Annotated in this window: 177 protein-coding genes (1 of these 177 cut by a window edge); 77 read left to right on the top strand and 100 right to left on the bottom strand. The window is 61.5% G+C overall.

Features of this window, described 5'->3' with window-relative positions; translation table 11 throughout:
- Positions 1 to 257 precede the first annotated feature (257 nt).
- The 3 genes from lgt (at position 258) to EI293_RS17780 (ending at position 2,155) form a co-directional block, all read left to right on the top strand.
- Positions 258 to 1,253, top strand: coding sequence for a prolipoprotein diacylglyceryl transferase (gene lgt / locus EI293_RS17790; RefSeq protein ID WP_246010713.1), 996 nt, complete (start codon positions 258 to 260; stop codon positions 1,251 to 1,253).
- Between the two features lie 77 nt (positions 1,254 to 1,330).
- Positions 1,331 to 1,906, top strand: a complete 576-nt coding sequence (locus tag EI293_RS17785) for an RNA polymerase sigma factor (RefSeq protein ID WP_246010712.1) — start codon at positions 1,331 to 1,333, stop codon at positions 1,904 to 1,906.
- 6 nt (positions 1,907 to 1,912) lie between these two features.
- Positions 1,913 to 2,155 (top strand): hypothetical protein, encoded by a 243-nt coding sequence (locus EI293_RS17780; protein ID WP_125439895.1) that lies wholly within the window; start codon positions 1,913 to 1,915, stop codon positions 2,153 to 2,155.
- A 41-nt stretch (positions 2,156 to 2,196) separates the two neighbouring features.
- On the opposite strand, the gene EI293_RS17775 is transcribed toward EI293_RS17780, so the two are convergent.
- On the bottom strand, positions 2,197 to 3,144 hold the full coding sequence (locus EI293_RS17775) for a zinc-dependent peptidase (protein ID WP_125439894.1): 948 nt from the start codon (positions 3,142 to 3,144) through the stop codon (positions 2,197 to 2,199).
- Between the two features lie 53 nt (positions 3,145 to 3,197).
- Entirely contained in the window at positions 3,198 to 3,545 is a 348-nt protein-coding gene (locus EI293_RS17770) for a low molecular weight protein tyrosine phosphatase family protein (protein ID WP_125439893.1), read from the bottom strand.
- A gap of 137 nt (positions 3,546 to 3,682) precedes the next feature.
- Here EI293_RS17770 and EI293_RS17765 point away from each other — a divergent pair, with 137 nt between their 5' ends.
- The 6 genes from EI293_RS17765 to bglX all read left to right on the top strand — a co-directional run bounded on the left by EI293_RS17765 (position 3,683) and on the right by bglX (position 15,087).
- Entirely contained in the window at positions 3,683 to 4,303 is a 621-nt protein-coding gene (locus tag EI293_RS17765; RefSeq protein ID WP_125439892.1) for an RNA polymerase sigma-70 factor, read from the top strand.
- Positions 4,304 to 4,589: 286 nt separating this feature from the next.
- Positions 4,590 to 5,606: a FecR family protein gene (locus EI293_RS17760; RefSeq protein WP_170170426.1), complete on the top strand. Its 1,017-nt coding sequence runs from the start codon at positions 4,590 to 4,592 to the stop codon at positions 5,604 to 5,606.
- Positions 5,607 to 5,802: 196 nt separating this feature from the next.
- Positions 5,803 to 9,084, top strand: a complete 3,282-nt coding sequence (locus tag EI293_RS17755) for a SusC/RagA family TonB-linked outer membrane protein (RefSeq protein ID WP_125439890.1) — start codon at positions 5,803 to 5,805, stop codon at positions 9,082 to 9,084.
- A 12-nt stretch (positions 9,085 to 9,096) separates the two neighbouring features.
- Positions 9,097 to 10,653 (top strand): RagB/SusD family nutrient uptake outer membrane protein, encoded by a 1,557-nt coding sequence (locus EI293_RS17750; RefSeq protein ID WP_125439889.1) that lies wholly within the window; start codon positions 9,097 to 9,099, stop codon positions 10,651 to 10,653.
- A 158-nt stretch (positions 10,654 to 10,811) separates the two neighbouring features.
- Positions 10,812 to 12,188, top strand: coding sequence for a glucoamylase family protein (locus tag EI293_RS17745; RefSeq protein WP_125439888.1), 1,377 nt, complete (start codon positions 10,812 to 10,814; stop codon positions 12,186 to 12,188).
- Between the two features lie 577 nt (positions 12,189 to 12,765).
- Positions 12,766 to 15,087: a beta-glucosidase BglX gene (bglX, locus tag EI293_RS17740; RefSeq protein ID WP_125439887.1), complete on the top strand. Its 2,322-nt coding sequence runs from the start codon at positions 12,766 to 12,768 to the stop codon at positions 15,085 to 15,087.
- A gap of 262 nt (positions 15,088 to 15,349) precedes the next feature.
- Here bglX and EI293_RS17735 read toward each other — a convergent pair whose 3' ends face one another.
- From EI293_RS17735 to EI293_RS17665, 15 genes are all read right to left on the bottom strand, one after another.
- Positions 15,350 to 16,453 (bottom strand): ligand-binding sensor domain-containing protein, encoded by a 1,104-nt coding sequence (locus tag EI293_RS17735; protein WP_170170425.1) that lies wholly within the window; start codon positions 16,451 to 16,453, stop codon positions 15,350 to 15,352.
- Positions 16,454 to 16,815: 362 nt separating this feature from the next.
- Positions 16,816 to 17,907: an alpha/beta hydrolase gene (locus tag EI293_RS17730; RefSeq protein WP_125439885.1), complete on the bottom strand. Its 1,092-nt coding sequence runs from the start codon at positions 17,905 to 17,907 to the stop codon at positions 16,816 to 16,818.
- A 144-nt stretch (positions 17,908 to 18,051) separates the two neighbouring features.
- A complete protein-coding gene (locus EI293_RS17725) occupies positions 18,052 to 19,515 on the bottom strand; it encodes a glycoside hydrolase family 30 protein (RefSeq protein WP_125439884.1) in 1,464 nt (487 codons plus the stop codon).
- A gap of 110 nt (positions 19,516 to 19,625) precedes the next feature.
- The gene (locus EI293_RS17720; RefSeq protein ID WP_125439883.1) at positions 19,626 to 21,077 is read right to left on the bottom strand and encodes a glycoside hydrolase family 30 protein; all 1,452 of its coding nucleotides are present in this window, start codon (positions 21,075 to 21,077) and stop codon (positions 19,626 to 19,628) included.
- A 47-nt stretch (positions 21,078 to 21,124) separates the two neighbouring features.
- Positions 21,125 to 23,086 (bottom strand): sialate O-acetylesterase, encoded by a 1,962-nt coding sequence (locus tag EI293_RS17715; RefSeq protein ID WP_125439882.1) that lies wholly within the window; start codon positions 23,084 to 23,086, stop codon positions 21,125 to 21,127.
- Between the two features lie 236 nt (positions 23,087 to 23,322).
- Positions 23,323 to 25,443, bottom strand: coding sequence for an RICIN domain-containing protein (locus EI293_RS17710; protein WP_125439881.1), 2,121 nt, complete (start codon positions 25,441 to 25,443; stop codon positions 23,323 to 23,325).
- A 209-nt stretch (positions 25,444 to 25,652) separates the two neighbouring features.
- Complete coding sequence (locus tag EI293_RS17705) at positions 25,653 to 27,317, bottom strand: cellulase family glycosylhydrolase (protein ID WP_125439880.1); 1,665 nt, start codon at positions 27,315 to 27,317, stop codon at positions 25,653 to 25,655.
- Positions 27,318 to 27,422: 105 nt separating this feature from the next.
- The gene (locus EI293_RS17700; RefSeq protein ID WP_125439879.1) at positions 27,423 to 28,850 is read right to left on the bottom strand and encodes a glycoside hydrolase family 30 protein; all 1,428 of its coding nucleotides are present in this window, start codon (positions 28,848 to 28,850) and stop codon (positions 27,423 to 27,425) included.
- Between the two features lie 109 nt (positions 28,851 to 28,959).
- Positions 28,960 to 30,225: a sugar MFS transporter gene (locus EI293_RS17695; protein ID WP_125439878.1), complete on the bottom strand. Its 1,266-nt coding sequence runs from the start codon at positions 30,223 to 30,225 to the stop codon at positions 28,960 to 28,962.
- A gap of 572 nt (positions 30,226 to 30,797) precedes the next feature.
- The gene (locus EI293_RS17690) at positions 30,798 to 32,312 is read right to left on the bottom strand and encodes a RagB/SusD family nutrient uptake outer membrane protein (protein ID WP_125439877.1); all 1,515 of its coding nucleotides are present in this window, start codon (positions 32,310 to 32,312) and stop codon (positions 30,798 to 30,800) included.
- Between the two features lie 20 nt (positions 32,313 to 32,332).
- Complete coding sequence (locus tag EI293_RS17685; RefSeq protein ID WP_125439876.1) at positions 32,333 to 35,755, bottom strand: SusC/RagA family TonB-linked outer membrane protein; 3,423 nt, start codon at positions 35,753 to 35,755, stop codon at positions 32,333 to 32,335.
- 65 nt (positions 35,756 to 35,820) lie between these two features.
- Positions 35,821 to 36,795 carry a FecR family protein gene (locus tag EI293_RS17680; RefSeq protein ID WP_170170424.1) on the bottom strand — a complete coding sequence of 325 codons (975 nt, stop codon included), beginning with the start codon at positions 36,793 to 36,795 and terminating at the stop codon, positions 35,821 to 35,823.
- A 248-nt stretch (positions 36,796 to 37,043) separates the two neighbouring features.
- A complete protein-coding gene (locus EI293_RS17675) occupies positions 37,044 to 37,628 on the bottom strand; it encodes an RNA polymerase sigma-70 factor (RefSeq protein WP_170170423.1) in 585 nt (194 codons plus the stop codon).
- Positions 37,629 to 37,820: 192 nt separating this feature from the next.
- On the bottom strand, positions 37,821 to 39,215 hold the full coding sequence (locus EI293_RS17670; RefSeq protein WP_125439873.1) for a DEAD/DEAH box helicase: 1,395 nt from the start codon (positions 39,213 to 39,215) through the stop codon (positions 37,821 to 37,823).
- A gap of 116 nt (positions 39,216 to 39,331) precedes the next feature.
- Positions 39,332 to 40,267 carry a YihY/virulence factor BrkB family protein gene (locus EI293_RS17665; RefSeq protein ID WP_125439872.1) on the bottom strand — a complete coding sequence of 312 codons (936 nt, stop codon included), beginning with the start codon at positions 40,265 to 40,267 and terminating at the stop codon, positions 39,332 to 39,334.
- Between the two features lie 108 nt (positions 40,268 to 40,375).
- On the opposite strand from EI293_RS17665, the gene EI293_RS17660 reads away from it, so the two are divergent.
- Positions 40,376 to 40,894, top strand: coding sequence for a DUF2062 domain-containing protein (locus EI293_RS17660; RefSeq protein ID WP_125439871.1), 519 nt, complete (start codon positions 40,376 to 40,378; stop codon positions 40,892 to 40,894).
- Positions 40,895 to 41,036: 142 nt separating this feature from the next.
- On the opposite strand, the gene EI293_RS17655 is transcribed toward EI293_RS17660, so the two are convergent.
- From EI293_RS17655 to EI293_RS17585, 15 genes are all read right to left on the bottom strand, one after another.
- Positions 41,037 to 41,966: a radical SAM protein gene (locus EI293_RS17655; protein WP_125439870.1), complete on the bottom strand. Its 930-nt coding sequence runs from the start codon at positions 41,964 to 41,966 to the stop codon at positions 41,037 to 41,039.
- On the bottom strand, positions 41,963 to 42,718 hold the full coding sequence (locus EI293_RS17650) for an ABC transporter ATP-binding protein (protein ID WP_246010711.1): 756 nt from the start codon (positions 42,716 to 42,718) through the stop codon (positions 41,963 to 41,965). Before EI293_RS17650 ends, EI293_RS17655 begins: the two co-directional genes overlap by 4 nt.
- Positions 42,715 to 43,368, bottom strand: a complete 654-nt coding sequence (locus tag EI293_RS17645; protein ID WP_125439869.1) for a hypothetical protein — start codon at positions 43,366 to 43,368, stop codon at positions 42,715 to 42,717. Before EI293_RS17645 ends, EI293_RS17650 begins: the two co-directional genes overlap by 4 nt.
- Positions 43,361 to 43,984, bottom strand: coding sequence for a hypothetical protein (locus EI293_RS17640; protein WP_125439868.1), 624 nt, complete (start codon positions 43,982 to 43,984; stop codon positions 43,361 to 43,363). The genes EI293_RS17645 and EI293_RS17640 overlap by 8 nt, the downstream gene beginning before the upstream one ends.
- Positions 43,985 to 44,011: 27 nt before the next feature.
- Entirely contained in the window at positions 44,012 to 44,773 is a 762-nt protein-coding gene (locus EI293_RS17635) for an ABC transporter permease (RefSeq protein ID WP_125439867.1), read from the bottom strand.
- Positions 44,774 to 44,800: 27 nt separating this feature from the next.
- Positions 44,801 to 45,667 carry an ABC transporter permease subunit gene (locus EI293_RS17630; RefSeq protein ID WP_125439866.1) on the bottom strand — a complete coding sequence of 289 codons (867 nt, stop codon included), beginning with the start codon at positions 45,665 to 45,667 and terminating at the stop codon, positions 44,801 to 44,803.
- Positions 45,633 to 46,868: an ABC transporter substrate-binding protein gene (locus tag EI293_RS17625; protein ID WP_125439865.1), complete on the bottom strand. Its 1,236-nt coding sequence runs from the start codon at positions 46,866 to 46,868 to the stop codon at positions 45,633 to 45,635. The genes EI293_RS17630 and EI293_RS17625 overlap by 35 nt, the downstream gene beginning before the upstream one ends.
- Positions 46,869 to 47,006: 138 nt before the next feature.
- Positions 47,007 to 50,027: a TonB-dependent receptor gene (locus EI293_RS17620; protein ID WP_125439864.1), complete on the bottom strand. Its 3,021-nt coding sequence runs from the start codon at positions 50,025 to 50,027 to the stop codon at positions 47,007 to 47,009.
- Between the two features lie 96 nt (positions 50,028 to 50,123).
- Complete coding sequence (locus tag EI293_RS17615; RefSeq protein WP_170170422.1) at positions 50,124 to 50,822, bottom strand: TIGR04282 family arsenosugar biosynthesis glycosyltransferase; 699 nt, start codon at positions 50,820 to 50,822, stop codon at positions 50,124 to 50,126.
- A 418-nt stretch (positions 50,823 to 51,240) separates the two neighbouring features.
- Positions 51,241 to 52,230, bottom strand: coding sequence for an enhanced serine sensitivity protein SseB (locus tag EI293_RS17610; RefSeq protein ID WP_125439862.1), 990 nt, complete (start codon positions 52,228 to 52,230; stop codon positions 51,241 to 51,243).
- 170 nt (positions 52,231 to 52,400) lie between these two features.
- Positions 52,401 to 52,775 (bottom strand): c-type cytochrome, encoded by a 375-nt coding sequence (locus EI293_RS17605; RefSeq protein ID WP_246010710.1) that lies wholly within the window; start codon positions 52,773 to 52,775, stop codon positions 52,401 to 52,403.
- Between the two features lie 56 nt (positions 52,776 to 52,831).
- Positions 52,832 to 53,533, bottom strand: a complete 702-nt coding sequence (locus EI293_RS17600; protein WP_125439860.1) for an SCO family protein — start codon at positions 53,531 to 53,533, stop codon at positions 52,832 to 52,834.
- Positions 53,533 to 53,943 (bottom strand): hypothetical protein, encoded by a 411-nt coding sequence (locus EI293_RS17595; protein ID WP_125439859.1) that lies wholly within the window; start codon positions 53,941 to 53,943, stop codon positions 53,533 to 53,535. Before EI293_RS17595 ends, EI293_RS17600 begins: the two co-directional genes overlap by 1 nt.
- 203 nt (positions 53,944 to 54,146) lie before the next feature.
- Entirely contained in the window at positions 54,147 to 54,842 is a 696-nt protein-coding gene (locus tag EI293_RS17590) for a DUF547 domain-containing protein (RefSeq protein WP_246010716.1), read from the bottom strand.
- 242 nt (positions 54,843 to 55,084) lie between these two features.
- Positions 55,085 to 55,561 (bottom strand): DUF4112 domain-containing protein, encoded by a 477-nt coding sequence (locus EI293_RS17585; protein WP_125439857.1) that lies wholly within the window; start codon positions 55,559 to 55,561, stop codon positions 55,085 to 55,087.
- 99 nt (positions 55,562 to 55,660) lie between these two features.
- Here EI293_RS17585 and EI293_RS17580 point away from each other — a divergent pair, with 99 nt between their 5' ends.
- The gene (locus EI293_RS17580) at positions 55,661 to 56,650 is read left to right on the top strand and encodes an aldo/keto reductase (protein ID WP_125439856.1); all 990 of its coding nucleotides are present in this window, start codon (positions 55,661 to 55,663) and stop codon (positions 56,648 to 56,650) included.
- A 125-nt stretch (positions 56,651 to 56,775) separates the two neighbouring features.
- Here the strand turns inward: EI293_RS17580 and EI293_RS17575 are convergent, their stop codons facing one another.
- Positions 56,776 to 58,227 (bottom strand): DNA integrity scanning protein DisA nucleotide-binding domain protein, encoded by a 1,452-nt coding sequence (locus EI293_RS17575; RefSeq protein WP_125439855.1) that lies wholly within the window; start codon positions 58,225 to 58,227, stop codon positions 56,776 to 56,778.
- Between the two features lie 206 nt (positions 58,228 to 58,433).
- Between EI293_RS17575 and EI293_RS17570 the strand changes: the two genes are divergently transcribed.
- Positions 58,434 to 58,697, top strand: coding sequence for a hypothetical protein (locus EI293_RS17570; protein WP_125439854.1), 264 nt, complete (start codon positions 58,434 to 58,436; stop codon positions 58,695 to 58,697).
- Positions 58,698 to 58,807: 110 nt separating this feature from the next.
- On the opposite strand, the gene EI293_RS17565 is transcribed toward EI293_RS17570, so the two are convergent.
- Positions 58,808 to 60,037: a BaiN/RdsA family NAD(P)/FAD-dependent oxidoreductase gene (locus EI293_RS17565; RefSeq protein ID WP_125439853.1), complete on the bottom strand. Its 1,230-nt coding sequence runs from the start codon at positions 60,035 to 60,037 to the stop codon at positions 58,808 to 58,810.
- 131 nt (positions 60,038 to 60,168) lie between these two features.
- On the opposite strand from EI293_RS17565, the gene EI293_RS17560 reads away from it, so the two are divergent.
- A complete protein-coding gene (locus EI293_RS17560) occupies positions 60,169 to 61,356 on the top strand; it encodes a cation:proton antiporter (RefSeq protein WP_125439852.1) in 1,188 nt (395 codons plus the stop codon).
- A 67-nt stretch (positions 61,357 to 61,423) separates the two neighbouring features.
- On the opposite strand, the gene EI293_RS17555 is transcribed toward EI293_RS17560, so the two are convergent.
- The 3 genes from EI293_RS17555 to aroQ all read right to left on the bottom strand — a co-directional run bounded on the left by EI293_RS17555 (position 61,424) and on the right by aroQ (position 63,731).
- Positions 61,424 to 61,984 (bottom strand): MarC family protein, encoded by a 561-nt coding sequence (locus tag EI293_RS17555; RefSeq protein ID WP_044001875.1) that lies wholly within the window; start codon positions 61,982 to 61,984, stop codon positions 61,424 to 61,426.
- A 105-nt stretch (positions 61,985 to 62,089) separates the two neighbouring features.
- On the bottom strand, positions 62,090 to 63,157 hold the full coding sequence (locus EI293_RS17550; RefSeq protein ID WP_125439851.1) for an aminotransferase class V-fold PLP-dependent enzyme: 1,068 nt from the start codon (positions 63,155 to 63,157) through the stop codon (positions 62,090 to 62,092).
- A 127-nt stretch (positions 63,158 to 63,284) separates the two neighbouring features.
- Entirely contained in the window at positions 63,285 to 63,731 is a 447-nt protein-coding gene (gene aroQ / locus EI293_RS17545) for a type II 3-dehydroquinate dehydratase (protein ID WP_125439850.1), read from the bottom strand.
- A 114-nt stretch (positions 63,732 to 63,845) separates the two neighbouring features.
- Here aroQ and xerD point away from each other — a divergent pair, with 114 nt between their 5' ends.
- Complete coding sequence (gene xerD, locus EI293_RS17540) at positions 63,846 to 64,748, top strand: site-specific tyrosine recombinase XerD (protein ID WP_125439849.1); 903 nt, start codon at positions 63,846 to 63,848, stop codon at positions 64,746 to 64,748.
- 23 nt (positions 64,749 to 64,771) lie between these two features.
- On the opposite strand, the gene EI293_RS17535 is transcribed toward xerD, so the two are convergent.
- Positions 64,772 to 65,224 (bottom strand): hypothetical protein, encoded by a 453-nt coding sequence (locus EI293_RS17535; protein ID WP_125439848.1) that lies wholly within the window; start codon positions 65,222 to 65,224, stop codon positions 64,772 to 64,774.
- 104 nt (positions 65,225 to 65,328) lie between these two features.
- Between EI293_RS17535 and EI293_RS17530 the strand changes: the two genes are divergently transcribed.
- From EI293_RS17530 to EI293_RS17495, 8 genes are all read left to right on the top strand, one after another.
- A complete protein-coding gene (locus tag EI293_RS17530; RefSeq protein WP_125439847.1) occupies positions 65,329 to 67,065 on the top strand; it encodes a DUF6044 family protein in 1,737 nt (578 codons plus the stop codon).
- A gap of 128 nt (positions 67,066 to 67,193) precedes the next feature.
- Complete coding sequence (locus EI293_RS17525; RefSeq protein ID WP_125439846.1) at positions 67,194 to 70,181, top strand: FtsK/SpoIIIE family DNA translocase; 2,988 nt, start codon at positions 67,194 to 67,196, stop codon at positions 70,179 to 70,181.
- Positions 70,182 to 70,302: 121 nt separating this feature from the next.
- Positions 70,303 to 70,947, top strand: coding sequence for a LolA family protein (locus EI293_RS17520; protein ID WP_125439845.1), 645 nt, complete (start codon positions 70,303 to 70,305; stop codon positions 70,945 to 70,947).
- A 142-nt stretch (positions 70,948 to 71,089) separates the two neighbouring features.
- The gene (locus EI293_RS17515; RefSeq protein ID WP_125439844.1) at positions 71,090 to 72,373 is read left to right on the top strand and encodes a DUF2851 family protein; all 1,284 of its coding nucleotides are present in this window, start codon (positions 71,090 to 71,092) and stop codon (positions 72,371 to 72,373) included.
- Between the two features lie 59 nt (positions 72,374 to 72,432).
- Positions 72,433 to 73,704, top strand: coding sequence for a hypothetical protein (locus EI293_RS17510; protein ID WP_125439843.1), 1,272 nt, complete (start codon positions 72,433 to 72,435; stop codon positions 73,702 to 73,704).
- Positions 73,705 to 73,817: 113 nt separating this feature from the next.
- Positions 73,818 to 74,450: a NeuD/PglB/VioB family sugar acetyltransferase gene (locus tag EI293_RS17505; protein WP_125439842.1), complete on the top strand. Its 633-nt coding sequence runs from the start codon at positions 73,818 to 73,820 to the stop codon at positions 74,448 to 74,450.
- Positions 74,451 to 74,531: 81 nt separating this feature from the next.
- Entirely contained in the window at positions 74,532 to 75,485 is a 954-nt protein-coding gene (gene trhO / locus EI293_RS17500) for an oxygen-dependent tRNA uridine(34) hydroxylase TrhO (RefSeq protein ID WP_125439841.1), read from the top strand.
- A gap of 138 nt (positions 75,486 to 75,623) precedes the next feature.
- Positions 75,624 to 76,496 (top strand): nucleoside phosphorylase, encoded by an 873-nt coding sequence (locus tag EI293_RS17495; RefSeq protein WP_125439840.1) that lies wholly within the window; start codon positions 75,624 to 75,626, stop codon positions 76,494 to 76,496.
- 193 nt (positions 76,497 to 76,689) lie between these two features.
- Here EI293_RS17495 and EI293_RS17490 read toward each other — a convergent pair whose 3' ends face one another.
- Both EI293_RS17490 and EI293_RS17485 read right to left on the bottom strand, forming a co-directional pair.
- Complete coding sequence (locus tag EI293_RS17490; RefSeq protein ID WP_125439839.1) at positions 76,690 to 77,001, bottom strand: hypothetical protein; 312 nt, start codon at positions 76,999 to 77,001, stop codon at positions 76,690 to 76,692.
- Positions 77,002 to 77,249: 248 nt separating this feature from the next.
- A complete protein-coding gene (locus EI293_RS17485) occupies positions 77,250 to 78,275 on the bottom strand; it encodes an acyl-CoA reductase (RefSeq protein WP_125439838.1) in 1,026 nt (341 codons plus the stop codon).
- Between the two features lie 168 nt (positions 78,276 to 78,443).
- Here EI293_RS17485 and EI293_RS17480 point away from each other — a divergent pair, with 168 nt between their 5' ends.
- Positions 78,444 to 78,794: a 4Fe-4S dicluster domain-containing protein gene (locus EI293_RS17480; RefSeq protein ID WP_044001890.1), complete on the top strand. Its 351-nt coding sequence runs from the start codon at positions 78,444 to 78,446 to the stop codon at positions 78,792 to 78,794.
- A gap of 181 nt (positions 78,795 to 78,975) precedes the next feature.
- Here EI293_RS17480 and aat read toward each other — a convergent pair whose 3' ends face one another.
- The 3 genes from aat to EI293_RS17465 all read right to left on the bottom strand — a co-directional run bounded on the left by aat (position 78,976) and on the right by EI293_RS17465 (position 81,839).
- Positions 78,976 to 79,647, bottom strand: coding sequence for a leucyl/phenylalanyl-tRNA--protein transferase (aat, locus tag EI293_RS17475; protein ID WP_125439837.1), 672 nt, complete (start codon positions 79,645 to 79,647; stop codon positions 78,976 to 78,978).
- Complete coding sequence (locus EI293_RS17470) at positions 79,647 to 80,810, bottom strand: N-acetyl sugar amidotransferase (protein ID WP_125439836.1); 1,164 nt, start codon at positions 80,808 to 80,810, stop codon at positions 79,647 to 79,649. The genes aat and EI293_RS17470 overlap by 1 nt, the downstream gene beginning before the upstream one ends.
- A gap of 87 nt (positions 80,811 to 80,897) precedes the next feature.
- On the bottom strand, positions 80,898 to 81,839 hold the full coding sequence (locus EI293_RS17465) for a carbon-nitrogen hydrolase family protein (protein WP_125439835.1): 942 nt from the start codon (positions 81,837 to 81,839) through the stop codon (positions 80,898 to 80,900).
- Positions 81,840 to 82,109: 270 nt separating this feature from the next.
- Here EI293_RS17465 and EI293_RS17460 point away from each other — a divergent pair, with 270 nt between their 5' ends.
- The 3 genes from EI293_RS17460 to EI293_RS17450 all read left to right on the top strand — a co-directional run bounded on the left by EI293_RS17460 (position 82,110) and on the right by EI293_RS17450 (position 90,015).
- Positions 82,110 to 84,740, top strand: coding sequence for a valine--tRNA ligase (locus EI293_RS17460; protein WP_125439834.1), 2,631 nt, complete (start codon positions 82,110 to 82,112; stop codon positions 84,738 to 84,740).
- Between the two features lie 310 nt (positions 84,741 to 85,050).
- Entirely contained in the window at positions 85,051 to 87,096 is a 2,046-nt protein-coding gene (locus EI293_RS17455; RefSeq protein WP_125439906.1) for a S9 family peptidase, read from the top strand.
- A gap of 318 nt (positions 87,097 to 87,414) precedes the next feature.
- Positions 87,415 to 90,015, top strand: coding sequence for a TonB-dependent receptor domain-containing protein (locus tag EI293_RS17450; protein WP_125439833.1), 2,601 nt, complete (start codon positions 87,415 to 87,417; stop codon positions 90,013 to 90,015).
- A gap of 354 nt (positions 90,016 to 90,369) precedes the next feature.
- On the opposite strand, the gene EI293_RS17445 is transcribed toward EI293_RS17450, so the two are convergent.
- The 3 genes from EI293_RS17445 to EI293_RS17435 form a co-directional block, all read right to left on the bottom strand.
- The gene (locus EI293_RS17445) at positions 90,370 to 90,582 is read right to left on the bottom strand and encodes a hypothetical protein (protein WP_125439832.1); all 213 of its coding nucleotides are present in this window, start codon (positions 90,580 to 90,582) and stop codon (positions 90,370 to 90,372) included.
- Positions 90,583 to 90,883: 301 nt separating this feature from the next.
- Positions 90,884 to 92,272 carry a dihydrolipoamide acetyltransferase family protein gene (locus EI293_RS17440; RefSeq protein ID WP_125439831.1) on the bottom strand — a complete coding sequence of 463 codons (1,389 nt, stop codon included), beginning with the start codon at positions 92,270 to 92,272 and terminating at the stop codon, positions 90,884 to 90,886.
- A gap of 317 nt (positions 92,273 to 92,589) precedes the next feature.
- Positions 92,590 to 93,843 (bottom strand): competence/damage-inducible protein A, encoded by a 1,254-nt coding sequence (locus EI293_RS17435; RefSeq protein ID WP_125439830.1) that lies wholly within the window; start codon positions 93,841 to 93,843, stop codon positions 92,590 to 92,592.
- Between the two features lie 99 nt (positions 93,844 to 93,942).
- On the opposite strand from EI293_RS17435, the gene EI293_RS17430 reads away from it, so the two are divergent.
- Both EI293_RS17430 and EI293_RS17425 read left to right on the top strand, forming a co-directional pair.
- Complete coding sequence (locus tag EI293_RS17430; RefSeq protein ID WP_125439829.1) at positions 93,943 to 94,761, top strand: DUF4197 domain-containing protein; 819 nt, start codon at positions 93,943 to 93,945, stop codon at positions 94,759 to 94,761.
- A gap of 234 nt (positions 94,762 to 94,995) precedes the next feature.
- Positions 94,996 to 95,760 carry a DUF4197 domain-containing protein gene (locus EI293_RS17425; RefSeq protein ID WP_125439828.1) on the top strand — a complete coding sequence of 255 codons (765 nt, stop codon included), beginning with the start codon at positions 94,996 to 94,998 and terminating at the stop codon, positions 95,758 to 95,760.
- A gap of 168 nt (positions 95,761 to 95,928) precedes the next feature.
- Here the strand turns inward: EI293_RS17425 and EI293_RS17420 are convergent, their stop codons facing one another.
- From EI293_RS17420 to EI293_RS17395, 6 genes are all read right to left on the bottom strand, one after another.
- Positions 95,929 to 96,288 (bottom strand): hypothetical protein, encoded by a 360-nt coding sequence (locus EI293_RS17420; RefSeq protein WP_125439827.1) that lies wholly within the window; start codon positions 96,286 to 96,288, stop codon positions 95,929 to 95,931.
- Positions 96,289 to 96,423: 135 nt separating this feature from the next.
- Positions 96,424 to 97,056 (bottom strand): ABC transporter ATP-binding protein, encoded by a 633-nt coding sequence (locus EI293_RS17415; protein WP_125439826.1) that lies wholly within the window; start codon positions 97,054 to 97,056, stop codon positions 96,424 to 96,426.
- A 91-nt stretch (positions 97,057 to 97,147) separates the two neighbouring features.
- Positions 97,148 to 97,948 (bottom strand): acyl-ACP--UDP-N-acetylglucosamine O-acyltransferase, encoded by an 801-nt coding sequence (lpxA, locus tag EI293_RS17410; protein WP_125439825.1) that lies wholly within the window; start codon positions 97,946 to 97,948, stop codon positions 97,148 to 97,150.
- A 100-nt stretch (positions 97,949 to 98,048) separates the two neighbouring features.
- Positions 98,049 to 99,440, bottom strand: coding sequence for a bifunctional UDP-3-O-[3-hydroxymyristoyl] N-acetylglucosamine deacetylase/3-hydroxyacyl-ACP dehydratase (locus EI293_RS17405; RefSeq protein WP_125439824.1), 1,392 nt, complete (start codon positions 99,438 to 99,440; stop codon positions 98,049 to 98,051).
- Positions 99,441 to 99,551: 111 nt separating this feature from the next.
- Positions 99,552 to 100,592, bottom strand: coding sequence for a UDP-3-O-(3-hydroxymyristoyl)glucosamine N-acyltransferase (lpxD, locus tag EI293_RS17400; protein ID WP_125439823.1), 1,041 nt, complete (start codon positions 100,590 to 100,592; stop codon positions 99,552 to 99,554).
- Between the two features lie 123 nt (positions 100,593 to 100,715).
- Complete coding sequence (locus EI293_RS17395; protein ID WP_125439822.1) at positions 100,716 to 101,945, bottom strand: HD domain-containing protein; 1,230 nt, start codon at positions 101,943 to 101,945, stop codon at positions 100,716 to 100,718.
- A 351-nt stretch (positions 101,946 to 102,296) separates the two neighbouring features.
- Here EI293_RS17395 and porX point away from each other — a divergent pair, with 351 nt between their 5' ends.
- Together porX and EI293_RS17385 are read left to right on the top strand one after the other, a co-directional pair.
- Positions 102,297 to 103,865 (top strand): T9SS response regulator signal transducer PorX, encoded by a 1,569-nt coding sequence (gene porX / locus EI293_RS17390; RefSeq protein ID WP_125439821.1) that lies wholly within the window; start codon positions 102,297 to 102,299, stop codon positions 103,863 to 103,865.
- Positions 103,866 to 103,943: 78 nt separating this feature from the next.
- Positions 103,944 to 104,486: a hypothetical protein gene (locus EI293_RS17385; protein ID WP_125439820.1), complete on the top strand. Its 543-nt coding sequence runs from the start codon at positions 103,944 to 103,946 to the stop codon at positions 104,484 to 104,486.
- Positions 104,487 to 104,512: 26 nt separating this feature from the next.
- Here EI293_RS17385 and EI293_RS17380 read toward each other — a convergent pair whose 3' ends face one another.
- On the bottom strand, positions 104,513 to 104,887 hold the full coding sequence (locus tag EI293_RS17380; RefSeq protein WP_125439819.1) for a TonB-dependent receptor plug domain-containing protein: 375 nt from the start codon (positions 104,885 to 104,887) through the stop codon (positions 104,513 to 104,515).
- A gap of 236 nt (positions 104,888 to 105,123) precedes the next feature.
- Here EI293_RS17380 and EI293_RS17375 point away from each other — a divergent pair, with 236 nt between their 5' ends.
- Positions 105,124 to 105,750, top strand: a complete 627-nt coding sequence (locus EI293_RS17375; RefSeq protein WP_125439818.1) for a cysteine hydrolase family protein — start codon at positions 105,124 to 105,126, stop codon at positions 105,748 to 105,750.
- A gap of 147 nt (positions 105,751 to 105,897) precedes the next feature.
- On the opposite strand, the gene EI293_RS17370 is transcribed toward EI293_RS17375, so the two are convergent.
- Positions 105,898 to 108,354: an outer membrane beta-barrel family protein gene (locus tag EI293_RS17370; protein WP_125439817.1), complete on the bottom strand. Its 2,457-nt coding sequence runs from the start codon at positions 108,352 to 108,354 to the stop codon at positions 105,898 to 105,900.
- Positions 108,355 to 108,618: 264 nt separating this feature from the next.
- Complete coding sequence (locus tag EI293_RS17365; protein ID WP_125439816.1) at positions 108,619 to 109,875, bottom strand: pyridoxal phosphate-dependent aminotransferase; 1,257 nt, start codon at positions 109,873 to 109,875, stop codon at positions 108,619 to 108,621.
- A gap of 263 nt (positions 109,876 to 110,138) precedes the next feature.
- On the opposite strand from EI293_RS17365, the gene tsaE reads away from it, so the two are divergent.
- From tsaE to EI293_RS17350, 3 genes are all read left to right on the top strand, one after another.
- Positions 110,139 to 110,561 carry a tRNA (adenosine(37)-N6)-threonylcarbamoyltransferase complex ATPase subunit type 1 TsaE gene (gene tsaE / locus EI293_RS17360; RefSeq protein ID WP_125439815.1) on the top strand — a complete coding sequence of 141 codons (423 nt, stop codon included), beginning with the start codon at positions 110,139 to 110,141 and terminating at the stop codon, positions 110,559 to 110,561.
- An 84-nt stretch (positions 110,562 to 110,645) separates the two neighbouring features.
- The gene (locus EI293_RS17355) at positions 110,646 to 111,875 is read left to right on the top strand and encodes an alanine dehydrogenase (RefSeq protein WP_125439814.1); all 1,230 of its coding nucleotides are present in this window, start codon (positions 110,646 to 110,648) and stop codon (positions 111,873 to 111,875) included.
- Between the two features lie 106 nt (positions 111,876 to 111,981).
- Positions 111,982 to 112,446, top strand: a complete 465-nt coding sequence (locus EI293_RS17350; RefSeq protein ID WP_125439813.1) for a hypothetical protein — start codon at positions 111,982 to 111,984, stop codon at positions 112,444 to 112,446.
- 18 nt (positions 112,447 to 112,464) lie between these two features.
- Here EI293_RS17350 and EI293_RS17345 read toward each other — a convergent pair whose 3' ends face one another.
- Complete coding sequence (locus EI293_RS17345) at positions 112,465 to 113,379, bottom strand: flavin reductase family protein (protein ID WP_125439812.1); 915 nt, start codon at positions 113,377 to 113,379, stop codon at positions 112,465 to 112,467.
- A gap of 29 nt (positions 113,380 to 113,408) precedes the next feature.
- Positions 113,409 to 113,939 (bottom strand): hypothetical protein, encoded by a 531-nt coding sequence (locus tag EI293_RS17340; RefSeq protein ID WP_125439811.1) that lies wholly within the window; start codon positions 113,937 to 113,939, stop codon positions 113,409 to 113,411.
- A gap of 222 nt (positions 113,940 to 114,161) precedes the next feature.
- Between EI293_RS17340 and EI293_RS17335 the strand changes: the two genes are divergently transcribed.
- The 3 genes from EI293_RS17335 to EI293_RS17325 all read left to right on the top strand — a co-directional run bounded on the left by EI293_RS17335 (position 114,162) and on the right by EI293_RS17325 (position 116,479).
- Complete coding sequence (locus EI293_RS17335; protein WP_125439810.1) at positions 114,162 to 114,713, top strand: RNA 2'-phosphotransferase; 552 nt, start codon at positions 114,162 to 114,164, stop codon at positions 114,711 to 114,713.
- A complete protein-coding gene (locus tag EI293_RS17330; protein WP_125439809.1) occupies positions 114,710 to 115,633 on the top strand; it encodes a M28 family peptidase in 924 nt (307 codons plus the stop codon). Before EI293_RS17335 ends, EI293_RS17330 begins: the two co-directional genes overlap by 4 nt.
- 78 nt (positions 115,634 to 115,711) lie before the next feature.
- Positions 115,712 to 116,479 carry a DUF2490 domain-containing protein gene (locus EI293_RS17325; protein WP_125439808.1) on the top strand — a complete coding sequence of 256 codons (768 nt, stop codon included), beginning with the start codon at positions 115,712 to 115,714 and terminating at the stop codon, positions 116,477 to 116,479.
- On the opposite strand, the gene EI293_RS17320 is transcribed toward EI293_RS17325, so the two are convergent.
- Positions 116,466 to 117,095 carry a hypothetical protein gene (locus tag EI293_RS17320; protein ID WP_125439807.1) on the bottom strand — a complete coding sequence of 210 codons (630 nt, stop codon included), beginning with the start codon at positions 117,093 to 117,095 and terminating at the stop codon, positions 116,466 to 116,468. The genes EI293_RS17325 and EI293_RS17320 overlap by 14 nt on opposite strands.
- Positions 117,096 to 117,190: 95 nt before the next feature.
- Between EI293_RS17320 and EI293_RS17315 the strand changes: the two genes are divergently transcribed.
- The 11 genes from EI293_RS17315 (at position 117,191) to cobC (ending at position 131,424) form a co-directional block, all read left to right on the top strand.
- Complete coding sequence (locus EI293_RS17315; RefSeq protein ID WP_125439806.1) at positions 117,191 to 117,613, top strand: IS1/IS1595 family N-terminal zinc-binding domain-containing protein; 423 nt, start codon at positions 117,191 to 117,193, stop codon at positions 117,611 to 117,613.
- A 142-nt stretch (positions 117,614 to 117,755) separates the two neighbouring features.
- The gene (locus tag EI293_RS17310) at positions 117,756 to 119,291 is read left to right on the top strand and encodes a hypothetical protein (protein WP_125439805.1); all 1,536 of its coding nucleotides are present in this window, start codon (positions 117,756 to 117,758) and stop codon (positions 119,289 to 119,291) included.
- Positions 119,292 to 119,409: 118 nt separating this feature from the next.
- Positions 119,410 to 120,912, top strand: a complete 1,503-nt coding sequence (locus EI293_RS17305) for an MFS transporter (RefSeq protein ID WP_125439804.1) — start codon at positions 119,410 to 119,412, stop codon at positions 120,910 to 120,912.
- Positions 120,913 to 121,049: 137 nt separating this feature from the next.
- On the top strand, positions 121,050 to 121,268 hold the full coding sequence (locus EI293_RS17300) for a hypothetical protein (RefSeq protein ID WP_125439803.1): 219 nt from the start codon (positions 121,050 to 121,052) through the stop codon (positions 121,266 to 121,268).
- 127 nt (positions 121,269 to 121,395) lie between these two features.
- A complete protein-coding gene (locus tag EI293_RS17295) occupies positions 121,396 to 124,143 on the top strand; it encodes a sensor histidine kinase (protein ID WP_125439802.1) in 2,748 nt (915 codons plus the stop codon).
- Positions 124,144 to 124,260: 117 nt separating this feature from the next.
- Positions 124,261 to 124,641, top strand: a complete 381-nt coding sequence (locus EI293_RS17290; RefSeq protein ID WP_125439801.1) for a response regulator transcription factor — start codon at positions 124,261 to 124,263, stop codon at positions 124,639 to 124,641.
- A gap of 49 nt (positions 124,642 to 124,690) precedes the next feature.
- Positions 124,691 to 126,814: an AMP-binding protein gene (locus EI293_RS17285; protein WP_125439800.1), complete on the top strand. Its 2,124-nt coding sequence runs from the start codon at positions 124,691 to 124,693 to the stop codon at positions 126,812 to 126,814.
- 149 nt (positions 126,815 to 126,963) lie between these two features.
- Complete coding sequence (acs, locus tag EI293_RS17280; protein WP_125439799.1) at positions 126,964 to 128,889, top strand: acetate--CoA ligase; 1,926 nt, start codon at positions 126,964 to 126,966, stop codon at positions 128,887 to 128,889.
- 143 nt (positions 128,890 to 129,032) lie between these two features.
- Positions 129,033 to 130,079 (top strand): nicotinate-nucleotide--dimethylbenzimidazole phosphoribosyltransferase, encoded by a 1,047-nt coding sequence (cobT, locus tag EI293_RS17275; protein WP_125439798.1) that lies wholly within the window; start codon positions 129,033 to 129,035, stop codon positions 130,077 to 130,079.
- A complete protein-coding gene (locus EI293_RS17270; RefSeq protein ID WP_125439797.1) occupies positions 130,079 to 130,873 on the top strand; it encodes an adenosylcobinamide-GDP ribazoletransferase in 795 nt (264 codons plus the stop codon). Before cobT ends, EI293_RS17270 begins: the two co-directional genes overlap by 1 nt.
- Complete coding sequence (gene cobC / locus EI293_RS17265) at positions 130,858 to 131,424, top strand: alpha-ribazole phosphatase family protein (RefSeq protein ID WP_125439796.1); 567 nt, start codon at positions 130,858 to 130,860, stop codon at positions 131,422 to 131,424. Before EI293_RS17270 ends, cobC begins: the two co-directional genes overlap by 16 nt.
- A 257-nt stretch (positions 131,425 to 131,681) precedes the next feature.
- On the opposite strand, the gene fahA is transcribed toward cobC, so the two are convergent.
- On the bottom strand, positions 131,682 to 132,965 hold the full coding sequence (gene fahA, locus EI293_RS17260) for a fumarylacetoacetase (protein ID WP_125439795.1): 1,284 nt from the start codon (positions 132,963 to 132,965) through the stop codon (positions 131,682 to 131,684).
- Between the two features lie 258 nt (positions 132,966 to 133,223).
- Here fahA and EI293_RS17255 point away from each other — a divergent pair, with 258 nt between their 5' ends.
- Positions 133,224 to 133,577, top strand: a complete 354-nt coding sequence (locus tag EI293_RS17255; RefSeq protein WP_125439794.1) for a nuclear transport factor 2 family protein — start codon at positions 133,224 to 133,226, stop codon at positions 133,575 to 133,577.
- Between the two features lie 218 nt (positions 133,578 to 133,795).
- On the opposite strand, the gene EI293_RS17250 is transcribed toward EI293_RS17255, so the two are convergent.
- Together EI293_RS17250 and EI293_RS17245 are read right to left on the bottom strand one after the other, a co-directional pair.
- On the bottom strand, positions 133,796 to 134,131 hold the full coding sequence (locus tag EI293_RS17250; RefSeq protein WP_125439793.1) for a NifU family protein: 336 nt from the start codon (positions 134,129 to 134,131) through the stop codon (positions 133,796 to 133,798).
- Positions 134,132 to 134,359: 228 nt separating this feature from the next.
- Positions 134,360 to 135,463 (bottom strand): Mrp/NBP35 family ATP-binding protein, encoded by a 1,104-nt coding sequence (locus EI293_RS17245; RefSeq protein WP_125439792.1) that lies wholly within the window; start codon positions 135,461 to 135,463, stop codon positions 134,360 to 134,362.
- Positions 135,464 to 135,651: 188 nt separating this feature from the next.
- Between EI293_RS17245 and EI293_RS17240 the strand changes: the two genes are divergently transcribed.
- From EI293_RS17240 to EI293_RS17220, 5 genes are all read left to right on the top strand, one after another.
- On the top strand, positions 135,652 to 136,905 hold the full coding sequence (locus tag EI293_RS17240; protein WP_125439791.1) for a hypothetical protein: 1,254 nt from the start codon (positions 135,652 to 135,654) through the stop codon (positions 136,903 to 136,905).
- 216 nt (positions 136,906 to 137,121) lie between these two features.
- Entirely contained in the window at positions 137,122 to 138,135 is a 1,014-nt protein-coding gene (locus EI293_RS17235) for an LLM class flavin-dependent oxidoreductase (RefSeq protein WP_125439790.1), read from the top strand.
- Between the two features lie 220 nt (positions 138,136 to 138,355).
- Complete coding sequence (gene dnaG / locus EI293_RS17230; RefSeq protein ID WP_125439789.1) at positions 138,356 to 140,437, top strand: DNA primase; 2,082 nt, start codon at positions 138,356 to 138,358, stop codon at positions 140,435 to 140,437.
- Positions 140,438 to 140,598: 161 nt separating this feature from the next.
- Entirely contained in the window at positions 140,599 to 141,840 is a 1,242-nt protein-coding gene (locus tag EI293_RS17225; protein ID WP_125439788.1) for a glycosyltransferase family 4 protein, read from the top strand.
- On the top strand, positions 141,824 to 143,029 hold the full coding sequence (locus EI293_RS17220) for a glycosyltransferase (RefSeq protein ID WP_170170421.1): 1,206 nt from the start codon (positions 141,824 to 141,826) through the stop codon (positions 143,027 to 143,029). The genes EI293_RS17225 and EI293_RS17220 overlap by 17 nt, the downstream gene beginning before the upstream one ends.
- 150 nt (positions 143,030 to 143,179) lie before the next feature.
- On the opposite strand, the gene EI293_RS17215 is transcribed toward EI293_RS17220, so the two are convergent.
- On the bottom strand, positions 143,180 to 143,803 hold the full coding sequence (locus tag EI293_RS17215; RefSeq protein ID WP_125439786.1) for a hypothetical protein: 624 nt from the start codon (positions 143,801 to 143,803) through the stop codon (positions 143,180 to 143,182).
- Between the two features lie 206 nt (positions 143,804 to 144,009).
- Here EI293_RS17215 and proC point away from each other — a divergent pair, with 206 nt between their 5' ends.
- From proC to EI293_RS17195, 4 genes are all read left to right on the top strand, one after another.
- Positions 144,010 to 144,813 (top strand): pyrroline-5-carboxylate reductase, encoded by an 804-nt coding sequence (gene proC / locus EI293_RS17210; RefSeq protein ID WP_125439905.1) that lies wholly within the window; start codon positions 144,010 to 144,012, stop codon positions 144,811 to 144,813.
- A 219-nt stretch (positions 144,814 to 145,032) separates the two neighbouring features.
- Positions 145,033 to 146,277: a bifunctional 3,4-dihydroxy-2-butanone-4-phosphate synthase/GTP cyclohydrolase II gene (locus EI293_RS17205; protein WP_125439785.1), complete on the top strand. Its 1,245-nt coding sequence runs from the start codon at positions 145,033 to 145,035 to the stop codon at positions 146,275 to 146,277.
- 190 nt (positions 146,278 to 146,467) lie between these two features.
- A complete protein-coding gene (locus tag EI293_RS17200) occupies positions 146,468 to 147,019 on the top strand; it encodes a cupin domain-containing protein (RefSeq protein ID WP_170170420.1) in 552 nt (183 codons plus the stop codon).
- Between the two features lie 68 nt (positions 147,020 to 147,087).
- The gene (locus tag EI293_RS17195; protein WP_148103283.1) at positions 147,088 to 147,864 is read left to right on the top strand and encodes a hypothetical protein; all 777 of its coding nucleotides are present in this window, start codon (positions 147,088 to 147,090) and stop codon (positions 147,862 to 147,864) included.
- Positions 147,865 to 147,924: 60 nt separating this feature from the next.
- Here EI293_RS17195 and EI293_RS17190 read toward each other — a convergent pair whose 3' ends face one another.
- The 3 genes from EI293_RS17190 to EI293_RS17180 all read right to left on the bottom strand — a co-directional run bounded on the left by EI293_RS17190 (position 147,925) and on the right by EI293_RS17180 (position 150,989).
- Complete coding sequence (locus tag EI293_RS17190) at positions 147,925 to 149,658, bottom strand: M14 family metallopeptidase (RefSeq protein WP_125439782.1); 1,734 nt, start codon at positions 149,656 to 149,658, stop codon at positions 147,925 to 147,927.
- A 115-nt stretch (positions 149,659 to 149,773) separates the two neighbouring features.
- Positions 149,774 to 150,208, bottom strand: a complete 435-nt coding sequence (locus tag EI293_RS17185; RefSeq protein ID WP_125439781.1) for a DoxX family protein — start codon at positions 150,206 to 150,208, stop codon at positions 149,774 to 149,776.
- Positions 150,209 to 150,326: 118 nt separating this feature from the next.
- Positions 150,327 to 150,989 carry a hypothetical protein gene (locus EI293_RS17180; protein WP_125439780.1) on the bottom strand — a complete coding sequence of 221 codons (663 nt, stop codon included), beginning with the start codon at positions 150,987 to 150,989 and terminating at the stop codon, positions 150,327 to 150,329.
- A gap of 187 nt (positions 150,990 to 151,176) precedes the next feature.
- On the opposite strand from EI293_RS17180, the gene surE reads away from it, so the two are divergent.
- Positions 151,177 to 152,046, top strand: coding sequence for a 5'/3'-nucleotidase SurE (gene surE / locus EI293_RS17175; RefSeq protein WP_394343409.1), 870 nt, complete (start codon positions 151,177 to 151,179; stop codon positions 152,044 to 152,046).
- Positions 152,047 to 152,153: 107 nt separating this feature from the next.
- Here the strand turns inward: surE and EI293_RS22145 are convergent, their stop codons facing one another.
- The 3 genes from EI293_RS22145 to EI293_RS17165 all read right to left on the bottom strand — a co-directional run bounded on the left by EI293_RS22145 (position 152,154) and on the right by EI293_RS17165 (position 154,512).
- Positions 152,154 to 152,330, bottom strand: a complete 177-nt coding sequence (locus EI293_RS22145; RefSeq protein ID WP_170170419.1) for a hypothetical protein — start codon at positions 152,328 to 152,330, stop codon at positions 152,154 to 152,156.
- Positions 152,331 to 152,400: 70 nt separating this feature from the next.
- Positions 152,401 to 153,723, bottom strand: a complete 1,323-nt coding sequence (locus tag EI293_RS17170; protein WP_125439779.1) for a sensor histidine kinase — start codon at positions 153,721 to 153,723, stop codon at positions 152,401 to 152,403.
- 102 nt (positions 153,724 to 153,825) lie between these two features.
- Positions 153,826 to 154,512, bottom strand: coding sequence for a response regulator transcription factor (locus EI293_RS17165; RefSeq protein ID WP_125439778.1), 687 nt, complete (start codon positions 154,510 to 154,512; stop codon positions 153,826 to 153,828).
- 155 nt (positions 154,513 to 154,667) lie between these two features.
- Here EI293_RS17165 and EI293_RS17160 point away from each other — a divergent pair, with 155 nt between their 5' ends.
- Complete coding sequence (locus tag EI293_RS17160; RefSeq protein WP_246010709.1) at positions 154,668 to 155,378, top strand: TIGR04283 family arsenosugar biosynthesis glycosyltransferase; 711 nt, start codon at positions 154,668 to 154,670, stop codon at positions 155,376 to 155,378.
- Positions 155,379 to 155,401: 23 nt separating this feature from the next.
- Here EI293_RS17160 and EI293_RS17155 read toward each other — a convergent pair whose 3' ends face one another.
- From EI293_RS17155 to EI293_RS17145, 3 genes are all read right to left on the bottom strand, one after another.
- Complete coding sequence (locus EI293_RS17155) at positions 155,402 to 156,961, bottom strand: glycine betaine ABC transporter substrate-binding protein (protein ID WP_125439777.1); 1,560 nt, start codon at positions 156,959 to 156,961, stop codon at positions 155,402 to 155,404.
- Complete coding sequence (locus EI293_RS17150; protein ID WP_125439776.1) at positions 156,958 to 157,998, bottom strand: ABC transporter ATP-binding protein; 1,041 nt, start codon at positions 157,996 to 157,998, stop codon at positions 156,958 to 156,960. The genes EI293_RS17155 and EI293_RS17150 overlap by 4 nt, the downstream gene beginning before the upstream one ends.
- A 90-nt stretch (positions 157,999 to 158,088) precedes the next feature.
- The gene (locus EI293_RS17145; protein WP_125439775.1) at positions 158,089 to 159,516 is read right to left on the bottom strand and encodes a T9SS type A sorting domain-containing protein; all 1,428 of its coding nucleotides are present in this window, start codon (positions 159,514 to 159,516) and stop codon (positions 158,089 to 158,091) included.
- Positions 159,517 to 159,777: 261 nt separating this feature from the next.
- Here EI293_RS17145 and EI293_RS17140 point away from each other — a divergent pair, with 261 nt between their 5' ends.
- The 3 genes from EI293_RS17140 (at position 159,778) to EI293_RS17130 (ending at position 162,476) form a co-directional block, all read left to right on the top strand.
- Positions 159,778 to 160,344, top strand: coding sequence for a SixA phosphatase family protein (locus EI293_RS17140; RefSeq protein ID WP_125439774.1), 567 nt, complete (start codon positions 159,778 to 159,780; stop codon positions 160,342 to 160,344).
- Between the two features lie 74 nt (positions 160,345 to 160,418).
- Complete coding sequence (locus tag EI293_RS17135; protein ID WP_125439773.1) at positions 160,419 to 161,813, top strand: M28 family peptidase; 1,395 nt, start codon at positions 160,419 to 160,421, stop codon at positions 161,811 to 161,813.
- Positions 161,814 to 161,915: 102 nt separating this feature from the next.
- The gene (locus EI293_RS17130) at positions 161,916 to 162,476 is read left to right on the top strand and encodes a 2'-5' RNA ligase family protein (RefSeq protein ID WP_125439772.1); all 561 of its coding nucleotides are present in this window, start codon (positions 161,916 to 161,918) and stop codon (positions 162,474 to 162,476) included.
- A gap of 45 nt (positions 162,477 to 162,521) precedes the next feature.
- Here the strand turns inward: EI293_RS17130 and EI293_RS17125 are convergent, their stop codons facing one another.
- Both EI293_RS17125 and EI293_RS17120 read right to left on the bottom strand, forming a co-directional pair.
- Positions 162,522 to 162,755, bottom strand: a complete 234-nt coding sequence (locus EI293_RS17125) for a hypothetical protein (protein WP_044001972.1) — start codon at positions 162,753 to 162,755, stop codon at positions 162,522 to 162,524.
- Positions 162,756 to 163,221: 466 nt separating this feature from the next.
- A complete protein-coding gene (locus EI293_RS17120) occupies positions 163,222 to 163,629 on the bottom strand; it encodes a hypothetical protein (RefSeq protein ID WP_125439771.1) in 408 nt (135 codons plus the stop codon).
- A gap of 483 nt (positions 163,630 to 164,112) precedes the next feature.
- Between EI293_RS17120 and EI293_RS17115 the strand changes: the two genes are divergently transcribed.
- From EI293_RS17115 to EI293_RS17105, 3 genes are all read left to right on the top strand, one after another.
- A complete protein-coding gene (locus tag EI293_RS17115) occupies positions 164,113 to 165,840 on the top strand; it encodes a S8 family serine peptidase (RefSeq protein WP_125439770.1) in 1,728 nt (575 codons plus the stop codon).
- Entirely contained in the window at positions 165,837 to 166,562 is a 726-nt protein-coding gene (locus EI293_RS17110) for a hypothetical protein (protein WP_125439769.1), read from the top strand. The genes EI293_RS17115 and EI293_RS17110 overlap by 4 nt, the downstream gene beginning before the upstream one ends.
- A gap of 203 nt (positions 166,563 to 166,765) precedes the next feature.
- Positions 166,766 to 167,368: a hypothetical protein gene (locus tag EI293_RS17105; RefSeq protein ID WP_125439768.1), complete on the top strand. Its 603-nt coding sequence runs from the start codon at positions 166,766 to 166,768 to the stop codon at positions 167,366 to 167,368.
- A gap of 85 nt (positions 167,369 to 167,453) precedes the next feature.
- Here EI293_RS17105 and EI293_RS17100 read toward each other — a convergent pair whose 3' ends face one another.
- From EI293_RS17100 to EI293_RS17080, 5 genes are all read right to left on the bottom strand, one after another.
- Positions 167,454 to 168,743: a DUF3570 domain-containing protein gene (locus EI293_RS17100; RefSeq protein WP_170170418.1), complete on the bottom strand. Its 1,290-nt coding sequence runs from the start codon at positions 168,741 to 168,743 to the stop codon at positions 167,454 to 167,456.
- A 91-nt stretch (positions 168,744 to 168,834) separates the two neighbouring features.
- Positions 168,835 to 169,023 carry a DUF4266 domain-containing protein gene (locus EI293_RS17095; protein ID WP_317127228.1) on the bottom strand — a complete coding sequence of 63 codons (189 nt, stop codon included), beginning with the start codon at positions 169,021 to 169,023 and terminating at the stop codon, positions 168,835 to 168,837.
- 100 nt (positions 169,024 to 169,123) lie between these two features.
- Positions 169,124 to 170,167 (bottom strand): FAD:protein FMN transferase, encoded by a 1,044-nt coding sequence (locus EI293_RS17090; protein WP_125439766.1) that lies wholly within the window; start codon positions 170,165 to 170,167, stop codon positions 169,124 to 169,126.
- Between the two features lie 76 nt (positions 170,168 to 170,243).
- On the bottom strand, positions 170,244 to 170,729 hold the full coding sequence (locus EI293_RS17085; RefSeq protein WP_125439765.1) for a thioredoxin family protein: 486 nt from the start codon (positions 170,727 to 170,729) through the stop codon (positions 170,244 to 170,246).
- Between the two features lie 282 nt (positions 170,730 to 171,011).
- Positions 171,012 to 172,346, bottom strand: coding sequence for a peptidoglycan DD-metalloendopeptidase family protein (locus tag EI293_RS17080; RefSeq protein WP_125439764.1), 1,335 nt, complete (start codon positions 172,344 to 172,346; stop codon positions 171,012 to 171,014).
- A gap of 323 nt (positions 172,347 to 172,669) precedes the next feature.
- On the opposite strand from EI293_RS17080, the gene EI293_RS17075 reads away from it, so the two are divergent.
- The 3 genes from EI293_RS17075 to EI293_RS17065 all read left to right on the top strand — a co-directional run bounded on the left by EI293_RS17075 (position 172,670) and on the right by EI293_RS17065 (position 174,862).
- Entirely contained in the window at positions 172,670 to 173,524 is an 855-nt protein-coding gene (locus tag EI293_RS17075) for a hydroxymethylglutaryl-CoA lyase (protein WP_125439763.1), read from the top strand.
- A 108-nt stretch (positions 173,525 to 173,632) separates the two neighbouring features.
- Positions 173,633 to 174,370 carry a (Fe-S)-binding protein gene (locus EI293_RS17070; RefSeq protein WP_125439762.1) on the top strand — a complete coding sequence of 246 codons (738 nt, stop codon included), beginning with the start codon at positions 173,633 to 173,635 and terminating at the stop codon, positions 174,368 to 174,370.
- 69 nt (positions 174,371 to 174,439) lie between these two features.
- Entirely contained in the window at positions 174,440 to 174,862 is a 423-nt protein-coding gene (locus tag EI293_RS17065) for a DUF3592 domain-containing protein (RefSeq protein WP_125439761.1), read from the top strand.
- An 80-nt stretch (positions 174,863 to 174,942) separates the two neighbouring features.
- On the opposite strand, the gene dapA is transcribed toward EI293_RS17065, so the two are convergent.
- Positions 174,943 to 175,821, bottom strand: a complete 879-nt coding sequence (dapA, locus tag EI293_RS17060; protein ID WP_125439760.1) for a 4-hydroxy-tetrahydrodipicolinate synthase — start codon at positions 175,819 to 175,821, stop codon at positions 174,943 to 174,945.
- Positions 175,822 to 175,947: 126 nt separating this feature from the next.
- Here dapA and EI293_RS17055 point away from each other — a divergent pair, with 126 nt between their 5' ends.
- A complete protein-coding gene (locus tag EI293_RS17055) occupies positions 175,948 to 176,877 on the top strand; it encodes a polysaccharide deacetylase family protein (protein WP_125439759.1) in 930 nt (309 codons plus the stop codon).
- 395 nt (positions 176,878 to 177,272) lie between these two features.
- Here EI293_RS17055 and EI293_RS17050 read toward each other — a convergent pair whose 3' ends face one another.
- From EI293_RS17050 to EI293_RS17035, 4 genes are all read right to left on the bottom strand, one after another.
- A complete protein-coding gene (locus EI293_RS17050) occupies positions 177,273 to 177,728 on the bottom strand; it encodes a rhodanese-like domain-containing protein (RefSeq protein ID WP_125439758.1) in 456 nt (151 codons plus the stop codon).
- A gap of 185 nt (positions 177,729 to 177,913) precedes the next feature.
- A complete protein-coding gene (gene ligA / locus EI293_RS17045; RefSeq protein ID WP_170170417.1) occupies positions 177,914 to 180,013 on the bottom strand; it encodes an NAD-dependent DNA ligase LigA in 2,100 nt (699 codons plus the stop codon).
- A gap of 150 nt (positions 180,014 to 180,163) precedes the next feature.
- Positions 180,164 to 180,667: a DUF4920 domain-containing protein gene (locus tag EI293_RS17040; RefSeq protein WP_125439756.1), complete on the bottom strand. Its 504-nt coding sequence runs from the start codon at positions 180,665 to 180,667 to the stop codon at positions 180,164 to 180,166.
- Between the two features lie 44 nt (positions 180,668 to 180,711).
- On the bottom strand, positions 180,712 to 181,512 hold the full coding sequence (locus EI293_RS17035) for a TapB family protein (protein WP_125439755.1): 801 nt from the start codon (positions 181,510 to 181,512) through the stop codon (positions 180,712 to 180,714).
- A gap of 239 nt (positions 181,513 to 181,751) precedes the next feature.
- Here EI293_RS17035 and EI293_RS17030 point away from each other — a divergent pair, with 239 nt between their 5' ends.
- From EI293_RS17030 to EI293_RS17020, 3 genes are all read left to right on the top strand, one after another.
- Positions 181,752 to 181,985: a hypothetical protein gene (locus EI293_RS17030; RefSeq protein WP_125439754.1), complete on the top strand. Its 234-nt coding sequence runs from the start codon at positions 181,752 to 181,754 to the stop codon at positions 181,983 to 181,985.
- A complete protein-coding gene (locus EI293_RS17025; RefSeq protein WP_125439753.1) occupies positions 181,978 to 182,319 on the top strand; it encodes a hypothetical protein in 342 nt (113 codons plus the stop codon). The genes EI293_RS17030 and EI293_RS17025 overlap by 8 nt, the downstream gene beginning before the upstream one ends.
- Positions 182,320 to 182,523: 204 nt before the next feature.
- Positions 182,524 to 183,168, top strand: coding sequence for a cytochrome c oxidase subunit 3 (locus EI293_RS17020; protein WP_125439752.1), 645 nt, complete (start codon positions 182,524 to 182,526; stop codon positions 183,166 to 183,168).
- A 93-nt stretch (positions 183,169 to 183,261) separates the two neighbouring features.
- Here the strand turns inward: EI293_RS17020 and EI293_RS17015 are convergent, their stop codons facing one another.
- Positions 183,262 to 185,508, bottom strand: a complete 2,247-nt coding sequence (locus EI293_RS17015; RefSeq protein ID WP_125439751.1) for a T9SS type B sorting domain-containing protein — start codon at positions 185,506 to 185,508, stop codon at positions 183,262 to 183,264.
- 137 nt (positions 185,509 to 185,645) lie between these two features.
- Here EI293_RS17015 and EI293_RS17010 point away from each other — a divergent pair, with 137 nt between their 5' ends.
- The gene (locus tag EI293_RS17010) at positions 185,646 to 187,664 is read left to right on the top strand and encodes a M1 family aminopeptidase (protein ID WP_125439750.1); all 2,019 of its coding nucleotides are present in this window, start codon (positions 185,646 to 185,648) and stop codon (positions 187,662 to 187,664) included.
- A gap of 85 nt (positions 187,665 to 187,749) precedes the next feature.
- Here the strand turns inward: EI293_RS17010 and EI293_RS17005 are convergent, their stop codons facing one another.
- The 3 genes from EI293_RS17005 to EI293_RS16995 all read right to left on the bottom strand — a co-directional run bounded on the left by EI293_RS17005 (position 187,750) and on the right by EI293_RS16995 (position 190,319).
- Positions 187,750 to 188,406 (bottom strand): hypothetical protein, encoded by a 657-nt coding sequence (locus EI293_RS17005; protein ID WP_125439749.1) that lies wholly within the window; start codon positions 188,404 to 188,406, stop codon positions 187,750 to 187,752.
- A gap of 167 nt (positions 188,407 to 188,573) precedes the next feature.
- Entirely contained in the window at positions 188,574 to 189,014 is a 441-nt protein-coding gene (locus EI293_RS17000; protein WP_125439748.1) for a DUF2147 domain-containing protein, read from the bottom strand.
- A gap of 753 nt (positions 189,015 to 189,767) precedes the next feature.
- Positions 189,768 to 190,319: a C40 family peptidase gene (locus EI293_RS16995; RefSeq protein WP_125439747.1), complete on the bottom strand. Its 552-nt coding sequence runs from the start codon at positions 190,317 to 190,319 to the stop codon at positions 189,768 to 189,770.
- 187 nt (positions 190,320 to 190,506) lie between these two features.
- Here EI293_RS16995 and EI293_RS16990 point away from each other — a divergent pair, with 187 nt between their 5' ends.
- Positions 190,507 to 192,312, top strand: a complete 1,806-nt coding sequence (locus EI293_RS16990; protein ID WP_125439746.1) for a M61 family metallopeptidase — start codon at positions 190,507 to 190,509, stop codon at positions 192,310 to 192,312.
- Positions 192,313 to 192,407: 95 nt separating this feature from the next.
- Here EI293_RS16990 and EI293_RS16985 read toward each other — a convergent pair whose 3' ends face one another.
- From EI293_RS16985 to EI293_RS16940, 11 genes are all read right to left on the bottom strand, one after another.
- Positions 192,408 to 193,739 carry a S8 family peptidase gene (locus tag EI293_RS16985; protein WP_246010714.1) on the bottom strand — a complete coding sequence of 444 codons (1,332 nt, stop codon included), beginning with the start codon at positions 193,737 to 193,739 and terminating at the stop codon, positions 192,408 to 192,410.
- Between the two features lie 467 nt (positions 193,740 to 194,206).
- Positions 194,207 to 196,141 carry a KUP/HAK/KT family potassium transporter gene (locus EI293_RS16980; protein ID WP_125439744.1) on the bottom strand — a complete coding sequence of 645 codons (1,935 nt, stop codon included), beginning with the start codon at positions 196,139 to 196,141 and terminating at the stop codon, positions 194,207 to 194,209.
- A 128-nt stretch (positions 196,142 to 196,269) separates the two neighbouring features.
- Positions 196,270 to 196,857, bottom strand: coding sequence for a hypothetical protein (locus EI293_RS16975; RefSeq protein ID WP_125439743.1), 588 nt, complete (start codon positions 196,855 to 196,857; stop codon positions 196,270 to 196,272).
- A 201-nt stretch (positions 196,858 to 197,058) separates the two neighbouring features.
- Positions 197,059 to 197,691: an FKBP-type peptidyl-prolyl cis-trans isomerase gene (locus tag EI293_RS16970; RefSeq protein WP_125439742.1), complete on the bottom strand. Its 633-nt coding sequence runs from the start codon at positions 197,689 to 197,691 to the stop codon at positions 197,059 to 197,061.
- A 266-nt stretch (positions 197,692 to 197,957) separates the two neighbouring features.
- Complete coding sequence (locus tag EI293_RS22140; RefSeq protein WP_170170416.1) at positions 197,958 to 198,095, bottom strand: hypothetical protein; 138 nt, start codon at positions 198,093 to 198,095, stop codon at positions 197,958 to 197,960.
- A 125-nt stretch (positions 198,096 to 198,220) separates the two neighbouring features.
- The gene (locus tag EI293_RS16965) at positions 198,221 to 198,547 is read right to left on the bottom strand and encodes a carboxypeptidase-like regulatory domain-containing protein (protein ID WP_125439741.1); all 327 of its coding nucleotides are present in this window, start codon (positions 198,545 to 198,547) and stop codon (positions 198,221 to 198,223) included.
- Positions 198,548 to 198,670: 123 nt separating this feature from the next.
- Positions 198,671 to 200,086, bottom strand: coding sequence for a trypsin-like serine peptidase (locus EI293_RS16960; protein ID WP_125439740.1), 1,416 nt, complete (start codon positions 200,084 to 200,086; stop codon positions 198,671 to 198,673).
- A 394-nt stretch (positions 200,087 to 200,480) separates the two neighbouring features.
- Positions 200,481 to 201,584 carry a bifunctional transcriptional activator/DNA repair enzyme AdaA gene (locus EI293_RS22595; RefSeq protein WP_125439739.1) on the bottom strand — a complete coding sequence of 368 codons (1,104 nt, stop codon included), beginning with the start codon at positions 201,582 to 201,584 and terminating at the stop codon, positions 200,481 to 200,483.
- Between the two features lie 174 nt (positions 201,585 to 201,758).
- Positions 201,759 to 202,586, bottom strand: coding sequence for a rhomboid family protein (locus EI293_RS16950; protein ID WP_125439738.1), 828 nt, complete (start codon positions 202,584 to 202,586; stop codon positions 201,759 to 201,761).
- 135 nt (positions 202,587 to 202,721) lie between these two features.
- On the bottom strand, positions 202,722 to 203,723 hold the full coding sequence (locus tag EI293_RS16945; RefSeq protein WP_125439737.1) for an alpha/beta hydrolase: 1,002 nt from the start codon (positions 203,721 to 203,723) through the stop codon (positions 202,722 to 202,724).
- 127 nt (positions 203,724 to 203,850) lie between these two features.
- Positions 203,851 to 206,613 (bottom strand): PAS domain-containing protein, encoded by a 2,763-nt coding sequence (locus EI293_RS16940; RefSeq protein WP_125439736.1) that lies wholly within the window; start codon positions 206,611 to 206,613, stop codon positions 203,851 to 203,853.
- A 414-nt stretch (positions 206,614 to 207,027) separates the two neighbouring features.
- Here EI293_RS16940 and EI293_RS16935 point away from each other — a divergent pair, with 414 nt between their 5' ends.
- Positions 207,028 to 207,525 (top strand): DoxX family protein, encoded by a 498-nt coding sequence (locus EI293_RS16935; RefSeq protein ID WP_125439735.1) that lies wholly within the window; start codon positions 207,028 to 207,030, stop codon positions 207,523 to 207,525.
- Positions 207,512 to 207,877 carry a hypothetical protein gene (locus EI293_RS16930; RefSeq protein WP_125439734.1) on the top strand — a complete coding sequence of 122 codons (366 nt, stop codon included), beginning with the start codon at positions 207,512 to 207,514 and terminating at the stop codon, positions 207,875 to 207,877. Before EI293_RS16935 ends, EI293_RS16930 begins: the two co-directional genes overlap by 14 nt.
- Before the next feature lie 78 nt (positions 207,878 to 207,955).
- Here EI293_RS16930 and EI293_RS16925 read toward each other — a convergent pair whose 3' ends face one another.
- Together EI293_RS16925 and EI293_RS16920 are read right to left on the bottom strand one after the other, a co-directional pair.
- Positions 207,956 to 208,441 carry a hypothetical protein gene (locus tag EI293_RS16925; RefSeq protein WP_246010707.1) on the bottom strand — a complete coding sequence of 162 codons (486 nt, stop codon included), beginning with the start codon at positions 208,439 to 208,441 and terminating at the stop codon, positions 207,956 to 207,958.
- A gap of 103 nt (positions 208,442 to 208,544) precedes the next feature.
- Positions 208,545 to 209,837, bottom strand: the 3' portion of a protein-coding gene (locus EI293_RS16920) for a peptidoglycan D,D-transpeptidase FtsI family protein (protein ID WP_125439733.1). 525 nt of this gene lie beyond the right edge of the window; 1,293 of the gene's 1,818 nt are visible here — the last part of the coding sequence; its start codon lies beyond the right edge, outside the window; its stop codon occupies positions 208,545 to 208,547.

The raw sequence follows: 209,837 nt of genomic DNA, 5'->3' as shown, positions 1-209,837 counted from the left end.
CACTTCGCCAATTGTGCGGCCGCCTTGCTGACAAGCGGCCACCACACGTTCACGCAAGTCGGTGGAGTAGGCTTTCATCAACGGAATCTACACTAAAACCTGTACACAAACCTGGAATTCGCTCTAAGTGCATAGCCCCGAAAAATAAAAGTCCGGGGGCACCGCAAGTTTCGGCAGTAGCTGGGCCCTAAGCCAGGGTAGCGCCTTTGCTGCTTACCCTGCTCCGGCCCGGAGCCTCCCTTTTTCCGTTGCTGCCCATGACTGTACTGCTTGCTTATCTGGTTTGGGATATGGACCCCGTCATTACTCAGCTTGGGCCGCTCACGCTCCGCTGGTACGGGCTGTTGTTTATGATGGGTTTCGTACTGGGCACACCCGTGTTCCAACACATTTTCCGCACCGAGCGAGTCTCTCCGCACTGGGTGGATGTGCTCACGCTGTACGTGCTGGTGGGCACGGTGGTAGGGGCGCGCCTGGGCCACGTGCTGTTCTACGAGCCTGAAATGCTGCTGACCGATCCGCTGGAAGTGTTCAAAATCTGGCACGGCGGGCTGGCGTCGCACGGGGCTACGGTGGGCATTCCGCTGGCGTGCTGGCTGTTTGCGCGCCGCCACCAGTTTGACGTGTTGTGGGTGCTCGACCGGATTGTGCTGGTGGTGGCCATCGGCGGGGCGCTGATCCGGCTGGGTAATTTTATGAACTCCGAAATAGGCGGCTACCCCAGCACCGTGCCCTGGGCCGTGGTGTTTCCGCGCGACACAGGCCACCTGCTGCCCGCTACCCGCCCGCTGCCGGCCGGCACCGTGCTGGTAGCCCGCCCCGCGCTGTTGCCAACCGGTGAAGTAAGTTCCCGGGTGCTGCCCGCCACTATGCCCATCGGCCCCGGTATGCTGATGGCCGTGCCGCGCCATCCCACTCAACTCTACGAGGCGCTGTACTGCGTGCTACTGGTGGCCCTACTGTACGGGGTGTGGAACCGCACCAAAGAGCGTACTCCGCGCGGGCTGTTGCTGGGCCTTTTTCTGGTGCTGCTGTTCACGCAGCGTTTTCTGGGCGAAATTCTGAAGGAAGCCCAGGTAGATTTCGAGAAGGATAACCTGCTCAACCAAGGCCAGCTGCTCAGCCTGCTACCCATTCTGGTGGGCCTGTGGCTGCTGTGGCGCGTGGGCAAAGATGCTCAAAACCCCTACGGCTACGCCCCGCGCGACACAGACGAACCTTTGCCGACCGGGCAGATAGTCGTCAACGGGTAATGGGTTTGATGGACGTGCGTTACGCGACAAAGCTTGCCCTATCTTCGTCATCCTATGATCTTCCAGCCGATTCACGCGTGAGTAGTCTGCCCCCCGATGCCGAGCTGGTAGTCAGGCTCCAGGCGGGTGAGGCCGCTGCCTTCCGCACGCTGGTTGAGCGGTACCAGGGGCCCGTGTACCGCACGGCCCTGGGCCTGCTCCGCTCGCCCGAAGAAGCGGAGGATGTGGCCCAGGAGGTATTCGTGGAAGTGTATCAGACCATTGCCCGGTTTCGGGGGGAGGCTGCGCTCAGCACCTGGCTCTACCGCCTAGCCACCTCCCGGGCGTTGAAGCAGCGGCGGAAAAACCAGACCAAGAAGCGCTTTGCCTTCCTGACTACCCTGCTGGGAGCCAACCAGGAGGTGCTGCACGAACGGCCCGACCACCGGCACCCATTGGCCCTGCTGGAAGGCCGACAGCAACAGCAGCAACTCCTCGACGCCATTGCGCGCCTACCCGATAGCCAGCAGATAGCCTTCACGCTGCGCCACGAGCAGGAGCTGAGCTACGAGGAAATAGCCGCCGTGCTAGACACCACCCGGCCGGCCGTTGAGTCTCTGCTGTTTCGCGCCCGGCAAAGCCTGCGCAAGTTCCTCCATCCGCATTTAGCCTGAATTATCATGTCTGACCCCTCAAACCTGCCCGAAGATGATGAAGCCTGGACCATGCTGTTGCGCTCATGGTCAGAGGAGGCACCGGAGCCACGGCCCTTTTTCTTTACCCGGCTCCAGGCCCGTCTGGCTGCCCAACAACCCCAGCCTCCCGCCTTGCCCACGTGGCTGCGCCGCTCAGTATATGCCTTTTCGGTAGTGGCTCTGGTGCTGGCCCTGAACGCAGATACGGCGTTGTACAGCATGCGCTAAAGGCGAGACTCCGGGCGGGTAAGCTGGTTGCGGTAGGTAACTTACGCGGCCTGGGCCTCGTGCTGCTCCAGGTGGCAGTCTTTGTACTTCTGGCCGCTGCCGCAGGGGCAGGGCGAGTTGCGGCCGAACTTGCGGCGGCTGCGCAGCTGCTTCAGCCACTGGCGCGGGTCGGTGGCCCAGCGCTGGAAGCGGCTTTTGGGGTTCTGGCGGAAAGCCAGCAGCAGCAGGCCGTACAGCTCGGGGTGATGCTCCTGGAGCTTTTCGGGCTTTTCGAAGAAATACTCCGTCACCACGGCGAAAAACTCGGCCTCGTTGGTGCCCGCGTAGTCGTTGATTTCGGAGTTGCCGGCCCGGATGGCGGCAATTTCGCGCTGCATCACAGCTTCCCACTCGGGCCGCAACGCGGCGGGTAAGGCCAAGCCGGGTACACCGTCAATCACGCCATCGGCCTCATCCAGCAGGTGGGCAAACTCGTGAATGCCCACGTTCTGCTTGTCCATGGCATCCTGAAAGCCGCGTTCCAGGGAGCTTTTCGACAGGCGCATATACTGGGAAGTCTGGAAGCCCTGCACCGAGCCCAGCAGCGTGCCTTCCAAGCCTACAAACTCGTGGTTCGGGTCGCGCTGCTGGGTCCAGGCGTCGGGCACAATCAGCACCTCGCTCAGGTTGGCGTACTCCCAGTCAGGAAATCCGAATACCGGAATAATGGCCGAGGCCGCCACCAGCAGGCGTGTCGTATCGTCCACTTCTATTTGAAGGCCGGTGATGCGCGTCTGGGCCAGAAACACCTGCAAGCGCCGCTCGAAACGCGTTTTGTCGGGGTCGGTGAGGGAAAGGTAGAAGGCTACCCGCTCGGTCAGCACCTGCCGCCAGGCGGCGGGAAACTCGGCAGCCAGGGCGGCCTGCTTCAGGCGTGATTCACGGGTGAGGTAGCGGTAGAAAAAGTAGCCGACAACGGCTACCAGCGCGGCAAACAACAGGTAGGACATGATGCTGCCTCAACGGAAGGCAGCCGGGCCGGGTTTTGCACCGCCTCGAATTGCTACCATGCCACGCCCAGGTGCTCGGTGAGCCGCTCGCGCAGCAACTCCTGCAGAATGGGGGCCATGAACTGAAATTTGTCGGGGATGCGCAGGGTGAGGAGGCGCTTGCCGGCCAGGGCCTCCGGGAACTTCTGGCGTAGGTAGTCGGCGTGCTTGCGCTCCATAACTATAACGGTATCGGCCCAGCCCAGGTGGCCGGCCGTTACGCGCACCCGGGCCCCAGGCTCGGTGCCGGCGGAGCGGGCTTCGTAGCCGGGGTGGTGGTCGAACAGCCGCTCGGCGGTAAGGCTGCGCCAGCGGTTCTGGCTGCAGATGAACAGGAGCTTGGAAGGGGAGAAGTCAGGCACGGGAATACAGTGGCAGAAGCGTAAAGCCCCGGCGGGGCACCCGCAAAAGTAAAAAGGCGTACCATACCAGACCGGGACCCGGAATTAGTGAAACTTTGTAGGTTTCTGCTCCGAAGACCGCCCTGCCTGCTCTGCCCATGCCGCTTCCCGTTTCCTCATCTGCCACGCGCCACCAGCTCTATGCGGCCCGCCCCGATGCGGCCCTGGTGGCGGGCCTGCGGGAAAACGACGGGGAGGCCTTCGCCGAAATCTACGAGCGGTACTGGCAGCGGCTGCTGGAGGCCGCGTACCGACGGCTGGGCTCCCGCGAGGCGGCCGAGGAAGCGGTGCAGGACGTATTCGTATCGCTCTGGCAGAAGCGGCACGCGCACACCATCGAGCACCTGGCCAGCTACCTGCTTACGGCCGTGAAATACCGGGTGCTCGACGCGCTGAAGCACCGCCTCACCCGGGCCGACTATCTGGAGCACGCCCGCCCGCACTTAATGGCTCAGGACCACAGCACCGAGGAAACCGTAGCCGCCGCCGACCTGCGCTTTGCCCTGCTGACCAGCCTGCACCGCCTGCCCGAACACACCCGGGAAGTGTTTCGGCTGAGCCGGCTGGAGCATCAGTCGGTGCCGGAAATTGCCGAGCGCCTGCACCTGTCGCGCAAAACCGTGGAATACCACCTCACCCGCGCCCTCAAAGTGCTGCGCGTCAGCCTGCGCGAGTTTCTACTGCTGTTGATAGTGGTGGGAGAGGAAATTTTAGGGTAGGAGGGTGTGGGGGTAGGAGGGTAAGAGGTTGCAAAAGGCCGTCATGCTGAGTATGTGGCGCATTGAGCCAGGGTCCGGAGCGAAGTCGAAGCATCTCTGCCTCTGGCTAACTCTTATCCGATGAGGAAGCGGTAAAGATGCTTCGGCAAGCTCAGTACGACGGTTTACAGGGTGGTTTTTGGCTGAGGGTTGACTTTTTTTGCAAAAAAATGCGGGGTCGGCTAGGGTTCCGCGCCAGTCAACCGACTGTAGTAATAGCCAGCCCCACCACTTCATGCTGCACGCTATGCATCCAACCGATATTCATTCTTTGCTGCAGCGGTACCAGCGGGGGGAATGCACGCCCGAAGAAATCCGTCTGGTTGACCAGTGGTACGACCTGCTGAACCACGAGCAGGCCCCGCCGGAACTTACCCCGGCCGAGCAGGCCGAAGTCCGGACCGCCATGTGGCAGCGCATTAAAGACCAGACCCTGCAAGGCGAAGATCTGAGTCCGCCGCTCCAGCCATGGTACGCCCAGGCGGGCCGCTGGGCAGCAGCGGCAGCCCTGGCAGGAGCCCTGGGCTTGGGCGCGCAGCAGCTCCTGACGCGGCCGGCTGCCCCAGCAACTCTCGCTACGGCCCAGGCCAGCCGCTGGCAGCTCTACACCAACACTACCGCCCAGCCCCACATCGTGCAACTCACTGATGGCACCCGCGTGCGGGTAGCGCCGGGCGGACAGCTGAAATATCCCGGCCAGTTTGCCGCGCAGCACCGCACGGTGTATTTGCAGGGCGAGGCGTTTTTTGATGTCGCCCACGATAAAGCCCACCCGTTCCGGGTGTACACCCGCCAGCTCGTGACGACGGTACTGGGCACCAGCTTCCGGGTGCAGGCGCCGGTGGGTGCGGCCCCGGTGGTGGTGCAGGTGCGTACCGGTCGGGTGCGGGTGCAGCCGCTGGCCAACACGCCGGCTGGGGCGAAACCGGCCCCGCTGGTGGTGCTGCCTAACCAGCAGGCCGTGTACTCGCCGCAGCGCCACGCCTTGGCCCGTGGGCTGGTGGCCGAGCCGGTGCAGGTAGCCGCCCAGTCCTTCGCCTTCGATGACCGGCCCGTGCCGGAAGTGCTGGCCGCCTTGGAAAAAGCCTACGGGGTGACCATTGAGTTTGACGCTCCGGCGCTGGCCGGCTGCTCGGTAACGCTCAACCTGCCCGAAGCCTCTCTCTATGATAAGCTGGATGTGCTCTGCAAAACACTGGGGGCCACCTACACAAAATCGGATACCCGCATTCTGTTCCGCAGCCCGGGTTGCCGGGCGCGTTAGTTCCTTCCTTTCTTCTTTCCCCATTGGCTGCCTATGAGAAGAACTACCTCTGCCTAAGTAACTGCCTCTCCCACGGCACGGCAATTCCCACCCGGTCTGTTAGCGACGGCCGGTTTGCCACTGCCCGGGGTTTTCTCAGGTTACCACTGGTAGCCGGTTTTGCAGCCGGCTGCTTTCCACCAATTCCCACCTTCGCATGAAAAATCCCCTACACGTTTCCCCGCCGCTTTCCTGGCAGCGGGTGGCGCTGCTGCAACCGCTGTGCGTGGCGTTGCTGAGCAGCACCCTTGCCACAGCCACTACCTTGCCGTCCGCAGCCCAGGAGTTTTTGGAGCAGCCCATCACGCTCCAGGCCCAGAATGAAACGGTACACACCGTTCTGAGCAAGATTGAAAGCCAGGCGAACATCCGGTTTCAGTACAGCCGCCAGCTGATTGGGGCCGGCCGCCGGGTGAGCCTCCAGGCCACCGGCCAGCCGCTGGCCGAGGTATTGCACCGCCTGCTTGATCCGCTGCGCATTGCCTACGAGCCTATTTCCAGCGGCATCATTCTGAAACCCGCCGCGGCGGTGGCCGACGTGACGGTAACCGGCCGCGTGGTGGATGAGAAGGGCGCGGCCGTGCCCGGCGTGAACGTGGTGGTAAAAGGCACCAGTACCGGCACCCAGACCGACGGCGACGGCCGCTACACCCTGCAGGCTCCCGAGGGCGCAACGCTGGTGTTCTCCTTCGTGGGCTACACCAACCAGGAAGTGCCCCTGAACGGCCGCACTACCCTGGACGTGAATCTGGCTCCCGACTCGCAGGCTCTGAGCGAAGTAGTGGTAGTCGGCTACGGCACCCAGCGCAAAACCGACGTGACCGGGGCCGTGGCCCGCATTGAGGCCGCCGAAATTGTGAATCAGCCGGTGCAGACGCCCACCCAGGCGCTCCAGGGCAAAACCGCCGGCGTGCAGATTACCACCGACGGCACCCCCAACGCCCAACCCACGGTGCGCATCCGGGGGACGGGCACGCTGCTGGCCGGGGCCAACCCGCTCTACGTGGTGGACGGCGTGCAGACCACCGACATCCGCAACCTGAGCAACTCCGACATCGAGACGATTGACGTGCTCAAGGATGCCTCGGCGGCGGCCATTTACGGGGTGCGCGGGGCCAACGGCGTGATTATCGTGACTACCAAAAAAGGTAAGCAGGGCAAGCCGGTACTGAGCTACAACAACACCGTGGGCTTCAAGCAGGCTACGCGGCTGGTGGAAATGGCCGATGCCCAGCAGTACCGCACCTATCTGGCCGATATGGCTCCCGACCTCAATATTCCCAACAACGGGGCCGATACCGACTGGTACGACCAGCTGCTGCGGCGGGCCATGTTCCAGAACCACAATCTGGCCGTGTCAGGGGCGAATGAGAGCGTGCGGTACTACTTCAGCGGCAACCTGCTCCAGGACGACGGGCTGGCCATCCAGAACAAGTTTTCCCGCCTCACGGTGCGCTCCAACACCGATTTTACCATCTCGCCCAAGTTCAGCATCAACTCCCAGGCCTCGTTCAGCCGGGCCAACACCCGCGACGTGAACTTCGGGGCGGCTTTCCAGAACGCCTACCGCGCCTCCCCGCTGATTGCGGCCAAGGAAGGCAGCCGCTACGGCAACACCTCGGCCTTCGGCAACGTGGGCAACCCGCTGCTCGACATCGAGAAAAACAACAACCGCTCCTACGAAAACCGTTTGCAGGGCAACGTAGGGCTGAATTACTTACCCTTCGAAGGCCTCACGCTGCGCTCGGCCATCAACGTGGATGCTACCTTCAACAACCGCCGCAACTACAACTACCAGTACCTCAACGACGAGGCCACGTTCCTGACGGCCGGCGGCAACCAGCGCAACCCCCAGAGCAGCCTGGAGGTCACCCAGATTAACGGCTCCCGCTACCTCTGGGAAAACACGGCCACCTACCAGCGCATCTTCGCTGAAAAGCACAACCTGACGCTGCTGGCCGGCACGGTGATGGAGGAAGGCAACACCACCTCCCTTTCGGGCCTGCGCCGCAACGTGCCCGAGGACCCCAACCAGTGGTACCTGGGCACCGGCGACCCGAATACCAGCGTGAACGGCTCCCCGGTATTGGGCAAGGACCGCCGCCTCTCGTACCTGGGCCGCATCAACTACGCCTTCGCAGATAAGTACCTGCTCACTACTAACGTGCGCTACGACGGCACCTCCAAGTTCAACTCCGACCAGCGTTGGGGCCTGTTCCCTTCCCTGGGCCTGGGCTGGATTCTGACCGAGGAAGGCTTCCTGAAGGATCAGAACGTGCTGAACTTCCTGAAGCTGCGCGCCAGCTACGGCCAGCTCGGCAACGACCAGATTGACCCCACGGCCTACATCACCACCGCCGAAACCAACATTCCGTACGTGTTCAACGGGCAGCCGGTGCTGGGCGCGGTTATCCGCCAGATCAAGGACCGGGACGTAAGCTGGGAAGTAACCACCGAGTACGACGCGGCCGTGGAGTTTGCGTTGCTCGATAACCACCTCTCGGGCGAGGTGACCTACTACCGCAAAACGACCACCGACGCGCTGATTCCGGTGAACATTCCGGCCCTGTTCGGCGACCCGGACAACCAGTACATCACCAACGCCGCCGACATCAGCAACCGGGGCGTGGAAGCGGCCCTGACCTGGCGCAACACGGTGGGGGAGAACTTCAGCTACAACTTCGGGGTGAATGCCACCTTCAACCAGAACCGCATTGAGAACCTGAACGGCGGCCAGGCGTTGTTCGGCGGTGCCAACAACGTCACGCGCTCCGATAACGGGGTGGCAGCCGGGTCATTCTACGTGCTGAAGGCGGAAGGCGTGTTTCAGAACCAGGCCGAAATTGACGCCTACCCGCGCTACACCTTCTTCACGCCCCAGCCCGGCGACCTGAAGTACGCCGACGCCAACGGCGACGGCACCATTGACCTGCGCGACCGGGTATACGCCGGCTCCTACCAGCCGCCCATGTACTTCGGCATCAACGGCGGGCTGAACTACCGGGGGCTGGATTTCTCCTTCGTGTTCAGCGGCAACGTGAACAACGACGTGTACAACCGCAAAAAGCAGGCAACCGGCGCCATTACCGACAACGTGGAAGCCGACTTCGCCCGCAACCACTGGACGCGCACTAATCCTTCCCAAACCGACCCCGCCGCCATCCGGAATAACACGCCCAACTCCACGTATTTCATTGAATCGGGCAGCTTTATCCGGCTGAACAACCTGGTGCTGGGCTACACCATTCCCACCGACATCACCAAGCGGGCCCGCATTTCCTCGCTGCGGGTGTACGCCACGGCCCAGAACCTGTTCACGCTCACCAACTACTCGGGCTTTACGCCGGAGCTGCCGGGCGGCCCCCTGGATTCGGGTATTGAAGCCACCACGTACCCCACCAGCCGCACCCTCGCGCTGGGCCTCAACGTCAATTTCTAGCCCATCCCACCCATGAACGTGCTATCTACTCCCGTTGCCCGCCGCTTCCGGCTGGCGGCCCTTGGTCTGGCCCTCACGGCCGGGGCCGTGGGCTGCAAAGATTTCCTCGACGTAGCGCCCCAGGGCCAGCTCACCGAAGACCAGATTAAAACCGACCCCGCCGCCGCCCAGAAGCTAGTGGACGGCGTGTACAACGTGCTCTACCTGGGCGGCTTCGGGGCCGATACCCACGGCCTGCAGTACGTGATGCTGACCGACGTGGCCTCCGACGACTCCGACAAAGGCAGCTCGCCCCAGGACTACGGCCCGGCCTTGGAGGTGGACAACTTCACCCTCAACTCCACCAACGCCATTGTCGATAACGCCTGGCAGGGCTACTTTCAGGGCGTAAACCGCGCCAACCAGGCCCTGGATAAGATTCCGCTGAGCCCGGCCCCCGATGCCACCAAAAACCGCCTGCTGGGCGAGGTGCGCTTCCTGCGCGGCTACTTCTACTTCAACCTGGTGCGCTTCTTCGGGGGCGTGCCTAAGCTGGACCGCGTGCCCGCCGCCTCCGAAATCAATGACCCCGCGTTGCAGCGGCGCGCTACGGCTCCGGAAATCTACCAGCTCGTTATCAGTGATTTGCAGTTTGCGGTGGATAACCTGCCGCTGAAGGGCGCCACCGAAACCGGCCGCGCCACCAAGGCCGCCGCCCAGGCCATGCTGGCCAAGGTGTACCTCTATCAGAAGGACTACCAGAAAGCCTATGACCTGACCAGCGAGATTGTGCAGGGCCGCTCGGGCAACTACGGCCTGCTCCCCAGCTACGAGAATATCTGGCGGGAAGTGGGGGCCAACAGCGAGGAGTCGGTGTTTGAGATTCAGACCGGCATCAACGCTTCCTGCAACAACTCGGCCGTGAACCTGTACACCGTGAGCCAAGGCCCGCGGGCCGGCGGCCGGGGCGGCTGGGCCGATCTGGGCTTCGGCTTCAACACGCCCACCCAGCAGCTGGCCGATGCCTACGAGCCCGGCGACAAGCGCCGGGCCGGCACCATCATCTTCATCAACCCTACGGCCCCGGCCGGGCAGCGCTCCACCGGCACCGTGCTCTGGGACGGGTTCCGGATTCCGACCAAGGACTCGGTGGAGAACTTCCGCTACAGCTACAAGGCCTACCACAGCCGCACCAAGGAGCGCAACTGCGGCAACAACGACTACCTGCCCAAGAACATCCGGGTGCTGCGCTACGCCGAGGTGCTCCTGATTCAGGCCGAAGCCGCCGCCCAGCTGGGCAACACCACCGCCGCCCAAACTGCCCTGAACCTGGTGCGCGCCCGCGCCGGTCTGGCGGCCCGTCCGGCCACGGTGGCCAACATCTGGCTGGAGCGCCGGGTGGAGCTGGCCCTGGAGCACGACCGATTCTTTGATCTGGTGCGCCAGGAAAGCGTGCAGCCCGGCCGCATTGTGCCGCTGTTTGCGGCCCAGGGCAAAACCTTCACCAAAGGCAAAAACGAGCTGTTCCCCATCCCGCAGCAGCAGATTGACCTGAGCGGCGGCCAGTTGGCCCAGAACCCTGGGTATTAACGAAAGCCCGGCCCGGTCCGGCGGCTGCCAGCCGTCGGGCCGGTCGTCGTGAGCTGACGTTGTTACGTCGTCGTGCCATGAATCACACGACGGCCGCCGTACCGGCGCAGGTGCAGTCTGCATCCCCTTTCCGTTCCCTTATTTTCCACCCAACCCGTATGAAAGCACTTCTGCTGCTGACTCTGGGCCTGTTGCTGCCCGGCCTGACGGATGCTCAGCAAAAAGCCCCGGTCAAAAAAACACCGCCCGCTACCGCGTCACTCACACCCGCGGCCAGCGGCGCCAAACGCCCCCGCAACCTCTCCGATGAGCAGCTGCTGGATTTGGTGCAGCGCCAGACGTTCCGCTACTTCTGGGACTTCGGCCACCCCGTGTCGGGCATGGCCCGGGAGCGGAGCAACCGCTCCTTCGATTACGGCGACGAGGTGGTTACCACCGGCGGCACCGGCTTCGGGCTGATGGCCATTATCGTGGCGGCGGAGCGCAAGTGGATTACCCGCGAGCAGGCCGCCGAGCGGACCCTCAAAATCGTGAACTTCCTCTGGAAGGCCGATATGTACCACGGCGTGTTTCCGCACTGGCTGAACGGGGCCACCGGCAAAACCATCCGCTTCAGCCCCAAGGACGACGGCGGCGACCTGGTGGAAACGGCCTTTCTGTACGAGGGCCTGATCTGCGCCCGCCAGTACTTCACCGGCAACACGCCCGCCGAAAGCCAGCTGCGCAACAAGATTCTGTGGATGTGGGAAGGCGTGGAGTGGACCTGGCACCAGCAGAACGACCAGAGCGTGCTGTACTGGCACTGGAGCCCCAACAACGGCTGGAGCATGAACCATCAGATTCACGGCTGGAACGAGTGCCTGATAACCTACGTGCTGGCCGCTTCTTCGCCCAAGTACGCCATCGACAAGAAGGTATACGACCAGGGCTGGGCCACCGGCAACTACTTCAAAAACGGCAAGGAATTCTACGGTACGAAGCTGCCGCTGGGCTTCGATTTCGGCGGGCCGCTGTTCTTCTCGCACTACTCGTTCCTGGGACTCGACCCCCGCGGCCTCAAGGATCAGTACGCCGATTACTGGCAGCAGAACCAGGCCCACACCCGCATCAACTACGCCTACTGCGTGGATAACCCCAAGAAGTTCAAGGGCTACGGGCCCGACTGCTGGGGCCTCACTGCCTCCGACAGCTACCAGGGTTACGCCGCCCATTCGCCCACCGAGGACCTGAGCGTGATTTCGCCCACCGCCGCGCTGTCGGCCATGCCCTACGCGCCCAAGGAATCGATGGCGGCGCTGCGGCACTTCTACAACGATTTGGGCGACAACCTCTGGACCGAGTACGGCTTCGTGGACGGCTTCAGCGAGCAGCAGAACTGGTACGCCAAGTCGCACCTGGCCATTGACCAGGGCCCCATTGTGGGCATGATTGAAAACCACCGGACCGGCCTGCTCTGGAAGCTGTTCATGAGCAGCCCCGACGTGCAGCGCGGCCTCACCAAGCTTGGCTTCGAAAGCCCACAGCTAAAGAAGTAGGCCGGCGCCGAAAAAATCTGTCGGGTAGCTGCCAAAAACCTGTGCCGGGGGCCGACGGTGGCGGCCGTGCTGCTTACGTAACACGTAAAACCTCCTGAATCCAGGGTGGCAATTGGACGGCAAAAGGCTGTTTAACTGGGGTTTACTGTTGTGCTGACTTGTTGCCTTGTTCGGAGCCGTCGACGGGGCATTACACCTACATAACAAGCCACCGGGCTGCCATTCGGGCGGCTTGCTATGTAGGTGCAACCGGGGGGCTTCGGGCCGCGTTTGACTCCACGCAAAGCTTTCGTAGTATTGCAAAGCGCCGCCCAAAACCGGCCCTGATAAACTCCAGAAGGCTTTTCCTGCCTCGGACAACAGGGGCCGCCTGCTGGTCCACGTAGTCGTTTGCCGGCCGCCTTTTTTAGCTTCGGCTCGTACTTCTCCACGCCTTCTGACGCCTGATTTCCCACCTCTGCCGAACCTGCCGTAGCGTAAGCGGCAGGGCGGTAGCGTTCCGGCGGCGACCGGTCCCGTACCGGACTACGCGGCGGCCGTTTGCACTTCTGATTTTCCCCTACACTTCCCACTTCCCATGAATCGAGTTTTCCGTACCGCCCTGCTCATGTCGCTGGGGCTGCTCACACCCCAGCTCCAGGCCCAGCAACCCGCTACGGCCGCCACCGGCCGCGCCGCCGCTCCCGACCCCAAGATGACCAAGTTCATCGATGAGCTGCTGCAGAAAATGACGCTGGAGGAGAAAATCGGTCAGCTGAACATGATTACCGTGGGCTTCGATGTGACCGGCCCCGTGGTGAGCAAGGACGTGGATGCCAGCATTAAGCGCGGCTCGGTGGGCTCGGTGCTGAATACGTTTACGCCCCAGGCGGCCCGTAAGCTCCAGGAAATGGCCGTGAAGCAGACTCGCCTGCACATCCCGCTCATCTTCGGCTACGACGTGATTCACGGCCACCGCACCATTTTCCCCATTGCCCTGGGCCTGGCCAGTAGCTGGGATTTGCCGGCCATGGAGCGCAGCGCCCGCATTGCCGCCGAGGAAGCCTCCGCCGACGGTATCAACTGGGTGTACTCGCCGATGGTGGATATTGCCCGTGACCCGCGTTGGGGCCGCATCTCGGAGGGCTCGGGTGAGGACCCCTACCTGGGCTCCCAGATTGCCCGGGTGATGGTGCGCGGCTACCAGGGCGACGACCTGAAGAAGAACAACACCGTTATGGCCTGCGTGAAGCACTTCGCCCTCTACGGGGCCGCCGAAGCCGGCCGCGACTACAACACCACCGACATGAGCCTGGTGCGCATGTACAACGAGTACCTGCCGCCCTACAAAGCCGCCGTGGAAGCCGGCGCCGGTTCCATGATGTCCTCGTTCAACGATATCAACGGGGTGCCCGCCACCGGCAACAAGTGGCTGATGACCGAGCTGCTGCGCAACCAGTGGGGGTTTGATGGCTTCGTGGCTACCGACTACACCGCCATCAACGAAATGACCGCCCACGGCATGGGCGACGACGCCCAGGTGTCGGCCCTCGCCCTGAACGCCGGCATCGACCAGGACATGGTGGGCGAGATTTTCCTCAAGAACCTGGCCCAGAACCTGAAGGATGGCACCGTGCAGCAGGCCCAGATTGACCTGGCCTGCCGCCGCATTCTGGAAGCCAAATGGAAGCTGGGCCTGTTCGAGGACCCGTACCGCTACACCAACGAGAAGCGGGCCAAGGCGACCATGATGAAGAAGGAATTCGTGGCCGATGCCCGCGACATTGCCCGCAAAAGCCTGGTGCTGCTCAAGAACAGCAACAACACCCTGCCCTTGAAAAAGCAGGGCACCATCGCCCTCATCGGCCCACTGGCCACCCGCCAGCGCGACATGATTGGGAGCTGGAGCGGGGCCGGCGACTGGAAGCAGGCCGTATCCCTGGAGCAGGGCATTAAAAATGCTGTGGGCAGCGGCGTGAAAGTCGTGACGGCCCAGGGCGCCAACTTCACCGACGACGAGCAGATGATTGCCCGCCTCAACCAGCACGGCGGCGAGCTGAACGTGGACCAGCGCACCTCGGAGGAGATGATCCGGGAGGCGGTGCAGGTGGCCCAGCAGGCCGACGTGATTGTGGCCGCCGTGGGCGAAAGCCAGGGCATGACCGGCGAGGCTGCCAGCCGCGCCGACATTGGTCTGCCCGGTCAGCAGCTGGAGCTGCTGAAGGCGCTCAAGAAAACCGGCAAGCCGCTGGTGCTGGTGCTCATGAACGGCCGCCCGCTCACGCTGCCCTGGGAAGACAAAAACGCCGATGCTATCCTGGAAACCTGGTTTGCGGGCTCCCAGGCCGGCAACGCCATTGCCGATGTGCTGTTCGGCGGCTACAACCCCGCTGGTAAGCTCACGGCCACCTTCCCCCAGCATGTGGGCCAGGTGCCGCTCTACTACAACCACAAAATGACCGGCCGCCCGTACCAGGGCGTGGCGCTGGACAAGTACAAGTCGCGGTACATGGACGTGAGCAACGATCCACTGTATCCGTTCGGCTTCGGGCTGAGCTACACCACCTTCGAGTACGGCAAGCCAGAGCTGAGCACCACCAGCTTAAGCATGAACGGCACGCTGGACGTGAAGGTAACCGTGAAAAACACCGGCAACTACGACGGCGAAGAAGTAGCCCAGCTCTACATCCGGGATATGGTCGGCTCTATTTCGCGGCCGGTGCAGGAGCTGAAAGGCTTCCAGAAGGTGATGCTCAAGAAGGGCGAAAGCCGCACGCTCACCTTCCGCCTCACCCCTGAAGACCTCAAGTTCTACAACACCGACCTGAAGTTTGCGGCCGAGCCCGGCGACTTCCAGGTGATGGTGGGCGGCAACTCCCGCGACGTGCAGATGGCCGCCTTCAAGCTGGCCGCACAGTAAGCCACCGCCAACCTGCGCCTCGTGTGGGACGAATGCGCGGGGGCTCCCGGAAACCGGAATGCCTGTTAGGGGAGCAGACTGATTTTCCGGGAGCCGACCAACAAAAAGCGCGACGCCTGAGCAGGCGTCGCGCTTTTTGTTGGTCGGGATGAGCTAAAGCCTGTTGACAGTCAGGGCATCCAACTGGGGGCAGCATAGGCGGTGGCTAAAACAGCTGCTTGGTAGCGCATTCCCAAAATACCGCCCTCGCTGTCCACAAACTTCAGCGTTTGTATTCTGAGTAAGCAATGAATTTTTCTCCATCGTAAAGGTAGAGGCCTGTTTCTCTTGTGCCCACCCAGAAACTTTCACTTGTACCTTCCAGAATTGACCAAACCCAAGGATTTATTAGTCCATCTTTCTTTGTAAAAGGAGTAAATATTTTGCCGTCGTAACGGCTAAGTCCGGTAGCACCACCAAACCAGATATTTCCTTTTTTGTCTTCTATAATTCGAGTGACTGCGCCGGGCATACCATCTTCTTTTGTAAAGCTTACGAATGATTTGCCATCATACCGGTAGGCCCCACCCCAATTGCTGAACCAGATATTACCGGCCTTATCCTGCAATTGTGGCCAAGCCCAATTATGCGCTTTGGGCTTTGGTCCATCCTGAAATAATTCTTTTAGTTTAAGGTTGGTTACAGCTTTGCCGTCATATCGATACACTCCTTTGTTAGTTCGTCCTCCAAACCAAATGTTACCTGCTTTATCTTCGAAAATACGTTCCGCCTTATCGTTGTTAGTCAATATTCCACTTGCGGCCTCATCAAGTATAAACGGTGTAAAGGATTTTCCATCGTAAACGTAAATGCCATCTATTGTTGCAAACCATAGCTTATTCGCTTTGTCCTGCATGATATCGTATACACTATGCGTTTGGTAAAACTTGTTTTTGTTCAGTGATAGATTTTTAGGTAAAGGAATCTGAATTTCAACAAATTTTTTACCATTGTAGAGGCAAATTCCATCTTTAGTGCCAATCCAGATATTGCCATCTTTATCTTCCAGAATATCGTTGATGGAATTACTGTTTAATCCATCAGCTACCAAAAATTGGCGAAATGATTTTCCGTCATATGCATAAAGGCCGTTTTCTGTGGTTCCGAACCAAAGGTTACCGGCTTTGTCCTGTAGGATGCAATTGACGTTGCCATACCTAGGGTTGCCGATGGTTTTGATCAGTTTTGGGTGTCCGTCAGCTACTTTGTTTGATTCGCCTGCTTGTTCTGCTGGCAAGTCTTTTGCAGCTGGCCCATTGCAGGCAGATACCCAGAAGAGGATTGCCAGAAAAGCAAAGGCCTGCGTTGGCGAGTAATATTTTTTCATGGGGCAAATTGTCATTGCGGCTTTCTGGCTACTTATCAGCCTGTTGTAGCGCTGCAATGACCGGCAAATTTTGGATCGACGCAACTCCATGACATTGCTTGTAGCGGCAAAATAGTCGCATAAAACTACAGCGGTATCCGTGACCAGTGGCCGCTTTAGGCAGGGGTAGAGTGCGCTCATCGTCAGAACAATAGTGCTCAACGGCAGGGAGAAACCGGAGGTCGACGCAGCTAAGCCCCTACTCGTTCTAACAGGATACTGGTAATGAAAGAAACTGGCATAGCACGCCAATGCTACTCCTGGCACGGCGATGCAGACATGTGCGGGAGTTACTTGGCTACGCCAACTGCCAGTTCGCTGCATTACTCAAACTGTAGGAGCTGGTTGAAGAACGGCAGGACCTTCCGGTAGAAACGGCCGTCGTGGCCCATAATGCGGTTGCCGTGGTTGCCCTCGTAGCTCTCGGCGGTGTGGGGAATGCCGTAAGCTGAGAGGTGAGCATCAAGGGTGCGGCACGTGGCCGGAATGTGCTGAAACTGGTCCTGCTCACCCCAGTCGAAGGCTAGGCCGCGCAGCTGGCGCAGGCTGGCCAAATGCGTGGGCAGCAGGTTGAGGGGTGAGGACGCGCCCCACTGGGCCAGTACAGTGTCGCGGTGGCGGAGGCTGTCGGCCCCGAAGGAATAAGGCAGGGCCGCCCCGAACGTGCCCCGCCCGGGCGTGGGCGAAAAGGCCCGGGCACAGGCCACCAGCCGCACGGCGTTGAAATCCTGCATCAGCCCGGCCGGTGTGGTAGCCCGGCTGGCCAGGCTCTGACTGGGACGGGCGGCCATCCACTCGGGGTGGGGCGCGGCAAAGGCGGGGCTGAGGGCGTAGGCAGCAGCGTAGGTATCGGGGTACAGCAGGGCCAGCCGCAGGGTGCCGTTGCCGCCCATGCTGTGGCCGGCCAGGCCCCGGCTGGCGGGCCGGGCCAGGGTGCGGTAGTTTTTATCAATGAAGCTCACCAGCTCTTTTGCCGTGAAATCGGCCCAGGGGCCGTTGGTGGCCGAGTTGGCGTAGAAGCTACCCTGAAACAACGTCTGCTCATTGGGTACCACCACCACTAGCGGCCGAATCTGTCCGGCGGCAATGGCCTCGTCCAGCAGCGCGGCCATGCCGTCGGCGTGGAAAATCAGGCTGTCGTTCCAGGTGAAGCCGTGCAGGTAGTAGAGCGTCGGGTAGCGCCGGGAGGCGTTGGCCTCATAGCCGGCCGGCAGGTATACGCTCACCCGCCGCCGCGGATTTTCGCCGCCCGGGTTGCCTTTCAGCAGCTTTGAATCCAGGTAGGTAACCACTACGCGGCCCTTGGCGGGCATTTGGGCCGGGGCCGGCAGCCGCCAGAGCAGCGCCAGCAGGAGCAACGGCATCAGATGCGGCTGCCGAGGAGGGTGGAAATTCCAGGAACGCAGAGTAAGCATATCAAAGTAAAAAGGAACGTCATGCTGAGCGACGCCAACGTATCTCTACCGCTTCGTAAGAGGCAAAAGGGGTTACCCTTGGTATAGATACTTCGGTGCCGCTCAGCATGACGTTTGGTTAATCGTCAGCTAAAAGAGGCTGGCTCAATTCACCACCAGCGTCATGATGGAGTGGGGGGCGCTGGTGGTTTGGGCGGCCTGGCCTTTCAGCCAGAGCTGGAAGGGCTGCTCCTTATCGGTGCTGTTCATGACTACCACGGCTACTTTGCCATCGGTGTTCAGGAAAGCGGTGGTTTGCAGTACGTCGCGGCTGCTGGCGGTGGCAATGCGCCGGGCGCCGGGGCGGATGAACTTGGAGAAGTGCCCAATGTAGTAGTAGGCGTTGGTGTAGAGCAGCTGGCCGCTGCGCGTGTCGCCGATGATGGGGGCGTAGCAGAAGTTGCCCACATGGTTGGGGCCGCCGGTTTCATCCAGCAGCACGTTCCAGTCGGTCCAGGCCACGGTGCCGGCGTTGAAGTCGTTGATCATGGAGTTGCCGTACCGCTCGCCCAGCTTCCAGTCGTTGATGCCCTCAAACTTGAAACTCTCCACGCAGCCTTCGGTGAAGATCAGCTGCTTATCGGGGTAGGTTTCGTGCACGCGGCGCAGGTTCTCGAACTGCATGCCGCTGCCGGTCCAGGTTTCGTACCAGTGAAACCCAATGCCCCAGTAGTATTTGCTGGCCTCGGGGTCGTCGAAGAGCGTGGCGGCGCGCTGGAACATCAGGTCGCGGTTATGGTCCCAGCCGATGAGCTTTTTGTCGCTCAGGCCGGCCTTTTTGAGCGTGGGGCCGAGGTAGCCCTTCACGAAGTCCCGCTCGTCCTCGGCCGTAAACAGGCAGGATTCCCACTTCTGCTTGGCCATTGGCTCGTTCTGCACCGTGAGGCCCCAGATGGGGATACCCAGCTTCTCGTATGTCTGGATGAACTTCACGTAGTAGTCGGCCCAGCTCTGGCGGAACTCGGGCAGCAGCTTGCCGCCCTGCAGCATGCTTTTGTTGTCCTTCATCCAGGCCGGGGGGCTCCAGGGGCTCACGTACATCGTGAGCTTGCCGCCGGCCGCCGCCTGGGCCTGCTTAATGAACGGAATCCGGTACTGCTCATCGTGCTTTACGCTGAAGGTCTTCAGCGCCTTGTCGCCGTCGGCCACGTAGGTGTAGCTGCCGCTGCTGAAGTCGGTGCTATGGATGCTGGTGCGGGCCAGCGTGTAGCCGATGCCGTTGGTGGGACTGTAATACGCCTGCAAAAACTCCTGCTGCCGGGCTTTGGGCAGCTTGGCAAAGGTTTCGGCGGCAGCATCGGTGAGGGCCCCACCAATGCCGAGAAAGGTCTGGAACGCGTGGGTGGGGTCTACGAACACCGTGGGCTGGGTTTCCAGCGGCTGGGGCTGGGCCTGAAAGGTGAGCTTGCCGGCTTCAGCCAGCCGCTGACTGGTGCCGCTGACGGTGGCGTACACCTGCACCTGCCGGCCCGCCGCCGAATAGGCTTTGGAGGGAGTAGCGGGCTTCTGAGCGGTAGCAACCGCGCTGATGCCAGTGGCCAGCAGCGCAGTTAAAAGGGTTTTCTGCATGAGTATAGAATGGGTAGGAAGTTGCTTGTTGGTGAGGGTGGTCGTGACGTGTTATCGTGAGGGGTGACAGCCTGGGTTTCGTCGGGCTTCTAGTTGCGCGGCCTTGGGAATTACCACACGTAGGTACCGGCCGCGCCGGCTGCCAGGGAAGTCGTCACGGCTTTGTTGCGGTACTGGATGTCAAAGGTTTGGGAAGTGCCGCCGGTGTTCAGCACGATGAGCACTTTTTTGCCGTCGGGGTTCTTGAAGGCTACGTTCTGGAGGTTGCCGGGCAAGTTGCTGCCGATGCGCACCGAGCCTGGCCGTACAAACTTGGCCGCGTGGGCCACCGTGTAGTAGGCCGGGTTACGCGTCACGGCGTTACCGTTGATGGTGACGGCGCCCAGGCAATTGGTGCATCCTCCGGCCGTGTGCGGACCGTAGTTTTGGTCGGCGGCCAGGTTCCACTCCAGCACGTTGCGGCTCCAGTTGCGCGTGGCCCCGATAATGAGGTTCTGCATGTGCCAGCTGAAATCGGGGTTGAAGCTGCCGGGGCCGCCCACCCACTGCTCCGTGAAATACACGTTTTTGGTGGGAAACGCATCGTGCACCGTACTCATGGCAGAGATGTTGCCGGCATACAGATGGAAGGCCGAACCATCGACGTACTGACTGGCCTGCGCGTCCTGCAGAACAGTGAGCGGGTAATCGGGCCGGTCTAGGTTGTGGTCGTAGGCAATGATTTTGGTGTTCAGCCCTGCTGCCCGTAGTGCCGGCCCCACGTTGGCCCGAATGAAGGTGGCCTGCTCGGTGGCCGTCATCACCATGCTGGGGTTGTTGCCGCCGTGCAAAGGCTCGTTCTGCAGCGTAACAGCGTCAATGGTAACGCCCTCAGCCTTCATTCCCTGAATGTACTTGACGAAATATTGGGCGTAGGCCGCGTAGTACTCCGGTTTCAGCGACCCACCCACGAAGCTGCCGTTGGTTTTCATCCAGGTCGGGGCCGTCCAGGGGGAACCCAGGATTTTGATGTTGGGGTTGATGGCCAGGATTTCCTTGAGCACCGGCAGCAGATGCTGGCGGTCGGGGGCGAGGCTGAACTGTGCCAGTGTGGGGTCGGGCTGAGAGGTATCGTCGTAGGTGAAAGGCGCCGCATCCAGATCCGAGGCCCCAATGCTCAGGCGCAGGTAGCTGGTCCCGATGCTGGTGCCATCGGTGGCAAACAGCTCCTTAAGCAGCGCGGCGCGTTCCGTAGCCCCCATCTGGTGCAGCAACTGGGCGCTGCCACCTGTCAGCGTATACCCGAAGCCGTCGATGCTCTGGTACGTCTGGGTGGTATCGACGGTAATAGCCAGGTTCTGGCTGGTAGCCGTAGTAAAATTCAAGGGCAATGTGCTCTTGTAAAACCGCGTCGATTGGTCGGTAGTAGTAAGCCAGAGGGCTACCTGGGAAGGCCCGGAAGGCCCAGGGGGCAGCGGCGGCTCCGGTGTCGGTTCCGATTTGCCATCGGAACCGCAGCCGGTGGCCAGCCCTAGCAGCAGGGCGCAGGACAGACCCAGAGGAAGATGGAAGGGTAGTTTCATGAGATTAAGAAAAAGCACGAGGTGGAAAGGCGAATCAGGAAGCCTGCTTAACGGGGCCAGTTATCGGAGCGAAAAGGGGAAGCGGGCAGGCCGGCTTTGTTGGAGAGGGTAGCGGGCCGGTTGTTGCCCCAGGCGTAGCGCACGGCTACGGGGTTGGGCACGCCGTCGGCCCGTAGGACTACCGCGTTGCCCTGCACCTCGGCCCGGGCCCACACAAAGTGCTTATCGGGGCCGGCAATGGAGAAGGAGGTCTGCCCATCAGCTCCCGGCTTCAGCACCAGGCCGCCGCCCACGTTGCCAAAAGTGAGGCGGAGCTGGTTTTTCTCCGGGGTCAGCTTCTCAAACGTAGGTCCGGACGATACCACGGCCGTTTCGCCGTAGGCCACGCGCCGGGCCGCCAGGGCCAGGCGGTGACCCACATCCAGCTTGTAGCGGGGGTGAATGTCGTCGGCATTGCCCAGGTCCAGGGCCACGGCCTGCGCGGTTTTGGGTACGGTGAGCGTGGTCAGGCGTTGCGCCTCGCGGAGGCGGGCCCAGTCGGTATCAGCAGGTTCGGCGGGGTCGTACATGTAGCCGGCCAGCTGCACGAACAGGAAGGGCAGAGCCGGTTGCTGCCAGCGGGTGCGCCAGTCCTGAATCAGGGCCGGAAACAGCTGCTGGTACTGCTCCGCCCGGCCCGCGTTGCTCTCCCCCTGATACCAGATAACACCCTTCAGGGCGTAGGGGTGCAGCGGGGCAATCATGCCGTTATAGAGGGCCGTGGCGAAATTCTGGGTGCCGCCGGGGAATGGGGAGCGGGGCCGGGAAGCAGGGTCGTAGGCGGGGCGGTATAGCCACTCGCCAGCCAGCGGTACGGTGGTGGTGCCCACCGTGGCCTTCATGTCGGTGGGTTTGCCCCACACGCCGCCGCCGCTGCCGTTGTCGGTTACGCGCACGGTTACCACGTTGCGGCCGGCGCGCACCAAGCTGGCCGGCACGGTGTAGCGCCGCAGGGTAGCGTACCCCCGCGTTCCACCAATGGCTACTCCGTTGAAAAAGGTGCTGTCATTGTCATCTACCTGCGCCAGGCTCAGGGTCAGTGGCTGATTGGCCGCCGTAGCCGGCAGGGTAAATTCCCGCCGCAGCCACAGCACGCCATCGAAGTCGCGCAGCTCCGGTAACTGGCCTTCCCAGTAGCCAGGCAGCTGCATGGTTTTCCAGTCGGTGGTAGTCAGCGCCGGGTCGGCCCAGGTGGGCTGGCCCGGCAGCAGACCGTGGTCCTGGCCTTCGGGGCTGCGCTGCCAGTTGGTGAGGCGGGTGGCGTAGGCGGTTTCCTGGTCGGCAAAGGAACCGGTTTGCTGCGCCAATGAGGCCAGGGCCGGCTGAAAATCGGGGAGCTGACGCAGGGCCTCGGTGCTGGTCCAGGCTTCGGCTACGGTGCCGCCCCACTCGGCCGTAATCAACCCTACGGGTATCTTGTACTGCTGCTGCAGCTCGCGCCCGAAGAAGTAGGCTACGGCCGAAAATCCGGCGGCCGACTGCGGGGTGCAGGACTGCCATTCGCCCCCAGCCAGCTCGGCCAGGGGGCGGATTTCGGCGCGGTTGGGCACGTTGAACAGGCGGATCTGGGGGTGGTTGGCGGCGGCAGCGGCTTCGGCTCCACCGGCCGCGTCGCGCAGGGGCCACTCCATGTTCGACTGTCCCGAGGCCAGCCAGACGTCGCCTACCAGCACATCCGTCAGGCGTAGCGTATTAGTGCCCTGCACCGTTAGCTCAAACGGGCCGCCGGCCGGCTGGGCCGGCAGCTTGAGCGCCCACCGGCCATCGGCCCCGGCCTTGGTCTGCACTTTCGCCCCCCGAAACGACACGCTCACGGCTTCCCCCGGCGCGGCCCAGCCCCAGAGCGGCAGAACCTGGTTGCGCTGAAGGACCATGTGCGAGCCCACGAGGCGGGGCAGACGCACAGTGGCCCGGGCCGCCGGAGCAGCCAGCAGAAAAACAGCAAGTACAGGAAGGCGGGAGAGTTTCATAGGCACTTGAACAGCTGAAAACGGCCTCGGAGAGTTCCATCGGGGCGACAGAAGGAACCGTTCTGGCCCCGAAGGATGCACCTGTGAGGCCGTAAAAGCTTCCGTTACATGTGCGCTGCCGGGCACTTTGGGGGTTGGCCAGCCGCGCAGTTTAGTGGTAGGTAGAAGTTCGATTAATAGGCATCAAGCGAAAAAACCGGCCCCGAACGAGCTTCGGGGCCGGTGATGAAGACGGTTTATTCGTGGGCCACTACTACGCGCCGCACCAGTTGGCCGGCGGGCGTATCAACCTGCAGCAGATAAATGCCGGCCCGCAACGCGGCCACCGGCAGCGTCAGGTGGTTTTCGCCGCTGGTCACGGCCTGATCGGCCTGATTGATGATGAGGCGGCCGGTGAGGTCGAGCAAACGCAGGTTCAGGCGCTGGGTACCCGGCGCGTTGTAGTGCAGGCTCAGCTCGGCATCAGCCGTGGTGGGGTACACCTGCAAGCGCAGGTCGGCGGCCGAACCGGCGGCGGCTAACGCCACACGGGCCGCGCCCTGGTCCGAGAACCACCAGCGCTGGTTGTCGCCGCCGCCGTAAGTCCACTGGTGCACGGCTGCACCGTCGGCGGTAGAGTTGTTTTCCACGTCCAGGGCCTTGCCGCTGAACTTGTTGAGGATGCGGTACGTGCCGTCGCCGTTGCTCAGAATCTGCCAGTACTGGCTGTCCTGGGTCAGCCAGTCCCACTGGTGCGCCTTGGCGCCATCGGCCGTGCTGGGGCCGGCAATGTCCAGGCTCTTGTTGCTGTTCAGGTTCACGATGCGCACGTAGCCGCCGCCGGCGTCCACCAGCTTCCATTTCTGGCTGGCCGCGCTGGCCCAGGTCCACTGCTGCACCCGCCCGCCGTTCACCTGCGAGTTGGCCGATACCTCCAGGGCTTTGCCGCCGTTCTTGGAGCTGATTTCGTAGATGCGCCCAATGGCCGGGCCGCTGCTGGTGGCGGTGCCGTTGTAGTTGCCGCCGCCGGGGTAGTTCACAATGCCGTTCTGGTTCGGCGACACGGCCGCTACCGTGGTATTGGGCACGCAGTTGGCAAAGCGGATGTTGGTGAGCACCTGATTCAGGCCGGCGGGCCCGTCTACCACGTAGGGCGGGTTGATGTGCATGAAGGCCGGGTTGCTGCGGTCCTCGAAGCGCTTGTAGGTCCAGTGGCACCAGCCAATGCCCACGGAGTTGAGGTTGCGGGCCGCGTCGCGCATCCAGGTGTCGGTGTTTTCGCCGGTTTCCCCAATCCAGATGGGCACGTTGTGGGTGGTGCGGAAGTTGCGCAGGTTCCCGATGAAGCGCAGGTCGTTGGCCCCGCCGCCGGTGGAGTTCACGCCGTTGTCCATCTCATAGCCCGTGCCGCTGTAGCGGTGCGAGTTGTACACCAGGTTGCTCCGGTTGGGGAAGGTAAACGGCTCCATGTAGTTGTAGTCGTTGCCCCAGCCGTTGCCTTCCACCAGAATCAGGTGGTTGTCGCCCTGGTTACGAACAGTGGTGATCAGGCGCTGCAGTACGTCGTGAATCTTCTGGTTGCTGGGGTAGTTGTTCGGCTCGTTGATGAGGTCGTACATAGCCACCCGCGAGTCGTTCTTGTAGCGGGTCGAAATGAACGACCAGAGCCGGTTGAGTACATCCTGGTTGATCTGGCGGTTCCAGAGGTCATTGGCCACAATCTGGTCGGCAATGTTGGCGTCGGTGCCCTGGGAGCCGGGTACGGCGTGCATGTCCAGTACCACGTACATGTTGTTGGTCTGCGCCCAGGCCAGGGTATTGTCAATCATGGCCAGGGCTGCCATGTTGTTGGGGTCGGTGAAAAGCTGATTGTTGTTGTACCAGCCCGTCAGTTGGCCCACGTAGGAGTCGTAGCTCACGGTGCCGCGCATCACGCTGTTGCGCACGGCCCGCTGGGCCGGGGTCAGAAACAGCTCGTAGTGCAGCGGCAGCCGGATGCAGTTGAAGCCCTTGCTGGCGATGTAGTCGATATCGGGCTTGGTAATGAAGTTGGCGCGGTAGTTCTGGTAGAAGGTCTCCACGGCCGCGTCGCTCATGCCGGCGTTGTAGAGCGTCTTCTTAACCTTGCCCTGGGTCTGCTTGCCATCGAGACCGGGCCAGCCTACCTTCATCATATAGCCCTCCTGCACGGCCCAGTTGCCCAGGTTCATGCCGTTGAGGATAACTTCCTGGTTGCTGGCATTCACGATGCGCTGCCCATCGGCCCGCAGAAAACTCTGGGCATCGGCGGCCTGCCCGAGGCCTAAACCGGCGAGTAACAGCGGCACGCGCCGCAACGCCCGGGCCATGCGGCCCACTGAAAAAGTACTGGTGTTCATGCTGGTGGGAATTGGTTGTGAAAAAGGAAAAGAAACAAACAGGCCCTGGGGAGGCCGGAAAGGTCAGTTTTGTCGGGATGAGCCGGCGTAAGTCACTAGGTCACTACCATTTCCCACGCGGCATGAGGGGGCGGGGTACTCTGGAAAATCAGAGCGTATGAAGCTTTAGCGGCTTCACTCAGCCCACCTGCGTGGGCTGTAATCAGGCTTTATTCGTGGGCTACTACCACGCGGCGGGCCAGCCGGCCGGTGGGCGTATCCAGCTGTAGCACGTACATGCCGGCCGGCAGGGCCGCCACGGGCAGCTGGAGCCGGTTTTCGCCGGCAATGGCGGGGTAATTAGGCTGGCTGCTTACCACGCGGCCCGCCAGGTCCAGCAGCCGCACTTGCAGGCGTTGTGGGGCAGGAGCACTGTAGCGAAGGCTTAGGGTGGCATCGGTTACCGTCGGGTACACTTGCAGGCGCTCATCAGGCCGGGCCGGGGCCGTGGCCGTCACCACGGTGCCATCGTAGTTGCCACCGCCGGGGTAGTTCACAATACCGTTGCGGTTGGGGGCAATGGCGGCCTGGGTGCTGTTGGTCACGCAGTTGGCAAACAGCATGTTGTTGAGCGCAATGTTCAGCGTGCCGGGGCCATCCACGATGTAAGGCGGATTGATGTGCAGCAGGGCCGCGTTGTTCCGGTTCTCAAACCGCTTGAGCGTCCAGTGACACCAGCCAATGCCCACCGAGTTGAGGCTTTTGGCGGCGTCCTGCATCCAGCCGTCGTTGTTTTCCCCGGTTTCCCCCACCCAGATGGGCACGTCGTTATCGGTGCGGAAGCGGGTGAGGTTGCCGATGGTGCGCAGGTTATTGGGGCTGTTGGGGTCGGCGGAAGTAACGTTGTTGTCAAGCAGGTACCCGGTGCCACTGTAGCGGTGCGAGTTGTAGACCAGGTTGGCCGTGTTGGTGAAGGTGCGCTTCTCCATGTAGTTGAAGTCGTTGCCGTAGCCGTTACCTTCCAATAACAGCAGGTGGTTGTCGCCCTGGTTACGAACAGTGGTGATCAGGCGCTGCAGCACGTCGTGGATCTGCTGGTTGCTGGGTACGTTGTTGGGCTCGTTGATCAGGTCGTACATAGCCACGCGCGCGTCGTTCCTGTAGCGCGCGGCAATGGTGGCCCACAAGCGGGCGGTTATGTCCTGGTACGTGCTGTTATTCCAGAAATCCAGCGGCACCAGGGAGTCGGCAATGTTGGCATCCGTACCCTGCGAGCCGGGGGCGGCGTGCAGGTCCAGTATCACGTAGAGCTTGTTGGCCTGCGCCCAAGCCAGGGTATTGTCAATCATGCGCCAGGCCTCCATGTTGGCCGGATCGGTGAACAGCTGGTTGGCGTTGTACCAGCTGGTAAGCGCACTCACGTAGTCGGGGTAGGTGGTGGTGCCGCGCAGCACACCGTTGCGCACGGCCCGCTGGGCCGGTGTCAGGAACAGGTCGTAGTGCAGCGGCAGCCGCACGCAGTTGAAGCCCAGAGCGGCCACGTAATCCAGATCCGGCTTCTGAATGAAGTTGTTGCGGTAGTTCTGGTAAAACGTTTCCACGGCCGCGTCGCTCAGACCAAAGCCGTACAGCGTTTTCTTGACGGCCCCCTGCGTGGCCTTGCCGTCCACACCCGGCCAGCCCGGCTTGATGATATAGCCTTCCTGCAAAGCCCACCCACCCAGATTCACCCCGTTGAGCAACACTTCCTGGTTGCTGGCATTCACAATCCGGCCGCCTTCAGCGTGCAGAAAGCTTTGCGCGGCTGCCTGTTGCCCCAACCCAATACCGGCCAGCAACAGCAGGTGGCGTAAAGTCCGGGACAGGCGGCTCCCTGCGGGTGTAATAGTGCTCATAAGGGTGGGAATGAAGGACGGATGGATGGGAAATAAGCCCTGGGGAGGCCGGCAAGTGTTGGAGACTGTCCACAGAAATTGCCTTCGGGAATTTTTACTGCGCCGCTACCACACGTAGGTGCCGGCCGCGCCGGGTTGGAGCGTAGAGGTGAGGGTTTTGCCCTGGTAGCGGAGGCTGAAGGGCTGGGTTTGCTTGGAGTTGTTCTGTACCACCACTACTTTCTGGCCGTTGGGGGCTTTGAAGGCCACGTTAGGCAGGGTTTCGGAAGCGGTGGACGCAATGCGCACCGAGCCGGGCCGGGCGAACTTGCTGGCGTGGGCAATGATGTAGTAGGCATCTTCGCGGGTTACGGTGCTGCCATCAATGGTGAGGGCACCCCGGCACTCAGTACAGCCGCCGGGCGTGTGCGGGTTCTGCTGCGGGTCGGCGGCCAGGTTCCACTCCAGCACAGTGCGGGCCCAGTTGCGGGTAGCCCCAATGATGAGTGTGCGCACATGCCAGGGCAGATTTTCCGCAAAGGCGCTTTTCGAGCCCACCCATTGCTCCGTGAAATACACGTTCCGGTCGGGGTGGGCATCGTGTACCTGGCTCAGGGCCTCAATGGGGCCGGCGTAGAGGTGAAAAGCCGAGCCATCCACGTATTTCTTGGCTTCGGGGTCGTTGAGGATGGTCAGGGGGTAGTCGGGCCGGTCGGCGTTGTGGTCGTACACGATGATTTTCGTGTCGATTTTGGCGGCCGCGAAGGCCGGGCCCAGGTGCTTCTTGACAAACTCGGCCTGTTGCTCGGCCAGCATGAGCAGGCTGGGGTTATTGCCCGGGTGCAGCGGCTCGTTTTGCACCGTTATGGCGTCGACGCGCACGCCCTGGGCCTGCATAGCCTGCACGTACTTCACAAAATACTGCGCGTAAGCCGGATAAAACTCCGGTTTCAAGGAGCCGCCCTTGGAGTTGCCGTTGGTCTTCATCCACGGCGGCGGCGACCAGGGCGAGCCAAGCAGCTTGATATTGGGGTTGATGGCCAGAATTTCCTTGAGCACCGGCAACAGGTGCGGCTCATCGGGGGCGAGGCTGAACTTGGCCAGGGTCGGGTCGGTCTGGCCTTCCGGCAGGTCGTCGTAGCTGAACACGGTGCCATCCAGGTCGGAGGCCCCGATGCTCAGGCGCAGGTAGCTCACGCCGATGTTGGTACCGTCGGTGGCGAACAGTTCCCGCAGAATGGCTTGGCGGGCCTCGGGCGTCATGCGGTGCAGCAACTCGGCGCTGCCACCGGTGAGGCAGTAGCCAAACCCGTCAATGGTCTGGAAAGTCTGCTTGTCGTCGACCTCAATCACCGGAGTGCCGGCGGCGGGGGCGGTGGCCGTCCAGGCCGGCGTGGGCTGCAGTGCAAACAGGGCCGACTTATCGGGATTGGTCAGCCAGAAACCAACGGAGCCTTTCGCGGGGCCCGACTGTGGCATGCGCTGGCAGCCGGAGTTCAGGCCCAGCGTCAGGAGCAGGGCGGCGGGGAAAACGGAGCGGGAAAGGAAGGACATAGGGCGGAAGGAAAAGGCAAGGCAGTAGCCGGCAACCCAAAAAATCGGGCTGGAATCAGGCTGGAAATCAGAAGCGGAAAGAAAAAGGGCCGGCCGAAGCCGGCCCGGATTACGCGGCGGTAGGTTTGTGGCCTTTCAGGCCGTACCACATAATGTAAGCGTAGCAGAGAACGGGCAGAATGAAGGCCCAGCGCAGGGTGCTGGCATCGGCTACCAGCCCGAACAGCAGCGGAATTACCGCCCCGCCCACAATGCCAACGTTCAGCAGGCCAGAAGCTTCTTCCGTGTTGCGGCCCAGGCCGGCCACCGCCAGCGTAAAAATGGTGGCAAACATGATGGAGTTCATCAGGCCCACGGCCAGCAGGCTCCACATGGCAATTTCGCCGGTGGTGCTCACCGAAATCAGCACCAGAATTACCGCACCCAGTGAATTGAGAGCTAGCAGGCGGCCGGGGTTAAATTTGTTAAGCAGGTAAGCGCCCAGAAAGCGGCCGACCATAGCACCGCCCCAATAGTAAGCCACTTTATCACCCGCAATTTTGGGCGTAAGGCTCATAACATCGGGCAGGTTGAGGTAGGATACAATGTGCGAACCAATGGCCACCTCGCCGCCTACGTAAGCGAAAATGCCAATGACCCCGAACACCAGATGACGGTAGTGGTAAGCGCGGCGGTTCGGGTCTTCCTCGGTGTGGGCCAGCGTAATAACGGGTAGCTTCAGCATGCCCAGCAGCACGCTAATCACAATCAGTACCGCGCCAATGCACAGGTACGGAATCTGCACGGCTTTCACATCAATGGCAGCGGCAGAAGCGGCCGTGTCCAGGTCGGGTAGGTTGGAGAGAATCAGGGCTGAGCCCAGCAGCGGAGCCACCGTGGTGCCGAGCGAGTTGAAAGCCTGCGTAAGCGTGAGGCGGGCCGGAGCCGATTTGGCCGGCCCCAGAATGGATACGTACGGGTTGCCGGCTACCTGCAGCAGTACCACGCCGGTAGCCAATACAAACAGTGCCCCCAGAAACAGGCCGTAGCTCCGGCTGTCGGCGGCAGGGTAGAACAGGAATGCACCCAGGGCCGCAATCAGAAAGCCGGCCAGCATGCCGCCTTTGTAGCCGATGCGCTGCACCAGTTTGCCAGCCGGGATGCCCATCACGAAATAGGCTCCGAAAAAGCAGAGGTTAATCAGATTGGCCTGGGTGTAGCTGAGCTGGAAAATGGCTTTCAGATACGGAATCAGGATGTCATTCAGACAGGTGATGAACCCCATCATGAAGAACAGGACCGTGAGCGAGGCCAGGGCCGGGGTGTAATTGGGGGTTTCGACACCGGGGGGCGTGTCGGTCGTGCGCAGGGGGGAGGCGGAAATAGGAGCAGCCATGATGGGAATGAAAGAGGAAAGAATGTCTGGATGAAAAGAAGAACCCGCAAAATCGGTTCTTTTCCGCAAAGTAACCGATAGGTGTCGGTCGGTTGCCGCTTCTCACCCGGAAGGGCCGGCCCCGCTCCCCTTTAGCAAAGCCGGCCCCCAATACCCCAGTCCGGCTAGCGAATCCGGCCCGGGGCGGGGGAGCCCCGTAGCCGCGCGAGCGGAACGGGGTAAGTTTCAGAACCTGGTAAGAACGAGCATGACCCGCTGGCAGCCGAAGCGCGCCGGAATCAGATGAGAATACCGCGCACTGCGGGTAAGGACGGCACAACCGAATCAAATATATCGGCCGAGGACAGGAGAAAACAAACCTTCCGACGACTCGGTCTGCTCGGAGTGCCGCTGCGTTATACGCCTACCTCACACGCGAAAAACCCGGTATTCAGGGCGGAAAAAGCCCGTTGTGGCGTGCCCAGCGCAACGGGCGGCAGATAAGAAACAACGAAAAACTGTGCTGCTCCGCAGGAAAGCAGTCAGGCGTAGCCGGCCCGGCAGGTAGTAGCTGCCGGGCCGACACTTTAAGATTAGTAGCCGGGGTTCTGTTGCAGCTGGGCGTTGTTGTTCAGCTCAGCCTGCGGCAGCGGGAATAGCAGCAGGTTCGCGTCGCGGCGGTTAAGCTTCTGCTCAATGATATCGAGGGCCGTAACGGCGTGGGCACCAGCTTCTGCCTGGTTGTGGCGGGCATAGCGCAGCAAGTCAAACCACCGCTCCCCCTCGAAAGCCATTTCCAGCCGGCGCTGCCGGTCAATTTCATCCCGCAACGCCTTTTTGCTGGCGTACTGGGGGGAGGCCGCCGTGAGGGCCGGCAAACCGGCGCGGGTGCGCACCATATTCAGCTTGGCCAACGCATCAGCCGAGGGTCCGTCCTGCTCGTTCAGGGCTTCGGCGTACATCAGCAGCACATCGGCGTAGCGCAGAATGTAGGTGTTGTCGGGGCTGTTGAAGCCGTTGGGGGCACCGGGCCACTTGTACACGAAAGGGCCCAGGTCGTTGGCGCTGGCCTTGGAGTCACGGCTGGAACCAAGCACGAAGCTGGCGTAGTCGCGCTGCACGTACACCACCCCGCCGGCCGTGACGGTGCGGGTGGCGCGGCGGCTCCAGCGCTGGTCGTTCAGCGTGTCCACCACAAACGTCAGGTCAGTGGGCTTCGCCGTGGCCGTGCTCCGGTACAGGGTCGGAATGTTAAACTTCGGGAAGGAATACGTAGCTGGCGGCGAGGGCAGTAGCAAATCAGGCAGGATGTTATTGCCGTCGGGCGTGCCCTGGTTCTGCACTTCCAGAATGGTTTCCGGCCGCACGTTTTCAGCCGGGTACAGGCTCTTGAAGTTCGCGGCCAGCGCGTAACCGCCTTCGGTGATTACCTTGTTGGCCGCTGCCGCTGCCGGGGCCCACTGGCGTTGCGTGAGCAGCACCTTGGCCAGCAGCGCATTCACGGCACCTTTCGTAATCCGGTTGGGGTTGGCGGCGGGCACCATCCCGTCAGCCGTATTCAGGTCGGCGGCAATCTGGACGTAAACGGTTTCGGCAGAAGTGCGCGGTAAGGATACCACCGTCTGCTCGCCGCTTTCCGTGGGCTCCAGCCGCAACGGAACCGCCCCGTACAGCTTCACCAGGTTGTAATAGTGCAGGGCCCGCAGGAAGTAGGCCTCGCCCAGAATCTGGTTTTTGCGGGCGGCCGTCATATCAATGGCCGGCACGTATTTCAGCACCGCGTTGGCCCGGTTGATACCGAGGTAGGAGTCGCGCCAGATGTTGTAAATCTGGCCGGTGGTGGGCGTCCAGGTCAGGCGGCCCAGGGCAGTTACGTCGCCGTTGGTGCTGAAACAGTTGTCAGACGGCATTTCACCGGCCACCACCAAGTCCTGGCTGTAGAGGCCGGTGCCCTGCAGGGCATCGTAGGCGGCGGTCAGGCCGGCCTCGGCGTCGTCGGAGTTCTGGAAGAAGTTCTCGGGGGCAATGCTGGGCAGCGGCTGCTTATCCAGTACGTCGCAGCTGCCCAGGGCTACCAGGGCAAAAACGGGAATGAATATCTTTTTCATGGGAAGGGGCGGGAGTCAGCTTAGAAAGAGGCGTTCAGGCCAACGGTGTAGGTGCGTGCCTGTGGGTACACGCCAAAGTCGCGGCCGCTGCTGGTAGCGGAGAACGGGTCGGCGCTTACTTCCGGGTCGTAACCCGAATAATCGGTCCAGGTCAGCAGGTTCTGCCCGCTCACGTACACGCGCAGGCCGCTGAAGCGGGCTTTGTTGATGAGGCTGGCGGGCAGGGTGTAGCCCAGCGTGAGGTTTTTGAGGCGGACGTAGCTGCCATCCTCAATCCAGCGGGAGGAAAAGCGGCCGTTGTTGTTGGGGTCGCCAAATACGGCGCGCGGAATGCTCGTGTCGGTGTTGGTGGGCGTCCAGCGGTCCAGCACGGTAGTCAGCTGGTTGACGGGGCCGTTCAACGACTCCAGAGCCTGGCGGTTGGCGTTGTAGATGTCGTTGCCGAAGCTGCCCTGGAAAAATACGCTCAGGTCGAGGCCCTTGAACGAGAAGGTATTCGTGACGCCCCCGATAACCTTGGGGTTCGGGTTACCAATGATGGTCCGGTCCGCGTCGTTGATGACTTTGTCGCCGTTCACGTCCGCGAAGCGGATATCCCCGGGTTGGGGGTTGCCCTGCTGGGTGGCGGCGTTGGCAATTTCATCGGCCGATTGGAAGATGCCCTGCACCTTGTAGCCATAGAACGAACCCAGGGGGCTGCCCTTCTGCGAAATGCTGTTGGCGTAGATGATGTTGCGGTCAACCAACTGGTTCTGGGTGTTGTACAAGGTGCCCAGGTCCAGGATTTTGTTGCGGTTGAGCGAGGCGTTCAGGTTGGTGCTCCAGCTGAAGCCGCCGTTCTGGCCCTGTACGTTGGTGGTGTTGAGGGCAAACTCCAGGCCCTTGTTTTCCACCGCGCCTACGTTCTGAATAATGTCGAGCACCTGCGCGCCGGTGCTCGGCGCGAGCGGTACACTCAGCAGCAGGTCTTCGGCGCGCTTGCGGTAGGCATCCACGTTCAGCGTGAGCCGGTCGTTAAACATGCCCAAGTCCAGGCCGATGTTGTACTGGTAAGAAGTTTCCCACTTCAGGGCCCGGTTGCCGATGCGGTCGGGCCGGATACCGCCCTGTACTGAGGTGCCGTTGCCCACGTAGTTGGCGCCCACCACGTAGGAGCTGAAGCGCTGGTAGGTGTAGCCCAGTTCCTGGTTGCCGTTGCCGCCGAAGCTGCCGCGTAGTTTCAGGTCGGTAATCGGCGTGCTCTGCGGGAAGAAACCTTCCTTGGAAATGCGCCAGCCCAAAGCCACGGCCGGGAAGTAGCCGTGAGCGTCATCGAAGCGGCTGGTGCCGTCGCGGCGCAGGCTCAGGGTAGCCAGATACCGGTCCTCAAAGCTATAGATGGCGCGGGCAAACAGGCTAGTTAGGCCCCATTCTTCTTCGTAGCTACTAGTGCCCAGCCGCTCGGTGCCAGCCGAGAGATACGGCACGGCGTTGGAGGCATAGCCCCGCACGGACGCGTTGGAAGCAAAGCGGTTCGACTCCTGAATCGACTGGCCGGCCAGCAGTTGCAGGCTGTGCTTTTCGCCGAGGTTGGGCGAGTAGGTAGCCGTGTTTTCCCACAGCCAGATGTTCTGGAGCGTGGTGCCCGTCCGGCCGCTGCCCCGGGTAGAGGCATCGGCGCGGGAGGTGCCGGGGTAGTCGCGGGTGATGAACTCGTTTTCCAGCTGGCTGCGGAAGTCAATTCCCAGCGACGAGCGGACGGTCAGGTTTTTCAGGATGTTGTACTCCCCGAAGACGTTGCCGATAACCTGGTAAGTGAGGGCTCGGTTGTTGGTTTCGAGTAGGTTGCCCACCGGGTTGTCCGACAGCGAGAAAGGGTTGGTGCCATACAGGCCGTTGGCCTCCCGCACGGGTACCGTCGGAATCTGGGCCAGGGTGCCGAGTACAGTGCCCGAGTTGCCCAGGCCCAGCTCGCTGCGCACGCTGCCGTTGGTATTGGTGCGGCTCAGGTTGAGGTTGGTGCCCACCTTGAACTTCTCGCCGGCCTTCTGATCGAAGTTGAGCTTGAAATTAAAACGGTCGAAGCCGGAGTTCAGGATAATACCGTCCTGCTTGAAGTAGCCGCCGCCCACGTAGTAGTGGGTACGGTCGGTGCCGCCGCTCACGTTCAGTTGGTAATTCTGGATGGCCGCCGTGCGGTACACCTCATCCTGCCAGTCGGTATCAACGGGCAGGTTGTTGAGGTCGGGGAAGCCCGGGGCCGCTCCGCCATTAATCTGCGACTCATTGAAGTACTCCGCAAACTGCCGGGCGTTCAGCACATCCAGTTTTTTGCGCAGGCTTTGCACGCCATAATAGGCATTGAAGCCCACCTGCGGCTTGCCCGACTTGCCGCGCTTGGTGGTAATTACCACTACCCCGTTGGAAGCCCGCACGCCGTAAATGGCGGCCGCGGCGCCATCCTTCAGCACGTCAATCGATTCAATATCGGCGGGGTTAATAGAGTTGAGCGGGTTCGGCTTCTGGTTGCCCACGCTCAGCTCCCGGTCGTAGGTCGGCAGTACCGGTACGCCGTCAATTACGTACAGCGGCGAGTTGCTGCCGTTCAAGGAGCTATTACCCCGAATCTGCACGTTGATGCCTGCGCCGGGCGCGCCGGTTGGGGCCGTCACCTGCACCCCGGCGGCCTGACCCTGCAGGGCCTGGTCGAAGCCGGCTACTTTCTGCCGCTCAATCTGCTGGGCCCCAACTGAGGCCACCGAGGTGGTGAGTTCCTGCCGGGCCTGGGTGCCGTAGCCCACGACCACCACTTCGCTCAGCGCCTGAGAATCGGCATCCAGATTAACGGTCAGGCTGCTGGTGGCTGCGGTTACCGGTACTTCGCGGCTTTTGAAACCGATAGAGCTGAACACGAGGGTGCTGCCCTCCGGTACGCTGAGCGAGAAGGACCCGTCGGCGCCGGTAGAGGTACCAATGGAAGTGCCTTTGACCACCACCGTCACGCCCGGCAGGACTTCACCGTTGGCTTGGGTCACACGGCCGGAAACCGGTACGTCGGCCGCCGTAGCCTTCGATAAGCCGGCGTTCAGGAGCGGGCCGTTGGCCGGTGCCACCAGAATATAGTAGTCGGCCCGGAGCTTTTTGAAGCTGAGGTCGGCCTGGGGCAGTACCTCGGTGAGCTTGTCTTCCAGCGGGGCCACGGCCTCGGGCCGGGCTACTACCCGCTTGTTGCTGACCAGGTTGGCATCGTAAAAGATGGTGACCCCATACTGGGTTTCCCACTGGCCCAGGAGGTCCTTGAGCAGAACCGTTTCAACCGGCACTGCGGTGCGCTGGGTGGGAATGTGGTTGGATGCTAGGAGTTGCGCGGAGGCCGTGGCCCCCGGGGCAGGTAGCAGCAGCGCACAGGCCGAGAGGGCCGTGGACGCCAGGCCGCCACCCAGGCGGGTAGGGGTTGGGTGCATTGTGGGAATGGTGGGAAAATGAGAAAAAGAAACCGTTAGGGCCGCCAGGAGTAGGGGAAGGCGGCTTAACGGGTAGTTGAGTCAGAGAGAATCAGGTCGTTGCCCCGGCGGTCAGCTTTCAGCTGGAAAGTTTCCTCCAGCGCGCGCAGGAGCAGATCAAGGTCCCGCACGGGTACCGTGCCGGTCATGCGCCGCTCCTTCAGGCTGGGCGTGGCAATGGTCACGTCGAGGCCGTACGTATCGTGCAGACGGGTGGCGAGGTCCGTAATGGACGTATTATCGAGGACGAGCTTGGCATCTTTCCAGGCGGCGTAGGTATCGGTCTGCACGGGTTTGTACACTACCGTGTTAGCCTTCGGGCCCTGGGTTTCAACCAGCTCACCGGGCTTCATCACCACGTCGGGGTGGGTGGTATCCGTGAAATCTACCCGCACCTTGCCCGACAGCAGCACCACCCGCGACTCTTCCCGCCGGCGGAACACGGTAAACTTCGTGCCCAGCACTTCCACGTTGAAGCCGCCGTTGGTGTGTACTACAAACCGCTGGTGGCTTGGGAGGTGGCGAACCGAGAAATAGGCCTCGCCGTTCAGCCACACCTCCCGGGGCTGACCATCGGGCACGTTCACGGCATAGCGGATGCTGGAGTTGCCGTTCAGCGTCACCTGCGAGCCATCGGGGAGGTGCAGCCGACGCATTTCACCGTAGGCAGTGGTATAGTTCCGGGAGCTGACCGGCGGTTGGGTTTGCCACCAAAGGCCACCGGCCGTCAACAGGCCGGCCGTGGCAGCTGCCGCAGCCCAGTAGCGCCAGCGGCGTGGTTGCGCCAGGTCTTCTGCCGGCTCCGTAGCGGCGGGCTCCGAAAAGCCCAGCCGCTGGTGAAGGCTGCCGAGTAGCTGCTCATAGTCGGGTTCCGGCAATGGCAGAGTAGCGGGAGTATCCAGCGTGTTCCAGTGTTCCTCCATCCACACGCGGGCGAGCAGCTGGTTGGTGGGCTCGCTCAGCCAGTTCCGTACGCTTGCGGCTTCCAGCGGAGAGGACATGCCGTTAACGTAACGAAGAAAGGCATTTTGATCGGGCGAAGCAGCCATGAGCAACGGGTAGGAGGTAGGTTCTGCTGAGTAATACACCCACCAGCCCGGCTACCCTGACTCACCGCGTAATTTTTTTGCAGAAAAACGTAACCTTTTTCGCTTGACGTTGATAAACTGTTTCTTACGTTTTGCTTAAGTCGCGAAAATAAACGCACAAGCGAAAAGACTTATCTCAATAAGACGACTGCAAAGAAGGGCTAGGCCAGCAACAACAGGAGTGGCAACAGGCTAAGTGCCGTGCCGTGCGCCTGGAAATAAAGGCGCAGAAAGTGCAGGGCCTGCGCCATTTGAGTCTCCACTGTTTTCACCGAAATACCCAGCTCCTGCGCAATTTCAGCGTACGAAAGTCCTTGCTGCCGGCTCAGGGTGAAAATATGGCGGCGCTTTGGCGGAAGTTTTTCCAGCGCGGCCAGATACAGGGTTTCCAGCTCGGCAAAGGCCACATCGGTATCGGTGGTGGCGGCGGTGGCGGTGCCGGTGAACAGGGCGTAATCCTGGTAGGCCTGGTGGTGGCGGGTGTGGCGCAGCTGGTTGAGAATGGTGTGGTGGGCCACCGTGAAGAGGTAGCCTTTCAGCGGCACATCATCCCGCAACTCGTGGCGCCGTTCCCATATTTTGAGGAAGCATTCCTGCACAATCTCCTCGGCCGCCGCCCCCGATTTCAGGTAGCCGTAGGCAAACCGGTACACCCGCGCGCTGTACTGCCGGAACAGGGCATCAAAGGCGCGTTGGTCGTCGTTGCGCAGGCGGCTCAACCACACCAATTCCGTATCTGGGCGCACTACTTCCAACGCGGGAGAATCTTTGAAATGTAGCTCAAGGTACTTGAATTTTCCAGCCAACTACAAATCAACACTACTTAGCGCGCGGGACGTTCACCGAGGTGGGCAACAAAAAAGCCCCTCGGGCGTGGGACCGGGCAAGCAGGTCTCACGCCCGAGGGGCTAATGGTCAGGCCGAGCTCCGGGCGCTGGTTATGCCACGATGGATACCCGCACTTTCTTGCCTTTGACCTTGGCTCCGGCCAGCCTTTCGGCTACTTCCTGGGCCTGCTGACGCGGCACGGCCACGTAGCTGTAGTAGTCAAATACCTCAATGTGGCCGACCTCATCACGAGCTACGCCGCCCACGTTCACGAAGGCGCCAACTAAGTCGTGGGCACTTACTTTGTCTTTTTTGCCAGCCGTTACGTGCAGCGTGATGTTTTCGGGGCGGGGCGCTTTGGGCGCGGCGGGCGGCAGTTTGGGAGCGTGCATGGGCTTCCACTGAATGGTAGCTGAAACCGGCCATTTCTTCACATGAGCCTGCTCTTTCTCCGTTGCCAGAATGTGGGCGGTACCCTCGGCGCCGGCCCGGGCCGTGCGGCCGGCCCGGTGCTGGAAGCCGTCGGCTTTGTCGGGGGCGTCGTATTGCACCACGGTGTCCAGTTGGGTTACGTCGATGCCGCGGGCGGCTACGTCGGTGGCTACCAGCACCTGGCTGGAGCCGTTACGTAGTTTCAGCAAAGCTTTGTCCCGCTCGGGCTGGGGCATTTTGCCGTGCAGCACCTCGGCCGCCACGCCCCGGCCCACCAGGAAGCGCGTCAGCTCCATGCACCGGTCGCGGGTGTTGCAGAAGATGAGGGCGCGGCCGGTTTCAGGCTTGTTGAGTAGGTGCAGCAAGGCCGCCGGCTTCTGCTCCACGGTACCTACATGGCCCAGCAGGGTGAGGTTTTCGGGCAGTTCATCGGTGTCCTCGCCGGCATTTACCACGCGGGGGCGGGTCAGGTTTTTGCGAATCAGCTCCACTACTTTGTCCGACATGGTAGCCGAAAACAGCAGGGTCTGGCGACGACGGGGCAGGCGTTTCACAATCTCCACCAGCTCATCCTGAAAACCCAGTTCCAGTAGCTTGTCGGCTTCGTCGAGAATGAGGGTCTTAAGCTGATTCGGAATGATAGTGCGCCGCTCAAAGTGGTCGAGCAAGCGGCCGGGAGTGGCTACCACGATGTGCGGAGGCTGGGTAAGGGAAGCGGTTTCCTCGCGGAAAGCGTGGCCGCCGTAAAAGGCCGCTACCCGCAGGTTGGGCAGGAATTTGCCGAGCTTTTTGAGGGCGTCGCGCACCTGCAGGGCCAGTTCGCGGGCGGGAACCAGCACAATTACCTGCACAGCGTCGGTTTTCAAATCCAATAGTTGGAGCACCGAAAGGCCATAGGCGGCCGTTTTGCCCGAGCCAGTAGGGGCTTGGCCCACCAGATCCTGGCCGGCCAGGGCCATGGGCACCACCTGCTCCTGCACGGGCGTAGGGGTCAGGAATTGCAGCTCTTCCAGGGCTTGCAGCAGTTCGGGGGCCAACCCCAGGTCGGCAAAGGAAGCAGTAGTCGAAGTCATAAGCGGTTTTTCTACCCGCAAAGGTACGCTTTATGAATGGGTGGATGGCTGGGGTGTTGAATAGGTAGCGTATTGGATAGAGGGTAACTGGTCTGCCTATCCAATACGTACTTCATTTAATCCTCCACATCTACCAACTTATAGCGCACGGCGGATTTCTTGGGGCGAATATCAAGACCAACGTAGTGCGCGTAGGCCTTGGTAAAGCAGGCGCCGAAGTAGAAAATCATGGCAGAGTAAAATACGAACAGCAGTACCAGCACTACGCTGGAGGCTGCGCCATAGATGGGGCCGAGGTTGCGCGGCACCAGCAGGAAACCCAGTACGTTTTCACCCAGGTCGATGAGGACGGCCGTAAGCAGGGCCCCGCGCCACACCGCTTTGGGGGGCACTTTGGCGCTGCTCAGGTTCCGGAACGTAACCCCGCACCAGGCCGTGAGAATCAGCAGGGAAAACACCTGGTTGCCGATCTGAAAAAGCACGGAGCTGAACGCAGCCCCAAAATCGTGGGCGTAGTGAGCCAGAAACGCCAGGGCGGCATCGGAGAGGAAGGCCAGGATGGAAAGCAGCCCGGTGGCCAGCAGCAGCCCCAACGAGCGGCTTCTTTCCTTCAGCACCTTGCGAAACTGCCCGGTGCTGCGCCGCACCCGCACCTGCCAGAGCTGATTGAGCGAGTTCTGAATGACCCCGAACAGGGTGGTGGCAATGAATACCAGAAACCCGAACCCCAGCCACGTAACAAGGCGGCTGCGCTCGATATTGGTTACGTTCTGCAGAATCTGCTCGACCAGCCCCGCCGCCGAGGAGCCCAGTAGGTGCGAGAGTTTGGTGAGCAGCAACACCCGCACCTGTGAGCGGGAATACAAAGAACCCAGCAGTTGAATCAGGATAATAACGATGGGCGGCAGGGCAAACGTGGTGAAGAAGGCCGTGGCCGCACCCAGCCGTAACGGGTCGTTGGCCCCGAACTCCCGGGCCGCCCGGCGCAACAGAATCAGGAAATCAGTAATGGGGTGGCGACGGGCATGGCCGGGCGCGTGTACTTTTGTCATAGGAGGCGCGTACTAGCCGTGGGCGCGCAGCCGGGCACGGGTCAAGAGTTACGAAGGTAGCTCCCGGTTGCTGCATCACCATCCATTTCCTGCTAATCCCAATTCTTCGTGTCAGAACCCCGGGTCCCGCTGCCAGTATCTTCTTCCATTGCCCCGCCGGCCAGCTGGTGGCGGCGCCGTTTGCTGCAGCCGGTACTCAACCTGCTGCGGCAGGGCCTTACACCGCAGCAACTAGCCCTGACAATAGCGTTGGGTACGGCAGCCGGGCTGGTGCCGATGCTGGGCATTACCACGCTGCTGGCTACCACGGCGGCTGTGCGTCTGCGCCTGAACGTGGCGGCTACGCTACTGGTAGCGCACCTCTGGAGCCCGGTGCAGCTGCTGCTCATCATCCCGTTCATGAGCCAGGGAGCCAGGTTATGGGGCTCTCACAGCCCCCCGCTGACGCTGGAAAAGCTGCAGTATCTGTTTCGTCACGATTGGGTAGCGGCCCTGGGGCTGCTCTGGCATGCTATTCTGGGCGGGCTGGCGCTGTGGGCCGGGGCCTTCCTGGTGCTGGGACCCATCCTGTACTTCACGCTCCGGCCCGTGCTGGCGTATCTGATGCGCAAGCCCCGGCCGGAATAGAAGCGCGCACGTTAACCACCTCAACAAAGCCGTGAAGCAGGCGACTGGCAAGTACATACGCATTTTTCAGTCGCATCAGCAACGAGGCCGGGGCACCGGGGCAGCATACCACCTAGAGCGTGCTGCGTGAGGGTGGGCAGCCTCATGCTCCAAACGGCCGCAGCGTCTCGCTGCCCTGCTGCTCAAAAAACTCGTCGCACCAACGGCACACGTTCTGCAGCTCCTCCCCACGAGCCAGCGCATGCGCTTCACTGACTCCCACCGACTCGCCCATTTTCCAGGGCTCACCCTGGTTGAGACGCTGCATAATCTCGGATTTGGAAGCCCGCAATAGCACGTCGGCTACTTTTTCGGTGCGGGCATCGCCCAGGGGGAATTTCGTGCCTGGGCAGCAGGGGTTGATTTTCCAGAGCTGGATGCTGATTTCCTGGGGCAGGTCGGTGCCACCCAGAAACCCTTTGGCCCCAGAGAGAATGGCGCAGAAGTTATGGGTGGGGTCTTTGAGCCAGATGTTTTTCTCCAGGGCGCGGCCCCGGGCCCAGTTGCCGCCCAGCCACATGTCCTCGGTGGCCCCCCAGTAGCCCCAGCTCAGGCGGTGGCCCGGCACCAGCAGGTTGTCCTTGTCGATAAGCGGCTCGTGGTCGTCGCCGTTCACGCCCCGGCTTTCAAACAGGTCGGCCAGCGTCATCAGGCGCGCGCCGGACAGCTTGTGGTAGCGGTCAATGCTGGCAATGTCGAAGCGCGTGACGCCCTTGGCAATCAGCAGGTCGAGAATTTCCGGCGTGAGCAGGTCGCCATTGGTCTGCAGCATGATCTGGGTGCGGCCCTGGTATTTCTGCTGCAGGGCCTCCAGAATGGAGTAGAGCTTGGCGCGGTCGGCCAGCGGCTCGCCGCCCGACAGGATGAGCCGGTCCACCTGGTCGGGTAGGTTGTCGATGATGCGGAAGCAGTCCTGCACGCTGATGCGCGTGCCCTGGGAGCCGGAGCTGTTGTAGCAATGGTCGCACTTGTCGTTGCAGAGCTGGGTGAACACCCAGTACACGGATTCGCAGTGGTGGAAGTCGGTTTTCATGAAGTAGAGGCCGAAGCCGGGAGCGTCTGTTGAATGGATTCCCAGAAGGCCAGCTCCTGGCGGACGGCCGTGCGGGCATCCTGCACGAACTCGGTTACCGAGGGAAAGCAGGTGAGTTGGCCCTGGTCGAGGTAGCCGAAGCGGGTGCCCACGGTGAGGGCTTCGCGGCTGTCGTGGGTAACAAAAAGCGAGGTAATCTGGTGCTGGCGGCTCACGCGCAGAAACAGCTGCTGCATGTCGGCGCGAGTCTGGGCGTCGAGGTTGCCGAAGGGCTCATCGAGCAGCAGCAGGCGCGGCCGGATGATGAGGGCCCGGCCGAACGACACCCGCTGCCGCTGCCCGCCCGAGAGATGGTCGGGGGCTTTGCGGGCGTGCGCGCTCAGGTCCAGCTCCGCCAGCAGCTCGTGGACCTGCCGGTCAATTTCAGCCTTTACCACGTGGCGGATGCGCAGCCCGAAGGCCACGTTTTCGAACACGCTCAGGTGCGGAAACAGCAGCGGCTCCTGGTAGAGATACACCATCTGGCGCTCGTTGGGCGGCACCGGCCCCAGATCCTGGCCCTGTGCGAGCAACGTGCCCGCATCGGGCGCTTCTAGGCCGGCCAGAATCTTGAGCAGCGTGGTTTTGCCGCAGCCCGAGCGGCCCAGCACGGCCAGTACTTCGCCCGGGCTGAGCGAAAACGAGATGTCGCGCAGCACCGGCTGCGTGCCAAACTGCTTGGACAGGTGGGCAACGGTCAGCAGCTCGCTCATACGGTAGCTCCCTCGCCGTACGCGGCCGCGTCGATGGTCAGGCGGCCGGCGGGCGGGCGCACGCCGCTCAACCACTCGGTCAGGCGGTCGACGTAGTTATCGAGGTGGGTGATCTGCTGTACGCCGTGCTCCACCAGCGGGTCGAGGGTAGAGACCAGCAGCGTGCCGCCGTAGGCGTGAGTTTGCCAGGTGATAATCTCGCCCGCGGCGTTGGTCTGGATGATTTCGGCCCCGGCCGGTACGCGGGTGTACACGCCGTGGGTGTGCCAGCAGGCCTGGCGCGGGGTGAGGCCTTGGTACACGGGATGGTCATAATTCGTGTCCGACACCGGTGGGTTGGTGGGGTCCGTTACCCACCAGTAGTTGTTTACCGGCCGGTCCTCCCACTGCGCATCCAGCCAGGCCGTGGAGGAGTCGCCTTCCAGGAATACCTTTTTGCCGGCCGCCAGAAAGTCGTAAATCAGCCCCTGCTTCTCGGTCAGCATGGCCTGGTTCGACTGGAAGGGAATGGCCAGCGCGTCCAGGTCGCGCAGGGCCGCCGCGTCGAGGTCATGCACGTAGAGCAGGCGGTACAGGTCGCGGTACTTGGGGGCCGTGGCCAGGGCGTAGTGCGACCATACGCCGTTGAAAAGCAAGCCGATCTTAGCCATGCGCGGGAACGAAAGAAGTGGAAATCAGGTGCAGAAAGTTACGGTATAGCGTGACGGGTGCGCCCGTAGGGCGGCCGGCGTAGGTCACATCGGCCAGTGGGCCGCTGGCGGTCAGCAGCATCCGGCCCGGGGTGCTCACCTCGTCCAGCACCACAATGGGGCGCTGCCAGGTATCGGCCAGCAGCACGTCGGCTCCCGGAGCGGCCTGCAGGTAGCCGCAGGCCCACCACCCGCTCATGCCGTGCGAGAAGTTCAGCTCATCCAGCGCGAGGTTGCGCAGCAGGCCGTGGCGGTCAGGGCCGGCCGGGAAGTAGCGCACGTCCCGGGTGGGGTGCGCGTTATCCATCACCCACTGATTGCCGGGCACCCAGGCCGTGAAGAAACCGTCGCAGCACACCAGCGCCTTGCCCGCCGCCAGAAACCGGTCCACCTTCTCCTTGATCCGGAGCATCGCCACGTGGTCCGAGCCGTTGGGCACCACCAGCAGGTCGTAGGGCGTCAGGTCGGGGTCGAAGTCCCGGGTGATGAGGCAGGTGGTGTACTGAACCAGCTCGTTGGAGACGTAGTAGCTCTCCAGGCCGGAAATTCCATTGGAGATGAGCAGGGCGTGCAGCATAAGCAAAGCAGGGTTAGCCGGCAGAAGCTACGGTTTGCGCAGCAGGGTAGATTTATTCAGCAGCAGCAGCACGGCGGGGGGTACGACCAGCAGCAGCGCGGCCACGGCAGCCAGCTGCGCGTTGGCCTCGCCCACGTAGGTGAACACCTGCACCGTGAGCGTACGCACCTTGCCCACGCTGAGCACGTTAGTCAGGCCGAAGTCAAACCAACTCAGCAGAAACGTTTGTACCAGCGTGGTGCGCAGCAGCGGCCAGGCCAGCGGCAGCAGCACCCGTCGCCAGGCCTGCCGGGGCGTGCAGCCCAGCGTACGGGCCAACTGCTCGTACTCCGTGATGTGGCCCGACCAGAAGCTGCGCAGCAGCAGCGTGGCAAACGGCAGGGCCACCAGCAGCAACCCCACCAGCACGCCCCCCACCGAGCCCGACAAATGCAGGCGGATAATGAACGGCTGAATGAGCACGGCCAGCAGCACCGGCGGCAGCGCGTAGGGCAGGTAACTGGCCGCTTCCCAGCGCGCCGGGTGGCGGCTGCGCGTGATGGCGCGGGCCAGCCCGAAACCGCCCGCTGTGGCCAGCGCGGCCACGGTGCCGGCCGGCAGCAGACTGCGACCCAGGCCCAGCAGCAGGTCGTTGTCGGCCGCCAGCAGGCTGCGCCACGCCTCCAGCGAGTAGGCCGGCGGCAGGGCGGCCGGGAAGCGCCACTGCTCGCCCACGGCCAGCAGTCCGAGCAGGCCGAAGGGCAGCACGAAAAGCAGCAGTAGCAGGACGATAAGCAGGTAGGAGCGCATAGCGGAAGAAACAGAAGAGGCAGGCCGTCAGCGGACCGCCGTTTGCCGCCGCAGCCGGAGCAGCACGGCCACCAGCCCCAGCAGCCCCAGGGCCACCAGAAATCCCGCCAGATAGGCGGCCGGCAGTTCACGCAAATCGAAGCGTTGCAGGCGGGTGGCCAGGTACACGCTCAGCATCTGCGGGTAGGGCCGGCCCAGCAGCAGGGGAATGTCGTAGGCCCCGAGCGTGGCCATGAAGCTGAGCAGCAGTGTGGGAGCCGCCCGGCGCAGCAGCAGCGGCCCGGCTACCCGCCGTCGGAACTGCCCCGGGCTGGCCCCCAGCGTGAGCGTGAGCTGCCGGTACTCCTCCAGCCGGCTTTCCTGGTAGATAGCCCGAAACAGTAGGGTGAAAAACGGAAACGTGAGCAGCACCTGCGCCCCGATGATGCCGAGGCCGGCCGCGTCCTGCACCAGCTCCGGAAACCCCTCCGGCCCCTGGATCAGCCCCAGCTGGAAGCAGAGGCGCGCCAGCCACCCCGTCCGGCTCAGCAGCTGAAACAGGTAGAAACCAACCACCAGGGCCGGCAGCAGCAGGGGCACGTACAGCAGCCCCGGTAGCGGCCACCGCCGCAGCGTGGGCTGCGCCCGCAGCACCAGCAGCAGCGCCAGGGCAATGGAAATCCCCACGGAGGCCACCGCCACCCACCCGCTGAACAGCGCGGCGTACAGCAGGCCGGTATCGGTGCCCAGGGCCTGCCAGTAGCGTCCGGTGAAGCCCGCGGCCAGCGGCCCGGCCAGCCCCACGCTGCCCAGCAGGGCGTACGCCAGCCCGGCCAGCGGCAGCCCCACCACCAGCAGCCCGTACAGGCTCAGCAGCGGACTAGGAAGCCGGGACGGGCGTGCCTTCGATAACATAGGTGCGGAAGTCCTTGAACAGGCGTGTCATGTATTCCGGATCGGGCTCGGGCAGGGCCAGGTCCTGGATGGTTTCGCGCCGGGGCGCGTAGCGGCGCGAAGGTAGCTGCTCAAACGCCTGGCGCTGGGCGGCCGGCAGGGCCTTCAGGTTGAGCACGGTGTGGTCGCCCCACACGTTGGGGTCCATCTTGCGCAGCTGAGCCTCGGGCGAAATCAGGAAGTTGATAACCAGCATTGCCGCCTCGGGGTGCTGGGCCCCGCGCACCAGGCCCAGGTAGTGCGCGTTCTGGATGGTGCCGGTCGCAGGCACGTAGGCGCGGGCCGTGGCCGGAAATACCTGCTGGTTGATTTTGTTGTCCACCTCCGCGTCGTTGTTGGAGAAGGTAAACGCCACCTCGCCGTTGGCAAACAGCTGGTGCAGCGGGGCCAGCTGCTCCGGGAACGTCTGGCCCTGCTTCCAGAAGTAGCGCCGGTTCTGGTTGATGACCTGCCACAGCGCCCCCGACCATTTCCGGTACACGGCCTCGTTGAACTTGCCCTGAAACAGTTGCGGGTCGCCCGAGAGGGCTATCATCCAGGACTTGAGCAAAGTCATGCCCGTAAACTCGTTCGGGATGGTGAACTGCCCGGGATGGGCTTGCAGGAAGGCCGGCAACTCGGCAAACGAGCGGGGCGGGCGCGCCACCCGGGCCGAGTCGTAGATGAAGGTGAACTGCACGTTGCCCCAGGGACACTCCATGCCTGCTACCGGCTGCTGAAAGTCGGTGTTGATGAACGGGTTCTGCAGGTCGAGCAGGCGGGCGTTGGGTAGCTTCTCCACGAACGGCCCCAGCAGCGCATCCACCTGCCGCAGCTGGTAAAATGTCTCGCCGTTGATCCACACCACGTCGGCCTCGCTGGGCTGGCCGGCCTGCTGCTCGGCGGCCAGCGTCTGCACCAGGCCCGCACCCTGGCCGGCGGCCAGTTGCAGCTCAATGCCGTAGCGGCGCTTCACCTCGGGCTTCACGTAGGTGTTCATGTAGCGGTTGATGAGCGGGTCGCCCTGCCACATCACCATGCTCACTGGCTGGTTGCGACCCGCCGCCTCAATCTGCGGCCAGGTCTGGGCCAGGATCTGGGCCGGCTCGCGGGGCTTGTCGGCGGAGCCGCAACCGGTCAGCAGAGCGAGGGTAGCCAGGAAGGGAAAGAGTTGGTTTTTCATAGAAGAAAATCAATCAAAGAACGTCATGCTGAGCGAAGTCGAAGCATCTCTACCGCTTCGTTGAATCTGTGCAGACGAAGCGGTAGAGATGCTTCGACTTCGCTCAGCATGACGTTCTGAAATTACTTGTTCAACCGCCTACAGGGCGTAGCGCAGCCCGAACTGGAACTGGCGCGGGGCGCTGGCGTTGCGCTTCATGATGCCGGCGCTGGGCGGGCCCACCTGAATCTGGTTGCTCTGGGTGGCGTTGTTGGCGTAGCCGCTCAGGTTCTGGGTATTGAGCACGTTGAACACGTCGGCCGTCAGCTCCAAACGGCTGGTTTTCTGGCCGAACGCCAGAGTGTACTGCGCGCCCACGTCAAACGTTTCAGCCCAGGGCAGGCGGTCGGAGTTGCGGCCCTGGCCGGGGAACCGGTCGGCGTTGCCCAGGTAGGCGGTGCTGAACGAGCTGCCGTCGCCGTTCAAATCGTTGGTGAACACATTGGTGGTGCCGGGTACCAGGTAGGCTCCCGTCACGCGGTTGACGGGCTGGCCGCTTTGCAGCAAAGCTGCCAAGGTAAAGCGCAGGGCCTTCACGGGGTAGTAGCTGCCGATGGCGTTGATGACGTGGGTCCGGTCGTTGATGGAGTTGGCAAACTCGGGGGCGTAGTTGTTGCCGTCGGCGGCGCGGAAGTTCACGTCCTCGGTGTCGTTTTTCAGGTTCGAGAGGGTGTACGACACGCGGTAGCCATACTTGTCCTCGGTCGCGTCCTTCTGCAGGTTAAAGCTGGCGGCCAGGTAGCGCGAGCGGCCTTCGGATTCGGTCATCACCACGTTGCGGGCCACGCCGGTTACGGTTTGCCCACCAATCAGGGCGCTGCCGTCGGTCCGGATGGGCACCGGGCGGGTGGCGTCGGCCTGCTCCGGGGTGCGCACCACCACGTTGTCGGGGTTGGTCTGCGCGTACTCCGACACGGCATTCACGTTGCGCAGCCGGAACAGGTCGTAGCTGCGGTTGTACATAGCGTCCACGTAAAACAGCGTTTTACTGCTCACCTGATACTGATAGCCCAGCGTGCTCTGGTGCGAGTACGGGTTCTGGTAGCCGTTGGGGTTGAGAATGCGCCGCTCGAAGCTGCCCACCCCGGCCCGCTGGCTTTGCAGGCTGGCGGCCGAAGGCCCGTTCAGGTACGCTACGCCAGTGGCGCTGCCGCTCAGGTTACCGTCGAAGGTGATGCGGTCCACATTGGTATTGGCCGGTAGCGCGCCCACCCGCACCAGCTCGCGGAGCTGGGTTTTGTAGTCGGCCGAGGTGGTGTTCTGCTGGAGCGCGTCGCTGTACACGGTGTACAGGATTTTATCGTAGAACAGGCCGTAGCCCCCGCGCAGGCTGCTGCGCTCCGAGAGCCGCAGGTTGAAGCTGGCCCGTGGGGCCACGTTGTTCCGGTCGCCCTGGGCCGCGCCGCCCTTCGAGAGGTTGTCGTAGTCGTAGCGCACCCCTAGGGTCACATTCAGGCGTTCGGTCACGGCCACCTGGTCTTCCAGGTAGAGGTTGTACAGGTTCTGGGTGGTCCCGAAAGAGGCGGGCCGCAGCTCCACGCTGTAGTTGAGCACGCGCGCATCGGCGGGAATGTCGTTGATGCTCAGGCCGGGTCCCAGGTTGCGGGCGCGCAGGGCAGCCAGCTGGGCCGCCGTCAGCTGCACGGTGTAGCTGCCGTTGGGGTTGCCGCCGCCAAAGAGCCGGTGCTCGGTGCTGATGACGCCCAGTCCGCCCTTGAAGGTGTTGCGGCCCTTGAGTAGCGTGAATTTCTGTTGGGCCTGCCAGGTGTTCTGCTGCGAGTCAAACAGGTAGCCGGGGTGGCCCAGCACGGCCAGCGTCTGGCCGGCGGGACTGAGCACGGCCACGTCGGGACTGTTGGGGTTGTCGGCGCGGGCGTAGTTCCAGCGGAAGCGGGCGTACTGCACGTCGGTTTCGGCGGTGAAGTTGGTGCCCACATACACGTTCTGCGAGGCAATGCTGATGGAGTTGCGGTCCTGCCGGTTGCCGGTGGAAGGAAACGCCACGCCCCCGTCGAGCCCACCACCCTGCCGCTCAATGTTCACGATGCCCACGTTGGCCCGCAGTGAGGAGCGCAGCCGCTCACTCCAGCGCTGGTCGAGCTTGCCGGAGAGGTAGCTGAACCGGTTCCGGCCGCGCACGGTGGCGTTGATGTCCAGTTCGGGTGAGGTCAGCACGTTGTCCTTGAAGTCGAAGGTCTGCTCGGCGTTCAGGTAGAAAAACGTCTTGTCCTTCACCAGCGCGCCGCCCACCCCAAAACCGAACTGCTGGCGCTGAAAGCCGCCTTTCACCTGGTTGCCCGACAGGTCGCGCTGGGCGAAATCGGTTTTGCCGTCGATGCTGGGGCCGGGCCGGGTCAGGTAGAACACCTCCGCCGCCAGGTCGTTGGAGCCTGACTTGGTGGTCACGTTCACGATGCCGTTGGCCGAGTTGCCGAACTCGGTGCTGAAGTTGTTGGTCAGCACCGACAGGCTCTGCACGAAGCCCACGGGCACGGCAAAGCGCTGCCCGCCCAGGAAATGCTCATTGTTGTCCAGCCCGTCGAGCAGGTAATTGGTATACAACCCGTTGGCCCCGTTGATGCTGACGTTGGGCGCCTCGGAGAAAAATCCGGTGGCCTGCGTCACGTTGGGCAGGCGGTACAAAGCCCTGGTAATGTCGCGGGCCTCCACGGGCAGCTCCCGTAGCTCCCGCGCCGAGAGCTGGGAGGCTACTTCCGCGTTTTGGGTGTTGAGGGTGGTAGCGTTGGGGGCGCGCACCATCACCTCGCCCAGGGCCTGGGTGCTGAGGGTGGGTAGAACCAGCGTGACGCTGGGGCGGGAGTTGGCGCGCAGCACCAGCCCGGCCTCGCGCACGGCTTGGTACTGCGCGGTAGCGGCGGTACTCACGGCATAGGAACCGGCGGTGCTCAGCCCCCGGAAACGGACCTGGCCCCGGGCGTCAGTGGTCTGGTCCGTGCTCAGGCCCACGGCGGAGTTTTCCAAGTGCACCAGCTGGCCGGCCACGGGCTGGCGGCCGGGGTTACTGAGCACGGAAACCACTAGATCGACCTGCGCGGCCACCTCATGCAGCGGCAGGAGCCAGAGAAGTACAAGAGAAAGAAAAGCGAAAAATTTCGACATCGTCAGCAGCTAAGATTCAGAAAGTACAAGCGTATCCGGTCCCGGGCGGCCTTCTTCGCGAAAGCGCCGGAAACCGGACTCCATACGTCGGATTACTTAGCTGCCGGGTGGCCCCCGATGTGGGTGGGCGGCTCTCCAGGCGGCTTCCGGGGCCGTGGGCCGGGGCCGATAGGCGGGTATCGGAGTTTGCCGCAGCTGCCGCAGTGCGCGTTGCAGCCGCCGGGGCAGGGCTTGACGCAGAACCCGGGCCAAGTCCTGCTCGTTGTCTACGTCGGGGAGAGCCGGGAGCCCCGGGCCGTGCTTAACCCCGGTCCGTGCCAGTTCAGCGGCCAGCACCTTCCCTAGTGAGGCGGTCTGCCAGGGAAGCGTTGCCCAGGTGTCCGGGTCGAAACGGGTGCGGGCGACGCCCAGCAGGTATACGCCGCCGTCGGTGGCGGGACCTATTACGGAGCCATTCTTTTGCAGGGCCGCCAGAGCCTGACGTAGCAGGAGCAGATTCAGCTGCGGGCAGTCGTTGCCGATAACCAGCAGGTGCTCGTAGCCGGCCGCAAACGCCTGCTGCATGGCCCCGGCGAGCCGCTCGCCAAACGTACGCCCCCGCTGCTGCCGCGAATCGACGTGCAGAAAATCAACACCCAGCTGGCGGGCCGTGGCCGCAGCGTGAGCCGTGAGCTGGGCGGCGGCCCGCACGTTCGCGCCCGCCTTTCCATGACTGACGAACCGCTTGTGCGCGGCTTCCTGCCCTGCGGAACGCGCAAAGAGCAGAATAGCAACGGGGGCAGCGGCAGAAATCAACGACGTACAGGAATAACCCGGAAGCTTAACCAGACAAGTATCGGCAGGTTTTGCCGGGGCTGGCGGCCGGCAACACATACGGACGCTTATTTCCGATGGATGTTGGGTCTTACGACTTATCTGATGGAGGGGTATTGGCCCGCTTGTTCAGTGGTTCCCGAAATGGGGAAGCGCGCCTGCCGCCGTTCACCTCACATCCTCCTCCGGCACCGCTCAATGCGGGAAATACAAGACAGATAGGGAAATCAGCCGATTATTCAGGGGATAAGCTCGTCTGACAAAGTATCCTAGGGGATACTATTGGCTTACATAACTGTTAACAGGGAGTTTGTTCCTGTTTTTGCGATACTGCCACTGCACAGATCAAAAAAGCCCCCGCAACAACTGCTGCGGGGGCTTTTATACTTTAGGCTGAAGGCTAGGCGCGCTGGTAAACCGGCGTGGTAGTCAGCAGATACTGAATGAGCGGTTCCTCGGAGGCCGTATCAATCAGCATAAGATCCACGAACTGGGCTTCCCCGATTTTGCCCTGGATAACCGGGCCGAGGTCCTGCAGGAAGGCCGGGTCCTGGCTTTCGGTATCGAAGGCCACCAGCAGACGGGACTGCTCGGGGTTGTTCTGCATGCGCATTTCGGCCAGGTATACCGTGCGGATATGGTCCTGAGTGGCGCTGTACTCCCGCAGTCCTTCCAGCAATTCGGTGGGTTCGGGCTCGGGCTGGTGCAGCGAAACCTGCACGTCGGCGGGGGCGGGCATCTCGAACAGCTGACCCGTGAGTAGGGCCTCAATTTCGGCCGCTTCAAGCAGCTTGCCTACCGCCGAGAAGGGGTTCAGGGCACAGTCGGCTCCTTTCACCATCGTGAAGAAATCGTGGCCCCGCAGCCGCAGGTAGGCTACGCTGCCTTCGGGTACCGCGCCATTATCGAAAATGCGCTCCACGGCCGTGAATACGGCAATTTTGCCATCATGCAACGCCTGGAGCTGAATTTCCATGCCTTCGGTAGGCGTTACTTCCCCGGGCTCCTGATCTTCCTGGCCGGCCATTACCACTACTACTTCCTCGCCCAGCAGGGCTTGGTAGAAGGGGCTGCGGAACTGGGGCTCCACGGCCGCCTGCATCAGCAGCTGCTCCAGAATGTTGAGCGGCTGGAAATCGGGCAACTGAGGAGTTTCCTGGCCCAGGCCGCCCGGCAGCGGAATAGGTGGAGCCGGTGGAATGAACGGTAGGGGAGCCGGGGCGGGAGCGGCCGGCATCTGGTAGTTGGAGCCCTTGTAGCGCGGCCCAGCAGGTGAAGCGGGCGCGGCAGGAGTTTCGGAGGCGGCAGTAGTACCGTCGGCCGGGGTGGGGGTAGGAGCGGGGGCCGGGATGCCCTCGTCTTTCTTTTTCAGGAAGTCAAACAGACCCATAACAGAACAAACAGATGAAGCTGCAAGCTAAGCAGGTTTGGGGGAAGATGCACTCTTCGGTGAAGTGGTGAGTTGGTGAAATAGTGAGATGGTGAGTTTTCCGTTTGGCCGGCGCAGGTGGCGCGAACCGAACAGCAAACTCACCGTCTCACTATTTCACCAACTCACCACTATTGCCCATCCGAGCCATTGCAGCGGCCCAGCAGCTCAGAAGCTTCCCGGATGGTGTAGGGCTGGTTCTGGTTGCCCCAGTTGGTTTGCAGGAAGTTGAGCAGATTCGTAATCTGCGAATCGGTAAGGTCCTCATGGCCGGGCATCACCTGGTTGTACTCAACGCCATTGACCACCAATGGCCCTTTCAGGCCTTTCCGGATGAGGCAGGGCAGCTCGGCGCGGTGGCGGGCAACGTAATCGGTGCCCGCCACGGGCGGAATCAGGCGTTCCAGGCCTTGGCCCTGGTCGCCGTGGCAGCTGGCGCAGTGCGTGGTGTAGAGTTGCGCGCCTTCATTCTGCCGCTCCGTGAAGCAGCCACTCAGACTCAGCACACCTATCGTGCCGGCTGCCAGCGCGTAGCATAGCCCGGCAGTACGTCCCCCGAGCCTCATTTGGCAGCCGTGGCGGCTTCTTCCTGTTCCTCCTTCAGCAAAATGGGCAGGTCGTGAATCAACTGGTCCACCTGGCTTTTTTCCATCCCGTCGTACACGCCCCGGATGCGCCGTTTGGAATCGACTAGCGCAAAAGCACCACTGTGAGCAAAGCCGCCCTGCACGGTTTTATCCACCTGCGCGGCCGTCATGTAGGCCTTAGCCAAGGCAAAAATGGTGTCGTGGGAAGCCGTGGCGAAGTGCCAACGCGCGGCATTTTTAATGCCCAGCCGCTCGGCGTAGTCGCGCAGCACCGGGATGGAATCATGGGCTGGGTCGATGGTGTGGCTCAGGAACAGCACGTTGGGGTTGCCCTCAAACTGCTTATACACCCGCAGCAGCTCACTCTGCATTTTGGGGCAGATGCTGGGGCAGGTGGCAAAGAAGAAATCCGTCACGTACACCTTGCCTGCGAAGGTGGCATTAGTGATTTCCTGGCCTTCCTGATTGGTAAGCCGGAAAGCCGGTACTGGGTCGGGCAGCGTATCGGTGGGCGAGGTCGGCTCCGTGCGGCGCAGGCCCTGAATAGGCAGCCGCTCAGATTGAGCGGTGGCTGTGGTGGCCGAATCGGAGGAACAGGCGGCCAGCAGGCTGCCGGCGGCCAGCAGACCCGCCAGTACGGCACGGCTGCTGGTAAGGTGCAAGGTCAGAAAGGACATTATCGGGCAGAAGAAGTGGGGGCAGAACCAGCGGCCAATACAAAGCGAGCCGAGTCCTGACTGGTTTGAAACAGGCGGCCCACCGAATCGATGCGCTGCTGCTGGGCGGCGAAGTAGCTGAGGCAGCGCGTTACGGTTACCGTATCGGCGGGCTTGCGGTAGTGGTGCATCCAGAACATCATGCCGTTTTCCGCCCCGAGCAGTGCCCGACGCTGGCGGCCGGCGGCCACGGTATCGGCCGGTGGGGTTTTCTGGAGCTGCTGGCGTAACTCATAGAGCTTGTCCATCTGGGCCATTAACTCATCGTGGCGGGCCAGGACGGCTTTTTCGGCGGCTTCAGCTTTTTGCTCGTCGCTCTGTAGCGAGAGGCAGGCGGGTAGCAGCACCAGCAAGGGAGCAAATCGGAGCATTTTCACGGCCGCAAAGGTAAGACGGGATTACGTGAAAAGCCGATAATACTCTTGAAAAGCCGGTTTCACCGGGTGCACCCGGCGGACGATTTACCACGCAACAACACGGGCCGCAACCACGCGCCTCGACACCGTTCGGGTAGTTTTTCCCTGGCTTAGAACCTTTCCCAAGACATTAGCAGGCGGCTGTAAAGGGTCGCCGCTTACTGTTCATTCAGATTCCAATTGTACTCCAGGAAGCCAATATTGGCATTGGTGTCGAGCTTGGTTTTGGAATATCGGTTTACCCACTTCACCACCGACTGCCCGTTTTCGTTCCAGTCGCCCTTGTACCAATCGAAGTACCGGGAAAGCTGGGGGTTGCTCTTGCTGACTTTGTTTTTGACCGGATTATTGAGGAAATCCTGGCCCTGCTCATCAAGTTGCCGATCAAGCCGGGCGGCTATATAGGCCTCATTACGCAGGCGCGGACAGGAAATGGAGGCGCAGACCAGGGCAAAATGAATACGCGGGTCGTTGAATTTCTTGCGTAGCGTACCGTGCTCAATAGCGTCGAGGCTCATCTTTTTGCCCCCGATGCTGAAAAACTCGGCGGCCCACGGCGTAGTCACGAACGGAATCTTGATTTTGGAGCCGATGTCTTTGATGCTCTGCACCGGATAATGGTTCAGAATCAGCTGAATCGTGTAGGCGTTGTAGGCGTTGATCCAATACGCCATTTGCTCCTGCTTGCTCCAGGAGGCCGCCGGCGGGTTTTTGCTCAGCAGCTCAAGGTACTGGCTGAACTCTTTCTGGTCGGCTTTGAAGCCTTTATAATTTACCAGCCCTTTCTCATTAACGTGCTTTTTAAGCAGCCGGTCAAAAGAGCTATGGTCTACGTTAGTGGCTACGGGAGCCATTAGGTAGGTAAGAGGCGGCGTAGCTAGAACAGGTTGTGCCGACAGCCCTGCCAGTGCCCCGAACAAAACGGACTGGCAGAAGAAATAGGTGAATTTCATGCGAAAAAGGGAGAGTTGAACTGCACCTATGAGCAACTTCACCGAGGCAGATTTGTTGCCCGGTCACTCTACACGATTCTGCTTTCCCATAGCCAGGAATAGCAGAACTCTCCGTATACCTGAAAGCCAAAAGTGATAGGGCCTCAGCTAGTCCACTCGGCGCGGGCCCAGTGCCACAATGCCCACGCTCCCCAGACCAACGCACCGCCCATCAGTAGCAGCAGTAGCAGAATGAGCAGTACCAAGCCGCGTCCGCTGCCCTGGTGCTTGCCTTCTTGGTAGTGGGCGCGTAGCAGGCGCACGTTCCGGTCGTTGGCTTTATAGGCGAAGTCGAAAATGTTGCCAACCACCGGAATAGCCCCGATAACCGTGTCGAGCAGCACATTCAGCACCATCCGCACCACCAGCTGGCCACTGGCCCCGTGGCGCAGCATCGTCAGAATAAGGATGCCGGAAATGGCCAGAGAGGGTAGCCCGCCCACCACCGGAATCAGGCCCATGATGGGGTCGAGGCCGAAGCGCCAGGTAGTGCCGGGTACGCGGAACTGGCTGTCGAGCAGGCGGGCGGTGCGTTCCACCCACAGCAGGCGGTTGTCGTGGTCGAAAGTAGGCGTAGACATGGGGCAGGAATACCGGGAAAGTAACGGGAGCTGTATACGGGCCGTACAGGAATCCGGCGGCCGACTCGGGCCGCATCACGCCATACTTGCTACACTGCCATGAAAAACCGCACCTTAGGCCAATCCGGCCTGAAAGTTTCTTCCCTCGGCTTAGGCTGCATGGGCATGTCTGATTTTTACGGGGCCCGCAACGATGAGGAAAGCATCCGCACCATTCACCGGGCACTAGACCTGGGCGTTACGTTCTTTGACACGGCCGATATGTACGGCCCTTTCACCAACGAGGAGCTGCTGGGCCGGGCGCTTAAGGGCCGGCGGGCGGAGGTGGTTATCGCCACTAAATTCGGCATCCAGCGCGACCCGAATAATCCGGAAAAGCGCGGCATCAACGGCCGACCGGAGTACGTGCGCCAAGCCTGCGAAGACAGCCTGCGCCGTCTCGGCACCGACCACATCAACTTGTACTACCAGCACCGCGTAGACCCCGCCACGCCCATCGAGGAAACCGTGGGGGCCATGAGCCGGCTGGTGGAGGAAGGCAAAGTGCGCTACCTGGGCCTCTCCGAAGCGGCCCCCGATACGCTGCGCCGGGCTAGTCAGGTCCACCCAATTACGGCGTTGCAGACTGAGTACTCGCTTTGGAGCCGGGAGCCGGAGGATGAGATTCTGCCCACCTGCCGGGAACTGGGCATCGGGTTCGTGCCGTACTCGCCGCTGGGCCGGGGCTTCCTGACCGGGCAGATTCAGCGTTTCGAGGATCTGGCTGCCGATGACTACCGCCGCCATACGCCCCGCTTCCAGGGCGAAAACTTTCAGAAAAACCTGGATTTGGTAGCTCGCATCAAGGAAATAGCCGTCGAGAAGGACTGCACGCCCGGCCAGCTGGCCTTGGCCTGGGTACTGGCCCAGGGCGAGGACATCGTGCCGATTCCGGGCACCAAGCGCGTGGCGTACCTGGAGGAAAACGTAGGCGCTGCCGACCTGCTCCTGTCACTGGAAGACCTGGCCCGCATCAACCAGATTGCCCCTCAGCACGCCGCCGCCGGCCAACGCTACCCCGAAGCCATGATGGCGAGTGTGAATCGGTGATTTAGTGAGGTGGTGATTTAGTGAGTTTGATATGCATTGCAGCACGGCATGGCGCAGTGTGGTTGGTCGCCGTTATGCACATTGCGCTATTGGAACATCCAACTCACTAAATCACCACTTCACCGTTACCGCCGCACGGGGGGCAGCAGGTCGATCCAGCCATCTTCACTCACGACGATGGCCAGGACGGGGTAGCGGCTGCTTTCCACGTAGCGCAGGGCCGAGTTGTAACGGGAGCCCCGGCTGGAGTCGCCTTTTTCGGTGGCGAGACCGTCGAGGATGACGCCGATGGCGTAGCAGGTGCCGGCCGGGTCGATGAGCACGGCCCCATCGATATTCGTGACGAGGCGCAGCACGGAGGGCGTCATCAGGCGAGGGGCCACCCGGAAACACTGGCGGGTGAGGCGGGCCGCCTCTTGGGCCGCGCCTTCCGAAATCAGCAGAATGGTGCCGTTAGATTGGGTGGTGGCCTTCAGGGTCAGCTCCCAGAGGTAGGCCACGCCGGCCGCATCCACGGCCGGGAATACCCGGCGAATAGCTTCCGTGAAGTTGTTCTCATCGACGCTGCCCTGCGGGAGCCGGGGCGTGTTCGATACCACTTTCATCATCAGCTGCCCATCGTGGCTCAGCTCCCAGCTATAGTGCTTGGTGAAGTGGACCGTGAACAGGGGCTCGTACTGCGGGTCAGAAGGCTCCACCAGATAGCCCAGCCCGAACACATCGGTGGCGTCCGTAATCAGCGAGTTGCGGTCCTCACTCAACTCCAGCAGCTTGCGGATGCGGCGGTAGTCGCGCAGCGGAATCGGGGACTCGAGGGTGAGGACGGGCACCACGGCCGGGTGGTTGCGGCGCGAAACCAGCATGGTGCCCACGCCTTCGTCGCCCTCGTGGCGCAGGGCAGCCACGCCGTTGCAGGCATCGTAGAGGCCGTGGGAGCCGGCGGCGGCGCGCAGCATAAAGCGGCGGCCGGCAGCGCGCAACACCTCGTTGTAGTCACGGTCCAGCACCGGTCGGTCGTCGTCGGTGTCAGATTCACGCAGGGCCCGGGCGGCGTCTTGGAGTACTTCCTGTACGGTAGCGGCTAGGAGGGAAGCCGGGCGGGTGGGGCCGGCGGGGCCCGATAAGGAATAGTAGCCTTGGTAGGCTTCGGAGTTGATTTGCAGGACAATCAGCACCATGTAGCCGCCCACGGTGACGGGCACGGAGCAGAAGCTTACGCGTTCCTCCTGCTGACTGGCTACCAAATCGTTGAGGGTGTGCTCAGTGGCACGGCGCAGCAACTCGTACCAGCGCTGCTTTTCGTACCGGTCGTGGTCGAGGGGGTGCAGGTGGTACACTACTTCGCGGGGGCCGTCGGGTTCCAGGGAAGCGGCCCGAGCCTTAAGGGACGCAAAGTGCTGAGGACGGTAACGGTGGTTCTGGGGCTCAATGATGACGGCCTCCGGTTCGTCGGTTTCGCGGGCCGAGGCCAGGCCCAGCAAAAATACTTCCGGCTTTAGCGTCCGGTCGAGCAGATTAAATACGCCATCAGCAAACAACTGGGCCGAAACGCGAAACAGACTTTGGTTTTCCCACATAAGGGACGGCGGGTGGGCGTAAGGGGCGCAAAGGGGCAAATACGCAAAAGTCTGCCGTAAAGATGGGGCCGACCGGAAAAACGCCGGAACTTTTAACAACCTTCGGCTGATGCCAAAGTTATACTCGTGCGTACTTCGCGGCCGAGCTTGCCCGCCCGCCGGAACGAGCGTATCTTCCGGAAGTTTCCTGCGCCAGCCCCCGTGCCATGTTCGTAGACCTACTCGTAGCCGGCATTATTGCCATTTCCATTCTGCCGCTTACCACGGGCTACTGCGCCTACAGCTACGGCCGCTCGTTCTGGCTGTGGTTTGCGCTCGGGTTTGTTCTCCCGATTGTATCGTATTTCATCCTCTTCGCCCTGATTCTGCGCCAGCAGCTTGACCATGGCCAGCGGTTGCTCTTCGAAGCCAAATCTATTCTGGCTGAAGCTGAAGAAGCCGAGCGTGCCGAACGCCAGCGGTTGGGGTAGGGAAATTGGCGAAGTAGCATCCCGTTATAGAACACCATGTTTCGCTCCACTCTGCCCGACGGGCGGTAACAATTTTCTGGGCGGGTTTTAATACTGCCTGAACAACTATTTCAACCCAGAAACCGCCGAATACCCTGCGCGGCCCAGGCCCCGGTGCTGAAGCAGCCCTGCAGCAGGTAACCGCCGGTGGGCGCTTCCCAGTCCAGCATTTCGCCGACCACGAAGGTGCCGGGCCGCTGCCGCAGCATCAGGTTTTCATCTAGGCCATTCCAGGCTACGCCGCCGGCCGTGCTGATGGCCTCATCCAAGGGGCGCAGGCGGGTTACCGGAATGGGTAAAGCCGTGAGCAACCGGGCCACGGCGGCCGGCTCAATGGGGAAAACGGCTGGCCCCAGCTCCCGCAGCAGCGTGGGCACCGGCGGTTTCAGCTTCAATGCCTCACTCAGAAACGAGGCCCACGACTTGCCCGCACGGCGGGTTTGCAGCCGCGCCAGTAGCTGGGCCGCTGGCAGATCGGGCTTGAGGTTGAGGTGTAGCTGGGCCGGCTGCCCGGTGGCCAAGGCAGCGCGCAGCTGCGGTGTAAGGGCGTACACCGGAGTGCCTTCGAGGCCGTAGTCCGTCAGCATGATTTCGCCGCGCACGGTATGCGGGCCGCAGCTGACGGCCACGTTCTTGAGCGGCTGCCGGCCCACCTTCGCCCGGAAAAAATCCGACCACCCGACTTCCGTCCCGCAATTACTGGGGGCGAAGGGCACTACTGGCACGCCCAGCTCTGCCAGTATCGGCAGCCAGCGCCCGTCGGAGCCGGTTTTGGCCCAGCTGGCCCCACCCAGCGCCAGGAGCGTAGCGGCGGGGTGCGTCACGAACTCGGAGCCGGTAGCCTCGTTGCGCAGGCGCAGGCCGGTTAGTCCTTCGAAGCCCAGCCAGCGGTGGCGCGTCTGAATATCTACACCCAACTGCTGCAGCCGCTCCAGCCACGCCCGCAGTAGCTGGGCCGGCTTGTAGTCGGGGGTGGGGAACACCCGGCCACTGGTGCCCACGAAGGTTTCGATACCCAACTCAGCGGCCCAGGCGCGCAGGTCGGCGGGGGAGAAGTGGCGCAGGTAGTGGGCAAAGGCCGGGGCGTGGGCGGCGTAACGGGCGGCAAAAGCAGCGTCGTCCTCGGCATTGGTGAGGTTGAAGCCGCCGTGCCCGGCCACTAGAAACTTGCGGCCCACCGTCGCCTGGGCCTCATAAAGCCGTACCCGCACGCCCGCTTTGGCCAGATGTTGGGCCGCCAGCAGGCCCGCTGGCCCACCCCCGATAATTGCTACCTCCGCAGAAGAAACGCCCGTTTGCATCCGGCAAAGGTAATCAGCCCAAGCCGGCGTGTACCGACTGGAAAATCCCTGTTTCGGACCAATTGCGCGTTTTGTGCGTATAGTTGGGGCCGTTGAGCTTCATTTCGCCAGCGGCCTAACACAACTATTGCATGGGTTCGTACTCTATTCTGATTGGGCTGAGTCTGGCCGTCATCCTGTCGTATCTGTTTGATGTGGTGGCGCGGGCCACCAAGGTGCCTTCGGTGTTGATGCTGCTGCTCTCGGGCATTGCCCTGCGTCAGGCCGCCGACTACTTCGATTTCACGTTGGGCATCCCGAAGGTGATACTGGAAATCTTCGGCATCATCGGGTTGATTATGATTGTGCTGGAAGGCGCGCTGGACCTGAAGATCAGTCGGGACAAGGCGCCCCTGATTCGCCGCTCGTTTCTGGCGGCGGCCCTGATGCTGGTGGTGCAGGCCGTGGTCATTGCCCTGATTCTGCATTTCTGGCTGCACGTCAACTTTCAGAGCTGCCTGATCAATGCCATTCCGCTGGCCGTCATCAGCTCGGCCATTGCCATTCCCAGCGTGGCCAGTCTGCAGGGCGAGAAGCAGGAATTCATCGTGTACGAAAGCACGTTTTCCGATATCCTGGGCATTATGTTCTTCAACTTTGCCCTGCAGGAGAACTTCGCCCAGGGAGCCTCGGTGTTCACCTTCGGGCGTGATGTGGTAGCTGTGCTGGTGGTGGCCGTGCTGAGTACGGCGGCCTTGGCGTTTCTACTCGACCGGATTCGGCTGCACGTGAAGTTCTTCCTGATTCTGGCCTTCCTGATTCTGCTGTACAGCGTGGCCAAGAAGCTGCATTTGTCGTCGCTGGTGCTGGTGCTGGCCTTCGGGCTGGCCGTGAACAATGCCGACCAGTTTTTGAAGGGCCGGCTGGGCCGCTGGTTCCGGCCCGAGCGGCTGGCCGAGGAAGTGCATCAGCTGCGCAGCATCACGGCCGAATCGGCGTTCCTGATCCGCACGTTCTTCTTCCTCCTGTTTGGGTTCAGCATTACGCTCAGCGGTTTGCTCAGCCCGCAACTGCTGCTGCAGGGCGTGCTGATTGTGGCCGCCCTCACCGCCATCCGTTACGTGTACCTGCGCTACATTGCCCGCACCGACCTGATTCCGGAGCTATTCATTGCCCCCAAAGGCCTTATCACGGTGCTGCTGTTCTACAGCATCCCGCAGAAGCACCTCATCGGCGAAGTCAGCGAGAATATCCTGTTCATTGTCATCCTGCTGACCGGCGTGCTAATGATGGCCGGCCTGCTGCTGAGCAAGGAGCAGCCGGAAATAGGGGAGTATTGAAGTCGAAGAAAAAATAAAAGCCTCTGTCTGAAATGGCAGAGGCTTTTATTTTTTCTTCGACTTCAATCTAGAAGTTGGCCTTGAACAGCTTAATGGCAATGGCCAGCAGAATCACGCCGAATACGCGGCGCAGGATGTCTTCGCCGGCTTTGCCGAGCTTGCGCTCAATCCAGGCGGAGCTTTTGAGCACCAGATACACGAAAATAAGGTTGACCAGGATGCCCGCCAGCACGTTGGGCAGCTGGTAGGCGGCGCGCAGGGAAAGCAGGGTCGTCATGGTGCCAGCCCCCACGATGAGCGGAAACGCCAGCGGCACAATGGAGCCCGTAGCGGCCAGCGGGTTGTGCTTGAACAGCTCCACGCCCAGAATCATCTCCATGCCAATGAGGAAGATGATAACGGCCCCGGCCAAAGCAAACGATTGAAAGTCAACCCCGAACAAACTTAGAATGCTCTGGCCCAGAAACAGGAAGGCCACCATCAGCAGGCCCGCCACCAGCGTGGCCACCTCGGCATTGATACCGCCTTCCCGCTGCCGGATCTGAATGATAATCGGGATGGAACCCAGAATATCAATGATGGCAAACAGCGTGAGCGTAACGGAGGCTATTTCCTTGAGGGAGAACATCGGTGATTTAGTGATTTAGCGACTTAGTGAATTGTCGTTCTGACGGTGTGAATTGGTGCGATTTGAACGACAACTCACTAAGTCGCTAAATCACTAAATCACCACTCAGGCGAATTCCCGGGCGAAGAACTGCACGAGCTGCTCGAAGGCGGCGTCGGGGATGGCGGGGAAGTTGGCGATGCGCAGGCTCGTAGGCTTCCAGGTGCCGTAGCCGCTGCCCAGCTGCAGATCCTGGCTTAGGGCGCGGCGTTTCACCTCATCGATGAGGGCGGGCGGGCCCTGCAGCCCGATAACCGTGGTGGAGCGGGTTTCGGGGTTGGTAATGAGCGGGGTGAGCTGGGTGGCCTGGTCGAAGTAGTCGTAGAGCTTGGTTGCGCGGCCCTGCAGGTGCTGGTGCACCTGCTTGATGGGAGCGAGGTCGGTGAGGCTGCGGCTCAGCAGGTAGATTCCCAGCACATTGGGCGTGTGGGTAGTCTGGAAGTTGAGCATCTTCTCGTACTGGGCCGTGAGCGAGTTGTAGTGGCTCCGCTCGTTCACCTTGCGCAACCGCTCCACCGCTTTCGGCGACAACAGCATGATGGAAAGGCCCGCCGGCAGGCCAAAGCACTTCTGCACCGAAGCGTACCAGATATCGGCCTTGATGTACTTGAGCTGGATGCCGGCCATGGAGGACGTGGCATCCACGGCCAGCAGCGTGTTCGATGAAAGTCGATTGTACAGGTTCAGAATGACGCCGTCGCGCAGCTGGGTGGCGTTGCTGGTTTCGTTCTGGGTGAGGCACACCAGGTCGGTTTTCTCGTCGAGGCCGGGTAGGTTCAGCACGTTGGGCACCTCATCAATACCGAACGGCACGCCGATGCTTTCCGGCCGCAGCGCCTTGGCGTACTCGTACCACTTCTCCCCGAACGCGCCGCTGTAGAGGTGGTAGCTTTTGGTGGGCGTGAGGCTCTGGGTCAGCACCTCCCAGCACTCGGTGGCCGAGCTCATGAAGAACACGGTGTAGTCCTGGGGCACGTTGAGCTTATTTTTCAGCTCCTGAATGGTCTGGCGCATGAGCTGCACGAACCGCTCCCCACGGTGCGGAGCCGAGAGCCAGCCCTCATCGAAGGCATCTTGCAGGTAGCGGCGCACCTGTGGGTACACCTGCGAAGGACCGGGATTGAATGTATACATAGGTGTGGAAGACTAGAGGAAGAAATACAAAGGTAGCGGAAGGTGAAGTTGTGAAATGGTGAAGTTGTGAAATGGTTGGTAGTCGCAAACTGTGCGGAAGAAACGATTCACAATTTCACTCCAGTCATCACACTTTAAACCCGACGCGTTTGGGCCGCTGGCCATCGAAGTAGTGCAGGGCCAGCTTGTAGCTGTCGAGCTTGAAGCCGCTGATGCTGCCGATGCAGTTGCGGCCGAGGAGGCTTTTCTGGCGGAACTCCTCGCGGGCGTGCAGGTTGCTCAGGTGCACCTCCACCACGGGCGCGCCAATGGCGGCCACGGCATCGGCCAGGGCCACGCTGGTGTGGGTGTAGCCGCCGGCATTGAGCACAATGCCGTGGTAGCTGAAGCCCACCTCGTGCAGCTTATCGATCAGCTCGCCCTCGTGGTTGCTCTGGAAATATTCCAGCTCGAAGTTTGGGAAGGCTTCGCGCAGCTCAGGCAGGTATTCTTCAAAGGAGCGGGTGCCGTAGATGCCCGGCTCGCGTCGGCCCAGCAGGTTCAGGTTGGGGCCGTTGAGAAGGAGAATCTTCATGAGTTGGGGGAGAAGTAAGAAAGTAGGCTTTAGCTTGCGTAGTCGTTAGGGGCGGCCGGCGTGCGGTTTTGCACAAGTCGGCTACCGGCGGCGCAAGCTAAAGCATCCGCTACAATGTCCACTTGGTCTATTACCATCAAACAGTTTGCCGGTTATCTGCAGCTGGAAAAATCGTTGTCTTCGAACTCGGTGGAGGCCTACGTGCGCGACGTGGAAAAGCTGCGGCAGTACCTGGAGCTGGAGAAGCTGCCGGCCTCGCCCCAGCAGGTAACCACCCGCATTCTGCGCGACTTTCTGGCTTGGCTGGGCGGGCTGGGCATGGAGGCTACCTCGCAGGCCCGCACGCTGTCGGGCATCAAGGCCTTCTACCGCTACCTGATTATGGAGGACCTGCTGGCCATCGACCCCACCGATACGCTGGAAGCCCCCAAAACCGGCCGTAAGCTGCCCGATACGCTCAGCTACCCCGAAATTGAGCAGCTCCTCGGCGGCATCGACCTGAGCACGCCCGAGGGCACCCGCAACCGGGCTATGCTGGAAGTGCTCTACAGCTCGGGTCTGCGGGTAAGCGAGCTGACGGGCCTGCGCCTCTCCAACATCTACGCCGACCAGGGCTTTGTGCGCGTGACGGGCAAGGGCAATAAGGAGCGGCTGGTACCCATCGGGCGCGATGCCCTGAAGCACCTGGGCTTCTACCTGCAGGGCATCCGGGCCCACCTCGATATCAAGCCCGGCCACGAGGATACTGTGTTTCTGAACAACCGGGGCAGCGGGATTTCGCGGGTGTCGGTGTTTACCATCATCAAGGCCGCCGCCGAGAAGGCCGGGATTCGCAAGAGTATCAGTCCGCATACATTCCGCCACAGCTTTGCCACCCACCTCATTGAGGGCGGGGCCGATTTGCGGGCGGTGCAGGAAATGCTGGGCCACGAGAGCATCACGACCACCGAAATCTACACCCACCTGGATAGAGACTACCTGCGCCAAGTGATTACCGAGTTTCACCCGCGCAGCTAAACCGGAGCTGCCTATGAAACGCGCTAGGCTGATGCGCGCGCGGAATCCTCGTCGGTTTCCGTCTGACAGCTGCTGAGCCACTCTACCGCCTCAGCGGATTCTTCGAATACCTGGATTTCGAACTGCTGAAAAATCTGGTGCGCCGGGGTGGGCGTGTAGGTGGTGGCCAACGATTGAGCCTGGGCCACATGCGCCACAAAGCGCAGCCCGGCCTGGGCGGCGGCCGGCCCCCATTCGTGGGAAAGCCAGAACAAAGAGTCGAACCAAGGGCCTTCCAGCCGGCTGTTGTCGTTGAGCAGGTAGGCGCAGTGCAGCTGCCGCAGCATCTGCAGGCCGGCTAGGGCACCCTCCCGGGCCTGTTCGGGCCCCACAAAGCCCTGCCAGGTTACGCGCAGCCACTGCCGGTCGGTGTCGTAAATCAGTTGGCAGTAATCGGGGCTGCCGGGGGCGGAGAGGTACTGAGGCTGCATAGACATAAGGCTATATAAACGTAGTGCGTTAAACGGGTAAATGTTTCGGGAGGATGCCTGAGCCGGGCGAAAACCTATTTTTGCGCTTTCGCTGCTTCTCTTTATAGCTCATGCCCCAGGATTCCAAACTGCCCGCATCCTACTATCCATCCGTTGCTCCGGTGTGGTGGGCGGTGCTGGCGCTGCTGCTGCTGAGCCTGGTGTACGTGGCCCCGGCCGGCCGCACCTACATCCTCATCGACGATAACCTGGACACTGAACTGGCCGTGCCCTACGCGCTGGTGCAGGAAGGCAAAGCCCTGGATTACCGCCCCGGCACCGTAGTGGATCGGCTGCTGAACGGCTTGCCCCGCAACGCGTTGCGGCCGGGCCTGCAGCCGCTGGTGGGCCTGCTGGCCGTGCTGCCGCCACTGCCGGCCTATCTGCTGCACGAGCTGCTGGTGCGCCTGGCGGGGCTGGTGGGCATGTACCTGCTGCTGCGCCGGTACGGGCTGCCGGCTGCCCGTCATGCTCAGCTGTGCGCCGCGCTGGCGCTGGCCTGGGCCGTACTGCCGGGCTATACGACCTACGGGTTGTCAGTACTGGGACAGCCCTGGGTGCTGTGGGCGCTGCTGAACCTGCGCCGGGGGAGCGGCCGCTTATCTGATTGGCTGGTACTGGCGGGCTTTGCCTGCTGGTCGAGTTTGGTGCTGGCGGGCATGTTTGTGCTGGCGGCAGCAGGAATATGGCTGGCCTGGGACGCGTACCGCAACCGGCGGGTGGCATGGCGGCCGTTGGTGGGCCTGGCCGTACTGGCCGGGAGCTATCTGGTAGTGGAATACCCGCTGGTGTCTTCTTTGCTGAACCGGCAGTTCGTGCCGCACCGGTTGGAGTTCGATTATGCCCGGCTGGCTCCCGGTGGGGTAGGGGCGGGGCTGGCGGCGGCAGCCCGGTACTTCCTGCTGGGCCAGTACCACGCCGGTAGTTTTTTGCGGGCGGCCCCGCTGCTGGCCGCTGGCGCAGCGGCCTGGCTGCTGCCCACCAGTCCGGAACGCCAGCGGCTGGAGCGGCAACTGGGCACGGCGCTGCTGCTGTTGGCGGTCCTGGCGTTGTTCTGCGGCTTCTACCCGCAGTTGGTAGGGGCGGTGCAGCATGCGGTACCGCCGCTGCGCACCTTCAACCTGTCGCGCTTCCATTTCCTGACGCCGCTGGTATGGTTCGGGGTGTTGGTGCTGAGTCTGCGCCAGCTACCGGCCGGCCGGGCTACATGGGCGTTGGTGGCACTGCAGCTGCTCATCGGGCTGGGGATGAATACCGAGTGGACGCTGAACCTGCGCCGCCAGTTGGGCCGCCTGCCATCCTCCGAGCCCACGTATGCGGCCTTCGTGGCACCGGAGCTGTTCCGGCAGGTCCGGCTGGACATTGAGCAGCGCACCGGCCAGGCACCGGCCGCCTACCGCGTCGCCTGTCTGGGCCTGCCGCCCGCCGTGGCCACCCTCAACGACTTCTATACTCTCGACGCTTACCAGAATAATTATCCGCTGCCTTACAAGCACCAGTTCCGAGAGTTGATAGCCGCAGAGCTGACCAAAAGCCCCGAGTTGCGCACGTATTTCGACGCCTGGGGAAACCGGTGCTACCTGTTTTCGGCGGAGCTGGGCAAGAATTTTCGGGTGGCAGCGTTGCCGAAGCGTACAGTACAGCACTGGCACTGCAATGTTCCGGCCTTCCGCCGCATGGGCGGGCGCTACGTGCTGTCGGCGGTCCGGCTGGCCCGGCCGGAACAAACCGGCCTGCGCCTGTTCGGTCAGTATGCCGCTCCCAGGGACTACTGGCACTTATGGGTGTACGAAGTGGAAAAAAGCTGAGCTGGTGATTTGGCCGGTAGGAGGTTCAGCACATGCTGTCTGCGCTATTCGAGCGGTTGGCGCGCTAAATCACCGAATCACCAATCCACCCATTTTATCCCTAGATTTGGTCTTTGGCGTGTATTCTGATGGCTAAAAATACCTACAAGCAACAACCCAGCGCGGCCCCAAGTCGCACCAACGAGCCGCGCCCGGCCGCTGAGCCCCGCGCGACTCGCAACCAGTCGCGCCCGGTGGCCACGGAGCCCGTCCGCGAAACCCGCCGGAACGAGCCCCGCAGCGCCGGTGCCCCCAAAGTGCCCCGCAAACCGCTGAAACTGCCCGCCGTGAACTTCAACGGCCTGTTCAGCTTTGTGCGCGACCGACGGTTTCAGCTTTTTCTGGGTTTCTTCTTCCTCATCGGCTCCATTTACCTCACCATTGCCTTCATTTCCTTCCTGTTCACGGGCCACGCCGACCAAAGCGTGACCGAGAGTGTGGACCGCACTCCGCTTAAAGATGCGGGGCAGGAAACCGGTAACTGGCTGGGCCTGATTGGCGCAATGCTGGCCCAGCTACTCATTCAGAAGGGGTTTGGCGTGGCGGCTTTCGCGGCCATTCCCATCGTTTTCTTCCTGGGCTACAAAATCGTCTTCCGTCGCGCCGGGGTTTCGTTTACGTACATATTGGCTCTGTGCCTGTTTACCATGCTGTGGCTGAGTGTATTGCTGGGCTACGTGGTGCTTAGCATTCAGAGCCCGGACGCCGACCCCAGCCTGGCCCACAGCCTTGATTTTCTGTGCGGGGGAGTAGGGTACGAAACGGCCTTCTGGCTTGATAGCCTCATTGGCTGGGGTACGGTGCTGCTGCTGGCGTTCCTGCTGATTTCCTTCGTGGTGTTCTTTTTCAACGTTACCAGCCTCAACCTCAACCTGCGCCGCAGTGCCGGGGAGGAAGAAGACGAGGAGGAACTACTGCCGGCTCCGCTGGCGGCAGCTGGCTACGGCAATACCGCCCGCGCTGGCAGCATCCCGGCCCCCTGGGATGACGACGAGCCCGAAACCGAGCCGGAACCTGATGATTCTCTGGGTATCACCCTGAAACGGGTCGGCCCACTGGCTACGTCGCCTGTTCCGGAACCGGCCCCCGAGCCCGTACCCCAACGTACCGGCCCGGTAGCTTCCCCTGCTTTCACTGTAGCCACCGAAACGGCCGCTACGGTGGCCGCTGGGGGCTTGGCTGCCGCCGCTACGGCGGTGCCCATGAGTGTGGCTCCGGCCGTAGCGGCCGGAGCCGCCGCCGTGCCGGTAGTACCGGCCGCTGCCGGTCCCAGCTTCTCATTTGAAATGCCCGCCGCCGAGCCGCCGCGTTCGGCTGCTCCGGCCGCCACGGCCAGCGTGCCCACGCCGTTGTCGTTGGCCGATCTGGTGGACGACGGAACGCCGCTGCCGGCTCCGGCCGCGCCGGTGGTAGTGCAGCCGGTAGCCGTTGCGCCGGTCGTGACCGGGCTGTCGTTTGAAGTTGAGGATTCTACGACCACACCCGAGCTGGACCCCTCAGCCGGAGCCGATATGGCCGTTATTGCCGAGGAAGTAGAGGACGAGGAAGCCATGCCCACCGGCGAGTACGACCCCACCCTCGACCTGCCCCGCTACCAGTACCCCACCCTGGAGCTGCTCAACGACTACGGCGTGGCCAAAGCCCAGGTATCCAAGGAGGAGCTGGAGGCCAACAAGGACCGCATTGTGGAGACGCTGGGGCACTACGGCATCAACATTGCCAGCATCAAAGCTACCATCGGGCCTACCGTCACACTCTACGAAATCGTGCCCGACGCCGGGGTGCGCATCTCCAAAATCAAGAGCCTGGAAGACGATATTGCTTTGAGCTTGGCCGCGCTGGGAATCCGCATCATCGCGCCTATTCCGGGCAAGGGGACTATCGGTATTGAGGTGCCGAACACCAAGAAGGAGATGGTGAGCATCCGCTCGGTATTCAATACCGAGAAGTTCATCAGCACCGAAATGGACCTGCCCATTGCCTTCGGGCGCACCATTACCAATGAGGTATTCGTGGTGGATCTGGCCAAAATGCCCCACCTGCTGATGGCCGGGGCCACCGGTCAGGGTAAGTCGGTGGGCCTGAACGTGATTCTGGCGTCCCTCATCTACAAACGTCACCCCAGTCAGCTCAAGTTTGTGCTCGTCGACCCCAAGAAGGTGGAATTGAGCATCTTCAATAAGATTGAGCGCCACTTCCTGGCCAAGCTGCCCGATACCGAGGAGCCTATCATCACCGATACCAAGAAGGTGGTGAACACGCTCAACTCCCTGTGCATGGAGATGGACCGGCGCTACGATTTGCTCAAGGATGCCGGCTGCCGCAACCTGAAGGAGTACAACCGCAAGTTTGTGGAGCGCCGCCTCAACCCCAAGAAGGGCCACCGCTACATGCCCTTCATTGTGCTGGTGATTGACGAGCTGGCCGACCTGATGATGACGGCCGGCAAGGAAGTGGAAACGCCCATTGCCCGCCTCGCCCAGCTGGCCCGCGCCATCGGGATTCACCTGATTGTGGCTACCCAGCGCCCTTCGGTAAACGTCATTACCGGTATCATCAAGGCCAACTTTCCGTGCCGGATTTCCTTCAAAGTGACCAGCAAAATCGACTCCCGCACTATTCTCGATGCCGGCGGAGCCGACCAGCTCATTGGCCAGGGCGACATGCTTATTTCCCAGGGTTCTGATATCATCCGGGTGCAGTGCGCCTTCATCGATACGCCCGAAGTGGACCGCCTCTGCGACTTCGTGGGCGAGCAGCAGGGCTACCCCGACGCCTACCACCTGCCCGAAGTAGTGGGCGAAAGCGGCAGCGGCAACGGCGACCTGGAAGACATGGACCCCGCCCAGCGCGACGCCATGTTCGAGGAAGCAGCCCGCGTTATCGTTACGCACCAACAGGGTAGTACCTCGCTGCTGCAGCGCCGCCTGAAGCTGGGCTACAACCGCGCCGGCCGCCTCATCGACCAGTTGGAGCACGCCGGGATTGTGGGGCCGTTTGAGGGCAGCAAGGCCCGAGAGGTTTTAATTCCCGACGAGTACAGTTTGGAACAGTTGTTGAATAGCCTGCCCAAATAGAAACCGGGAGACGCAGAACTTAGGGCGTAGAATTTGTTCTGTTTTCAGCTGATTCCCGTTTAAACTTTACCTGAGTTCTGGGTTCTCAGATCTAAGCTCTCCCATCACCACCTCTTTCGCAATGAAAAAATACCTCGCCCTGCTCGCTTTTTCCGTGTCGCTGACCTCCGTCGCCACGGCTCAGCAGGACCCTAAGGCCGGCAAGATTCTGGATCAGATGAGTGCCAAGTATCAGGCCATGAAGGCCTTTAAGGCTACCTTCACCCAAACCCTGGAAAACGACGCGGCCAAGGTGAAGGAAAACCTGAGCGGCGATATCACGGTGAGCGGCCAGAAGTTCCGGCTGAAAATCAGTGGTCAGGAAGTCATCAACAACGGCCAGACCATGTGGACCTACATGAAGGCCGAGAATGAGGTGAACATCTCCGACTACGAACCCGAGGATCAGGAAATTTCGCCTTCCCAGATCTATACGCTCTACAAGAAAGGCTACAAGTACGCCTACGTGCAGGAGGCTAAGGAAGCCGGCGAAACGGTGGATATCATCGACCTTTCGCCCGAGGACCGCAACAACCCCGTGTACAAAGTGCGCCTAAAGGTGGGCCGTACCGATAAGGCCGTGAAAAGCTGGCAGATGTTCAAGAAGAACGGCAACCGCTACACCTACAAGATTAGCAAGTTTCAGCCCAACGTGCCGGTGGATGCCACCACCTTCAACTTCGACAAAGCCAAGTACAAAGGTGTGAAGGTGATTGACCTGCGTTAGCCTAAGCAACTGACACTATAGCCGGCCCGCTTCTACCTGATGGTGGAGGCGGGCCGGCTTGTTTTATAGCCGAAGTATTGAGTTATTAACACGGCAGTTCTTAGCCTTAGAACTGGATTGATTACGTGTATTATTTACCGCTATGCAAGAAGATTTTCTCCACTACGCCTGGCAGCACCAGTACTTCGATAAAACGGCGCTGCAAACCGAGGAAGGGCAGTCCGTTACCGTGCTGCGCCCCGGCCACCGCAACCCCGATGCCGGTCCCGATTTCCTGAACGCCCGGCTGCGGCTGGGTGAGGTGGAGTGGAACGGAGCCGTGGAAATTCACCTGCGCGCCTCCGACTGGCACCGCCACCACCACCAGACCGACCCCAAGTACGACCAGGTGATTCTGCATGTGGTGCATACGGCCGATGCGCCGGTGCAGCGCACCAATGGTTCCGTGATACCGGCCCTGGCCCTGGCTGCGCGGCTGCCGGCCGGCCTGCTGGCCGCCTACGAGCAGCTGCAGAACCAGCCAATGGAACGGCTGGTACCGTGCGCGCCGTTGCTGCTCCAGGTATCGGAGCTGACGCGAACCATGATGCTGGGCCGGGTGCTGCTGGAACGCGTGGAGCAGAAGGCCGACCGCCTGACCGAGCTGCATGCCCAGCTGGCCCACGACTGGGAGGCCACAGCCTGGCACGCCCTGGCCGCTGGTTTCGGCTTCCAGAAAAATACGGAGCCGATGAGCCGCCTAGCCAAAGTGGTTCCCTTGCCGCTGCTCCGCCGCCACCGCCACGATGCGCATCAGCTGGCGGCGCTGCTGCTGGGGCAGGCCGGCTTTCTGGAGGAAGAAGCGCCGGCGGATGAGTACAGCCGGCAGTTGCGCACCGAGTACGAGTTTCTGCGCCACAAATACAACCTGCACGGCACGGCCCTGGCTGCCCACGAGTGGAACTTTCTGCGGCTGCGGCCCGCTAATTTTCCCACGGTGCGCCTGGTGCAGCTGCTGGCGTTGCTGCACGCCCGTCCCACGCTCTTCGATGCCTTGCTGACTGCCCGCGACGTGCGGGCGCTGGAACAGTTCTTCAGTGCGCCGCTGCCAACTTACTGGCAAGCGCACACTCGGCCCGGTAAACCGGGTAAAGTGGCCCTGCTGGGCCGGAGCAGTGTGCATTTGCTCATTACCAACCTAGTGGTGCCGCTGCGGGTGGCCTACGCCCGCTCCCTGAGTAACCTGGAGCAGGTAGAAAACACCGTGAACATGCTCGACCAGCTGCCGCCCGAGCACAACCACCTCACGGATGCCTATAAGGCAGCCGGCTTCCGCAACGCTTCCGCCGCCGACTCGCAGGGGCTGCTGGCGTTGCAGCAAGGGTACTGTGCGCCGCGTCGGTGCGTGCAGTGCGGTATTGGGGCGGCGTTGCTGCGGCAGAAGTAGAAGGCCGGCGCAGTGGTTTGGTACCGCTACCTTTGCCGCGTCTGTAACCTGTTCCTGCCGTGCTGCCAAACGTTCTTCTTGCGTTCCTGCTCAACACCGGCCTGCTCTGGCTGCTGCTGCGGTGGCTGCCACGAATGCGCGTGTTGCCGGGAGTCGGGCGCTGGGTGCTGCCCACGTTGGGCCTCAAGGTACTGTCTACCGGGCTGTCGGTGCTGCTGCTGAGTGAGGATGCCAAGTACTTTCTGGTGTGGGCCGCCCGTCTGAGTCAGCAGCTCTGGCAGGCGCCGGAGCAGTGGCTGCCCATGCTCTTTACCGATGCCTTTGTGTGGGGCCGCTGGAAGCTGGTATTTCACGGCTTTTCCAATACGCTGTTCATTATCAAGCTGCTCTCCATTCTGAACCTGGCCAGTATGGGCAATGCGCTGTTGAATGGGCTGTACCTCTCGCTATTCAGCTTTGTGAGCGGCTGGGAGCTGGTGCGGCAGCTACGGCTGCGCTGGCCTGCGGCCGTGCCGGGAGCCGGCGTAGTAGCCTTTCTGCTCTGGCCCACGGTGGTGTACTGGACTTCCGGCCTCACCAAGGAAAGTTTGCTGGTGGGGAGCGGGGCGTTGGTGCTGGCCCTGGTAATGCAGCTGGGCTACGGTAGCCCCACCCGGCCCGTAGTTACCGTGCTGGTCTTGCTGGGCGCTTGTCTGCTACACTTCAAAATGCGCTACTTTTTTGCCGTGGTGCTGTTCGGGACGCTGGCCGGGCTGGCGCTGATTCGGGTGGCGCAGCAGCTGGGCACGGCCCGTAGTCGTGCGGCGCAGGTGGTTCTGTTGCTGGGGCTGCTGGCGGGTGGGGCCTGGGCCGCCAGTGAGGTCAGCCCGGTATTTCGGGCCAACAAATTCACCTCCCAGCTCCAGCGCAACTACTCTGATTTGCTCCGCACTTCCCGGCACCGGCCCCACCTGGAGTACCCGGCCTTGCAGCCTACTACCGCCAGTGTAGTGCGGCACGCACCGCTGGCGGTGGCCGGGGCGCTGGCCCGGCCCTGGCCCTGGGAAGGCGGCACCGGCCTCTACGTGGTGGCCGGCCTGGAAAACCTGGGGCTGCTGGCGGTGCTGGTGCTGGCGGCGGTGGCCGTGGTGCGCGGCCGGCCCGGCCACTTGCCGTTTGCGCTGGTGCTGGCTTTGCTGGTGTATTGCCTGGTTTTGGCGGCCCTGCTGGGGCTTACTACTCCCAACCTGGGTACGCTGAACCGGTACCGCATTACGTTTCTGCCGTTTCTGCTGCTACTGGCGCTCCAGAACGATTACGCCGCCCGCCTGCTCCGGCGACTGGGACTATGAAGGGCCGCCGGGGCCGGAACAAAGCCGGTGTGGGCAACCACCCGGTAACCCGTATCTTTGCGGCTGATTTTTGGAAAACTCACCGGCCGTCTGATGGCCGCTTCTTACTAGCAATGGAAAACCCCGTAATCATCCTAGGCGCGCAGGCCGTTGGCACCGCCGCCCTCGATGCCTTTCAAAGCAACGACGTGGTAGTGTACTGCCTGCTCGACGACAAAGTGGAACTGCAGAACACCGAGCTGAACGACGTGCCCGTGATGGGCAATACCGACGATAAGGAGCTACTGAAGCTGCTGGGCAAGAAGTGCGAGGTATTCGTCGCCACCGAGGATACGGCCAGCCGCCGCAGCCTCACCAACATGCTGCGTGAGGAGTATACCGTAGCCCCCGTAAACGCCATCCACCAGCGCGCCAGCGTTTCGGCGCACGCTTGGCTGGGCCACGGCAACCTTATCGGGGCCAACGCCGTGGTGGCCGGTACCGCCAAACTCGGCGACGGCTGCATTGTGGGACCCAACGCCGTGCTGGACGTGAAAGTAGAAGTGGGCGACTACGCGCAGCTCGGGGCCGGGGTCATCCTCAACGCCGATGTGCAGGTGGGTGAGCTGGCCTTCATCGGGGCTGGCGCCGTGGTGGTGGCCGGCGTTAAAATCGGGGCCAAAGCCCGCGTCGGGGCCGGTTCGGTCGTGGTGGCCGACGTGCCCGCCAACCAGACCGTGTTCGGCAACCCGGCGGCTAAGGTTTAGAGCCAAGAACTTAGCATTGAGAACTCAGCCCTCTTACAGGTGTCTGAGTTCTCAATGCTAACATCTAACTTCTATAAAAGCATGGACTACCTCGTTCTACTGTACTACTGCTACACGCCCATCGAGAATCCGGAGCAATTCCGGGAGGAGCATCATCGGCTGTGCCTGGGGCTGAACCTGCTGGGCCGCATTATTGTGGCTGCTGAGGGGCTGAACGGTACCGTTTCGGGCCGCCGTGAGGACTGCGAAGAGTATATGCTCCTGATAAAAGCCGATCCGCGCTTTGCCGCGCTGGAGTTCAAGGTGGAGGAAGCCCCGGCGCATACTTTTCAGAAGCTGCACGTACGCGTGAAAGCGGAAATCGTGCACGTGGGGCTACCGCACATCAAGCCTTACGAGCGGACCGGCATTCACCTGTCGCCCACCGAGTTCCGCGACCTGAAAAACCAGGACGACGTGGTGGTGCTCGACGTGCGCTCCGACTACGAGCATAGCCTTGGCCGCTTCAAAAATGCTGTAACGCTGGACATCGAGAATTTCCGCGAGTTTCCGGAGAAGGTGCAGGAGCTGGAGCAGTACCGGGGCAAGAAAATCCTGACCTACTGCACCGGCGGCATCAAGTGCGAAAAAGCCTCTGCCTTTTTGCTGGAACAGGGTTTTGAGGATGTGTACCAGCTGCACGGCGGCATCATCAAGTACGGACTGGAAGCCGGCGGCGAGGATTTCGACGGCAAGTGCTACGTGTTCGACGGCCGCGTGGCGGTGGAGGTGAATAGCGTCAACCCCACCATCATCAGCCAGTGCCACCACTGCCGCACGCCATCCGACCGGATGGTGAACTGTGCCAACCCGCACTGCAACGCCCACGTACCGCTTTGCGAAGCCTGCGGCCAGCAACTGGAAGGCGCCTGTTCTCCCACCTGCCAGACCCACCCCGACAAACGCCCCTACGACGGTACCGGCAATTACCCCAAAATCAGCAACCACTACAGCCCCGAGCAGGGGCTTATTTCCTACCGCGCCCCGGCGAGGTAGTTGAGAAGTTGAAAAGGTAAAAAGTCAGAAAGTACCGTTTCGGAGTGCCACGCCACTTCGGGCTGGTGCTTTTCTGATTTTTGCCTGTTTTCAACTTCCCGCCCACTTTTCCACTTCCCACCTTTCTAACTTCTTCCCATGCCCATTGCTGAATCGGAACTGATCCTGAATAAGGACGGAAGCATCTACCACCTGAACCTGCAGCCCGACCATATTTCTGACACCATCATCACCGTGGGCGACCCGGATCGGGTGCCTTCCGTGAGCCAGCACTTCGATTCCATCGAAACCCAGATTCACAAGCGCGAATTTGTAACGCACGTGGGCTACTACAAGGGCAAGCGCATCACCGTTATCAGCACCGGCATGGGTACCGATAACATTGACATTCTGATGAATGAGCTGGATGCGCTGGTAAACGTTGACCTCGTAACGCGGGAGCCCCGGCCGCTGGAGGAGCGCATTAACCTGCGCATTATTCGGGTGGGCACCAGCGGTTCGTTACAGGCCGATATTCCGGTGGGCTCCCTGCTGGCTTCGGAACACGCCGTGGGGCTCGATTCGCTGATGCAGTTTTACCCGCTGGTGGAAACTGGCCTGGAAGTAGAAGTGGCAACCGGCATCCAGCAGGCCCTGCAGCTCGATTATCGTCCGTACTGCGTGCGCGGCTCCGATTTGCTGCGCGAGCAGATTGGGTTTGATATGGTGATGGGCAACACGCTCACCTGCCCCGGTTTCTACGGGCCCCAGGGCCGCGTGCTGCGTCTTGATCTGCGCCTGCCCACTCTGATTCAGCAGTTCCAGCAGTTCCGCTACCAGAGTGCGGAGGGCGAGTTCCGGCTCACCAACTTCGAGATGGAAACGGCCGGCTATTACGCCCTGGGCCGCATGCTGGGCCACGAAGTACTCTCGCTGAACGCCATTGTGGCCAACCGCGCCACCGGCGAATTCGCCACCAATTCCGATGAAGTCGTCAACACCCTCATCCAGAAAACCCTGGACCGCATCTAAATCACGGATTTTCTCGGATTGCGGCGGATTTATCGGATTTTGTGGACGATTAATCTACTGTGGTTTTCACTAAGTGTATAAAGCAAAACAGCTTGCCGAAAGGCAAGCTGTTTTGCTTTAACGGATTACAGAAATGCGAACGGTATCGTCCACAAAATCCGATGAATCCGCCGCAATCCACAAAAATCCGTGATTAGTAGAAGTCGAAGCCGACCACGGCCCGCAGGGGCAGGGCAATGCCGGATTTGAGGGTAAGGTATTCCTCGTGGGTTGCCCAGATGGTGGTGTACACGCGCTTGGTATGGCCGTCGGCGGTCTGGAAATAGACGTCCAGCTTGCCGTGGTAGGCGTTGCCGAGCGTGGAGGCCCGCTCTGCATCGAAACGGCGGCGTTTGATGGCAAGTGGATCGGTGAGTACATCCTCGGCGGCAAAATGCAGCGTTGGAATCAGTTCCTTCTCGATGGTTTCGATGGAAGCATCCGTCGGTTTGAGCTCGGGTATCATGGTCTAGTCGGGAAAAGGTGGCGGCGGAATCTGCAGCCAACTGCAACGTGGGAAATGCCAGATGGGGAAATGATGAAGCGCTGGCAGCCGCCAGCTACTACACCGGCTGCATACACTACTGCGGGTTTACGCAAATATTCTGGCAGAAGTCTACCCATAACCGTGCCCGGTTCGCTGTTTTAATGTTTCTCAGCCAGCAGCAGCCAGATACTGTGGAAGTTAAACAACAGTCAGGCCACCCCATTAATTTACAGAATTTCGGCCAGAAACGCCATGGTATCCACCCCGTCGGCGTAATCCGTTACGGCGGGCTGCTGGGCGCGGCCGAAGGGAAAACTGCCCGGGTACAGCCCACCGCCCGACACCAGGCATTGCGTCTGGGCGGCCACGTCGGTGAGCTGGTCGAGCAGGTCCACCTCGCTGGTGTAAGCGGCGTGGTGCAGCACTGAAATCGGGGATACGAGCTGGACGCCGGGCGTCAGCAGCAGAAAGCCCGAATCGAGGTGGGGCACGCGGTTGACCAGCAGAATGCTCTTGTTGTAGTCGTAGTTGTTCTGGTAGCGGTTGTGCTCCAGCACGTGGTGCCAGGGTTGCAGGGCATCGAGCAGCGGCGTGAAATCGTAGTCCGTGGGCACGTAGAGCTTGCTCACGTTGCGGCAGCCCAGGCCGTAGTACCGGAAAATATCCTCGCCCAGCAGGCCCAGGTCGTGGTCGGTTTCGCGGCCGGTGAGTACGGCCAGGCTGGTGCGGTTGCGACGGATGATGTTGGGTTTCCTGCCGAAATAATACTCAAAGTAGCGGGCCGTATTATCGGAGCCGGTGGCAATGAAGGCATCGGCCGCGTTGAGGCGGTCGGCCAGCTCAATCCGGTTGGCGAAGCGGGGTTCCAGGCGCGTCAGCTCGTCGAGCACCCAGCGCATGAGCACCGTGTCGTCTTTGCTGAGCTTGGCCAGCAACAGGTGGCCCGAGAGCAGCACGCACAGCGCATCGTGGAAGCCCACCAGCGGAATGTTGCCGGCCATGACCAACCCAATCAGGCGCGGAGTGGTGGGTTCCGGGGGGTAACGGGCGGCCCAGGCACGCAGCGCTTCTTCCTGCAGCAGGTGGGCAATGCCGCGCAGGGCTACCAGCACGTTGGGGCGGTCGAACCAGTTATTCTGGTTGCGGGCGCGGGCGGCCAGTTCGGTCAGCTCCTCGGCGTGGTCAGCGGAAACCAGTGCCGAAAGGCGCTGGCCCAGGGCTACGAAAGCGGCAAGGCGGTCGGCGTGAAGCATAGGAGCGGGTGCGGGATGAAAGCCGGAAAGCAGAAAAACAAAATCAGAGCGGCGAAATTACTCAACTGTGTACGGCTTATTCCTAATTTTGCCCGGCCGCATCCCGCTTCGGCTGGTGTGCGTACTCTCTCTGATTCGATTTTCTACTTTTTAACGACGACCGAGGCTATGGCCATCATGATAACCGACGAGTGCATCAACTGTGGTGCCTGCGAACCGGAGTGCCCGAATACGGCCATTTACGAAGGCGGCGCAGCCTGGCGCTGGGCCGATGGCACCAGCCTGAAAGATGTGCAGCAGGATGGGGGCAAAGTGGTGTCGGGCGTAGCGCCGCAAACGCCCGTTTCCGATGAGTACTACTACATCGTATCGGATAAGTGCACCGAGTGCGTGGGTTTCCACGAGGAGCCCCAGTGCGCCGCCGTCTGCCCCGTAGACTGCTGCGTGGACGACCCCGACTACCGCGAGTCGCAGGACAAGCTGCTCAGCAAAAAGCAGTGGCTGCATCAGGAAGCCTAACGCACGGATTTTTGCGGATTAAGACGGATTCTTCGAATTTCGTGGTTTCCATCAACCAATAAAAAAGCCTCCCGACAAGGAGGCTTTTTTTATTGGTTGCTTACCGCTCGGCAGTGGGATTCTTGTCCGCAGCAGGGCAGCCAAACCTGGTGCGCTCCACTTCGGACCTTGTGCGGCCGAATCAGGAGCCGAAACGCAGTGTGCGGCCGGCAGCCTGCTCCTGGGCCAGCAGAGCCAGAAACTCCTGGCGGCTGACTTCCTCGGCCCCGAGGGCGGTCAGGTGGGGCGTCAGCTGCTGAATATCGAGCAGGCCCGCGCCCTGCTCTAGCAGCGTGTCGGTGAGGGCCAGCAGGGCCAGCTTGGAGGCGTTGGGGCGGAGGTGGAACATACTTTCGCCGGCAAATACGCCCCGCACCGCCACGCCGTAGAGGCCGCCCACCAGCGCAGGGCCGTCCCACACCTCCACGCTGTGGGCGTAGCCAGCCTGGTGCAAAGCCGTGTAGCCGCGCAGCAACTGGGGCGTAATCCAGGTGCCGTCCTGGCCGGGGCGGGGCTGCTGCCGGCAGGCGCGCATCACCGGCTCAAACGCCTCGTTGAAGCTGATGCGCCAGGTAGACTGCCGTTGCACCCGCGCCAGCGTGCGGCCCACGTGCAGGCGCTCCAGCCGCAGGATACCGCGCCGGGGCGGGCAGAACCAGGGTAGCACCGGCCACTCCGGTACCGGCCACGGAAAGATGCCGCGACTGTACGCCGCCACCAGATTTTCAACGGAAGCCGCCCCGCCCGCCAGCACCAGGCCTTCCAGCGAGTCGTCGGCGGCCGCGTCGGGGTCGGCGGGGAAGGGCAGGAGCATCAGGTGCCGCAGTTGAAATACTTGTCGTAAGCCGATTCGGGGATGAGGCGGAACTGGCTCAGGAGCTTGATGGGCCACTTCAGCAGCCGGATCAGCTCGTAGTTGTTGGGGTAGGAGCGGAACGTAGTGGGCGGCGTAGCCACAATCTGGTCGAACTCCGCCCGGGTGAGGCCCAGGCGCTTGATGCACAGCTCGATAACCTTCTGATCCTCGATTTTATTGACGTGCTGCACCCGTTCCAGAGCTACCGGGCGCGGCATCTGGCCCGAGCGGACCAGGGCCGAGTAGTTGAACAAACGCCGGTCGATGTTAAACTTGGTGCGGTTGAGGTAGTAGATGACGCTCTGGTACAAATCGTCGAAATAGTGTGCCCCGGGGTTCACCCAGTCCAGCTCCCGCTCCAGCAATTGGTCCACGTCGGCGCGCACGTAGTCGACGTGATAGAGCAGGGTTACGGTTTTGATGCGGCGGATGAAGGCGTAGTAGAACATTTCCTTGATATCCAGGTGGAAGCCCGGGTCGGCGGGCTTCCAGGGCCGCAGCGGCACCGTGCCGAACTGCTTATGCACGGCCTTCAGGTACTTGCCATCGAGGTAGTTCCAGCTCAGCGGGGCAATTCCCTCGGTGCGGAACGACTGCCCGATGACAATGCGTTGAATGCCTTCCTTAGCCGCCACGCCGTACAGGGCCGTGGCAATACCTACGTCGGTGCCTTCCTCCATATCGGGCACGGAGGCTTTCAGGAAGGCGATTTTGAGGTCTTTCGATTCGCGCCAGTCGGAGGTGATGGTGCGCATTTCCACGCCCAGCTTGCGGCAGGCCTTGGTCATGTTTTCGCCGGCTACGGGGTTGCCGAAGCCGTCGTTGAAATGCACGGCCAGTGGGCGCAGTCCCAGCTTTACTACGCAGTACCACAGTGTAAACGATGAGTCGCGGCCGCCACTCACGCCCAGTACGCAGTCGTATTTTTTGCCCTCACCGGTTTTTCTGATGTCGGCCACCATTTCCTGCACGTGGCGGGCGCCGGCCTCTCCCAGCGGAAAAGCGCGGTCCATCTTATCGTGCAACGCACAGAAATTACATTCGCCCGCGGCGTCGAACTGAATACCGGGCACGGTGGTATCCATGATGCAGCGCGTACATTGTCGGTAGGTGTTGGTCATGTGGTTGGGAACGAGTGCAGTCCGATGCGGGCACCGGAAAAACGGCGCGGGTTGTGACGCGCCAGAGTAAAACGAAAATATCAGGCGCTACGCAGGCAGCTTGTCGAAAGCAAAGCCTTTCCGCTGCAGCATCTGGCCAATCTGGGTGCCCTGCTCGGGGCGCACGGGCCGGGGCAGGTCGGCCACTACCAAGTCGCCGGCAAACTCGTTGAACGTACCCTGCGCCCGGATGCCGCTGGCATCCACGGCCAAAGAGCAGCCCACGCTTTTCTTGCCCTCGTACGGGCCGCCCACAATGTAGCCCACCGAGGTAGTGCCTACAACAGATACGTTATAGAGCTGGGCCAGAATGGAATACGGCTTCACCCACTTCTCGCGGTAGGGGTCGTGCTCCTCCGTAATGGAGTAATCCACCGTCCAGGACGAAGGCGAGAGGATGAACTCGGCCCCCATGCGGGCCAGCGTGTGCCCGATGGGCAGGCCGTCAAGGAAGTTATCGGCGCAGATATTCACCCCGATTTTTCCCAGGGGTGTATCCACCACGTTCAGTGTCTGGCCTACCGCATAAAACGGTAACTCTACTTCCAGGAGGTTGATTTTGTGGTATTTGCAGATGATTTTGCCCTGCGGGTTGATGAGGATAGCGGCGTTATAGTTGCGGCCATCGGGGGCGCGCTCCGTGAGGCCGGCGCAGAGGTAGAGGTTGTGGCGCAGGGCCGCCTGGCAGAGCCGGTCGGAGTAGGGACCGGGAATGGGCTGGGCCTCGGTGAGGGCGCTGGGGTGCGTCCAGGCAAAGTCCAGGGTTTCGGGCAGCAGCACTACGTCGCACTGGCGGGCAGCGGCTTCGGCAATCATGCGTTCAGCTCGCTCCAGATTGCGCTCTGGCTCACCGCCTTCCACCAGCAGCTGGCCCATTCCTATTCGTACGGAGCTGGTAAACGTAGGGATAACAGGGGTGGGGGTAGGCGGCGGGGCTGCCGGAGTCGGGACCCCGCCGGCCAAAGGTTTGCGGAAGGAGAAAAGAGCCATGTAGGGGCGTCAGCTACGAGATGAAGAAGGTACAGAAAAGGGAAAGTACCGGGTGGGAGGCAGCGGATAAGGAGCAGAACGATGGTCTAGCTTCAAAAATACGGAAAGTGGTTCTATGAAAAGGGGGAAACGCTGAAAATCCGGATAAATACCGCCAAAAAGGAGTGCCCGGGGCGAGTGAATCAGTTTCGGAGGTGAGTATCACCATATTTCCGGCCCCCGCCCGAAATGCCTACTTTTGTGCCCGTATCTGAACAGACTTTCCCGCCGATGTCCATCGCCAAAACTTATACTCCCGCCGACGTTGAAGCCAAATGGTACCAGCGCTGGCAGGAGCAGGGCTTCTTCAAAGCCAAAGCCAACCCCCGTAAGCAGCCCTACACCGTGGTAATTCCGCCGCCCAACGTGACGGGCGTGCTGCACATGGGCCACATGCTCAACAATACCATTCAGGACGTGCTGGTGCGCCGGGCCCGCATGCAGGGCAAGGAAGCCTGCTGGGTGCCCGGCACCGACCACGCCTCCATTGCCACCGAAGCCAAGGTAGTGGCGCTGCTCAAGGAGCAGGGCATCGAGAAGAAGGACCTGACCCGGGACCAGTTTCTGGAGCACGCCTTCGCCTGGAAGGAGAAGTACGGCGGCATCATTCTGGAGCAGCTCAAGCAGCTGGGCGCTTCCTGCGACTGGGACCGGACGCGCTTCACCATGGAGCCTGAGCTGACTGAGGCCGTGTTGCGCGTGTTCGTGGACCTGCACCAGAAGGGACTCGTGTACCGCGGCATCCGCATGGTGAACTGGGACCCGCTGGGCCAGACGGCGTTGTCTGATGAGGAAGTGATTCCCAAGGACGTCATGGCCAAGATGTACCATTTGCGCTACGAAGTGGTAGGGCAGGAGGGCCAGTTCCTGACCGTGGCTACGTCGCGACCCGAAACAATCATGGCCGACGTGGCCGTGGCGGTGAACCCGAACGACCCGCGCTACACGCACCTGCACGGCGCGAAAGTGCGGATTCCGCTGCTGGGCCGCGACATTCCGGTGATTCTGGATGAATACGTGAGCATTGATTTCGGCACCGGCGCGCTGAAGGTGACCCCGGCCCACGACCTGAACGACTACGAGCTGGGCGTGAAGCACAACCTGCCCGTTATCGACATCCTGAACAACGACGGCTCGCTCAACGAGAAGGCGGTGCTGTACGTGGGCCAAGACCGGTTTGCGGCCCGCCGCAACATCGTGAAGGACCTGGAGGAAGCCGGCCACCTGGTAAAGGTGGAGGAGTACGCCAGCATCGTGCAGACCTCCGAGCGCACCAAGGCCGTCATTGAGCCCCGCCTGAGCTTGCAGTGGTTCCTGAAAATGGAGCACCTGGCCAAGCCGGCCCTGGAGGTGGTGGAAAACGACACCGTGAAGCTGCACCCGGCCAAGTTCAAGAACACCTACCGGGTGTGGATGGAGAACGTGCGCGACTGGTGCATCTCGCGGCAGCTGTGGTGGGGCCAGCAGATTCCGGCCTACTACCTGCCCGACGGCACCTACGTGGTGGCCCTCACCGCCGAAGAAGCCCTGATCCAGGCCCGCGAGCAGAGCGGCAACGTCGAGTTGCAGCTCTCGGATCTGCGCCAGGACGAGGACGTGCTGGATACCTGGTTTTCGTCGTGGCTGTGGCCGATTTCGGTGTTTGACGGCTTTAAGGACCCCGATAATGCCGACGTCAACTACTTCTACCCCACCAACGACCTGGTGACGGGGCCGGACATCCTGTTTTTCTGGGTGGCCCGCATGATTATGGCCGGGCTGGAATTCCGCAAGGAAGTGCCCTTCCGCAACGTGTACCTGACCGGCATTGTGCGCGACGCCCAGGGCCGCAAGATGAGCAAGCAGCTCGGCAACTCGCCCGATCCGCTGGACCTCATCAAGCAGTTCGGGGCCGATGGCGTGCGCACCGGCATGCTGTTCTCGGCCCCGGCTGGCAACGACTTGCTCTACGACGAAAAGCTGGTGGAGCAGGGCCGCAACTTCTCCAACAAGCTCTGGAACGCCTTCCGCCTCACCCAGGGCTGGGAGGTGGATGCCGCGCTGCCCTTCCCCAACGAGAAGGCCGTGGAGTGGTTCGGCGCTAAGCTGAATGCCACCATTGCGGAGCTGGACGAGCACTTCGAGAAGTTCCGGATGAGCGACGCGCTGATGACGGTGTACAAGCTGGTGTGGGACGATTTCTGCTCCGAGTATCTGGAGATGATCAAGCCCGCCTACCAGGCCCCCATCGACCCCGAAACGCTGCGCCTGACCACCGGTTTCCTCGAAACCCTGCTCAAGCTGCTGCACCCGTTCATGCCCTTCATTACGGAGGAAATCTGGCACGAGCTGAAGGAGCGCGGCCCTAAGGAGTACGTGTGCGTGGCCGCCTGGCCCAAGGCCCAGCCTGTAGCGGGCGCCGCCGAGGTGCTGGCCCGCATGGAAAAGGCGCTGGCCATTGTGGGCGGCGTGCGCACCATCCGCAACCAGAAGGGCCTGGGCCCCAACAAGCCCCTGACCCTGGCCGCCAAAACTGACGACACCCAGCTGCTGACCGACTACGATCCCATCATCCGCAAGCTGGCCGCCCTCACCGACGTATCGGTGGTGACGGAAGCGCCGGCCGCTTCGGTGGGCTTCGTAGCGGGCGGCTCGGAGTTCTTCGTGCCGCTGGAAGGTCAGATTGACCTCGGGGCCGAGAAAGAGCGCCTCAGCAAGGAGCTGGAATACGCCCAGGGCTTCCGCGACTCGGTGCTGAAAAAGCTGGCCAACGAAAAGTTCGTGGCCAACGCCAAGCCCGACCTGGTAGAGCGCGAGCGGCAGAAGCTGGCCGACACTGAAGCCAAAATCACGGCCCTGGAGCAAAGCCTGGCGGCGCTGTAAACCTGACGCCGGGCTGCCTTCCAAACCGCGGGGAGAAGGTTTTCACGTGAAGTCCTGCCTTCCAAACTGCGGGGCGGCGGTTTTCACGCGAAAGATGGCCTCCCCATTATCGGGGAGGCCATCTTTCGCGTGAAGAAGGGCACGGCCATTCTTTCACCCACTCGCCGCCGCTCTTCGCAAATTCCCCGTTTCTTTAGCGCATCCATTTCACTTGCTGACTTGTTGCGCTATGAACTCCTTGTACACCTGGCTTACGGGCGCGGGGCTGCTGCTCAGCGGCGCGCTTTTCGCCCAAAGCACTACTGCCATCATGTCCAAACCTCCCGTTGCGGCTCTCCAGCCCAAAGAACTTAAGTCGCCGTTTGGCACCCGCCTCGACAATTACTATTGGCTCAATGAGCGCGAAAACCCGGAAGTCATCAGCTACCTGAACGCCGAAAACGCCTACACCGAGCAGCAAATGGCTCCGGTGAAGGGGCTGGAAGAAAAGCTGTTCCAGGAAATTAAGGGCCGCATCAAGGAGCAGGATGAGTCGGTGCCGTACCGCGAGAACGGGTACTACTACTACACCCGCTTCGAGGCCGGGGCCGAGTACCCGATTTACTGCCGCAAAAAGGGCAGCCTGAGCGCCAAAGAGGAAATCCTGCTCAACGCCAACGAGTTGGGCAAGGGCAAGGACTACTACCAGATCGGCGGCTTCGAGGTGAGCGACGACAACCAGGTGCTGGCCTACTCCGAGGACGTGGTGAGCCGCCGCCTCTACACGCTGCGCTTCCGCAACCTGCAAACCGGCCAGCTCTACCCCGAGCAAATCCCGAACACCAGCGGCAACGCCGTGTGGGCCACCGACAACGAGACGGTGTTCTACGTCCGCAAAGACCCCACCACGCTGCTCGATTACCAGCTCTACCGCCACACCCTGGGCACCGACCCCGGCCAGGACCAGCTGGTGTATGAGGAGAAGGACAACACCTTCCGCATCGGGGTCCACCGCTCCAAGTCGCGGCAGTACGTGCTGCTGGATATCGGCAGCACTATGTCGTCGGAGGTGCGCTATTTGGAGGCCAGCAAACCAGGTGAGCCGCTGAAGGTGTTTCTGCCCCGGGAGGCCGACCATCTGTACGAGGTGGAGCACTTCGGTAATGAGTTCTACGTGCTGTCCAACGCCGGGGCGCCCAACTTCCGGCTGCTGAAAACGCCGGTGAAGAATACTGCCAAAACGGCCTGGCAGGAGGTCATTGCTCACCGCCCCGACGTGTTTCTGGAAAACATGGAGCTGTTCAAGGACTACTTGGTGCTGGGTGAGCGGAAGGAAGGCCTGCTGCAGCTGCGCGTGATTCGGTGGAAGGACAAGCAGGAGCACTACCTCAACTTCGGGGAGCCCACCTACACGGCCGCCATCAGCATCAACCCCGAGTTCGACACGCCCGTGCTGCGCTACGGCTACTCCTCGCTCACCACGCCCAATTCCACCTTCGACTACGATATGAGCGCCCGCAGCAAGAAGCTGCTCAAGGAGCAAACCGTGCTCGGAAGCTTCAAGAAGGAGGATTACGTGACCGAGCGGGTGTACGCCACTGCCACCGATGGCACCAAAATCCCGATGTCCATTGTCTACAAAAAGGGTTTTAAGAAAGATAGCTCGGCCCCGCTGCTGCAGTACGCCTACGGATCCTACGGCTACTCCATGGACGCTACCTTCAGCGCCGCCCGCCTGAGCTTGCTGGATCGGGGCTTCGCCTACGTGATTTGCCACATCCGCGGCGGGCAGGAAATGGGCCGGCAGTGGTACGAGAACGGCAAGAAGCTCCGGAAGAAAAACACCTTCACCGACTTCACCGACTGCTCCAAGTTCCTCATCGACCAGAAGTTCACCTCCGCCGATAAGCTGTTTGCCATGGGCGGCTCGGCCGGCGGCCTGCTGATGGGCGCAGTAGTGAACAACCACCCCGAGTACTACAAGGGCGTAGTAGCGGCCGTGCCCTTCGTGGATGTGGTGACGACGATGCTCGACGAAAGCATTCCGCTGACCACCGGCGAGTACGACGAGTGGGGCAACCCCAACCAGAAAGAGTTCTACGACTATATGCTCTCGTACTCGCCCTACGACCAGGTGAAGGCCCAGGCCTACCCGAACATGCTCGTTACCACCGGCCTGCACGACTCGCAGGTGCAGTACTTCGAGCCGGCCAAGTGGGTAGCCAAGCTGCGTACCCTCAAAACCGACCAGAACCTGCTGCTGCTCCACACCGACATGGCCGCCGGCCACGGTGGTGCCTCCGGCCGCTTCAAGTCCATCCACGACACAGCCCGGCAGTTTGCCTTTATGCTGCTGCTGCTGGGGGTGAAGGCCTGACCGTAAGTACTGCGAAGCGGCGCTGTACGCCACAACAGAACGCCCCTCCGGCTCCCGGAGGGGCGTTTTGCGTTTCCGGCCGCCCACAAACCCGACAAATATTCAGGCCTTGGTGCCACCTCGGCGGCGAAGTTGCGTCTGTGGCTCGGTTACCCGGTATTCGCCCGACCTTTTATCGGCCTCCGCCGCAGAAATCAGCCGATTGGTCGGCTTCTTTTCGGGGGCGGGGCCAGAGCAATTAGGTTTGCATGGATACCGCGCCCGATGGCCCGCAGTGGTCGTTTGGCCGCCGGGTGATAGACGCTTCCCCTCTCGCACATGAAAAAGTTATTCCTCCCGATTCTTCTCCTTTCCGGCAGCCACGTGGTGCTGGCCCAAATGCCCGCTGGTGGGCCCCCGGCTGGTGCTGGTCGGCCCGCCGGTGCTATCCGGCCGACCGGGGCCGGTGGGGCCGCCGTTATGGCCCCGCAGGAAGGAACGGGCCGCATTACCGGCACCGTTACCGATGCCGCTACCAAGCAGCCGGTGCCCTATGCCACCGTGGTCTTGCTGAACCCGGCCACCGGCAAGCCCGTGGATGGCACCGCCGCCGACGACAACGGCAAATTCTCAATTCCGCGCATTGCGGCCGGCACGTACACCATCCAGATCAGCTTTATTGGCTACACGCTGGTGGAAAAGCCGGGTGTGGTGATTACTGAGGCCGGTAACACGGTGGCCCTGGGGGCCATAGCTCTGGCATCCTCGGCCCAGGCCCTGGGCGAAGTACGGGTGGAAGGCCAGCGCAGTCTGATAGAGGAAAAGGTGGACCGCACGGTGTACAACGCCGAGAAAGACGAAACAACCCGGGGCGGCGACGCCACCGACGTGCTCAAGCGCGTGCCCAACCTATCGGTGGACCTGGACGGTAACGTGAGTTTGCGCGGCAGCCAGAACATCCGGGTGCTCATCAACAACCGGCCCAGCACCATCTCGGCCAACAGCATTGCCGACGCGCTCAAGCAGATTCCGGCCGACCAGATCAAGACCGTGGAGGTGATTACCTCGCCCTCGGCCAAGTACGACGCCGAAGGCTCGGGCGGCATCATCAACATTGTCACCAAGCAGAACAACCTCCAGGGCTTTACCCTTGATTTGCGCACCAGCGCCGGTTTGCGCAGCTCCGATCTGGGCCTGAACGCCTCGTATCGGGTGGGCAAGATGGGCTTTTCGCTGGGCGGCGGCGGCCGGGGCCAGTACAACGTGCCCGGCTCGTTCCGCAACGAGCAAACCACCTACGGCATCACCGGCAACGACATTGCCAACCGTCAGCTGCTCACGCGCACCGTGCAGTCGGCCGATACGCGCCAGCAGAACGTGTTCGGGCGCTACTCGCTGGGCTGGGACTACGACATCAACAAGTACAACTTCCTGTCGGCCTCGGTGCAGCTGGGCCTGCGCAACGGCACCAACTACCAGGACGACTTAGCCTCGCAGACCACGTTTTTCCGGCCGGTGCTGGGCGACTCGCTCACCAACCGCCTCAGCGACGTGAAGGTGCTCGACAACTCGAACACCCTGGATGCCACGCTCAACTACACCCGCACCTTCGAGACGCCCCAGCGCGAGTTTAGCCTGCTGGCCCAGTACAGCCGCAACACCCGCACCAACAACTTCACCAACACTACCCTGAGCGGGGAGGGGTCCGGCGACTACCGCCGCAACCTCAACGACAGTTACAATCAGGAAATCACGCTGCAGGCCGATTACCAGACGCCCCTGAGCAAAACCCAGCTGCTGGAGTTCGGGGCCAAGGACATCATGCGTCGCGTGAACAGCGACTATACTACCTTCCTGAACGGGCAGCGGCAGACCGGCACCACGCTTTCCAACGTGTTCGACTACAACCAGAACATTGCGGCCGCCTACCTCTCATACACCCAGAGCTTCCTCAAGAGTTACACCCTGAAAGCCGGGGCGCGCTACGAGTACACCACCATCAACGCCGACTTCCGCACCGACACGGAAACCTCCATTGACCCATACGGAGTGCTGGTGCCCAGCGTGAACCTCTCGCGCAAGCTGGCCAACGGCAACGTGCTCAAAGCCGCCTACAACTACCGCATTCAGCGTCCTTCCCTGCAATTTCTGAACCCCAACCGGCAGTCGGGCAACCAGTTGCAGTACACCGAGGGCAACCCCGAGTTGAAGCCCGAGTACACCAACAACTACGAGTTGGGCTATAGCACCTTCATCAAGCAGACCTCGCTGAACTTCTCGGTATTTGCGCGTAACACTAACGGCTCCATCCAGCCGGTGCGCACCCAAGACGGCGCCCTCATCAAGACCACCTACGACAATATCGGTACCGAAAACGCTTACGGCGGCAGCGTGAATGCCAACGTGAACGTGCAGAACAAGCTCACGCTGGGCGGCGGCCTGGATGTGTACTACGCTACCCTCGACAACAACACCTCCGATGTGCTGTACGCGGCCAGCAACCAGGGCTGGGTGGCCAGCGGCCGACTCATGGGCGGGTACACCTTTGCCAAGGGCTGGGGCGTGCAGGCGTTCAGCTTCTACCGGGGACGACAGGTGCAGCTCCAGGGCTACCAGGGCGGCTTCGGGGTGTACAGCGTGGGCCTGAAAAAGGACTTCGCCGATAAGAAAGGCAGCATCGGCTTCGGGGCCGACAACTTCCTGACGCCCACCAACACAATCCGCAACTCCATCAGTACGCCCGTCCTCGATCAGTACAGCGAGAACGTGCTGCGCCGCTCGGGCTTCCGGGTGAACCTGAGCTACCGCATCGGCAAGATGAGCATGGCCCAGCCCAAGCGCAAACGCTCCATCAACAACGACGACCTGAAAGAAGGCGGCGACGGGGGCAACGGGGCCGGGGCCACGCCCGCCCAGGGTACCAGCGGCGGCCGGCCCTAGCCCGGTACCTGCGTAACGGGCCAGGTGGCCCGTTACCTAAAACCGACCGTCCGGGTGCCCAAGCGCATCCCGGCCGGTCGGTTTTGCGTGGCGGCTACCGCTGCCGCTCCCCGATGATGATCAGGCCTCAGAGCTTAAAACCGATTGGTTTTGCCCCGTGAGGAAGCCTCGGAGCTTCAAACCGATTGGTTTTGCCCTGTGAGGAAATCTCAGAGCTTAAAACCGATTGGTTTTGCCCCGTGAGGAAACCTCGGAGCTTAAAACCGATTGGTTTTGCCCTGTGAGGACGCCTCAGGGTTTAAAAACCGATTGGTTTTGTCCTGGGAGATGTCGGGGTGGGGCCGGGCCGTTCGGCTACTCGCCGCTTACTACGCGCAGGCTGTCGGGGACGGGGCCGCGGGTGGCTTGGGTGAGCTGGTTCTGGAGCTGAAAGTTCACCGTCTCGCAGTCGGCAAAACGGCGGTTGGCCATTTCCAGCGCGGCCTCAGTGGTTTGCAGGCGCTGGTAGAGAAACAGGATCAGGCCGAGGGCAATGAGGAGGGCGGCTAGGGGCAGCGCTTTGTTCATGTAAGCAGGGGGTAATGGCGTTTCGGGAGCAGTAAGCAGCTTCTCGTCGGGCAGATAACAGCCGAAACCGGAAAGAAGGAAACCAGCCTCGAAAAACCGGTTTGGTCAGCGGACGAATGCCGCCGAAAATCAAACAAAAGTACGGCCTAGCGCCCACAAAAAGGCCCCGCCACGTAACCACGGCGGGGCCTTTCGCATACATTCTAAGCTCTAAGCTCTAAGCTCTAAGCTCTAAGCTCTAAGCTCTAAGCTCTAAGCTCTAAGCTCTAAGCTCTAAGCTCTAAGCTCTAAGCTCTAAGCTCTAAATGCTGGTATTGGGGTCGAACTGCTCCAGGTAGTCGGCCACGCGGCGCACGAACATACCGCCCAGGGAGCCGTCCACCACGCGGTGGTCGTAGCTGTGGCTCAGGAACATGAAGTGGCGCACGCCAATCAAATCACCCTGCGGGGTTTCGATGACGGCGGGCTTCTTCTTGATAGCGCCCACGGCCATGATGGCCACCTGCGGCTGCATGATGATGGGCGTGCCCATCACGTTGCCAAACGAGCCGACGTTGGACACGGTGTAGGTGCCGCCTTCCAAGTCCTCGGGCTTGAGTTTGTTGGTGCGGGCACGGTTAGCCAGGTCGTTGAGCTTCTTGCTCAGGCCGTTCAGGTTCAGCTGGTCGGCGTTGTGAATCACGGGCACAATAAGGTTGCCGGAAGGCAGCGCTACGGCCACGCCAATGTTGATGTCGCGCTTTTTGATGATGTAGTCGCCCTCAATGGACACGTTGATCATCGGGAAGTCTTGAATGGCGCGGGCAATGGCCTGGATGAAGATGGGCGTGAAGGTGAGGTTTTCGCCCTCGCGCTTCTTGTAGGCATCCTTGTGCTTGTTGCGCCAGTTCACGATGTCGGTCACGTCGGCCTCCACAAACGAGGTGACGTGGGGCGAAATCCGCTTGCTATCCACCATGCGCTGGGCAATCATTTTGCGCATGCGGTCCATTTCCAGCAGCTCCTGGTTGCCGCTGATAGACGGCACCGCTTTGGTTGGTTGCTGGTTGTTCGTTGCTGGTTGTTGGGCGGGAGCAGCGGCTGGAGCAGCTACCGGGGCTGGGGCCGCTGGTACTGCGGCTATCGGAGCCGCAGCAGCGGCCTGCGTCAGCGGCTTCTTGCCGGCGGCTACGTAATCGAGGATGTCTTTTTTCGTCACGCGGCCTTCGCTGCCGGTGCCGGGCAGGTACTCCAGGTCACCCATCGAAATGCCTTCTTCGCGGGCAATGCTGAGCACGAGCGGCGAGTAGAAGCGGCTGGCCTGGGGCTGGGCGGCTACGGCTTGGGCGGCGTTGGCCTGCGGGTCGTGGGCTTCGGGCAGGTAAGGTACGGTGGGCTTCTCAGCGCCGTTGATGGTAGGAGCGGGAGCCTCGGCAGCGGCGGCCGGGGCAGCGCTGGCGGCGCTGGCGGCGTCGGTTTCAATAACGGCAATGGGAGCCCCCACGGCTACTACCTGGCCTTCCTGCACCAGGATTTCCTGGAGCACGCCGGCGTGCAGAGCCGGTACCTCAGTATCCACCTTATCGGTAGCTACTTCCAGCACCGACTCATCCTGGTCGATGGTGTCGCCTACTTGTTTGAGCCATTTCAGGACGGTGCCTTCCATGATGGATTCGCCCATCTTGGGCATCGTCATTTCCACTCGTGCCATGCGGTTGGGGGTGTTTAGGGAAAAGGGTGGGGGTGGGTTTCGGAGCCCAAAGGTAAGTGAAGTGTTGGACTGTTGGATTGTGGGATTGTTGAATGGGTGGATTGCTGGATTATTGAATAGGTGGATGGTTGAATGGTTTGATGGGATACGGCTGTCATCCTGAGAGGAGCGAAGAACCTTATCACGTGTGAACAAGTCATCCGGTAGTACACCTAACGTGATAAGGTCCTTCGCAAGCTCAGGATGACAGTTTGCCACTATTCAACCAGCTACTAATCCACCCATTCAGCAATCCACCCATTCAACCAGCCACCCATTCACCCCTTCTCCACTTCCAGTCGCAGCAGATTCAGGGCGGCGGTGGTGGTGTACTCCAGGTTGAGCTGGCGGCCGCGGTTGAAGCTGATCTGGCGGGTGACGGTGCGGCGGGCGTCGGCATAGGCAATACAGATGGTGCCCACGGGCTTGGCGTCGGTGCCGCCGTCGGGGCCGGCAATGCCGCTGGTGGCCAGGGCCACATCAACGCCCAGGCGGCGGCGCAGGCCCTCGGCCATTTCGGCCACGGCGGCTTCGCTCACGGCCCCGTGGGCGGCCAAGGTTTCGGGCTTCACACCCAGCTCCTGCATCTTGATGTCGTTGGAGTAGGCAATGATGCTGCCCTGGTAGTAGCGGGAGCTGCCGGGCACGCTGGTGAGGCGGTGGGCCAGCAGGCCGCCAGTGCAGCTCTCGGCGGTGCCCACCGTGAGGCCCCGCTCGGCTAGCAAAGTGCCCACGGCCGTTTCCAGGTTGATTTCGCCTACGGCGAATATATGGTCACCGAGCAAGGTGCGCAGCTCGGGCAGTAAGGCCTCCATGCGGGCACGCAGGTCGGGCTGGCCGTCGTCGTGGCCGGTGAGGCGCAGGCGTACGCCGCCCAAAGAGGGTAGGTAGGCCAGTTTGATGTTGGCGGGCAGGGCTGCTTCCCAGCTCTCGATGCGCTGGGCCAGAAACGACTCGCCCAGGCCCACCGTCTGCACCACCACGTGCTCAATGGGGGGCGTCTGGAAGTGCTGGCGCAGGCGGGGCAGCACCTCGTCGGTCATCAGCCCTTTCATTTCAAACGGCACGCCGGGCATGCTTACGAACACGGTGCCCCGGTCCTCGAACCACATGCCGGGGGCCGTGCCCAGGGCGTTATGCAGCACCGTACAGTTGGCCGGCACCAGGGCCTGCTGGCGGTTTACTTCCAGCATGGGCCGGTTGTAGCGGGCAAAAATGCCTTCCACGTGGTGTAGAGTGGGCTCGTGCAGCACCAGCTCCGCGCCGAAGTAGCGGGCCAGTACGTGCTTGGTGAGGTCGTCTTTGGTGGGACCGAGGCCGCCGGTCATCAGTACCACCTGGGCCCGCTGCCGGGCCAGGTCGAGGGCAGCTACAATTTCGTCGGCCCGGTCGGAGACGCTGGTAATCTGGCGCACGCGCAGGCCCAGCTTGCCCAGCTCCTGGCCCATAAAGGCCGAATTGGTGTCGATGACCTGCCCGTAGAGCAGCTCGTCGCCAATGGTCATGATTTCAACGTCGGGAATGAGGGGCATGGAGAGAAGGTTAGGTAGAGTAGCGGATTTGGCGCAATATTGGCACCTCGCCCGCTAACAACGCCACACCGGCGTCTGGGTTTACCCGATTTTTCCCGTATGACTCCCCTCCGTACCCTCGCTTTGGGTCTCACGCTCATCCTGGCCACCGCGCAGCTGGCCGCCGCCCAAACCAAAACCACCACGAAAAAAACCACGACCACCACCAAGAAAACCACCCCGGTCAAGAAAACGACGCCCGTCAAAAAGACCACGACCACCACCAAAGTTGCCGCCGCTACCAAAGTGGTAGCACCCGTGGTAGTGCCCCTCACGGCCGACGAAGCTACCGGCGGCCTGCGCGAGGCCCTCACCCAGGCCGTGACCAAAGCCGTGGCCCAGGGCGGCGAAACCGACGGCTTCAACGCCAACGCCGATATCCGCATTCCGTTCCCGCCCGAGGCGGAGCTGGTAGCCGCCACGCTGCGCAAGCTACGGGCCGGCGCTTTGGTCGATAACTTTGAGGTGGCCCTGAACCGCGCCGCCGAAACGGCCGCCGGCCAGGCTAAGCCCATCTTCCTGAACGCGGTACAGAACCTGAGCCTCCAGGATGCCCTCACGCTGGCTACCAGCAAGGAAACGGACGCGGCTACCACGCTGCTCTACGAAAAAACGGCCGCTGACCTGCGCACCACGTTCCAGCCTACCGTGCAGCAGTCGTTGGAACAAACTGGGGCCATCAGGCTCTACGCCGAAATGGTGGCCCGCTATAACAAGATTCCGCTCGTGACGCCCCTCAACCCGCAGCTGGTGCCCTACGCCACCGAGAAAACCGTGGATGGCCTGTTTGCCCTCATGGCCGCCGAGGAAGGCCGCATCCGGGCCAACCCCGCCGCCCAGGGCAGCGCCCTGCTCAAGCGCGTATTCGGCGGGAAGTAGTAAAGAAGTGTAAAGTCAAAGCCCTACCTGTCATCCTGAGCAGAGCGAAGGACCTTGTCACGCATGAACGACTAACACTGGTATCGTTCTAACGTGATAAGGTCATTCGTCGCCGCTTGATGCGCGGAATGCTTAGGATGACAGGTAGGGCTTTGACTTTACACTTTCCAAAAAAATCCTGGTCCGGTTTCTGCAAAAGTGCCGGCAGTATATTTGCCGCTCACTTTCCTCGCCATGAACTACCGCCGTTTTCTCGTGTTACCCGCCGTGCTGCTGGGGCTGCAGCTATCCGCTTCGGCTCAGATTAAGCTCTCGAAGCTGGGAGATATTCTCAAAACCACGCTGCCCAAAACTACCACTACCAGCCCAACTGGCAGCACCGGCACGGGCAGCCTCACGCAGCAGGAAGCGGCCCAGGGCCTGCGCGAGGCCCTCTCGCAGGGCATCAGCAAAGGCACCGACCAGGCCTCCAAACAGGACGGCTTCTACCTGAATCGCTTGATCCGGATTCCGTTTCCCGCCGATGCGCAGCGCGTGGCTACCACGCTCCGTAAGCTGGGCCTGGGCAGCCAGGTGGATAAGTTTGAGTTGTCGTTGAACCGGGGCGCGGAGGATGCCGCCAAGAGTGCCAAGCCTATTTTCCTGGCCGCCATCAAAAGCCTCACGTTTAAGGACGTGTGGGGCATCCTGACCGGGGAGAAGGACGCCGCCACCAACTACCTCAAGCGCACCACCACCGAGCAGCTCACCACGGCCTTCCGACCCATCATCCAGCAAAGCCTCGACAAGGTAGGAGCCACCAAATACTACACCGACCTGACCACCCGCTACAACCGCATCCCGCTGGTTACGCCCGTGCAAACCGACCTTAACCAGTACGCCACCGGCAAAGCCATTGATGGCTTGTTCACCTTGGTAGCCCAGGAGGAAGCCAACATCCGCGAAAACCCCGTGGCCCGCACCACCGATATACTCAAGCGCGTTTTCGGCCGGAAGTAGGAGTTCTTAATGTGGTGGGAATGTGATAAATGATTTTTCTCGGGAGTAGATATGAAAAGGCCCGCTTTCCAGTAGGAAAGCGGGCCTTTTCAGTGGGCAGAAGTGGTGGAACAGAGGGAGGAGAATAAGGCATTCCACACATTCCAACCACATTCTGCACATTACAGATTAATAGTCGTCGTAGTCGGAGTTGCGGCGGCTGTTGCGGGAGCTGCCGCTGCTACCGTACTCGTCGGAGTCGTCGTCGGAAAGGTCGTCATCATCCAGGTCGTCGAGGGAGCTGAAGCCGGTGCTGCCGTCGGGGTCTTCGGTGGCTTCGGCGGTGGCGTACTCGTCTTCGGTCATGCTGGCCAGGTCCAGCGCCTCATCGTGCGAGGAGCCGGTGTCACGCCACATCAGGTAGTCGGCGTATTTGGCCGAGAGTTGGTCTTCGGGGTTGCCCCGGGTAGCGTCGCCGCCGGTAGCCGCAAAGTTGTCCAGCTCATCATCGTCGAAAAGGTCGTCTTCGAGGTCGTCGTGTTGTCTCATGGCCTTGCTAGGGTCAGAAAAGGGTGATAAGATTCAGAGGAAAAACGCCGGGGCGTTGTTGCGGCAAAGATACGTGCGGAACCGCTGCGAAGGTTTCCATCTAGGTTGCCGGGGCGCATATTTTACCCCAAACACCTACCGGGCGGCCTTTGCCCCGAAATCTGTAATGTTGACCTGCGCCGTGCAAAAGTCGTACTCCTCGGGCACATTGCTTGATACCAGGACCGTACGGCCGGCCAGCGTCGCCCGCACGTGTTCCAGGTACCATTCCACCCCGGTCCGGTCCAGGTTGGTGGTGGGCTCGTCCAGCAGGAGCAGGGGGGTATCGGCATAGAGGGCCAGGGCCAGCTTCAGGCGCTGCTTCATGCCGCTGGAAAAGTCGCGCACCAGCTTGTGGCGGGATTTCTCCAGGTACATCAGCGTAATGAGCTCCTCGGCTGAGAGGCCCGGCCGTAGCGGCTTGAAGCGGGTGTGAAACCGGATCAGCTCGGTCAGGCTCAGCTCCTCAATCAGCTCCAGATAGGGTGCGGCATAGGCCAGGCGGGCAGGCACGTCCTCCACCGCTACCGGCCGGCCCTGGTGCTCATACAAAATAGTGCCGGCCGTGGGCAAAATCTGGCCCGACAGCGTGTTGAGCAGCGTGCTCTTGCCCGCCCCATTGGGTCCCAGAATGGCCGTGGCCGTACCCGCCCGAAACGTGTGGGTGAGGTCCCGGAAAATCCATTCCCGGGCAAACCGCTTGCTCAGGCCCGTGGCGGTAATCTGCATTGTTCAGACCTTAGATAATGAGAAGTGAGAAGTGAGACTTTCGTTCATGAGCACAAGCCCGAACAACAGTCTCACTTCTCACTTCTACAAACTACTCTCCGCTGGCGCTGGTGTTGCGGGAGTAGCCTTTGATGACGCCGCGGCCAGAGTTGCGGATGAAGTTCACGACCTCGTCGCGCTCCGGCGAAGGGGCCAGCTCCAGCTCAATCTGGTCGAGGGCGGCGGCGTTGTTGAGGCCGCTCAGGAACAGCAGGCGGTAGAGCTGCTGAATTTCGGCAATCTTCTGATCCGAGAACCCCCGGCGGCGTAGCCCGATGCTGTTGATGCCCACATAGGTCAGCGGCTCGCGGCCGGCCTTCACGAAGGGCGGCACATCCTTCCGGATGAGGGAGCCCCCCGAAATCATGGCGTGCTGCCCGACCCGCACAAACTGGTGAATGGCCGAGGAGCCTCCCACAATGGCAAAATCCCCGATTTCGACGTGGCCCGCCACCTGCACCGTATTGGCCAGGATACAGTTATTGCCAATCACGCAGTCGTGGGCCACGTGCACGTAGGCCATCAGCAGGCAATTGGCACCTACCACGGTCTTGAGCTTATCCACGGTGCCACGGTTCACCGTCACGCACTCCCGAATCACGGTGTTGTCGCCGATATGCACGGTGGTTCGTTCGCCGGCAAACTTGAGGTCCTGGGGCTGAGCCGCAATAACGGCCCCCGGGAAAATCTTGCAGTTTTTGCCAATGCGCGCCCCCGCCATAATCGTGACGTTGGGCCCAATCCAGGTGCCTTCCCCGATTTCCACATCCTTGTCGATGGTCGTGAAGGGTTCCACTACCACGTTCTGGGCAATCTTGGCTTCGGGGTGAATATAGGCGAGCGGCTGGTTCATTCTTGTCAATTAAAAATTGAGAATTAAAAATTAAGAATTGAAGAAGGTGGCGTGTGCAGGAAGAAGAGAACAGCCATTTTTAATTCTTCATTTTTAATTCTTAATTCTTCTTCACGATGCTGGCCGACATTTCGGCTTCCATGACCACTTTGCCATTCACGTAGGCCTTGCCGCTCATTTTGGCGATGCCCCGCTTGATGGGGGCAGTCAGCTCGCATTTGAACAGAATCGTGTCGCCGGGTTTAACCATCCGACGGAAGCGGCAGTTTTCGATTCCCAGAAAATAGGTCCAGTAATTCTCCGGATCGGGCACGGTGCTCAGTACCAGAATACCGCCGGTCTGGGCCATGGCCTCAATCTGCAGGACGCCGGGCATGACGGGGTTGCCGGGGAAGTGACCGGTGAAAAACTGCTCGTTGAAGGTCACATTCTTCACGCCCGTTACGGTGGTGGCGTCAAGATGAATGATCTTGTCGATGAGCAGAAAGGGGTAGCGGTGAGGCAGGGTGGCGGCAATCTTGTTGATGTCCATCACCGGCTCCCGGGCCGGGTCGTAGGCTGGCACCGGGCTGGTGTGGGCCTCCATCATCTTCTTCTTGATGCGCTTGGCAAACGCCACGTTGGCCGCGTGGCCGGGGCGGGCCGCCAGAATCTGGCCTTTCAGGGGGCGGCCTACCAGGGCCAGGTCGCCTACTAGGTCGAGGAGTTTGTGGCGGGCGGGCTCGTTTTTGTAGCGCAGGTCCACGTTGTTAAGGATGCCTTCCTTCTTCACGGCCACTTTGGGCTTGCCCAGCATGGTGGCCAGCTCGTCCAGCTCCTCGTCGCTCACCACGCGGTCTACCACTACAATGGCGTTGCTCAAATCACCACCCTTAATCAGGTTCGACTTGTAGAGGGCCTCCAGTTCGTGCAGAAAGCAGAATGTGCGGGAGGAGGCAATTTCGGTGGTAAACTGGTCGATGTGGGTGAGGGAGGCGTGTTGGGAGCCCAGGACAGGCGAGTTGTAGTCCACCATCACCGTGAGGCGGTAGGAGTTTAGCGGCAGACCGGCAATTTCCACGGCCCGGGCGTTGTCCACGTAGCGGATTTCGTCGGGTATCTCGAAGTAGTTGCGCAGCGCGTTCTGCTCCTGCAGGCCCGCTTCCATCAGGGGCTTGATGAATTCGTAGCTGCTGCCATCCATAATGGGGGGCTCCGGGCCGTCCAGCTGAATCAGGATGTTATCAAGCTGCAGACCCACCAGGGCCGCCAGCGTGTGCTCCACGGTATTCACGCGGGCCCCGTTCTGCTCAATGGTAGTGCCGCGGGAAAGGTCCACCACGTTGTCCACGTCGGCATCCACAATGGGCTGGCCGGGCAAATCCACGCGCTGAAACTTGTAGCCGTGGTTGATGGGAGCGGGGCAGAACGTCATGGTGGCCTGTACGCCCGTGTGCAGCCCAATGCCGCTCACCGTGACGGGGGCCTTGATGGTATGTTGCTTGTCGTTCATTTTCTGAGTTGTCCGTTGCCAGTTGCCCGTTGTCAGTTATCAGGCCATCGAAAACAAGATGGGCCCCAACAACTGACAACGGGCAACCGGCAACTCAAATAGACTGCAAAGCTAGGGCTTTTCCGTTGCGCTTTGGTTGCGTTCCAGTTGGGTGAGGCGGCGCTCTACCTCGGGCAGGTGGCGGAAGATGGCGTTGGCGCGCAGACTGTCGCGCAGCATGAAGGCGGGGGAGCCCTGCAGCAGAATGCCTTCCTCCTTGATGGATTTGCCCACGCCCGACTGCGCCGTAACGGTGGTGCGGTTGGCCAGGCTCAGGTGCCCGGCAATGCCCGTCTGGCCGGCCAGCACGCAGAAGTCCCCAATTTTGGTGGAGCCCGAAATGCCCGTCTGGGCCGCTACTACCGTGTGGCGGCCGATTTCCACGTTGTGGGCAATCTGCACGAGGTTGTCCACTTTGGCGCCTTCCCGGATGATGGTGGAGCCCATAGTAGCGCAGTCGATGGTGGCGTTGGCGCCCACGCTCACGTTGTCTTCCAGCACCACATTGCCAATCTGCGGGATGGTGCGGTAAGAGCCGTCGGGCTGGGGCGCAAAGCCGAAACCGTCGGAGCCGATGACGGCCCCGGCATGGATGGTGCAGCGGCTGCCGATGACGGTTTCGGCGTACACTTTCGCTCCGGCGTACAAAATTGTGCCGTCCCCGATTTTCACCCGGTCACCGATGAACACGTGGGGGAAAATTACCACGTCCTGCCCGATTTCGCAGTTCTCGCCGATGTAGGAAAACGCGCCCCGGTAATGGTTCTCGCCGATGCGGGCACTGGCGGCCATGTAGGCCGGTTCCTCTACGCCGCGCTTGCCTGTGCGGGTGGCTTGCTGGTAGAACTCCAGAAGCGTGGTAAAGCTGGTGTATGGGTCATCAACCCGAATAAGGGCCGCTGATGTGGGCTGGCGCAGCTCCAGGGTGCGGCTCACAATGACGGCCGTGGCCCCGGTGGTGTAGAGGTGGTGCTCGTACTTGAGGTTGGCCAGAAACGACAGGGAGCCGGCCTGGCCCTCTTCAATCTTGGCAAGTCGGTCAATGCGCTGAGTGGCGTCGCCTTCTACTGCTCCGTGCAGAACTTCTGCTATCTGGCCTACGGTAAATTCCATCGGGCAAAAGTAAGAGTTGGTTTTTGGTTTTTAGTTTTTGGTAGCTGGATGGGGCTGTAGTTTACGGCATCTGGCTATCCGTCAGAACGAAGCCAGAAACCAAAAACCAGCCACCAAAAACCATTACAAAATCTCCTTGGGGTAGCAGATGTAGTGCTTTTCCACGCGTTGGCTGATGGCGCGGATGTTAGGCAGGTCCGATGCCTCTGCCACGTTCACCACCCGGCCGCTTTTGGTAAGCACGTCAATCGGGTCCTGGCCGTCGGCGTCGTAAGCGTTGTTGCTGATGCGGCCGGTGAGCATGAGCTGGGCCGCGTCGTGGGCCGGCAGCTTGAAGTGCTCGGCAATCAGGTCCACGATGCCCAACTGAAATTCGTCGTCGAAGGGCTCAGTCTGGAGGGTGATTTTAAATAGATGCCGGTCGAGCAGGCTTTGGGCCAGGTAATTGAGTACTTTATCGGGGTGGTCGGCCCAGAGTTTCACGGCTCCCCACACGTCGGTGTCGTCCAGACGGGTGAAACGGCGCAGAATCTGGTCGTCCTGCTCGAACTCCCGCTGCTTCACGTTGCGCGAGAGAAAGAAGTGCAGGTTGGGAGCTGCCGGCACCTGCACACCGGCCCGCACCAGGTCCCGGGCCCGCTGCATAATGCGAATCACCATCTGCTCGGCTGAGGTAACGGTTTTGTGCAGGTATACCTGCCAGTACATCAGCCGCCGGCTCACCAGAAAGTTCTCAATGCTGTACACGGCCTTTTCCTCCAGCACCAGCCGCTCGTCCACCACGGTCAGCATTTTAATGAGGCGGTCGGCCCCGGGGCGGCCTTCCTGCACGCCGGTGTAAAACGAGTCGCGGTTAAGGTAGTCGAGGCGGTCCATATCCAACTGGCTGCTCACGAGCTGGTGGAAAAACGGCCGGTCATAAGTGCCTTCGAAGATGGCAATGGCCAAATCCAGCGCCCCGCCAAACTGGGCGTTGAGTTTGCGCATCAGGTGCAGGCTGATGGCCTCGTGATGCACATCATCGAAGATACTGCGCTCCAAAGCATGAGACAGAGGCCCGTGGCCGATATCGTGGAGCAGGATAGCGGCCATAGCCGCTTCGCCTTCCCGGGCCGAAATCTTCACGCCTTTGTCCTTGAGCGTGCGCAAAGCCAGCGTCATCAGGTGCATGGCACCCAGGGCGTGGTGAAAGCGCGTGTGCAAAGCTCCCGGGTACACAAACATGGTGAGGCCCAGCTGCTGAATGCGGCGCAGGCGCTGGAAGTACGTGTGCTCAATCAGGTCAAACAACAACTCCGTCGGGATGGTGACAAAGCCATATACCGGGTCGTTGAAGATTTTCTTTTTGTTCATGCGAAGGAGAGAAGCCAAGACCCGGGAAGCATCCGGAGTCTGGCGGAAAGGAACGGGAAAGTGGTTTTAGTGTTGTTACTGCTGTGCATAGCTACCGCCTGAGGCCGCGCCGGGCCGCCGGTGTCAACAATTTTCGGCTACTTTACCGTCGGGTTGAGAGGAAAGTATAGCAGAAGCAGAATTTTTTAAATCAAAAACCACGGATTGGGAGTAAAGCTACTTACGAAACTTCAGTTGCAACCTGTGGCCCCGGGCCGGTATCCAGTGCGCAAGTGCGGCTGCCTGCGTTTCGTAGAGTACGTTTACTGACTCGTCGGGCCATTGCCCGGCGCTACACCCCAAGTCCCCCCTATGCAACAATACAGCATACTCTGGGCCGATGACGAAATCGACCTGCTGAAACCCCACATTCTGTTTCTCAAAGACAAAGGCTACGACGTAACCGGCGTGAATTCCGGCACCGATGCCATTGAGGAAATCCAGGAGAAGACCTACGATATCGTGTTCCTGGATGAGAACATGCCTGGCCTGACCGGCCTGGAAACCCTCACCGAAATCAAGGCCCTGCGCCCCACTGTGCCCGTGGTGATGATTACCAAGAGCGAGGAGGAGCACATTATGGAATCGGCCATCGGCGCTAAAATTGCCGATTACCTCATCAAGCCGGTTAATCCGAACCAGATTCTGCTGGCCGTGAAAAAGGTGCTGGACAACAAGCGCCTCGTGAGCGAAGCCACCAACTCCGGCTACCAGCGCGACTTCCGCCAGCTGGGCATGCAGCTCTCCGACCGCCTTTCGGCCTCCGAGTGGGCCGATGTGTACAAGAAGCTGGTGTACTGGGAGCTGGAAATCAACGAGACGGAAGGCAAGAGCATGGCCGAGGTCTTCAACATGCAGAAGGACGAAGCCAACACCTACTTCGGCCGCTTCATCACGGAGAACTACGAGGACTGGGTGAACGGCGACGACAAGGAAGCCCCGCTCATGTCGCACGAACTGTTTGCGAAGCGCGTGTTCCCAATGCTGAAGGATACCGGCGACACGCCCGTGTACTTCCTGCTCATCGATAACCTGCGCTACGACCAGTGGAAGGTGCTGGAGCCCATCATTGCCGAGCTGTTCACGGTAGACTCCGAGGAAACCTACTACAGCATTCTGCCCACTACCACGGCCTACGCCCGGAACGCCATCTTCTCGGGCATGATGCCAGGCGAAATCCAGAAGAAATACCCCAACCTGTGGGTGTGGGACGACGACGACGAGGGCAAGAACATGCACGAGGCCGAGTTCATGGAAATCATGTTCCAGAAGGCCAACCAGAAGCATAAGTTCAGCTACCACAAGGTAACCAACCTGCAGGCTGGCAAGGACTTGCTGGGTAAAATGGCTAACCTGCACAACAATTACAAGTGCAACGTCATCGTCTATAACTTCGTGGACATGCTCTCGCACGCCCGCACCGATATGGCCATGATCCGGGAGCTGGCGGCCGATGAATCGGCGTATCGCAGCATCACTAAGTCGTGGTTTTTGCACTCGCCGCTGTACGAAATGCTCCAGCAGATTTCGGAGCGCAAAGGCAAGCTCATCATCACCACCGACCACGGCACCATCCGGGTGAAGCGGCCCTACAAGATTGTGGGCGACCGGAACACGAACACCAACCTGCGCTACAAGCACGGCAAAAACCTGGGCTTCGATGACTCCCGCGACGTGTACACCGTGCGCAAGCCGGAGCGCATCTTCCTGCCCCGCGAAAACGTGAGCACCGCCTACGTCTTCACCGTTGGCGACTACTTCTTCGCCTACCCCAACAACTACAACTACTACGTGAACTACTACAAGGACACGTTCCAGCACGGCGGCATCTCCCTGGAGGAATGCATCATCCCGTACGTCGTGCTCAGCCCGAAAGGGTAGGAGCTGATATTCTTTGCTTAGTTTACAACGGCAGCTTTCTTTCGGAAAGCTGCCGTTTGCTTTCGGAAAAAACGGGAAATGAAAAAGACTTTCGGGCTGTATCTGCTAGTATTCGTGTTGGCGACAAGTTGCCAAAATAAGAACGTGGATAATCAAGCGTATCAACGCGTAAAAGTTGAGAAGACAAAGCCTGACTTGCCTCCGGCATTGCTAAAACCTAAAGGAAAGGCCAGAGAATACGTTGTTTTACCTTTCAGCGAAAAGCATACACATTCACTGGTAGGCGCAAGGCCATCAACCTTGACGGAGAGAGAAATAAGCCAAGTATATGCATTGGTGCAAAAGGCTATTGTAGCATATAATGCTAGTGATGGTTACAAAGGCGAATATAGAGGGGCAAATGACCCGATTGATATTGTGAGCTATAGGCTTCAGATGATACCGGGAATATCAGTCGCTGGAGAGAAAATAGTCTGGGTTCAGCGCTTCTGCTCTGATATGCACACGGACTGGAAAACGACGCGGTTGCAAGTATATGATGGAGGCAATTGTTATTTCCTGGTAGAGGTCAATTTGTCTCGAAAAAAGTGGTTAAGATTTACTGTTGGTGGTGATGCTTAGCAAATGACTATAACAGAGAAGGCTGTTCAGTTGACCGGCCTTTTCTGCTTTGTAATGCGGGAATGTGCGGCCGATTTCATGGTAATGAGTACAGCTCCATTCGCGGCCCGGGTGCCGTACAAAGCCATTGCCTGAGCATTCTGGAGAACGTCTATTTTCTTAATGTTATCAGGGATGATAGTTTTGATCTGTTCAGCGGAGATTGGAAGGCCATCAACCACCCAAAGCGGCTCATTACCGGGCCGGATAGAACTGGTGCAGATAAGCCGGATCTGAATAGGCTTATGGGCAGTAATGTCTGGGTGTTGTGCTTGGCCGGAGGATAGAGGCACTCCGGTTTGTGCATGCAGTGTAGTATGGGCTAACAGCAGGATTGCCACTAACCTGAGGCAGATGCTCATAGCAGATATGGTTACGTTGAAATTCTAGGGCAGGCTTTTCGAGTAGATGCTAAGAAGAAGCTATTTCCATACGCTATGGAAAAAATAGTGGGGTAGCTGAATGTACAGGCTTGGCTACGCCCAAAAACACAATACGGATAAAACCCAATCGAAACATTGCACAGGCCAAACGGGCTTGCGTAAGATTCCGGTAATCAGTACCTTGAAATATTCCGTAACCCTAACCCCGCCTCGTTATGAACCCGACCCGTACGGCCATCATCCTGATTGAGTTTCAGAACGATTTTACCACGCCGGGGGGCTCTCTGCACGAGGCGGTGAAACCGGTAATGCAGTACACCAACATGCTGGCCCACACCGAAGATCTGGTCCGGCAGGCCCGTACGGCGGGCGCGCTCATCGTACATCTGCCCATCAGCTTTACCGAAAACTACCGGGAGCTAAGCGCCCGGCCCTACGGCATCCTCAAAGGCGTAGTCGATGGTAATGCCTTCCGGCAGGGCTCCTGGGGCGCGGAAATAGTGGACGTACTCCGGCCCCAACCCGACGACATCGTGATAGAAGGCAAGCGCGGCCTCGATGGTTTCGTGAGCACCAACTTGGATTTTATCCTGCGTCAGCGCGGCATCACGCAGTTGGCGTTGGCCGGGTTCCTCACCAACTGCTGCGTCGAATCGACGATGCGTACGGCCTACGAGTACGGCTACCAGGTGTACACGCTCATCGACTGCACCGCCACCGTGAGCGAGGAGGAGCAGCGGTTCGCCTGCGAGAAAAATTTCCCCATGTTCTCCTATCCCGTCACCCACCAGGAGTTTCTGGAGCAGCTCTTTATTTCCGAAGCTGCCGAAATGGCGCGTTAGTAACCAAACCTCAGCTCCGCCCGACAACGGGCCCGACGGCTGGCAGCCACCGGGCCCGTTGTCGGGCGGAGCTGAGGTTGAACGAATAGGTAAAGTTCGTCATGCAGCATTACGTGATGAGCTTTGCTGGCTTGTTCAATATCCGCATTACTTTACCTCTGCCCGGCGCTTTTCGTCCTCGGCGCTGCTGGCCCGGCGACGGATAGCGGGCACCTTTTCGTTGCCAAAGCGGTAAGTAAGGGCGGCCGTTACCACGCGGGAATCCTGAGCGGAGCGGAAGGTTTCAGTCAGTGAGCGGTAACGGGAGGTAACGCGAAGCGGCGTGGTGTAGAATATATCGGTGGCGTTGAGCTTGATGGTGGTCCGGCCAAAGCTCTTCTGCACACCCGCCCCCACCTGCCCGAAGGCCCGCACCGTCTGGAACCCGAACCGCTCCAGGGAGTTGTAACTCCCGTTCAGCTCGGCACTCCAGCCGTGGGGCAATGTGAAGGAGCTGCTGGCACTCAGAATAGCGCCGGGCTGACTTTGCGGGAGTTGGGCGCCTTCCAAGCTGCCCTGGAAGCGGATGTAAAAGGCCTCGGCGCTGGCGTAGAGCTTCCACCATGCAGCAGGCTCCAGCGGGGCCGTTAGCGTCAGGCCCCAGTAATCCTGGCTGCTCAGGTTCACATCGGTGGCCGCTACCAAGCCATCGGCATCCAGCAGGTACACGCTCAGAATGGGGCGACGGGTGCGGGTATAGCTGAGCGCAGTACTGAACTTGTGGTTGAACGTATGCGTCAGCTCGGCCTGGGTGCTGAGCTGGGGCCAGAGTGCCGGATTCCCCACGCGGTAAGAAAGCGGGTCGACATAGGAGCGGAAGGGATTAAGCTGATTATACGTCGGCCGGTCGAGGCGGCGGCTGAGGGAAAAGCCCACCTCGTGGTGGTCGGTTATGGTGCGGGTAAGCTGGAGGCTGGGAAACAGCTGGAAATACCGGCGACGAAACTCCTGGCTGCCTACCTGCTGCCGACCATCGGTAGCGGTGTGCTCTCCGCGCAGCCCCGCCGTAAGCGTAAGGGTGGGCCGGGAGCGGGTCAGGCTTACGTAAGCTGCGTTGATGGTTTCCTCGTAGCGGAAGCGGTTGGTCAGGCCCGCGTCCGTCTGCCGCACACCATCCTTTTCTCGCTCAAACAACACGTCATTATCCGAAGACACCCGGCTGGTTTTCAGGCCGGTTTCCAGCCGCAGCCCGTGCCGCAGGCTGCGTACGTAATCGGCCCTGGCACTCCCAATGGTCAGGCGGCCGTTCTGGTCGCCCAGCAGGCGGCTGGGAGCATAGGTGGAGCTGAGCAGGTTACTGGATTGCAGGTCAAGGGTGCGGGTGAGGTCGTAGCGGGCGAGGTCGGCGTCCACCGTTAGCTCCGGGGTTCCCAGCGAGTCTTTCCGAAACTGATGCCGCAGGCTCAGGTTGGCGGCCACGTTGGGCGTCAGCAGCGTCCGGTGGTTGCGGGCTTCCAGCTGCGCCGTCAGTTGCCCTTGTGCATCGTATAGCGCTGAATAGTTCCGGCCCAACGACGGTAAGCGGCTGGCCAGGCCGCTTACCACTACGCCCAGGCTAGTGCGGTCAGTAAGGGAATAATCGGTGCCGGCACGCCAGGTGTGGGACTGTGGATGACTGCGGGTATCATTGTGCTGCGTCACGAAGCGGGCCGGCTGCTCATCCTGCAGGTAAGTGCGGTCAAAGCGCAACTCCTGAAACAGCTGGCGGTCAGTGTACGCGTAGGAACCATAGAGACTAAGCTTCCGACGGCGGTAATTCAGGTTCAGGCCACTGGTGAATTTGCCGTACCGCCCCCGGCCGTACGCCGCATTGGTGCTGCCATTGAAACCCTGCCGCTGGTCTTTTTTTAGGTTGATGCTGATAACGCCAGCCCCACCTTGCGCGTCGTATTTAGCGGGTGGGTTAGTAATCAGCTCGATAGTACGCACCTGTTCGGCCGGTAGGCTCTGGAGCAGGTTGGCCAGCTCCGTCCCGGTAAGCGGCACCCGCTTGCCATCAAGCAATACCAGTAAACCGGTTTTGCCGCGCAACGTCAGGTTGTCGTTAGCGTCCAGTACCATGCCAGGGGCACGGCCCAGTACGTCCAGGGTAGTATTGCCCGCGCTCAGCAGGCTGCCTTCCACGTTCACGATGGTCCGGTCAGCCAGGCGCTCAAACACGGGCCGCTGGCCGGTTACGGTTACCTCTTTGAGCTGCGTTGCCGTACCAGCCACCAGCCGGAAAACCAGGGGCGTGACTGGGCCGGCCGTAACGTCCAGCGGGCCGGCCCAGCCCCGGCCGTATCCTATCTGACTGACCGATACCAGGTAGCGGCCGATAACGGGCGGCTGCAGCTGGAAGCGTCCTTCCTCGTCGCTGAATTCAGTTTTCACCACCACCGAATCGGCGGCGCGGTGCAGCGTGACGGTGGCGTACTCCAGGGCTGAGCCGGTAGCGGCCCGTACTGCACCTGTAATAGGAGTGGGGCGGAGCTGCTGCGCCCGCAATTCAGGGGTAGTAAACAGCAAAACGACCGTGGCCACCAGTGGAAAGCCGGCTCCCGGGCGGGAAACATAAGAAAACATACAATACACGTTCCAGTGGTTGTGAAAAGCGGAAAGTGCAATAGGAGATAGAGCAGTAACTGCAGATCAAGCGCAGTTAAAACAGAGCAGGAGCTTCTGGCCGCCACAAAACAGCGGCCGGTAGCGGCAACAAGATAGATAGTTTAGCTTAATTCGGTACAAGAAAACCAGAGGAATGCAAAAGCCCGGAAGAATAGCCCGAACGCAACACCGCCCTTGCAGCAACTGCAAGGGCGGTGGATGTAAAAAGCAGGTAATGCAGACTTACGTCAGCCGTTCCAGGGCGGCCCGCAGCCGGGGCAAAGCCGCCTCAATTGATGCCAGCGAGGCACCTCCCACCGACATGCGGAACCACGGCGACGTGCCATCGGTACCAAAGGCGCTGAAAGGCACCAGGGCCAGCCGCGCTTCGCTGATGAGGTAAGATGTAAGCTCCTTGGTGGAGGTCAGTACCTGCCCATCGGGGGTAGTGCGGCCCAGTACGTCTAGTCTGGCCGTGAGGTAGATAGCCCCCATTGGCACCATCGAATCCACGGGCAGACCGTCGGCTTTCATGGTTTGGAGGCCCTGGTGCAACGCGTCGAGGCTACGCTGCACTTTCTCCTTGAACGCACCCAGAAAGCCATCTACGGCTTCGGTCTGGGGGAGGTAGGTAGCAGTGGCAACCTGCTCGGCCTTGGGAGCCCACGCGCCTACGTGTCCCAGAATGGCCTTCATCTTGTCAATCACCGGTGCCGGCCCGAAGGCATAGCCCACGCGCACCCCAGTAGCGGCCAGACACTTGGAAATACCATCGATGTAAATGGTGTATTCGCGCAGCTCGGGGCGCAGATTCACCGGGTCGTAGTGCTCGGTATTGCCGAAGGTCAGGAGCCAGTAAATCTGGTCGTAGAGTAGGTACAAAGGCTTTTCACCGGGAGCACGCCGCTTGTTCTCGGCCAGTACCAGGTCGCAGATGGCTTCCAGGTCCTCGCGGCTGAACACGGTGCCGGTAGGGTTAAGCGGGGAGCACAGAGCCAGCAGGGTAGCGCCCGTCAGGTGTGGGGCCAGCTCATCGGCGGTGGGCATAAAGTTGTTTTCGGGCCGGGTTTCCACCATCACGGCCTCGGCCGAGGAAAGGTGGCAATAGTGGTTGTTGTTCCAGCTCGGCACCGGAAATACCACTTTATCACCGGGGTCTACCAGGGCCAGGTAGGTGGCGTAAATGAGCGGCCGGGAGCCGCCGGCTACCAGAAAGTCGTTGGGCGAGTAGGAGAGGCCCAGGCGCGACTCCGTAAAAGCTGCCGCTGCTTCGCGCAGGGCGGCCATGCCGTTGGCGGGTGGATAGTTGGTGTGCCCGGCCTGGTAGGCATGGGTGATTTCCGACTGCAGCTCCGTGGGAATGGGGAAAATAGACGGGTCGAAGTCGCCGATGGTGAGGTTACAGATCTGCTCCCCCTTGCGGATCATGTCGTTGACTTCGTTGCCGATTTTGATGATTTCGGAGCCAATCAGGCTGCCGGCCATTCGCGAAACTTGCATGGTTGGTGTTGGTTTGGGTCAGCCAAATATAGAGGACAGCCGTTGCCGGGCCCGGCCTGGCGGGTAAAAAGCTGTGAAAAACCGCGCGGAATCAGCTTGTCGTAGTAATGCCGGGCCACAGTAGCCTTCATTGGCAGAGCCGGTCGGCTCATCAGGGGCAGCCCAAGGGGAGCGGGTGGAATAAAGGAGTCGGTTGTGCGGCAGAATAACCAAATTTGCGGCCCTGAGTTATTGTAAGTGCCCACCCCTGCTTTTTTTGGATGATGAATCAGACCATCGAAATTCCTTCCCCCGACGCGTTGCCGGCCGTGGCCGGACAGGTGCGAGCCGCGTTGCAGGGGCACTCCATTATTTGCTTTGAGGGCGAAATGGGCGCGGGCAAAACCACGTTTATCAAGGCCCTGTGCCGCAGCCTGGGCGTGCAGGAAGAAGTCAGTAGCCCCACGTTTTCCCTGGTTAATGAATACCGCACGGCCCGGAACGAGCCTATTTACCACTTCGATTTTTACCGCCTCAATACCCCGCAGGAGGCCGAGGATATCGGGGCACTGGAGTACTTTGATTCTGGTTATCTTTGCCTGATTGAGTGGCCGAGCCGCATTGAGGCCCTGCTGCCCCCTGACCGACTGCTTATTACCTTCTCCGTCACCGGACCCTCTTCCAGGGAATTAATAATTGAGAATTAAAAATTAAAAATGGTCTGTTTTACCCTCTGCAAGGACCATAAGCTCAATTTTCAATTTTCAATTCGTAATTTTTAATTCAAGAAAATGCCTGACGCAGTGCCCTCCGGATTTGAGTCGCTGGCGACCAGCCGCGCCTATTTCACCCAGGAATCCATGTTGGCCGTGGAAACCCGGAAGCGGAAGCTGTTCATCGGGCTGCCCCGGGAAACCTCCCTGCAGGAAAACCGCATCTGCCTCACGCCCGAGGCGGTGAAGCACTTGGTAGAGGCTGGCCATGAGATTCTGCTGGAAAGCGGAGCCGGAGAGCCCAGCAAGTACTCCGACCACGAGTACTCCGAGGCCGGGGCCACCGTAGCCTACTCCCAGAAAGAAGTATTTGAGGCGGATATTATCCTGAAAGTGGCCCCCGTCACTTACGATGAGATGGAGTATCTGCGGGCCGGTCAGACGCTGATTTCAGCTCTGCAGTTTGGCTCGCTCACGGCCGAGTACATCACGGCTCTGCTGCGTAAAAAAGTAAATGCCATCAGCTTCGAGCTGATTAAGGACCCCAGCGGTACCCGGCCGGTAGTGCGGGCTATGTCGGAAATTGCAGGCTCCACCGTGATGCTCATTGCGGCTGAGTACTTAGCACGTTCCAACGAGGGTAAAGGCATTATTCTGGGCGGTATTACGGGCGTGCCACCTTCACAGGTGGTAATTCTGGGCGCGGGCACCGTGGCCGAATACGCCGCCCGGGCTGCCTCCGGGCTGGGGGCCGAGGTGAAGGTGTTCGACAACCATCTCTACAAGCTACGCCGCCTCAAGCAGAACCTGGGCCAGCCGCAACTCTACACCAGCACCCTCGATACCTTCGCCCTCAACCAGCAGATCCGCCGCGCCGACGTGGTAATCGGGGCGCTGAATGCCGAAGAGGGCCGGATTCCGTTCATGGTGTCGGAGGATGCCATTTCCATGATGGCTCCCGGCTCGGTGGTGATTGATGTGAGCATAGACCAGGGCGGCTGTTTTGCCACCAGCGAAATGACCAGTCACAGCAAGCCTGTCTTCCGCAAGTACGACGTGATTCATTACTGCGTGCCCAACATTGCCTCCCGGGTGCCACGCACGGCTACCAACGCGCTAAGCAACATTTTTACGCCTATTCTGCAGGAAATCAGCCAGCACGGCGGTATCAACGAGGTGCTGTTTACCAACGAGCATTTCCGCTCCGGCGTGTACCTGTACAAAGGCTCGCTCACCAACGCCAGTATCGCCCGCCGCTTCAATATGCGCTATAAGGAGTTGGCTCTGATGATTGCCGTGCGCAACTAAGACCACTGCTTGCGCGGATTTTAACGCGGATTCCACGGGCTTTGTGGCTGAATCTGGTTGGCGCGAATATTGCGCGGGCAGGCTGCACCGCATATATATCCACTTTATGATCCGACCCCTACTTACTCTCACAGCTGGCCTATGCCTGACAGCTGGTACCACCCTGCAGGCGCAAACGGCCCTTCTACACTCCGACTTCAGCACCGCCCGCTACGACCACTCGGATACCCTGCGGGCCGTACAGCACCTGTTCATGCATCGTTCCAAAGCCACCAGAAGCTTGCTGGAAGTTGGGGGTGGCCTGCTGGCCACGGCCGCCGTCAAGAAGGTGGCAATAGAGGCTTCGGGAGTGGAGAAAGTGGATAAACAGGACTACCAGATTCTCCGTCAGGATGCCAACCAGGATTTGGTGGCGGGCGGATTGATGGCGGGCTACGGGCTTTTTCGGTTCAGCCGGTTTGGGCCGCAGCAGTACCGGCGGGTACTGGAGGCCTACGCGCAGAACCAGCCGCTGCCCGGGTACCTGCAGCGGCGGCTGAAAACCAAGTACTTCCGGCTGCTGCCCCTGTAACGGGGCGGCGCGGATGGCTCAGGCGGCCAGCAGCAATACTTTCCAAGCGTCCAGCAGCCGGCCTTCTTCCAGCAGCTGCTTGCCCAACTGCATAAGGGCGGTGCGTTGGGCAACGGGCTCGGGATGCTTGCTCAGGGTGTAGCTCACGATGGGCTCCTGGCGGAACGCCTGCACGTCGGCGGCTGAAGGAATCGACTGCGCTTCAATATTGGCGAGGCGGCCCAGGTTGTTGCCGGTGAGGATATCGGAGGTGCGGAGGTGTTCCGGGAGTTGGTCGATGCCGATGCCGAGGTTGCGGTTGGGCTTGGGTACTTCGAACAGCGTGGCGGCCGAGCGGCTGTACCAGTCGCCGCCGAGGCGGGCAATGGCGTCGAGCTTCACGGGGTCGATGCCGATACCGGAGGGCAGAATGATGTCTTCGCGAAAGTGGGCCAGTACCACCCGGCACAGTACCAGGTTGCCGGCCCCGTTGTTCTGGCCCAGTTCAATCACCTGCTCCACCACGCACTCGAAGGCGGCCGGCGCTTCCAGCACCCGGGGCGGGCGCACCTGCTGGCTGGGCACGGCGGTAAACCCGGCCTTCACAAACTCATCCACGCCCTTAGCATACTCCGTGCTGGCCAGTGACATCTGCTCCACCATGGCGTAGTCGCAGATGTGGACCACGCATTCGGCTACCTCGCGTACGTTCTGCAAAGTGTGTTTCTGGGAGTTGTCGCGCACCCGGTTGGCGGGCGAAAAGGCCAGAATGGGCGGGTTGGAGCCGAAACAGTTGAAGAAGCTGTATGGGCTCAGATTCACGCTGCCATCCGAGGCCACGGTGCTCACGAAGGCCACCGGCCGCGGGGCAATGGCCCCCACCATGAACGGGTGCCAGTCGGTGGGCGAGAGGTCGGACGGGACGATGCTGCGGAACGGGGTGGGAGTAGACATGGGGGCGAAGTTCGGCGTTGGCCGGCAAATTAGTCATCGTAAGTCCAGCGGCCGGTGCTGGGAGTGTAGAATGCCTGGCCCAGCAGCCCGTTGGAGTACCCCAGCGCATACTGCGCGGAATCAGCGAGCAGCCGGGGCGAATAGTAGAAGAACGGGACCTGAGTGAGCGTACCGAAGCCGGTGCCGGGCAGCTGGGGCAAATAGCGCGGCGTCAGCTCCTCCAGCGAATCGGGCAAATGATGTTGCGTCCGACGATAATCCTCAATAGCCCGGATGATGGCCGTGGCCCGCCGCTGCGAAACGCCCTCCTGCCACTGCTGCACCACCGGATACAAGGGCAGCTGAACCAGCAGGACGGCCGCTGCCAGTAACCAGTAGCGGCGGCGGGCCGGGCGGCTGAAAAAATAACCGGTCAGGGCTGCCAGTCCGCCCACCAGCCCGGCCCCGGGAGCCGGCGGCAATACCCAGGCGTTGGTTTCCAGCTGCATCCCCAGTAGCCCGGCGGTCAGGGTAATTATCCCGAGAGCCGGCAGCAGGCGGGAAGCAGCGGAAGCGGGCATAGTGCGGATAAAAGGGGGCAGGAACCGGAGCGGGTGCAAGTATAGCACGGTTGCACCGTTCACGAAACGGCCATCTACCATCGGATTGCTATTTTGCGCAGCTGTCTGCCGGTTAGCTCCTCGCGGCGGCCGGCCGGGCTACCAGCTTTATATCGTCTGAACGCCCCTGAGTAGCGGCTCAATATTTCGCGCTGCCGTTACTCATCTTCGCCTCCTGTCCTGATGCAGAACACGCAACTAAGCAAACTACTCAGCTATACCCTGCGCCACCGCCCTGAGGAGCTGGGCCTCAACCTTGATGCCCAGGGCTGGGTGTCGGTAGTCGATCTGCTGGCGGCTTTGCAAGTCCGGGACGCCAGTATCAGCCGGGGCCAGGTGGAGGAAGTGGTGGCATCCAACGATAAAAAGCGGTTTGCCTTCTCCGAGGATGGGCAGCAACTACGGGCCAGTCAGGGGCACTCGGTGGCCGTGGAGCTGGGCCTGGACCCGGTGGTACCGCCCGCTGTGCTCTACCACGGTACGGCCACCCGGTTTCTGGCCAGTATTATGGCTGAGGGGCTGCGACCCGGCAACCGCCAGCACGTCCACCTCTCGCCCGACCGCGCCACGGCCGAGACGGTGGGGCGTCGTCACGGCCCGCCCGCTATCCTGCGGGTGGCCGCCGGAACTATGCATCAGGCCGGCTTCAGTTTCTACCAGTCGGCCAACGGCGTGTGGCTGACGGCCGCCGTACCGCCCGCGTACCTGGAGCCGGAAATCTCGGCTGCCAAATGAAGCGGCTGTGTCTGGCTGGGGGACTGCTGCTGCTGGCTGGTTCCGCCGGCGCCCAACCTGCCCAGCCCGCCGATACGACCCGGCTGCGCCGCCACATTGTGGCCCTCACCAGCACGCCCGAGCCCCGTAACTACCTCCACGAGGCCAGTCTCAATCAGGCCGCCGACTACATCAAAGGCGAGCTAGCGGCGGCCGGTGCCCGGCCTACCGAGCAGCCGTACGAGGTGCAGGGCCGCCCCTACCGCAATATTCTGGGGCATTTCGGGCCCGAAACCGGCCCGGTTATCGTCATTGGGGCGCACTACGACGTGTGCGGGGAGCAGCCCGGGGCCGACGACAACGGCAGCGGCGTGGCGGCTTTGCTGGAGCTGGCGCGGCTGCTGAGCCGACAGCCGCAGCTACCGTACCGCATCGAGCTGGTGGCCTACACGTTGGAGGAGCCGCCGTTTTTCCGGACCCGGCACATGGGCAGCTACGTACATGCCGAGGCGCTACGCAAGGCCGGGGTGCCGGTGCGCGGCATGGTGGCGCTGGAAACCCTGGGCTACTTCGATGACCGGAAACACACCCAGCGCTACCCGCTGGGGCCGCTGAAATGGGTGTACGGCACGCGGGGCAACTACGTGACGGTGGCCCAGAAATTCGGGAACGGCCGCTTCGGCCGGCAGTTTGCCCGCCACTACCAACGGGCGGCGGCCCTGCCCGTGAAGCGGTTCAAAGCCCCCGCCTGGCTGCCCGGCATCGACTTTTCGGACCACCTCAATTACTGGCACTTCGGCTACCCGGCCGTGCTGCTCACCGATACGGCCTTCTACCGCAACCAGCACTACCACGAGCCCACCGATACGCTCAATCGGCTGGATATGCGCCGGCTGGGGCTGGCCGTGGAGGCCCTGCTGGTGGTGGTGGCGGGCCGGTAACTTCAGCCCCGATACCAACCCCTGGCAGCCGGGAGGCGTATTGCTTTCGTTTGACCCCGCCATTTTTGGGGGCTGCGGATGAAAAAGTACGCTTTCCTGTTAGCCGGCTGCCTGCTGACCACCGCCGGCTTTGGCCAGTCGCCGCGCCTGCTCGACCCCAACACGCTGGGCTGGTTCGTGTATGCCGGCGACCATAAACTAACCCCCAAGTGGGCGGTGCATACCGAGTACCAGTGGCGGCGCATCAACTGGGCACCGCAGCAGCAGCTGGCACGGCTGGGGCTGGTGCGCACGGTGTCGGAGCGGATACAGGTGTCGGGCGGCTACACCTACTTCCAGACCCACCGCTACGGCCGCTACCCCACCGTGGCCAACCGCCCCGAGCCGGAAAACCGCCTCTACGAAGACGTAACGCTGAACGACCAACTGGGCCGCCTCGCCCTCAACCACCGCGTGCGCCTGGAGCAGCGCTGGCTGGGCAGCCGCGCCGCAGAAGGCCGGGGGCCGGTGGCAGCGTGGGAGTATCAGAACCGCATCCGCTACCAGCTGTCGGGTCAGTGGCCGCTGCAAGGCCCCACGGTGGACGACGGCGAGTGGTACCTCAATGCCTTCGATGAGCTGTTCATCGGTTTCGGACGCAATGTGGGCGACAATGTGTTCAACCAGAACCGGATTTCCGGCGGCCTGGGCTACCAGTTTGCTGAGAATGCCAAAGTCGAGTTGAACTACCTGCACCAGATCAGCCAGCACGCCACACCGGAGCCGGTGTCGGGGCGGCCCGTGTTCGAGCTTAACCAGGGCTTCCGGCTGAACGTGCTGTACAATCTGGGTCTCAGCGGGGAGTAGCACCGGCCAGTTGCCCCACCCACACCCAGCCGGTTTGCACTATCAGAAAGAGCCGACCATCGGAATATGTATGCTCATAGTGCGGGTGATGGAGCAAGCTGGCGGGCCAGCCAGCCGGAAAATCGTCCGCGTCATAGCCTACTTCCCGAGGGTGCGTCTGCCACGTTAGCTTATCGGCACCGGGTAATTCCTGGTACTCCGCCGGCAGGGGCGGGCCCGCAGGGTCTGGCTCTCCGAGTATATTTTGATGGCGCTCAATACTCTGCCGGATGCCAACGGTTACTTCGGAGCTATGCGCAAACTCCGGCCCCACCAGCCACACGGCGGCATATACCGGCTCGGATAGTGCCGTCAGGGCCGGTTGCCACGCAAAAAAGGTAGTAAGCAGATGCTGGGCCGCCAGTTGCCGTACCCGCTTTGGTGGCTGCCGGTGGTGCCAGTGCCACGGGTGTAGGCCTAGTTTCTCATAGTAATACTGCCAGCCCAACAGGGTGTCAACAGCCAATGGCGCTGCCCAGTTACTTTCATCTTGGAGGCGCCGCAGATGCCGCTTGCCGCCGCGTACTTTCTTGTAAATCCGGTAATAGGTACCGCGCCGGTGTTTGATAGCTCGCATAAGTTCATGGATGTAACGGAAACTATTTTGTTGCTAAATTAGTATATATTTACTAATTACCTATAGCTTGTTCGTAAGTCCTTACTCACCAGTACATGTCCCAGCTGCGTTGCCCCAAGTGCGAATCGATGGAAGCTACCAAAAGTGGCGTGGTAGGAGGGCGGCAGCGGTTCAAGTGCAAGAACTGCGGCTACCACTATTCGGTGGCCAAAACAGGCAAGGAAACCAGTTCCTATTACGTAATTAAGGCCTTGCAGCTGTACGTGGAAGGGGTGAGCTACCGCGAAATTGAGCGGTTGCTGGGCGTGAGTCACGTCTCGGTGATGAACTGGGTGAAAAAGTACGGGGTGAAGGCTCCGCGCCAGACCGATTACCACCCAACCTACAAAATCCTCAACCAGAAGGAGCTGGCCGAGTTCTTTCAGAAGCCCGAAAACCTGAAGGAAGCCGGCTTGATTGTAACGGAGCTGGGGGATAAGTACATGATGATCAGGTGGGAGCGGTTTAAGCAGGCGTAAGGCTATAGTGGGTTAGCGGAAGTATAGCCAAGATATGGCCGGGCGGCCGGGATTTTTCTACTTGGATAACCGCTCCGCCACTTTAGCCATCGGGAGCAGTTTTCTCCGACCACCTATCCTCCGCCCAAAACCCACCCAGTTCATGCAAAAAGCTCGTTACGCCCTCACGTTAAGCGCGCTATTGGCTGCCGCCGGTGCCTCCGCCCAGGTTACTAACCCGCCCCCGGCCGATACCCCCGCCCCGCCGCCCGCCGCCCCGGTTCCGGTAGTGGCGGCTGCGGCACCAGCGCCCACCGAATCGGCCCCGTACGGGCCGGGCATGAAGGTGAATATCTCGCCCGATGGCTCCAAGTATATCCGCTTCATCACCTGGCACCAGATCTGGACGCGCTATACGGAAAACAACACCGGTACCCTGCGCGCGCCCGGTAAACCGCAGTCGGACCAGATTGACTTCTCGCTGCGCCGTTCCCGCCTGATTGTGCTGTCGCAGCTGAATCCGCGGTTTCTGGTGTACACCCACATCGGCATCAACAACCAGACGGCCGTGAGCGGCGGCACTGCCCCGGCCGTGGACGGCAAAAAGCCCCAGCTGTTTGTGCATGAAGCTGTGGTGGAGTACAAGGTCAACAAGTACCTGAACCTGGGAGCCGGGATGCACTATCAGAACGGCCTCTCGCGCATGACGCGCTCCAGCACCATTAACTACCTCACGCTGGACGCGCCGCTTACCAACTGGCCCGTTATTGAGGCCATCGACCAGTTTGTGCGCGGTATTGGGGTGTACGGCAAGGGCCGCGTGGGCAAGTTGGACTACGTGCTGTCGGTGAACGAATCGTTCCTGACCAACCAGACCGGTGCGTTCAGCACGCCGCTGGGGTTGGGCGCTACTACGGGTACGGGCAGCGCGGCCGTAAACCGGGGCACCAACGTGGCGCAGTACAATCCGCAGGGTACCAACCACATCTACCAGGGGTACGCCAGCTACGAATTCCTGGATCAGGAAGCCAACCTGCTGCCGTTCAACGTGGGTACGTACCTGGGGGCTAAGCGCGTGTTCAACATCGGGGCCGGCTTCTTCTATAACAAGGACGGCATGGTGTCGCGCTCCAGCAACAGTGTGCTGGATGCCGCGGGCATTGCGGCCACCACGGCCGCCGGCACCAGCGCCTTCAATACGGTGCCAGTCGACAAGCACGACATTGCCCTGTTCTCGGTTGACGCGTTCTTCGATACGCCCATCAACAAGGAAACCGGCACCGCTTTCACGGCCTACGCCGTGTATTACAACTACAGCATGGGCCCCAACCACGTGCGCTTCATTGGAGCCGCCAACCCCGGCTGGGGCACCGATGCTCGGCGCGGCAACGCGGTGCCGCACTCCGGCACCGGCAACGTGGGCTACGTGCAGGCCGGCTACCTGCTGCCTAAAAACCTGCTCGGTCCCAAGCTGCGGGTGCAGCCCTATGCTTCCCACCTGCTGGCCGGCTACGAGGGCCTGCGCACCAGCAGCGGCGAGCAAAAGAACGTGAACATCTTCGATGCCGGGGCCAACTTCTACATCGATGGCCACAACGCCAAATTCACGCTCAACTACCGCGCCCGCCCCGATTTCACGGACGTGAACAACGTGAACTACAAGCCGGAAATTACCCTCCAGACGCAGGTAGCCCTGTAAGCAAGTACCCGCCAGAAACGCATAGCAACCCCCGGAATCGGCCCTGAAAAGCGGCTGATTTCCGCGCCGTACGTGGCTTTAACCCGCATTCTTCTTCCCACTTTATTTCTCACCCATCATGCACCAGCACTTACCGCAGCGCGACGCCTACGCCGGCGCCACGCCCCTGGGTGGCGCCCCCGTCGCCGATGAGGCCGTGGCCCACGACAACAACGCCGTTTCTTCCAGCAAAATCTGGCAGGTGATTACCGCTTCGTCGGTGGGCACCGTTATTGAGTGGTACGACTTCTACATCTTCGGGTCGTTGGCGGCCATTATCGGGCCGGTGCTCTTCGGCTCCACGGGGAAGCTGGAGGATTCGTTGCTGGGGGCGCTGGCCGTGTTTGGGGCCGGGTTTGTGGTGCGGCCGTTCGGGGCGCTGTTCTTCGGCCGGATCGGCGACATGATCGGGCGGAAATACACCTTCCTGGTCACGCTGCTGATTATGGGCGGGGCCACCTTCGTCACGGGTCTGGTGCCCAGCTACGATACCATCGGCATTGCCGCGCCCCTCATTGTGGTGGTGCTGCGCCTGCTGCAGGGCCTGGCTTTGGGCGGCGAGTACGGCGGGGCCGCCACCTACGTGGCCGAGCACGCCCCCGATAAAAAGCGGGGCTACTTCACCAGCTTCATCCAGATTACCGCTACCGGCGGCCTCATTCTCAGCATCTCGGTGATTGTGATTACCCGCAAGATCATGGGCGAGGAAGCCTTCAAGGAGTGGGGCTGGCGCGTGCCGTTCCTGCTGTCGGGTCTGCTGGTTATTGCCTCCTATTACATCCGCCGGAAGCTGCACGAGTCGCCGCTGTTTGCCAAGGCCAAGGCCACCGGCACCACCAGCACCAACCCTTTGCGCGACTCCTTCGTGAACCCCGTGAACCGCCGGCTGGTACTCATTGCCCTGTTCGGCGTAACCATGGGCCAGGGCGTAATCTTCTACACCAGCCAGTTTCAGGCGTATTCCTTCATGAATAACACCCTGAAAATGGACCTCGTGGATTCCAGCACCATTCTGGTGGTGGCCATGCTGCTGGCTACGCCGCTGTTCGTGTACTTCGGCAGCCTCTCGGACCGCATCGGGCGCAAGCGCATCATCATGACGGGCATGATCTGTGGGGCGCTGTTCACCATTCCGCTGTTCTACGGTATCAAGGCGTTTGCCGGTCCGCTCACCGAAATTACCCCCGCCACCGTGGATGCCGCCGGCAAAGCCGTGCCCGCCGTGATGAAGGCCCTCACGCCCAACGTACCGGCCATGATTGCGCTGACCTTCATTCTGGTGCTGTTCGTGACGATGGTGTACGGTCCCATTGCGGCCTACCTGGTAGAGCTGTTCCCTACCAAAGTGCGCTACACCAGCCTCTCGGTGCCCTACCACATTGGTAACGGCGTATTTGGGGGCTTTGTGCCGCTGGTGGCTACCTGGATTGGCGTGTGGGCCGCCACGCAGCCCGAGGGTACTTTTGCCAAGGACCACAGCAGCCTGATCGGGCTGGCTTATCCGGTCATCGTTGCCCTGATCTGCTTTGTCATCGGGGTGATTTACATGCGCGACGTGCGCAACGTGCGCATCATGGACTGACGGAACGTAAGCTGCTGAGCCGCTTAGCAAAATCCGTCGGGCCGTTGGTTCGGCGGATTTTGCGTGCGGACCCGGCCGGCCGCGCGGCGCAAGCGGCACAATTGGCTACCTTTTCCGCTCCTTCATCTGTTATGCGTATGGCTGCCCCCGGGTCCGAAAAAACCGAGCAACGACGTGGCCAGCGGCTGCTGTTCGTGGCCGTGCTGTTTGCCGTGCTGCTCAATTTTCCCTTCCTGGCCGTGTTCAACCACGACGGCCGCGTGGCTGGCATCCCGGTGCTCTACCTCTACGTGCTAGTCGTGTGGGCGCTGCTGGTGCTCATAACCGGCTGGCTGGTGAGGGCGACAAAGAATTAGTAATTACTAATTAGTAATGAGGAATTAACCAGTCAGCAGGGGTAGGAATTATACCTGTTCCCTGACTGCTTTTTTGCTCTTTGCTGAATTGTTAATTACTAATTGTTAATTACTAATTGCTCAAAAAATGCCCACGCTGCTTGTCATCGGCTTTTCCTTCGGGTACCTCGTCCTGCTGTTTGGGGTGGCGTACGCGGCGGAGCGTCGGTCGGCAGCGCGGCGGAGTTTGGTGAGCAACCCCTACGTGTACGCCCTGAGCATGGCCGTGTACTGCACCGCCTGGACGTACTACGGCTCGGTGGGGCGGGCCGCGCACTTCGGGCTGGAATTCATCGGAATTTACCTGGGGCCTACGCTCATGGCTCCGGTAACCTGGCTGGTGCTGCGCAAAATCATCCGCATCTGCCGCAGCCAGCGCCTCACCTCCATTGCCGACTTTATTTCGGCCCGCTACGGTAAAAGTGCCGGGCTGGGGGCGCTGGTGACGGTGGTGTGCGTGCTGGGGGTGGTGCCCTACATTTCCCTGCAGATCAAGGCCATTGCGGCTTCCTTCGACATTCTGACCCGCGACCTGACCTCCCTGAACCTGCCGGTGGAGGATGCGGCGGCGGCCGGCTCAGCGTTTTATACCACCGTGGCGCTGGCATTTTTTACCATCATCTTCGGGGTGCGCTCCATTGAGGCCACCGAGCGGCACGAGGGCATGGTGCTGGCCGTGGCCCTGGAAAGCCTGGTGAAGCTGGTGGCGTTTCTGGCGGCCGGCCTGTTCGTGACGTACGGCCTGTTCAACGGCTTTGCCGACGTGTTTGAGCGGGCCGCCGCCTTGCCCGACCTGCGCCGCTTGTTCACGCTGGATGGGGCCGGCACCACGCCGGGGCAGTGGTTTACGCTGCTGCTGTTGAGCATGGCCGCCATTCTGCTGCTGCCCCGGCAGTTTCAGGTATCGGTGGTCGAAAACGTGAACGAGGACCACCTGCGCAAGGCCATGTGGCTGTTTCCGCTCTACCTCATCGTCATCAATCTGTTCGTGCTGCCGTTGGCCTTCGGGGGCCGCCTGCTCGACCCCACCGGCCGCTTCGATGCCGATACGTTTGTGCTGGCGCTGCCATTGCAGGCGGGCCACCCCTGGCTGGCGCTGCTCATTTACCTGGGCGGGTTATCGGCGGCCAGTAGCATGATTATCGTGGAAACCATTGCCCTGAGCGTGATGATGAGCAACCACCTGCTCATGCCGCTGCTGGTGCGCATTCCCACGGCCCGGGCGGCTGGCCCCAGCTGGTTTGCCACCCTGGGCCAGGTGGCCCTCAACAGCCGCCGCATGGCCGTGGTGCTGGTGCTGCTGCTGGCCTTCGGGTACTACGTAGCGGTGGGGCATCTGCTGCCGCTTGTCAATATCGGGCTGGTGTCGTTTGCGGCGGTGGCGCAGTTTGCGCCGGTAGTGCTGGGCGGGCTGTACTGGAAGGGCGGCACCCGGCAGGGCGCCACGGCCGGGATTCTGGCGGGCTTCGTGGTGTGGTTTTTTACGCTGGTACTGCCCACGATGGTCGGCCCCGATCTGTTGCCGGATGCCCTGCTGACCAACGGGTTGTTTGGGTGGAGCTGGCTGCGGCCGTTTGCCTTGTTTGGGCTGGAAGGGCTCGATTACTTGTCGCACGGCTTGTTCTGGAGCTGGTTTTTCAACCTTGGGCTGTACGTGGCCGTGTCGCTGGGGCGGCAGCCTTCGGTGCTGGAGCAGCGGCAGGCCGAGGTGTTCGTGGAGGTGTTCCGGCACGGTACCGGCTTCGAAGGCCCCACCGGCTGGCACAGCGCCGCCGCCCTGCCCGATGTGCGGGCTTTGCTCACCGGCTTCCTCGGGAAAAAGCGCACCACACAGGCCCTGAAGTCCTTTCAGACGCGCTTCCCCGAGGCCCACGCCACCGACTCGGTGGCTCCGCCCCAGGCCGACCCGCGCCTGTTGGCCTACGCCGAGAAGCTGCTGGCCGGCTCCATCGGCCCGGCCTCGGCCCGGCTGCTGCTGCGCTCGTCGGTAGGGGTGGAGGACATCAGCTTCGACAACGTGGTGGGCATCCTGCGCGAAAGCCAGCAGCTGCTGGAGGCCAACCGCCAGCTGCAAAAGCAGCAGCGGCAGCTCCAGCGCCTCACCCAGCAGCTACAGCAGGCCTACGACCAGCTCCAGGAGCTCGATCAGCACAAGGACGAATTCCTGTACACCGTCACGCACGAGCTGCGCACCCCGCTCACCAGTATCCGGGCCCTGGCCGAAATCCTGACCGACAACCCCGATATCGAGGAAGAGGAGCGGCAACGCTTTCTGCTCACCATCACCAAGGAATCGGAGCGGCTGAGCCGGCTCATTACGCTGGTGCTGGACCTGGAGAAGTACGAATCGGGCAAGGCCACGCTGGAGGTGGCCCCGGTGGACGTGGCCGACGTGGTAACCGATGCCCTGGAAGCCGTGGGCCAACTGCTGCGCGACAAGCAGATTCACCTGGATCTGGCCGTGCCGCCCGGTCTGCCCCACCTGCCCGGCGACCGGGACCGGCTCATGCAGGTGCTGGTAAATCTGCTCTCGAACGCCGTGAAATCGTGCCGGGCCGATGGCTCGGGGCGCATTGCGGTGGGCGTGCAGGTGCTGGCCGGGGCCGTGCGCGTGGCCGTGCAGGACAACGGCAAAGGCATCGACCCAGAGTTTCACCAGCTGATCTTCGATAAGTTTTTTCAGGCCCGCCACCAGACCATGCGCAAGCCCGAAGGCTCGGGCCTGGGCCTGGCCATCACCCGCAAAATCGTGGAGTTGCACGCCGGCCGCATCTGGGTGGAAAGCCAGCCCGGCCAGGGCGCCCGGTTTTCATTTGAACTGCCTTTTGGCAATTGAAAATTGAGAATTAGCCTGAACAACCTCTGCGCCCCTCTGCGAAACCCTCCGCGTTCCTCTGCGGGAACCGACGCCAGCACCTAAATAGCCTACTTCTCCCGAAAACAACGCTCCACAATGCCTACCGTCCCGCACATACTGATTGTCGATGACGAGCCCAATATTGTCATGTCCCTGGAATTCCTGATGCGCAAAAATGGCTACCAGGTCAGCATTGCCCGCAACGGCACCGAGGCCCTGGCCGCCATTGATGCCACGGCTTTCGGCGTGGTGCTGCTCGATATCATGATGCCCGACGTGGATGGCTACCAGGTGTGCCGCCACCTGCGCCAGCGCCCCGACCGGGCCGGCACCCGCGTTATCATGCTCTCGGCCAAAAGCAAGGAAATCGACGTACAGAAAGGCTACGACGCCGGGGCCGACCTCTACCTGCCCAAGCCCTTCAGCACCCGTCAACTCATGGAAAAGGTGAAAGAGCTACTAGCACCCACCGCCTGATTGTGCTACTCCTGCTTCCTTCCCGTCCCACCCACACATTTCCACCCGCATGAAAACGCCCACGTACGCCGCCCAGCACGCGGCCAGTCTGCACGACCCCGAAGCCTTCTGGGCCGGGCAGGCCGGCCAGTTGAACTGGTTTCAGGACCCGCCCCGGCCTGTACTTAGCCAGGATGCCGACACCGGTTTTTACCGCTGGTTCCGGGGCGGAAAGCTCAATACCAGCTGGCTCTGCCTCGATTACCATGTGCAAAATGGCCGCGCCGACCAGGTGGCGCTTGTGTACGACTCGCCGGTGACCGGACAGGTGCGCCGCTACACGTATCGGGAGCTGCTGGACCTCACCAGCCGCTTTGCCGGCGGCCTGCGCCGGCTGGGCGTGCAGCGCGGCGACCGGGTGATACTCTACATGCCCAACCTACCCGAAGCCGTGGTAGCCATGCTGGCCTGCGCCCGGCTGGGGGCGGTGCACTCGGTGGTATTCGGCGGCTTTGCGCCCCACGAGTTGGCCGTGCGCATTGATGATGCCCGGCCCCGCGTGTTGGTATGCGCCTCCGCCGGCCTGGAGTTCGACAAGGTGATTCCCTACAAGCCCCTCGTGGATGCCGCCATTGCACTGGCCCGCCACCAACCCGCCCACGTAGTGGTGCTTCAGCGCGACTTCTGCCGGGCGGAAATGAACGCCCCCACCTCCAAAGGCAACCAGTTGGCTTCGCAGGACAATCAGTTCGTTCCGCAGGATAACCAGTTCGTTTCGCAGGATAACCAGTTGGCTTCGGAGGGCAACCAGTTGGCTTCGGAGGGCAACCAGTTGGCTTCGGAGGGCAACCAGTTGGCTTCGCAGGATAACCAGTTCGTTTCGCAGGATAACCGGAAGCTGCCGCGCGACGTGGATTTCCAGTCCCTGTTGCAAGCCGTGCCCGTCGAGGCCGTACCGCTGGATGCCACCGATCCGCTTTACATCCTCTACACCAGCGGCACCACCGGCAAGCCCAAAGGCGTGGTGCGCGACAACGGCGGCCACGCCGTGGCCCTCCAATACAGCATGAGTGCCATTTACGGGGTGCAGCCCGGCGAAACCTTCTGGGCCGCTTCCGATATTGGCTGGGCTGTGGGCCACAGCTACATCGTGTACGGGCCGCTGCTGCACGGCTGCACCACGGTGCTGTTCGAGGGCAAACCTGTACGCACCCCCGATGCCGGCACGTTCTGGCGCGTCATCCGGGACCACCGGGTGCGGGTGCTGTTCACGGCACCCACCGCCATCCGGGCCATCAAGAAGGAAGACCCCACCGGTCAGCTCGCCGGGCAGTACGACCTCAGCAGTCTGCGCCATTTGTTTGTAGCCGGGGAGCGGTGCGACCCCGCCACCTACGCCTGGGCCGGCACCACGCTGGGCGTGCCCGTGGTAGACCATTGGTGGCAAACGGAATCGGGCTGGCCGATGCTGGCTACGCTGGTAGGCCTGCCCGATATGCCCGCGCCCCGCGCCGGCTCGGCCGGCCACCCCGTGCCGGGCTACGACGTGCAGATTCTGGACGAAGCTGGCCAGCCGGTGCCGGCCGGCACTACCGGGCTGGTGGCCGTGCGCCTGCCGCTGCCGCCCGGCTGCCTGCCCACGCTGTGGCAGGACGATGCCCGTTTTCGCAGCGCCTACCTCGAAACCTTCCCCGGCTACTACCTCAGCGGCGACGGGGGCTACCAGGATGCCGAGGGCTACCTCTACATCATGGGCCGGGTAGATGACGTGATAAACGTGGCCGGCCACCGTCTCAGCACCGGCGAGCTGGAGGAGCTGCTGGCCGCCCACCCCGCCGTGGCTGAGTGCGCCGTGCTGGGCATTGCCTGCGAGCTGCGCGGGCAGGTGCCCGTGGGCCTGGTAGTGCTCAAAGACGGCCACGCAATACCCGAGCAACAGCTGCAGCAGGAGCTGGTAGGCCTGATCCGGGAGCGGGTGGGGGCGGTGGCCTGCTTCCGGCAGGCGGCCGTGGTGGCGCGGCTGCCCAAAACCCGCTCCGGCAAAATCCTGCGCAAAACCCTGCGACAAGTGGCCGACGGTGAAGACTTTCCCGTGCCCTCCACCATCGACGACCCCGCTATTCTCGACGAAATCCGGGCGGTGCTGGCGGCCCGCGGCATCGGGCAGGCGTTTGCCAGTCGTTTGCCCTCCTGAGCCATGTGCCGGCTGGTTAGGGTGGCCCGGTTCGTATGAAAACGGCTATTATGCACGCGTAAACCCGGGTACTCGGCCCGAAACAGGCCCGCAGCAAGACTTCTCAACTTCATCATTTCGCAACTTCACCATTTCACCTTTCCCCAAACATGCCCGAAACGCCCGCCAAGCACGCCCGCATCCGTAGCATCGAAGGTTACCACGAGGCTTACCACCTGAGCATTCATCACCCCGAAGAATTCTGGGCCTCCGTCGCCGCGCCGTTTACCTGGCGCCGCAAGTGGGACAAGGTGCTGACGTCCGACATGGAAACCGGCCATAACGAGTGGTTTAAGGGTGCCCGCCTCAACATCACCGAAAACTGCCTCGACCGCCACCTGGCCACGCGCGGCAACAAGCTGGCCATCATCTACGAGCCCAACGACACCAAGACCCGCCACCTGCGCCTCACCTACCGCGAGCTGCACCAGGAGGTCTGCAAGTTTGCCAACGTGCTGCACAACAACGGTGTGGAGAAGGGCGACCGGGTGTGCATCTACATGCCCATGATTCCGCAGCTGGCCATTGCGGTGCTGGCCTGCGCCCGCATCGGGGCGGTGCATTCGGTCATTTTTGCCGGCTTCTCGGCCACCGCCATTGCCGACCGGGTGAACGACGCTCAGGCCACCGTGGTGCTCACCGCCGACGGCCTCAACCGCGGCGCCAAGCAGATTCCGGTGAAGCGCGTGGTGGATGAGGCCCTGGAAACCTGCCCCGGCGTGCGCCGCGTGATTGTGGTGGAGCACCTGGGCTGGCCCGTGAACATGGAGGAAGGCCGCGACGTGTGGTACCACGAGGAAGCCGAGGGTGTGGCCAAAACCTGCCCCGCCGAGGAAATGGACGCCGAAGATCCGCTGTTCATCCTCTACACTTCGGGCAGTACTGGTAAGCCCAAAGGCGTGGTACACAGCACCGCCGGTTACATGGTGTGGGCCGATTACACGTTCCGCAACGTGTTTCAGGTGGAAGAAAACGACATCTACTGGTGCACAGCCGATATAGGCTGGGTGACCGGGCACACCTACCTGCTCTACGGCCCGCTGCTGGCCGGCAGCACCTCGCTCATGTTCGAGGGCATCCCCACGTACCCCGACGCCGGCCGCTTCTGGGAGGTCATCGACAAGCATTCGGTCAGTGTGTTCTACACCGCGCCTACGGCCATCCGCAGCCTCATGGCCGCGCCCCTAGACAACGTGCTTAGTTACTCCCTCGACTCGTTGCGGGTGCTGGGTTCGGTGGGGGAGCCCATCAACGAGGAGGCCTGGTATTGGTACTACCAGCACGTGGGCAAGGAGCGCTGTCCCATCGTGGATACGTGGTGGCAGACCGAAACCGGCGGCATCATGATTTCGGCGCTGGCCGGCATCACGCCCAGCAAGCCCACCCACGCGGGTTTGCCGCTGCCGGGCATTCTGCCCGTGTTGCTCAACCAAGACGGCACCGAAATCGAGGGAAACGACCAGGAGGGCTACTTGGCCATCAAGCAGAGTTGGCCCGGCATCATCCGCACCACCTACGGCGACCATGACCGGGCCGTGCAAACCTACTTCGCGCCCTACAAAGGCTACTACTTCACCGGCGACGGTGCCCGCCGCGACGCCAACGGCCTCTACCGCATCATCGGCCGCGTGGATGACGTGATAAACGTGAGCGGCCACCGGTTCGGCACGGCCGAAATCGAAAACGCCATCAACCAGAACCACAACGTCATCGAGTCGGCGGTGGTGGCTTTCCCGCACGATGTGAAAGGCCAGGGCATCTACGCCTACGTCATCTGCCGGGAGGGCGCCTATTCCAAAGAATCCGATAAGGCGCACGTGGAGGCCAGCATCATCGAAACCATCGTGGCCCAGATCGGCAAAATCGCCAAGCCCGACAAGATTCAGCTGGTGAGCGGCCTGCCCAAGACCCGCTCCGGCAAAATCATGCGCCGTATCCTGCGCAAGGTGGCCGAAGGCGAAATCAGCAGCCTCGGCGACACCACCACGCTGCTCGACCCGGCCGTGGTCGACGAGATTATCGAGGGCCGCAAGTAAGTTAGTTAGTTGCGAGCACAGAAAGCGCCGGTTCGATATCGAACCGGCGTTTTTGCGTTAGTAGCACCGGTGCGGCATTCCTGAGCAGAAACCTAAACCGACCTATACCACCGACTCACCCGGCAGCTAGTACCTTCGCCCGCATGTTCTCTATTCGTCCGCTCAATCTGACGCTGGCTCCCGAAATCCAGCATAAAATCGACCACAAAACTAAGCCGCTCGGGTCGCTGGGGCAACTGGAAAGCCTAGCCTGGCAAATCGGCCTGATTCAGCAGACCCTGACGCCGGAACTGCGCCGGCCGCACCTGCTGGTATTTGCCGCCGACCACGGCATTGCCCGCGAAGGCGTGAGCAAGTATCCGCCCGAAGTTACCTACCAGATGGTGCTCAACTTTGTGCAGGAAGGGGCCGCCATCAACGTATTCTGCCGTCAAAACGGCATCACCCTCAATATTATAGACGCCGGGGTGGCCGGCAGCTTCGCGGAATATCCTGCCGTCATCGACCAGAAGATTGCGCCCGGTACCCGCAGCTTCCTCCACGAGCCGGCCATGACGGGGCCGGAGTGCGCCCGGGCCCTCGAAGCCGGGGCCGCCGTGGTGCGCCGGGTGGCCGCCACCGGCTGCAACGTGCTGGGCTGCGGCGAAATGGGTATCGGTAACACGTCGGCGGCTACCCTGCTGATGCACCGCTTTACGGGCCTGCCGCTGGCCGAGTGCCTGGGCCGGGGCACCGGCCTTGATGATGCGCAGCTGCGCCACAAAGCTGCCGTGCTGACTACGGCCGCCGCCACCCACGCCCACCTCACCGCGCCGCTGGCGGTGCTGGCCGCCGTGGGAGGCTTCGAGCTGGTGCAGATGGCCGGGGCCATGCTCCAGGCCGCCGAGTTGGGCATGGTGGTGCTGGTGGACGGCTTCATTGCCACGGCCGCGCTGCTGGCCGCCGCCCAGCTGCACCCCGAGGTGCTGGCCTACTGCGTGTTCTGCCACCAGTCCGACGAGGCCGGGCACGCGCGGCTGCTGGCGCATTTGCAGGCCAAGCCGCTGTTGCAGCTGGGCCTGCGCCTGGGCGAGGGCACGGGCTGCGCGCTGGCCTACCCGCTGCTGGTTTCGGCGGTGGGCTTCCTCAACGAAATGGCCTCGTTTGAAAGCGCCGGCGTGAGCCAGGCCGCAACTCCCGCCGCCTCGTGATGCGCCGGCAGCTGGAGCTGTTTTTCACGGCCCTCATGTTCTATACCCGCGTGCCCTGCCCCCGGTGGATCGGCCATTCGGAGGAGCTGCTCAACAAATCCACGGTGTACTTCCCGCTGATTGGCTGGCTGGTGGGCGGGGTGGCGGCCCTGAGTTTCGGGGCACTGCGCGTTATCTTCCCGACGGATATTTCCCTGGTGTTGAGTATGGTGGCCAGTATCTGGATGACGGGCGCTTTCCACGAAGACGGCTTTGCCGACATGTGCGACGGATTCGGGGGCGGCTGGACCCAGCAACGCATCCTCGATATTATGAAGGACAGCCGCCTGGGCACCTACGGCGCGACTGGGTTGGGGCTGATGCTGGCCCTGAAGTTTTTCGCCCTGAAAAGTCTGGTAACTGGTCCTGGGGTTTCGGTCTGGGCCGGGCCGGGGCTGCTGGTGGTAGCGCACGCCCTGAGCCGGGCCACGGCCCTGACGTTCGTGTATACGCACCACTACGTGCGGGCCAACGAGGACAGCAAAGCCAAGCCGCTGGCTAAGCAAATCAGCCTTCCGGAGCTGCTGGTAGGGCTGGTTTTTGGCCTCCTGCCGCTGCTGGCTTACGTCGCCTGGCTCGGCAGTGGCTGGCCGCTGCTGGTGCTGCTGCCGCTCTGGCTCGTGAAGGCTTACCTGGCCCGCTTCTTCCAGCGCTGGATTGGCGGCTACACCGGCGACTGTCTGGGCGCGACCCAGCAGGTGGCCGAGGTAGTGATTTACCTGTTTTTCTGCTCCCGTTTATGGATATCTACCTGATTCGCCATACCCGCGTGGCCACCGAAGCCGGCATCTGCTACGGCCGCTCCGATGTGCCCGTGGCCGCCACCTACCCCGAGGACGAGGAGGCCGTGCGCGCCCGGCTGGCCCCGGTGCTGGCCGCCCCGCACCGGGCCTGGGCCAGTCCGCTCACCCGCTGCCGCGTGCTGGCCGAAGCCCTGGCCCCCGGCCCCATCCGGTTCGATGACCGGCTGATGGAATATGATTTCGGCCGCTGGGAGCTGCAACCCTGGGACGCGCTGCCGGCCCCGGAGCTCGACCCCTGGATGGCCGATTTCGTGCAGGTGCCCGCCCCCGGCGGCGAAACATTTCAGGACCTGCAAACCCGCGCCGTGGCCTTTCTTGAGGAACTATTGGAAGGCCCGGAGCCGCTGTTGCTGTTCAGCCATTCGGCCGTTATCCGCAGCCTGCTCTGCCACTGTCTGGGCCTGCCGCTGGCGCACGCCTTCCGCCTGGATGTAGACTACGGCTCCATCTCGAAAGTGTGCTACCGGCACGGCCACTTCAGCGTAGCCTACACAAACGCGTAACAGTTTTCCCCGCCCAGGACGCCGAAGAGGACGCCGCCGCCGCAGAATATTCTGCGGCGGCGGCGTCCTCTGTTGAACCGGTAGTATGTTGAACTCAAGTTACGGAAGGTCCCCGGTCCGGCGGCTTTTCCCGGCCGTCGGGCCGGTCCTGGGGCGAACGAGGCTGCCGAACAGCGTCGCCACGACGTCAGTTGACGACGACCGGCCCGACGGCTGGAAAAAGCCGCCGGACCGGTCGTCGCTGCAACGTGAGTGAACTACACCATCGGAGCCGGCAACACCTTGCCCGTTACCTCACCAAAACCAATCCGCAAACCATCCTTTTCGCAGTAGCCGCGCATGGTCACGGTGTCGCCGTCGAGCAGGAATTTGCGCTCCGAGCCGTCGGCCAGGGGCAGGGGGCGGGTGCCGCGCCAGGCCAGCTCCAGCATCGAGCCCAGCGAATCGGGCGTGGTGCCCGAGATAGTGCCCGAGGCGTACAGGTCGCCGACCTGCAGGTTGCAGCCGTTGGAGGCCTGGTGGGTGAGCTGCTGGGCCATGCTCCAGTACATGAGCCCGAAATTGGAGCGCGAAATGGTGGTGGCCGGGCCATTTTCGGGCTGCAGATCCACTTCCAGGTTCACATCGAAGTTATGCTTGTCCAGCTGGCGCAGATACAGCAGCGGCTCGGGCTCCTGCACCGGCCCGGCCACCCGGAACGGCTCCAGCGCATCCAGCGTCACCACCCACGCCGACATGCTGCTGCCGAAGCTCTTGCCCAGAAACGGCCCCAGCGGTACGTACTCCCAGCTCTGAATGTCGCGGGCGCTCCAGTCGTTGAACAGCACCAAGCCGAAGATGTGGTCCTCGGCGTGCTGAATCGGCACCGTGTCGCCGAGCTGCGTGCCCTGGCCCACGATGAAGCCTACTTCCAGCTCGAAATCCAGCTGCTGCGACGGCCCGAAGGTGGGCGCGGCGGCATCGGGGGCCTTGCGCTGGCCGTTGGGGCGGCGGATATCGGTGCCGCTCACTACGATGCTGCTGGCCCGGCCGTGGTAACCGATGGGAATGTGGCGCCAGTTGGGCAGCAAAGCGTTGGCCGGGTCGCGGAACATAATGCCCACGTTGGTGGCGTGCTCGATGCTGCTGTAGAAATCGGTGTAGTTGTGGGGCTTCACGGGGCGCAGCATCCGCACCTCCGTCTGGCGCAGCAGGCACTCCCGCATCACCTCATCCGAGCGCAGCGCGGTGCTGTCGTGGCGCAGCAGCTCCGAGACGCGCTGGCGCACGGCCCGCCACGCCGGCCGGCCCAGGGCAATGAACTGGTTGAGCGAGCGGCGGCGGAACACCTTGGGCATCTTCGCGCCCAGCTCCAGGTCCTCGAAAAAGCCGAACTGGGCCACGGCGTACAGATCCAGCACGTACTCGCCAATGGCCACGCCCAGCCGTGGGCCCCGGTCCTCCGTCTCGAACACGCCAAACGGCAGGTTCTGAATGGGAAAGTCGCTGCCGGGGGCAATATCAATCCAGGAGTGCAGGGCGGGGTCGTTGGGGTTAGCCATTCGGTCGGTAGTTGGTGGTAGGAGCGGCAAAGGTAGAATCGGTGAGGCAAATGCTGCCAGATAATGATTGTAACGGTAACCTGTCTATAAGGAAAAGTAAAGCTGCTACCTTGAGCCGATGTGCTTAGCTCGGGCTTTCACTGCCATTTCGGGAACCGAAGTCTGTGTCCTTTACCACGCTTTTACTGCTTCTTTAAGGCTCAATAACAAACTAGACCTCTTACGGTGGACAAAACCGTAAAACGAAAATCACACGTAATGAAACAGCAACACCAAGAACTGATTGAAAAGGCCTATGCTGCCTTCAACGCCAGAGATATTGATGCGGCGCTTGCAACAATGCATTCTGAGGTTCAATGGCCCAGAGCATTTGAAGGAGGATATGTGCAGGGACATGATGACATCAGACAATACTGGACAAGACAATGGGCGGAAATAAACCCCAAAGTTGAGCCTGTTGGATTTACTGAAAGGCAGGACGGAACAGTAGAAATTATCGTGCACCAAACCGTACAGGACTTGCAAGAAAATCTGCTGTTTGATGGAACGGTAAAGCATATTTATACTCTACAGGATGGTTTGCTGCAACGAATGGATATTGAACAGGATTAGCCAACGGAACTAGCGCCTAGTCATCAAGAAAAAGCACATCGTTTGGACTGTTTAATAAACCGCTCCACTTAACAGGAATAGTTGCTATGATAGGATAAATGAACGGAGCACCAGCGACATGTGCTGTGCGATTTTTCTCCTGCTTTGTAAACCACAGCGCCCCGCCCCAGCCGGAAAACCGGCAGGAGCGGGGCGCTGCTGATGAAAAAGAACTAACCTTAAAACTGCGGAGTGGGTACCGGAGTGGGCGACTGAGGGTGGCCACTCTGGCCGGCGGGCTGGGCCGACATGGGCGTGAGGTTAATGGCCTCCACGGCGCGGATTTCGGGCACAGCCTTCTTCACCGATTCCTCCACGCCGGCTTTCAGCGTCATCGGCGACATGGGGCAGGTACCGCAGGCACCGAGCAGCTCCAGGCGCAGCACCATGTCGTCGGTGATTTCCAGCACGCGCACGTTGCCTCCGTCGGCGGCCAGGTAGGGCCGGATGCTGTCCAGCGCCTGTTCGATGCGGTGCAGGAGCGGATGGGTTTCCACGGCGGGCGATACGGTCATAACGGGAATTTCACGGGTTGTACGCTGGTTGGGCGGCAAAGTGCCCGCCAGCGTCGGCAATACGAAAGCAAAGGTAGAACATTCGCCTGACGCTACGGTAAACCGGCCGGGGCGGGGAGAAGTTCAGGGGAAACGCCGGCCCCAGGGCTGAAGCCCTGGGCTACGCAGCGAAAAACATAAGAGCCCGCTGACTAGCCCAGGGCTTCAGCCCTGGGGCCTGGAGCTCGGCTACGACTTCATCTCCACGATGTTCGTTTTCGGTGCTACGGCGTTGCGGATACTCACCTGGCGGGCCAGCTCTTCGGCCAGCTGGGCGAAGACGGCGGCGGCCGGCGTGTTGTCCTGCAGGATGGCGGGCGTGCCCAGGTCGCCGTTTTCGCGGATGGTTTGTACCAGCGGAATCTGGCCCAGCAGCGGCACCTGGTGCTTCTCGGCCAGGGCCACGCCGCCGCCTTCGCCGAAGATGAAGTACTTGTTGTCGGGCAGCTCGGCGGGCGTAAACCAGGCCATATTCTCCACGATACCCAGCACCGGCACGTTGATTTGCGGCAACCGGAACATCTGCAGACCTTTTTCAGCGTCGGCCAGGGCCACTTTCTGGGGCGTGGTCACGATGAGTGAGCCGGTGACGGGCACCGTCTGCACCATGGTGAGGTGAATATCGGAGGTTCCGGGGGGCATGTCGAGGAGCAGGTAGTCTAGCTCGCCCCAGTCCACTTCCGTGATGAACTGCTTGAGGGCCGACGAGGCCATCGGGCCGCGCCACACAATGGCCGACTCGGCCGGGGCCAGGAAGCCGATGCTCATCAGCTTCACGCCGTGGGCCACGATGGGCTGGATGAGGTTCTTGCCGTCTTCGCCCTGGAAGACGTGGGGCCGCTCGTTCATCACGCCAAACATGAGCGGCATGCTGGGGCCGCTGATATCGGCATCGACGAGGCCCACTTTGGCACCGGTTTTGGCCAGCGCAATGGCCAGGTTGGCCGTGACGGTGCTTTTGCCCACGCCGCCCTTGCCCGAGGCAATGGCAATAATGTTCTTCACGCCGGGCAGCAGGTCGCGGTTCTGGCGCATGGTGGTCACGCGCGAGGTCATTACAATCACCACCTCGGCGTCCTTGTCCACCATCGTGTGGATGGCCCGCTCGCAGGCGTCGTGAATGAGTTGTTTGAGGGGACAGGCCGGGGTAGTGAGGACTACCGTGAATGACACGCGGCGGCCTTCAATCTGCACGTCCTCAATCATGTTGAGCGTCACGAGGTCTTTGCCCAGGTCGGGCTCCTCCACGTAGCTCAGGGCCTTTAGGACGGCTTCTTTTGTGATGGGTTCCATTATAGTCAGCGAATAGAGTCGGCGAAGAAAGTGCGTATGCAAAGCGCAAAGATAACCCGGAAACCCGGCCGGTGGTTGCCTCCCGCCGAGGGTAGCGCGCCGCAAACGTTTCGCGCTACCCTCGGCCACAAATGCTGCCCGCTGCCTATCTTGGAGGCTACTTCGTTATTATATCCAGACAGATTCTCATGCTTGATTCCTCCCTGCGCCGGTTGGCCCGACTAACCGCCGTCGTTGCGCTGGCAGCCTGCAGCTTGCCGGCCCGCGCCCAAGCTCCCGCCGACACCACATTTCAGCGGCTGCTGCGCAAGTACCAGTTTCCGCTTACTCAGGCCGGCACTCAGTTCAGCGGCCCCGGCTGGGAGAAATTGCGGCAGGACATCGAGAAAAGTCAGGTGGTGCTGGTGGGCGAAGACCACGGCATGGCTCAGATTCCGGGGTTCACCCAGGCCGTGGCCCAGGTGCTGAAACCCGTAGTATTCGTGGCCGAAATCGACAAGTACCAGGCCCGGGACCTGACGCAGCTGGCCGCGCAGCCCGGTTTGCCCGTGGCCGTTGAGCGGCAGTATCCGATGGGGCTCTCCTTCTATAGCTGGGCCGAGGAATTTGAGCTGGCCCGGGCGCTGCGGGGCCAGAACACGGCCCTTGTGGGATTGGAGCAGGTAGGCTTTTTTGCGCCGGGCCGCTTCTACGCGCTGCTGGCCGAGAAAACCAAAAACAAGCAGTCGGCCGCGTACCTGCGGCAGCGGGGCGCGGCCTACCAGGCCCACAACCAGGCCGTGATGAGCACCGACCCCGGCCAGCTGATGGTGTACCGCCACACGCCGGCCACCTTGGATAGCCTGACAGCCCTGGCCCGCCAGGAAAGCCCGGAAGTGCAGCGCATGGTGCAGGAGTATATCACCAGCGTCCACATCAACCAGACGGCCATCCAACCCAGAACCGGCCTCCAGAGCCACCAGGACCGTGTAAACCTGATGCGCCGCAATTTGCTGGCCGAGCTGCCCGCCTACCAGAAGCCCGGCCAGCCGCTGCCCAAAATGCTCTTCAAATTTGGGGCTGGCCACATGGGGCGCGGGGCCAGCTTTACCGCCGGCGTGTACGATGTGGGCAACCTGGCGCTGAACCTGGCCGAAATGCAGGATCAGAAGTCGCTGCACATCTTTATTATCGGCAAACAGGGTACCCAGAACAGCGGCTTCAACCTGCAGGATTTCAGCAAGAACGTGGCTACTTATTCCAATGCCGACACTGAGATGATCCGGCCTTTCGTGGCCGCCACACCGGCCGGCACGACTTGGCAGGTGTTCGATGTGCGCCCCCTGCGCCGCGCCCTGCTCCGCGACCAGCTGAAAATCAGCAGCTCCGCGCTGGTGACAACCATCATGAACTTCGACTACGTGGTCATCATCCCCGAAACTACCGCCAGCCGTAATTTCTAACAGCAATAGTGCAAACTGTGCGAGTCAAAGAACGGTGTAGTGTAGAGACGCAATATTTTGCGTCTCGTCGTTGAACGACTGGGGCCACGAAGACTACCCAACGTCAGCAACGACGAGACGCGAAGTGTCGCGTCTCTACATCGTTATGCGAACCACCAGTTGCCCGGCAGGCCGTAGCTTTAGCCCTGACAACGGACAACGGACAACTCCCTACATATGCAGCTTGGTATCGACAGCTTCGCCGCGGCCCCCACGGATGGCACCGCCTCCGACAACGCCACGGCCCTGGGCCAGCTCCTGGAGCGCATCGAGCGCGCCGACCAGGTGGGCCTGGATTTCTTCGGCATCGGCGAGCACCACCGCCGCGAGTTTCTGGATTCGGCCCCGGCCGTGATTCTGAGCGCGGCGGCGGCCCGCACCCGCCGCATCCGGCTGGGCAGCGCCGTGGCTGTGCTCAGCGCCGCCGATCCGGTGCGGGTGTTCCAGCAGTTTGCCACCCTCGATCTGCTTAGCCACGGCCGGGTCGAGCTGGTGGTGGGCCGCGGCTCCTTCACCGAAGCCTTCCCGCTCTTCGGCCTAAACCTGAACGACTACGACGCTTTGTTTGAGGAAAAGCTGGCTTTGCTTCTCCAGATCCGCGACCAGGAGCAGGTGAGTTGGAGCGGGCGGTTCCGGCCGGCCCTCACGGGGCAGGCCGTGTACCCGCGCCCCATGCAGGCGCAGTTGCCTATCTGGCGCGGGGTGGGCGGCACGCCCGAGTCGTTTGTGCTGGCCGGGGCCATGGGGCTGCCGCTGATGGTGGCCATCATCGGGGGCGAAACCCACCGCTTCCGGCCGCTGGTTGATTTGTACCGCGAGGCTGGCCGGAAGGCGGGCTTCGCTCCTGAACAGCTGCAGGTGGGTCTACACTCCCTGGGCTACGTGGCCGACACCACCGAGCAGGCCATTGCCGACTATTACCCCGGCTACGCCCGCACCTTTACCCGCATTGGGCGGGAGCGGGGTTGGCCACCCGTCACGCCCGGCCACTTCGAGGCCCAGCGCGGCCCCCGCGGCGCGCTGCTGGTCGGCAACCCCGAGGAAGTGGCCGCCAAGATTCTGCGCCACGCCGAGTCGCTGGGCGGGGTGAGTCGCGTCACCTTCCAGATGGACAACGCCGACCTAGCCCCCGAAAAGCTGCTCCGCGCCATTGAGCTGCTGGGCGAGCGGGTGAAGCCGCTGCTGGGGTAGAAGGCGGCACGGTTGAACGGTCCGGTCCGGCGGCTGTAAGCCGTCGGGCCGGTTGAAGTAAGCTGATGTTGTTACGGTCTTGGGCAGACGGCGCGGACGGCAACCGGCCCGACGGCTTGCAGCCGCCGGACCGGACCACTCTTTTAACCTGCCATTGCGCGCCCGTTCCTGCCTACCTTTGGGGTTCTGTTCCGCTGCTACCTCTGTTGCCCACACCGCCTTGGCCCGTATCCCCAAAGAAACTGTCGACCAGATTATCCACCACGCCGACATTGTGGAGGTGGTGGGGGACTTCGTGAGCCTCAAGCGCAAGGGCCAGAATATGTGGGCCTGCTGCCCGTTTCACCACGAAAAGTCGCCGAGCTTCTCGGTGGCCCCGGCCAAGGGTCTGTACAAGTGCTTCGGCTGCGGTAAGGCCGGCGGGGTGGTGCAGTTCATCATGGACATCGAGGGCACCAGCTACGTGGAGGCCCTGAAGTACCTGGCCAAAAAGTACAGCATCGACGTTCAGGAAGAGGAAAAGACGCCCGAGCAGCAGCTGGCCCAGAACGAAAAGGACTCCCAGTTCATCGTCTCGAACTGGGCTAAGGACCACTACCACAAGCTGCTCCAGGACAACGAGGAAGGCCAGAGCATCGGCTGGAGCTACCTCAAGCAGCGCGGCCTCAACCAGGCCACCATCAAAACCTTCGAGCTGGGCTACTCGCTGGATCAGTGGGACGACCTGCTGAAATCGGCCACGGCGGCGGGTTTCGAGCTGAAGTACTTGGAGAAAACCGGCCTCGTGGTGCGCCGCGAAGACGACCAGGGCCAGGACACCGGCCGCCGCTACGACCGGTTCCGGGGCCGCGTGATGTTCCCGATTCACAACATTTCGGGCCGCGTCATCGGCTTCGGGGCGCGCACGCTCAAGCCCAACGACAAGACCGCCAAGTACCTCAACTCGCCCGAGTCGGAAATTTATCACAAGTCGGACGTGCTCTACGGGCTCTACCAGGCCCGGCAACCCATCCGCTCGGAGGAGCTGTGCTACCTGGTGGAAGGCTACCTCGATGTGCTGAGTCTGCACCAGGGCGGCATTAAGAACGTGGTAGCCTCGTCGGGTACCTCGCTCACCGACGGCCAGATCCGCCTCATCAAGCGCTACACCGACAACGTGACGGTGCTGTACGACGGCGACGCGGCCGGCATCCGGGCCTCGCTGCGCGGTATTGATATGCTGCTGGAAGGCGGGCTGAACGTGCGCGTGGTGCTGTTCCCCGACGGCGACGACCCCGACAGCTACATCCGCAAAGTCGGCGACCAGCGCTTCAAAGAGCACCTGGAAGGCGCCAGCCAGGATTTCATCCAGTTCAAAACCGACCTGGTAAGCCGCGAGGCGGCCCACGACCCGGTGAAAAAGGCCGAGGCCATCCGCGAGGTGCTGCAGAGCATCAGCAAAGTACCCGACCCCATCAAGCGGCAGGTGTTCCTGCAGCAGACCTCACAGGCCTTCGGTATCGACGAGCAGGTGCTCATCACGGAGTACAATAAGCTGGTGCGCAACGCCACCCAGAAGGCCCCCGGCGGCCAGAGCAGCAGTGGGAGCGGGGCGGCTGGCAGCAACAGTGGCGGTTTTCAGCCGCGAACCAACAACCAACAATCAGCACCCAACAACCGCCGCCTCAGCCCCGAGGAGGAAGCCGAAGCCCTGATGTATGGTGCCTCGCCCGAGGACCTGATGGGTGGCGGCGGCGACCTGGGCACCCTCACCCGCGAGGACCTGGAGCCCGTGCCCGACGTGCTGGAGCTGTGCGAGCGGGAAGTGGTGCGGCTGCTGCTGTTGTACTCGCCCCAGCCGCTGGCCCCGGAAGTTTCGGTGGCGCAGTATCTGCTGGAGCAGTTGGAGGGCACCGGCTTCAAAACCGGCATCTACGCCGATTTGCTGCACCTGTGCCGGCAGGAATTGGAGCAGGGCCGCTGGCCCGAGGTGCGTACGCTCATCCAGCACGGCCGCTCCGATATCCGCAGCGTGGTGGCCGAACTGGCCACCGAAAAGTATGAGCTCAGCCCCAACTGGACCACCCACCAGATTCACGTTCCCCGCGAGTTGGACCTCTTGCAAACTGCCTGCGACAATGCCATTCTGCGCCTCAACAAGGTGAACGTGGAGCGCGAGCTGGCCGTGCGCCTCGAAGCCCTGCGCCACCCCACTGACGAGGCCAGCATGATGGAAAACCTGCAAACCATTCATCTGCTCAAGCAGATGGATAACCAGCTGGCCAATATGCTGGGCACCGTCATTCCCCGGGCTTCCATGTAAAGCTTGGGGTAGCCATTGCGTTGGATATTGTAAGAGTTATGCCCGCTAGTGCTGTGCTGCGGCGGGCGGGCAATCGGCTTTGTGCCGGGAAGCGGCCGGAAGTAGGTTGCGGGCCGCTGGTTCGTAGCTTTGCGGTCTGACCTGAATCCTTCCTTCTGCCCGTGCATATTCTGCAGCTTTGTCCGCGCGTTCCGTACCCGCCCCACGATGGCGGGGCCATTGCCATGTACGACGTGGCCGCCGGTCTGGCCCGCGCCGGCCACCGCGTGACGGTACTGGCCCTCAACACGCCCAAGCACCACCAGCCCGCCACCGTCCTCGACCACCTGGGCCCCAACGTGCGCCTGCTGACCGTGGAAGTGAATACCAACCTCTCGCCCGTAAAGGCGCTGAAAAATTTGCTTTCCAGCGAGCTGCCCTACAACGTGGAGCGGTTCGTGAGCGAGGAAGTGAAGGCCCGGCTGGCCGAATTGCTGGCCCGGGAGCAGTTCGACGTGGTGCAGCTGGAAGGCACGTTTGTGGCCTGGTACGCCGGGTATTGGGCCGAGGCCGATAAGGAAGCCGGCCGGCCGTTGCCGCCGGTAGTGCTGCGCGCCCACAACGTGGAGTACACCATCTGGCAGCAATTGGCCGAAAATACCCGCAACCCGATCAAAAAGTGGTACCTGCAAAAACTGGCGCAGCGGCTTCAGCAGTTCGAAAAACGGATGCTGCACCGCTTTGATGGGGTGGCTGCCATTACCGAGGCCGACCAGCAGCGCCTGCGCCGGCTGGGCTGCCCCGAGCCGGTGGTTTTTGTGCCCGCCGGCGTGGACTTGAGCCGCTTCCAACGCGACCCGACCAAGCGGCCCCAGCCGCGTACCCTGTTCATGATTGGCTCACTGAACTGGCTCCCTAACCTGGAGGGCTTCGACTGGTTTCTGCGCGAAGTCTGGCCCCAGGCCAAGGCTCGGTATCCCGAGTTGGAGCTACACATTGCTGGCAAGGATACCCCCGAGCACATCCGGAATCTGCAGCTGCCCGGCGTCACGGTACACGGGTTCGTGGAGTCGGCCCAGCAGTTTATGCAGCAATACGAGCTGATGCTGGTACCCTTGCTGAGCGGGGGCGGCATGCGCATCAAGATTATCGAGGGCATGGCATTGAGCAAGTGCATCCTGAGCACCGGGCTGGGGGCCGAGGGCATTCACGTGCGGCCCGGCTTCGACATTGTGCTGGGCGACTCGCCAGAGGAGTGGCTTACGCACCTGGGCCGCTACTACCGCGGCGAGCTGGGCCAGGCAGCCATTGGGGAGGAAGCTGCCGGCACCATTGCCCGCCTCTACGACAACCGTCGGGTGGTGGAGAGCTTCCTCGATTTGTACACCATCCTGCAGCCCGCGCCCCGTGTTGCCGCTCCCTGATGCCCTGGCAGCGGCCGGCCTCTGGGGCGGGCTGGGGCTGGTAGCCCACACCTACGTGCTGTTTCCGGCCCTGCTGGCCCGCCTGGCCCGGGGCCGCCAACAAAACACCGACTTGTACGTGCCCGACAGCCCCGAGCTGCCTCGGGTGGATGTGCTGCTGGCCGTGTACAACGAGGAGCAGGTCATCGAGCAGAAAATCCACTCCACCTTCGCCACCACCTACCCGCCCGACAAGCTCACTTTCTACATCGGTTCCGATAACTCCTCGGACCGCACCAATGCGCTGGTGGAGCAGCTGGCCCGGCAGTACCCGCAGCTGCAGTTCCGGCCGTTCGGGCAGCGCACCGGCAAACCCGGCGTGATGGAGGCCCTGTCTGCGGAGGCCACCGCACCGGTGCTGGTGCTCACTGATGCCAACGTGTTTTTCACCCCCGATACGCTGTATCACCTCGTCAAGCACTTCCGCAACCCCCGCGTGGGGCAGGTGGGCGGCAACATCCTCAACCCCGACCACCGCCAGGACGGAATTTCGGGCCAGGAAAAAGCCTACCTGGAGCGCGAAAACCTCATCAAGTACCAGGAAGGCGTGGTGTGGGGCAGTATGATCGGGGCCTTTGGGGGCTGCTTTGCGGTGCGCCGCGCCTGCTACCACCCGGCCCCGCGCACCTTCATAGTCGATGACTTTTTTATTTCGATGGCCGTGTTGCAAGATGGCTATCAGGCCCTCAACGAGCTGGCGGCCGTGTGCCACGAGGACGTGTCGGACAAGCTGCCGGAGGAATTCCGGCGCAAGGCCCGCATTTCGGCCGGCAACTTCCAGAATCTGGTGGCTTTTCGGCGGCTGTTGTGGCCGCCCTGGCGGGGCGTGAGCTTCGCGTACTGGTCGCACAAGGTGCTGCGCTGGCTTACGCCGCTGCTGCTGCTGCTCATGCTGCTCTGCAACGCGTTATTGGTGCTGCGCGGGGCCGGGTGGTTTTACCAGCTCATGCTGGCTGGCCAAGTGGCCGCGCCGGCCCTGGTGCTGCTGGACGGAGCCTTGCACCGGGCGGGCGTGCATCTGCGGCTGCTGCGCTTCATCACGCACTTTTACAGCATGAACGGGGCCTTGCTGCTGGGACTGGGGCGGTTTCTGCGGGGCGTCAAAACCACCATCTGGGAGCCCACCCAACGGTTTCAGCACAAGCGGTGAGGTAAGTAACAGAGAAGACAATACATGAGAACGTCATTCCGAGCTTGCCGCGGAATCTCGCGTGCTGACGTTGGATTACTACCACAACATCAGCACGCGAGATTCCGCGGCAAGCTCGGAATGACGTTCTTTGCTACTATACTTTCAGCCTTACATCTCCGCCAGTTTCTCCAGCTGCATCTGCTTGGCTACCGATTCCACCAGCTCCATATCGGGCTGTTTGTCGGCGGAAACTTTGATCAGGAACCGGTTGCCGACGGCCAGCATCAGCTCGGCCTGACGGTCTTTTTTGCGGTAGGTGGCCATGCCTGAGGCCCCATCAACGCCCAACGTGGTGGATTTAGTGATTTGCTCGTCGTCTTCGCTTTCCATGCCCAGGCCCAGCATGGCCGACGCGCCCTGGTAGAGCTGGTTGGCACCGTTGTAGTCAATCAGCTCGGTTTTCACCGTTACGCTGTCCTTAGTGAAGTCGCGGCCGGCGGTGGAGAAGGCAATGCCGCTCATTTTCATCGACTGGCCGGTGGGGTTGGCCGCTGTGTAGCCGCTTAGTTCCGTGGGTAGAAACGCCTGCAACTCCTTGTAAGGCAACGACAAAGTGTCGCCGCGCTTCACGCGCTCCTCGCGCTGGGTCTTGGCTGCGTCCATGTTGGCCTCCATTTTCTCGCCTGCATCTTTCAGCTTCGAGAGGGCCGAGTACGATTCTTTGGCTTTCTGGGCCTGCTCGCAGCCGGTAAGTAGCGCGGCACCCAGCAGCACAGTGACGAATGTTTTCATGGTAGTTAGGGAAAGGATGAATATTCGACGGGAAATATATAGGTAAAAATTCTAGCAGTCGGCCTGAACCACGCTTTCATCGGCAGCCTGCTGCCGTTGGGCAGCGGAGAAAGCCAGCCGGGTACGCACCGGTTTTCCGGCTTTCCTGCTTATGTTGGGCCGGCCGCCGGGGGATTTTCCGGGTAGCCGCTGCTTCTATGAAATCATTGCGCATTGCCATTCTGGGCTGCGGAAATATGGGTATGGCCTTCGCTAAATCCTTTCTGCACTACAACCTCGTCGGGCGCCCCGACCTGCTGCTGCTGGGCCGCCACCCCGACCACTGCCAGCGCCTCACCGCCGCGCACCCGGGCCTGCCCGTGGCCGAGCTCAGCCCCGCCGTGGGCGACTACGACGTGGTGTTCGTGGCCGTGAAGCCCCAGGATTTTAGTAAGATAGCCGAGGGGCTGCGGGCCGTGCTGCAACCCGGACAGGTGGTGGTGTCCATCATGGCTGGCATTCCCATTGCCCGGCTGCAGCGCGAACTGGCGCACAGGCAGGTGCTGCGGGCCATGCCCAACACGCCGGCGCTGCTGGGCATGGGCATCACCGGGTTTTCGGCCTCGCCGGAAGTGGAGCGCAGCCGCCTGCACCAGGTCGAGAACCTGCTCAACGCCACCGGACGCTCTATTTTTCTGGAAGATGAGAGCCTGCTCGACGCCGTGACGGCCGTGAGCGGGAGCGGCCCGGCCTATTTCTACTACATCGTGCAGGCCATGATGCGGGCCGGGCAGGAGCTGGGCTTCTCGGAGTCGGTGGCCGGGCTGCTGGTGAAGCAGACCATGCTGGGCGCCTACCACCTGCTCAATACCTCCGACAAAAGCCCCGACGAGCTCATTGCCGCCGTGGCCTCCAAAGGCGGCACCACCGAAGCCGCCCTACGCGAATTCCGCGCCGGCGGCCTGGCCGAAACCCTCACGGCCGGCATCAAAGCCGCCCAGCACCGCGCCACCGAGCTGGCAAAGGAGTAAGTGGTGATTTAGCGACTGAGTGATGTAGTGAATTATCCGTCGGACGAGTGAATGTCAGCTGCCAAACCAGGGCTTAACTCACTAAATCACTCAGTCGCTAAATCACACTTCGTAACTTCGCGGCGCTGCTGCTGGTTGTAGCGGCACTCCGGCGCGGATTCCTGCCCAGGAAATCCGAAATCCGCGCCCTTCACACTCCATCCGTTTAGTCCGCGCTCCATGCTGGATTCCATTGAAGACGCCATTGCCGATATCCGCGCCGGCAAAGTCGTAGTAGTCGTTGACGACGAAGACCGTGAAAACGAAGGCGACTTTATCTGCGCCGCCCGTTGCGCCACCCCCGAGGTCATCAACTTTATGGCCACCCACGGCCGTGGCCTCGTGTGCGCCCCGCTCATCGAGCAGCGCTGCGAAGAGCTGGGCCTGGAGCTGATGGTGGGCCGCAACACGGCCCTGCACTCCACGCCCTTCACCGTGAGCATCGATTTGCTGAAAAACGGCGTGACCACCGGCATTTCGGCCTCCGACCGTAGCAAAACCATTCTGGCCCTCATCGACCCCGACACCAAGCCGGAGGAACTGGGCAAGCCCGGCCACATCTTCCCGCTGAAGGCCCGCAAAGAAGGCGTGCTGCGCCGCGCCGGCCACACCGAAGCCGCCATCGACCTTTCCCGCCTCGCGGGGTTTGAGCCGGCCGGCGTGCTGGTGGAAATCCTGAAGGAAGACGGCGAAATGGCCCGCCTGCCCGAGCTGCGCGAAATTGCCGATAAGTGGAACCTGAAGCTGATTTCGGTGCAGGACCTGATCAAGTACCGCCTCGACAAGGAAAGCCTCATCAACCGCGAAATTTCGGTGAAGCTGCCTACCGACTACGGCGACTTCGACCTGATTGCCTACACCCAGCGCACCACCAACGCCCAGCACCTCGCTTTGGTAAAAGGCGATATTTCGGGCCCCGAGCCGGTGCTGGTGCGCGTGCATAGCTCCTGCGTGACGGGCGACATCTTCGGTAGCTGCCGCTGCGACTGTGGCCCCCAGCTGCACCGGGCCATGCAGCAGATTGAGCGCGAAGGCCGCGGCGTAATCGTGTACATGAACCAGGAAGGCCGCGGCATCGGGCTGCTCAACAAGCTGCGCGCCTATAAGCTGCAGGAGCAAGGCCGCGACACCGTGGAAGCCAACCTGGAGCTGGGCTTCGGCATGGATGAGCGTGACTACGGCGTGGGTGCTCAAATCTTGCGCGACCTGGGCATCAGCCAAATGCGCCTGCTCTCCAACAACCCCCGCAAGCGTACCGGTCTGATGGGCTACGGCCTGGAAATCGTGGAATCGGTAGCCATTGAGGTGGAGCCTAACGAGCACAACGAACGGTACCTGACCACCAAGCGCGACAAGCTGGGCCACACCATCCTGCACAAGGACCGCACCCCGCACCCCGATACTGAGGCGGCTACAGCGGAGTAATCCGCGTCCGGCTGTTACCCTACAAGAACGTCCGTGGCCCTAACCGGCTGCGGACGTTCCTGTTTTTACGCTTTTGGTAGTGCCGGTAAGTAGGGCAAAAACCGGGAGTGCGGTATCACATGATTGGGTGAATTGATTGAATACCAGTGTAGTAAAATGTAAATTCAATCTCGCCTAACATGTTATGCCCATGCAACGCCGGTCTTTTTTGCAGCTGTCTTTGGCTGCGCCAGCCTTAGCCTATACCCTGCCCGCACTGGGGGCAACGGGCTCTTTGCCAAAGAAAAGTGTGTTAGTGCGGGCGGGCCAGGACCGGTCAGGCCAGCCCTTTGAGTTTCTGGATGCTACGTTTACCGTGAAGGTATCGGGGCGGGATAATGAGGGCCGATGCGTGATTTTCGATACGCTGCGGCGCGCTAAAATCGGCCCGGCGCTGCATTTGCACACTGACCTCGACGAGTGGTTTTACGTGGTGGAAGGCGAGTTCAAGTTCCAGGCCGGAACCGAGATGTTGCGCCTGCGAGCCGGCGACTCCCTGTTCGTTCCCCGGGAAATGGTGCATGCTTTTGTGAAAACGAGCGAAGGTCCGGCTCGTCTTATCGTGATGCACCAGCCGGCCGGCTCCATGGAGGAGTATTTTCGGTTGGTGAGCCAACTGCCCGATCAAGGCCTGGAAAATCGGAAAGCATTAGCTGAAAAGCACGGAACGCGGTTTGTTGGACCACAACTAACGCCGGACTGATGCGGAGCGGGGGAATGTCGGAACAGATATATACCTTCCCTCACATGAAACATAACTGGTCTTTCAGAGTGCTTGTGGTTGGATTGCTGGGTCTTGGTTCACCAGCGGCCCAGGCCCAGCGCGGTGGGCAGGGCTTCACCCAGCAGTTCAACCGGGCCACCGTGCTACTCACTACCGGTGACACGCTCACTGGCCCCGTGCAGCTCCACCGGACCGAGGAAACGCTGCTCATGGAGCTGGCCGATAACACCGTGCGCACCCTGCCGGCCGTGAGCGTGCAGAGCTTCGCGGTGCAGGGCGAGCAATATGACCAGAGCCGGGAACGGTTTTACTACGACGATTTTTACGCCATGCGGCAGGGCTACTACTATGGCAATCCGCTGTATACCCAGCCCGTGCCTCGCCGCCGCGAGCGGCCCGATACGGAGCTGGTACGCGTGTTCCGGACCTACCGCTGGAACCGGGATAACGACTACAGCGACTTTCGGGCTCCCGGCTTCTTCGAGCAGCTCAGCAACGGCCCCATCATTCTGTTGCGGCGCGAAGGGCTGGTGCAGCGGCCCGTTACGGTCACCGGACCCTATGGCTACGGCGGTTACGGCTACAGTGGAGCCGGTCGCACCGTGGGGTATTACACCGACGTCAAGGATAATTTCTACCTGGGTTTACCCAATGGCAACGTCATCAGCCTGCGAAACCCTAAAAAAGACCTGCTGGCTTACTTCCACGGCAATTCCCGCCAGCTGGAGCAATACGCCAAAGACAACAAGCTCAGCTACACCGACGCCCGCGAACTGGCCTATCTTGTGAACTATGCCAACTCGCTGAGTGGTAAGGGTAAATAGCTGTAAAAAGGCACGTCATTCGGAGCCTGCCGGGAAATGACGTACGGCAGTAAAGACTACTTACAGCACTCGCAGCACCGGATAGCGCAGGTGGGAGGTTTCGTAGTGGTCGGACTGGCGGTAAACCCAATCGAGCTGGGCAGCGGCGCTGGCGGCAAAGGCCGGGTCTTGCTTCTTCTTTTCCTCCAACTGGGCACGTAACTCCGGCTTACGGCGCAGCAGATCGGCAGCTATATCCTCGAACACGTAATCGGAAAAGTGCTCCTTCTGCTGCAGAACACTATCGAAGAAGCCCCAGGCGAAAAAGGAGTCAGTGGCCTGGGGTTCCAGCGTTTCGATGAGGTAGCGGGCCGCCGGCTGGTCGAGGGAAATCAGGTAGTCGCCGCGCAGGAAGGAGCGGGGCTGCTGCACCGGGCGCACCTGCACCTGGGAGTGTAGGTAGTGGCCCTCGTAGGGCCTGGGAGCGGTTTTGTAATCCTGGATGTAGTACGATTCGCCGTTGATGACGGTATCGGCGGAGAGCGGGCGCATCTGCACGCCCGAGAGGCGCAAACGTTCCACCACTTCGCCCCAGGCCTGGGGCACCACGTAGGCGCGGGGCCGCTGCACGGTGGTGGTGGGCCGGAACGTGTTGTAATACGGAATGGATTTGGTGTAGGGGGCCTGCCGGTCGTAGTAGAGGCGGGGCAGGCCGCTCACGTCGCTCGGCTTGGTTTTGCCCGCGAAGCCCCGGAACGTGAACCGCTCGGCCCGGGTGGTATCCAGCTGCCAGCCGAGGACAAACCGTTGCTGCTCGCGGGTCTGTTGCGTGGCCGTGGCGCGGGCCTGGGCCAGGGCCGCGCCGTCCTGATGCACCTGCCGGATCAGTAGGTCCAGGAAATCGTAGGTGGCGCGTACGCGGGGCGTGTAGGCCTTCAGCATGTGCGTTTCCGTCACGAAGCCGATGGTGTTAAACAGGGTGGTGTAGCCAGTGGAATAGCGGGGCGTTTCCAGGAAACCCACCAGGCCCCGGGCGTCGGGTGTGCGGCCCTCAAAATCCACGTAGGGCGTCAGATACCACTTCTTCTTGTCCATGCCGCCGTAGAGGGCCGGGAGCAGGCGCTGCTGCATGTACTGGCTCAGGGCCGGGTGCAGCTTGTCCTTCTGAGTGGCAATCAGCGTCATGGTGTACTGATAGTCGGCCCCGTTGGAGGTGTGGGTGTCCACGTACACCTCGGGCTGCCAGCGCTGAAACAGCTGGGCGAAGGCACGGGCATTGCGCGAGTCCTGCTTGATGTAGTCCCGGTTCAGATCAAGGTTGCGGGCGTTGCCCCGGAAGCCGTAGCTTTCCGGCCCGTTCTGGTTAGTGCGAGTGGTGGAGTTACGATTCAGGGAGCCATCCACGTTGTAAATCGGGATGATGACCAGCACCATATCAGCCAGCTGCCGACGTAGCTCTTTTTTCTGTACGTAGTCCCGGGCCAGCATCATGCTCGCATCAATGCCCTCCGGCTCCCCGGGATGAATCCCGTTCTGGATGAACACCACGCGCCGGTTCTTCGCCCGCACGGAAGCCGGCTCAAAATCCCCGTCCAGTGATACGACCACCTCGTGCAGCGGCCGGCCGCTGTCGGTCTGGCCCACCTCGCGCAGCTGAATTTCGGGGTAGGCCGCGTCCAGCTGCTGGTAGTAACTGATGCATTCGGCGTGGGTGGTGGTGGTATTGCCGTTGCCTTTCTCGAAGGGTGTGCGCCAGTCGAGAGCCGGAGCAGGGGCGGAAGCAAGCAGCAGAGCAGAGAGGACAGCAGGAAGCATAGAAACTGGCGTGGTAGGGCCGCAAAGACACAAATTAGCCCCGAAGGTGGCGCGCAAAAAGAAAAGTCACTCCGCGCCGGGCACGAAATGACTTTCACGGAAGTCGGAACGAGAGCTAGTACAACCGACGCGGGGCTGGAAACAGCAATTGGTCTACGCTGTAGCGGCCGGGCCCGATAAACGCCAAGCTTAGGAACAGAATAGCCGATTCCAGGGCGTGGGAGTAGGCGTTGAAGTTGTCGCCGCTGCTCAGGTGCATGATGGTAGCCATTATCATCGTACCCAGCAGAAACACGCAGGCCACCCGAAAAAACAGCCCGATGGCCAGCAACTGGCCCCCCACAGCTTCGGCCGCCGCCGCCAGAAACCCCCAGAAGGCCGGCGCGAAGTTGATGCCGACGAGCTTCATGGTACCGCCTATCTGCGTCCAGGCTTCCACGCCCCCGGTCAGCTTGGGGTAGCCGTGCAGGGTGAACATCACGCCAATGCCCACGCGGAGCAGTAAAAGCCCCAGATCATGGGTGCGGTAGCGGTTTGCAAACAGAGCCATAGGCGGGCAGAGGGTCGGGCCGGAAAGGTTTAGTGCAACAATACGGATGTATCGGAATACATCTGAGTTTGCCAAAGTACACTATTTGCGGCGGAGTACAATCGGGCCGCCGTGTGGGCTACTTGTACAGCAGCACGCCCGTGATGCGCGAGGCCGGCGGAATCTCGCTCGACTGGATCTGCTCCGGGGGCTTGTTGGGCAAAGAATTGGGGTCGATAACCCAGGCCAGCTGCACCTCGCCCGACACCGCCGCCAGTCCTGCCGGCGTGTTACGGATGCGCGTGAGCCCGAGGTTTTGCCGCGCCGCCCCGAACGGCGAACCGACCCCAATACCCTCGGCCGTGCGATACAGGGACGAGTAAATCCGGATGCGCCGCACCCGGAACCCGGTGGCCGAGTCGCCGATGAGGTGCAGGATGGTGGCCGGGGCCTGGGGGGTCTGTGCGTCGCGCAGCTCGTAGGCGGGTAGCATCTGGCCGTCGCGGTCCTGGTAGGTGATGCGGGTAAGTAAGCTGGCCGAAACGCTGTTTTTCAAGCGTTTTTCCGTCATGCCCAGCCGTAGCCGGCCCGCCCGGCCGGGACTGATGAGGTGCAGCGAATCGGGGAGGGGTGCGCCCGAAGCGGCCAGGGCGGCGGCACCCTGCTGGGCCACGGCCGCCGAGCCGGGGGAGGCCGGCGACTCGCCGTTGGCGGCCGTGAAGGGCGGCGTGCCGGGGTCGGAGGCGGTGCGGGTGGTGGTGGGCGAGTCGCAGCCCGCGAGGCCGGACAGGAGCAGGGCCATCACGGGGACGGCAACAGGCAATACACGAAACAGCATAGGCAGGCTATACGCAGGCCGCGCGTCAGATGTTGAAAACCCCGGCCCGGCCGTTGGCGTTTGGGTAAGCAGGGCGAAGGTGGCGGCCCGCTCAACGCCGCCCGCCGTACCTTCGTCCGCTTTCCTTTTACTCCTTTATTTCCTGCTGCCCGTGTCTGCTGAACCCCGCAAGCCCCTGATTCTGATTTCCAACGACGACGGCATTACGGCCCCCGGTATTGCCGTGCTGGTACGCGTGATGCGCCGCCTGGGCGAGGTGGTGGTGGTAGCGCCCAACTCGCCGCAGTCGGGCATGGGCCACGCCATTACCATCGGCCACCCGCTGCGTCTCGATGCCAGTCATATTTTCGAGGGCGTGGAAGCCTACGAGTGCAGCGGCACCCCGGCCGACTGCGTGAAACTGGCCAAGCACCACGTCCTCAAGGACCGGCGTCCCGATCTGGTGGTATCGGGCATCAACCACGGCTCCAACTCCGCTGTGAACGTGCTGTACTCCGGTACCATGTCGGCCGCTATTGAAGCAGCCATTGAAGGACTGCCGGCTATCGGCTTCTCCCTCTGCGACTACGGCCACAACGCCGACTTCTCCCACGTGGAGCCCTGGGTAGAGCAGTTGGCCCGGCAGGCCCTGGCCCACGGCATCCCGCAGGGTACTGCCCTGAACGTGAACATCCCCAAAAAATCGGCCGAGCCCATTGCCGGCGTGCGCCTCTGCCGCCAGGCCCGGGCCAAGTGGCAGGAGGAATTCGACCTGCGCCACGACCCCTACAAGCGGCCCTACTACTGGCTGATCGGCTCCTTCGTGAACTTCGATAAAGGCCAGGATACCGACGAGTACGCGCTGGCTCACAACTACATTTCCATCGTGCCCTGCCAGTACGACCTCACCGCTCACGCCGCCCTGCGCGAAATGCAGACTACCTGGGACCTGAGCCCAACCCCCACCGGCCCCGCCGCACCGGCCCCCACCCTGGGCAGCGCCGAACCCGCCCCCGGCGAATCTGCCGAAGGACTAGGGTAGCGGTGATTTAGTGACTTAGTGAAATGGTGAGTTTGATGTTCAAATTGCTTCAATAGCACAAGCCGAACATCAAACTCACCATTTCACTAAGTTACTAAATCACCAGTTCACCACTTCCCCGGAAGCGTGACGCGTTTGGGATGCTGGGGTGGAGCGTGGCCGGGCTTGCGTACGACGGGCACGGCCGCCAGGTGGGGCGCGGCCGGTAGGGCCGGCGGCAGCAGGTGCCGCCCCAGCCAGAGCGCGGCCAGCAGGAAGGCGGCCCAAAACAGGAGCTTTTTCATGGTCGGGGTGGGAAGAAGGTCGGCGGTTACCAAAGCTACTTTCGCCCGCATGAAGGCTGCGTGAACCGGCCTATGGGAACAGCAAGGAAAACGTTGTGCCCTTGCCTTCCTCAGATTCTACCGTGAGCAGGGCCTTGTGGAATTCGGCAATGGTTTTGGCGATGGGTAGCCCCAGCCCGTAGCCTTCCGGGGCCGATGCCCCGGCCTGGAACCGCCGAAACCGGTCGAACAAATGGGGCAGGTGCTGGGTCGCAATGCCCGGACCGGTATCGGTAACGGACAGGCGGTAGCCACCCGCCTCGGGCTGGCCCTGCACCGTAATGCTGCCGCCCCAGCGGTTGTACTTGATGGCGTTGCTGACGAGGTTGAACAGCAGCGTGAACAGCAGCGTGCGGTTGGCTTCGGGCAGCACGTAATCGGGCTTTAACTCTTCCAACAGGCGGATTTCGCGCTGGGCCAGCCGGTCTTCCAGCTCGTTGGTCACGTCGGCCAGCACGGCGGCCAACGATACAGATTCGTCGCGCAGGAACTGCTCGTTTTCGATGTTGGCAATCAGCAGCAGGGTTTTCACCGTGTTGCGCAGACGATAGAGCGTCTTCTGCGAGTCCACGATTTTGAGGGAATGCGCGTGCCCCAGCGTGGGGTCCTGCAGCATGTTTTCAAACCTCGACTGCAGAATGCTCACCGGCGTCAGCAGCTCATGCGACACGTTCGACATGAACTCGCGCTCCTTCTCGAAGGCCGTTTGCACTCGCCGCATGGTTTCGCTCAGGCTGTCATCGAGGCGACGGAAGTCGGTGGTGGTGGTTTCGAGCGGCACGTAAGAGAAGGCCGACGGGTGATGCACGCCCTGCAGCTTGCTGCTGATGAGGTGCCGCAACGGCCGCAGCAGGTAATGGGCAAAGGCGGCATCGGTGAAGATGGTGAGCAGCGCCCCAATTACCAGCACCCACAGGGCCATGCGCCGCAGCGTATCGGTCAGCAGCTCCACCGTGGCCAGGGAGGAGCCGATTTCCAGCCGGTAGTTGCGGCCGCCGCTGGTAAACTGCTGACTCAGAATCCGGAAGTCTTCTACCTGATTGTCCACCTGCCGGGGCTCGTCGAAAATGCGGGGCGGGTGGGGGCGGTGCCTGCCCTCGGGCGGCAGCGGCGTGAGCGTAATGTACTCCTGCTTGAGGATGTTGTAATCGGCGTAAGCCTCACCCTGCACGAAGGCGGAAATACCATCCCGCTCAATCAGCTGCAACACCTCCGTACGCTTCTCGTGCAGGCGCTGGTCGGTGTGCGACACGGCCACCCGGCTCACAATGGGCGGAATCACCACGGCCCCCAGCAACACCAGCAGCAGCTTCGACAACGCATTGAATAGGGCGAGCTTAGCTTCGAGGCGCATGGGGTTTTTAATTAAGAATTAAGAATTAGCAATTAAAAATTACTCCTTCTCGAAGAGTTGCCGGGATGTTGGCCCAGAGAATATATCAATGGCTTTTAATTTTTAATTATCACCCGCCATGCGGTACCCGATACCCCGTACGGTTTCGAGAAAGTCGGCGGGGGCGAACTGGCCGAGCTTTTTGCGCAGGTTTTTGATGTGCACGTCGATGTAGTTGGAGTCGGAGTCGTCTTCCAGCACGTTGCCCCACAGGTGCTCCCCGAGCTGCAGCCGGGTGAGGACGCGGGTTTTGTGCAGCAGCAGATAATGCAGCAGGTCGAACTCCTTTTTGGTGAGGGCCACGTCCTGGTCGTGGTAGCGCAGGGTGCGGCCGGTGGCATCGAGCTGGAAGCCGTTGCCGAAGGTGAGCTCCTGGCGCTTGAGCCCGAACTTGCGGCGCGTGATGGCCTGCATCCGGCTTTGCAGCTCCAGCAGGGAGAAGGGCTTGGGCAGGTAGTCATCGGCCCCCAGGTCCAGGCCTTTCACCCGGTCGTCAATGGCTCCGCGCGCCGTCAGAATGATGAAGGAGGCCTCCTGCCGGTCGTTGCGGCGGGCTTCGCGGAGCAGATCCAGGCCGTCGCCGCCGGGCAGGCCCAGGTCCAGCAGCACAAAATCGTAGCTGTTCACGAATATTTTCTCCGACGCCTCGGCGTAGGTGTACGCCGAATCGACGAGGTACTGGGACTGGACCAGGAACTGCTGCACCTCGTGGTGCAGACTTTTTTCGTCTTCGATAATGAGAACGTGCATGGGGCCGTGACGCTAAGTGATGATGCAACATACGCAGCAACGCCGTGAAGGACGGATGAAGCCGGCTCCGACTGCCGCAAAACACCCTGACGGATACCTATCCGCGGAAGGGCTTTACCTTGCGCTTCCTCTCAATTTTTGCCGCCGTCTGTACCGTGTTACCTGTTCCCGCCACGCCGGTTTTGGTCAGCATCATCATCCCAACCTATAACGAAGCGGCCGGGCTGCCGGCTTTGTTGCAGTATCTGCGGGCCGGGGCCGACCCGGCGATGGAAGTGGTGGTAGCCGATGCCGGCAGTGCCGATGCCACGGCGGCCGTAGCCCGTCAGCACGGGGCTCGGGTGGTGGCCTGCCCGCAGCGCGGCCGGGCCATTCAGCTCAACCAGGGCGCGGCGGCGGCCAGCGGCGCAATCCTCTACTTCCTGCACGCCGACACGTACCCGCCGCCGGGCTTTGTGGCGGCCATCCGGGCGGCGGTAGCTTCCGGAGCGGGCAGCGGCTGTTTCCGGCTGCGGTTCGACCACTCACACTGGCTGTTGCGGCTGAGCGGGTGGTGTACCCGTTTTGATGTGGATATCATCCGGTTCGGCGACCAAAGCCTGTTTGTACGGCGGGAAGTTTTTGAGCGCGTGGGTGGCTTCCGGCCCGAACTACTGGTGATGGAGGACCAGGAAATTGTGGGTCGGCTGCGGCGGCACGGGTCGTTTCGGGTGCTGCCGGCCAGCGTGACCACCTCGGCCCGCAAATACCTGCAAAATGGCGTAGTGCGGCTGCAGGCCGGCTTCACGCTGCTCACGCTGCTCTACCGACTGGGCGTACCGCAGGCGCGGCTGGTGCGGCTCTACCGCCGACTGGTTACGAGTTGAACGGCTCGGCTTCATTGCCTGACTCAACGCAAAAAAGCACTTAGCTCCGATACCGTGGCAATGCCTAACTGCCGGGCCTGGCGGCGGCGCATCAGCAAAGCGTAGGTGTTGTTGAAACCGATGGGGGCCAGCCACTCCAGCTGGTAGCGGCGGCGGTACTCGCCGCGCACGTAGCGCAGCACCGCCGCCGGGTCCGGCCCCAACGAGTCTACTACAGCGGTGGGCGGCTGCAGCACCACCAGCAGGCCGGTGCCGGTGTATTCGGGGTATATATCAATGGCCCCGGTGCGCAACGCTTCGGCGCAGATGGTGGTGCCGCCCAGGCCGGTTTTGGCCTCCACGCCCAGGTTAGTGTATCCCCGGATCAGGGCCGCGTAGAGCTCCACCAGAATATACTGCTCCCCGAAAATCTTGGAGCCCAGCCGGATAACGCCGCCCTGCACCGGCCGGGCCGCTTGCCACAGCCCGCGCCGCCGCAGAAAGCTCTCAGCCACGGCCCGGGGCGTTTCGTGGCGATAATCTACCCGGTAATTCAGCTCCGTCATCACGGAATCGGAAAGCTGGCCAGCGAGGCGACCCAGCGCTGCCGCCAGTTCCGGATGCTGCCGCAGCACCTGCTGCCGTACCACGGGTACGGCCTGGTAGGGCGGAAACGCGTGCCGGTCGTCGCGCAGCACCTGCAGGTCGTAGGCCCGGATGCGGCCGTCGGTGGAGTACCCGTCGATCAGGTCCACGTCGCCGTGGCGGGCGGCCTCGTACACCAGGGCGGGTGCCAGTACTACCGAGGCCGGCCGCAACCCGTAGAGGCGCTGCAACCCCGGCAATCCATCGGAACGGCCCACAAACTCGGGGCTGAAACCGGCCAGCAGCTTACTGTTCGCCCGGGGCAGCAGGTACAGGCCCGCCAGCAGGGGCAGGGCCACCAGCAACGTCCGCCCGGCCCACACCAGGCGGCGGCCGGTCAGGTGCTGCACGCCCGCTAGCGCGGCATCAAATACCAGCGCCAACAGCGCCGTCGGAATGGCTCCGGCCAGAATCATGGCCGGATTATTCAGGGCAATGCCCCCGAAGATGAACTCGCCCAGGCCGCCCGCCGCAATGTAGGCCGCCAGCGTGGCCACGCCCACGTTGATGACGGCCGCCGTCCGGATGCCGGCCAGCAGTACCGGCAAAGCCAGCGGCAACTCCACCCGGCGCAGCACCTGGGCATCGGTGAGGCCCAGGCCCCGGGCCGCATCCACCACGGCCGCATCCACGCCCCGAATGCCGGTGAGGGTGTTGCGTACGATGGGCAGCAGCGAGTACAGGAACAAGGCCAGAATAGCCGGCCCCGGCCCGATGCCCAAGGCCGGAATCAGGAAGCCGAGCAGAGCAATGCTGGGAATTGTTTGCAGCACGCCGGCCGCGCCCAGCACCCACGGGGTCAGTCGGGGGCGGCGCGTGAGCAGCAGCCCCAGCGGCACGCCCACCAGCACCCCCAGCACCAACGAAGCCGCCGTCAGGCCGATGTGCTGCACTGTTTGCTGGCCCAGCTTATCGGCCTGCGCCTGCCAGAAAGTGAGTAGTTCCGTGAGGGTATTCATGCGGCGGAAAGCTGTTGCACCGCCCGGCCGAAAGCTGCCATGAGCGTAGCGTAAGTGAGCGGAACCGGGGCCAAATCCGGCCGGTTTGCCGGGGCACTAACCCACACCGTTGGCTCCGGTAACGGCTGGGCCGCCGTGGTGGATGCCTGGCTCAGTAGCTCCAAAGCAGCCTGAATGGTTGCATTAGGTGTAAGGATATTTGTAGCTGATTGATAGATACTTGAGTCGTCTGATTGCGAAGCTGAAAATCCGGCTGTCAATACGTCAGCCAGCCGTAACGTGCGGAGTTGCAGGCCCAACCGCTCGTCCTCGAAGAACTGCCGGACGAAGTCGTTGGCGGGGCGGAACAGCAGCTCGTGGGGCGTGCCCAGCTGCTGGGTCTGGCCGGCATTGAGCAGCAGAATCCGGTCGGCCAGCTCAAAGGCTTCCGTTACGTCGTGCGTTACCAGTACCACGGTTTTGCGGCGCAGCTCCGGCAACTCCCGAAACTCGCGGCGGATGCTGACCCGGGTGATGGGGTCCAGCGCCCCGAAGGGTTCGTCGAGCAGAATGATGGGCGGATCGGCGGCCAGGGCGCGGGCCAGTCCCACGCGCTGCTGCTGCCCCCCGGACAGCTGGTGGGGGTACTGCCGGGCGTAGCGTTCCGGCGGCAGGTGCAGCCGCCGAAGCAGCTCCTCGGTGCGGGCCGCCACCTGGGCCGGCGGGTGGCCCAGCAGCTGCGGCACCACGGCCACGTTTTCAGCCACCGTATAATGTGGTAGCAAACCCACCTGCTGAATCACGTAGCCGATGCCCCGGCGCAGCTGCTCGGGGCGCTGTTGGCGCACGTCCTGCCCGTTAATGACCACGGTCCCGGCGTCGGGCTCGATGAGGCGGTTGAGCATGCGCAGCAGCGTGGTTTTGCCGCAGCCGCTGGGACCCAGCAGCACCAGCGTTTCGCCGGCTTGCAGGGTAAACGACACGTCCTGCACCACGGCCTGGGAACCGTAATGCCGGGTGAGGTGGCGGGCTTCGATAACGGGAGCGTCCGGGGGCATAGGGTAGTCAAGGTAAACGCAAATCAACCAAAAAGGCCCTCCCGAATGGGGAGGGCCTCGCAGGTACTACCCGGCAAAGGGGCCGGAAGTTTATTTCTTCTCCACTTTCAGCACCGTCACCTTCCCATCGAGCACCACCCGGGCCAGGTACAAACCGGCTGGCAGCGCGGATAAACCGGGTAGCTCCAGCACGGCCGACTGGCTGAGGCGGCGGCTGAAATCGTGGGTGTACACGGTGCGGCCGGCCAGCGTGGTGAGCGTGACGGTGGCCGAGGCGGGCACTGCGCCGGGGCTGCTCACGAACAGCTCCAGCTTCTCGTGGAAGGGGTTGGGCGCGGCCGTGACGGTGGCAGTGCCGGCGGTGCGCTTAGCCGTCAGCGTCACCACCGAGGAGTAGGCGCTGGTGCCGTCCCGGTCCACTTGCCGCAGGCGGTAGTAGCGCGGGCCGGCCTGGGTGGTGGCGTGGCGGTAGGTGTAGCGGCGGGCCTGGGTGGAGTTGCCGGCGGCCACTACCCGGCCCACTGGCCGGAACGTGCGGCCATCGGCACTGGCTTCCACCTCAAACGCCTCCGAATTTACCTCCTGGGCCGTATTCCAGGTCAGCTCGGAATACGTGGCCGTGGCCTGGCCCCCGAAGGAGGTCAGCTGCACGGGCAGTGGCGGGTTGGAGAAGGTAGCCGTCTGGGCGTTGTAGGCCACGAAAGCCAGGTCGCTATTGCCGCTCAGCAGCACCCGGAATTTGCGGATGCTGCCCACGTTGCCGTTGGTAATACCAAAAGCACTCAAATCGGCGGCCCACAGGCGCAGGTCCCGGTCGGTGTTGCGGAAGCCGGCGGTCAGGCTCATGGGCCGCTGGGAGGCTTCGTAGAAGTCAGCCGTCCAGTTACCCACCGGATTAATGCTGGTGAAGGTCACCGTCACGGTATTGCCGATAACCTGGTTGTTGGCATCCAGGAACTGGTACTGGTCCTGGGAACCGGCCGGATCGGCAATCTGCGTTACCAGAATATCGGGGGTGCCATCACCCAACGAGGTAGCCACAACTTCGGAAATGGAGAAGTCGAGGGTGCCGCTGGGCACGTTGGCCGCGCCCGTCCCCAGGTTGAGGCCGTTGCGGCCGTCGCGCAGGTAAAACGGAATGTCGTTGGCCGGGGCCGGGGAGCTGGCACCGTTGGATACGTTGTCGTACAGTTCGCCTAGGCCGACTTTGGTGTTGCCACCAACGTTTCCGCTGAGTGCCAGCACGGGCAGAGCCTTGAACTGCGCGGGCGTGAAGGTCAGGTTGTTCGTGCCCAGCAACGCGTCATCAACTCCGGTGGAATACCGGACGCCGTTCAATGAGAAGGCCAGCAGATCGTGCGAGTTGTTGGGTTTGACGGGGTTTTTGGCCGTGGCCGAGCTTTGCCAGAAACCGCCGAAGCTGGTGACGACTTCCGTGACGTTGTTCACGGCCTGAGCGTGCGCCACGGCAGCGCCTGCCAGCAGGGCAGCCGTGAGCAGAGTGTGTTTTTTGAGCATAGGAAAGAATGGATGCAGGTGCGTAATCGGGTCGTAATTGATTGCCACACAAGGGAGTGGTGGCCGGGCAGGGGTAGGATCGTGCAAAACTATGGCATAATTTCGAGGCGGCCTAACTGGAATGCCAGAAATTAGCCGAAAAATGCTGGTTCGATTTTCCGGTGGTGTAGCTGCTCTATTTGCCCGAAAAGTCCCTTGCTTTGTGGCTTGTTCGCATCTGGCCAGTTCCTGCTTCCAGCTCTAAAAACACCTTCTCTGTTTATGAAACGTCGCCTTTCTCCGCTGCTGGCTTTATCGGCTTTACTGGTGCTGTTGCTCGGTAGCAATTGCGGCCGTCAGGTTTTGCAGAACCACTATGCCAAAGGGCTCGATACCCACATTTACATCGTGCGCCACGGCGAGAAGGAGCTGACGCCCGGGCTGGCCGACCCGCCGCTGACTGCGGCCGGGCAACAGCGGGCCCTGGCCCTGCGCGAGGCGCTGAAGAACAACGGTATGCTGGCCGGCGTGTTCAGCACTGCCACCGCCCGTACCAAAGGCACTGCCCAGCCCCTGGCCGATAACCTCAAACTGCCCGTGCAAACGTACGATGCCCGGCAACTGGCGGCCCTGGCCCGCCGCGTCCGGCAGGAGTACCGGGGCAGGAGTGTGCTGGTAGTAGGGCATTCCAATACCATTCTGGAAACGGTGGAAGCCTTCGGGGCCACCCGGCCCGTGCCTACTATCGGCGACAATGAGTACGACTACCTGCTGGAAGTGCGCATCCCCCGCGACTCCACCCGCCAGCCCACGGCCACAGCCCGCCGCTACGGCGCCGTCAGTCACTAAATGCAGGCAACCCTGCAGTTGGTTTCGGTTCTATTGGGCACATTTACGCGAATTCCTATTTCTCTCCTTTCCTGATGCGTACACCTTTTTTCCGCCGGGCCCTGGGGCTGGCTGCCGTGCTGCTGACCACCGCGCCGCTGGCGGCCACCGCCCAAACCACCACTACCGACTCGCTGGCCATCCGCAAAATCTACGACGAGGCGCTGGCCCACGGGCAGAGCTACGAAAACCTGCGCTACCTCACCGGCCAGATTGGCGGCCGGCTCAGCGGCTCGCCCCAGGCCGAACAGGCCGTGCAGTGGGGCAGGGTGACGATGGAAAAAATGGGCCTCGACCGGGTGTATCTGCAGGAAGTAATGGTGCCGCACTGGGAGCGGGGCGCGAAGGAAAAAGCTCAGGTGAAGGGTTCTAAAGGCAAGGGCCTGACGCTGAATGTGTGCGCCCTGGGCGGCTCGGTAGGTACCAATGGCAAGCTGAAAGCCCAGGTGATTGAGGTGCAAAGCCTCCAGGAACTGGCCGCGCTGCCCGCTGACAAGGTGAAAGGCAAATTTGTGTTCTTCAACCGCCCTATGAACCCGCTGCACGTGGAAACCGGCCGGGCCTACGGTGAGGCCGGTGACCAGCGCCGCAGCGGCGCTGCCGAGGCCGCCAAGCGTGGTGCCGTGGGGGCGTTGGTGCGCAGCCTCTCACTGGCCCACGATGATTTTCCGCACACCGGCATGATGCGCTACGACGAGAACGGGACCAAAGTGCCCGCCGCCGCCCTCAGCACCAACGGGGCCGACGAGCTAAGTCAGTTGCTGAAGGCTGATTCTGATCTGACCGTGGAGCTGGAAATGAGCTGCCGCCAGCTGCCCGAAACCAAGAGCTACAACGTCATCGGCGAAATCAAGGGCTCCAAATACCCGGCGGAAATCATCAGCATCGGCGGCCACCTCGACTCCTGGGACCTGGGTCAGGGTGCCCACGACGACGGCACCGGCTGCACCCAGAGCATGGAGGTGCTGCGCTTGTTGAAAGCCACCGGCCTGCGGCCCGAGCGCACCGTGCGGGCGGTGCTGTTCATGAACGAGGAAAACGGCGTGCGCGGCGGTAACAAGTACGCCGAGCAGGCTAAGGTCCTCGGCGAGAAGCATCTGGCCGCCATGGAATCGGACGGCGGCGGCTTTACGCCCCGGGGCTTCAATATTGAGGCCGACCCCGCCACCGTACGCAAAATCCAGACCTGGCAGCCGCTGCTGCGCCCTTACGGTAGCGCCGAGTTTCAGCCCGGCCATTCCGGCACCGATATCGAGCCCCTGAAAAGCCAGGTCAAAGCCCTCATCGGCTTCGACTGCGACTCGCAGCGTTACTTCGACATCCACCACACCGCCGCCGACACGTTCGACAAAGTCAACCGCCGCGAGCTGGAGCTGGGTGGGGCCAGTATGGCCGCGCTGGTGTACCTGATTAGTAAATACGGCTTGTAAGGTTCCGCCTTTTGGTACTTCCGCCCCGTATCAGATGCTGCCGTTTGCGTAGCACTCTGGTACGGGGTTTCGTATGTGGAACCATGTCAGTTCGTCTTCCTGATGCCATTGTACCTGCTTGCTTTGTTGCTGCCTGAGCCCCTGCATAGTGCGGTGTGGAATCTCAAACAGGAAATCCACCGTCGCACGGGGAGCCGCAACGTGGTGCGCCTGCCGCCGCACATTACCCTGCTGCCGCCGCTGCGGCAGCCTGCTACGTTTGCCACCGAACTTCTGCCATTGCTGGCTCGTTTCGCCCGCCAGCAAGCTGCCTGCGCATTCCGACTGGAGAATTTTGCCTGGTTTCAGGACCGGACGCTATACGTGCGGGTAACCGAGGATACCGGGCTGCTGCAGTTTCACGCGGCCCTCTATGCCCAGTTGCGGCTGGAATTACCGGTTGTACCGCAACCCGAGCGTCCGTTCGTGCCCCACGTCACGCTGGCCACCCGCGACCTGCCGCCGGCGCTGGTGGCAGGTCTGCGGCAGGAATTTGCCCGGCGCACGTATCAGGCGGCCGGCTGGTTGCAGGAACTGGCCTTTTTCCACCACGATGGGCAGATGTGGCAGGAAGTAGAACGGTTCATTCTACCGTTGCCACCAAACGCGAAAAACCCCGGCTAACCTATAATAAGGAAGCCAGGGTTTTCGGTAAATATCGGGGGCAGGCTATTCGGCGCTGGCGTTCTTTTTAGGACGGCCGGGGCGTTTGCCGGTGGTGCTTACGGCGCGCGGCTTGCGCTCCTTCTTTTCCACTTTGTATTCGGGGTCGAGCATTGTATTCAGCTCGCTCATCAGCTCATTCACCTTCGCTACATGCTTCCGGATTTGCGTCAGTACGGCGTCATTATCTTCGGCGTTAGCCAGAATTTGTTGCAATTTGTTCAGGTCAGCAGTTGCCATGGGAGTGAAAATAGTATTTGAAGAGAAAAAGCGGGAGTCAAAGGTGAAGGTTTTTTCCGGGGTTGACAAATAAACCGACTAAAATGAGGTAACGGCTACCCGGAAAAACAATTGATAAGCAGCAAAATAATTACCGCCAGGGTATTTGAAAAGTGAGACTAACAGCCGGCAAAATAGCGGTCCGTCCGAATTCAGTACTCCATACGATGATAAGCCAGCTAGGTTTCTTCTGCCGCCGCACAATCTTCCCTGGTAAAATACGGGTGGCTGCCAGAAGCTTATCTGACCGTTGGTGTCCTGTGTCAATAGGCCGGAGAAATAATTTTATGACATAAAAACAGCCTTTTTTGAGCACCGGAAAAGGCTGTTTTTCTTTGTTGATGGACAGCCGTTAATTCTGCTCCGGAATTTGAAATAGCTCGTCAGACTTTGGGGGTAAAATACTTTCGGTATGGCGGTTGAGCGCCTACTTAGTAGGGGAGTCGCTCTGGACTGTGGGAACGTACTGCGCACGTTTATAGGATGTTATATGTACGGCTGGCAACCCGGCGTGGATGAAGAGCCGGGTGATTTTCGTGACCTGCCATACGCTCGAATCCCGGTTTTCGTGTATGCCAGCCGTGCCTTCTGCCAGCACGTTCACATCCTGGTTTTCCTTCAGGATTGCGGTTGGTTTGCTCAGAGCTTCCTGGTCTTTTACATCTACTTCGGTAGCGCCAGATTCGAGCAAAATTTGCCCGGAAAGTGACACCTGCACATTGCCGTTGCGCACATCTACTGGTAAATCCTGCGCATTAAATTCCGATAGGGTGTCATTTGCTTTCTTGCGGAGTGCTTTTAAGATGGTATTCTGCTGATCTGCAATGCGCTGCATATCCGCAATTCACTGTTTCTTGTCGTAGAAATCGGCTGCTAATTCGAGTAGCCAGGGCGCTCGGCTCAAGGTGATATTTAATTAACCTACCGGCTATTTTTTGGAAATTAAGCTGGTGCGCAGCTCTTCCTTGTGCGGAAGTTTCTTCCTGCAGATTAGTTTTCTCTGCCTATAACTGGTCGCGTGACCGGGGCGTAGCAGGTTGCTGCGTTTGCAGCGCGGTATATTTTTTCCCGGGGAGCACAACTATCAGGGTCATGAGTAGTTCAATCTCGCAGATTACAGTAAGTAGAGAAGTTGGCAAAGAATATTTCATAAAGAAAAAACGAGATAGAAAACAATTATGCCGACGCTGACGCACAAGATAAAGGCTGAGCGAGGAGGTACATTGCCCCAGCTGGCCAGTGGTGTAATGCCGGCATACCGCCTTTATCGTATCTTCGGAAGTTCAAGAATTTACCGCTGTATTTATCGTTTTTTCGTTTGCGCTTTTCTCTCATTCCAGGGCTGCTGCTCACTCTGATTGTGCTCCGGGTGCATGCGCAGCCACTGCCCACCGCCCGATACTGGGTCAGCTTTCGGGATAAAGCCCACCAGACGCTGCGGCCGACGTCCTATTTCCACCCGGCCGCCCAGGCCCGCCGCCACCGCCAGCACCTGCCCGCCGCCGATAGCACCGACTTGCCGGTTCGCCTCGACTACGTGGCGCGGGTGCAGTCGGCCGTGGATACGGTGACGCTGGTGAGCCGCTGGTTTAACGCGGTGGCCTGTCGGGCGACGCCGGCCCAGGCTGCCCGCCTGCGCTGGCTGCCCGGCGTGCGCAGCGTGGAAGCGTGGCCTACGCATGATCTGCTCCCCGCCAGTCGGCCCGCCGCGCTGGCCCGGCCCCTGACGGCCGCCGACCGTTCCTTGGCCCGCCGCCAGACGGCTTCCCTGGGTGGGGCCGATTTCCGGCAGGCCCGCCTCAACGGTCAGGGCCTGCGCATTGCCATTTTCGACGTGGGCTTCAACGGGGCCGACCAGCACGCCGCGTTTGCGCACCTGCGGCGGCGGCAGGCCGTTGTGGCTACCTATGATTTTCTGCGCCACACGCCCGATGTGTATCAGGGCGGCAACCACGGCACGGAGGTGCTATCCTGCATTGCCGGCCAGCTGCCCGACAGTACCTACCTGGGCCTGGCGCCTGGGGCCGAGTTTCTGCTGGCCCGCACCGAGCAGATGTACCGGGAGCGGTACGCCGAGGAAGAGGCCTGGCTGGCCGCCGCCGAGTGGGCCGACCGTAACGGAGCCGACATCATCAATTCCTCTCTGGGCTACACCGACCGGCGCTATTTCCCTGAGCAGATGAACGGCCGCACGAGCCTAGTGGCCCGCGCCGCCGAACTGGCCGTGCGCAAGGGTATGCTGGTGGTAAACGCGGCCGGCAACGACGGTGACGACCCCAAATGGCGCACCGTGGGCACCCCCGCCGATGGCGACTCGGTACTAGCCGTCGGAGGCCTCGACCCCGATACCTACCTGCACATCGAGTTCAGCAGCTACGGGCCGGCTCCAAGCAAGCGGCTCAAGCCCAACGTGGCGGCTTTCGGGGCGGCTATTACGGCCGTGCCGGGCGGCTACTCCCGTACCGAAGGCACGTCGTTTTCCAGTCCGTTGGTGGCCGGGTTTGCCGCCTGCGTGTGGCAGCAGCAGCGAAATTTATCGGTAATGGAGCTGTTCCGGCAGTTGCAGCAGGCCGGGCAGCTCTATCCGTACTTCGATTACGCCCACGGCTACGGCCTGCTGCAGGCCCGTTATTTCACCGCCCCGGCTGCCGCCGCTACCGCGCCCACGTTCGATTTTGTCCGGCAGGATTCACTGGTGCGCTTGATTATCCGGGCGGAGGCGGCGTTTGTGCCGGCCCGCACGCTGCCGCTATTTGCCGATTCGGTGCAGGCCGTCACGCCGGCCGGGGCCGCGCCGGTAGCGGCCGTGGGGCAGGAGCAGGCCCGCCCGGTACCGCCCACACCCCAGCCCGAGGAGCAGGTGGCCCCCACGCCGCCCGCGTACCTGTATTGGCAATTGCTCGATGCCCAGGGCAACCTGCTGCGCTATGAGGTGCTGGAAGTAACCCAGCGGGCCGTGCTGCGGCTGCCGCTGGCGCGCCTTACGGCCGGTACCCGACTGCGGGTGCATTACAAAGGCTACACTGAAACGTATTCCGGTCAATGAATATCCGTCTGATTACGGCCGGCGCACTGCTGGCGCTGGGTCTGGCCGCTGGCCCAGCCGCTCAGGCGCAGCGCGTGCTGTTCCGGGCCGACCCCGCTACTGACTCGATGCAGGTAAGCTACGGGCCCAACCGCCGGTTTTACCAGCACCTGTTGCTAGGGTACGCGCCCGTGATAGGCCGCCCCGACGGCAGCGGAGCCGCTTTGCGGTACTTCAAATCGGCGGAGCCGTTCATTGGAGTGCGCAATAAGTTTCGGCTCAACAACGCGGCTTCGGTAGGGTTTGATGTGCGCTATGCCCGGCTGGTTTACGCCCTGGAGCAGAACAGCCAGAAGCTGCTGCCCGATGCCACGTTGCACCAGCAGGAGTCCATTGTGTTGTCGCAGGTGCAGCTGGAGCCGTTTGTGCGGCTGGGCTTCGGGCGGCGCGGCAACGTGATTGGCCGCTACCTGGACCTGAGCGGCTGGGGCGGCTGGGTGATGGCCACGTCGCACCGTACCGAGGACGAGCCCGGTACCGGCGGCAGTGCCCGCACCGTGGTAGTCGAGCACGGCCTGAACTACCTGCGCCGCTGGCCCTTCGGGGTGGCTACCCGACTGGGCAGCGGCCGGTACGCTTTCACGGCCCGCTACCGCCTTTCCGATACTTTTACCGCCGGAGCGAATCCGGTCTATGTGGAACTTCCGCGCTGGCTGGTGGGGTTGGAGCTGGGATTGTTTTAAAAATCAGGGAAAAAAGCCCGGTTGGTATAGCCTGCCGTTGCATTTGTCCCGTAAATAGGCCTGTAACCGGTTGCTGTTGCAACCGCCCCCGGCCGGCTCTGCTCTCACAGGGCTCAGGGGACTTCTCCCGATTGCTGCTGGTATAGCTGGTGGTAGGTTTTGTATTTTGCCGAACTGGTTTAACGATGGTTCATTCCTCTTACATGAAAAACTTTGTACTCCCCGCCGCCGGAGCCCTCTTTTTGCTCCAGCTGTCTTCCTGCATCAACACGGAGCGCGAGGTGGGGACTTCTAAAAATACTGACCGCGTCTTCACGCCCACACCCGAAGCCAACCGGGGCCGCGTGTCGGCCCAGACGGTGCTGCGCACGGTGAATGCGGCGCACAGCTTCTCCAGTCCCAAAACCAAGGACAAATTCGTGCTGCAACTGCGGGGAACCAAAATTGCCACGTCGCAGGCCTACTTCATCATTGTGGGACCTACCGGCGACACCCTGCGCAAGGAAATGATGCCGGCTACGGCCCTCATCAACGAGCGGAACCTGGATGACCCGCAGGCCGCTACCGTGCGCGACAAGGAAATTGCCATTTTGCAGGGCATGAACAACTTCTTCAGCGAAGACCGGTTCATGCAGCCCGCCGTGGCCCGCACCGCCACCCAGCCCGAAAACGTGGACGCCCAGACCTGGACTTCAGTAAAGGAGGATGCCCGCGCCGTGGGCTTCGACTATCCTTCGGCCGATGGCCGGGAGCGTCGGCTGGCCTACTCCAAGAAGCTGGGCCGCGCCGTGGTAGTAGCCGAATAAGCAGGTAGCATAAGGCCAAGCAGCAAAAAGCTCCGCCCGATATCGTATCGGGCGGAGCTTTTTGCTGCTTGGCCTTATGCTATGGCTATGGCATGGTGAACGCCAGATCGAAGCTCACCACGCTGGCCTGGAAGTCGATGTTACGTTTGTAATAGGCGTAGCGCACATCCAGCGACTTGAATTTGGCCACCTTGCGGCCACCGGCCCCATTGCTGAACGGCGTTTTGAAACGCGAAATACCGTACACCGGCGAGTAGCGCAGCCCCAAACCATACTTGTTGGCCGAGAACTTCGAGAGGTCGTAGTCGGAGGTATAGAATTCGTCGCCGAGGCTGTGCTGGGCATAGGCGGCGAAGTATTTGGCGGCCGTCTGGGTGTGGTAGCGGTAGAAAGGGTACACCACGAAAAAGGGCGTCACCTTCAGCGGCGCTTCCAGTTCCAGGGTGTGGGCCGTAATGCCGAAGTTATCATTGTAGAAGCGGTAGAAGCCACGCAGCTGCACCAAATCGGAAGCGTAGTAGCTCACGCGCAGGCCCACCGGGTACTTGAAGCGGCGCTGGGGCAATTGCTCCACCTTCGGCAGTGTGCTGCCCTGGAAATACACCCGGTGGAAGGGCGTGCTCAGCAGCCCGCTCTGGTACACCAGTTCGGTGCTCACGGCCAGTTGCAGCCGCTGGCTGATCACCTGCGAGTACACCAGGTTCAGGTTGTAGCTCTGGCGCGTGTCGGTGGGGACCAGCATCTGGCCGGTGCGCAGCTCGGTGGGGTAAATCAGCTTGGCCTTGTCGAAGAACGCCTGCCCGGCCACGCTCAGCTCCCGGTTGCCATCCTGCGAGGCCTTGGCCCACGAGGCGGCCACGTTCACCGAGAAGTAGTCGTACTCCTTCGAGACGCCGCCGCCCACCCCAACGATGCGGTGTTTGGCCTTGTTCTCACGCGAGTAGCCCAGATCTACGTGGTAGCGGGCATCGTGGGAGGAAGGGGTGGAGAGGTACAGGCCTTCCACGCCGTCAATGCGGTCGGTGGAGGCCGAGGCGTAGAAGTCGGCGCCGATGTTGGCCGTGAGGCGGCTGACGGTATCGAGCGGGATGTTGAGGATGATAGTGGGCGTGACGTCGGTGAGTTGCTCAGTGCCCTGGCCGCCCTGCACGGCCCCGTGGGAGCCGTCCTGCTGGTAGTAGCTGCCGAGGATGTTCACTTCCGTTTCGCCGGGTGAGGCCGTACTGACGTTAGTAGCAGAAGGCGTGGCAGGCACCCCGGAGCCGTCAATGCGGTTGGGCGTGAGCCCACCCTGCGCCAGCGCCAGCCCCGGCAGCAGCAGCCCGGCCGCCACCGGCAGCACGCGGCTACTGCGGAGAATAAAGGAGAAATTCATAGTAAAAACGAGGGGAGTTGTGTGGGGAAGGAACCTCTGGCCCGTCATTCCTCGGCAAGCTCGGAATGACGGTTTGATAGCCAGCTAACCGCTAATTGCAGCCGCAGCCGCCGCCGACTTTGCCGCCGTTGGCGCCGCCGGCTCCTTCCCGGTAGCTTTCAAAGTTGGATTCGTACACTTCTACCCGCTTGTTGGCGAGCTTCATGTCCTCGTCGTTGAGATACACTTTTTGATAAGCGGCCACCGACACGCAGCCGGAGAGGCTGGTAGCGGCGGCCAGTAGCCCGACCAGCCCCAGCAGAGGGAGGCGCAGGCGCGAAAAAACAGGAATTCGGTTCACGGGTGAGGGGAGAAAAAGGGCGAAGAAACAGCGCCGGCCGCTACGGCCGCGGAGCGGGTACGGCGGGCACCGGGGCGTTGTTGCGTAGGTAGCGGACCTGCATGTTTTTGGACACCAGCGTACGGTTGTCGTCGGTGATGAGGGTACAATCTACGCCTTTCAGCGTGTTGATGAAGGCCAACCCGTCGACGGGCCCTTTCACAAATACGACCTCATCCAAACAGTCGGCCAACTCCACATCGGGGCAGATAATGGTGACAGAGCGCAGGCCCGTAGCGGGCATGCCGGTGGCGGGGTTGATGATGTGCCCGTACACCCGGCCGGCCGAGGTAAAATACTGCTCGTAGTTGCCAGCCGTCACCACGGCCACATCGGTTACCTGCACCCAGGAGGAGATGCTGCCGGGGTGGTCCGGGTCGCCGATGGCCACGCGCCATAAGGAGCCATCGGCCTGCCGGCCCCAGCACAGGATGTCGCCCGAGCCGTTGAGCAGGCCGCCTTTGATGCCCAGCTTGTCCAGTACCTGCCGGGCCCGTCGGATGCCGTAGCCCTGCAGCACGCCGGCCAGATTCATCCGCATGCCTTTCTCCTTGAGCATGACGGTGCGTTTGGTCGGGTCGAGCAGCACATTGCGGTAGTTGATGCGGGCCACGGCCGCTTTCATCACGGCTGCGTCGGGCAGTGGGTGCTCCTGCCGGTCGAACCGATAAATCTTATCGGCCGAGGCAAACGTGACGTCAAACGCCCCGCCGCTCAGCTCTGAGATGCGCAGGGTACGCTGAATCAGGTCGAATACTTCCTGGTCAACCGCCACCGGCCGCAGCCCGGCGGCGCGGTTAATCCGGGTAATCTGGGAAGTAGAATCCCAGAACGACATTAGCCGGTCGATGCGGCGGGTTTCGGCAATGGCGGCGTTGAGGGCGTTCCAGCCCAGCGTATCGTTATCGGCCACCACCGTGTAGGTGAAGTGGGAGCCCATGAGGCGGGCTTCCTTAGAGAAGTTGCGCGGATGACCGGGAGCAGCAGCGGCAGCCAGCGGCAGCAGGCCCAGCAGCCAGAAAAACCGAAAAAAACGCAGAAGCATGGCGGCAGCAGAACAGGGTAAAAGAAACGGCCGGTGCCGCCGACAAATCGGGCACCGGCCGCTGGTAAACTACGGGTTATTTCTGCGCCAGCAGGCTGTTCAGGTGATTGGTGTAGGCAGTGGCTCCGCCGGCCCGGTAGCCGGTTTTGGCCAGCACCTTGCCCTCGGGCGAGAGTAGCACCACCAGCGGGAAAGAGCCTTCCTTGTTCAGCTTGGCAGCGGCCTGTTCGTTCTGCTTGGTTTGCTCGGCCGGGAGCTTGTTTTTCTTGCTGCGCGGGAAGTCGAAGCGGGCCAGTACCAGCTTGCCCTGGGCGTATTGCTCAAACTCGGGCTTGTCGAACACTTCTTGCTTGAGCATAATGCAGGGTTTGCACCAGTCGGAGCCCGAGAAAACCGCCAATACGGGGCGGCCGGTGGCTTTGGCCTGCTGCAGGGCGGCCTCAAGGGTAGTGTTCCAGGTAGCAGCGGTGGTAGCGGCCGAAGCTGGGGCCTGGGCGAAGGAAACGGGGGCGGAGCCGGTCAGCAACAGGGAAAACGCGGCGGCAAAGAGGGGAGTGCGCATCAGAAGGGCGGTCTTGAAAAGAGAACAGAAAATCCTGAGCCGTGTACGGGGCAACCACCGTGCCGTTGTAAAGAAAAACGCGGAACAACTTCATTGAAAAGCAGTCCCGCGTTCTTTACTCCAATCACCGGTTCAAACGTACGGTTCACTGCATGAACGCCGGGTGAAGAAACGGGGCAGCTGGTAGAAAATTATCGGAATGGATGTCGGTAGCTGACCTCTGACCGATGACGTAGCAACCTCAGCTTACATCAACCGGCCCGACGGCTGCCAGACCGGTACCTACACCGGCCGCAGCGCTACCCAGCCGGTGCGGCCATCGGCCTGGCGCACCAAGCGGTAGCCGCCAAACTCGCCCAGCACCGAAACGACCGTCTGGGCCGGGAGGTAGGCTATGGCGGGGGCATCGGGCAGGGGGAAGGAGCGAAGCTCGGCCACGGCCGCCAGGTTTTCGCGGCGCAGCGCGGCGGCCGTCAGCACGGCTTTGGCGGGCACGAAGCCGGTGCGGCCGGCCGGCAGCTGCACCCGCAGCCACTCAGCGGTAGCGCCCAGCACCAGCAGCGGGGTGGCCCGGGTAGCCGAGGCCGCCACTACGGCGGTAGTCGTCGGCGTGCGGCGCAGATTCAGCTTCGCTTCGCGGGCTCGTACCCACTGGCCCAGGCGGGCCGGCAGCACTTTCGGAGCCGACAGCACCGCATCGGCGCGGCGCACGAAGGGGAACGGATCCACAGCACCGTTGCGGTACACGCCGAAGTGCAGGTGGGGCGGGGTAGTTTTGGCGTTGCCGGTATTGCCCACCAGGCCCAGCGTATCGCCGGGCTTCACCTGTTGGCCGGCCTGCACCAGCTGCTTATCGAGGTGGGCGTAGTAAAGATGCTGGCCGTGGTCGGTATCGGCCAGCCACACCACCCGGCCCCCGCGCGGGGTTTCCTGCACCCGCGTGATGTAGCCGCGGGCGGCAGCCACTGCGGGCGTGCCGCGCTGGGCAAAAATATCGATGCCCTCGTGGCGACGGGCCCCACCGTCCCGATCAACACCCCAGAACGAGCCCACGGCCACATCCGATTTGCCTTTCACCGGGAAGCCCAGGCTCGGCTCCCGCCGGATGTGCAGGGTGTAACGGCCGCCGCGCAGCAGCTCGGGCTGCACCCGCAGCAGGTGCTGACGGTCGGCCTCGGCCACGTAGCGGAAGCTCAGGTCGGCAGTATCGGCCGAGGCCAGAGGGCGCGGAGCTGAGCGGTCGGGGTTCAGCTCGAAAGCATCCACGAATACCTTGGGGGCGCGGGTGCCGGGGGCCAGCGTGAGGCTGATGTGGATGGCCTCGCCCTGCCGCACCTGGTAGCGCAGGCCAGTGGCCACGGCCCGGTCGGCCGGGAAAAAGCCCGATTCCTGAAAGGGCAGCTTTACCACCAGCGAGTCGCGCAGGGCCTGGTCGGCGGCCCGCAGCCAGTCGCGGCCCAGGGCCGTTTCGGCGAGGCCGGCCTGCTTGATTTTGTGGGCGTAGGCCTCGTGCGGGGTGCGGGCCTGAAAGATGCCTTGCAGCGTCTGGCTCTGGCTGCAGGCGGTAAGAAATAGGACAAACAGAACGGCGGGCAGAGCCCGGAGTCGGTGCAGCATGGAACGGGGATGGATAATAGAGAACAGGTAATTGGATAAACCCCAGCCGCGGCGGAGTAGTTCGGCTTCCGTCATTGCGAGGACGAAGGACGAAGCAATCCTGCCTTTTCATGGTGATAAGCCTTGTAATTCGAAAAGCCTTTATCCTGTGGTGGAGTCTGAAAACCATGCGGAGCAGCCACTTGCCTCGACAAATACAGGCGTATGAGTTTTGGGAGTAGATCAAGTACCGGCCCTGTCATTGCTTCGTCGTACCTCCTCGCAATGACAGGGCCGGTACTTTGCCCTTTGACTTTCTACCTTTGACTTCAAATTTCCCACCCATGCTCCACCTCACTGAATGCCCCCGCGACGCCATGCAGGGCTGGCCCGCCTTCATCCCCACCGTCGATAAAATCGGCTACCTCAACGCCCTGCTCCGGGTGGGGTTTGATACGCTCGACTTCGGCTCCTTTGTGTCGCCGAAGGCCATTCCGCAGCTGGCTGACACGGCCGAGGTGCTGGCCAGTCTTGATCTGAACCAATCAAAAACCCAGCTGCTGGCCATTGTGGCCAACCTGCGCGGGGCCGAAACTGCCGCCCAGTACCCGCAAATCCGGTTTATCGGCTTCCCGCTTTCGGTATCCGAAACCTTCCAGCAGCGCAACACCAACAAAAGCATTGCCCAGGCCCTCGACGACGTGGCCCGCATGCAGGAGCTGTGTGCCCGCACCGGGCAGGAGCAGGTGGTGTACCTGAGCATGGGCTTCGGCAACCCCTACGGCGACTCCTGGAGCCCCGCCGTGCTGGGCGAGTTCACCCAGAAGCTCGACGCGCTGGGTGTGGGCATCGTGGCGTTGTCGGATACCATTGGGGCCAGCACCCCGGCCACCATTGCCCCCGCCTTCCGGGAGCTGACGGCCGCTTACCCACACATTCGTTTCGGGGCGCACCTGCACACCACGCCTACTACCTGGCGCGAGAAGGTGCAGGCCGCCTACGAGGCCGGCTGCCGCTATTTTGATGGTGCGCTGGGCGGCTACGGCGGCTGCCCCATGGCGGCCGATGAGCTGACAGGCAACATGCCCACCGAGCGGCTCCTGGACTTTGCCGCCGAGGCTGGGGCCGCGCCGGAGCTGAATCGGGAGGCCCTGGCCGAGGCGCTGGAGTGGAATCAGCGCATATTTACGGGGCATTAGCTGTACTTTGCCATTCCGACGCAGGAGGAATCTGGATTAAGCCGTACTAACGATTTGACCCAGATTCCTCCTGCGTCGGAATGACAGTTCTTACTAACCTCTAACATTATGCCAGCCCCTCAAGTCGACCTGTTCATTCCCTGCTTTGTTGACCAGCTTTTCCCCCACACGGCCCTGAACATGGTGAAGGTACTGGAGGCGGTGGGCTGCCAGGTGCACTACAACGCCAACCAGACCTGCTGCGGCCAGCCCGCCTATAACGCCGGCTACAAGGAGCAGAGCTGTGAGGTGGCCCGCAAGTTCCTGGCCGATTTCCCCACCGAGCCGGAGCACTATATCGTGAGTCCGTCGGCTTCCTGCATCGGGATGGTGCGCAACACTTACGCCGATTTGTTCGAGGGCACGCCCGACTCGGGCCGCTACCACGGGGTGCAGCGCCGGGCGTTTGAGCTGACGGAGTTTCTGGTGGACGTGCTGGGCGTGAAGTCGATTCCACAGGCCCGGCTCAGCGGCAAGTACACCTACCACGACTCCTGCTCGGCTTTGCGCGAGTGTGGCATCCGCGAAGCTCCGCGCCAGCTGCTGGATGCCGTGCCGGGTCTGGAGCGGCTGGAAATGGCCGAAACCGAAACCTGCTGCGGCTTCGGCGGCACCTTTGCCGTGAAGTTCGAGGCCATTTCGGTAGCTATGGCCGAGCAGAAGGTGGAACACGCCCTGGCTACCGGCGCCGACTACCTCATCAGCACCGACACCAGTTGCCTCATGCACCTCGACGCCTACATCCGCCGCGAGAAAAAGCCCCTCAAAACCCTGCACGTGGCCGATGTGCTGGCTAGTGGCTGGTAGCCCCTGACAGAACATTTACTGGCCTGTTTCGCCGTTTGACAGGCAATTACTTTTAGAAAGTGTTTTTGAATGATACAGCAGAAACAGGTTTTTACCGCTGTTATACTAATTAGCCTGATCCTCGCTTTGAAAGATTTACGCAAATTCCTGCGCTATCGACATCTAAAGCAGTCCGGTATACCTGCAACTGCTGTAATTGTAGCAGTGAGGTGTATTCCTCAGAAAAATGCCCCACTCACGCAAATAGATATTGAATACAAAAATCGGGCTGGCCAACTTCAAAAAGCACAGGTTTTTGCACCTAAATATGATGACTCCTTTGATTATGTGGTTGGTAATGAAATTGGTATTAGATATGACTCTTTACGTTCCGAATGTTGCGAAGTAGAAAATACGCTACATACACCGTGGTGGAGAAGCCCATTATCAAGTGCTTTAATTCTACTTGCAATAGTTGTTTTTGTGTTGGGTCTTTTGTGCAAATGGTGGTAGGTTAAACTTTAACTCCATCAAAAAGCCCTTTCCTGCTAGAACAGAAAAGGGCTTTTTGATGGAGTTAGATTCTACTTACGTTAGATATTCCTGAGTAACTGCCCAATCCGCGTCTTCAACTCCTCCGAGCCTTCCACCAGCGGCAGGCGTACGGCATCGGCGCAGAGGCCTTGGGCAGCCAGGGCGGCTTTCACGCCTACGGGGTTGCTCTCCTCGTACATCAGCGGGTTCAGCTCCGCGAAGCCGAACAGCAGCTTGGACGCGGCCGGGAAGTCGCCGGCCAGAGCGGCGCGGGTCATGTTGGAGAAGCGGCGGGGGAAGGCGTTGGCCAGCACCGAGATGATGCCCACGGCCCCGAAGCTGATGAGCGAAGTCGTCATCATATCGTCGCCGGAAATCAGCAGGAAATCGTCGGGCTTGGCGGCGGCAATGGCAATGCACTGCTCCAGGTTGCCGCTGGCTTCCTTGATGCCGATGATGTTGGGGTGCTGGGCCAGCTCCAGCGTGGTGGCAGCCGTGAGGTTGGAAGCCGTTCGGCCGGGCACGTTGTAGAGCAGCACCGGTACCGGCGAGGCATCGGCGAGGCGCTGGTAGTGGACCACGATGCCGCGCTGGGTGGGTTTGTTGTAGTAGGGCGAGGCCGAGAGCAGGGCCGCAATGCCCGTGAGGTCGGTGCTGCGGATGGTGCGCTCCACGGCGGCCGTATCGTTGCCGCCGATGCCGTACACCAGCGGCACGCGGCCGGCTACGTGCTCCTTGGCGACGCGCAGGATTTCGGCCTTTTCCTCGGTGGTGAGGGTCGGCGACTCGGCCGTGGTGCCGTTGATGACGAGATATTCCACTCCGCCGTCAATGGTGAAATCAATGAGCCGGCGCAGGGCCGGGTAGTCCACGGCGCGGTCGGGGGTGGGAGTAAAGGGGGTGACGAGGGCGACGCCGGTACCACGAAGGTTGTCCATGCGGAAAATTAGCGGTTGATTTGTAGAGGGAAGTCCTGCGGCGAAGATACAATGCCCTTGCCCAAGGTCGGCCTTTCATCCTTAAAAGTACGACTTGGAGCCTCTCAGGTCGCGTTATCCTTCTTCATGAACTTCCCCAAGTATCCCGTGCTGGCCGCCGCGCTGGCCACCCTGGGCGCCCTCAGCGCCTGCAACGACGCCAAAAACGCCACCGCCTCCGAAACGGCGGCCGTAGTGAACAAGGCCCAGGACGCGGCCGATTCGGCCAGTACCGCCGCCACGCCCACGGCCGGCAACGCCTCGGCCGCCAGCACCAGCGCCGGCTCCCCGGCTACTATCCCCGCCGGGCAGCGCGCCGATGCGGCCACCATCACGGCCCGGCCGCAGGTGCCCATCCTGTGCTACCACCAGATCCGCGACTGGCGCGCCAAGGACTCGAAAGGGGCCAAAGACTACATCGTGCCAGTGGCGCAGTTTCGGGCTCAGATCAAGATGCTGGCCGATTCGGGCTACCACACCATCCTGCCTGATCAGCTGTATGCCTACCTGACCACCGGCGCGGCTCTGCCCAGCAAGCCCATCATGCTGACCTTCGACGATACCGACCTCGACCAGTTCACGGAGGCCCGGCCGACGCTGGACAAGTACGGCTTCAAGGCGGTGTACTTCATCATGACGGTGAGCCTGGGCCGGCCCAACTACATGAGCAAGGCGCAGGTGAAGCAGCTTTCGGATGAGGGCAATGTCATCGGCTCGCACACCTGGGACCACCACAACGTGAAGAAATACGAGGGTAAGGACTGGGTGACGCAAATTGAGGAGCCCACCAAAAAGCTCGAAGAAATTACCGGCAAGAAAATCAACTACTTCGCCTACCCTTTCGGTTTGTGGCGTCCCGAGTCCATCCCCGAGCTGAAAAAGCGCGGCATGGATGCGGCCTTCATCCTGGCTGAGAAGCGTGACCAGCAGGACCCGCTTTACACCATCCGCCGCATCATTGCCAGCGGCTACTGGAGCCCCCGCACCCTGCACAACAGCATCGTGCAGAGCTTCTAGGATAGAAGGGAGAGGCGAGACATGAGCAGTGAGACGCACGGGCCGCTGTCATTGAGAGGACGCAGGACGACGCACCCGAAGGACAGCGCAGCTAATCCGTCCTTTTCTCAGAGTAAAGTTTCGATCTATACAAAAAGCCCCCTTCCGTGCGCACGGAAGGGGGCTTTTTGCGTGTAGAGACGCGACACTTCGCGTCTCCTCGTTGAACGATGTCGTTGTAACGTAAGCTGTTCTAGGGGAAGACGCGAAGTGTCGCGTCTCTACAATCAGGCTGGCGTCATAGGTTTGGCGCATTCGGAAGCCTTTACCCTGAGAAGGACGGATTAGCTACGCTGTCCTTCGGGTGCTTCAGATACTGGCTTGATGCGCCACATGCCTTGCACTGACAGGCGGCTCTACTTTTTGACGTCCTGCTTCTTCAGGTCTTCGTAGGCCCCGGCGTTGATGACCTGCGGAAATCCTTTTTCCTGCATCAGCACGGCGGTTTTGCTGCTGCGGTTGCCGCTGGCGCAGTACAGCACGTAGGTCTGCTTGGGGTCGAGGCGCTGGAGCTGCTGGGCTACGTCGGGGGCGCGGAAGTTGAGGTTCTGGGCTCCGGGCAGGTGGCCGGCGGCGTATTCCTCGGGCGTACGCACGTCGAGTAGCACAGTATTGGGCTGGGCCAGGGTTTTCTTCACCTCCGCCACGGGCGCTACGGGCACGGCCGGGACGTTAATAACGCCAGTGTTCGACGCAAGAACGGTTTTACCGACTGGTAAATCCGTTTTGACCTCCCGCACTACATTGGTGGACTGCGCCGAGGCAGTTCCAGCGGTCAGTAAAAAAGCGCCGGCAAGCAGGAAACGGTTCATAGAGGCGGATGGAATGAGGTGAGAAGACGCCCAACGGACACGCAGCGGGCCGTATAAGTTGCAACGCCCGCCAGAACGATGTAGAGACGCGACACTTCGCGTCTCGCTGTTGAACAATTGGAGCCGTACCGTAACTGGTGGCCTTAATAACGTCAGCAACGACGAGACGCGAAGTGTCGCTGTGCTTAAAACAAGGAACCTTGCTGACCCGCAACTGGCGGCACCGGTGCCGCCGCTTCCTCCGGGGTTTCGGCCTGGTCGGTGGCGGTGGGGAGCATGGCCAGCAGGTCGGTTTCGCCGATGATGGGCACGTTGAGGGAGGTGGCTTTTTCGCGCTTGGCGGGGCCCATTTTGTCGCCGGCCACCAGGTAGCTGAGCTTCTTGCTGATGCTGCCCGTGATTTTGCCGCCGTGCTGCTCAATCAGGTGCTGCAGCTCCTCGCGGGTATGCTGCTCGAACACCCCCGACAGCACAAACGTCAGGCCGGCCAGCCGGTCGCTCTGGGGCTGGGGAGCCTCGCCGGTGAGGGCCAGCTGCAGCCCCGCCGTCCGCAGGCGCTCCAGCAGCTGCTGGTTCTCGGACTCTTGGAACCACGCCGCTGCCGACTCGGCAATGACGCCGCCCACCTCGGGCACGGCGGCCAGCTCGGTGGCCGTGGCCGCCGCCAGGGCCTCCACGGTGCGGTAGTGGTTCACCAGCTTCTCGGCCACGGTTTCGCCCACGTAGCGGATACCCAGTCCGAACAGCATCCGGTCAAACGGCACCTGTTTACTGGCTTCGAGCCCGGCCAGCAGCCGCTGCACCGATTTTTCGCCCATACGGTCCAGCTGGGCCAGTTCGGCGGCTTTGGCGGGCAAATCGTAGAGCGACGCCGCGTCCGTCACCAGTCCCAGATCGAAGAAGCGGCCCACGGTTTCGGCCCCCAGCCCGTCGATATCCAGGGCCTTGCGCGACACGAAATGCTCCAGCTTGGCCTTGCGCTGGGGCGGGCAGCCCCGGTCGTTGGGGCAGCGGAAGTGGGCCTCGCCCTCGGGCCGGATCAGCGGGGTACCGCAGGCCGGGCACTCGGTGGGATAAATGATGGGCTGGCTGTCGGCGGGGCGGGCTGAGAGGTCCACGCCGGTAATCTTCGGAATTATTTCGCCGCCTTTTTCCACGAATACCATGTCACCCAGGCGCAAATCGAGGGCGGCAATCTGGTTGGCGTTGTGCATGGAGGCGCGCTTCACCACGGTGCCGGCCAGCGGCACCGGGTCGAGCAACGCCACCGGCGTGACGGCCCCGGTGCGGCCCACCTGGTATTGAATGCCCTGCAGACGGGTGCGGCCGGCCTCGGCGGGGTACTTGTAGGCAATGGCCCAGCGCGGGCTTTTGGCCGTGAAGCCCAACAATTCCTGCTGGCGGAAGTCGTCCACTTTAATCACAATCCCATCGGTAGCTACGGGCAGCTCGAACCGCTGCTTATCCCACTGATGCACGAAATCCAGCACCTCCTCGATGGTGCCGCACCGCCGCCAAGTTTCCGAGACGGGCAGACCCCAGGCGCGCAGCGCCTCCAGCGAGGCGCTGTGGGTGGGGAACTGGTTGCGGCCGGGCATCAGGAAGGAGTAGGCGTAGAAGCGCAGCTTGCGGGCCGCCACCTGGGCCGAGTCCTGGAGCTTGAGGGCGCCCGAGGCGGCGTTGCGCGGGTTGGCCAGCAATGCCTCGCCGTTGGCCTCGCGCTCCTGGTTCAGCTCCGCAAATACGGGCAGGGGCATGAAAATTTCGCCGCGTACCTCAAACTCTGGGGGCTGGGGCGCGCCTTCAGGGCGCAGGTGCAGCGGCAGGTTCCGGATGGTGCGCACGTTGCTGGTCACCACGTCGCCGCGGGTGCTGTCGCCGCGCGTGACGCCTTGGGTGAGCTGGCCCTGCTGATAGGTCAGGCTCATGGCCACCCCGTCGAACTTCAGCTCGCACACATAGGCCACGTCGGCTCCTTCCAGGCCCTTGCGCACCCGCTCGTCAAACTCGCGCAGGTCGGCCTCGGAGTAAGTGTTGCCTAGGCTGAGCATGGGGTAGCGGTGCTCAGCGGTGGGGAACTGCTTGGTGATGGTGCCACCCACGCGCTGGGTGGGAGAGTTGGGGTGGGCTAGGTCGGGGTACTGCTGCTCCAGGCGGGCCAGTTGCGCCAGCAGCTCATCAAACTCCTGATCCGGCACTTCGCTGATGTCGCGCTGGTAGTATTGGTAGTTGAGGTGATGCAGGCGCTCGGTGAGGGCGGTTATCTGTTGCTGAAGATCGGTCATGATACGCGGGGCGGATTAGAGCTGCAAGCTACAAAGTAGCGGGTTTTCGGGGCTGGTTTCGCGCAGGGTTTTGCTCACTGTCAAACCTTCGGCAAAATAAAAAAAGCCCCGGCCGGGGAGGGCCAGGGCTCTGCAAAAACGGGGGAGAAGCTATTCGGCTACCAGCACTCCATCGGCCTCAAAGTTTAGCTGCTGCTGGGACTGAGTAATGGCGGCTACTTCCTTAGCGGATTTGCCGGCATCCTGAGCATAGTGCTGCAAATCGGACACCGGCACGGTTTCGCGGTGCGCCCAGCCGTTGATGACCACCGTTTTGCCGCTGATGTCCTTGGGTACGAAGAAGGCGTAATCCTTGAACCGCACGCGCATTTCTTGCCCATCGGGCGTTTTCATCGTCAGCCAGCAGCCCTTAGCCTGGCACACGGCATCGGCCTTGCCCACCAACTTCACCTGCGCCGAGTCCTGAGTGCCCAATACCGCATTCAGGGCCGAAAGCGGCTGCGCGCCCTCGGCGGTAATGGCCGCGCCGTAGGTCTTACCGGTTACGGCCGGGGTTTCAACTGCGGGGGTAGAGGTGGCATTTTCAGTTTTGGGCTGTTGCTGGCAGGCGGTCAGCAGGAGCAGAGCGGCCGATAGAACGGACAGGGTACGCATGGCGGAAAAAGAACAGGAGGAACAAAGGGTTTACGGACCTGAACTTACGATTTTTTGACCTTGTACTTCTCCTTCACCTTGGGTTGGCTGGCCGATTCGGAGCTTTGGTTGATGGCTGTCAGCAGGCGCACCTGGTCCAGCTTGCCCTTCTTGTCGTACACCTCCGTTTTCACAATGCCCACGGCCGGCGAGTAGTAATCCACCACTTTCAGGGTGGTGCGCATCACCATATCGGCGCGGGCCACGGTGGCACTTTCCCGCTCGGCTTCCACTTTGTAGCATTGAAAGGTACCGGCCGGCGTCGTTACCGCTTCGGTGCCGGTGATGCGGCGTTTCTGCACCGTGGTGTATACTTTGGCAATATCCACGGCCGTGCTGCTGACCTGCACCGTGATGCCGCCGCCGGGCAGCTCCGAGCCCACGGTGGGCTGGTTGGGCCAGGCTAGTGGTACGGGCGCGTAAGCAAAGCGCCGGTCGCGGAAGGAGCGGAGGCTCTCGGGGCTCAACTCGGCTGCGCCGTCGGTGAAGCTCGTGTCCTGGCGGCAGCGGAAGGTGAAGTCCTGCAGCCGCAGTAGCTTGTTTTTGAGGTCGTAGGTGCCGCTTTTGACCAGCACGGTATTGGTGGTGAGCGTCTTTTTCTTGTTCTGCTCCGAACCCAGGCTTACTACCCGGTTGCGCATGGTGCCCGTGGCCTTACCCTCGGCATCCTGCAGCTGATATACCACCTCCATATTATCGGAGAGGCCAAACGGGTGGGCGCAGTCAATGGCTGGCGCGGTCTGGGCCAGGGCGGCGGTAGTACCCAGCGAGAGAAGAGCAGCTAACGGAAAAATGAATCGGGACATAAAACGAAAAAATGGGTGGAAACCAGCCTCGGGGCTGCATACGCAGGATACGCTATTTGGATTCTGCCGGCTAAGCTGAACTGGTTTGAGGCGACAGGGCAAAGGTCTTGCCAGCCTCAACTTGTAACTTGCCCCGCCGCGAGGCGTTTGCTAGACAATGAGCGGTTGCGGTTTCTGACCGGCCGCCACTTATAGTTCTCATTCCCCGTATTCCGCACATTCTCCCACATTCCCTTCTCATGCCTGACCAACCTACTTCCTGGGCCGATACGGCCGCTTCTTTGCTTTCCAAACTCTCCGGCGGCGTAGAGCTGGCCCTCAACTTCGAGCAGATGGAGCTGCAGGTGCCCAACCCCCAGAACCCCGCCACGCCCACTACCTGGCGGCTCAACGGCTCGTTGCGCATCCGCACCCGGGGCGAAAACCCGCCCAGCAACGCTTTGCCGCCGGTAACGCCCGCCCCCCTTGGCTAGCGGCCTGGATATTGAGGCGCGGCTGGTCATCAGCTTCGACGGCGACGATATTCAGCTGGCGGGCTCGGGCGGCTACCTCATCGTGAACTTTCCCAGCCAGCGCGTGCTCGATAAGCTCACCAGCGGCCCGCCCAAAGACCCCAACGCCCCCCCGAAACCCAAATCCAGCATCGACCCCCTGCAGCAGCTTAACGACCTGGCCCATCAGCTGGGGCTGGTGCTTGACCTGCGGGTGGCGGGAAAAACCCACGTTACGTTCGGCGTGGGCCGCTCCGCCAAGATTACCCTGAACGCGGTGCTGGGCAAAATCGGCTCCTTTTTCCGCAAAGACTAAGCTGTATGGCGTAGTCGGGTCGCGCCTGACGGTCTGTTGTAAGTGCCTGTCTCCGGTAGTACTACGCCTGAAAGTCGTACGGCGGGGGCGGGTGCTTTTGCGTATCTTGCTCAAACGCCTTTGGTACCAGGTAGCCCTATCGGGTCGGAACTAAAGGGCTTGTCATTGGTTTGCTACTACGCACGCAACTCCGCCGCCCGCCCCATGAGCTCCGATTCTGAACGTACCAACAAAGTAGGGGCAAACCGCCCGGCTTCCACTTTTCAGCGCATGGAGCGCGTACCCCTGCTCCTGATGATGCTCTACATCGGGCTGGCGGCCGTGGCCGCGCTGTTTGTGGTGCTGGTGGCGGCCTACACCTATACCCGGCTCCGGAGCGGGCTGCCGACGAGTACGTATCCATTGCCGCGCTTCTTCTCGCTGAGCACCATTGTACTGCTGCTCAGTAGCTACGTTATTGCCCAGGGGCAGCGCCTATACGCCCAGGATGATTTGGCGGGCCTGACCCGCTGTCTGGGGGCCACGCTTCTGCTCAGCAGCATTTTTGCCGGCCTGCAGATTTTAGGGTGGCAGGAACTGCATGCTAATCAGCTGTTCTTTAGCGAGGAAGCGAGCGGTACGTTCGTTTACCTGATTTCGGCACTGCACGTAGCGCACCTGCTGGGTGGCATGCTGTTTCTGCTGGTGCTACTGGTGCGTACCCACCATGCCTCCCGCGACGCCGTACGCAACCTCGTATTCATCCGTAACCCCTACCGCCGGCTCCAGCTCCGAATGGTAACTGTCTACTGGCACTTCATCGACGGTTTGTGGATAGCCCTGTTCGCGGCGTTCCTGTTCTTATATTAAGAAAGCAAGATTAAAAATAGAAAGCCGCCGCCCTGGCTGTCAGCCCCCTTAATAGGTGCCTGACGGCCAGGGCGGCGGCTTTTACTCTGGTACTCAATTCGCAATGGTGACGGTGCCTTTGTACTTCTTGCCGTCGGTGAACTCAATCAGGTAGAAATACGCGCCGGCGGGCAGGTTGCCGCCGTCCCACCGGAAGCTGCGGTTGGTGGTGCGGTACACTTGGTTGCCCCAACGTGAGAAAATTAGGATGTCGGCGAAGCGGGAGTCGCAGAAATCGGGTGGCAGGTTGGCCTGGGCGTTATCCAGGGTGAAGAAGTCGTTTTTACCGTCCACCAGATAGGGCGTGATGATATTAGGCGGCAGAAAAGCCGGGGTCTCGGGCGCTTCTACCTCGAAGCGTACGGTGCGGGTGCGCGGCTGGGGGCGGCAGGTGCTTTCCTGGAGGGTAAACGTGACTTCCAACCCGTTGCGCCGTACGGCCTCACAGTCGGCCACCCAGCGGAATGCGGCGCTGGCTGCGCCGGTACCGTTGCGGGGAGCAAAGGCCATGCCGGCGGCAGCCAGCTCAAAATCCCTGCCGGTGGCCGTCATTACCAGCGCGTCATTATCAAGGTCGAGGCCGGCCAGCGTGGCCTCAAATACGCCCCCAATGGGCCGCCGCACCACCGTAACGGAGTCGGCGGCAGATGGGGCGAGGAAGGAGGTAGTAAGGGCGGGCGGCGTATTCTGGTAGTCGATCTGAATGGGAATGACCAGGGTGGTGGCCTGCCGGTCGAGGCAGGGTGCGGCGGCGGCGGTAAACTCAAACTCGTACAGTGGCTTATCCACGGCTCGGCAGTCAACCCGCCACGAGAAGCGGCCATTGAGTTGGTTGTTGGCGGCCCCCTGCGTAAGCGTGGCTCCTAGCGTGGCCGGAGTAAAGCCCTGGCCCGTCATTTCCAGCGTCAGCGGATCGTTATCGGGGTCGGTGGCGGTCAGGTCGAAGGTGATAAGGTCGCCGACTCTGGCCCGGATGGGCAGCGCGGCGGTAGTGCGCAGCAGGGGCGGGGCGTTGGGGTCGGGCACCGAGGTAAAAGCTACCCGCACCGTGTCGCGCTTGGGCAGGCTGCAGCCGTTGTCAGCCACAATCACGTCCAGCAAATACACTTTGCCCCGGGTGTTGAAGCACTCCGGAAAGCACAGGCGTGAGGTAATGGTATCGGGCAGGCCGGGGGCGTGCACGGTACCCTGCAGCACGTTCAGGGTGGGCAGCGGAGCCGTGAAATTTACCGGGCTCAAGGATAAAGTAAGGGCCGAAGTCGGGTCGGCGTCGGTGAAGCGCAGGGTGACGCAGCGGTTGTTGCCGGGCGTGAGACGCAGCGTGTCGCGGCCGGGCCGGTAGGCGCGGGTAGTGCCCGGCAGCTGCAGCAGCACCTTCGGGCGGGCGTTGGCGGAGCAGGGAATTACCTTGAGCTGAAAGTCGCGCCGGGTTTCGCCCAGCCGCACGCCCTTGCGGTACTCGGTGCAGCGAATCCCGAACACAAACAGGCCCTGCTCGGTGGGGCGCACCTCCAGGCGGCCCGTGAGCCGCCCGATGGTGAGCGTGGGGGCGCCCGGAATCTGGTTGGTGGTGCTCAGGCCCGGCAGCCAGGTCACAGGAGCATAGGGGGCTGGCTCGGCGGTAGGGGGCTTAGGGTTGCCGGACGTAGAGTGCCCGTTCAGCGGCGTGATAAGGTCATATACCAGCGAGTCATTGTCTACGTCCTGGCCACCAAAATTGTAATAGAACAGCTCGCCCAGGCAGGCATAGTCGCTCAGGGGCGGGAAGATGCGGGGCGTGGAATTGCGCAGGGCCTGCCCGTTGCGCGTAACGGGCGGAAACTCCAGGTAAAACGTCTGGGCCGCGCCGCTGGGGTTCACAATGTTGCTGATGCCGTTATTGCGGCAGCACCGCTCTACGGCCACATAGTACCCCGCCGCGTTGGAATACTCCTGCGGCAGCAGCGTTATCCGTTGCGTGTAAACCAGCCTGCGCGTGACCAGGTCAGGAGTAAAGCAGGCCGGGTTGGTGTAGCTGACGAGCGTGTTATTGCCAAGCGGAAGGGGCACATTCAGCATCCGGCGGTTGCTGCCCTTCTCAAAGATGCCGGCCGTCAGCTCAGCGTCAAGTGCCCCGGGCTGCCCGCTGACAGCGTCAAAGTACAGGTTCAGCGTCAGCAGGTAGTTGTTGCCGTTGAGGTACTGCAGATCCATCTCGCCCCCCACAATATGCGTGGCCCGGGCCGCCGGGGCCAGCAGCAGGCACAGGAGCAGGGGCAACAGGCTGCGCCGGAATAAACAGGCGAGAGTAGAAGTCAGCATCCAGCAAAAAACACAGTGAAAAATTTTAGTAGGGTAAGATACAAAGCAGCCAGCTGTCAGGAGCAGGGAAAGAATACTTTCTGCGGTGTGCGGCGTACCTTACGCTACTTTATTTCCACCCTATTGCCCGCTTCCCTATGCGCCTTACTTTTTACCCGGTAGTTATCGGTAGCCTGCTGTGCAGCCTATCGGGCATGGCCCAGATTCCGGCGTACCGCCCGGTCGCGGCCGACCTGGATGGCTCAACCGCCGAGGACTGTGCCCGCACCCACGCCGGTACCGCTGCCCGCCCGGCCTATGCCAGCCTCAGTCACCGTCAGAAAATGGCTCGCTACGATGTCAAATACTACAAGCTGGACCTCAACCTGACCAATACGACTCGTGACGTAAGCGGAGTAGTTACCATCAAAGCCCTGGCCGGCACTCAAGGCCTCGATTCACTGGCGTTTGAGTTGTACTCTACCTTTATCATCGACTCCGTGGTGGTTGATGGTCGCCGGGGTGCCGGCCTGCGCCGGGTAGGCATGGGGGATGTAACGGTGGGCCTGAACCGGGCGGTAATGCCCAACACCTTGTTCAATGCCCTCATTTATTATCGGGGAACCGCGCCCAACAGCAACGCGGCGGCTATTGGCAACGCACTCAACACCCGCGTGGCCCCTACCTACGGCGTGAGCACTACCTGGAGCCTCTCAGAACCATACAATGCCTACGAGTGGTGGCCCTGCAAGCAGGTGCTGACGGATAAAGCCGATTCCACCGACGTGTGGGTGACGACCAGTGCGACCAATAAAGTCGGCTCCAACGGGGTGTTGCAGGCGACTACCACACTGCCCGGCAACCAGGTGCGCTACCAGTGGAAGTCGCGCTACGCCATTGATTACTACCTGATTTCCGTGGCCGTAGGGCCTTACGTCGAGTACGTGAACTACGCCAACCCGTCCGGTGGCCCCCGCATTCCGGTGGTCAACTACCTCTACAATCAGGCCGCGCTGAATACGTACCGCACCGAAATAGATCGTACCCCCGGCTTCCTCGAAAACTACTCCGAGCTGGTAGGGCTGTATCCGTTTGCCGCCGAGAAATATGGTCACAGTATGGCTCCCATCGGGGGCGGCATGGAGCACCAGACCATGACCACCCAGGATGGCTTCAGCTTTACCCTCACGGCCCACGAGTTGTTCCACCAGTGGTTCGGCGACAATGTAACCTGCGGGGCCTGGGAGGATATCTGGCTGAATGAGGGATTCGCTTCCTATGGCGAGTACCTGTCGTTGAACCGGTTCAGCTCGGCGGCAGCGGCTCTATCCTGGATGAACCAGGCGCATACCACGGCCATGAGCCAGCCGGGCGGCAGCCTGTTCGTATCCGATACCAGCAACGTAGGCCGCATTTTCAGCTCCCGCCTCAGCTACAAAAAAGGCGCGGCCGTGATACACATGCTGCGCTACCTGTTGGATGATGATGTGAAATTCTTCCGGGCCCTGCGCACGTATCAGAGCACCTACGGCGGGCGTACTGCCCGCACCCGCGACCTGCAGCGCATCTTCGAGGCGGAAGCCGGCCGTTCCCTGCAGTACTTCTTCGACCAGTGGTTCCGGGGCGAGGGTTACCCAATCTTTGCTGTCCGCTGGAACCAGGCCAATGGCTTAGTGTATATTCAGAACACCGAAACTGCCTCCATGCCCACCGTCACGCCGTATTTTGATACCGACGTCGACTACCGCCTCACCTTCACCGATGGCACCACCCGTACCCTGCGCCTGCGTCAGTACCAGCCGGTAGTAGCCGCTGCCGTGGCGGAGTCGCGCACTGTCAGCAGCATTGCCGTCGATCCGGACCAGTGGCTGCTTAACGGCCTCGGCACCATCACCCGCGACAATGGCCTGCTCACCGGTACCCGGGCCGGCCGCGCCGTTACCGCCATTGCCGTCTACCCGAACCCCTGCCGCGACCAACTGCATCTGGCTGATTTCAGCGGCACGCAGGCCCAGGCCGAAGTAACCGATGCCACCGGCCGCGTTGTGCTGCGTCAGGCTGTGACGGCGGCCCTGCCCATATTGCAAACCGGCACATTGGCCCCCGGCATCTATCATCTGAGGCTGCTGGGTAAGGGTGGCGTAATGACGCAGGCCCGCTTCGTGCGGGCAGAGTAATCGACCTTACTACTCCTGCAATACAAAAAAAGCCTCCCGCTGTGGCAGCGAGAGGCTTTTTTGGGCTCAGCAGAAAGCTACGTATTCAGCGCTTTTTGTATTTGCCAATCAGCTCCTCTACTTCCGGCGGGGCCGGCGGAAGGTTGAACACAGCATCAATCAGTTCGTCAAAAGACCCCGGCGCGGTGAATATATCATCAGTGAAGGGGTTGCTGAGCAAACGCAGAAACCCGGGCTGTCCGTTGATGCCCACCAAATCCAGGGTTACGTTGCCGAAGCGCTGGTTGCAACGGCCGGTATCGGTGCAGTCATTGGGCTGGGGCTTCAGGAAGTACTTCTGGGTGGTTTCCGCGTACTGTTCGTGCTGCACGGTGCGCTGGTCGGCCGCTCCTACGTGGTAGCCCAGCGCCAGCACCCGGTCCCGGATAAAATCGAACAGATGCTGGAAATTGCCGGGCCCGATGCTGGGGTCGTACATGAATACTGCGCCCCGGCGGCTTTCCTCCCGGGCCAGCTGCACCCGGAAGCGTGCGCCCGGCAGACCGGCTTTCTGGTAGTGGTACGCTTTAAAGTACGGCCCCATCCAGTTCAGGTACACCTGCTGGGCCAGCCACTCCTGACGTACCCGTTCCTGCGCCAAGCTGCGGTGCAGCGGCTGCCAGTCGGCCGAAGGAGGGGAGGAGCCGGGGAAAAGGCGTTTGAACAGGTTCAACAAAATAGCGGGGGGTTTCAGAGGTAACATGCCCCCCTACAAATGGTTTAAACGGGAGCCGCCAGTCAGCGCCTGAAAAACCTTGCCAAACCAGCCCACGCGTTCTTGCCAGGAAAGCAACCACAAGCAGATCAGAACGCAAAAGCGGCCTCTCCGGTCAGGGAGAGGCCGCTTTTAAGTGCGAAAAGAGTTCCGCGCTATTTTATGCGGGTCCAGGTCTGTGACTTGCCGATGAGCGAAAAGCCGATGTAGCCTTTTACTTCCATGGTGTTAGCATTCTCCATTTTCATGTAACAGGAGTACGTTTTGCCGCTTTCCGGGTCGTAGATCTTGCCATCGTCCCACTTGTTGTCGCTGTCGTACTCAAAGCCCTGCATGAATACCATGCCCAGACGGGGCCGGCTGCGCAGCTTCGGGTCGGGGTTGACGGTGTCAGTCTTGGGCTTGCCGGTTTTGGGGTCGTTGGGCACCGTCAGACTCACAATCTTGCCGCAGAGCTTGTTGCCGCACTTGTAAATTTCGAAGGTGGCCTTCTTCTCCGAATTAGTCCACACGCCCAGCGGCGAGAGAGATTGGGCCGAAGCCGCCCCAATCAGGCCTAGGAATAAGCCCAGGCACAGGAACAGGATTTTTTTCATGGTGGTGATGAAGTGAATTGTGGGGTTTTCAGGGAAAAAGATAGGAGAAAAGTTGGGAAGAACGATAATATGCCGGTCTGCTGCCCCACGCAGCCAATGGCAACTTTGGGGCCAGCCTACAGTTGAGGTACCGGGGCGAGGGGCCGTCAGGAGGAAAAGCGTTTGATGATCAGCTAGATGAGAAATAAATGGGGCAGGGAGAGTAAAAAAAGCCTTTTTTATTTTGAACCATCCGGGGGGCTTTTAACTTTACCTTCCGTAGCGAGTGCTACAGCCCCCGCCAAGCCGCCCTAAGGTATTGGGAAGCGCAGCAGGGGTTATGTCGGATCTAAAGAAAGGAGGTACAAAATGTCTAGTAGTCCCAAACAAATCCTGCCAAGCCTGTCGAATGTAGTCCGCCTCACCGCCGGACGCGCTTAACAACAGCTTTCGCGCGGAACTCGCTTTTAACTCAAGCTATTCCCGCATTCTGGCAAGGTCTTACACACGGATGGCGGAACTGTACCCCAGTTCAGTCGCTTGGTAAGATTTGAAGGATTAGATGCCCGGTTCGCCCAGCAGCCTCACAACGGAGGACCTGCATAGGCGGCCGGGCATCGTTGCGTTTGGCAAGTAGTGAAATGGTGAAGAATGAAGCTGTGACCGGGCCGCTTTGTGCATTCGACGCAGAAGGAAACCGGGGTTTATACGTGAAGGCCCAGTCCGTCAGGAATTACCAGGCATGCACAATTTCACCTTTCATAACTTCACCACTCACAGCACCCGGCGCACCTGCATGAAGCGGCGCTCATAGTCGGTGCCTTCCACTTGGCTGATCTTAACCCCGGATTCCCGGCGGGCCGAGGAAGAATGCACGAAGCGCAACGGCTGGCCAGGCTGGCTGAGCACAATGCCCGCGTGGCCGGGCGTGGTAGCAGTAGCGGCCGTGCCGGTAAACACCACAATGTCGCCGGGGCGGGCCTGTTCCCGCGCCACGGGCCGGCCGGTGCTGATGAGCAGGGCGGTGGAATGCGGCACCGGCACCCGGTAACGGGCAAACACGTAATTCACGAAGCCCGAACAGTCGAAGCCGGTTTCAGGCGTGCTGCCGGCGTAGCAATAGTTAGTGCCCAGCTGGCGCAAAGCAAAGGCCACCACGCTGTCGGCCTTGGGTGGTGTAGCATTGCTGAGTACGTAGGCGGTGGGCTGTACCGGGGCCGGAACAGAGCTTTGCGCCACCACCATCGGTTGCCGCAGCCGCACCCAAGTCACGCGCCCCACCAGCACGGCTACCAGCAAAAGAAAAACCAACCAGACGTAACGCATAGCCAATGTGGATAAAGCTGAACGCTACCCTAACGGGACACCGGTAGCCCGGGTTCAGGTCGATTGGGCTCACCGGCCTTGGTAATGGCAATTTTTGCGCAGGCTTTGCAGCTTTTCGTGGTTTTCCCCGTTCTTTGGCGACCCGGTTTTCGGGCTAACGCTTCCCCACTCAATTCCTCTTTTTCTGATGCTCCTGATTCGTACCCGCCACCTTGCGGTAGCGGCCCTGGGCCTGCTGCTGGGCTCTGCCGGTTCGGCTATGGCCGCGCCTGCCCTGCGCTACACTCTCGCAATGCCCGCCCCGCAAACCCACTACTTCGAGGTGGAAATGAAGCTGGAGGGCTTCAATAAGGCATACACCGATGTGAAGATGCCCGTGTGGGCTCCCGGGTCCTATCTGGTGCGCGAGTTTGCCAAAAATGTGGAAGGCTTCGCGGCCACGGCCGGCGGCAATTCCCTGCGTACCGAAAAAGTATCCAAGAATACCTGGCGCGTCTATCATCCCAAGACTAAGGATTTCACGGTCCGCTACCGGGTGTATGCTTTCGAGCTGAGTGTGCGGACCAGCTTCATTGACGCGGCCCACGGCTACGTGAATGGCACGAGCGTGTTCATGTACCCCGCCGATAGTAAAGAGCTGGCCAGCACGCTGGAAGTGAAGCCGGCCCAGGGCTGGAGCCAGGTGAGTACCAGCCTTAAACCGGCCGGCGGTACTTTCACCTTCCGCTCAAGCAACTACGATGAACTGGCCGATTCGCCCATTGAAATCGGTAATCAGAAGCTTTACACCTTCACTGCCAATGGCACGCCGCACACGGTAGCCATGTTCGGCGACCCGAAAGTGGACGAGGCCCGCCTCACCCGCGACATGCAGCGCGTGTGCGAAGAGGCGCACCAGGTGGTGGGCCAGAACCCGCTGGACCGCTATGTGTTTATCGTGCACAACATTGACCGGGGTACGGGCGGGCTGGAGCACCTGTTTTCCACCACGTTGTCTGTGTCGCGCAACGCCTATTCCTCGGAGGCGGGCTGGAAGGGCTTTCTGGGCCTCGTGGCGCACGAGTATTTTCACCTCTGGAACGTGAAACGCATCCGGCCGGTGGCACTGGGGCCGTTTGATTACGATAACGAGAACTACACCCGCATGCTGTGGGTGAGCGAAGGCGGCACCGAGTATTTCTCGAACCTGATTGTGCAGCGCGCCGGCTTCCTGACGCCTGAGCAGTACCTGGGCGACCTGAGCAACGGCATCAACCGGGTGGAGAATACGCCCGGCAACAAGCAGCAGTCGGCCGCCGAGTCCAGCTTTGATGCCTGGATTAAGTACTACCGCCCCAACGAGAATTCCTCGAATACGGGCATCAGCTACTACGATAAAGGTGAGGTGATTGGCGCGGTGCTGGACTTGATGATCATTCAGGAAACCAAGGGCCAGAAGCATCTCGACGACGTGATGCGCTACCTCTATGACCAGTATTACAAGAAGCAGGGCCGGGGCTTTACCGATGAAGAATATCAGGATGCCGTGGCCAAAGTAGCCGGCCGCCGCTTCGATGATTTCTTCCGCCGCTATGTATACGGTACCGAAACCCTGCCCTACGAGCAGGCCCTGGGCTATGTCGGCCTCAAGCTGGCCGTAACCCCCGCCGCCGCTACCGATGTGGCTTTGGGAGCTACCATCAGCCCCGCCGGCGGCCGCCAGACGGTGAGCAGCGTGGTGCGCGACGGCAGCGCCTGGCAGGGCGGCCTGAGCGTGGGCGACGAAATCCTGAGCCTCGATGGAGCCCGGGTAACCGACGACCTGAACAAGCTGCTGGCCGGCCGCGCCGTGGGCTCGGAAGTGAAGCTGCTGGTTACCCGCGACGGGCAAATCCGGGAGGTGACGTTTCCGCTTCTGGCCTCGGCCCTGCGCCGCTACCGCATTGAGCAAGCTCCAAATCCTACGGCCGAACAGCAAGCAGTACTGGCGAAGTGGCTGCCGGTGAAGAAGTAAGAGTTGAGAATTGAGAATTAAGAATGAAAAATGGGCCGTTCAACCTCCTGGTGGAGTAGTTGAACGGCCCATTTTTCATTCTTAATTCTCAATTTTTAATTCACCAAGGAGCCCACGGCCGTGGCCAGGTTCACGCGGCCCCAGCCGAAGCTATTGCTGCGGGCCGTGCGGTTGGAACTGGCTGCCACCAGCCGGCTCATAATCTGGGCGCGGGTTTCGGTGGGATACCGGGACCACACTACGGCGGCCATTCCGGCCATGCTGGCCGTGGCCACCGAGGAGCCGCCCACGGTACTGGGCGCGTCGCCGCTCATGGCCAGGGTGAGGGGCCGCTGGTCGTTGCTGCTGCGCTGCATGACCACCGTAAACTCCACGTCGGAGCCAACGTGGCATTCATCGCAGCGGGTGGTGAGGTTGTCCTTCACGCCCGTTATGGCCACGGCTTCGGGCAGGGAAGCGGGGTAGATAACACCCACCACGCCCGCCGACCAATCGAAGGACGTGCCGGCGGCGCACAGGATCAGCTTGCCTTTGCCATAGGCGTAGCGAATGGCGTCCGTCATCTGGGAGGAAGAGGTCAGCCGGCCCATACTCATGCTGATAATGCGTACATCGGCGCGGTTACCGGCCAGCAGGTACGCATCCGTGACGCCCTGCACTTCCCGGCTGGCATCCAGAAATACGTCCTCGGCGGCCCGCACCGTAATCAGGCTGGCGTTGTAGGCAATGCCTACTGAAGCGCCATCGATACCGCGCGGGGCAGCACAGGCCCCGGCCATGCTGGTGCCGTGGCCGCAGCCGTCATTGGGTGTTTCGGCGTCGCCGTACGGAATGCCAAAAATCGTGTTGCGGGGCAGCGTGACGAGGTGTTCCACGGTGCGGCCCGTACTCAGGCCCTGGTTGAAGGCGGTGCCCAGATTCTCCTGCGTATCCGAGGAACCCGTATCGATAATCAGGACCTTGCTGCCCCGGCCGGTGCTCTGGCCCCAGGCCGCCCGGATACCGTGGTACACATCCTGCTGGTTCCACGACGACTTGCTGCCGTTGCTGAGCACCGTATAATCGGAGCCGGCCACTAGTCCAGCAGTGGCCGTGTTACTGCCGCAGCCGCTGCTGCTGAGCGTGGCGGCCGGCCGGTTAGCCGGCTGGCGGTTCGGCTCGTAGCCCATCGGCTCGGCGTAGCGCACCAGCGCCGAAGCCCGCAGGGCCTTGATGGTGTTCAGCTCCCGCACCGTCACGGTAAGCACGGGCAGCGCATTAGCCTCGAAAACCGCCAGTTTTTCCAGCGTCATATCGGGGTGGGTTTTCTGCTCTGCGGCCAGGATGAGGGCCAGTACCTGAGCGCGGGCCTGCTGCCACTCGGGGCTTTGCCGGGCATCTTCGGGCAGCGCGGTACTGCTCTGTAAGCCGGCCGGCCAGTAACCCACCGACAAAACATGGTCGGATTGCTCCAGCGCGCTCCACACGGTGTGAGCCGAGGCCTTGTTCCAGTCAAACTGGCTGCTTTGTCTCAGCGTGCTCAGAATCTGCTCGTCGAGCTGCTGGATGCTGAGGGCAGTGGTGGGGTCGGGCTGGGGCGCGGGCGTTGGTTTCCTGACTACAGGAAGCCAACGCCAGGGCCAGCAGCGCGGCCGGCGCGAGGGGTAGGATACGCATAGAATGGTGGGTTTTGGTTGGGAAAAGAACGATTGAATAAAGAAAGTAGAATATAGGATAAGTACAACCTATAGAATTGTGTTCGGCTTGCCGAATAGTTGCCGGCCGGCGGGTCAAGGCGTAGTACTACCGCAGTAAATTAGTCGCTTGAATCAACGCAAACGGCCCCGCTACCAGATAGGTAGCGGGGCCGTTTGCGTTGTCCTGCATCGGGGCCAGATAGTAGGCGAAATCTGCGTTATTGAACCCGTTTGAGGGCTACGTCGCGCACGGGCGTAATCACCAACGGTACTTTCTCTACTTTCACCGAACTGGTGTCGAGGCCGAAGTATTTGTCTTCGGAGGCGATGAACTGCTTGATGTAGAAGTAGGCCTGCATCACCAGCTTCTCGACCATCGGGAATTCGTTTTCCACCGATAGGAATTTCTCCAGTACTACAAAGCGGAAGTCGCCGGTGACGTGCTGCTTGCTCAGCGACTCGTAGCGAGAGGTAATATCCACTTCCTTATTGCGCACCAGGTCTTCCACCACTTTGCGGAAGTAGAGGTTAATGCGCTGCTCCACCCGGAAACCCAGCCGGAACGTGATGCGGAATACGTCGTCCTCGGCCAGCTCGGTCACTTTGTATTCCATCGTGTACGGCTCATCGGTGGTATCTACGTGCACAAACCAGTAGATATCAGCCCGCTTGGGCCGCTTCTGGAAGATGGAATAGATGATCTTCGACTCAATTTCCGACTGCCGCTCCGCCGACGACATAAACACCAAGTGGGTGGCGTATTTCGACACCGATTCGTCGTTGCTCAGCTCCTTCAGGGCTTCAATGTAAGGCTCAATCTTAACGAACTCCGTGAGGCGACGCTTGATGTAGAAGGCCCGCAGCCACACGTACATCACGCCCATCAGAGTCACGCCAATGGCCAGGGAAACCCAGCCGCCGTGCGGGAATTTGATGAGGTTGGCAATCAGGAACGAGCCCTCAATGGCTCCGTACACCAGCGCAAACAGTACAATGGCCGCCAGCGGTACCCGCTTGGAGCGGAGCCAAGTAATGAGCAGAATGGTGGTCATCAGCATGGTTAACGTGATGGCCAAGCCGTACGCCGCTTCCATGTTCTCTGATTTGCGGAAGTAAAGCACCACAGCAATGCAGCCCAGCAGCAGCAGGCGGTTCATGCTGGGCACGTAGAGCTGGCCCTTCACGTCGGTGGGGTAGTTGAGCTTTACCTTGGGCCACATGTTGAGGCGAATAGCCTCTGCTACCAGCGTGAATGAGCCCGTAATGAGCGCCTGGGACGCAATGATGGCGGCAATGGTGGCAATGCCGATGCCGATGAGCAGGAACCACTCCGGCATCAGCTCATAGAATGGGTTGCGCTTGTTGAGCATCTCGCCCTGGTGGGCCAGCAGCCAGCCGCCCTGCCCCAGGTAGTTCAGCACCAGGCACGACTTCACGAATACCCAGCTGATGCGGATGTTGCCCTTGCCGCAGTGGCCCAGGTCGGAGTACAGGGCCTCGGCCCCGGTGGTGCAGAGGAATACCGCGCCCAGCAGCCAGAAACCGCCGGGGTAGTTCACCAGCAAATCGTAGGCGTAGTAGGGGTTGAGGGCCTTCAGGATTTCCGGATACTGCATCACGCCGGCAACGCCCAGCACCGCCAGCATGGAAAACCACACGAACATAATCGGGCCGAAGGCCTTGCCCACAATCTGGGTACCAAAGCTTTGCAGCAGGAACAGGCCCGCAATAATCCCGATGACAATGGGCACCGTAGGAATATTGGGGTACACGGCTTCCAGTCCTTCAATGGCCGAGGAAACGGAAATAGGCGGCGTAATCACACCATCGGCCAGCAGGGCCGAACCCCCAATAATGGCAATGGCCGATAGCCACGCCCCGCGCCGACGCACCAAAGCGTAGAGCGAGAAAATGCCGCCCTCCCCGTTGTTATCGGCGTTGAGCGTCAGCATCACATACTTGATGGTGGTCTGCAGGGTAAGGGTCCAGAAAACGCAGGAAATGCCCCCAAGCACGAGCATCGGGTTGATCTGCTCCGGAACAATGGCCTTCATTACGTACAAGGGCGAGGTGCCAATGTCGCCGTAAATGATGCCGAGGGCAATGAGCAAGCCAGCCGTCGAAATGGCGGTATGCGGGTGTTTGGCGTCCATGGGAGGAGTACTGGTGAAAGAATAGCCGGTTTTTACAAGCGGGGCCAAAGGTAGCAGTTGCGCCGGAATGCCGCCGCTACGGCGCGCTTACGCAGGCAGCCCGGAAAAGTAACAGCACCCAAGTGAAATCAAAAGCCGCTGATCTGGTGCTGAGATGTCAAAGTAGTGGGCTCAGCAGCCTGCAGCCAATAAGCTGCCGTGGCGGCAGCTTCATCGTGGCGCTGCCGGATGCGGCGGTTCGCTTCCTGCGCCAGCTGCTGCCAGCTGCGCGCCGGCCCCGAGAAAGCAAAGTGGCGGGGCTCCTGACCCGGCCGGTACAACCGCCAGCGGTTGGTGCCCCGTGCCCCCCAGGCCAGTAACGTAACGCCCAGGGCCATGCCAAGGGCGGCCGGCACCGTCCGGAGCCAGAACTGCAGAAAGCCCAGCATAAACACACAAAGCGTAAAAGCGCCCAGCATTACGCCCAGCAGCCAGCGTACCGGCCGCACATCCACGCCCTCCAGCTCGCGCCAGCCAAACAGTTCCCCGTTCAGCTCCAGGCCGTCGCTGGTTAGCTCCACGCGGCCGTCCTCACTCCGCAGAACGGAAAACTGCTCCGGTGGCGGCGGTGGTAATGGCTGAAAGTGAGGCTCAGGTGGGAGCGAAGCCAGCTGGCCGGCCGTTTCCTCCGGTTGCTTGGGAGTTGCTGCTGGTTCTGGTACGGTAGAGTGGGACATAGCTGAAAAAGCCCCGCTGGCCGTAGTGGTTCGTACCCATTGAGGCGGGACGAGGCGCACGGACGGCAGCGGGGCTTTCATTAGAATGATGAGATGAAGCAGAGAAGACGTCAATAACTAACAAAGCAAAAGCGAACAGTGCGCAAGAATTTTATTCCCGCATGTCGCCTTCAGGCCGTGTTAAGGTAGCACCTCCGGCTGCTACTTGTTCACCTTCAGAAGCTCTACATCAAAGATGAGCGCCGTATCGGGCCCAATGTCACGGCCGGCACCACGCTTACCGTAGGCCAGGTCGGAGGGAATGTACAGGCGCCATTTTGAGCCTTCGGGCATCAATTGCAGGGCCTCTGTCCAGCCCGCAATAACCTGGTTTACGCCAAACGTAGCTGGCTGGCCGCGCTGGTACGACGAATCGAATACGGTGCCGTTGAGAAGCGTACCGTGGTAGTGGGTGGTTACCGAGGAAGTCGGGCCGGCTTTGGGGCCAGTGCCTTCGGTCAGTACTTCGTACTGCAGGCCGCTGGGCAGGGTAGTTACGCCGGCTTTGCTGGCGTTTTCCTGCAGGAAGGCTTCGCCTTCGGCTTTGTTGTTGCTCATCGTATTGGGGTCTTGGGTGTCATCCTGGTCTTCGCCGCCGCCCAGCTGTTCCTGTAGCTGCTGCATGGCACTCTGCATTTGCTCGGGGGTAAGCCGGGTTGGCTCGCCGGTAAGGGCCTCCTTCATGCTCTGGGCAAAGATGTCAATGTCCAGATCGAGGCCCTGCTGGGCGAAGTTGCGGGCCATGTCGCGGCCGATGATGTAGCTGATTTGCTCTTTCAAGCCGGTCAGGTTCATAAATCAGTGATTTTCGATGCGTTGCCTGCAAGGAATAAGTTTTTCTTGCAAAAAGCAGCAGGCGCGGCAACAGGTGAGAGGAAGGGGGCCGGCTGCCCACCGTGGGCGGCCGGAATTGTGAAGTACCGAAAACCGGCGCGAATGGATATGGTTTTTTTCGCTCCCCGCAGGTAATGCCCTGATTTTGAACCCCGGTTTGTATTCCTCTGAACGCACCAAACCCCGCCGAAGGGGCGGGGTTTGGGCAAAACCGGGAAACAGGCTGCTTAGCAGAAGTGTAGCTCTTCCTCGTCGCGGAGATCAAAAAACAGGTTCAGGTCGAGGACCTGAACGGCCAGGAAACTCAGGGAACCTAGTCCGCCCAGAACCAGCAGCGAAGAAACGGCAGCAGTGCTCTTTTTCATGAAACTATGTGTATGTGAATGCAGGTCAGTTTGTTGGATACAAAGATACTGCGCGGCGGGCAGGAAATTGTTATGCAAGCATCATTTATTTGCCGTCCGGCCACGGAAATCCGCCGCAACCAAGGCTAATCTGCGCGCGGCGTATCCTCATCCCCGAAATAGCCTTCTTCATCTATCAGGTAATTCTCTTCGGCCGCCGGCGCGGTACCCAGCCATATTTCCACGAAGGGCGGCTGGCTGGCCCGCACCTGCACCGGAATTTCGTCGCTTTCCAGCCGGCCGTAGGCTTTGAGAACGTAATGACCGGGGCGCAGATTATCAAACCCGAACCTGCCCCGGGCGTCGGTAATGGCTACGATATCAGGGTGCGGCGGGCCGGATACGATGATCATGTTCACGTCCTCCAGGGGGGCGTCGGTGGTATCCCGAACGATACCCGTTATGTTTCCCATAGTAGTAGGATGAGTAGGTGCGTTACAACCCAGCAGCAGCAAGACAAGCCCCGGCCCCGGGCCGGAGAAAGGGGCCAGGGCCGGCTCTCAGGCCCTGGCTCCCTAATATAGCCGTGCCTGTTGTCAGGCGGCCCCACCTTCCAGCCGCCACTTTTTCAGGTTGTCGAATACGGGCTTGGTAATTCGCGTGGCAGAGTTGCCCGACGACGCCCCGTTGGTATGAATGCCCACCACAATGCGGCTGCCCATTGCGTCCTTGAACCACACGGGCGAGCCGCTCTGGCCGCCGGCCGTGTCGATGTCATACGTGATGGTGCGGGCGGTAACGCTCTTGGCTTTGCGGCCGTTGAACCACATAGTGCCGGCGGGTTTGTCGCCGGGGTAGCCCGCCGTGTTCAGGCGCTTATCGAGCAGGAACTGATCCGGAAACTGCCCGAAGCCAAAGGAGCCGATACTGGGCGAAACGCTGGCATTCTTAGGGAGCTGAATAACGCCGTAGTCGTAGTTCCGGGATTTATTGGTTACCCAGCCCTGCACTGAGCGGAAGGCCGTGGCCGTAAACTTCTGGAAAGGCTCCGACTCGGCGTTGCGGCCGGGCGTCACCACAATCTGGCGGGGCCAGCCGCCGTGGCCGTGAATGTACACGCAGTGGCCCGCCGTGAGAATTGTGCGCGGCCCGATAAAGAAGCCCGTCCCGAGGTAGGATTTACCATCGGCCGCCATGATTTTGAGGTGGCAGATCCGCTTCCAGGGTATCACCGTCGTATTGTTCACCCGCGCCCGGTCATCCACCCCGATAACGACTTCAAGGGCTTCAATCTGCTGGGCCAGGGCCTCTACATCCGTTTCGTCCAGGCCGGTAGCTTCGTCGGAGCCGGCCTCGCTGTCGGTGGCTTCGCTGAATTCCAGCTGCTTGAGGATGGCAGGGTTGACGCCGGCCTGCTTGAGCATTTGCAGAATGGCGGGGCTGAGTTTCTTGGCTTTGGGCTTCACGATGCCCTGCACCAGCTTGGTCCCCTGCTTCACGGCGGCTCCGGCCAGAGAGGGGAGTACGGCTTTGGCCAGCGGAACAATCAGGGCGGCCAGAGCGCCAAAAAACTCCTGCCCACCCTCGGAGGCTTCCATGTCAGCCAGGGAGGCTTCCACCACTGGTTCGGCCTCGGGGTCCGACTCCGTCGGCTGGTTTTCCTCCCAGCCTTCCACACTCTCATAGAACGATTCGGGCGCAGCCCCATCGGCCTCAGCCGATTCATCGGACAGGCTGCCCTCATTGTTGTTCGTGGTGAGGCGGTTCTGGGGGCTGTTCATTGGGCGGTGCCCATCCGTGAGGGTTGGCTCGTTGCCGGTAGCTTCCGTCCCAAAACCTTCCGACTCCTGATTCTCATTCGAGCCGGCCACCTCATTAATGACTTCCTCCATCGTGCCGGCCTCGTTGCCGGTCTGGCCGGCAGAGGGGGCACCCATCGGGCCGTAGCCGGTGGGGGGCAGGTCATAGTCGTACTGACCGTTACGCTGGGTTACTCTGAACTTTGTTTCCATAGTGGTAGGAGGTTGTGATGGGTAAAAGGATAGACCAAGTTACCCAGGATACCAGCTGGCTTCAATAGCATAAACATGTGACAAACAGCTATTTGTACTTGTATAACAGTATGTTGGATCGAATGGCAGCTGCTACTTATTAGCCATAAAAAAAGCTCTGTCACGGGGGCAGAGCCTGGTAAAAAATAGGGCCGGAATGCTCAGCAACGGTAGCAGGTATCGTTGTCCTCCTCCTCGTGCAGGCTTGAACCGGAGGCCCAATCCCCGCGCCTGGCGCAACAGATAGCCCAGCGTCCTAACGATACCGCTCAGCAAAAAAGCAGTTGGAATAGCCAGTGATATGCCGAGGGCTAAAGGAGGAACTTCAGGGCCTTTGCTGGTAAGGATAGGCTTTTCAGGCAATGGAACCGGCGTCCGGTGTGGTGCCGCTTTCCAGCTCCAGCAGCGCGTTTTTGCGCCAGAGTCCGCCGGCGTAGCCGGTCAGCTGCCCATTGGCCCCCAGCACCCGGTGACAGGGAATAAGGATGGCCAAGCGGTTCAGGCCATTGGCCGAGGCTACGGCCCGCACGGCTGTCGGGCGGCCCAGCGCCGTGGCCTGCTGCCCATAGGAGCGGGTGGCAGCATACGGAATCCGGCGCAACTCCTGCCACACCAGCTGCTGAAACGCCGTGCCCGGCGTCACCAGCGGTATTGAAAACTCCCGCCGGCGGCCGGCAAAATACTCTGCCAGTTGGGTGCGAAGCAGCCCAAACAACGGGTTGTCGCTCTGCACGATGGTTGCGTTGAGCCGGCGCGCCAGATCCTTCAGCTCCGTTTCCAGACCGCGCCGGTCGGTGAATTCCAGCAGGCAGACGCCCGCTTCCGTGGCGCAGGCCAGCATGGTGCCCAGCGGGGTTTCGAGACGGGTGAGGTTGATGACCTGCTGCTCCCGGCTGCGGGTGGGCGCCACGCCGAAAACCGTTTTGAACGACTCCTGGAACCCGCTCAACGACTCGTAGCCGCTGTCAAACGCCGTTGCCGTTACCGACTCTCCTTGCTGTAGTTTCTTGAAAGCCAGGTTAATGCGGTTGAGTCGCTGGAAGGCGTGAAACGTAATGCCGTGCTGGCGCACAAACCACCGGCGCACCGTAACCGGCTCCAGCCCTTTCTGGCGCAGCTGATAATCGGTGATTCTGGTGGCGGGCTGGTGCGTGAGCTCCTGCAGCAGCTGCCGGATGAAGTCGGGGGTGGCATCCCGGGCAATAAGCGGCCGGCATACTTTGCAGGGCCGGTAGCCGTGAAGCAGCGCCTCTTTGGTAGTGGCAAAAAACTCCACGTTTTCGGGCCTGGGCTTCCGCGCCGGACAGGTAGGACGGCAGAAGATGCCGGTTGTTTTTACAGCCGCAATAAACCGGCCTTCGTAGGAGGCATCTTTGGCTACCAGGGCCTGGTAGTACTCGGCAGTGGAAGGATCGGGGAAAGGCAACTGAAGCGTGGGAGCAGAGGTGGAAGCAATCATACGGCTGGGAACAAGTATACCGGCAAAGCACGCACCATTCGCTCCGGGCTGCAACCGGAAAACGGACAGGCATTTTTTTACTGTTGCTTGTTCCCGTTCGAGCAGATGGGCCACAAGCCCCGGGAGCTTGGCGGTGCCGGTAAAACGTTCCGGCCGGTTTACTGCGGAAACAGGCTAACGGGAAAGCTCTTCCAGCTGCCGCTTCTCACGCTTGCTAAGGCCCTCCAGGCCCTTATCACTGATTTTTTTCAGTAACTCATCCAGTTCCGCGGCGTCCTCGCGCTTGCGGGCATGGTACCGGTCATCAACGGTTTGGTAGTGGTGGCCGGAGGTAAACAGATTTCCCAGCAGGCGGCCGGCGGGACGGCGTAGCAGCAGGTACAGAAATACTGCTGCGGGTAGCGCAATAGCTAGGATAGGCAGGTAATTCAGCCGCAGAATCTCCGGTACTAACCCGATGGCGGTAACGAGGCCGACCAAGCCGCCGCCCAGATGCGCATCATGACCAATGTTGTCGCGGCGCGCCGTAATGCCATAGGCCGAGAGTAACACGTACAGAAACCCGTACAGCCAGCCCGGCAGGTAAATGCCCAACATGCCTACCTCAATGCCCGGAAACAGCGCAATACTGGCGAAAATGAGGCCGCTGATAGCTCCCGAGGCCCCGACGGCGGTGTAGCGGGGCTCGTGGCGGTGCAGCCACAAGGAAAATAGGTTGCCGCCAACCAGGCTCACAAAATAGAGCAGCAGGAAATTCTGCATTCCCACCACTGTCTCCAGTGCCCCGCCAAAGCACCAGAGCGTGAGTACGTTGAACCCCAGATGCCACCAGCCAACGTGTAGGAACCCCGATGACAGCAGCCGCAGGTACTGCCGCCGGTAGCGGATTGCGCCTACTTCAAACGCGTACCGAGCGAAATACGCCGGGTCCTGCATGCCCCGATAGGAAACCAACACCAGCACGAACACCAACCCCAGGCCCACAATGCCCAAGTCATCCATAGAAACACCCCTAAGCTATAAACTGAACAGGCCGAACCAACGCCTTCGGGCAAGTTACAGCGGGAGCGTCCGGATTTCCTAGAGCGGTTGGGTGCTGATTGGCTGCCGCTGATCGGGACCTGTGAAAAACGCCCCCTATGGCTGCCCGAAAACCCGGCGCAGAAAGGCCACCGTGTACTCCAGCGTGGGCGCAAACCAGGGGTTGAAGAGCGGAAACGGATGAGGTGCTTCCGGGAACCGCTGTACTTCTGAGTAAATACCCAGGGCCGCCAGCTGGCGGCGCGCATCGTCGCGGCCGGCGTGCATACGGTCTACCCCGCTGTTAATGAACAGGATGGGCGGCGTAGCCGGGCCAAGGTGGCTCAGGGCCGATGCCTGCTGCCACAGTTCCGGCCGGGCCTGTTTGCTGCTGCCGAGCCATTGCGTGGCGGCGGAAAGGCTCCGGCTGTCGTCGCCCTCCCCCGATTCGGGGTGGATGAAGGCCAGAATACCATCGGCATCTATAATGGCCTGCACGCTGCTGGAACGGCTGCGGTAACAGTTGCCGGCCTCATACAGCGGGTTTTGGTTGGTGGTGCCTACCAGGGCGGCCAGCTGGCCGCCCGCCGAAAATCCCCACACAGCAATGCGCGCGGTATCCAGACCATAGCTCCGGGCGTTGGCCCGCATCCAGCGGATAGCCGTTTTCAGGTCCTGCATGGCGGCCGGGTAAGGGGCCTCCGTGCTCAGCCGGTACTCGGCGGTAACGGCTACGAAGCCCCGGGCCGCCAGCTGTTGCGCCAGGGGCATATGCTGGCTTCGGTCGCCGGAGCGCCAGCCGCCGCCGTGCACAATAAGCACTGCTGGCAGCTGTCGGCGGCGGCTGGGTTTGGGGTAAAATACATCCAGCTTCAGCGGGTGGCCGTTCGGGATGCAGTACACAATATCCGTTCGGGCCCGTACGGTGGCTGGCACCGGCGGCCGGGCCACCGTAATATCAGGATATTGCTTCTTTGCCTTACTATAGGCACTATGCACCGTAAACGACGTGTCGCGGGGGAAGGCGGGGTGCTGCTGGGCCCGGGCCGGGCGCGTGAGCAGGGCCAGGGGCAGCAGGAGCAGCAGACGGTAGTGGGCCAGGGGAGTAAGCGGTAGCATGCGGACCTTGGAGTGATGTCAATTCCGAAAAGTACTGCTTCCGAACGTCACTGCCTTTTCCGGCTCAAACCGCTGGCAGAGATGCACAGGAACGACCCGGTAGTAGCCTGAATGCAAAGGTCCCCAATTACCGTTTGAAGTAGACGGAGAAGACGGAGCCCTCGCCAGGCTGGCTTTGCACCGTGATGTTGCCGCCCACGTTTTCTACCATCCGTTTAACCATGTACAGCCCGATGCCGGAGCCTTCTACGTGGGTATGCAGCCGCTGGAACATGGCAAAGAGCTGGTCCTCCCGGCCCTGCTCAATCCCCAGTCCATTATCCTGCACTTCCAGAATCTGGTAACTGCCCTCGGCCCGGCAACTGATCCGGACCTGCGGCGTGCGGTCGGGATGGTGGTATTTAAACGCATTGCTGAGCAGATTATACACCACAGAGCGCAGGTTTTTCGGCGAAAACATAATGGTTGAGCAGTCCTCAACGTGCAGTTCTACCTGGCCACCCACCTGCTGCTGCAGCGGGGCCAGATCAAGCTGCACATCCTCAATTACTTCCCGCAGAACTACTTCCGTCACGGGCTGGTCGTGCTCCTGCTGCAGCCGCGAAACATCGGTGAGGTGCTCAATGGTGCGCTTAAACCGTTCCACCGAGTCCTGCATCAACGCCATCAGGTGGGCCGCCTCGTTGGCCTGCAGGTCGGCGGGCAACTCGTCGCGGAGCATGTACAGCAGACCCTCAATATTGGTGATAGGAGCCTTCAGATCGTGGGAGGCCGTATAAATGAAGTTATCCAGGTCGACGTTGGTGCGCACCAGCTGCCCGTTGGTGGCTTGCAGCTCCGTGTTGAGGGCCTGGGCTTTGTCGCGGGAGTTGCGCAGCTTCAGCGTAAGACGTTGCAGGGCCAGCTCGGCCAGCTTCTGCTCGTGCACATCAATAACCGTCCCTACAATGCCGGCAAACTCCCCATCCTGAGTAAAGCGCGGCTGCCCGCTATCAACGGCCCAGCGGTAGTGTCCATCGTGCCGCCGCAGGCGGTACAGGCAGTGAAACGGAATGCGATGAGCATTTGCCTCTATAAAGGCCTGGCCGGCCGCCGGGGCATCCTCGGGGTGTACCGCGCTTACCCAGCCCATACCCAGGGCTTCCGCCTCGGTCTGGCCCGTAAAGGCGTACCAGGGCTGGTTGAGGTAGGTGCAATAACCGTCGGGGTCGGTTACCCAGAGCATGGCCGGGGCGTTGTCTGCCATCAGACGGAACGATTCTTCCCGCTGCTCTACCACGCGCCGGGCCGCTACCTGGGTGGTGACTTCCGTGGCCACGCAGATGATGGCCGACACCTCGTTGTATTCGTCATGCAGGGGCTGATATACGAAATCGAACAGGCCGGTTTCGTGGGGTTGGTGGCGAGCCAGCCGGATTTCCTGCTCCCGGGCCACAAACGGCACGCCCGTTCGCCGAACCTCATCCAGCAGGAAGCGCAGGCCCTGGTCGGCCAACTCGGGCATGGCCTCAAAGAACGGCTGACCCAGCAGCTGCGGCAGCGGGCGGCCCAGCATCTGGCTCATGGGCTGATTCACTACGTCTAGCACGTAGTCGGGGCCTTCAAATACGCAGATGGCCACCGGGGCCTGCGCAAATACCTCGTGGAGGCGCAGGCGCTCCGCTTCGCGCTGGCGCCGGGCCAGTACCTGCTCCGTTACATTATAGGCGAAAACGGACACGCCGGCTATCCGGCCCTGCTCGCGGTAGGCCTGATAGGTGAAGTTGAAATAATACGTGCCGGCAGGGTGGGTGAGCGTGGCAGCCAGGTTCAGCGGCACTTCTACCCCCACATAGGTTTCACCGGTCTGGTACACGCCGTCCAGCAGGGCCACAAAACCCTGCGTTGCCAGCTCGGGCAGCGCCTCGCCCAGGTCACGGCCTATCAACTGGTGGCCGGGAAACAGGGCCTGATATGCCGGGTTCACGTAGGCTATCCGGTGGCCGGGCTGGCGGAGCAGCTGCACCAGGGCCGGGGTTTGCTCAAAGACCTGGTAAAACATTTCGCGCTCCTCCACCTGGCGTCTGATGGCGGCCAGGGCCGTTGTGCGTTCCTGCTCGGCACGCTGGCGTAGTATTACCTGCTCGGCCACATCGTAGGCAAAGGTGGAGATGCCCACAATTTCCCCGTTTTCGCGGTAGGCCTGGTAGGTGAAGGTGAAGTACATCTGCCGGGGCGGCTGGCCATTGGGCTGGTCCACCATCAGCGGCAACTCGTGGCCGAAGTAGGTTTCGCCGGTCTGGTACACGCGGTCCAGCAGGGCCACAATGCCCGCTTCCACCGTTTCGGGCAGGGCTTCGGCCACGGTCCGGCCCAGCAGCTGACGGCCCGGAAAAAATGCCTGATAAGCAAGGTTAGCGTATTCGTAGTGGTGCTCCGGGCCCCGCTGAATACAGATGGCGGCCGGGGTGTGCTCAAAAATCTGGTAGAAATTCCCGCGCTCCTGCGCCTGTTCGGTAACGTCGGTTAAGGTGTGCAGAATATGGCGTAGTTGGCCTTGCTCGTCGTGGATGGGCAGATTGCGCGGCTGCCAGTAACGCTGCATAAACCGGCCGGGCGCGTGTGGATTGGGTATGGCATAGCCCTGCTGGAGCATAGTGTGCGGCTGCCCGGTAGCGAGGACCTGTTCCAGCGAAGCACGCAGTTCCCGGCCGGCAGAAGGGGCCTGGGCCGCCGCCGGGTGGTCAGGCAAAGCGTCGAAGACCGAGAGCCCCACCAACTGCTCGCGCCGGGTGAGAGTAGCCGCCAGGTAGTCGTTGCTGACCGCTTCAATCAGCAGCTGCGGGGTAATAAGCAGATTAGCCCCAGGTAGTGCATTGAACACGGGTAGCAGAGCGGCGTAGTCGGTCATGAAAGGCGGGTGGCAGGTAGCAAAAAGTGGAAGGTGCGCATATGCAGCCAAGGCTGGCTATTCACGTACGCTATTTCGAGGAGAACATCCAATGCGGCCTGTAGTTATTGCGTGCAGAGTACAGCCTGGGGCCTCAGGACAGGGTAGGAGGCGCATAAAATACCGCCTGCCGGGTTTCGGCCGGAAAAGCTCACTCGTCACGCGCCGGACGGAAGCTGGCTGCGGGCTATAGAGAACAGGAGCAAACAGACCCATCCAGGGCGCATATCCGCGAAAAGCAGCCCAGATTCGCTTGGTTGGGGTGCCAATATATGAATTGGGGCACAGGGATAAGCTGCATTGCCGTGCTTTGGCTCACTCCGCTGCTGTCGGCGAGGTCAATTAATTTCTCCCTTTCCCCTCAACCCTGTTGGTATGCTCCGTTTGCTACGCCCGCTTTTCGAACCCCTCGTGCTGCTCCACTGGTGGCAGGATGCCCTGCTGATTATCCCTCGCGTGGTGTGCGGCTACCTGCTGACCGCCGAGTTCGGGGTCGCCAAGTTCGGCCTGCCCTGGTCGCCGGCCGATAATAACCTGGAGTTGTTCGAGGTGGCCTTCTGGTTCCCGAATGATGTGGCCGCCTACGGGGGCATCTTCGCGCTGCTGCCGGGCTTCTTCGCCTGGATGGGGGCCGCCAGTGAGGCCGTGGGCGGACTGCTGCTGCTGCTGGGTTTGGGCACCCGGGTGTCGGCTTTTCTGATTAGCTGCACCATGCTGGTGGCCATTTTTATGCAGCAGCTGCCGCAGGGAATGTGGAATACGCTGCCCGCCGCCGGTTTTCTGTGGGCCGCATTGCCCTCGCTGGTGCTGGGCTCCGGCCGCTTCGGTCTCGATTACCTCCTCGCCAAACCCCGCCGCCATGAAAACGCTTAGTTTGCTGCTCCTCATCTTCGGTAGCCTGCTGCTGCCCGGCTGCGTGCAGCCCGCCCACGATAAAACCGTAGTGTACCTGCTCGATGTGCGCGGCCTGCCCGACGTGCGCCAGGTAGGCATCCGGGGCCGCGACAAACCCCTGAGCTGGGGCCAGGACCTGCAACTCAAGCCCACGGGCCCCGATAGTACCCTCTACCGCGCCGTCGTGACGACCCATACCGGCTACCTTATTACGGAAGTGAAATTCACCGTCAATGGCGAGTTTGAATTTCAGGACGCCGACAACCGCCGCATCCAGTTCGGTCCCGGCGACACTACCACGTACCGCGCCCGGTTCAACGTGCGGCCCTGAGGATTGCCAGTACAGTATGCCGGCGTGCAATTGGGGGGCATGGAATTGGTTGCTGCTTCGCCCCGCCAAAGCAGTATTTTACTTCTTCAGCACCAGTTCTGCTTTCGTGATTTTTAGCGTTGGATTGTCGGCCGCCACCAGCCGGGCTTTGAAGGTATAGGTGGCATTTTCCGGAATCCTGACCTCACCGTTCTTACCCGAAAAGCTCCAATCAGTTTTACCGTTAATGGTCGTCTTCACTTCGCCAACGCTCACGTTTTTGTTGGTGGGGTCCAGCTCTGCCTGCTGGAATGCGGCGCCATTCTTCAGGATAAGCACTTGAAACCGGACGGGCGCCTCGCCCTGATAAGACAGGTCCATGTCCGACCAGATGGAAATGGCATCGTCTTTTTTTAGCGGCAGGCTCACTTCGCGAAACGCGTCGTTTCTTGGCGTGCTAATGGTATTGATGGGTAGGCGGGCAATTTCTTTTCCAAATAAAGCGTCGCAGGCACTTAGTGGCGTAGCCAGTAGTAGAACGGTTAGAAATTTTGCTGTTTTCAACGAGGGAAGAAGTTGTTTCATAGTAATTGAGAAAGAAGATGCGGCAAATCATACGGATGTCCGGATTGCCATCCGTATGATTCGCGTTTTGGGACTTTAGTCAGCTCCGGATCAGTGCCCTCTGCTACTCCTGCCTGGCCCGGCTGATGATGCGCCGTTCCCAGTTTTTGCGCTTGGGGGCTATGGAGCCGCGTAGGTATTTCTCCATCACCATCACGGCGCAGGGCGCGGCGGCGGTGGCCCCGAAGCCGCCGTTTTCCAGGTACACGGCCACGGCAATTTTTGGGTTGTCGGCCGGGGCAAAGCCGACGAAGGCGGCGTGGTCGTCGCCCTCGTCGTTCTGCACGGTGCCGGTTTTGCCGGCCACGGTAATGCCCACGTCGGCGAGGCTGGAAGCGTCGGCGGTGCCGCCGCGCTGCATGACGGCCACCATGCCGGGAATGAGGGCCGCGAAGTGGACGCTGTCGATGAGGGTGTGGCGCTTGCGGGTGAAGCGGGGCAGCGGGCCGCCCGTGCCCACGCCGCGCACCAGGTGGGGCGGGTAGTACCAGCCCCGGTTGGCAATGATGGCGGCCATGTTGGCCATCTGTAAGCCTGTCAGGTTGATTTCGCCCTGCCCGATGCTGAGGGAATAGATGGAGCGGTAAGTCCAGCGGCGGCTACCTCGGGTTTTGTCGTAGTAGGCCGGGGTGGGCAGGAAGCCGGGGGCCTCCCGGGGCAGGTCCACGCCCAGCACCGAATCCAGCCCGAAGGAGCGCACGTAGCGCCGCCACTGGGCCAGGTTGGCGTGGCGGGCGGCCACGGTATCCTGGGCCAGCGAGTCGGGCACGCAGTTGATGAGGCTCTGCATCACCTGGTAGAAGTAGGGGTTGCAGCTGTACTTGAGGCCCAGCGTGAGGCTGCGGCCCGGCGGGTGGTGATGCACGCAGCTTACCAAGGATTGGTCGCAGCGGAAGCCGGTGGCGGGGCTGATGGCGTGCATCTGCAGGGCCACGGCGGCATTTACCAGCTTGAACACCGAGCCGGGCGGATTGGCCAGCATGGCGGGGCGGTTGAGCAGGGGCATATCCTCGTGCTCCAGCAGCTCGGCGCGCACACCGGCCTGATCGGGGGCGGTAATCGTGGCCGCGTCAATCACCGGCCCCGAGACGTAGGCCAGGATTTCACCGGTGCGCGGGTCGAGGGCCACGAGGTAGCCTTTACGGCCGCCCAGCAGCTTCTCGGCATAGGTCTGGAGCTTCACATCGAGGGTGAGGTGCAAGTCCTGGCCCTGCTGGAAGGCGGTGTCTTTCGCCCAGCTGCCGTGCTGCCGGCCCTGGGCATCGAGCAGCGGGTGCTGGTAGCCCCGGTGGCCGCGCAGCAGGCCGTTGTAATAGGTTTCCACGCCGCCGTTGCGCAGGCGGTAGAAGCGGCCTCG

This window comes from Hymenobacter perfusus, assembly GCF_003944765.1.
GTDB classification, from domain to species: Bacteria; Bacteroidota; Bacteroidia; order Cytophagales; family Hymenobacteraceae; genus Hymenobacter; species Hymenobacter perfusus.
Note: the sequence above shows the minus strand (reverse complement) of the source record. Positions and strands in the feature narration are given on the sequence as shown.

Excerpts from the sequence above, each read along its gene's own strand:
- lgt (WP_246010713.1), top strand. The coding sequence starts at position 258 with ATGACTGTACTGCTTGCTTATCTGGTTTGGGATATGGACCCCGTCATT.
- EI293_RS17780 (WP_125439895.1), top strand. The coding sequence starts at position 1,913 with ATGTCTGACCCCTCAAACCTGCCCGAAGATGATGAAGCCTGGACCATG.
- EI293_RS17775 (WP_125439894.1), bottom strand. The coding sequence starts at position 3,144 with ATGTCCTACCTGTTGTTTGCCGCGCTGGTAGCCGTTGTCGGCTACTTT.
- EI293_RS17765 (WP_125439892.1), top strand. The coding sequence starts at position 3,683 with ATGCCGCTTCCCGTTTCCTCATCTGCCACGCGCCACCAGCTCTATGCG.
- EI293_RS17760 (WP_170170426.1), top strand. The coding sequence starts at position 4,590 with ATGCATCCAACCGATATTCATTCTTTGCTGCAGCGGTACCAGCGGGGG.
- EI293_RS17755 (WP_125439890.1), top strand. The coding sequence starts at position 5,803 with ATGAAAAATCCCCTACACGTTTCCCCGCCGCTTTCCTGGCAGCGGGTG.
- EI293_RS17750 (WP_125439889.1), top strand. The coding sequence starts at position 9,097 with ATGAACGTGCTATCTACTCCCGTTGCCCGCCGCTTCCGGCTGGCGGCC.
- EI293_RS17745 (WP_125439888.1), top strand. The coding sequence starts at position 10,812 with ATGAAAGCACTTCTGCTGCTGACTCTGGGCCTGTTGCTGCCCGGCCTG.
- bglX (WP_125439887.1), top strand. The coding sequence starts at position 12,766 with ATGAATCGAGTTTTCCGTACCGCCCTGCTCATGTCGCTGGGGCTGCTC.
- EI293_RS17735 (WP_170170425.1), bottom strand. The coding sequence starts at position 16,453 with ATGAAAAAATATTACTCGCCAACGCAGGCCTTTGCTTTTCTGGCAATC.
- EI293_RS17730 (WP_125439885.1), bottom strand. The coding sequence starts at position 17,907 with ATGCTTACTCTGCGTTCCTGGAATTTCCACCCTCCTCGGCAGCCGCAT.
- EI293_RS17725 (WP_125439884.1), bottom strand. The coding sequence starts at position 19,515 with ATGCAGAAAACCCTTTTAACTGCGCTGCTGGCCACTGGCATCAGCGCG.
- EI293_RS17720 (WP_125439883.1), bottom strand. The coding sequence starts at position 21,077 with ATGAAACTACCCTTCCATCTTCCTCTGGGTCTGTCCTGCGCCCTGCTG.
- EI293_RS17715 (WP_125439882.1), bottom strand. The coding sequence starts at position 23,086 with ATGAAACTCTCCCGCCTTCCTGTACTTGCTGTTTTTCTGCTGGCTGCT.
- EI293_RS17710 (WP_125439881.1), bottom strand. The coding sequence starts at position 25,443 with ATGAACACCAGTACTTTTTCAGTGGGCCGCATGGCCCGGGCGTTGCGG.
- EI293_RS17705 (WP_125439880.1), bottom strand. The coding sequence starts at position 27,317 with ATGAGCACTATTACACCCGCAGGGAGCCGCCTGTCCCGGACTTTACGC.
- EI293_RS17700 (WP_125439879.1), bottom strand. The coding sequence starts at position 28,850 with ATGTCCTTCCTTTCCCGCTCCGTTTTCCCCGCCGCCCTGCTCCTGACG.
- EI293_RS17695 (WP_125439878.1), bottom strand. The coding sequence starts at position 30,225 with ATGGCTGCTCCTATTTCCGCCTCCCCCCTGCGCACGACCGACACGCCC.
- EI293_RS17690 (WP_125439877.1), bottom strand. The coding sequence starts at position 32,312 with ATGAAAAAGATATTCATTCCCGTTTTTGCCCTGGTAGCCCTGGGCAGC.
- EI293_RS17685 (WP_125439876.1), bottom strand. The coding sequence starts at position 35,755 with ATGCACCCAACCCCTACCCGCCTGGGTGGCGGCCTGGCGTCCACGGCC.
- EI293_RS17680 (WP_170170424.1), bottom strand. The coding sequence starts at position 36,795 with ATGTCCTCTCCGCTGGAAGCCGCAAGCGTACGGAACTGGCTGAGCGAG.
- EI293_RS17670 (WP_125439873.1), bottom strand. The coding sequence starts at position 39,215 with ATGACTTCGACTACTGCTTCCTTTGCCGACCTGGGGTTGGCCCCCGAA.
- EI293_RS17665 (WP_125439872.1), bottom strand. The coding sequence starts at position 40,267 with ATGACAAAAGTACACGCGCCCGGCCATGCCCGTCGCCACCCCATTACT.
- EI293_RS17655 (WP_125439870.1), bottom strand. The coding sequence starts at position 41,966 with ATGAAAACCGACTTCCACCACTGCGAATCCGTGTACTGGGTGTTCACC.
- EI293_RS17650 (WP_246010711.1), bottom strand. The coding sequence starts at position 42,718 with ATGAGCGAGCTGCTGACCGTTGCCCACCTGTCCAAGCAGTTTGGCACG.
- EI293_RS17645 (WP_125439869.1), bottom strand. The coding sequence starts at position 43,368 with ATGGCTAAGATCGGCTTGCTTTTCAACGGCGTATGGTCGCACTACGCC.
- EI293_RS17640 (WP_125439868.1), bottom strand. The coding sequence starts at position 43,984 with ATGCTGCACGCCCTGCTCATCTCCAATGGAATTTCCGGCCTGGAGAGC.
- EI293_RS17635 (WP_125439867.1), bottom strand. The coding sequence starts at position 44,773 with ATGCGCTCCTACCTGCTTATCGTCCTGCTACTGCTGCTTTTCGTGCTG.
- EI293_RS17630 (WP_125439866.1), bottom strand. The coding sequence starts at position 45,667 with ATGTTATCGAAGGCACGCCCGTCCCGGCTTCCTAGTCCGCTGCTGAGC.
- EI293_RS17625 (WP_125439865.1), bottom strand. The coding sequence starts at position 46,868 with ATGAAAAACCAACTCTTTCCCTTCCTGGCTACCCTCGCTCTGCTGACC.
- EI293_RS17620 (WP_125439864.1), bottom strand. The coding sequence starts at position 50,027 with ATGTCGAAATTTTTCGCTTTTCTTTCTCTTGTACTTCTCTGGCTCCTG.
- EI293_RS17610 (WP_125439862.1), bottom strand. The coding sequence starts at position 52,230 with ATGGGTCTGTTTGACTTCCTGAAAAAGAAAGACGAGGGCATCCCGGCC.
- EI293_RS17600 (WP_125439860.1), bottom strand. The coding sequence starts at position 53,533 with ATGTCCTTTCTGACCTTGCACCTTACCAGCAGCCGTGCCGTACTGGCG.
- EI293_RS17595 (WP_125439859.1), bottom strand. The coding sequence starts at position 53,943 with ATGCTCCGATTTGCTCCCTTGCTGGTGCTGCTACCCGCCTGCCTCTCG.
- EI293_RS17590 (WP_246010716.1), bottom strand. The coding sequence starts at position 54,842 with ATGGCTCCCGTAGCCACTAACGTAGACCATAGCTCTTTTGACCGGCTG.
- EI293_RS17585 (WP_125439857.1), bottom strand. The coding sequence starts at position 55,561 with ATGTCTACGCCTACTTTCGACCACGACAACCGCCTGCTGTGGGTGGAA.
- EI293_RS17580 (WP_125439856.1), top strand. The coding sequence starts at position 55,661 with ATGAAAAACCGCACCTTAGGCCAATCCGGCCTGAAAGTTTCTTCCCTC.
- EI293_RS17575 (WP_125439855.1), bottom strand. The coding sequence starts at position 58,227 with ATGTGGGAAAACCAAAGTCTGTTTCGCGTTTCGGCCCAGTTGTTTGCT.
- EI293_RS17570 (WP_125439854.1), top strand. The coding sequence starts at position 58,434 with ATGTTCGTAGACCTACTCGTAGCCGGCATTATTGCCATTTCCATTCTG.
- EI293_RS17565 (WP_125439853.1), bottom strand. The coding sequence starts at position 60,037 with ATGCAAACGGGCGTTTCTTCTGCGGAGGTAGCAATTATCGGGGGTGGG.
- EI293_RS17560 (WP_125439852.1), top strand. The coding sequence starts at position 60,169 with ATGGGTTCGTACTCTATTCTGATTGGGCTGAGTCTGGCCGTCATCCTG.
- EI293_RS17555 (WP_044001875.1), bottom strand. The coding sequence starts at position 61,984 with ATGTTCTCCCTCAAGGAAATAGCCTCCGTTACGCTCACGCTGTTTGCC.
- EI293_RS17550 (WP_125439851.1), bottom strand. The coding sequence starts at position 63,157 with ATGTATACATTCAATCCCGGTCCTTCGCAGGTGTACCCACAGGTGCGC.
- aroQ (WP_125439850.1), bottom strand. The coding sequence starts at position 63,731 with ATGAAGATTCTCCTTCTCAACGGCCCCAACCTGAACCTGCTGGGCCGA.
- xerD (WP_125439849.1), top strand. The coding sequence starts at position 63,846 with ATGTCCACTTGGTCTATTACCATCAAACAGTTTGCCGGTTATCTGCAG.
- EI293_RS17535 (WP_125439848.1), bottom strand. The coding sequence starts at position 65,224 with ATGTCTATGCAGCCTCAGTACCTCTCCGCCCCCGGCAGCCCCGATTAC.
- EI293_RS17530 (WP_125439847.1), top strand. The coding sequence starts at position 65,329 with ATGCCCCAGGATTCCAAACTGCCCGCATCCTACTATCCATCCGTTGCT.
- EI293_RS17525 (WP_125439846.1), top strand. The coding sequence starts at position 67,194 with ATGGCTAAAAATACCTACAAGCAACAACCCAGCGCGGCCCCAAGTCGC.
- EI293_RS17520 (WP_125439845.1), top strand. The coding sequence starts at position 70,303 with ATGAAAAAATACCTCGCCCTGCTCGCTTTTTCCGTGTCGCTGACCTCC.
- EI293_RS17515 (WP_125439844.1), top strand. The coding sequence starts at position 71,090 with ATGCAAGAAGATTTTCTCCACTACGCCTGGCAGCACCAGTACTTCGAT.
- EI293_RS17505 (WP_125439842.1), top strand. The coding sequence starts at position 73,818 with ATGGAAAACCCCGTAATCATCCTAGGCGCGCAGGCCGTTGGCACCGCC.
- trhO (WP_125439841.1), top strand. The coding sequence starts at position 74,532 with ATGGACTACCTCGTTCTACTGTACTACTGCTACACGCCCATCGAGAAT.
- EI293_RS17495 (WP_125439840.1), top strand. The coding sequence starts at position 75,624 with ATGCCCATTGCTGAATCGGAACTGATCCTGAATAAGGACGGAAGCATC.
- EI293_RS17490 (WP_125439839.1), bottom strand. The coding sequence starts at position 77,001 with ATGATACCCGAGCTCAAACCGACGGATGCTTCCATCGAAACCATCGAG.
- EI293_RS17485 (WP_125439838.1), bottom strand. The coding sequence starts at position 78,275 with ATGCTTCACGCCGACCGCCTTGCCGCTTTCGTAGCCCTGGGCCAGCGC.
- EI293_RS17480 (WP_044001890.1), top strand. The coding sequence starts at position 78,444 with ATGGCCATCATGATAACCGACGAGTGCATCAACTGTGGTGCCTGCGAA.
- aat (WP_125439837.1), bottom strand. The coding sequence starts at position 79,647 with ATGCTCCTGCCCTTCCCCGCCGACCCCGACGCGGCCGCCGACGACTCG.
- EI293_RS17470 (WP_125439836.1), bottom strand. The coding sequence starts at position 80,810 with ATGACCAACACCTACCGACAATGTACGCGCTGCATCATGGATACCACC.
- EI293_RS17465 (WP_125439835.1), bottom strand. The coding sequence starts at position 81,839 with ATGGCTCTTTTCTCCTTCCGCAAACCTTTGGCCGGCGGGGTCCCGACT.
- EI293_RS17460 (WP_125439834.1), top strand. The coding sequence starts at position 82,110 with ATGTCCATCGCCAAAACTTATACTCCCGCCGACGTTGAAGCCAAATGG.
- EI293_RS17455 (WP_125439906.1), top strand. The coding sequence starts at position 85,051 with ATGTCCAAACCTCCCGTTGCGGCTCTCCAGCCCAAAGAACTTAAGTCG.
- EI293_RS17450 (WP_125439833.1), top strand. The coding sequence starts at position 87,415 with ATGAAAAAGTTATTCCTCCCGATTCTTCTCCTTTCCGGCAGCCACGTG.
- EI293_RS17445 (WP_125439832.1), bottom strand. The coding sequence starts at position 90,582 with ATGAACAAAGCGCTGCCCCTAGCCGCCCTCCTCATTGCCCTCGGCCTG.
- EI293_RS17440 (WP_125439831.1), bottom strand. The coding sequence starts at position 92,272 with ATGGCACGAGTGGAAATGACGATGCCCAAGATGGGCGAATCCATCATG.
- EI293_RS17435 (WP_125439830.1), bottom strand. The coding sequence starts at position 93,843 with ATGCCCCTCATTCCCGACGTTGAAATCATGACCATTGGCGACGAGCTG.
- EI293_RS17430 (WP_125439829.1), top strand. The coding sequence starts at position 93,943 with ATGACTCCCCTCCGTACCCTCGCTTTGGGTCTCACGCTCATCCTGGCC.
- EI293_RS17425 (WP_125439828.1), top strand. The coding sequence starts at position 94,996 with ATGAACTACCGCCGTTTTCTCGTGTTACCCGCCGTGCTGCTGGGGCTG.
- EI293_RS17420 (WP_125439827.1), bottom strand. The coding sequence starts at position 96,288 with ATGAGACAACACGACGACCTCGAAGACGACCTTTTCGACGATGATGAG.
- EI293_RS17415 (WP_125439826.1), bottom strand. The coding sequence starts at position 97,056 with ATGCAGATTACCGCCACGGGCCTGAGCAAGCGGTTTGCCCGGGAATGG.
- lpxA (WP_125439825.1), bottom strand. The coding sequence starts at position 97,948 with ATGAACCAGCCGCTCGCCTATATTCACCCCGAAGCCAAGATTGCCCAG.
- EI293_RS17405 (WP_125439824.1), bottom strand. The coding sequence starts at position 99,440 with ATGAACGACAAGCAACATACCATCAAGGCCCCCGTCACGGTGAGCGGC.
- lpxD (WP_125439823.1), bottom strand. The coding sequence starts at position 100,592 with ATGGAATTTACCGTAGGCCAGATAGCAGAAGTTCTGCACGGAGCAGTA.
- EI293_RS17395 (WP_125439822.1), bottom strand. The coding sequence starts at position 101,945 with ATGAACAAAAAGAAAATCTTCAACGACCCGGTATATGGCTTTGTCACC.
- porX (WP_125439821.1), top strand. The coding sequence starts at position 102,297 with ATGCAACAATACAGCATACTCTGGGCCGATGACGAAATCGACCTGCTG.
- EI293_RS17385 (WP_125439820.1), top strand. The coding sequence starts at position 103,944 with ATGAAAAAGACTTTCGGGCTGTATCTGCTAGTATTCGTGTTGGCGACA.
- EI293_RS17380 (WP_125439819.1), bottom strand. The coding sequence starts at position 104,887 with ATGAGCATCTGCCTCAGGTTAGTGGCAATCCTGCTGTTAGCCCATACT.
- EI293_RS17375 (WP_125439818.1), top strand. The coding sequence starts at position 105,124 with ATGAACCCGACCCGTACGGCCATCATCCTGATTGAGTTTCAGAACGAT.
- EI293_RS17370 (WP_125439817.1), bottom strand. The coding sequence starts at position 108,354 with ATGTTTTCTTATGTTTCCCGCCCGGGAGCCGGCTTTCCACTGGTGGCC.
- EI293_RS17365 (WP_125439816.1), bottom strand. The coding sequence starts at position 109,875 with ATGCAAGTTTCGCGAATGGCCGGCAGCCTGATTGGCTCCGAAATCATC.
- tsaE (WP_125439815.1), top strand. The coding sequence starts at position 110,139 with ATGAATCAGACCATCGAAATTCCTTCCCCCGACGCGTTGCCGGCCGTG.
- EI293_RS17355 (WP_125439814.1), top strand. The coding sequence starts at position 110,646 with ATGCCTGACGCAGTGCCCTCCGGATTTGAGTCGCTGGCGACCAGCCGC.
- EI293_RS17350 (WP_125439813.1), top strand. The coding sequence starts at position 111,982 with ATGATCCGACCCCTACTTACTCTCACAGCTGGCCTATGCCTGACAGCT.
- EI293_RS17345 (WP_125439812.1), bottom strand. The coding sequence starts at position 113,379 with ATGTCTACTCCCACCCCGTTCCGCAGCATCGTCCCGTCCGACCTCTCG.
- EI293_RS17340 (WP_125439811.1), bottom strand. The coding sequence starts at position 113,939 with ATGCCCGCTTCCGCTGCTTCCCGCCTGCTGCCGGCTCTCGGGATAATT.
- EI293_RS17335 (WP_125439810.1), top strand. The coding sequence starts at position 114,162 with ATGCAGAACACGCAACTAAGCAAACTACTCAGCTATACCCTGCGCCAC.
- EI293_RS17330 (WP_125439809.1), top strand. The coding sequence starts at position 114,710 with ATGAAGCGGCTGTGTCTGGCTGGGGGACTGCTGCTGCTGGCTGGTTCC.
- EI293_RS17325 (WP_125439808.1), top strand. The coding sequence starts at position 115,712 with ATGAAAAAGTACGCTTTCCTGTTAGCCGGCTGCCTGCTGACCACCGCC.
- EI293_RS17320 (WP_125439807.1), bottom strand. The coding sequence starts at position 117,095 with ATGCGAGCTATCAAACACCGGCGCGGTACCTATTACCGGATTTACAAG.
- EI293_RS17315 (WP_125439806.1), top strand. The coding sequence starts at position 117,191 with ATGTCCCAGCTGCGTTGCCCCAAGTGCGAATCGATGGAAGCTACCAAA.
- EI293_RS17310 (WP_125439805.1), top strand. The coding sequence starts at position 117,756 with ATGCAAAAAGCTCGTTACGCCCTCACGTTAAGCGCGCTATTGGCTGCC.
- EI293_RS17305 (WP_125439804.1), top strand. The coding sequence starts at position 119,410 with ATGCACCAGCACTTACCGCAGCGCGACGCCTACGCCGGCGCCACGCCC.
- EI293_RS17300 (WP_125439803.1), top strand. The coding sequence starts at position 121,050 with ATGGCTGCCCCCGGGTCCGAAAAAACCGAGCAACGACGTGGCCAGCGG.
- EI293_RS17295 (WP_125439802.1), top strand. The coding sequence starts at position 121,396 with ATGCCCACGCTGCTTGTCATCGGCTTTTCCTTCGGGTACCTCGTCCTG.
- EI293_RS17290 (WP_125439801.1), top strand. The coding sequence starts at position 124,261 with ATGCCTACCGTCCCGCACATACTGATTGTCGATGACGAGCCCAATATT.
- EI293_RS17285 (WP_125439800.1), top strand. The coding sequence starts at position 124,691 with ATGAAAACGCCCACGTACGCCGCCCAGCACGCGGCCAGTCTGCACGAC.
- acs (WP_125439799.1), top strand. The coding sequence starts at position 126,964 with ATGCCCGAAACGCCCGCCAAGCACGCCCGCATCCGTAGCATCGAAGGT.
- cobT (WP_125439798.1), top strand. The coding sequence starts at position 129,033 with ATGTTCTCTATTCGTCCGCTCAATCTGACGCTGGCTCCCGAAATCCAG.
- EI293_RS17270 (WP_125439797.1), top strand. The coding sequence starts at position 130,079 with ATGCGCCGGCAGCTGGAGCTGTTTTTCACGGCCCTCATGTTCTATACC.
- cobC (WP_125439796.1), top strand. The coding sequence starts at position 130,858 with ATGGATATCTACCTGATTCGCCATACCCGCGTGGCCACCGAAGCCGGC.
- fahA (WP_125439795.1), bottom strand. The coding sequence starts at position 132,965 with ATGGCTAACCCCAACGACCCCGCCCTGCACTCCTGGATTGATATTGCC.
- EI293_RS17255 (WP_125439794.1), top strand. The coding sequence starts at position 133,224 with ATGAAACAGCAACACCAAGAACTGATTGAAAAGGCCTATGCTGCCTTC.
- EI293_RS17250 (WP_125439793.1), bottom strand. The coding sequence starts at position 134,131 with ATGACCGTATCGCCCGCCGTGGAAACCCATCCGCTCCTGCACCGCATC.
- EI293_RS17245 (WP_125439792.1), bottom strand. The coding sequence starts at position 135,463 with ATGGAACCCATCACAAAAGAAGCCGTCCTAAAGGCCCTGAGCTACGTG.
- EI293_RS17240 (WP_125439791.1), top strand. The coding sequence starts at position 135,652 with ATGCTTGATTCCTCCCTGCGCCGGTTGGCCCGACTAACCGCCGTCGTT.
- EI293_RS17235 (WP_125439790.1), top strand. The coding sequence starts at position 137,122 with ATGCAGCTTGGTATCGACAGCTTCGCCGCGGCCCCCACGGATGGCACC.
- EI293_RS17215 (WP_125439786.1), bottom strand. The coding sequence starts at position 143,803 with ATGAAAACATTCGTCACTGTGCTGCTGGGTGCCGCGCTACTTACCGGC.
- EI293_RS17205 (WP_125439785.1), top strand. The coding sequence starts at position 145,033 with ATGCTGGATTCCATTGAAGACGCCATTGCCGATATCCGCGCCGGCAAA.
- EI293_RS17200 (WP_170170420.1), top strand. The coding sequence starts at position 146,468 with ATGCAACGCCGGTCTTTTTTGCAGCTGTCTTTGGCTGCGCCAGCCTTA.
- EI293_RS17190 (WP_125439782.1), bottom strand. The coding sequence starts at position 149,658 with ATGCTTCCTGCTGTCCTCTCTGCTCTGCTGCTTGCTTCCGCCCCTGCT.
- EI293_RS17185 (WP_125439781.1), bottom strand. The coding sequence starts at position 150,208 with ATGGCTCTGTTTGCAAACCGCTACCGCACCCATGATCTGGGGCTTTTA.
- EI293_RS17180 (WP_125439780.1), bottom strand. The coding sequence starts at position 150,989 with ATGGCCCTGCTCCTGTCCGGCCTCGCGGGCTGCGACTCGCCCACCACC.
- EI293_RS22145 (WP_170170419.1), bottom strand. The coding sequence starts at position 152,330 with ATGAAAAAGCTCCTGTTTTGGGCCGCCTTCCTGCTGGCCGCGCTCTGG.
- EI293_RS17170 (WP_125439779.1), bottom strand. The coding sequence starts at position 153,723 with ATGCGCCTCGAAGCTAAGCTCGCCCTATTCAATGCGTTGTCGAAGCTG.
- EI293_RS17165 (WP_125439778.1), bottom strand. The coding sequence starts at position 154,512 with ATGCACGTTCTCATTATCGAAGACGAAAAAAGTCTGCACCACGAGGTG.
- EI293_RS17155 (WP_125439777.1), bottom strand. The coding sequence starts at position 156,961 with ATGAATACCCTCACGGAACTACTCACTTTCTGGCAGGCGCAGGCCGAT.
- EI293_RS17150 (WP_125439776.1), bottom strand. The coding sequence starts at position 157,998 with ATGCCCCCGGACGCTCCCGTTATCGAAGCCCGCCACCTCACCCGGCAT.
- EI293_RS17145 (WP_125439775.1), bottom strand. The coding sequence starts at position 159,516 with ATGCTCAAAAAACACACTCTGCTCACGGCTGCCCTGCTGGCAGGCGCT.
- EI293_RS17140 (WP_125439774.1), top strand. The coding sequence starts at position 159,778 with ATGAAACGTCGCCTTTCTCCGCTGCTGGCTTTATCGGCTTTACTGGTG.
- EI293_RS17135 (WP_125439773.1), top strand. The coding sequence starts at position 160,419 with ATGCGTACACCTTTTTTCCGCCGGGCCCTGGGGCTGGCTGCCGTGCTG.
- EI293_RS17130 (WP_125439772.1), top strand. The coding sequence starts at position 161,916 with ATGCCATTGTACCTGCTTGCTTTGTTGCTGCCTGAGCCCCTGCATAGT.
- EI293_RS17125 (WP_044001972.1), bottom strand. The coding sequence starts at position 162,755 with ATGGCAACTGCTGACCTGAACAAATTGCAACAAATTCTGGCTAACGCC.
- EI293_RS17120 (WP_125439771.1), bottom strand. The coding sequence starts at position 163,629 with ATGCAGCGCATTGCAGATCAGCAGAATACCATCTTAAAAGCACTCCGC.
- EI293_RS17110 (WP_125439769.1), top strand. The coding sequence starts at position 165,837 with ATGAATATCCGTCTGATTACGGCCGGCGCACTGCTGGCGCTGGGTCTG.
- EI293_RS17105 (WP_125439768.1), top strand. The coding sequence starts at position 166,766 with ATGAAAAACTTTGTACTCCCCGCCGCCGGAGCCCTCTTTTTGCTCCAG.
- EI293_RS17100 (WP_170170418.1), bottom strand. The coding sequence starts at position 168,743 with ATGAATTTCTCCTTTATTCTCCGCAGTAGCCGCGTGCTGCCGGTGGCG.
- EI293_RS17090 (WP_125439766.1), bottom strand. The coding sequence starts at position 170,167 with ATGCTTCTGCGTTTTTTTCGGTTTTTCTGGCTGCTGGGCCTGCTGCCG.
- EI293_RS17085 (WP_125439765.1), bottom strand. The coding sequence starts at position 170,729 with ATGCGCACTCCCCTCTTTGCCGCCGCGTTTTCCCTGTTGCTGACCGGC.
- EI293_RS17080 (WP_125439764.1), bottom strand. The coding sequence starts at position 172,346 with ATGCTGCACCGACTCCGGGCTCTGCCCGCCGTTCTGTTTGTCCTATTT.
- EI293_RS17075 (WP_125439763.1), top strand. The coding sequence starts at position 172,670 with ATGCTCCACCTCACTGAATGCCCCCGCGACGCCATGCAGGGCTGGCCC.
- EI293_RS17070 (WP_125439762.1), top strand. The coding sequence starts at position 173,633 with ATGCCAGCCCCTCAAGTCGACCTGTTCATTCCCTGCTTTGTTGACCAG.
- EI293_RS17065 (WP_125439761.1), top strand. The coding sequence starts at position 174,440 with ATGATACAGCAGAAACAGGTTTTTACCGCTGTTATACTAATTAGCCTG.
- dapA (WP_125439760.1), bottom strand. The coding sequence starts at position 175,821 with ATGGACAACCTTCGTGGTACCGGCGTCGCCCTCGTCACCCCCTTTACT.
- EI293_RS17055 (WP_125439759.1), top strand. The coding sequence starts at position 175,948 with ATGAACTTCCCCAAGTATCCCGTGCTGGCCGCCGCGCTGGCCACCCTG.
- EI293_RS17050 (WP_125439758.1), bottom strand. The coding sequence starts at position 177,728 with ATGAACCGTTTCCTGCTTGCCGGCGCTTTTTTACTGACCGCTGGAACT.
- ligA (WP_170170417.1), bottom strand. The coding sequence starts at position 180,013 with ATGACCGATCTTCAGCAACAGATAACCGCCCTCACCGAGCGCCTGCAT.
- EI293_RS17040 (WP_125439756.1), bottom strand. The coding sequence starts at position 180,667 with ATGCGTACCCTGTCCGTTCTATCGGCCGCTCTGCTCCTGCTGACCGCC.
- EI293_RS17035 (WP_125439755.1), bottom strand. The coding sequence starts at position 181,512 with ATGTCCCGATTCATTTTTCCGTTAGCTGCTCTTCTCTCGCTGGGTACT.
- EI293_RS17030 (WP_125439754.1), top strand. The coding sequence starts at position 181,752 with ATGCCTGACCAACCTACTTCCTGGGCCGATACGGCCGCTTCTTTGCTT.
- EI293_RS17020 (WP_125439752.1), top strand. The coding sequence starts at position 182,524 with ATGAGCTCCGATTCTGAACGTACCAACAAAGTAGGGGCAAACCGCCCG.
- EI293_RS17015 (WP_125439751.1), bottom strand. The coding sequence starts at position 185,508 with ATGCTGACTTCTACTCTCGCCTGTTTATTCCGGCGCAGCCTGTTGCCC.
- EI293_RS17010 (WP_125439750.1), top strand. The coding sequence starts at position 185,646 with ATGCGCCTTACTTTTTACCCGGTAGTTATCGGTAGCCTGCTGTGCAGC.
- EI293_RS17005 (WP_125439749.1), bottom strand. The coding sequence starts at position 188,406 with ATGTTACCTCTGAAACCCCCCGCTATTTTGTTGAACCTGTTCAAACGC.
- EI293_RS17000 (WP_125439748.1), bottom strand. The coding sequence starts at position 189,014 with ATGAAAAAAATCCTGTTCCTGTGCCTGGGCTTATTCCTAGGCCTGATT.
- EI293_RS16995 (WP_125439747.1), bottom strand. The coding sequence starts at position 190,319 with ATGCGTTACGTCTGGTTGGTTTTTCTTTTGCTGGTAGCCGTGCTGGTG.
- EI293_RS16990 (WP_125439746.1), top strand. The coding sequence starts at position 190,507 with ATGCTCCTGATTCGTACCCGCCACCTTGCGGTAGCGGCCCTGGGCCTG.
- EI293_RS16980 (WP_125439744.1), bottom strand. The coding sequence starts at position 196,141 with ATGGACGCCAAACACCCGCATACCGCCATTTCGACGGCTGGCTTGCTC.
- EI293_RS16975 (WP_125439743.1), bottom strand. The coding sequence starts at position 196,857 with ATGTCCCACTCTACCGTACCAGAACCAGCAGCAACTCCCAAGCAACCG.
- EI293_RS16970 (WP_125439742.1), bottom strand. The coding sequence starts at position 197,691 with ATGAACCTGACCGGCTTGAAAGAGCAAATCAGCTACATCATCGGCCGC.
- EI293_RS22140 (WP_170170416.1), bottom strand. The coding sequence starts at position 198,095 with ATGAAAAAGAGCACTGCTGCCGTTTCTTCGCTGCTGGTTCTGGGCGGA.
- EI293_RS16965 (WP_125439741.1), bottom strand. The coding sequence starts at position 198,547 with ATGGGAAACATAACGGGTATCGTTCGGGATACCACCGACGCCCCCCTG.
- EI293_RS16960 (WP_125439740.1), bottom strand. The coding sequence starts at position 200,086 with ATGGAAACAAAGTTCAGAGTAACCCAGCGTAACGGTCAGTACGACTAT.
- EI293_RS22595 (WP_125439739.1), bottom strand. The coding sequence starts at position 201,584 with ATGATTGCTTCCACCTCTGCTCCCACGCTTCAGTTGCCTTTCCCCGAT.
- EI293_RS16950 (WP_125439738.1), bottom strand. The coding sequence starts at position 202,586 with ATGGATGACTTGGGCATTGTGGGCCTGGGGTTGGTGTTCGTGCTGGTG.
- EI293_RS16945 (WP_125439737.1), bottom strand. The coding sequence starts at position 203,723 with ATGCTACCGCTTACTCCCCTGGCCCACTACCGTCTGCTGCTCCTGCTG.
- EI293_RS16940 (WP_125439736.1), bottom strand. The coding sequence starts at position 206,613 with ATGACCGACTACGCCGCTCTGCTACCCGTGTTCAATGCACTACCTGGG.
- EI293_RS16935 (WP_125439735.1), top strand. The coding sequence starts at position 207,028 with ATGCTCCGTTTGCTACGCCCGCTTTTCGAACCCCTCGTGCTGCTCCAC.
- EI293_RS16930 (WP_125439734.1), top strand. The coding sequence starts at position 207,512 with ATGAAAACGCTTAGTTTGCTGCTCCTCATCTTCGGTAGCCTGCTGCTG.
- EI293_RS16925 (WP_246010707.1), bottom strand. The coding sequence starts at position 208,441 with ATGAAACAACTTCTTCCCTCGTTGAAAACAGCAAAATTTCTAACCGTT.